The 228,866-nt window shown below is 70.2% G+C and carries 194 protein-coding genes, 1 tRNA gene and 7 pseudogenes (1 of these 202 running past the window's edge); 122 read left to right on the top strand and 80 right to left on the bottom strand.

Annotated features, from left to right (window positions below):
* Positions 1-12, bottom strand: the start of a protein-coding gene (locus tag ASF27_RS12535; RefSeq protein ID WP_056360564.1) for a cytochrome b/b6 domain-containing protein. Its footprint begins 597 nt before the window's first position; only the first 12 of its 609 coding nucleotides appear in the window; it begins with the start codon at positions 10-12; the stop codon falls past the left edge of the window.
* A gap of 21 nt (positions 13-33) precedes the next feature.
* A complete protein-coding gene (locus ASF27_RS12530) occupies positions 34-645 on the bottom strand; it encodes a YceI family protein (RefSeq protein WP_056266469.1) in 612 nt (203 codons plus the stop codon).
* Positions 646-734: 89 nt separating this feature from the next.
* On the opposite strand from ASF27_RS12530, the gene ASF27_RS12525 reads away from it, so the two are divergent.
* From ASF27_RS12525 to ASF27_RS22295, 6 genes are all read left to right on the top strand, one after another.
* Complete coding sequence (locus tag ASF27_RS12525; RefSeq protein WP_244473892.1) at positions 735-1,709, top strand: LysR family transcriptional regulator; 975 nt, start codon at positions 735-737, stop codon at positions 1,707-1,709.
* A gap of 257 nt (positions 1,710-1,966) precedes the next feature.
* A complete protein-coding gene (locus ASF27_RS22740; protein WP_200918814.1) occupies positions 1,967-2,143 on the top strand; it encodes an Rmf/CrpP family protein in 177 nt (58 codons plus the stop codon).
* Positions 2,144-2,255: 112 nt separating this feature from the next.
* Positions 2,256-2,564 (top strand): hypothetical protein, encoded by a 309-nt coding sequence (locus ASF27_RS12520; protein ID WP_056360562.1) that lies wholly within the window; start codon positions 2,256-2,258, stop codon positions 2,562-2,564.
* A gap of 229 nt (positions 2,565-2,793) precedes the next feature.
* The gene (locus tag ASF27_RS12515) at positions 2,794-3,012 is read left to right on the top strand and encodes a hypothetical protein (protein WP_056176456.1); all 219 of its coding nucleotides are present in this window, start codon (positions 2,794-2,796) and stop codon (positions 3,010-3,012) included.
* Positions 3,013-3,083: 71 nt separating this feature from the next.
* Positions 3,084-3,317 (top strand): hypothetical protein, encoded by a 234-nt coding sequence (locus tag ASF27_RS12510; protein WP_056360559.1) that lies wholly within the window; start codon positions 3,084-3,086, stop codon positions 3,315-3,317.
* 185 nt (positions 3,318-3,502) lie between these two features.
* On the top strand, positions 3,503-3,655 hold the full coding sequence (locus ASF27_RS22295; protein ID WP_156398923.1) for a hypothetical protein: 153 nt from the start codon (positions 3,503-3,505) through the stop codon (positions 3,653-3,655).
* 15 nt (positions 3,656-3,670) lie between these two features.
* Here ASF27_RS22295 and wrbA read toward each other — a convergent pair whose 3' ends face one another.
* On the bottom strand, positions 3,671-4,318 hold the full coding sequence (gene wrbA, locus ASF27_RS12505; protein ID WP_056360556.1) for an NAD(P)H:quinone oxidoreductase: 648 nt from the start codon (positions 4,316-4,318) through the stop codon (positions 3,671-3,673).
* Positions 4,319-4,533: 215 nt separating this feature from the next.
* Here wrbA and ASF27_RS12500 point away from each other — a divergent pair, with 215 nt between their 5' ends.
* Both ASF27_RS12500 and ASF27_RS12495 read left to right on the top strand, forming a co-directional pair.
* Complete coding sequence (locus ASF27_RS12500; RefSeq protein ID WP_056360553.1) at positions 4,534-4,896, top strand: hypothetical protein; 363 nt, start codon at positions 4,534-4,536, stop codon at positions 4,894-4,896.
* 170 nt (positions 4,897-5,066) lie between these two features.
* Positions 5,067-5,279 carry a DUF4287 domain-containing protein gene (locus ASF27_RS12495; RefSeq protein WP_056266462.1) on the top strand — a complete coding sequence of 71 codons (213 nt, stop codon included), beginning with the start codon at positions 5,067-5,069 and terminating at the stop codon, positions 5,277-5,279.
* A gap of 61 nt (positions 5,280-5,340) precedes the next feature.
* On the opposite strand, the gene ASF27_RS12490 is transcribed toward ASF27_RS12495, so the two are convergent.
* Positions 5,341-5,592 (bottom strand): hypothetical protein, encoded by a 252-nt coding sequence (locus tag ASF27_RS12490; RefSeq protein ID WP_056360552.1) that lies wholly within the window; start codon positions 5,590-5,592, stop codon positions 5,341-5,343.
* 248 nt (positions 5,593-5,840) lie between these two features.
* The gene (locus tag ASF27_RS12485; protein ID WP_056267048.1) at positions 5,841-6,563 is read right to left on the bottom strand and encodes a DUF3750 domain-containing protein; all 723 of its coding nucleotides are present in this window, start codon (positions 6,561-6,563) and stop codon (positions 5,841-5,843) included.
* A gap of 234 nt (positions 6,564-6,797) precedes the next feature.
* Between ASF27_RS12485 and ASF27_RS12480 the strand changes: the two genes are divergently transcribed.
* The 4 genes from ASF27_RS12480 to ASF27_RS12465 all read left to right on the top strand — a co-directional run bounded on the left by ASF27_RS12480 (position 6,798) and on the right by ASF27_RS12465 (position 9,854).
* Complete coding sequence (locus tag ASF27_RS12480; protein WP_056360549.1) at positions 6,798-8,198, top strand: MFS transporter; 1,401 nt, start codon at positions 6,798-6,800, stop codon at positions 8,196-8,198.
* Positions 8,195-8,926 carry a GDSL-type esterase/lipase family protein gene (locus ASF27_RS12475; RefSeq protein ID WP_082483782.1) on the top strand — a complete coding sequence of 244 codons (732 nt, stop codon included), beginning with the start codon at positions 8,195-8,197 and terminating at the stop codon, positions 8,924-8,926. The genes ASF27_RS12480 and ASF27_RS12475 overlap by 4 nt, the downstream gene beginning before the upstream one ends.
* Positions 8,927-9,071: 145 nt before the next feature.
* Entirely contained in the window at positions 9,072-9,314 is a 243-nt protein-coding gene (locus tag ASF27_RS12470; protein WP_056176480.1) for a hypothetical protein, read from the top strand.
* 183 nt (positions 9,315-9,497) lie between these two features.
* Positions 9,498-9,854, top strand: a complete 357-nt coding sequence (locus ASF27_RS12465) for a hypothetical protein (protein ID WP_056360546.1) — start codon at positions 9,498-9,500, stop codon at positions 9,852-9,854.
* Positions 9,855-9,926: 72 nt separating this feature from the next.
* Here the strand turns inward: ASF27_RS12465 and ASF27_RS12460 are convergent, their stop codons facing one another.
* Positions 9,927-10,199 (bottom strand): hypothetical protein, encoded by a 273-nt coding sequence (locus tag ASF27_RS12460; protein ID WP_056360544.1) that lies wholly within the window; start codon positions 10,197-10,199, stop codon positions 9,927-9,929.
* Between the two features lie 300 nt (positions 10,200-10,499).
* On the opposite strand from ASF27_RS12460, the gene ASF27_RS12455 reads away from it, so the two are divergent.
* The 4 genes and pseudogenes from ASF27_RS12455 to ASF27_RS12445 all read left to right on the top strand — a co-directional run.
* Entirely contained in the window at positions 10,500-11,186 is a 687-nt protein-coding gene (locus tag ASF27_RS12455; protein WP_156467514.1) for a class I SAM-dependent methyltransferase, read from the top strand.
* A 482-nt stretch (positions 11,187-11,668) separates the two neighbouring features.
* Entirely contained in the window at positions 11,669-12,742 is a 1,074-nt protein-coding gene (locus tag ASF27_RS12450) for a calcium-binding protein (RefSeq protein ID WP_056360537.1), read from the top strand.
* A 265-nt stretch (positions 12,743-13,007) separates the two neighbouring features.
* A pseudogene (locus ASF27_RS23155) lies at positions 13,008-13,278 on the top strand (transposase); the annotation flags it as partial.
* A 98-nt stretch (positions 13,279-13,376) separates the two neighbouring features.
* Positions 13,377-14,285: IS3 family transposase (locus tag ASF27_RS12445; RefSeq protein ID WP_244481002.1), on the top strand; the 909-nt coding region annotated here is incomplete at its 5' end.
* A 236-nt stretch (positions 14,286-14,521) separates the two neighbouring features.
* Here the strand turns inward: ASF27_RS12445 and ASF27_RS12440 are convergent.
* Entirely contained in the window at positions 14,522-14,908 is a 387-nt protein-coding gene (locus ASF27_RS12440) for a helix-turn-helix domain-containing protein (RefSeq protein WP_056360534.1), read from the bottom strand.
* A 105-nt stretch (positions 14,909-15,013) separates the two neighbouring features.
* On the opposite strand from ASF27_RS12440, the gene ASF27_RS12435 reads away from it, so the two are divergent.
* The 3 genes from ASF27_RS12435 to ASF27_RS12425 all read left to right on the top strand — a co-directional run bounded on the left by ASF27_RS12435 (position 15,014) and on the right by ASF27_RS12425 (position 18,045).
* Complete coding sequence (locus ASF27_RS12435) at positions 15,014-15,760, top strand: NAD(P)-binding domain-containing protein (protein WP_056360531.1); 747 nt, start codon at positions 15,014-15,016, stop codon at positions 15,758-15,760.
* Between the two features lie 36 nt (positions 15,761-15,796).
* The gene (locus ASF27_RS12430; protein WP_056360529.1) at positions 15,797-16,789 is read left to right on the top strand and encodes a zinc-dependent alcohol dehydrogenase family protein; all 993 of its coding nucleotides are present in this window, start codon (positions 15,797-15,799) and stop codon (positions 16,787-16,789) included.
* A 641-nt stretch (positions 16,790-17,430) separates the two neighbouring features.
* Positions 17,431-18,045, top strand: a complete 615-nt coding sequence (locus tag ASF27_RS12425; protein ID WP_056360524.1) for an LpxA family transferase — start codon at positions 17,431-17,433, stop codon at positions 18,043-18,045.
* 59 nt (positions 18,046-18,104) lie between these two features.
* Here ASF27_RS12425 and ASF27_RS12420 read toward each other — a convergent pair whose 3' ends face one another.
* The 3 genes from ASF27_RS12420 to ASF27_RS12410 all read right to left on the bottom strand — a co-directional run bounded on the left by ASF27_RS12420 (position 18,105) and on the right by ASF27_RS12410 (position 20,667).
* A complete protein-coding gene (locus ASF27_RS12420; protein WP_056360520.1) occupies positions 18,105-18,428 on the bottom strand; it encodes a YnfA family protein in 324 nt (107 codons plus the stop codon).
* Between the two features lie 200 nt (positions 18,429-18,628).
* Positions 18,629-19,432, bottom strand: a complete 804-nt coding sequence (locus ASF27_RS12415; protein ID WP_347379635.1) for an SDR family oxidoreductase — start codon at positions 19,430-19,432, stop codon at positions 18,629-18,631.
* The gene (locus ASF27_RS12410; RefSeq protein WP_056360517.1) at positions 19,429-20,667 is read right to left on the bottom strand and encodes an MFS transporter; all 1,239 of its coding nucleotides are present in this window, start codon (positions 20,665-20,667) and stop codon (positions 19,429-19,431) included. The genes ASF27_RS12415 and ASF27_RS12410 overlap by 4 nt, the downstream gene beginning before the upstream one ends.
* Positions 20,668-20,794: 127 nt before the next feature.
* On the opposite strand from ASF27_RS12410, the gene ASF27_RS12405 reads away from it, so the two are divergent.
* The 8 genes from ASF27_RS12405 to addA all read left to right on the top strand — a co-directional run bounded on the left by ASF27_RS12405 (position 20,795) and on the right by addA (position 36,051).
* Positions 20,795-21,694: a LysR substrate-binding domain-containing protein gene (locus ASF27_RS12405; RefSeq protein ID WP_056360513.1), complete on the top strand. Its 900-nt coding sequence runs from the start codon at positions 20,795-20,797 to the stop codon at positions 21,692-21,694.
* A gap of 447 nt (positions 21,695-22,141) precedes the next feature.
* Positions 22,142-23,542: an adenosylhomocysteinase gene (ahcY, locus tag ASF27_RS12400; RefSeq protein WP_056176521.1), complete on the top strand. Its 1,401-nt coding sequence runs from the start codon at positions 22,142-22,144 to the stop codon at positions 23,540-23,542.
* Between the two features lie 322 nt (positions 23,543-23,864).
* A complete protein-coding gene (locus tag ASF27_RS12395) occupies positions 23,865-26,360 on the top strand; it encodes a PAS domain-containing sensor histidine kinase (RefSeq protein WP_056267991.1) in 2,496 nt (831 codons plus the stop codon).
* Positions 26,361-26,549: 189 nt separating this feature from the next.
* Positions 26,550-28,079 (top strand): tRNA (adenosine(37)-N6)-threonylcarbamoyltransferase complex ATPase subunit type 1 TsaE, encoded by a 1,530-nt coding sequence (tsaE, locus tag ASF27_RS12390; RefSeq protein ID WP_056176965.1) that lies wholly within the window; start codon positions 26,550-26,552, stop codon positions 28,077-28,079.
* A 4-nt stretch (positions 28,080-28,083) separates the two neighbouring features.
* Positions 28,084-28,509 carry a VOC family protein gene (locus tag ASF27_RS12385; protein WP_056305520.1) on the top strand — a complete coding sequence of 142 codons (426 nt, stop codon included), beginning with the start codon at positions 28,084-28,086 and terminating at the stop codon, positions 28,507-28,509.
* Between the two features lie 68 nt (positions 28,510-28,577).
* Positions 28,578-29,315 (top strand): nucleotidyltransferase family protein, encoded by a 738-nt coding sequence (locus tag ASF27_RS12380; protein ID WP_056267992.1) that lies wholly within the window; start codon positions 28,578-28,580, stop codon positions 29,313-29,315.
* Between the two features lie 119 nt (positions 29,316-29,434).
* Entirely contained in the window at positions 29,435-32,602 is a 3,168-nt protein-coding gene (gene addB / locus ASF27_RS12375; RefSeq protein WP_244481001.1) for a double-strand break repair protein AddB, read from the top strand.
* Positions 32,602-36,051 (top strand): double-strand break repair helicase AddA, encoded by a 3,450-nt coding sequence (gene addA / locus ASF27_RS12370; RefSeq protein WP_056360510.1) that lies wholly within the window; start codon positions 32,602-32,604, stop codon positions 36,049-36,051. Before addB ends, addA begins: the two co-directional genes overlap by 1 nt.
* Positions 36,052-36,114: 63 nt before the next feature.
* On the opposite strand, the gene ASF27_RS12365 is transcribed toward addA, so the two are convergent.
* On the bottom strand, positions 36,115-36,516 hold the full coding sequence (locus ASF27_RS12365) for a hypothetical protein (RefSeq protein WP_056176534.1): 402 nt from the start codon (positions 36,514-36,516) through the stop codon (positions 36,115-36,117).
* Between the two features lie 274 nt (positions 36,517-36,790).
* Between ASF27_RS12365 and argJ the strand changes: the two genes are divergently transcribed.
* From argJ to ASF27_RS12345, 4 genes are all read left to right on the top strand, one after another.
* The gene (argJ, locus tag ASF27_RS12360) at positions 36,791-38,041 is read left to right on the top strand and encodes a bifunctional glutamate N-acetyltransferase/amino-acid acetyltransferase ArgJ (protein WP_056360507.1); all 1,251 of its coding nucleotides are present in this window, start codon (positions 36,791-36,793) and stop codon (positions 38,039-38,041) included.
* Entirely contained in the window at positions 38,038-38,775 is a 738-nt protein-coding gene (locus tag ASF27_RS12355) for an SIMPL domain-containing protein (protein WP_244481000.1), read from the top strand. Before argJ ends, ASF27_RS12355 begins: the two co-directional genes overlap by 4 nt.
* Positions 38,772-39,200, top strand: coding sequence for a (deoxy)nucleoside triphosphate pyrophosphohydrolase (locus ASF27_RS12350; protein WP_056176544.1), 429 nt, complete (start codon positions 38,772-38,774; stop codon positions 39,198-39,200). Before ASF27_RS12355 ends, ASF27_RS12350 begins: the two co-directional genes overlap by 4 nt.
* A gap of 112 nt (positions 39,201-39,312) precedes the next feature.
* Positions 39,313-40,818: a DUF6880 family protein gene (locus ASF27_RS12345; protein ID WP_056360503.1), complete on the top strand. Its 1,506-nt coding sequence runs from the start codon at positions 39,313-39,315 to the stop codon at positions 40,816-40,818.
* A gap of 131 nt (positions 40,819-40,949) precedes the next feature.
* On the opposite strand, the gene ASF27_RS12340 is transcribed toward ASF27_RS12345, so the two are convergent.
* A complete protein-coding gene (locus tag ASF27_RS12340) occupies positions 40,950-41,312 on the bottom strand; it encodes a DUF427 domain-containing protein (RefSeq protein WP_056176551.1) in 363 nt (120 codons plus the stop codon).
* Positions 41,309-42,202: a methyltransferase domain-containing protein gene (locus ASF27_RS12335; protein WP_056176560.1), complete on the bottom strand. Its 894-nt coding sequence runs from the start codon at positions 42,200-42,202 to the stop codon at positions 41,309-41,311. Before ASF27_RS12335 ends, ASF27_RS12340 begins: the two co-directional genes overlap by 4 nt.
* A gap of 135 nt (positions 42,203-42,337) precedes the next feature.
* On the opposite strand from ASF27_RS12335, the gene ASF27_RS21605 reads away from it, so the two are divergent.
* Positions 42,338-42,556 (top strand): hypothetical protein, encoded by a 219-nt coding sequence (locus ASF27_RS21605; protein ID WP_056176563.1) that lies wholly within the window; start codon positions 42,338-42,340, stop codon positions 42,554-42,556.
* Between the two features lie 64 nt (positions 42,557-42,620).
* The gene (locus tag ASF27_RS12325) at positions 42,621-43,385 is read left to right on the top strand and encodes a ComF family protein (protein WP_056360497.1); all 765 of its coding nucleotides are present in this window, start codon (positions 42,621-42,623) and stop codon (positions 43,383-43,385) included.
* 55 nt (positions 43,386-43,440) lie between these two features.
* On the opposite strand, the gene ASF27_RS12320 is transcribed toward ASF27_RS12325, so the two are convergent.
* The 5 genes from ASF27_RS12320 to ASF27_RS22855 all read right to left on the bottom strand — a co-directional run bounded on the left by ASF27_RS12320 (position 43,441) and on the right by ASF27_RS22855 (position 53,574).
* Positions 43,441-44,697 carry an MFS transporter gene (locus tag ASF27_RS12320; protein ID WP_056268009.1) on the bottom strand — a complete coding sequence of 419 codons (1,257 nt, stop codon included), beginning with the start codon at positions 44,695-44,697 and terminating at the stop codon, positions 43,441-43,443.
* Between the two features lie 245 nt (positions 44,698-44,942).
* Positions 44,943-48,689, bottom strand: a complete 3,747-nt coding sequence (locus tag ASF27_RS12315) for an AAA family ATPase (protein WP_056360495.1) — start codon at positions 48,687-48,689, stop codon at positions 44,943-44,945.
* A gap of 113 nt (positions 48,690-48,802) precedes the next feature.
* Positions 48,803-51,694 (bottom strand): PAS domain S-box protein, encoded by a 2,892-nt coding sequence (locus tag ASF27_RS12310; protein ID WP_056360492.1) that lies wholly within the window; start codon positions 51,692-51,694, stop codon positions 48,803-48,805.
* Between the two features lie 191 nt (positions 51,695-51,885).
* Positions 51,886-53,151 carry an exonuclease SbcCD subunit D gene (locus ASF27_RS12305; RefSeq protein ID WP_056360490.1) on the bottom strand — a complete coding sequence of 422 codons (1,266 nt, stop codon included), beginning with the start codon at positions 53,149-53,151 and terminating at the stop codon, positions 51,886-51,888.
* A gap of 177 nt (positions 53,152-53,328) precedes the next feature.
* Positions 53,329-53,574, bottom strand: a complete 246-nt coding sequence (locus ASF27_RS22855; RefSeq protein WP_056360487.1) for a hypothetical protein — start codon at positions 53,572-53,574, stop codon at positions 53,329-53,331.
* Between the two features lie 370 nt (positions 53,575-53,944).
* On the opposite strand from ASF27_RS22855, the gene ASF27_RS12295 reads away from it, so the two are divergent.
* Complete coding sequence (locus ASF27_RS12295; RefSeq protein ID WP_056360485.1) at positions 53,945-54,862, top strand: L,D-transpeptidase; 918 nt, start codon at positions 53,945-53,947, stop codon at positions 54,860-54,862.
* A 20-nt stretch (positions 54,863-54,882) separates the two neighbouring features.
* Here the strand turns inward: ASF27_RS12295 and ASF27_RS12290 are convergent, their stop codons facing one another.
* Positions 54,883-55,893 (bottom strand): alpha/beta fold hydrolase, encoded by a 1,011-nt coding sequence (locus ASF27_RS12290; protein ID WP_056360482.1) that lies wholly within the window; start codon positions 55,891-55,893, stop codon positions 54,883-54,885.
* A gap of 106 nt (positions 55,894-55,999) precedes the next feature.
* On the opposite strand from ASF27_RS12290, the gene ASF27_RS12285 reads away from it, so the two are divergent.
* Positions 56,000-57,406: an MFS transporter gene (locus tag ASF27_RS12285; RefSeq protein ID WP_056360479.1), complete on the top strand. Its 1,407-nt coding sequence runs from the start codon at positions 56,000-56,002 to the stop codon at positions 57,404-57,406.
* Positions 57,407-57,550: 144 nt separating this feature from the next.
* A complete protein-coding gene (locus tag ASF27_RS12280) occupies positions 57,551-58,348 on the top strand; it encodes an SDR family NAD(P)-dependent oxidoreductase (protein WP_056360476.1) in 798 nt (265 codons plus the stop codon).
* A gap of 13 nt (positions 58,349-58,361) precedes the next feature.
* On the opposite strand, the gene ASF27_RS12275 is transcribed toward ASF27_RS12280, so the two are convergent.
* The 6 genes from ASF27_RS12275 to ASF27_RS12250 all read right to left on the bottom strand — a co-directional run bounded on the left by ASF27_RS12275 (position 58,362) and on the right by ASF27_RS12250 (position 67,290).
* On the bottom strand, positions 58,362-59,027 hold the full coding sequence (locus tag ASF27_RS12275; RefSeq protein WP_056360473.1) for a TenA family protein: 666 nt from the start codon (positions 59,025-59,027) through the stop codon (positions 58,362-58,364).
* A complete protein-coding gene (locus tag ASF27_RS12270; RefSeq protein WP_056360470.1) occupies positions 59,024-59,911 on the bottom strand; it encodes an aldose 1-epimerase family protein in 888 nt (295 codons plus the stop codon). The genes ASF27_RS12275 and ASF27_RS12270 overlap by 4 nt, the downstream gene beginning before the upstream one ends.
* A gap of 20 nt (positions 59,912-59,931) precedes the next feature.
* Positions 59,932-61,863, bottom strand: a complete 1,932-nt coding sequence (asnB, locus tag ASF27_RS12265; RefSeq protein WP_056360468.1) for an asparagine synthase (glutamine-hydrolyzing) — start codon at positions 61,861-61,863, stop codon at positions 59,932-59,934.
* Between the two features lie 21 nt (positions 61,864-61,884).
* The gene (locus ASF27_RS12260; protein ID WP_056176613.1) at positions 61,885-63,213 is read right to left on the bottom strand and encodes a UDP-glucose/GDP-mannose dehydrogenase family protein; all 1,329 of its coding nucleotides are present in this window, start codon (positions 63,211-63,213) and stop codon (positions 61,885-61,887) included.
* On the bottom strand, positions 63,210-66,143 hold the full coding sequence (locus ASF27_RS12255) for a glycosyltransferase (RefSeq protein WP_056360465.1): 2,934 nt from the start codon (positions 66,141-66,143) through the stop codon (positions 63,210-63,212). The genes ASF27_RS12260 and ASF27_RS12255 overlap by 4 nt, the downstream gene beginning before the upstream one ends.
* An 82-nt stretch (positions 66,144-66,225) precedes the next feature.
* Complete coding sequence (locus ASF27_RS12250) at positions 66,226-67,290, bottom strand: HD domain-containing phosphohydrolase (protein WP_056360460.1); 1,065 nt, start codon at positions 67,288-67,290, stop codon at positions 66,226-66,228.
* Positions 67,291-67,555: 265 nt separating this feature from the next.
* Here ASF27_RS12250 and ASF27_RS12245 point away from each other — a divergent pair, with 265 nt between their 5' ends.
* From ASF27_RS12245 to ASF27_RS12225, 5 genes are all read left to right on the top strand, one after another.
* Positions 67,556-68,059, top strand: a complete 504-nt coding sequence (locus tag ASF27_RS12245; protein WP_056360457.1) for a TIGR00645 family protein — start codon at positions 67,556-67,558, stop codon at positions 68,057-68,059.
* Positions 68,060-68,099: 40 nt separating this feature from the next.
* A complete protein-coding gene (locus ASF27_RS12240) occupies positions 68,100-68,435 on the top strand; it encodes a DUF2293 domain-containing protein (RefSeq protein ID WP_056305555.1) in 336 nt (111 codons plus the stop codon).
* A 188-nt stretch (positions 68,436-68,623) separates the two neighbouring features.
* Positions 68,624-69,163 carry a hypothetical protein gene (locus ASF27_RS12235; protein ID WP_056305556.1) on the top strand — a complete coding sequence of 180 codons (540 nt, stop codon included), beginning with the start codon at positions 68,624-68,626 and terminating at the stop codon, positions 69,161-69,163.
* 180 nt (positions 69,164-69,343) lie between these two features.
* Complete coding sequence (mepA, locus tag ASF27_RS12230) at positions 69,344-70,252, top strand: penicillin-insensitive murein endopeptidase (RefSeq protein WP_156467525.1); 909 nt, start codon at positions 69,344-69,346, stop codon at positions 70,250-70,252.
* A gap of 129 nt (positions 70,253-70,381) precedes the next feature.
* Positions 70,382-71,098 carry an endonuclease/exonuclease/phosphatase family protein gene (locus ASF27_RS12225; protein WP_156467524.1) on the top strand — a complete coding sequence of 239 codons (717 nt, stop codon included), beginning with the start codon at positions 70,382-70,384 and terminating at the stop codon, positions 71,096-71,098.
* A gap of 10 nt (positions 71,099-71,108) precedes the next feature.
* Here the strand turns inward: ASF27_RS12225 and ASF27_RS12220 are convergent, their stop codons facing one another.
* The 7 genes from ASF27_RS12220 to ASF27_RS12190 all read right to left on the bottom strand — a co-directional run bounded on the left by ASF27_RS12220 (position 71,109) and on the right by ASF27_RS12190 (position 80,970).
* Positions 71,109-72,560 carry a phospholipase D-like domain-containing protein gene (locus ASF27_RS12220; protein WP_056360454.1) on the bottom strand — a complete coding sequence of 484 codons (1,452 nt, stop codon included), beginning with the start codon at positions 72,558-72,560 and terminating at the stop codon, positions 71,109-71,111.
* 66 nt (positions 72,561-72,626) lie between these two features.
* Positions 72,627-77,483, bottom strand: a complete 4,857-nt coding sequence (locus ASF27_RS12215) for an NAD-glutamate dehydrogenase (RefSeq protein ID WP_056360451.1) — start codon at positions 77,481-77,483, stop codon at positions 72,627-72,629.
* Between the two features lie 177 nt (positions 77,484-77,660).
* Positions 77,661-78,227 (bottom strand): DNA-3-methyladenine glycosylase, encoded by a 567-nt coding sequence (locus ASF27_RS12210; protein WP_056361016.1) that lies wholly within the window; start codon positions 78,225-78,227, stop codon positions 77,661-77,663.
* 11 nt (positions 78,228-78,238) lie between these two features.
* Positions 78,239-78,988, bottom strand: coding sequence for a ribonuclease HI (rnhA, locus tag ASF27_RS12205; RefSeq protein ID WP_056360448.1), 750 nt, complete (start codon positions 78,986-78,988; stop codon positions 78,239-78,241).
* 88 nt (positions 78,989-79,076) lie between these two features.
* Positions 79,077-79,460: a hypothetical protein gene (locus ASF27_RS22290; protein ID WP_056360445.1), complete on the bottom strand. Its 384-nt coding sequence runs from the start codon at positions 79,458-79,460 to the stop codon at positions 79,077-79,079.
* A 197-nt stretch (positions 79,461-79,657) separates the two neighbouring features.
* Complete coding sequence (locus ASF27_RS12195; RefSeq protein WP_056360443.1) at positions 79,658-79,918, bottom strand: hypothetical protein; 261 nt, start codon at positions 79,916-79,918, stop codon at positions 79,658-79,660.
* Positions 79,919-79,971: 53 nt separating this feature from the next.
* On the bottom strand, positions 79,972-80,970 hold the full coding sequence (locus tag ASF27_RS12190) for a GTP-binding protein (protein ID WP_056360440.1): 999 nt from the start codon (positions 80,968-80,970) through the stop codon (positions 79,972-79,974).
* 579 nt (positions 80,971-81,549) lie between these two features.
* On the opposite strand from ASF27_RS12190, the gene ASF27_RS12185 reads away from it, so the two are divergent.
* Both ASF27_RS12185 and ASF27_RS12180 read left to right on the top strand, forming a co-directional pair.
* Positions 81,550-82,236: a YoaK family protein gene (locus ASF27_RS12185; RefSeq protein WP_056360437.1), complete on the top strand. Its 687-nt coding sequence runs from the start codon at positions 81,550-81,552 to the stop codon at positions 82,234-82,236.
* 279 nt (positions 82,237-82,515) lie between these two features.
* Positions 82,516-82,890, top strand: coding sequence for a VOC family protein (locus tag ASF27_RS12180; RefSeq protein WP_056176662.1), 375 nt, complete (start codon positions 82,516-82,518; stop codon positions 82,888-82,890).
* Positions 82,891-83,065: 175 nt separating this feature from the next.
* Here ASF27_RS12180 and ASF27_RS12175 read toward each other — a convergent pair whose 3' ends face one another.
* Positions 83,066-83,656, bottom strand: a complete 591-nt coding sequence (locus ASF27_RS12175; protein WP_056176665.1) for a TetR/AcrR family transcriptional regulator — start codon at positions 83,654-83,656, stop codon at positions 83,066-83,068.
* A gap of 225 nt (positions 83,657-83,881) precedes the next feature.
* On the opposite strand from ASF27_RS12175, the gene ASF27_RS12170 reads away from it, so the two are divergent.
* The 6 genes from ASF27_RS12170 (at position 83,882) to ASF27_RS12145 (ending at position 88,311) form a co-directional block, all read left to right on the top strand.
* Positions 83,882-84,874: a quinoprotein relay system zinc metallohydrolase 2 gene (locus tag ASF27_RS12170; RefSeq protein WP_082479050.1), complete on the top strand. Its 993-nt coding sequence runs from the start codon at positions 83,882-83,884 to the stop codon at positions 84,872-84,874.
* A gap of 35 nt (positions 84,875-84,909) precedes the next feature.
* Positions 84,910-85,740, top strand: a complete 831-nt coding sequence (locus tag ASF27_RS12165) for a quinoprotein dehydrogenase-associated SoxYZ-like carrier (RefSeq protein ID WP_056360435.1) — start codon at positions 84,910-84,912, stop codon at positions 85,738-85,740.
* A 14-nt stretch (positions 85,741-85,754) separates the two neighbouring features.
* A complete protein-coding gene (locus ASF27_RS12160) occupies positions 85,755-86,342 on the top strand; it encodes a rhodanese-like domain-containing protein (RefSeq protein WP_056360432.1) in 588 nt (195 codons plus the stop codon).
* Between the two features lie 96 nt (positions 86,343-86,438).
* Positions 86,439-86,624, top strand: a complete 186-nt coding sequence (locus tag ASF27_RS12155) for a hypothetical protein (protein WP_056176674.1) — start codon at positions 86,439-86,441, stop codon at positions 86,622-86,624.
* Between the two features lie 405 nt (positions 86,625-87,029).
* Positions 87,030-87,854 carry a 3-methyl-2-oxobutanoate hydroxymethyltransferase gene (gene panB / locus ASF27_RS12150; protein ID WP_056176678.1) on the top strand — a complete coding sequence of 275 codons (825 nt, stop codon included), beginning with the start codon at positions 87,030-87,032 and terminating at the stop codon, positions 87,852-87,854.
* A gap of 157 nt (positions 87,855-88,011) precedes the next feature.
* Positions 88,012-88,311, top strand: a complete 300-nt coding sequence (locus ASF27_RS12145; RefSeq protein WP_056176681.1) for a hypothetical protein — start codon at positions 88,012-88,014, stop codon at positions 88,309-88,311.
* 150 nt (positions 88,312-88,461) lie between these two features.
* Here the strand turns inward: ASF27_RS12145 and ASF27_RS12140 are convergent, their stop codons facing one another.
* A complete protein-coding gene (locus tag ASF27_RS12140; RefSeq protein ID WP_056360429.1) occupies positions 88,462-90,693 on the bottom strand; it encodes a TonB-dependent siderophore receptor in 2,232 nt (743 codons plus the stop codon).
* Positions 90,694-90,916: 223 nt separating this feature from the next.
* Positions 90,917-94,201, bottom strand: coding sequence for a DEAD/DEAH box helicase (locus ASF27_RS12135; protein ID WP_056360426.1), 3,285 nt, complete (start codon positions 94,199-94,201; stop codon positions 90,917-90,919).
* Between the two features lie 211 nt (positions 94,202-94,412).
* On the opposite strand from ASF27_RS12135, the gene ASF27_RS12130 reads away from it, so the two are divergent.
* Positions 94,413-96,044: an alpha-D-glucose phosphate-specific phosphoglucomutase gene (locus ASF27_RS12130; RefSeq protein ID WP_056361011.1), complete on the top strand. Its 1,632-nt coding sequence runs from the start codon at positions 94,413-94,415 to the stop codon at positions 96,042-96,044.
* 101 nt (positions 96,045-96,145) lie between these two features.
* Complete coding sequence (locus tag ASF27_RS12125; RefSeq protein ID WP_056360423.1) at positions 96,146-97,033, top strand: DMT family transporter; 888 nt, start codon at positions 96,146-96,148, stop codon at positions 97,031-97,033.
* On the opposite strand, the gene ASF27_RS12120 is transcribed toward ASF27_RS12125, so the two are convergent.
* Complete coding sequence (locus ASF27_RS12120) at positions 97,024-97,284, bottom strand: hypothetical protein (protein WP_056360421.1); 261 nt, start codon at positions 97,282-97,284, stop codon at positions 97,024-97,026. The two genes, ASF27_RS12125 and ASF27_RS12120, sit on opposite strands and share 10 nt — an antisense overlap.
* Before the next feature lie 328 nt (positions 97,285-97,612).
* Here ASF27_RS12120 and ileS point away from each other — a divergent pair, with 328 nt between their 5' ends.
* The 11 genes from ileS to ASF27_RS12065 all read left to right on the top strand — a co-directional run bounded on the left by ileS (position 97,613) and on the right by ASF27_RS12065 (position 111,996).
* Positions 97,613-100,588, top strand: coding sequence for an isoleucine--tRNA ligase (ileS, locus tag ASF27_RS12115; protein ID WP_056360417.1), 2,976 nt, complete (start codon positions 97,613-97,615; stop codon positions 100,586-100,588).
* 64 nt (positions 100,589-100,652) lie between these two features.
* Positions 100,653-101,213 carry a signal peptidase II gene (lspA, locus tag ASF27_RS12110; protein ID WP_082479109.1) on the top strand — a complete coding sequence of 187 codons (561 nt, stop codon included), beginning with the start codon at positions 100,653-100,655 and terminating at the stop codon, positions 101,211-101,213.
* Positions 101,214-101,442: 229 nt separating this feature from the next.
* Positions 101,443-102,090 carry a hypothetical protein gene (locus ASF27_RS12105; protein ID WP_056360414.1) on the top strand — a complete coding sequence of 216 codons (648 nt, stop codon included), beginning with the start codon at positions 101,443-101,445 and terminating at the stop codon, positions 102,088-102,090.
* A 127-nt stretch (positions 102,091-102,217) separates the two neighbouring features.
* On the top strand, positions 102,218-103,609 hold the full coding sequence (locus ASF27_RS12100) for a pitrilysin family protein (protein ID WP_056360411.1): 1,392 nt from the start codon (positions 102,218-102,220) through the stop codon (positions 103,607-103,609).
* 76 nt (positions 103,610-103,685) lie between these two features.
* The gene (locus ASF27_RS12095; protein WP_082479047.1) at positions 103,686-104,981 is read left to right on the top strand and encodes a pitrilysin family protein; all 1,296 of its coding nucleotides are present in this window, start codon (positions 103,686-103,688) and stop codon (positions 104,979-104,981) included.
* 64 nt (positions 104,982-105,045) lie between these two features.
* Positions 105,046-105,645, top strand: a complete 600-nt coding sequence (locus tag ASF27_RS12090) for a HupE/UreJ family protein (protein ID WP_056360408.1) — start codon at positions 105,046-105,048, stop codon at positions 105,643-105,645.
* Positions 105,646-106,036: 391 nt separating this feature from the next.
* On the top strand, positions 106,037-106,972 hold the full coding sequence (locus ASF27_RS12085) for a ring-cleaving dioxygenase (protein ID WP_056360405.1): 936 nt from the start codon (positions 106,037-106,039) through the stop codon (positions 106,970-106,972).
* Positions 106,973-107,150: 178 nt separating this feature from the next.
* Positions 107,151-107,924, top strand: a complete 774-nt coding sequence (locus ASF27_RS12080) for a ferredoxin--NADP reductase (protein WP_056360402.1) — start codon at positions 107,151-107,153, stop codon at positions 107,922-107,924.
* The gene (gene bioD, locus ASF27_RS12075) at positions 107,921-108,610 is read left to right on the top strand and encodes a dethiobiotin synthase (protein ID WP_056360397.1); all 690 of its coding nucleotides are present in this window, start codon (positions 107,921-107,923) and stop codon (positions 108,608-108,610) included. The genes ASF27_RS12080 and bioD overlap by 4 nt, the downstream gene beginning before the upstream one ends.
* Before the next feature lie 123 nt (positions 108,611-108,733).
* Positions 108,734-110,656: a KUP/HAK/KT family potassium transporter gene (locus ASF27_RS12070; RefSeq protein ID WP_056360394.1), complete on the top strand. Its 1,923-nt coding sequence runs from the start codon at positions 108,734-108,736 to the stop codon at positions 110,654-110,656.
* 167 nt (positions 110,657-110,823) lie between these two features.
* Positions 110,824-111,996, top strand: a complete 1,173-nt coding sequence (locus ASF27_RS12065) for a histidine kinase dimerization/phosphoacceptor domain -containing protein (protein ID WP_056360391.1) — start codon at positions 110,824-110,826, stop codon at positions 111,994-111,996.
* A 67-nt stretch (positions 111,997-112,063) separates the two neighbouring features.
* Here ASF27_RS12065 and ASF27_RS12060 read toward each other — a convergent pair whose 3' ends face one another.
* The 7 genes from ASF27_RS12060 to ASF27_RS12030 form a co-directional block, all read right to left on the bottom strand.
* A complete protein-coding gene (locus ASF27_RS12060; RefSeq protein ID WP_082479046.1) occupies positions 112,064-114,304 on the bottom strand; it encodes an NADP-dependent malic enzyme in 2,241 nt (746 codons plus the stop codon).
* 177 nt (positions 114,305-114,481) lie between these two features.
* On the bottom strand, positions 114,482-116,311 hold the full coding sequence (gene lpdA / locus ASF27_RS12055) for a dihydrolipoyl dehydrogenase (protein WP_056360389.1): 1,830 nt from the start codon (positions 116,309-116,311) through the stop codon (positions 114,482-114,484).
* 38 nt (positions 116,312-116,349) lie between these two features.
* Positions 116,350-117,738 carry a dihydrolipoyllysine-residue acetyltransferase gene (aceF, locus tag ASF27_RS12050; protein WP_082479044.1) on the bottom strand — a complete coding sequence of 463 codons (1,389 nt, stop codon included), beginning with the start codon at positions 117,736-117,738 and terminating at the stop codon, positions 116,350-116,352.
* 62 nt (positions 117,739-117,800) lie between these two features.
* On the bottom strand, positions 117,801-120,464 hold the full coding sequence (aceE, locus tag ASF27_RS12045; RefSeq protein ID WP_056360385.1) for a pyruvate dehydrogenase (acetyl-transferring), homodimeric type: 2,664 nt from the start codon (positions 120,462-120,464) through the stop codon (positions 117,801-117,803).
* A 340-nt stretch (positions 120,465-120,804) separates the two neighbouring features.
* Positions 120,805-121,176 (bottom strand): response regulator, encoded by a 372-nt coding sequence (locus ASF27_RS12040; protein ID WP_056176733.1) that lies wholly within the window; start codon positions 121,174-121,176, stop codon positions 120,805-120,807.
* 159 nt (positions 121,177-121,335) lie between these two features.
* Complete coding sequence (gene hpt, locus ASF27_RS12035; protein ID WP_056176735.1) at positions 121,336-121,905, bottom strand: hypoxanthine phosphoribosyltransferase; 570 nt, start codon at positions 121,903-121,905, stop codon at positions 121,336-121,338.
* Between the two features lie 12 nt (positions 121,906-121,917).
* Positions 121,918-122,754, bottom strand: a complete 837-nt coding sequence (locus ASF27_RS12030) for a zinc-ribbon domain-containing protein (RefSeq protein WP_056176738.1) — start codon at positions 122,752-122,754, stop codon at positions 121,918-121,920.
* Positions 122,755-122,968: 214 nt separating this feature from the next.
* Between ASF27_RS12030 and ftsE the strand changes: the two genes are divergently transcribed.
* The 3 genes from ftsE to ASF27_RS12015 all read left to right on the top strand — a co-directional run bounded on the left by ftsE (position 122,969) and on the right by ASF27_RS12015 (position 125,545).
* Complete coding sequence (gene ftsE, locus ASF27_RS12025) at positions 122,969-123,670, top strand: cell division ATP-binding protein FtsE (protein WP_200918837.1); 702 nt, start codon at positions 122,969-122,971, stop codon at positions 123,668-123,670.
* On the top strand, positions 123,667-124,647 hold the full coding sequence (locus ASF27_RS12020; protein WP_056360382.1) for an ABC transporter permease: 981 nt from the start codon (positions 123,667-123,669) through the stop codon (positions 124,645-124,647). The genes ftsE and ASF27_RS12020 overlap by 4 nt, the downstream gene beginning before the upstream one ends.
* Before the next feature lie 232 nt (positions 124,648-124,879).
* Positions 124,880-125,545 (top strand): YdcF family protein, encoded by a 666-nt coding sequence (locus ASF27_RS12015; protein WP_244473041.1) that lies wholly within the window; start codon positions 124,880-124,882, stop codon positions 125,543-125,545.
* Positions 125,546-125,608: 63 nt separating this feature from the next.
* On the opposite strand, the gene ASF27_RS12010 is transcribed toward ASF27_RS12015, so the two are convergent.
* From ASF27_RS12010 to raiA, 3 genes are all read right to left on the bottom strand, one after another.
* Positions 125,609-125,947 (bottom strand): hypothetical protein, encoded by a 339-nt coding sequence (locus tag ASF27_RS12010; protein ID WP_056176752.1) that lies wholly within the window; start codon positions 125,945-125,947, stop codon positions 125,609-125,611.
* 5 nt (positions 125,948-125,952) lie between these two features.
* Positions 125,953-126,420: a PTS IIA-like nitrogen regulatory protein PtsN gene (gene ptsN, locus ASF27_RS12005; RefSeq protein ID WP_056176756.1), complete on the bottom strand. Its 468-nt coding sequence runs from the start codon at positions 126,418-126,420 to the stop codon at positions 125,953-125,955.
* A gap of 125 nt (positions 126,421-126,545) precedes the next feature.
* Entirely contained in the window at positions 126,546-127,181 is a 636-nt protein-coding gene (gene raiA, locus ASF27_RS12000) for a ribosome-associated translation inhibitor RaiA (RefSeq protein WP_056176758.1), read from the bottom strand.
* A gap of 414 nt (positions 127,182-127,595) precedes the next feature.
* On the opposite strand from raiA, the gene ASF27_RS11995 reads away from it, so the two are divergent.
* The 4 genes from ASF27_RS11995 to ASF27_RS22285 all read left to right on the top strand — a co-directional run bounded on the left by ASF27_RS11995 (position 127,596) and on the right by ASF27_RS22285 (position 130,497).
* Complete coding sequence (locus tag ASF27_RS11995) at positions 127,596-128,369, top strand: lysophospholipid acyltransferase family protein (protein ID WP_056176760.1); 774 nt, start codon at positions 127,596-127,598, stop codon at positions 128,367-128,369.
* A gap of 247 nt (positions 128,370-128,616) precedes the next feature.
* Positions 128,617-128,982 (top strand): hypothetical protein, encoded by a 366-nt coding sequence (locus ASF27_RS11990; RefSeq protein WP_056268111.1) that lies wholly within the window; start codon positions 128,617-128,619, stop codon positions 128,980-128,982.
* A 108-nt stretch (positions 128,983-129,090) separates the two neighbouring features.
* The gene (locus tag ASF27_RS11985) at positions 129,091-130,188 is read left to right on the top strand and encodes a DUF2125 domain-containing protein (RefSeq protein WP_056361001.1); all 1,098 of its coding nucleotides are present in this window, start codon (positions 129,091-129,093) and stop codon (positions 130,186-130,188) included.
* Positions 130,189-130,341: 153 nt separating this feature from the next.
* Complete coding sequence (locus ASF27_RS22285) at positions 130,342-130,497, top strand: DUF3309 domain-containing protein (RefSeq protein ID WP_156369003.1); 156 nt, start codon at positions 130,342-130,344, stop codon at positions 130,495-130,497.
* Positions 130,498-130,595: 98 nt separating this feature from the next.
* Here ASF27_RS22285 and ASF27_RS11980 read toward each other — a convergent pair whose 3' ends face one another.
* Complete coding sequence (locus ASF27_RS11980) at positions 130,596-131,933, bottom strand: serine protease (RefSeq protein WP_244480999.1); 1,338 nt, start codon at positions 131,931-131,933, stop codon at positions 130,596-130,598.
* Between the two features lie 191 nt (positions 131,934-132,124).
* Between ASF27_RS11980 and ASF27_RS11975 the strand changes: the two genes are divergently transcribed.
* Positions 132,125-137,419, top strand: coding sequence for an alpha-2-macroglobulin (locus tag ASF27_RS11975; protein WP_056360375.1), 5,295 nt, complete (start codon positions 132,125-132,127; stop codon positions 137,417-137,419).
* Positions 137,420-137,573: 154 nt separating this feature from the next.
* Positions 137,574-139,754, top strand: coding sequence for a penicillin-binding protein 1C (gene pbpC / locus ASF27_RS11970; protein WP_082479042.1), 2,181 nt, complete (start codon positions 137,574-137,576; stop codon positions 139,752-139,754).
* Between the two features lie 54 nt (positions 139,755-139,808).
* On the opposite strand, the pseudogene ASF27_RS23150 reads toward pbpC, so the two are convergent.
* From ASF27_RS23150 to ASF27_RS11955, 4 genes and pseudogenes are all read right to left on the bottom strand, one after another.
* Positions 139,809-140,303, bottom strand: a pseudogene (locus tag ASF27_RS23150) (GGDEF domain-containing protein); the annotation flags it as partial.
* Positions 140,304-141,148: 845 nt separating this feature from the next.
* A complete protein-coding gene (locus ASF27_RS11965; protein ID WP_056360372.1) occupies positions 141,149-144,082 on the bottom strand; it encodes a PAS domain S-box protein in 2,934 nt (977 codons plus the stop codon).
* A gap of 4 nt (positions 144,083-144,086) precedes the next feature.
* Positions 144,087-145,205, bottom strand: a complete 1,119-nt coding sequence (gene aroB / locus ASF27_RS11960) for a 3-dehydroquinate synthase (protein ID WP_056176771.1) — start codon at positions 145,203-145,205, stop codon at positions 144,087-144,089.
* The gene (locus ASF27_RS11955) at positions 145,202-145,834 is read right to left on the bottom strand and encodes a shikimate kinase (protein ID WP_056176774.1); all 633 of its coding nucleotides are present in this window, start codon (positions 145,832-145,834) and stop codon (positions 145,202-145,204) included. The genes aroB and ASF27_RS11955 overlap by 4 nt, the downstream gene beginning before the upstream one ends.
* 249 nt (positions 145,835-146,083) lie before the next feature.
* Here ASF27_RS11955 and ASF27_RS23145 point away from each other — a divergent pair, with 249 nt between their 5' ends.
* The gene (locus ASF27_RS23145) at positions 146,084-146,236 is read left to right on the top strand and encodes a hypothetical protein (protein ID WP_056089629.1); all 153 of its coding nucleotides are present in this window, start codon (positions 146,084-146,086) and stop codon (positions 146,234-146,236) included.
* A gap of 53 nt (positions 146,237-146,289) precedes the next feature.
* A complete protein-coding gene (locus ASF27_RS11945; RefSeq protein WP_056360995.1) occupies positions 146,290-147,186 on the top strand; it encodes a site-specific tyrosine recombinase XerD in 897 nt (298 codons plus the stop codon).
* A 52-nt stretch (positions 147,187-147,238) separates the two neighbouring features.
* On the opposite strand, the gene ASF27_RS11940 is transcribed toward ASF27_RS11945, so the two are convergent.
* Both ASF27_RS11940 and ASF27_RS11935 read right to left on the bottom strand, forming a co-directional pair.
* A complete protein-coding gene (locus ASF27_RS11940; protein WP_056360369.1) occupies positions 147,239-148,420 on the bottom strand; it encodes an AI-2E family transporter in 1,182 nt (393 codons plus the stop codon).
* 142 nt (positions 148,421-148,562) lie between these two features.
* Entirely contained in the window at positions 148,563-149,030 is a 468-nt protein-coding gene (locus ASF27_RS11935; protein ID WP_056360993.1) for a molybdenum cofactor biosynthesis protein MoaE, read from the bottom strand.
* 192 nt (positions 149,031-149,222) lie between these two features.
* Here ASF27_RS11935 and ASF27_RS11930 point away from each other — a divergent pair, with 192 nt between their 5' ends.
* Positions 149,223-150,242, top strand: coding sequence for a gamma carbonic anhydrase family protein (locus ASF27_RS11930; protein WP_056176783.1), 1,020 nt, complete (start codon positions 149,223-149,225; stop codon positions 150,240-150,242).
* A 101-nt stretch (positions 150,243-150,343) separates the two neighbouring features.
* Here ASF27_RS11930 and ASF27_RS11925 read toward each other — a convergent pair whose 3' ends face one another.
* Positions 150,344-150,949 (bottom strand): MarR family winged helix-turn-helix transcriptional regulator, encoded by a 606-nt coding sequence (locus tag ASF27_RS11925; protein ID WP_056360366.1) that lies wholly within the window; start codon positions 150,947-150,949, stop codon positions 150,344-150,346.
* 310 nt (positions 150,950-151,259) lie between these two features.
* Here ASF27_RS11925 and rfbF point away from each other — a divergent pair, with 310 nt between their 5' ends.
* From rfbF to ASF27_RS11900, 5 genes are read left to right on the top strand one after another with little or no spacing between them, the layout of a single operon-like run.
* A complete protein-coding gene (rfbF, locus tag ASF27_RS11920; protein ID WP_056176789.1) occupies positions 151,260-152,027 on the top strand; it encodes a glucose-1-phosphate cytidylyltransferase in 768 nt (255 codons plus the stop codon).
* Between the two features lie 60 nt (positions 152,028-152,087).
* Positions 152,088-153,194 (top strand): CDP-glucose 4,6-dehydratase, encoded by a 1,107-nt coding sequence (gene rfbG, locus ASF27_RS11915; protein WP_244474375.1) that lies wholly within the window; start codon positions 152,088-152,090, stop codon positions 153,192-153,194.
* 5 nt (positions 153,195-153,199) lie between these two features.
* Positions 153,200-154,429, top strand: a complete 1,230-nt coding sequence (locus ASF27_RS11910; RefSeq protein ID WP_056360989.1) for a class I SAM-dependent methyltransferase — start codon at positions 153,200-153,202, stop codon at positions 154,427-154,429.
* Between the two features lie 4 nt (positions 154,430-154,433).
* A complete protein-coding gene (locus tag ASF27_RS11905; RefSeq protein WP_056360363.1) occupies positions 154,434-154,964 on the top strand; it encodes a dTDP-4-dehydrorhamnose 3,5-epimerase family protein in 531 nt (176 codons plus the stop codon).
* Entirely contained in the window at positions 154,961-155,872 is a 912-nt protein-coding gene (locus tag ASF27_RS11900; protein ID WP_056360360.1) for an NAD(P)-dependent oxidoreductase, read from the top strand. The genes ASF27_RS11905 and ASF27_RS11900 overlap by 4 nt, the downstream gene beginning before the upstream one ends.
* Here the strand turns inward: ASF27_RS11900 and ASF27_RS11895 are convergent.
* The 5 genes from ASF27_RS11895 to ASF27_RS11875 all read right to left on the bottom strand — a co-directional run bounded on the left by ASF27_RS11895 (position 155,858) and on the right by ASF27_RS11875 (position 160,084).
* A complete protein-coding gene (locus ASF27_RS11895; RefSeq protein ID WP_056177015.1) occupies positions 155,858-156,250 on the bottom strand; it encodes a response regulator in 393 nt (130 codons plus the stop codon). The two genes, ASF27_RS11900 and ASF27_RS11895, sit on opposite strands and share 15 nt — an antisense overlap.
* A 104-nt stretch (positions 156,251-156,354) precedes the next feature.
* Positions 156,355-157,611 carry an adenosylmethionine--8-amino-7-oxononanoate transaminase gene (locus ASF27_RS11890; RefSeq protein WP_056360359.1) on the bottom strand — a complete coding sequence of 419 codons (1,257 nt, stop codon included), beginning with the start codon at positions 157,609-157,611 and terminating at the stop codon, positions 156,355-156,357.
* Between the two features lie 147 nt (positions 157,612-157,758).
* Positions 157,759-159,024, bottom strand: a complete 1,266-nt coding sequence (locus tag ASF27_RS11885; protein WP_056360356.1) for a cytochrome P450 — start codon at positions 159,022-159,024, stop codon at positions 157,759-157,761.
* A gap of 75 nt (positions 159,025-159,099) precedes the next feature.
* Positions 159,100-159,369, bottom strand: a complete 270-nt coding sequence (locus ASF27_RS11880; RefSeq protein WP_056176802.1) for a hypothetical protein — start codon at positions 159,367-159,369, stop codon at positions 159,100-159,102.
* A 1-nt stretch (position 159,370) separates the two neighbouring features.
* The gene (locus tag ASF27_RS11875) at positions 159,371-160,084 is read right to left on the bottom strand and encodes a Crp/Fnr family transcriptional regulator (RefSeq protein WP_056176805.1); all 714 of its coding nucleotides are present in this window, start codon (positions 160,082-160,084) and stop codon (positions 159,371-159,373) included.
* Between the two features lie 312 nt (positions 160,085-160,396).
* Here ASF27_RS11875 and ASF27_RS11870 point away from each other — a divergent pair, with 312 nt between their 5' ends.
* Both ASF27_RS11870 and ASF27_RS11865 read left to right on the top strand, forming a co-directional pair.
* Positions 160,397-161,545, top strand: coding sequence for a helix-turn-helix domain-containing protein (locus ASF27_RS11870; protein ID WP_056360352.1), 1,149 nt, complete (start codon positions 160,397-160,399; stop codon positions 161,543-161,545).
* Positions 161,542-161,793, top strand: a complete 252-nt coding sequence (locus tag ASF27_RS11865; RefSeq protein ID WP_056360349.1) for a hypothetical protein — start codon at positions 161,542-161,544, stop codon at positions 161,791-161,793. The genes ASF27_RS11870 and ASF27_RS11865 overlap by 4 nt, the downstream gene beginning before the upstream one ends.
* An 83-nt stretch (positions 161,794-161,876) precedes the next feature.
* Here ASF27_RS11865 and ASF27_RS11860 read toward each other — a convergent pair whose 3' ends face one another.
* Positions 161,877-162,116 (bottom strand): hypothetical protein, encoded by a 240-nt coding sequence (locus ASF27_RS11860; RefSeq protein ID WP_056176813.1) that lies wholly within the window; start codon positions 162,114-162,116, stop codon positions 161,877-161,879.
* 141 nt (positions 162,117-162,257) lie between these two features.
* Here ASF27_RS11860 and ASF27_RS11855 point away from each other — a divergent pair, with 141 nt between their 5' ends.
* From ASF27_RS11855 to ASF27_RS11845, 3 genes are all read left to right on the top strand, one after another.
* Positions 162,258-163,208, top strand: coding sequence for an NAD(P)H-dependent oxidoreductase (locus ASF27_RS11855; protein ID WP_056360346.1), 951 nt, complete (start codon positions 162,258-162,260; stop codon positions 163,206-163,208).
* Positions 163,209-163,467: 259 nt separating this feature from the next.
* Complete coding sequence (locus tag ASF27_RS11850; RefSeq protein WP_056360343.1) at positions 163,468-164,562, top strand: DUF535 family protein; 1,095 nt, start codon at positions 163,468-163,470, stop codon at positions 164,560-164,562.
* 32 nt (positions 164,563-164,594) lie between these two features.
* Positions 164,595-165,764, top strand: coding sequence for an aminotransferase class I/II-fold pyridoxal phosphate-dependent enzyme (locus ASF27_RS11845; RefSeq protein WP_056360340.1), 1,170 nt, complete (start codon positions 164,595-164,597; stop codon positions 165,762-165,764).
* Positions 165,765-166,189: 425 nt separating this feature from the next.
* Here ASF27_RS11845 and ASF27_RS11840 read toward each other — a convergent pair whose 3' ends face one another.
* Positions 166,190-166,591 carry a nuclear transport factor 2 family protein gene (locus ASF27_RS11840; protein WP_056305635.1) on the bottom strand — a complete coding sequence of 134 codons (402 nt, stop codon included), beginning with the start codon at positions 166,589-166,591 and terminating at the stop codon, positions 166,190-166,192.
* A 427-nt stretch (positions 166,592-167,018) separates the two neighbouring features.
* Complete coding sequence (locus ASF27_RS11835) at positions 167,019-167,282, bottom strand: hypothetical protein (RefSeq protein ID WP_056177019.1); 264 nt, start codon at positions 167,280-167,282, stop codon at positions 167,019-167,021.
* 299 nt (positions 167,283-167,581) lie between these two features.
* Between ASF27_RS11835 and ASF27_RS11830 the strand changes: the two genes are divergently transcribed.
* The 6 genes from ASF27_RS11830 to ASF27_RS11805 all read left to right on the top strand — a co-directional run bounded on the left by ASF27_RS11830 (position 167,582) and on the right by ASF27_RS11805 (position 173,318).
* Positions 167,582-168,112 carry a sigma-70 family RNA polymerase sigma factor gene (locus ASF27_RS11830; protein WP_056360337.1) on the top strand — a complete coding sequence of 177 codons (531 nt, stop codon included), beginning with the start codon at positions 167,582-167,584 and terminating at the stop codon, positions 168,110-168,112.
* Positions 168,109-168,885 (top strand): anti-sigma factor, encoded by a 777-nt coding sequence (locus tag ASF27_RS11825; protein ID WP_056176831.1) that lies wholly within the window; start codon positions 168,109-168,111, stop codon positions 168,883-168,885. Before ASF27_RS11830 ends, ASF27_RS11825 begins: the two co-directional genes overlap by 4 nt.
* Positions 168,886-168,894: 9 nt before the next feature.
* A complete protein-coding gene (locus ASF27_RS11820; protein ID WP_056360332.1) occupies positions 168,895-170,007 on the top strand; it encodes a catalase family peroxidase in 1,113 nt (370 codons plus the stop codon).
* Complete coding sequence (locus ASF27_RS11815) at positions 170,004-170,549, top strand: cytochrome b (RefSeq protein ID WP_056176837.1); 546 nt, start codon at positions 170,004-170,006, stop codon at positions 170,547-170,549. Before ASF27_RS11820 ends, ASF27_RS11815 begins: the two co-directional genes overlap by 4 nt.
* Before the next feature lie 32 nt (positions 170,550-170,581).
* Complete coding sequence (locus ASF27_RS11810; RefSeq protein WP_056360330.1) at positions 170,582-171,715, top strand: NAD(P)/FAD-dependent oxidoreductase; 1,134 nt, start codon at positions 170,582-170,584, stop codon at positions 171,713-171,715.
* Between the two features lie 310 nt (positions 171,716-172,025).
* Complete coding sequence (locus ASF27_RS11805; protein WP_082479036.1) at positions 172,026-173,318, top strand: MFS transporter; 1,293 nt, start codon at positions 172,026-172,028, stop codon at positions 173,316-173,318.
* 56 nt (positions 173,319-173,374) lie between these two features.
* Here the strand turns inward: ASF27_RS11805 and ASF27_RS11800 are convergent, their stop codons facing one another.
* Positions 173,375-173,818, bottom strand: a complete 444-nt coding sequence (locus ASF27_RS11800; RefSeq protein WP_056360324.1) for a DMT family transporter — start codon at positions 173,816-173,818, stop codon at positions 173,375-173,377.
* A 570-nt stretch (positions 173,819-174,388) separates the two neighbouring features.
* On the opposite strand from ASF27_RS11800, the gene ASF27_RS11795 reads away from it, so the two are divergent.
* From ASF27_RS11795 to ASF27_RS11775, 5 genes are all read left to right on the top strand, one after another.
* Complete coding sequence (locus ASF27_RS11795; protein WP_056305645.1) at positions 174,389-174,772, top strand: nuclear transport factor 2 family protein; 384 nt, start codon at positions 174,389-174,391, stop codon at positions 174,770-174,772.
* Between the two features lie 547 nt (positions 174,773-175,319).
* Complete coding sequence (locus ASF27_RS11790; RefSeq protein WP_056360321.1) at positions 175,320-176,153, top strand: FAD binding domain-containing protein; 834 nt, start codon at positions 175,320-175,322, stop codon at positions 176,151-176,153.
* Positions 176,150-178,852 carry a molybdopterin cofactor-binding domain-containing protein gene (locus tag ASF27_RS11785; protein WP_056360316.1) on the top strand — a complete coding sequence of 901 codons (2,703 nt, stop codon included), beginning with the start codon at positions 176,150-176,152 and terminating at the stop codon, positions 178,850-178,852. Before ASF27_RS11790 ends, ASF27_RS11785 begins: the two co-directional genes overlap by 4 nt.
* On the top strand, positions 178,849-179,805 hold the full coding sequence (locus ASF27_RS11780; RefSeq protein WP_056268177.1) for an antibiotic biosynthesis monooxygenase: 957 nt from the start codon (positions 178,849-178,851) through the stop codon (positions 179,803-179,805). The genes ASF27_RS11785 and ASF27_RS11780 overlap by 4 nt, the downstream gene beginning before the upstream one ends.
* Before the next feature lie 122 nt (positions 179,806-179,927).
* Positions 179,928-180,950, top strand: a complete 1,023-nt coding sequence (locus tag ASF27_RS11775; RefSeq protein WP_056360314.1) for a hypothetical protein — start codon at positions 179,928-179,930, stop codon at positions 180,948-180,950.
* Between the two features lie 41 nt (positions 180,951-180,991).
* On the opposite strand, the gene ASF27_RS11770 is transcribed toward ASF27_RS11775, so the two are convergent.
* The gene (locus ASF27_RS11770) at positions 180,992-181,948 is read right to left on the bottom strand and encodes a helix-turn-helix domain-containing protein (RefSeq protein ID WP_056360310.1); all 957 of its coding nucleotides are present in this window, start codon (positions 181,946-181,948) and stop codon (positions 180,992-180,994) included.
* Positions 181,949-182,212: 264 nt separating this feature from the next.
* Between ASF27_RS11770 and ASF27_RS11765 the strand changes: the two genes are divergently transcribed.
* Both ASF27_RS11765 and ASF27_RS11760 read left to right on the top strand, forming a co-directional pair.
* Complete coding sequence (locus ASF27_RS11765; protein ID WP_056360307.1) at positions 182,213-182,542, top strand: multidrug efflux SMR transporter; 330 nt, start codon at positions 182,213-182,215, stop codon at positions 182,540-182,542.
* A 133-nt stretch (positions 182,543-182,675) separates the two neighbouring features.
* The gene (locus ASF27_RS11760; protein WP_244476679.1) at positions 182,676-183,959 is read left to right on the top strand and encodes a serine hydrolase; all 1,284 of its coding nucleotides are present in this window, start codon (positions 182,676-182,678) and stop codon (positions 183,957-183,959) included.
* A gap of 152 nt (positions 183,960-184,111) precedes the next feature.
* Here ASF27_RS11760 and ASF27_RS11755 read toward each other — a convergent pair whose 3' ends face one another.
* Complete coding sequence (locus ASF27_RS11755) at positions 184,112-184,624, bottom strand: TetR-like C-terminal domain-containing protein (RefSeq protein WP_056360983.1); 513 nt, start codon at positions 184,622-184,624, stop codon at positions 184,112-184,114.
* Positions 184,625-185,015: 391 nt separating this feature from the next.
* Here ASF27_RS11755 and ASF27_RS11750 point away from each other — a divergent pair, with 391 nt between their 5' ends.
* From ASF27_RS11750 to ASF27_RS11735, 4 genes are all read left to right on the top strand, one after another.
* Positions 185,016-188,429, top strand: coding sequence for an acyl-[ACP]--phospholipid O-acyltransferase (locus tag ASF27_RS11750; protein WP_056360304.1), 3,414 nt, complete (start codon positions 185,016-185,018; stop codon positions 188,427-188,429).
* A gap of 74 nt (positions 188,430-188,503) precedes the next feature.
* Positions 188,504-189,904 carry an MFS transporter gene (locus ASF27_RS11745; RefSeq protein ID WP_244480997.1) on the top strand — a complete coding sequence of 467 codons (1,401 nt, stop codon included), beginning with the start codon at positions 188,504-188,506 and terminating at the stop codon, positions 189,902-189,904.
* Positions 189,905-190,048: 144 nt separating this feature from the next.
* A complete protein-coding gene (locus tag ASF27_RS11740; RefSeq protein WP_056360301.1) occupies positions 190,049-190,906 on the top strand; it encodes a DUF4239 domain-containing protein in 858 nt (285 codons plus the stop codon).
* 292 nt (positions 190,907-191,198) lie between these two features.
* On the top strand, positions 191,199-192,677 hold the full coding sequence (locus tag ASF27_RS11735; protein WP_056360298.1) for a hypothetical protein: 1,479 nt from the start codon (positions 191,199-191,201) through the stop codon (positions 192,675-192,677).
* A gap of 75 nt (positions 192,678-192,752) precedes the next feature.
* On the opposite strand, the gene ASF27_RS11730 is transcribed toward ASF27_RS11735, so the two are convergent.
* Both ASF27_RS11730 and ASF27_RS11725 read right to left on the bottom strand, forming a co-directional pair.
* On the bottom strand, positions 192,753-193,997 hold the full coding sequence (locus ASF27_RS11730) for a CaiB/BaiF CoA-transferase family protein (RefSeq protein WP_056360295.1): 1,245 nt from the start codon (positions 193,995-193,997) through the stop codon (positions 192,753-192,755).
* A gap of 156 nt (positions 193,998-194,153) precedes the next feature.
* On the bottom strand, positions 194,154-195,155 hold the full coding sequence (locus ASF27_RS11725; protein WP_082479034.1) for a catalase family peroxidase: 1,002 nt from the start codon (positions 195,153-195,155) through the stop codon (positions 194,154-194,156).
* Between the two features lie 344 nt (positions 195,156-195,499).
* Here ASF27_RS11725 and ASF27_RS11720 point away from each other — a divergent pair, with 344 nt between their 5' ends.
* From ASF27_RS11720 to ASF27_RS11685, 8 genes are all read left to right on the top strand, one after another.
* Positions 195,500-195,703: a hemin uptake protein HemP gene (locus ASF27_RS11720; protein ID WP_056305657.1), complete on the top strand. Its 204-nt coding sequence runs from the start codon at positions 195,500-195,502 to the stop codon at positions 195,701-195,703.
* Complete coding sequence (locus ASF27_RS11715) at positions 195,700-196,587, top strand: ABC transporter substrate-binding protein (protein WP_056305658.1); 888 nt, start codon at positions 195,700-195,702, stop codon at positions 196,585-196,587. Before ASF27_RS11720 ends, ASF27_RS11715 begins: the two co-directional genes overlap by 4 nt.
* Positions 196,580-197,629 (top strand): iron ABC transporter permease, encoded by a 1,050-nt coding sequence (locus ASF27_RS11710; protein WP_056305659.1) that lies wholly within the window; start codon positions 196,580-196,582, stop codon positions 197,627-197,629. Before ASF27_RS11715 ends, ASF27_RS11710 begins: the two co-directional genes overlap by 8 nt.
* Entirely contained in the window at positions 197,616-198,452 is an 837-nt protein-coding gene (locus ASF27_RS11705; RefSeq protein ID WP_056305660.1) for a heme ABC transporter ATP-binding protein, read from the top strand. Before ASF27_RS11710 ends, ASF27_RS11705 begins: the two co-directional genes overlap by 14 nt.
* A gap of 196 nt (positions 198,453-198,648) precedes the next feature.
* Positions 198,649-200,802: a TonB-dependent hemoglobin/transferrin/lactoferrin family receptor gene (locus tag ASF27_RS11700; protein ID WP_056360292.1), complete on the top strand. Its 2,154-nt coding sequence runs from the start codon at positions 198,649-198,651 to the stop codon at positions 200,800-200,802.
* Positions 200,803-201,082: 280 nt separating this feature from the next.
* On the top strand, positions 201,083-202,405 hold the full coding sequence (locus ASF27_RS11695; protein WP_056360289.1) for a dicarboxylate/amino acid:cation symporter: 1,323 nt from the start codon (positions 201,083-201,085) through the stop codon (positions 202,403-202,405).
* Between the two features lie 33 nt (positions 202,406-202,438).
* Positions 202,439-203,275 (top strand): bifunctional allantoicase/(S)-ureidoglycine aminohydrolase, encoded by an 837-nt coding sequence (locus tag ASF27_RS11690; protein ID WP_056305663.1) that lies wholly within the window; start codon positions 202,439-202,441, stop codon positions 203,273-203,275.
* Positions 203,272-203,772 carry an ureidoglycolate lyase gene (locus ASF27_RS11685; protein ID WP_056360287.1) on the top strand — a complete coding sequence of 167 codons (501 nt, stop codon included), beginning with the start codon at positions 203,272-203,274 and terminating at the stop codon, positions 203,770-203,772. The genes ASF27_RS11690 and ASF27_RS11685 overlap by 4 nt, the downstream gene beginning before the upstream one ends.
* Before the next feature lie 98 nt (positions 203,773-203,870).
* Here the strand turns inward: ASF27_RS11685 and ASF27_RS11680 are convergent, their stop codons facing one another.
* Complete coding sequence (locus tag ASF27_RS11680; RefSeq protein WP_056176901.1) at positions 203,871-204,440, bottom strand: AraC family transcriptional regulator; 570 nt, start codon at positions 204,438-204,440, stop codon at positions 203,871-203,873.
* A 17-nt stretch (positions 204,441-204,457) separates the two neighbouring features.
* Between ASF27_RS11680 and ASF27_RS23140 the strand changes: the two are divergent.
* Both ASF27_RS23140 and ASF27_RS23135 read left to right on the top strand, forming a co-directional pair.
* Positions 204,458-205,375 (top strand): annotated as a pseudogene (locus tag ASF27_RS23140) (efflux RND transporter permease subunit); the annotation flags it as partial.
* 97 nt (positions 205,376-205,472) lie between these two features.
* Positions 205,473-205,895 carry an efflux RND transporter permease subunit gene (locus ASF27_RS23135; RefSeq protein ID WP_244480996.1) on the top strand — a complete coding sequence of 141 codons (423 nt, stop codon included), beginning with the start codon at positions 205,473-205,475 and terminating at the stop codon, positions 205,893-205,895.
* A gap of 263 nt (positions 205,896-206,158) precedes the next feature.
* Here ASF27_RS23135 and ASF27_RS11665 read toward each other — a convergent pair whose 3' ends face one another.
* The 4 genes from ASF27_RS11665 to ASF27_RS11650 form a co-directional block, all read right to left on the bottom strand.
* The gene (locus ASF27_RS11665) at positions 206,159-206,389 is read right to left on the bottom strand and encodes a SlyX family protein (RefSeq protein ID WP_056360975.1); all 231 of its coding nucleotides are present in this window, start codon (positions 206,387-206,389) and stop codon (positions 206,159-206,161) included.
* A 41-nt stretch (positions 206,390-206,430) separates the two neighbouring features.
* Positions 206,431-207,180: a rhodanese-like domain-containing protein gene (locus ASF27_RS11660; RefSeq protein ID WP_056360278.1), complete on the bottom strand. Its 750-nt coding sequence runs from the start codon at positions 207,178-207,180 to the stop codon at positions 206,431-206,433.
* 90 nt (positions 207,181-207,270) lie between these two features.
* Complete coding sequence (locus ASF27_RS11655; protein WP_244480995.1) at positions 207,271-208,209, bottom strand: AprI/Inh family metalloprotease inhibitor; 939 nt, start codon at positions 208,207-208,209, stop codon at positions 207,271-207,273.
* A complete protein-coding gene (locus ASF27_RS11650; protein ID WP_056360275.1) occupies positions 208,206-209,186 on the bottom strand; it encodes a 2-hydroxyacid dehydrogenase in 981 nt (326 codons plus the stop codon). Before ASF27_RS11650 ends, ASF27_RS11655 begins: the two co-directional genes overlap by 4 nt.
* 297 nt (positions 209,187-209,483) lie before the next feature.
* Here ASF27_RS11650 and leuC point away from each other — a divergent pair, with 297 nt between their 5' ends.
* The 3 genes and pseudogenes from leuC (at position 209,484) to ASF27_RS11630 (ending at position 212,759) form a co-directional block, all read left to right on the top strand.
* Positions 209,484-210,896 carry a 3-isopropylmalate dehydratase large subunit gene (leuC, locus tag ASF27_RS11645; RefSeq protein ID WP_056171123.1) on the top strand — a complete coding sequence of 471 codons (1,413 nt, stop codon included), beginning with the start codon at positions 209,484-209,486 and terminating at the stop codon, positions 210,894-210,896.
* A gap of 151 nt (positions 210,897-211,047) precedes the next feature.
* Positions 211,048-211,132, top strand: a tRNA-Leu gene (locus tag ASF27_RS11640).
* A 479-nt stretch (positions 211,133-211,611) separates the two neighbouring features.
* Positions 211,612-212,759, top strand: a pseudogene (locus ASF27_RS11630) (IS3 family transposase).
* 510 nt (positions 212,760-213,269) lie between these two features.
* Here the strand turns inward: ASF27_RS11630 and ASF27_RS22275 are convergent.
* Both ASF27_RS22275 and ASF27_RS11625 read right to left on the bottom strand, forming a co-directional pair.
* Positions 213,270-213,917: pseudogene (locus ASF27_RS22275) on the bottom strand (transposase).
* 119 nt (positions 213,918-214,036) lie between these two features.
* Complete coding sequence (locus tag ASF27_RS11625; RefSeq protein WP_056171114.1) at positions 214,037-214,693, bottom strand: glutathione S-transferase family protein; 657 nt, start codon at positions 214,691-214,693, stop codon at positions 214,037-214,039.
* Between the two features lie 550 nt (positions 214,694-215,243).
* On the opposite strand from ASF27_RS11625, the gene phaZ reads away from it, so the two are divergent.
* Positions 215,244-216,458 (top strand): polyhydroxyalkanoate depolymerase, encoded by a 1,215-nt coding sequence (gene phaZ / locus ASF27_RS11620; protein WP_056360272.1) that lies wholly within the window; start codon positions 215,244-215,246, stop codon positions 216,456-216,458.
* Positions 216,459-216,687: 229 nt separating this feature from the next.
* Positions 216,688-217,008, top strand: coding sequence for a 30S ribosomal protein S21 (rpsU, locus tag ASF27_RS11615; protein WP_056171108.1), 321 nt, complete (start codon positions 216,688-216,690; stop codon positions 217,006-217,008).
* 124 nt (positions 217,009-217,132) lie between these two features.
* On the opposite strand, the gene ASF27_RS11610 is transcribed toward rpsU, so the two are convergent.
* Positions 217,133-217,525: a response regulator gene (locus tag ASF27_RS11610; protein WP_056171103.1), complete on the bottom strand. Its 393-nt coding sequence runs from the start codon at positions 217,523-217,525 to the stop codon at positions 217,133-217,135.
* A 472-nt stretch (positions 217,526-217,997) separates the two neighbouring features.
* Between ASF27_RS11610 and ASF27_RS11605 the strand changes: the two genes are divergently transcribed.
* Entirely contained in the window at positions 217,998-218,792 is a 795-nt protein-coding gene (locus ASF27_RS11605) for a class II glutamine amidotransferase (protein ID WP_056171100.1), read from the top strand.
* 83 nt (positions 218,793-218,875) lie between these two features.
* Positions 218,876-220,318 (top strand): NAD-dependent succinate-semialdehyde dehydrogenase, encoded by a 1,443-nt coding sequence (locus ASF27_RS11600; RefSeq protein WP_056360269.1) that lies wholly within the window; start codon positions 218,876-218,878, stop codon positions 220,316-220,318.
* Positions 220,319-220,389: 71 nt separating this feature from the next.
* Here the strand turns inward: ASF27_RS11600 and ASF27_RS11595 are convergent.
* From ASF27_RS11595 to ASF27_RS11580, 5 genes and pseudogenes are all read right to left on the bottom strand, one after another.
* A pseudogene (locus ASF27_RS11595) lies at positions 220,390-220,719 on the bottom strand (transposase); the annotation flags it as partial.
* A gap of 143 nt (positions 220,720-220,862) precedes the next feature.
* Positions 220,863-221,051 carry a hypothetical protein gene (locus ASF27_RS11590; RefSeq protein ID WP_056267222.1) on the bottom strand — a complete coding sequence of 63 codons (189 nt, stop codon included), beginning with the start codon at positions 221,049-221,051 and terminating at the stop codon, positions 220,863-220,865.
* A 378-nt stretch (positions 221,052-221,429) separates the two neighbouring features.
* Positions 221,430-222,232 (bottom strand): annotated as a pseudogene (locus ASF27_RS21585) (IS5 family transposase); the annotation flags it as partial.
* Between the two features lie 275 nt (positions 222,233-222,507).
* Positions 222,508-222,669 carry a hypothetical protein gene (locus ASF27_RS22270; protein WP_156369022.1) on the bottom strand — a complete coding sequence of 54 codons (162 nt, stop codon included), beginning with the start codon at positions 222,667-222,669 and terminating at the stop codon, positions 222,508-222,510.
* 8 nt (positions 222,670-222,677) lie between these two features.
* Entirely contained in the window at positions 222,678-223,571 is an 894-nt protein-coding gene (locus ASF27_RS11580; protein WP_200918810.1) for a LysR family transcriptional regulator, read from the bottom strand.
* A 116-nt stretch (positions 223,572-223,687) separates the two neighbouring features.
* On the opposite strand from ASF27_RS11580, the gene ASF27_RS11575 reads away from it, so the two are divergent.
* The 4 genes from ASF27_RS11575 to ASF27_RS11560 all read left to right on the top strand — a co-directional run bounded on the left by ASF27_RS11575 (position 223,688) and on the right by ASF27_RS11560 (position 228,843).
* On the top strand, positions 223,688-224,683 hold the full coding sequence (locus ASF27_RS11575; RefSeq protein WP_056360261.1) for a TIGR03571 family LLM class oxidoreductase: 996 nt from the start codon (positions 223,688-223,690) through the stop codon (positions 224,681-224,683).
* Between the two features lie 19 nt (positions 224,684-224,702).
* Positions 224,703-225,824, top strand: coding sequence for an alkene reductase (locus ASF27_RS11570; RefSeq protein ID WP_056360260.1), 1,122 nt, complete (start codon positions 224,703-224,705; stop codon positions 225,822-225,824).
* Complete coding sequence (locus tag ASF27_RS11565) at positions 225,815-226,273, top strand: nuclear transport factor 2 family protein (protein ID WP_244480994.1); 459 nt, start codon at positions 225,815-225,817, stop codon at positions 226,271-226,273. Before ASF27_RS11570 ends, ASF27_RS11565 begins: the two co-directional genes overlap by 10 nt.
* A gap of 920 nt (positions 226,274-227,193) precedes the next feature.
* Positions 227,194-228,843: an ISL3 family transposase gene (locus ASF27_RS11560; RefSeq protein WP_056360257.1), complete on the top strand. Its 1,650-nt coding sequence runs from the start codon at positions 227,194-227,196 to the stop codon at positions 228,841-228,843.
* Positions 228,844-228,866 lie beyond the last annotated feature (23 nt).

The raw sequence follows: 228,866 nt of genomic DNA, 5'->3' as shown, positions 1-228,866 counted from the left end.
GCCGGGTCCCATGGCCCTCCTCCTCCCTCGGGCTCAGTCCTGGCGCTCGAAGGCGCCCGCGATGGTGAGGTGCAGGTCGTCGCCGATCAGCGGGACGTAGGTCTTCACGCCGAACTCGGAGCGCTTGAGCGTCCCGGCCGCCTCGAAGCCGACCGTGACCTTCTTGTTGAGGGGGTTCACGCCGGCGCCGACGAGGGTCACGTCCAGGGTCACGGGCTTGGTCACGCCGTGAAGGGTCAGGTTGCCCAGGACCTTGGCCTTGTCCTTGCCGTCGGGCGTCACCTTGGTCGACACGAAGGTCATCTCGGGGAACTTGCCCGCGTCGAGCCACTGGTCGCCCTTGAGTTCTCCGGTGAGCTTGTCGCTGGTCGTCGTCACCGAGGCGACGGGGATCTTGATGGCGAGCTTCGAGGCGGCCGGGTTCTTGGGCTGGAGGTCGAGGGTGCCGGAGACGTCCGAGAAGCCGCCGGCATAGTTCGAGAAGCCCATGTGGGACACGCGCCAGCCGACCTGGGTGTGGCCGGGATCGACGGCGTAGGTGCCGGCCTGGATCTGGGCGGGGTCCCGGGTCGGCGGCGTCTGGGCCGACGCGCCGCCCCCGAGGGCGACGGCGAGGGCGAGGCCGGAAGCGAGGAGGAGTTTCATGATCGTCTCCGAAACGTGAGTGGGCGGTCGCGGCGCGCGCGAGGGGGTCGGGAGGGCGCCGCGACCCGACGAAGGTCCGGATAGTCCCGTTGGCCGGTCCCGTAGAGCCTGCTATCCGGCACTACATGGTTGCGAAATCGGAAACCTTCGGCGGCAATCTCGACGATCTGCGGGCGTTCTGTGCCGTCATCGATCTCGGCACGGTCACGGCGGCGGCGGCGAGCCTCCGGGAGACCAAGGGCAGCGTCAGCCGACGGCTCTCGCGACTGGAGGCGGCCCTGGGCGCCACCCTGATGGCCCGCCACCCCCGCGCGGTCTCACCGACGGCGGAAGGTCTCGCCTTCTACGCAAAGGCCCAGGAATGCCTGGCGCTCCTCGACGAGGCGGCGGAGACCGCCCGTGGCGCATCGACGGTGCCGGCAGGGCACCTGCGGATCACCACCTCCGTCGATTTCGGCATCGAGGTGATGCCCGAGATCGTCGCCAGCTTCCGGATGGCGTACCCGCAGATCACCGTCGAGATGCTGAACACCGACACGCGCCTGGATCTGGCGGCCAACCGGATCGACCTCGCCCTGCGCCTGGGGGACGTGGAGGAAACCGGCTACCGGGCCACCCAGATCCTGGACGTCTGGCTGGGGCTCTATGCGGCGCCCGCCTACCTCGCTTCGAAGCCGCCCCTCGCGAACCCGGCGGCCCTGGCGGACCACGACGTGATCCTGGCGCGCGAGCGAGCCGGCGTGATGGGCATCCTGCTCGACGACGGCGGGGGGCGCATGGAGCAGGTCGGCCTCCGGCCGGCCATTCGGGTGAGCGATTTCGCGACCGCGCTTCGCTTGACCCTTGCGGGGGCGGGCATTGGGCACCTCCCGAGCTTCATCGCCTCACGGAGCGTCGCGGCGGGGCGGCTGGTGCGGGTGCTCGAACCGTGGGCGACCACCGGGGGAGCGTTGCGGGCGGTGAGCCTGGCGGGGCGGGAGTTGCCCGCACGCGTGCGCCTGTTCCGTGAGCATGTGCGCACCGAGATCGCGAAGCGGTCGTCCGTGGAGTTCAAGCCGCGCTAGAACGCCTTCTGCCGAAGTGGATACCGGTCCGGAGGATAGGAGCGCGGCGAGACAAGAGCCAGGAGCTGCGCCCGACCCGACGTGGTCGGGCGCAGCTCCAGAACCGTGGGGCGGCCAGCAGACACCGTGCCCGGTCGGGCGACCGGGAGCGGGAACGGCCCTGACAGGCGCCGCCGACCGGAGGGCCCGTTATGCCGCGGGATCCTGCCCCGCGCGGAGCCGTTGAAGCGATGTGTTTCGAACACGGAGTCGTCGCCATGGCCCAGACCCGTCATTCACGCCCCGATCCCATCGAAGAAGGCGCCCAGGCCCGGATCCACGGCCGTCCGAAGGATGCCTGTCCCTACCCGCGCGACAGCGAGGAACGGGCGGCCTGGATGGAAGGCTACGATGGGACGCCCCGCGACGACGGCCCCGACCCGCGCCTGGGGTGAAGCGCAGCTCCTTCCGGGCGCTTTCCGGCCCAACATTCGCACATGCCCGGAAATCGGAACACTTCGCATCGCGTCACGTTGGCTCCCCAACGCAACAGCGAAGGAGACATCGATGCGTAAGCTCGCTCTCATTTCCGCCGTTACGCTCTCTCTCGGAGCTCTTGGCGCGACCGGTGCTCAGGCACAGGGCTACGGATACGTCGGTGACCGCGATGGCGGTTATGGCCGCGGCTACGGGCGCGGAATCGACCGGGGCTACGATCGGGATCGCGGCTACGACCGGCGGGGCGATCGCCGGGACCGGCGCGGTCTGTCGACCGGAGCGGCCGTCGGCCTCGGGATCGCGGGCGTCGCGGCGGGCGCGGCAGCTGCCGGCGCCTACGATCGCGGCGGACCGGGTTACTACGGCCGGGGCTACTGAAACGGCGTGATTCGTGACTTCGAAGGCCCTGCCGCGCACGCCGCGGCGGGGCTTTTTCTCGTAAGGATCCCGTGTCGTCAGAACTTCGTCGCGCCGGAGGCTTGGTGTCCCGGCGCTCCATCCGGATCGCGACCGACGTCTCGCCCCCTCCTCGAAACCGACCGTCCGCGATCGGCGCAGGTCACCCTCCGTGACACGGCCCGGACCACGGCCCGGACAAGGTGAAACCATGCAGAGCAAGCTCTCCAAGACGATCATCGGTGCGATCATCGCGGTCGCGCTCGCGGCCGCGGTCTCGTATGGACTCATCAACCAGCAGACGGCCGATCAGCTGCAGACCAAAGCGAACCAGACCCTGTCGGACGATCAGGCCGCACCGACGACGAACCCGCAGCAGCCGGTGCCCGCACCCACGCCGCAGACCCCGACCCCCGCCCCCCGTCCGTGACCCTCGCGGGACCCTCAGGTTCCGCGAACGCGACACGGACCCCGAGGGGCACACCATTTGGAGGATCGCCAATGACACAGGACAAGAGCGGCAGCCAGGATCGCGCCGAGACCAGGGCCGCACGGGCCGCGGAGCGGGCCGACACGGCCGGACAGGTCTGGGAAGAGGTGAAGGCGCGGGAGACGGCCCGCGACGACCAGATCGTGCGCCTGAAAGCCGAGCGGCTGGCCCGCGATGCCGAGGACGCCGCCGCTCCGAAGCCTGCCGCCAAGGCGACCAAAGCGACCAAAGTCGCCAAGCGCTGAGGAGGCCCCGGCGCCGGCCCGAGGGGCGAGGACGCGCCGCATCGGGTGCGTTCGGGCACCGCGAAACGAACGGATCGGGGGCATGAAACATCGGCGCAGGACGTATCGCTGCAGGAAACATCCCTGCCATGCGCAAGCCCTATCGAAGGCGACGCTCCGATCCCGATCCAGCCCGTGAGGCTCCCATGCCCGTCGCCCGTCCCGTCCGCTGGCTGATGACGCTCCTCGCCCTCGTCGCGCCAACGGGTCTCTCCGGCGCCGGCCGGAGCGGCCCCGCCGAGACGCGCGAGCCGGCGGGCGAGGCCTCGGCACAGGTCGTGTTTCGGCACTTCATCTGAACCGGCTTCGGCCCGTCAGTCGCTACGGCTCGGCATCTCGCCGGCGGCCACGAGCGCCCGGGCGATCGCCACCGTGCGTCGGCTCTGGTGCCGAATGGCGTCAAGGTCCTCCGGACACGGATCACGGTTCTCGGCGCCGACGATGGACGAGGCGCCGTAGGGCGAGCCCGCTTCCAGCATCGCCGCGTCGGTGTAGCCCGTGGGCAGGATGACCATGCCGAGATGGGCCATCGGCGCGTAGAGCGAGAGCGTGACCACCTCGGACCCGCCATGCGGCCAGGACGCGGTCGCGAAGGCGCCGCCGACCTTTCCCGCCAGGGCTCCGCGCTTCCACTGAGGTCCGAGCCGATCGAAGAACGCCTTCAGCTCCGTCGCCATGGCGCCGAAATAGCACGGCGTGCCGAACAGGATGGCGTCGGCCCATTCCGCGTCTTCGTGCGTCGGCGCTTCGTAGAGCGCGTTCTGCCGCGTCGCGCTCTCGGTCCAGCCGTCGACCTTTTCCATCGTGGCATGGTCGACGACCTCGCGGGCCCGACGAAGCCGCACGGTGGCGCCGGATGCCCGGGCGGTCTCCGCAGCGGCGACCGCCAGTGTTTCGACGGAGCCGGATCGCGAGTAGAACACGATCAGCAGGCGCGTCGGGTCGGCTTTGGGTTGGGGCACGGCATGATCCTGGGTGAACGCCTCAAGTAGCGCTCCGAACCCCGACGGAACCCGCCCCTGCCAAAGGGTCGCGCCGCCTCGACGCGGGCCTCGTACGGCAGGCCCTTGCCGTCAGGCCTTCCTGAACGCAAAATGAACACAGTGTTCCTGATTAACGGATCATGAACGAACGGCCCGCCAGACTGGCCTGCCCCGCAACTCCACAGGAGGATGGAATGTCGACCGGACTGTTCCAAAACCTGCCCGGCGCCCACGAGATGGGAGGCGCCTCCGCGCTGCCGAGCGAGCCGTGGCTGCTCCCGATTTCCGACGGTCCCGGCCCGTTGCCCAGCCCGGCCTCCGACGCGACGGATGCCCTGCTGCTCTCCGTGCGCAACGCCGCGCGTCCGGCCCGAATCGCCGCGAACGCGCTGATGGCCCTCTTGTTCGTGATGGTTCTGGGGCAGATCGCCAAGGACCGGTTCGGGGCCGCACCGGCCCACACCACCGCCGGGCAGCACGCCGCTGCCGCACAAGTCGCCGATGCGGCGCCGGCGGCGATGCCGGTCTCGAAGGCCTCGCTGACCGTCGACAACTGAGCGGGTTCGCACGGGCCGGCGCGGGACGATGCGCCGGCGGTGAGCCGCCTTTTCGCAGAGGCCCGCCGCCGGACCGGAACGCCGGTCTCGCGATCTCGCCCGATCTTGCGATTCCGTGAGGCCGCGGCGAAACTGATGCCCGGTCTCGACGAACCGGAGCACGAGCGGCAGTGAGCGACACGGCGATCAAGGGGCCGGCTTCCTACTTCCCGTCCATCGAGAAGACGTACGGACGTCCCATCGCGGAGTGGCAGGCGCTGGTGCGCCGGCATCTTCCGGCAAAGCATATGGCCCTCGTCGCCCTGCTGAAGACCGAGCACGGGATGGGCCATGGCCACGCCAACGCCCTGGTGGCGCACGTTCTGGCGGCCGAAAAGGGTTAGGGGTCGGACTCCCGGCAGGGGCGGGCACGAGTCGGTGTTCGCACGCCCGTCCGCCCGGGGTTCAGGGCCTGTCGCCCCGGAGCTTGGCGAAGAACGGGGCCAGCTCGTCGTCCGCGTCGTCCCAGGTGTCCCCTTCGGCCAGGCCGAACGCTTCGAGGGCCCCGTCTTCCCGGCGGATGACGCACCATGCGGTCTGCGTCGCATCGGGCGGCACGAGCCATTGCCGGATCTCGGCGGGCGTCTGGCGGCGAAGCCGGAACTGCCGCTCGGGGTTGTCGTGAAACCACAGGCTGTCGGTGTCGGTGGCGTGCATGGGGGGCTCGGACGGGCGGGGTGGCGGAAGCCGGCCGGCAGGACGGCGCTTCAAGACGGCGCTTCGGGACGGCGCTTCATGCCAGCCGACCGCCGCGGTTGTCGACCGGCTGCCCGCGAGAGACGCGGTCCGGCGCCGGCCGGTCAGACCAAATCCGGTTGATCGCTTCGCGATGCGGATTTGGGCTTCGCTCAGGCGCCGCGCGGGCTGCCTGAGACTGTCTCCGAATGGATCATCCGAAGACAGTATCAGACCCCGACGCGGCCGAGTCCGGGCAGCTTCAGGCCGGGACGGCGCAGATCGAGACCCGCGACGGCACCGAGGATGTTGACCTCCAGCCCTTCGACCCAGCCGAGCGTCAGCCCGAGATAGCCACCGAGATTGATCCGGATTCCGGTGCCCGAGGGCGTCGTGCCGAACCAGCGGCCGTCATAGGGGAAGTCCTTCCCGATGGCGGTGGCCGGCAGGCTCGCCCGCATTTCCGGCACCGAACTCATCACCGCCGCCACGAAGGTGTTCGAGTTCGGCCCGGGCCACAGCCGGTAGTCGCCGACCTTGGCGTAGCGGTAAGTGGCGATGGTGGCCCGGATGCGCGGCAGCATCCGCTCCGCTTCCTCCCCGTCGGCGGCGAAGATCACCTCCGGGGCGCTGCCGAACCAGCGCCCGTCCGGCACGAAGCGGTCGATCCAGATCGGCATGCCCCAGGCCGTGTAGTCGAACCGCTGGTAGGCGCGGTCGCCCGCCCCCTTCACGACGATCCAGCTGTGGCTCGCGACGATGCCGCGCCAGCTCACGGTGCGGGCCGAGAACACCCGCACGACGGCCTGCGGGTTCCGCGCGGCGGGCGGCAGCAGGCCCGCGCTCGAGCGGTCGGCCGAGCGCCAGTCCGCGATGTCGTTCCTGAGGTAGTAGAGGGCGGCCGAGACCGCGATCGGCGCGAGGAACACGACGGCGAAGACGAGGAGGGCGATGCGGAGCACGGAGGTCTCATGGTGGGGGAAAGCGCGAGATCCCTGATCTAGGATGCCCCCCGAACCTACGGCAGAGGCGTGCGGCGTCATCGTGCCGTCCGGCACCGCCTGTCCTCGCACCGCCTGCCTTCGGGGGGGCTGGTCGAAGACTCGGCCGTGGCGCCGGTCGAAGGCCTTGCCAAGCCTGGGCGGCGGACGCATGCAGCATCCCGTCGCCGCCGCGAGTCCAGCCCCATGATCCCATCGATCCCGATGCCGGCCCCGCCCGTCCGGGACGGCCTCCCGCCGGCCCAGCGTGGCCGGGCGATGGTGGCGGTGCTCACGGGCGTCGGCCTCGCCACCCTCGACACCGCCATCGCCAACACGGCCCTGCCGACCATCGCGGCCAGCCTCGGCGTCGATGCGGGCGACTCGGTATGGATCGTCAACGCCTATCAGCTCGCCGTGGTGGCGACCCTGCTGCCCATCGCGGCGCTCGGCGAGATCATCGGGCAGCAGCGGATCTACATCGGCGGCTTCGTGCTGTTCACCGCGGCCTCCCTCGTCTGCGCCCTGGCCTGGTCGCTGCCGACCCTCGTCGCCGCGCGGGTGTTCCAGGGGATCGGCGCGAGCGCCCTGATGGCCGTCAACATCGCCCTCATCCGCTTCATCTACCCGGCGAACCAGCTCGGGCGGGGCGTCGGGCTCAACGCCTTCGTGGTCGGAATCGGCTTCGCCGTCGGCCCCACCGTGGCCTCCCTGATCCTCGTGACGGCGCCGTGGCCGTGGCTGTTCGCCATCAACGTGCCCATCGGCCTCGGCGCCCTGGCGCTGGCCTGGACCGCCCTTCCGGAGACCGGCCGCTCCGGCAATCGGTTCGACATTCCCGGCGCGTTCCTGAACGCCGCCGCCTTCGCGCTTCTCATCCTCGGGCTCGGCGAGGCCGCCCACGAGGCGCCGCTCTGGCACATCGGGGCGGAGGTCGCGGGTGCCTTCGCCTGCTTCGCCCTGCTCCTGCGCCGGCAGGCAGGGCATCCGGCCCCCATGCTGGCCGCCGACCTCCTCGGGCGTCCGCTCTTCGCCCTCTCGGCGATGACGGCTTTGTGCTCGTTCGCGGCCCAGGGCCTCGCCTTCGTCTCCCTTCCGTTCCTGTTCCAGCACACCCTCGGACGCAGTCAGGTCGAGACCGGGTTCCTGATGACGCCCTGGCCCGTGCTCGTCGCCGTGCTGGCTCCCGTGGCCGGACGCCTCTCGGACCGCTACCCGCCGGGCCTGCTCGGCGGCCTCGGACTCGCCGTCCTCGCCCTCGGCATGGGGCTGCTCGCGGCCCTGCCGGCGAACCCGACCGTGTTCGAGATCAGTTGGCGGATGGCGCTCTGCGGCGCCGGCTTCGGCTTCTTCCAGGCGCCGAACCTGCGCGCCCTGATGACGAGCGCCCCGGCCGCCCGGTCGGGCGGTGCCAGCGGCATCGTCGCCACCTCCCGCCTCCTCGGCCAGACGCTGGGGGCGGCCCTGGTGGCGGCGTGCTTCACCCTCGCGGAAGCGCACGGGCCGGCCCTCGCCCTCGGGCTCGGCGGCGCCTTCGCGGGTGTCGCCAGCGCCGTGAGCTTCCTGCGCCTCGCGGTTCGTCCCGACGACGTGGGCGGTGCCGCGTGAGGCGGAGGCTCCGCGCCGGCGCCCTGGTGGCCCTCGGCCTCCTCGCCGGCGCGCCGGCGCGGGCCGACGAGGCGGCATGCGACAGCGCCGACACGACCGTGACGACGTTTCCGGTGCCGCCGCAGAGCGCCCTGGCCTATCGGCGCGCCGAGACGATCGCGGCCGCGGCCTCGCAGCGACGGGGCGTGGAGGTCGTCCTCCTCGGGGACAGCCTCACGCAGCTCTGGCCCGACGCGTCGGTCCGGGACACCTTCGGGGCCGATGTGCTGAACCTCGGCGTCGGCAGCGACCGGACGCAGAACGTGCTGTGGCGCCTGCAGGACGCCCGCTACGCGGCGCTCGCACCCCGCACGGTGTTTCTCATGCTCGGAACCAACAACCTCGGCTATGGCGACAAGGTCTGCGCGATCCGGGAGGGGCTCCGCCGGGTGCTGGAGCGCCTCGACGCCGTGTGGGGCAAGCCCCGGCTCGTGGTGGTCGGCATTCTCCCGCGCGGCCGAAAATCCGCGTTTCGCGATGCCGAGCGCCTGCGCCTCAACGCCGAATGGGCGACGCTCCTGGCCGAGCGGGGCAACGCCGTGATCGTCGACGGCGCGGAGCTCGCCCTGCGCTGCGACGAGGACCCATGCCCGGCCTTCGCACCCGACACGGTGCACCTCGCGCCGCCGGGCTACGCCGCCCTCGGCGCCGCGATCCGCCGGCAGTGGGACGCCCCCGGGACGCCGTGAGGCCGGCCGGGCGCCCGAGCCCTGCACCTCTCCCGCGCCCCAGAATTCTCCTGGATGCCAAGATTCTCCCGCGCCCCGCCGCCCTCCGGGATCGGCGCGCGTTGTCCCTTTGGCGCGCCGCACCGCCCGCCGGAGGGAATGGGACATGTCGAAGCTCTTCATCGCCAACATCCGCTCGCCCGAGGGCGACAGGCCCCTGGTGACCGTCCGCGCATCCGCCGAGGGCGAGGCCAGACTGTTCCTGGCCGCCGCCTACCCGGACGACGAGGTGGTCGACGTGGTGGAGCCGAGCGACTGGACGAGCGACGCGGACACGGGTGCGAAGGATGGCGACGTGCGTGAACATGCGGGCGTCGCGTGGCAGGCCCCGTCGAGTCTCGCGCGGTAGGGCTCGCACCGGGGCCCGGCATCCGCCGGAGCCGCGCCGACGCGGTGCCGAGGGCAACCCGACGGTGCGTCGGAAAGCGCAGGCCGCGGCGTAACGGCCGACGCCGTCCCGCGTTGTCCTGCGACAGGTCGGTTCTGCAACAGCTGGAGCAGACGATCCCGAGACGACGTGAGGAGACGACCCATGGTCCTGCGATCCGAAGACCCGCCGGCACCCGGCAACATCGCCGTCGAAACGCCGCCGGATTCGCGAGAACCGACGACGGCGATGCTGAAGGCCGACATCGACAGCGGACGAACCGGCGACAAGGTGTCTCATTACGATCCCGGCCTGTCGCAGCTCGGCACCGACGACGAGGCCGCCGGAAACCCGCCCTCGGCCGAACGCGTCGCCCTGGCGCGCAAGGCCGAGGCGGCCGCGCCGCGCGTGCGCGACTCGGCGCAGCCGCACGGCCGGAACGCCTGGGTGATGCCGGCCTTCGTCGGGGTCGCCCTCCTCATCCCGACGGTGGTCGGCGTGTCGCTCTACCTGCTCCGCTAGGGGCGGCCGGCCGGAGCCGGCGCCGGGCGGATGTCGGGACCGGGGATCGTTCGCCGCGTCCGTCGCGACGGATCAGCGATTGCTTCCGCCCGCGCTGCTGTTCGGCACCGTCTGCTCGGGCCGGCCGGCGTTGCCGCCCGCTGCCGAATTGTTCGTGATCGTATCGGCGCCCGTCGCCCCGCGGGAGATGGTCCGGGTCGGGCGGTTGCCGGTGCTGTTGGGCGCCGTGACCACCCCGATCCCACGTTTCTTCGGGCGAGACCGTGCGTCCGCGCTCGTGCCCATCTGCACCAGGACGAGGGACGACAGCGCCAAGACACAGGTCGAAAGCATGAACGTCTTCATGGCTGCTCCTATCATGGAATGAAGCAACGCCATGCAGCGTTCAAATGTTCATCCCCGACCTTGCGCGCCGAACGCTTGCTCGTGGCAGTCATCGCCCATGGCGTGCGACGTGGCGGATGCCCCCGGCCGCGTGGCGGGTCCACGTCCGCCACCGTCCGAACGGGTGACGAGAGGGCGGATGCGAGTAAACCGAGGCGGGACACATCACGAGCAACGGGAGAACGCATGAGCACGCCTGAACCGACACGCCATCTGCCCGAGAGCCATCCGGGGCTGCACTACATGGAGTTCATGGCTCACGTGAGCCGTGCCCGCGACAGCAAGCGCTATCTCGAAGTCGGCGTCAGTCAGGGACACCTCATGTCCCAGATCCACACCCGAACGGCCATTGGCGTCGACCCGTCGTTCGACATCACCTTCAATGTTTCGCACGGCAAGACGATCGTGACCCTGGTCCAGGTGCCGAGCGACACCTTCTTTGCGGAGTACGATTACGCAGCTCTGGCCGGCGGTCCGCCCGATCTCATTTTCCTCGACGGCATGCATACCTTCGAGTACCTGCTGCGGGATTTCTTCAACGCCGAAGCCATCGCGTCGGATCGGACGTTGATCGTCCTGCACGATTGCCTGCCCCTCAATGCGGAAATGGCGGAGCGGAACGCCAAGGTGTCCGCCCAGCTCGGGGTGAACACCCGCTTCCCCTATCATTGGACCGGGGATGTCTGGAAGATCATTCCCATCCTGCAGACGTACCGGCCCGACCTTCGCCTCGTCTACGTCGACTGTCCTCCGACGGGCTTGGTCTGTGTCACGAACCTGAATCCTGCCTCGAAGACGCTTAAGACCCAGTACTTCGCGATCGTCGATGCGTTCAGGGCGCTCGGCAACGATCTCCCGGCGATCGATAACTTGTACGGCACCATCGACATCACGCCGTCGTCGCGGATCACCAACGATCACGACCTGACGCTCTACTTCGGGGGCTGACGGCGAAAAGCCCGCCCGGCTTTTGGCCGGACGGGCTCGGGTCCGAGACCCAACAGGTGATCGGGCGCGGATCTCGGTGACCTCGCCGCAAAGTTGGCACGATCCCGGCGCGGATCGCAGCAACAATCCAGCAACAGATCCGAAAAACCGACCCGGCCGGGTCTGTGCCGTGCCGTGATCTTGGGGAAAAGCTCCGCCCCTGGGCGCCTCCCCTCGCCGGGGAAAGCAGTGAACGGCCCCGTTCAGTCGCGCTCAGCGCGATGTTCCGGGGCGCCCGAGCGCCGAACTCGGCCGAGCGTCCCAGTCTCGGCGCGGGCGATATCCCTACAAACAGGAGCGGTTCTCGGGCAGTGATGATTCAATTCAGTCGAATTTTATGCATTCGGCAATGAACTCCTAACGAAGCAAAGCTGATCCCTGATTAGACTAGTTGAACATTTCTACTCCTGCGCGTTATGTTCTCGCGTCGCTGGAGAAAGACAATGGCTTACCCTTCACTGCTCGACTCGCTTGGCCTCGCCGGAGCGCTGAAAACCCCCGTGGCCGATGTCGCCGCCTCGATCGGCGTCGGCCAACTCCTGAACGTCGATGGGAAACTCGCTCTGCTGGGCCCCAACGGCGTCGTGTCGGCCGTCGCCGATGTGGGGCTCCTCACCGGAGGCGAAGGGTCCGACGTGCTGTCCGTCGTCACGGGGACGGTTGGGTCCCTGCTCGGTCTCGGGGGCGACGACATCCTCAACGGCGGCCCGGGCGACGATACGCTCGACGGTGGATCGGGCAACGACAAGATCTACGGCGGACCCGGCAACGATCAACTCTTCGGCCGAACCGGTGACGATACCATCGAGGGCGGACCGGGAGACGATCAGCTCTACGGCGGCCAGGGGTCGGACTTGATTTCGGGCCAGGATGGCAACGACGTGATCTACGGCGGCGATGGACAGGCCGACCCGACCGACGCAGCGGATATCATCGACGGCGGCGCCGGAAACGACTCGGTCTTCGCGAACGGAGGAAACGACACCGTCTACGGTGGGGCCGGGCGCGACCTGATCTTCGGCGGCGTCGGGGACGACACCCTCTACGGCGGGACCGGCCCCGGCGACGTCACGGACGAAGCCGATGTGATCGTCGGCGGCGAGGGAAGCGACACGATCTACGGCAATGCCGGCGACGATCTGATCTTCGGCGGCACCGGTTTCGTCAATCCCGAAGACACCGCCGACGTGATCTTCGGCGGTCTCGGCAACGACACGATCTACGGCAATGGCGGAGCCGACCGGATCTTCGGCAATGAAGGCAACGATATCCTCATCGGCGGCAAGGGCGACGACATCCTGACGGGTGGATCGGGCGCGGATCGGTTCGTGACCTTTGCGGGCGACAACGCCAATACGATCCTGGATTTCAACGCTGCGGAAGGCGACCGGCTCGATTTCGCCGGCCAGGCCTTCAATGCCATCGCGACGTCGGCCGGAACCCAGGTCGTGTTCGAGGATGGTGGCAGCCTGCTGCTGGTCGGGGTGAGTGGGTTCAGCTACGATTTCTTCGCCTAAGGGTTGAGCGGCTACCCGGAGGGTCGGCGGGGGCATCGCGTCCCGCCGTAATCCTGCCGAATGCGGACCGCCGTCGCGCGTCGTGATCCGGCCGGATCGCGGCGCTCGATCCATGTCGGGCCATGCTCCCGACGAGCCGGGCGTCCCACCGGCAACGCGTTGGCCGATGTCGGGAGCGGTGCACTGATCCTCCCCCGCTTTCACGGACACCTTTGATACGCTCCTTGCGGGCTGGGAAGGTGTTTGAGGGCCAAGACGAGACGCGTTCACCCCCGAGTTCAAACGCGCGGCGGTGGCCCTGCTGGACAGCAGCGGCGGGCCGCAGATACAGATCGCAGCCGAGCTCGGGATCCAACCCTCGATGCTGAGGCCGTGGCGCTCGGCGCTGATGGGTGGCTCCCCACCACCGCGGAGAGCAGGGTCACCGGGAGCCGCGCCTGCGAGCCCGGTGGCGTCCCCCCTCCGACCAAGCCGCTGAGATCGCCCGTCTGCGGCGTGAACTCGACCGGACGCGCATGGAGCGCGACGTCCTAAAAAAAGCGATCGGCATCTTCGCGCAGATGCCCAAGTGACGTTTGCCTTCATCGAGCAGCATGCGAGCACCTGGCCGGTGCGTCTCATGTGCCGCGTGCTNAAAAAGCGATCGGCATCTTCGCGCAGATGCCCAAGTGACGTTTGCCTTCATCGAGCAGCATGCGAGCACCTGGCCGGTGCGTCTCATGTGCCGCGTGCTCGAAGTCTCCCCCAGCGGCGACTACGGCTGGCGGTCACGCCCCGAGAGCGCCCGGTCGGTGTCGAACCGTCAACGTCGAACCGTCAGCTCTTGGCCGACGTCCGGCGGATCCATGCCGGGCATCATAGGCGCTACGGCTCACCTCGGGTGCACGCGGCCTTGCGCGTGGAGGGCCGAACAGCCAGTCGCGGACGCGTGGAGCGCCTCATGCGCCGCCAAGGCATCCGGGCCCTGGCTGGGCGTCGGTTCCGGCCCTGCACGACCGACAGCCGTCACGATCTGCCGGTCGCACCCGACCTCCTCAAGCAGCTCTTCTCGGCTGCCCTGCCCAACACGGTCTGGCTGGCGGACATCACCGACCTGCCCACCGGCGAGGGCTGGCTCCACCTGGCCGCCATACTCGATCCCGCCACCCGCAAGAGCGTTGGTCGGTCCATGCGCGATCATATGCGGACCGAGCTGACATCGGCCGCCTTGACGATGGCCACCCAACGGCAGCGACCGGGGGCCGGCCTCATCTGTCACTCGGATCGCGGCAGCCAATACGCGGCAGAAGCCTACCGAAACCAGCTCGCCGACACGCGGGCGACACCCTCCATGAGCCGAACGGGCTGCTGTTGCGACAACGCCCCGATGGAGAGCTTCTTCCACACCCTCAAGGTCGAACTCGTCCACCAGCGCCGATGGGCGACCCGGGACGAGGCCCGACGCGACCTGTTCGCCTACATCGAAGGCTACGACAATCGGCAGCGCATCCACTCGGCCCTCGGTTACATCACACCCAAGCAGGCCGGGCGGAACGCGAGCTAAACCCACGTCCGTCGAAACGGGGGAGGATCAATTGCGAGCGCTTTGCCATCGGCAGGATCATAAGGCTCCGCCGCTGCCGATCGGTTGAGCTCACCGGAAGCTTACGACCGGACTTGGTCGCCTAGATTGCCATGGGTGTTCCCGAAAGCTGCCATCGGGCAACTTCGGCTCGGGGGTGGGAGCCGGACCCTGGCCCTTCGCCCGGAAGCGGACGTTCCGCCTCCAACCCGAATGCATCAGCCGGCGACGTCTGCGGACGCGACGCCCATCGCCTCCCGGCGGGCGAAAGCCCAGTCGATCAGCGCCTCGATGGATGGCCCGAGCGCAACCCCCATTGCGCTGAGAGCATACTCGACCTTCGGCGGCACCTGAGGGTAGACCGTCCGGGTGACGATGCCGTCCTTCTCCAACTCCTTGAGCTGCTGGATCAGCATCTTCTGGTTCACGCCCTCGATCCGCTTCTCCAGCTCCGAGAACCGTAGCGGCACCTTTGCGGCAAAGAGCTGGACGATGATGACGATCTTCCACTTGCCCTCCAGCACCCGCAGGGTCTCGCTGGTCGCCGCCGCCCACACGAGCTGCTGCTTCGGGTCCTCGCAGAACCAATCGCGCCCCGCATTCATCCTAACCTCCAGGTGGGCTACCCACCTTTTGGTAGGTTCTTGCTGATCCCTCTACCTACCCATAGTTCCCGCTGCATCGCAACCGACGCGTTCAGGGAACAGGGCATGAAGATCGGCATCATCGGTATCGGACACATCGGCAAGTCCCTGGTCACGAAGCTCAGCTCGGCCGGGCACGTTGTGAAGGTGGCCAACTCACGCGGTCCCGAGACCATCGGGGCCGACATACTCTCGTCGGGCGCCCGCGCCGTCACGGCACAGGATGCCGTCGCGGATGTCGACGTCGTCATCCTCTCCATCCCGCCGACCGGTATCCGGAAGATCACCCCTCTGATCCGGGCGATACCCGACAAGACCGTCGTCATCGACACCTCGAACTACTACCCGATGCGCGACGGGGCCATCGACGCCATAGAGGCGGGCCAGGTCGAGAGCCTGTGGGTCTCCGAGCAACTCGGACGGCCCATCGTCAAGGCCTGGAACGCCATCGGTTCGGGCTCGCTGGCCGAGAAGGGTTCACCCTCCGGAACGCCGGGACGCATCGCCATCCCGGTCGCGGCCGACCGCGAGGAAGACCGCCGCGTCGGCCTGCGTCTCGTTGAGGAGACCGGCTTCGACGCCTTCGACGCGGGGTCCCTGGCGGAGTCGTGGCGCCAGCAACCCGGGGCGCCGGGCTACTGCACGGATCTGACGCGTGACGAGATGCCAGGCGCACTCGCGGCAGCCGAAAGGGCCCGCCTGCCCAAGCGGCGCGACCTCGTGGTGGCGGTGGTCCAGGAGCGCGTCGGCGACGGCCGGACCAATCCGGACGCCGAGTTCGGCGTTCGCGTCGCGCGTGCGATCTGCCTCTGACATCTGACCGGTGCACGCAAGATAAGGAAACGACCCATGACCCGCGTTGTACGCTTTCACGAATACGGTTCCGCAGATGTGCTGCGAATCGAGGACATCGAGGTTCCCGGGCCTGCCGCCGATGAGGTGCAGATTGCGGTTCGCGCAATCGGCCTCAACCGTGCGGAGGTGATGTTCCGCAAGGGCGCCTACCTGCAGGAAGCGAACTTCCCCTCGCAGCTCGGCTACGAAGCCGCCGGTACGGTCAAGGCGACGGGCCGCGACGTGTCCGGGTTCGCCGAGGGCGATGCCGTCAGCGTCATCCCGACCCTCGATATGTCGCGTTGGCCCACCTACGGCGAGGTCATCAACATTCCCGCGCGTTCCGTCGTGAAGCATCCGGCCGCCCTTTCGTTCGAGCAGGCCGCCGCGTCCTGGATGCAGTACGTCACCGCCTGGGGCGCGCTCATCGATCAGGCGAAACTCACCGCCGGCGATGTCGTCATCGTATCGGCGGCGTCGAGCAGCGTCGGCATCGCGGCGTTCCAGATCGCCCGCAGCGTCGGGGCGACGGTGATCGCGACCACCCGCACGAACGCCAAGGCGCAGGCGCTGCTCGATGCCGGCGCGCACCATGTGATCGCCACGGACGGGGGCGACCTGGCGGCGCGCGTGAAGGACATCACCGGGGGCAAGGGGGCCCGCGTAGTGTTCGATCCGATCGGTGGTCCTGCCATCGCGCAGTTTGCCGAAGTCATGGCCGTGGGCGGCATCCTCTTGGAGTACGGTGCCCTGAGCCGGGACGAGGGTCCGTTCCCGCAGTTCTCCGTGCTCGGCAAGAGCCTGACCCTGAAGGGATACCTCTACACCGAGATCGTCGGCGACGACGCGGCGCTTGCCCGTGCGAAGGCCTTCATCCTGGCGGGACTGGAAAGCGGCAAGCTCGATCCGCTGGTGTCGCGGACCTTCCCGTTCGACCGGATCCGGGAGGCGACCCAATTCCTCGAATCCAACGAGCAGATCGGCAAGATCGTCCTCACGCTCGATTGATGGCGCGGATGCCGGGTTCCCCGGAGTTCGGCATCGCATCCCTCGCCAGCGTTCGGCTGTCCCACCGCTGCACCACGGTGGTGAATGGCCTGACGCTGCATCGGTACTGGACGAATGCTCGCGCTGCCTGCCCAGATGAAGTCTGCCTGCCCGATGAAGGCGGCCTGCACGACGGGCAAGGAGCGGCGGGTGACGCGGTGGGAGCATGAAGACGTGCTATGGCGCTTCAGGTCCTGGCCTAAAATCTGACGCGCGGTCTCAACATTCTGGGAAGCCGCAAACTCTCGGCGGACGATCCCCCACCTGAGCGCGGGCTTCGATCGTCCGCCGAATAGGCCGGGAAGCCGTCCAGGGGAGCTCGAACCAAAACCAGCCGTTTCCCGACCGTAGGAACCCGTTCGACGCGATGAACACCCCCTGCTCGCCAGACCGGGACGTCACCCAACCGCAAAAGCCCTCACCTCCGGAATTTGACACGGCCTTGGACCCAACCCGGACGTTCAACAATGCCGTCGCATCGCCCGGAGCCTGCCATCCGAACTCGTGGCGAACGATTGACCGAGGCTGGCACGCCGTAGACGGTCCGGCACTCTCCGAGTTGTAAGGACCACGGAGCTGTAAGGAAAACGCGTGCGTGCCGAATGAACATTGTTGATGCGCATATCGCATCCTGGCGTAGTTCGCCCCTTGGCGAGCGGGCGACGGGAGAGGCGTGGGATATCGTGGCCAACGCGGCAGGTTTGGTCACAGGAATTCTGGCGACACTCGACGCGGATTACGAGATCGAGGGCGACATCGCCGTTCATCGCACGACCACGGTCGAGACCGGTGCCGTGATGAAGGGCCCCCTGATCGTCGGGCCAAATTGCCTTGTTGCAGCGGCATGCTTGATCAGGGGCGGATGCTGGATCGACAGCGACTGCATCGTGGGGCCCGGAGCTGAACTCAAGACGACCCTCATGTTCCGAGGGTCGAAGCTCGCTCATTTCAACTTCGTTGGGGACAGCATTCTCGGCAGTGATATCAATCTCGAAGCCGGCTCGATTATCGCGAATTACCGGAACGATTTGGCCGATCCTCGCCTCCGGATCAACTATAGCGGCAAGACGATAGAATCGGACACGCTGAAGTTCGGCGCGCTCGTCGGAGATGGGTGCCGCATCGGCGCGAACGCGGTTGTCGCCCCTGGTGCCATCCTTGCTCCCAGGACGCTCGTACCCCGCCTCGGATTGATCGATCAGCGCACACGCTCATGAGCGTCCCGAAAGCTAGCCGACGACGATCCAACCTCGGCGGACTCTGGCGTACGGAACGCTCATCCCCTTGGGCCGAAGAGGATCACGGCCATGCCTGCGACGCAGATAGCCCCGCCGCTCAAGTCCCAGCGGTCGGGCTGATGTCCCTCGGCAAGCCAGAGCCACAAGATCGAGGCTGCGATGTAGATGCCGCCGTAGGCGGCGTAAGTGCGCCCGGCCGCCTCGCTATCGACCAGTGTCAGCAAGTAGGCGAACAGCCCGAGCGAGACCATTCCCGGCGCGATCCACCACACCGACTTGTCGAGGCGCAGCCAAGCCCAGAAGGCGAAGCACCCGGCGATTTCAGCGAGCGCTGCGCCCGCGTAAGCGAAGAACGTGACCATACCGCCTTCTCACAGATCGTCCCGGTAAGCGGTAGGTCCGCTTTCCACCCGACCGGTCGCAGAGTGGACGGACGGGTCCCGACCCGACCCAGTCGTTCGGGTTATCTGACCCGACGCCCGGGAGCGGACGCTGAGCGAGACACCGCCTGTCCGCCATGGATCGCGGCGCTCCACAAGCGGTCGCGCTTACTTGCCGCCCGTCACGTCGAGGAAGGTACCGGTGACGAACGAGGCCTCTGGGCCAGCCAGAGGATCGCTCGCGCGACCTCCTCGGGCTCGCCACCCCCTCCCATTGGAATGCTGTCCTTCACGCGATCCACGCGCCCGGCTTCGCCGCCGCTCGCGTGCATCTTGGTGTAGATGTGGCCGGGCCCCACGCAGTTCCTCCGAATGCCATCGCGCGCGACCTCCTTTGCGAAGACGATCGCCATGGTCTCGACTGCGCCCTTTGAGGACGCGTAGTCCACGGACTCGCTGGGACTGCCGAGGCGAGCGGAGGCCGAGGAGACATTGACCACCGCGCCCCCACGCCCGCCATGGCGATGCGACATGCGCTTCACGGCTTGCTGCGCGCAGAGGATCGGGCCGATTGCATTCACTGAGAAGACGCGCCGCAGGCGCTCATGGTCCAGGTCTTCGAAGCGAGATGGTCGTGCGATCATGGCGGAATTGTCGACGAGGACATCGAGCCCACCGAACCGGCGGTCGACGCGGTCGAACATCCGCGAGACCTCGGCGGGATCGGCGCTGTCGGCTCGTACGGCGATCGCGCCTCGACGCTCCATCTCGATCGCAGCGCTCAGGTCCTCAGCCGCCGCGTCGTTCGACAGGTAGCTGAAGGCGACGTCGTAGCCGCGCCGTGCCGCAAGACGCACGGTCGCGGTCCCGATGCCACGGCGGCCGCCGGTGATCGGCATCACGGGTGCAGTTCGTGCGGCGTCAGGTGCGTCAGAGGCATCCGAGCGGTCGCCATCGGTGGCATCGGGATTTTGAACGGAGTTCATGGTTTCCGCGCGAGGTGCGGCGACAGAACGAGCATGATCGGGACGACGGCGAAGGCCGTGGCCGCGGCCGCGACGGCGGCCCAGCGCGGTCCGACCGCATCGCCCAGCGGGCCGTAGAGCAGGGGCGTCGCGACCGCGCTGCCGCCGAGCGTCCAAGTATAGAAGACCGCGAAGGCGCGCTCGACGCGACCGTGCGGCGCGAGTTCCGGCACGGTGCCGTAGAGCACGGAGGACGTTCCGTTCAGCATCAGGCCGAGGAGGGGCAGCACCGCGAGGGTTGGGGCGAGCGGGAGCGCGACGACCAGCAGGATCGCCACCGCCGTGCCCGCCTCGGAGAGGATCACGCAGCGCGTCACCCCGAAGCGCTCCCCGAGCCGGCCGAAGATCGCCTTGCCCAGCGCACCGCCGACGGCCGCGAGGCCGAACGCGACGCCCACCGTCGCCAGGACCGCCCCCTTCTCCTGCAGCAGGAACGGCAGGTAGAGGAGAAAAGCCGGGCGGGCGGCATTGTCGAGCATGCCGACGGCGACGAGGAGCCCGAAGCCGGTCCGGTCCGTCGAGCCGGCGCCGGGCACGGCCGCGTGCGGGCGCGCCGGCGCTTCCTCGCGCGGGACGGGCTCGCGGGGCAGCAGGGTGGCGACCCCGAATGCGACGACGACCCCGAGGCCGGCGGCGAGCCAGAGCACGAGGCGCCAGTCGAGGTGGGTGAGGAGAAGCCCGGCGAGTGCGGGCAGCGCCGCCTTTCCGAGATCGCCGGCGAAGTTGTAGGTGCCGAGCGGCCCCCTCGCCCCCGTCCCATAGGTCCGGGCGATCACCGCCGAGGCGAGGGGATGCTGGGTGCTGCTGCCCGCGCCGGAGAGCGCCAGGGCGACGCAGAGGCCGGTGACACCGCCCGAGGCGCCGGCCAGCGCGTAGCCGCCCGCACCCAGCAACGTGCCGAGAACCAGAACCGCGCGCGCCCCGAGCGTCCGGGCCAGGGCCGTGGCGGGCATCTGCAGGCCGGCCAGCGCGCCGACATAGAGCGAGCGCACCAGCGCAAGGGCGACGTAGCCGAGGCCGAACTCCACCTGCCAGACCGGCAGCAGCACGTAGATCAGGTCCGTGTAGCCGTCGTGCAGGGCGTGATTGACGCCGATCGTCGCGAGGGTGCGCGTCCGCCGGGGCGCGCGGGTGTCGCCCGCCCCATCCGTCGCGCCCGTGGCCCGCCCGTCCGGTTCCGCCGTGGTCGTCGTCATCGCTCATCCTTCCACAGCCACCCGCCGCCGACGCCGTAACGGCTACACCCGTGAGGATCCGGCGATGAGGACCGTTCGACTCACGCGACCCGTGCGCTAAGCTCACGGATGCGAGCCCGGAGGTCCGATGCGCCGTCTTCCACCCCTCCATGCGCTGCGCGTCTTCGAGGTCGCCGCCCGGGCCGGCAGCCACGCCGCCGCGGCGGCCGAACTCGGGCTGACCCACGGGGCCGTCAGCCGTCAGGTCGCCGTGCTCGAGGCGTGGTTCGGCCAGCGTCTGTTCGTGCGGGTCGGGCGCAGAAGCGTCCCGACGCCCGCGGCCCGGGCCTTCGCGGAAGCGGTCAGCCTCACCTTCGACAGGCTCGACGCGGCGGCCGAGATCTGCGGCCGGCCCCTCGCGCCGCGGACCCTGCGGGTGAACACGCCCACGACCTTCGCCATGCGTTGGCTGATCCCGCGCCTGGACGGCTTCCACGCGGCGCGGCCGGAGGCGGAGGTGGTCGTCACGACGACCACGACCCTGCACAACGCCCTGCGCGGCGGCTTCGACCTCGCGGTCCGGCGCGAGCCGCGCCTCGGAACGGGAGCGCACCATCCCTGGGGCGCCTACCGTGCTGTCCCCTTCCTGCGGGAGGCCAACACCCTGGTGGCGAGCCCCACCCTGCTCGCGGCCCGCCCCCTGCGCACACCGCACGACCTCGAAGGCGCCACGCTGCTGACGAGCGAGACGCGTCCGGGTGACTGGAGCGACTGGCTCGCCGCCGCCGGCCTCTCCCCCGATACGGGCAGCCGCCGGACGTTCGACCATTATTTCGTCGCCCTGCAGGCGACGGCGGACGGGCTCGGCTACGGCCTCGGGCCCCTGCCCGTCCTGTCCGGCGACCTGGCGACCGGACGGCTCGTCGCCCCGTTCCCGGAGATCGTCGTCCCGCGCCCCGGCTACGTGGCCCTCGTCCCGAACGACGCGGACAAGACGTCGACCCTCACGGCATTCGTCGACTGGCTCGTCGCCACGGGCGCGCAATGAGATCGGACAACCATCGGGCCGAGCCGGAGACGGCTTCATCTCCTTGCAAAAAGGGCATCTGCGTTCGGCACACTAACCGATCGGTGCGTGAAGTAGCCCCCTCGCGTTCCCTGAGCGAACGCCCGTTCCTGCGACACAGCCTCTCGAGAGCGGACCGACAAGAATCCGCCCGAATTGGTCGTGGAGCGGACGGACAGGCCCGTCCCGAAGCTGGCGTCGGCGTCCCTGAAAGACGGCACAGACCGATCGCCGGGTGGAGCGGTGCTGGCCCGCGCCGGATCGGCGGGCGCAGCCCGGGCGGAAGGGGATGCGGCGCGCCGACCACGCGCGGCCCCGACACCGCCACCTTGGAATGCCTCGCATAAAGACATCTTTATGTCTTGATTGCCTCGCATCCCGTCCCCTGCTATAGCCCCCGCCAACACGCAGCAGAGAGACGGAACCCCCATGGCCCAGGATTACATCGTCAAGGACATCGCGCTGGCCGAGTACGGTCGCAAGGAGATCTCCATCGCCGAGACCGAGATGCCCGGCCTCATGGCGACGCGCGAGGAGTACGGCGCGAGCCAGCCCCTGAAGGGCGCCAAGATCGCCGGCTCGCTCCATATGACGATCCAGACGGCCGTGCTCATCGAGACCCTGGCGGCGCTCGGCGCCGACATCCGCTGGGTCTCGTGCAACATCTACTCGACCCAGGACCACGCCGCCGCCGCCATCGCGGCCGCCGGCATCCCGGTCTTCGCCATCAAGGGCGAGACCCTGGAGGAGTACTGGGACTACACGTCGAAGCTGTTCGACTGGCACGGCGGCGGCATGCCGAACATGATCCTCGACGACGGCGGCGACGCCACCATGTTCGTGCACCTCGGCCTGCGCGCCGAGAACGGCGACACCGCCTTCCTCGACAAGCCCGAATCGGAAGAGGAAGAGATCTTCTTCGCCCTGCTAAAGAAGAAGCTCGCCGAGAAGCCCAAGGGCTGGTTCGCCGGCCTCGCCGATTCGATCAAGGGCGTCTCGGAAGAGACCACCACGGGCGTGCACCGCCTCTACAACCTCGCCAAGGAGGGCAAGCTGCTCTTCCCGGCCATCAACGTGAACGACGCCGTCACCAAGTCGAAGTTCGACAACCTCTACGGCTGCCGCGAGTCGCTGGTGGACGGCATCCGCCGCGGCACCGACGTGATGATGGCCGGCAAGGTCGCCATGGTCGCGGGCTTCGGCGACGTCGGCAAGGGCTCGGCCTCGTCGCTCCGTCACGCCGGCTGTCGCGTGCTGGTGTCGGAGGTCGATCCGATCTGCGCCCTCCAGGCCGCCATGGAAGGCTACGAGGTCGTCACCATGGAAGACGCCGCGCCCCGCGCCGACATCTTCGTGACGGCGACGGGCAACAAGGACATCATCACCCTCGACCACATGCGGGCGATGAAGGACCGGGCCATCGTCTGCAACATCGGCCACTTCGACAACGAGATCCAGGTCGCGGGTCTCAAGAACCTCAAGTGGTCCAACATCAAGCCGCAGGTGGACGAGATCACCTTCGCGGACGGCCACCGCATCATCCTCCTGTCGGAGGGCCGCCTGGTGAACCTCGGCAACGCCACCGGCCACCCGTCCTTCGTGATGTCGGCCTCGTTCACCAACCAGACGCTCGCCCAGATCGAGCTCTGGACCAACCCGGGCAAGTACGACAAGCAGGTCTACACCCTGCCGAAAGCCCTCGACGAGAAGGTGGCGCTCCTCCACCTCGAGAAGATCGGCGTGAAGCTCTCGAAGCTCAGCCCCGAGCAGGCCGCCTATATTGGCGTCGCCGAGACCGGCCCGTTCAAGCCCGACCACTACCGCTACTGAGTCGGACGGCGCCCCCGTGCGGGGGCGCCCCCATCCCTCGCGGTTTCGTGAAAAAGCCCGGCTTTCCGCCGGGCTTTTTTCATGCCCGCCCCTCCGCGCCCGGCCGCCCGAGCTTGACCGTACTGTGACTTTTCTGCGGCCTCGGCGGCCCGCGTGCCCGAAACCGGATAAGTCCGGCTTAACCCTCTTCCGGGAGGATTCCGCCTCGCGCTAGTGTGGGGTCGATTCCTCAGGTGGGGTGATCCGCCGACGCCCTCCGGGGCCGGCGGGGAAGCGGTCGCGATGCGCGGCGCGTCAGGGATTCTTGGGGGCGGACCGGATCATGAGGGTCGATCGAACGGCGCGCGCCGTGGTGTGCGCCGGTGCTGTCGTCGTCGCAACCGCCGGTGGAACGGCGCAGGCCGCCGGTCCCGGAACGGACCCGTCCGCCTGGACGAGCGGCCTCGGACCGCATACCCACAACGCCGCCGGCCTCGCGATCCTCATCGGGCTGACGGTGTTCTCCACCATCCTCGCCCTGCTCCACATGCGCGAGCGCGCCCGCTGGAGCGCCCGGGAGGCCGAGCTCACCCACGAACTCACCCACCTTCGCGGCGCCCACGATCGCGCCGAAATGCTGCTGAATTCCGAGCGTCAGGTCATCGTCACCTGGACCGGGCGCGGCCCCGGACTCGTCGAGGGCGACACCGGCCTCGCCCTCGACGGACGGCGCGTCGCGGCCGACGATCCGGCGTACCTGCTCCAGTTCGGCACCTGGCTCCAGCCCTCCGACGCCCGCGACCTCGCCGCCGCCATCGAGGGCCTGCGCGCCCGCGGCACCGGCTTTCGCCTCAGCCTGCGCACCCAGGACGGCCGCTTCGTCGAGGCGCAGGGTCAGGCGCTCGCCGGCCGCGCCCTCCTGCGGTTGCGCGAGACCACGGAAGAACGCCGTGAACTTATAGACTTGCGCCTCACCCTCGAGGAGGCGCGGCGCGGCCTCTCGGCGCTGGGCGGCCTCCTCGACGCGATTCCCCAGCCCCTGTGGCGGCGCAACCGCGACGGGGCGCTGGCCTGGGTCAACACCGCCTACGTGGCGGCCGTGGAAGCGGACAGCCGCGAGGCGGCGCTCGGCCTCGAACTCCTCGACCGGCAGGCCCGCGACCTCATCGCCCGCGACGACGGAGCCCGGACCCCCACCGGCGCCCGCCCCGCCCTGCGCCTCTCCGCCGTGGTCGCCGGCGGCCTGCGCATCCTCGACGTGACGGAGAGCGCGGTGGAGGCCGGGCGCGTCGGCATCGCCGTCGACGTGTCCGAACTGGAGAGCGTGCGCGCCGACCTCCAGCGCCAGATGGACGCCAACGTCCGCACCCTCGACCAGCTGCCCACGGCGGTGGCGATGTTCGACGCCCGCCAGCGCCTGATCTTCCACAACGCCGCCTACCGCCAGCTCTGGGACCTCGACCAGGCCTTCCTCGAGGCCCGGCCCCTCGACGGCGAGATCCTCGACCGCCTGCGCGCGTCGCGAAAACTGCCCGAGCAGGCCGATTTCAAGTCGTGGAAGGCCGACGTGCTCGCCGCCTACCGCGCCGTGGAGGCCAGCGAGGCGTGGTGGTACCTGCCCGACGGCCGGTCCCTGCGCGTTGTCGCCGATCCCAATCCGCAGGGCGGCCTGACCTACCTGTTCGACGACGTCTCGGAGAACATGAAGCTCGAATCGCGCTACAACGCGCTCATGCGGGTCCAGGCCGAGACCCTCGACACCCTGAAGGAGCCCGTGGCGGTGTTCGGCGCCGACGGCCGCCTCACCTTCGCCAACCGCGCCTTCGCCACCCTGTGGCGCCTCGACGCCGCGACCCTGTCCGAGCGCCCCCGCGTCGATGCGGTGATCGAGGCCTGCCGCGCCCTCTCGCCCGACGAGGAGCCCTGGCTCGACATCCGCGGTGCCATCACGGGCCTGGAGAGCCGCTCCGGCCTGACCTGTCGCCTGGAAGTGGTGGACGGCACCGTCCTCGATTGCGCCGCCCAGCCCCTGCCCGAGGGCGCCACCCTGCTCACCCTCATCGACGTCACCGCGAGCGTGAACGTCGAGCGGGCGTTGACCGACAAGAACGACGCCCTGGAGCGCACCTCGCAACTGCGCGACACCTTCGTGAACCACGTCTCCTACGAGCTGCGCTCCCCGCTCACCAACATCATCGGCTTCACCCAGCTTCTCGGCGACGAGACGGTGGGCGCCCTCAACGAGCGCCAGCGCGAGTATTCCGGCCACATCATGCGCTCCTCGGGCGCGCTTCTGGTGATGATCAACGACATCCTCGATCTCGCCTCCATCGATGCCGGCTCCCTGGAGTTGTCGCGCGAGGTGGTCGATGTCCGCGCCACCGTCGAGGCGGCCGTGCGCGGTCTCGAGGATCGCCTCGCCGAGGCCGCCATCGTCCTCGACCTCGACGTACCCGAGGACATCGGCAGCTTCGTCGCCGACGGCAAGCGCGTGCGCCAGATCCTGTTCAACCTGCTGTCCAACGCGGTCGGTTTCTCCGCGCCGGGCCAGCCCGTCCGCGTCGAGGTCCGCCGCAGCGCCACCGAGCTGACCCTGGCCGTCGTCGATCACGGTCCGGGGATCCCCGAGGAGGTCGCCGCCCGGGTGTTCGACCGGTTCGAGAGCAACACCCTGGGGACGCGTCACCGCGGCGTCGGCCTCGGACTGTCCATCGTGCGCTCGTTCGTGGAGCTGCACGGCGGACGCGTCGCCCTCGAATCCGCCCCGGGCGTCGGCACCCGCGTCACCTGTACCTTCCCGATCGCCACCGGCACGACCCGCCGGGCGGCCGCCGAGTAGCGGGCACATCCGATTCGTAAGCCTTCCACGGGACCCTTCGGCCGTCCCGGGGTTTTGGTTAAGGATGCGCGTCTATGATGTTGGACGTCGTGCGGCCCCGCGACGGATCGCGGCCACGGTAGGAGTTGGGTGTTGAACGAGGACGGTGCGGACACGCTTCAGCGTGAGGCGAGATCGGCCTGGGAGATCATGCTTCCCGACGAGGGCGCCACCGAGGATCTCGGCCGCTTCCTGGCCGAACTGCTGGAGCCCGGCGACCTCGTCGCCCTGTCCGGGGGGCTCGGGGGCGGCAAGACCACCCTGGCACGCGCCCTCATTCGCGAGCTCGCCGGTACGCCCGACCTCGACGTGCCGAGCCCGACCTTCACCCTGATCCAGCCCTACGAGGCTGCGGGCGGACGCCAGATCGTCCATGCCGACCTCTACCGCCTGCGCAGCCCCGACGAACTCGTCGAACTCGGCTTCGACGAGATGACCGAGACGGCCATCACCCTGGTGGAATGGCCCGAGCGCCTCGGCCACCGTGAGGGACCGATCCTCACCGTGGATCTCTCCCTGCGGGCCGAGTTCGGCGACGGCGCGCGCTTTGCCCGGATCGACGGCTCAGGCGGCATGGCCGCCCGGCTGAAGCGGGCGCGGGCCCTGCGCATCCTGCTCGTGCGCAGCGGCTGGGACGAGGCCGTGCGCACCCCGATGCAGGGAGATGCCTCGTCGCGCGCCTACGAGCGGCTGATGAAGCCCGACGGGAGCCGCGCGGTGCTGATGGTGTCGCCGCCTCGCAGCGACGGCCCCCCCGTGCGCAACGGCAAACCCTACAGCGCCATCGTCAAGCTCGCCGAGAGCGTCCACGCATTCGTGGGCGTCGATCGCGGATTGCGGGCCCTCGGTTTTTCGGCCCCGCGCATCTACGGCGAGGATCTCGCTGAGGGCCTCCTCATCATCGAGGATCTCGGCTCCGAGCCGGTCACGGATGCGAGCGGCCCACGCCCCGAGCGCTACGCCGAAGCCGTCCGGCTCCTTGCCAAACTCCATGCCACGGAACTGCCCGGCGTGCTGCCGGTGGCGGACGGGATCGACCACGTCCTGCCGCCCTACGACCTCGAAGCCCTGGTGTTCGAGACCGAATTGCTGCCCGACTGGTACTGCCCGGCGATCCGGGGCGCGGACCTGCCCGGCCCGGCCCGCTCGGAATTCGTCGCGCTCTGGGCGGAGGTCCTGGGCAGCGTCATCCCTGAGCGGCCGACCTGGACCCTGCGTGATTATCACTCCCCGAATCTGATCTGGCTGCCCCAGCGTGAAGGTCTGGAGCGCATCGGCCTCATCGATTTCCAGGATGCCGTGCTCGGTCACCCGGCCTACGATCTCGCCTCCCTGCTCCAGGACGCTCGGGTCGACGCCACCGCCGAGTTCGAACTGCGCCTGCTCGGCCTCTACGTCCGCGAGCGCCGCAATCGCGAGCCGGACTTCGATATGCAGGGCTTCGCCCGCGCCTACGCGGTGCTGGCGGCGCAGCGCGCCACCAAGATCCTCGGCATCTTCGCCCGCCTCGACCGCCGCGACGGCAAGCCGGGCTATCTCGCCCACCTGCCGCGGATCGAAGGCTACCTTACCCGCAACCTCGCCCACCCGGCCCTGACCCGCTTGCGCCTCTGGCACATCGAGCACCTGCCCGATCTCGTACCGAAGGCCGCACCGGAGCCGGCGCCCGAGGAGGCCTGAGCCGATGGATCCGCGTCTCACCCTCGTTACCCTCGGCGTCGCGGATCTCGCCCGCGCGGTGAACTTCTACGAAGCGTTGGGCTGGACGCGCTCGGCCTACGCGTCGGAGGGCGTCGCCTTCTTCCAGCTCGGCGGCCTCGTCCTGTCCCTCTACCCCCGCGCGGCCCTGGCCGAGGATGCCGGCGTACCGCCGGACGGCAGCGGCTTTCGTGGCTTTGCGCTCGCCCACAACACCGCGAGTCGGGACGACGTCGACGCGGTGCTGGCGCATGCCGTGCGTGCCGGCGCCAGGTTGGTGAAGCCGGCTCAGGACACGTTCTGGGGCGGCTATTCGGGCTATTTCGCCGATCCCGACGGGGCGCTCTGGGAGGTGGCCTGGAACCCCGGCCTGCTTCCCCTGGCCGACGGCACGGTCCGACTGCCACCTTGACCCGGGGGACCGGATCGTCCTCATCGATTCCTCCCGCGCCCAGACGCGCCATGCGAGACCCCGCTGGAATGTCCGAAACGCCTCCCATCACCCGCGCCTTCGTCCTGGCCGCAGGCCTCGGCAAGCGCATGCGCCCGATCACCGCGACGGTGCCCAAACCCCTCGTCGAAGTGGCCGGGCGCGCCCTCCTCGACCATGCCCTCGACCGCGCGGCGGAAGGCGGGATCACCCAGGCCGTGGTCAACGTCCACTACCTCGCCGACCTCATCGAGGGGCATGTCGGCAAGCGCCGGACCGCGCCCGAGATCGTCGTCTCCGACGAGCGCGACCGGTTGCTGGAAACAGGCGGCGGCGTGAAGAAGGCCCTGCCGCTGCTCGGCGGCGATCCGTTCGTGGTCTTCAACGCGGATTCATTCTGGCTCGAAGGGCCTGACTCGAACCTCGGTCGCCTTGTCGCCGCGTGGTCGCCGCAGACCATGGACATCCTTCTCCTCGTCGCCCCCACGGCCACCAGCCTCGGCTACGAGGGGGCGGGCGATTTCGCCATGGGTTCGGGCGGTCGCCTCGAGCGGCGGGCCGAGCGCGAGGTTGCGCCCTTCATCTATGCCGGCGTCGCGATCCTGAAGCCCGGCTTGTTCGCGGACACGCCCGACGGCGCCTTCTCCCTCAACCTCCTGTTCGATCGCGCCATCGCGGCCGGCCGCCTCTACGGTCTGCGCCTCGATGGCCAATGGCTCCATGTCGGCACACCCGAGGCCATCGTCGCGGCCGAAGCCCGGGTGAAGGCCAGCGCGCCGGTGCCGTAGCGGGCTTCACGCCGCCGCATTGCAAGGGCCGGCCCCGGGTCTATGGTGACCGACGGTTTGCTGAGCGTTCCAACCGGTTGGAACGCGGAGCGAACGAGCCCGCGGCGTGAAGATCGACGGTGAATGACCTGACCCCCGTGCACGACGACGAATCGGCCGCGCCGTCCCACGTCTTCACGATTCCGCCCGGTGCGCCGTTCCTGCCGACGCTTGCCGACGCCCTGCTGTCGGGGCGGCTGGTGGGCGATCTCGGCGACGACCCCTTCGCGCTCGCCGCCGTGACTCTCTACCTGCCGACGCGCCGGGCGACGAAGGCACTCTCGGCGCTTCTGGCCCAGCGCCTGGGGCAGGCCGCCCTCCTGCCCCGGTTGATCCCGCTCGGAGAGGCCGACGAGGCCGAACTCGATCTCGCCACAACGCCGCTCCTCGAGAATGGACCGGATGTGCTCGCGCCCGCCATGCCGGCCCTGGAGCGCAGGCTGATCCTCGCCCGCCTCGTTCAGCAATGGGCGGAGGCCGTGGATCGCACCCTCCTGCCCATGGACGACGACGTGCCCTTCCTGGTGCCGTCCTCGCCCTCCGACGCCGTGGCGCTTGCGGCCGATCTCGAACGGTTGATGGATGCGCTCACCGTCGAGGGGCTGCCCTGGGAGGAGATCGCCGGCGCCGTCGAGGTCGAGTACTCGCGCTATTTCGGCCTGACCCTGAATTTCGTGAAGATCGCCGCCGAGCACTGGCCGAAGATCCTGGCCGATCGGCACATGAGCGACCCGGTGGCGCGTTCGCGCAGGCTCGTCGTCGCCGAGGCCGATCGCCTGCGCCGCGACCGCCCGTCCGACCCGGTGATCATCGCCGGGTCCACCGGCTCGGTCCCGGCGACCACCCGGCTCATCGCGGCGGTGGCCGGCCTGCCTCGAGGCGCCGTGGTGCTGCCGGGCCTCGACACCGACCTCGACGCGGCCGGGTGGGACGCCATCGAGACCGGCGCGGGGTTCTCGAAGACCATCGCCCACGGCCATCCGCAAGCGATCCTGCATCGGCTCCTCGGTCCCACCGGCCTCGACATGCCCCGCACTGCGGTCGTGGTCCTGGGCGAGCCCGGCACGGCGGCGCGCGCCCGCGCGGCGCTCCTCTCGCAGGCCCTGCGCCCGGCCGAGACCACGGAGGCGTGGGCCGACCTCGACGCGGACGCACGCCTGGCGCTGGGCGAGGCCGGCATGGCGGGCCTCGTCGTGATCGAGACCAACGACGAGCGCGAGGAGGCCCTGAGCATCGCCATCGCCCTGCGGGAAACCCTGGAGACACCCGGCGCCACCGCCGCCCTCGTCACGCCCGATCGGAACCTCGCCGTCCGGGTCGCGGCCGAGCTCGCCCGCTGGGGCATCGTCGCCGAGGATTCCGCCGGCGAAGCCCTGTCGTGCAGCCGGGCCGGGCGCCTCGCGCGCCTCGCCGCCGAGTGCGCCGCCGATCTATGCCCGCGCCGGATCATCACCCTCCTGGCCCATCCCTTCGTCCGGCTCGGCCTGCCCCGGGGCGACGTGGTGCGGGCCGCCGCCGCCTTGGAAATCGGTGCCCTGCGCGGCCCCGCCCCCGCGCCGGGCTTCGCCGGCCTGCACCGCGCGGTCGCCGATCAGCGGAGCGCCACCGGACGCCGCCCCCGGGCCAAGCGCCGCCTCGTCGATCAGGACTGGGACCTGGCGTCGGACATCCTCACCCGCCTGGAGGCCGCCTTCGCGGGCTTCCTACCGACCGACCACGACGGCGTCGGCAACCTCGTCGCCTACGCCGCCTGTCACCGTGCCACCGTCGAGGCACTGTTGGCCCAGCCGCCCGACGGGGCGCCCGAGCCCCTCGATGATGCGTCCCTCGACGTCCTGGACACCCTGTTCGACGATCTTGGAATGGCGGAGCCCGGCGACATGCCGGGCCACTTCACCGATTATCCGGCGTTCTTCACCGCACTGGCCGGCGAGCGGCCGGTGGCCTGCGGCGACGGACGTCCACACCCACGCCTGCGCATCCTCGGCCTCCTGGAGGCCCGCCTCATGAGCGTCGACCGCATCGTGCTCGGTGGCCTCGACGAAGGCGTGTGGCCCATGAAGACCGTCACCGACGCCTTCCTCAACCGGCCCATGCGCGAGCGCGTCGGCCTCAATCCGCCCGAGCGCCGCATCGGCCAGAGCGCCCACGACTTCGTCCAGGCTTTGGGCCATCGCGACGCCGTCATCACCCGGGCGGCCAAACGCGAGGGCGCGCCGACGGTGCCGTCGCGCTTCCTCCAGCGCCTGGCAGCCTTCGTCGGGGATGCGGGCTGGGAACGGGCGGTTGCGGGCGGCAGGCGGTTCACGGCCTACGCCGGCCACCTCGACCGCGGCGGCGGTCCCGTACCGCGCCTCGGACAGCCCAAGCCACGGCCGGACCCGGCCCTCTTCCCCCGGACCCTCAGCGTCACCGAGATCGAGACCCTGGTACGCGACCCCTACGTCATCTTCGCGCGGCACGTGCTCGGCCTCGACCCCCTGGAGCCGGTGGCGGCGCAGCCCGGTGCGAGCGAGCGCGGTACCCTGGTCCACGAGATCTTGGGAAAGTTCGCGCAGGCGTATCCGGAGGCCTTGCCCGAGCCCGACATCGCCCGTGATCGGCTCGGAGCCATCGCCGAGGATGAGTTCGCGACGATCTCCAAGACCTATCCGGCGCTCTATGCCGAATGGTGGCCGCGCTACGAGCGGCTCTCGACGCGGTTCCTCGATTGGGAGACCGCGCGCCGGGGCGGCCTCACCCGGGTGCACGGCGAGGTCTCGGGCAAGTGGCTGATTCCGCTGGGCAACGAGACCTTCACCCTGCGTGCCCGCGCCGACCGGATCGAACTCGGCCGCGACGGCACCGCCTGCATCGTCGACTACAAGACCGGCCAGCCGCCGAGCAACAAGGAGGTCTTCGCCGGATTCTCGCCCCAGCTCACCCTGGAGGCGGCCATGCTCATGCACGGCGCCTTCGACGGGCTGCCCCGGACGCCCGTCACGCCGGACCTCATCTACGTGTACGCGTCCGGCGGACGCAAACCGTTCGAGCCGCTCCCCGTGAAGCCCCCGAAGGGCGAGGACCGCGAGGTCGCCGCCATCGTGGCCGAGCACGAGGGCCGCCTGCGCGGTCTCCTCGCCCGCTTCCTCACCGGCGAGGCGGCCTACACCTCGCGCCCCTACCCGAAATTCGCCAAGTCCTACGGCGATTACGACCATCTCGCTCGGGTGCTCGAATGGTCGCTCGGTGGGGAGGAGGAAGCCTGATGACGGCGCATTCGCAAAGATCCTTCGTCGTCGACGATCTCACCCAGGCGTCGCAGCGCCGTGCCGCCGATCCGCGGGCGTCGGCCTGGGTCTCGGCCAATGCGGGGGCGGGCAAGACAAAGGTGCTCACCGACCGGGTGGTGCGCCTGCTGCTCGACGGCGCTCCTCCGGCGCGCATCCTGTGCCTCACCTTCACCAAGGCGGCGGCCGCCAACATGTCGATCCGGGTGTTCCGGGTGCTCGGCCGCTGGGTCACCCTCGATGCGGCCACCCTGACCCGTGAGCTGACGGCGCTCACCGGCGCGCCACCCTCGCGCGAGACGCTGCAGGTGGCACGCCGCCTGTTCGCCCGCGCCGTGGAGACGCCGGGCGGCCTCAAGATCGAAACCCTGCACGCCCTGTGCGAGCGCCTGCTGCACATGTTCCCGTTCGAGGCCAACGTACCGGCCCGCTTCGAGGTCTTGGACGACGATCACGCGGATGCGGCCTTCGCGGCCGCTGTGGATGCGGTCTACGCCGCGGCGATCTCGGCGCGCGCGGACCACGCCCTTTCGGCCGCATGGGCCATCGTCAGTGCCGAGGCGACGGGCGACACCCTCCGCCGCACCCTCCGTACCGCCATGCGTGCACGCGGCGTGCTCGCCGAACGCGGTGGGCTCGAACGGTCGTTCGCGGCGCTCGCCGGTGCCCTCGACCTGAAGGCGGGCGAGACCGTGGTGGATGTCGAAGCCCGCATTCTCGCGGGCGGCCTCGGCGATCTGACGGACTTCGCCGCCCGCCTGCGCACTGGCAAGTCCACGGACGAGGGACTGGCCGACAAGCTCCTCGAAGCCGAGGCGGCGGAGGGATCCGAGCGGCTCGGTGCGTACCGCGCCGTGTTCTTCACCAAGGACGGCAGTCCGAAGGCCGACCGGAGCCTGGGCACCAAGGCGGTGCCGGAGGAGGTTCGACAGGCCCTCATCGAGGAGCGCGACCGGATCGCCCCCCTCGACGATGCCCTGCGCAGCGCGCGCGCGCTGGAGCGCACGCGCGCGCTGTTCACCCTGGCGGTCGAGATCCACCGCCGGGTCGAGGCCGAGAAGGCGCGCCTCGGGGCCCTCGATTTCGACGACCTGATCCACAAGACCCTCGACCTCCTGGCCCGGGTCGATTCCGCCTGGGTGCTGTACAAGCTCGATCGCGGTGTCGATCACGTCCTCGTCGACGAGGCCCAGGACACCAATCCGCTTCAGTGGGAGATCCTGCGCCGGATCACCGCCGAGTTCGCCGCCGGCGAAGGCGCCCGCGACGTGGTGCGGACGCGTTTCGCCGTGGGCGATCCCAAACAGTCGATCTACAGCTTCCAGGGCGCCGAGCCCCGTGAGTTCGAGACCACCCGCAAGGAATGGATCAAGGCGGCGGCGGCGGCCGACCTACCCTTCGAGGACGTGCATCTCACCCTGTCGTTCCGCTCGACGCGCGGCGTCCTCGGAGCCGTCGACGCCACCTTCAAGATCCCCGAGCATTATGACGGGCTGTCCTTCGAGGACGCGGCCGTGGGCACCGTCCACTCGACGGCACGGGCCACCGCGCCCGGCGCCCTGGAACTCTGGCCGGTCGCCGAACCACAGCCCGAGGTCGAGCCCGATGCCTGGGCCGCGCCCGTCGATGCGCCCGAAGCCAGCGCTCCGGCGGTGGTCACCGCGCGTCGCGTTGCGCGGGCGGCCGCGACATGGACCACCGCGGGCGACGAGACCGGGCGGGTTTGGCGTCCCGGCGACATCCTCATCCTCGTGCGCAAGCGCTCCGTCGCCTTCGAGGAGGTGATCCGCGCCATGAAGGCGCTGGGCGTGCCCGTGGCCGGCCAGGATCGCCTCGACATCGCCGCCCACATCGCCGTCAACGACCTCGTGGCGGTGGGCCGCGCCGGACTGCTGCCCGCCGACGACCTGACGCTGGCGGGCGCCCTCAAGACACCTCTGGTCGGCTTCGACGACGACGATCTCGTGCGGATCGCCGCGCGGCGCGCCGGATCCGAGACCCTGGAGGACGCGCTGGCCCGCCATGCCGCCGCCGGCGACCCCGCGGCGATTCGGGGGCAGGACGCCTTGCGCCTGTGGATTCGCCTGGCCGGCTGCGAAGGCCCGTTCGGCTTCTACGCCGCCATCCTCGGTGCCCATGGGGGGCGCCGCGCCCTGGTCTCGCGGCTGGGCGGCGAGGCGGGCGACGCCATCGATGTGTTCCTTACGACCGCCGCCCAGGCGGAGCAGGCCGGCGAGGCGGCGTCGCTCGGCGGGTTCCTCGCCCGCTACGCCACGGTGCCGGGGCGGGGAGAGGCCGGACACACCGTGAAGCGCGACCTCGAATCGGGACGCGACGAGGTCCGGGTGATGACCGTTCACGGCGCCAAGGGCCTGGAAGCACCCTTGGTGGTGATCATCGACGGCAGCGAGCCGCTGGGCCGCAACGATCCCCCGCTTCTCACCCTCGGGGGGGGCCTGCCGCCGGTGTGGTCGAGCGCCAAGACCTACGACAGCGAACCCATCGGCGCGGCCCGGGCCAGCCTCCAGGCCCGGGCCCGCGAGGAGCACCACCGCCTGCTCTACGTCGCCATGACCCGGGCGGCGGACCGCCTCGTCGTCGCGCCCTATCGCGGCCATGATTCCGGGACCGAGACCCCCTGGTGCGAGATGATCCGGCGGGGCGTCGAGGCGGATATCGGACTAGGCACCACACTGGAACGGCCTTACGGCCCCGTCACCGTCTGGCACGAAGGCAGCACCGCTGTATCCCCGGCGGCGGTCGCGATCGTAGGGCCCCAGGCCGAGTCCGTACCCTCCTGGCTCGAAACCCCCGTCCCCGACGAGGCCGAGGCTCCTCCCCCCGTGAGCCCGTCCGGAGCCCTTGCGGCAGCCGATCCGAGGCGTGAGCCTGGACGGCGTCTCGGCGATGCGCAAGCGCGGCGCCGGGGCGTACTCATCCACTCGCTGATCGAGCATCTGCCGCGTCTCGATCCACGCAAACGCCGGGCCGCCGCGACCCGGTTCGTACATGCGCGTGCGCCGACCCTCGACGATGCGACGCGCAAAGCGATCGTCACCGCCACGATGCGGCTCTTCGATCATCCCGATCTGGAACCGCTCTTCGGCCACGGTGCGCGGGCGGAGGTGACCCTGTCCGGGCGCGTCGTGGTGCACGGGGTCGAGCGCCCAGTCTTCGGCCGGGTCGACCGCCTCGCCATTGGTCCCGATGCGGTGGTGGTGGCCGATTTCAAGACCGGTCGTGCCCCGGCCGAGGATGCACCCTTGCCGGAGGCCGAAACACGCCAGATCGCCCTCTATGCCGCGCTTCTCGCCCAGATCTTTCCGGGGCGGCGCATTGTGCCGATGCTGGTCTGGACTTCGGGACCGACCCTGCGTCACCTGTCCGCGGATGAACAGGCCATGGCCCTCGGCAAGATCGCGGCTTGAAGACGAGGCCGCTTGGACGCGACCGTCGATCGTCACGAGATCGTGGAGGTGGGGCCGACCGACTCAGGTCCGGGCCGCCAGGGCCTCGCGCACGGTGATGGCGACCGCATCGGTGCGTTCGGCAGCGACCACGTAGAGATCATCCGTATCGAGACCGGTCGTTTCCACATCGACATGCGGGGCATCGCTGGCGAAGACGATGCGCAGGTCGGGGCGCAGGGCACGCGCCTCCAGGGCGAGCTGCACGCAGCCGAGTTCGCCCGTGAGGCTGAGATCCGTGACGAGGACATCTACCGGCAGGCCGAGTGCCAGAACGGTCATGGCGTCCACACCGCAATCCACCGTCGTGGTTGCGTAGCCGGCACGGCGGATCTGAGCAGCAACGTCATCGCGCCAATGCTTCTGGCGCCCCGCTATCAGGACTTGGACGCCGTAGGCGCCACCGGACGAGGCGGCCTGTTCCATGGTCGAGACTCCCCATGCGCGCCTGGCCATACCGTGATCGACACCTCGAATGGGTTGCATTGCAACATGCTAAGCCACGCCGGGCCGGCGACACAAGCCCAACTCGCGCTTTCCAGCTGGTCACCGATGAGGCAATCCGCCAGCCGGTCGACTCGTTCCCCCAGGGTACGCCGTTGACGGCGAGAGCCCCGTCGGGGCAACACCGCCCGGCCGCTCGATTCGACGCCCGGGATCACCCGCGCTCGAAGCGGCCGACAGCCGGAGACCGACCCCGATGGCATCCGCCAAGACCGTTCCCGTCTCGCCGCTGGCGCCCAAGCATCAGCCGGATCTCCCGGCCATCGCGGGCGTCGGTCTCGCCACGGCGCAGGCCGGCATCCGCTATTCCGGACGCACGGACGTGCTCTACGTCGCTCTTTCCGAGGGGACTGAGGCCGCCGGCGTGTTCACCCGCTCGCGCTGCCCCTCCGCTCCCGTGGATTGGTGCCGGCACGCCCTGGACAGCCGGGGCGCACGCGCCCTCGTGGTGAATTCCGGCAACGCCAACGCCTTCACGGGCGCACGGGGCCGCGAGGCCGTGGAGCTGACCGCCGCCATCGCGGCGCGGGCGGCGGACTGCGCCCCCGAGGCGGTGTTCATCGCCTCGACGGGCGTCATCGGCGAGCCCCTCGACGCCACGAAGTTCGAGGGCGTACTCGCCGATTGCGCCACCCGCACGGAGGGCGGTGCCGCCGCCTGGAGCGCGGCGGCCCAGGCGATCATGACCACCGATACGTTCCCGAAGCTCGCCACGCGCCAGGCCAGCATCGACGGCACGACGGTGACCCTCAACGGCATCGCCAAGGGCGCCGGCATGATCGCCCCCGACATGGCGACGATGCTGAGCTTCGCCTTCACCGACGCCGCCCTGCCGCAAGTGGTGCTGCAGGCGCTGCTCACCGCTGGAACCGTGAAAAGCTTCAACTGCGTGACGGTGGACGGCGACACCTCTACCTCCGACACCCTGATGCTGTTCGCGACGGGTGCTGCGGGCAACGCTGCCATCACCGACGCGGCCGACCCGCGCCTCGCCGACTTCCGGGACAAGCTCGACGATCTCCTGGTGGAATTGGCCCAGCTCGTGGCCAAGGACGGCGAGGGCGCGCGCAAGTTCGTCACCGTGCGGGTGGAAGGCGCCACCAGCGACGCCTCGGCCCATCGCATCGCCCTATCCATCGCCAACTCGCCCCTGGTGAAGACGGCGGTGGCCGGCGAGGACGCCAATTGGGGCCGGGTCGTCATGGCGGTGGGCAAGGCCGGCGAGCCCGCCGACCGCGACCGCCTCGCCATCTGGTTCGGCGATGTCCGGGTCGCCCGCGAGGGCGCCCGGGACCCGGATTACAGCGAGGATGCGGCGAGCGCCGTGATGCGCGAATCCGACATCGAGATCCGGGTCGAACTCGGCCTCGGCGACGGTACGGCCCGTGTGTGGACCTGCGATCTGACGCAGGGCTACATCGCCATCAACGGAGATTACCGCTCGTGAGCGCCCGCGTCGGCACCTTGGCGCTCGCCGCCCTCGCCGTTGCCTGGATCGCCCCTGCGGGCGCCGAGGAGGCGCCCACCCTGAAGGACGGTCGCATCCATGTCGTCGGGCGGGCCAGGGCCGAGACCGCGCCGGACTTCGCCTCCGTGGAGATCGGCGTCGAGGCCAAGGGCGCGACGCCAGCCGTCGCCCTCGATGCAGCGAGTTCCGCCGCCAAGGGGCTCATCGCGCTCGCCGAAACCTTCAAGGTGCCGGAGGCCGATATCGGCACCACGGCGGTGACCCTCCAGCCCGTGACCCGGAGCGTGCCCCAGCCCGACGGCAGCGTCAGCGAGCGGGCCGACGGCTACCGCGCCGCCAACACCATCCGCCTGCGGCTCGCCGACATGGGCCGCCTCGGCGATCTCATGCGCCGCGCCCTCGAGATCGGGGCCAACCGGATCGAGGGCGTCAGCTTTGGCCTGCGCGATCCCGACGCCGCCGAGGCGGCCGTGCGGGTCGCCGCCATGAAGGACGCGACCATGCAGGCGACGCGTCTGGCCGAAGCCGCCGGTGTCACCCTCGGGCGCGTCGTCGCCATCCGCTCGCCGGCCGAGGCCGGTTCGTCCCCCTATGCCCCGATGCCCGCCCCGATGGCGGTGCGCTCCAAAGGCCGGGGCGCCCCCGTGCCCCTCGTCGCCGGCACCATCGAGACGGCGGCCGACGTGTCGGCCACCTTCGCCATCGCGCCATGAGCGCCCCCGCACCCACGCCGTTGCGCATCCTCCTCGTCGTCGCCGTGGCCCTCGTCGATACGGACGGCCGGGTGCTCCTGGCCCAGCGCCCGCCGGGCAAGCAGCTCGCCGGCCTGTGGGAGTTCCCCGGCGGCAAAGTCGATCCCGGCGAACGTCCGGAGGAGACCCTGATCCGCGAACTGCACGAGGAACTCGGCATCGCCGTGAAGGAGGCCTGCCTCGCGCCGCTCACCTTCGCCAGCCACGCCTATCCCGACTTCCACCTCCTCATGCCCCTCTACGTCTGCCGGCGCTGGGATGGGATCCCGCGCTCCATGGAGGGGCAGGCCCTGAAATGGGTGCGCCCGCGCGACCTGAAGGACCAGCCGATGCCGCCCGCCGACGCGCCGCTGATCCCGTTCCTCGTCGATCTCCTGGGCCCCTGAAAGGGGCTCCGGGACCCTGAAAGGGACCCCGGGACCCTGAAGGGTCCCGGGGCCTTGATGTCACAGGCATCCCGCGACATCGTGCGGGCCTGACCGGGAGGGCGATGCGAGTATGGCGCGCAAGGCGGCGACGAAGCAGGCGGCGCCGGAGTCGGCCGTAAAGCCGGCGGCCAAACCCAAGCGCGCCGCGCGAAAGACCGCGCCCAGTCCCGAGACCCTGACCGAGCTCGGCCTGGACCGGCTGATCCGCTTGGTCCTCGACGAGACCGGGCGCAACCCGGCCTTCAAGAAGCTGGTCACGGCGGCCGTGGCCGCGCTCCAGGGACCCGAAGCGGTGGCGGCCCTCATCGACCGGCGCCTCACCGCCCTGGAGCGGGCCGCCGGCTATATCGACTGGCAGAAGCGCCGCGCCTTCGCGGCCGACCTCGACGCCACGCTGACCACCATGGTGACCGAACTCGCCCCCCTTGACGCGCGGGCCGGCCTCGACCGGCTGCTGCGCTTCCTCGCCGCCGCGCCCGGCGTGCTGGAGCGGGTCGACGATTCGAACGGGCAGGTCCACGGCATCTTCGACCGCGCAGCCGAGGCGGCGGCCGCCCTGGGCAAGAGCCTCGATCCCGCCGAAGCGGCGGCCTTCGCCCTGCGCCTCGTGCCGATGCTGGAGGCGGACGGCTACGGCCTTGTCGAGGATCTGCTCCATGGCCTGATCCCGGGGCTGCCCGAGACCGCCTGCGCCCGGCTCGACGCGGGTCTGGCCGAAGCCGTGCCGCCGCGCCCGGCCAAGGCGAAAGGCGCCCAGGCCTGGGGACAGCAGGTGGCGCGCGGCCGGACCTTACGCCTGCGCCAGATGCTGGCCGACCGGCGCGGCGACGTCGATGCCTTCGTCGCTCTGGAACGCGAAGTCGCGCCCGAGCGCCCCGATCGGACGGAGATCGCCGAACGCCTCCTCGGGGCCGGGCGCCTCGACGAGGCCCTCGACTGGGTGCGTCGCCCGCAGAAGCGCGGTCTCGTCGTCGTCACCCGCGAGCAGATCGTCACCGGCCAATTCGACCCGGAAGCGCCCGACCGCGCCCGGATCGAACTCGAAATCCGCATCCTCGACGCCCTCGGGCGGGGCGCGGAGGCGCAAGGCCTGCGCTGGGGGCAGTTCGAGCGCAGTTTGGATGCCGGGATGCTCAGGGCGCACCTCGCCAAGCTGCCGGATTTCGAGGACGAGGAGGCCCTGGAGCGCGCCTTCGCCCACGCCGCCGCCCATCCCGACCCCTACCGCGCCCTGCACTTCTTCACCCATTGGCCCAAACCCGACCGGGCTGCGCGCCTCGTGGCCGCGCACACCTGGGACGGGGGCCGCTACGAAATCCTGGTGCCGGCGGCCGAGGCCCTGGAGGCCAGCGAGCCCCTGGCCGCCGCTCGGCTCTACCGCCTCCTCGTCGACGATATCCTGGAGCGCGGGCGCTCGGCCGCCTACGGGCACGGCGCGCGCCACCTCGCGACCCTGGACGCCCTCGACGCCCGCCTCGACCCCGGCGCCCTGGTGCCGGACCACGCGGCGTATCGCGCCGCCCTGCGCAAGACCCATGGCCGCAAGGCCGCGTTCTGGTCGCAGGTGCACGAGTGATGGCGCGCGAGTGATCCTGCGGCCGCTTGATCGAAGCGGCCGCAGGATCACGAAGCCCGCGCAGCGCTTGAGCGAAGCCCGAATCCGCAATCCCGAAGGGATCACCCGGATTTGCTTGGAGCCGCCGGCCCTTACGGCACGACTTCGATGGCATCGACCCGGTCGGGATAGAAGGCGAGGTGATCGCGGATTGCCGCGACCGCCGGATACGGGGCCTCGTAGCTCCACACGGCGTCGGGCCGTTCGGTGCCATCGACGGACAGGCCGAAATAGCTGGCGTCGCCCTTGTACGGGCAATGGCTCCGGCGAGAACTCCGCACGAAGTGGCTCCAGATCGCGTCGCCGCGCGGGATGTACAGCACAGGCGGATAGGAGGCCTCGGTCAGGACCAGGGCGGCCCCGGTCTCGGCCACGGTCACGCCGGCGACCCGCACGCGGACCCGTCCGGCATGGGGCGCGAGGGTGATGGGATGCTCGGGGCTCGGCTGCTTCATGATGGACTCCCCATGGGATCGTGTTCCGTGGTGCCGAGCGCCTCGGCCAGCCGGGTGCGCGCACTGCCGGGCTTGAGCGGCACCTGCTGGCTCGCATGCGGTGCCCAGCCGGAGAGCCACAGGATCTCGAAGGTGGCGCGCACGCGCCCGTCCGGATCCGAGAAGCGCTCGGCGTAGAGTGCCGCCGCCCGCATCAGGGTGGCCCGACGCAGGGGGGTGCGACGGCGCTCGGTGAGCACGTTGGTCAGCCCCATGGCACGCAGGTCCCGCATGAGGGCGAAGGGATCACTGTAGCGCACCGTGAGCGTCTCGACGTCGGTCACCGGCAGGGCGAAGCCCGCCCGTTGCAGGAGGCTGCCCATCTCGCGCACCTCGGCGAAGGGCGCGACCCGGGGGCTGACCCCACCTTCGATCTCGCTCTCCGCTTGCCCGAAGGCTTGGCGCAGTTCCGTGAGGCTGCGCCCACCGAGGAGGCAGCCGACGAACAGCCCGTCCGGCTTCAAGGTCCGGCGCAACTGCGCCAGGGCGCCCGGCAGGTCGTTGACGTGCTGGAGGGCGAGAAGCGACACGGCGAGATCGAACGAGCCCGGCGCGAACGGCAAAGCCTCGGGATCACCCATCGAGAGCCCGACGCCCGGCACCGTCTCCGGACCGGGTGCGAGACGCAGAACCGTTTGACATCGTCCGCTCGTCCGCAAGCGCAGGGCGGCGTCCGGTGTCGGGGATCCGAGATCGAGAGCCCGGTCGAACCGGCGCAGCACCGCGCCCAGGCGGTCGTCCAAGTCATCGATGGTTCGGGCAAGGAGGAAATCGGCGTAGCCGGCCCGTCGCGCGCGGGCGAGGCGCGTCCGGGCGAGGGCGGTGTCGAACAGGGGCGGCGGTCGCGTCATCGTATCCCGAGCATCAGGGTGATGTGCCCGAACATGGCGCTTCCCCCGCCCGGGGACCAGCGCTTGCGGCGACGGAACGCCGAGGCCGCCCCGGATGTTCTCAGTCTCACACGTTCACCGGAAGGCAGTATCGCCATGAGATCCATTCTGTTCGGGACAGTTCTGACCGTAGCTGCCCTGGTCGGCACCTCCGGCGCCGAGGCGAAGGGCTGCCTCAAGGGCGCCGTCGTCGGTGGTGTCGCCGGTCATGTCGCCGGCCACGGCGTCCTTGGCGCGGCCGCCGGTTGCGCCGTCGGTCGCCATCAGGCGAACAAGCGCGACCGTCAGCAGCAGACACCGCCGCCCGCCCGCTGAAGACCGGCCGCGACCGCCCACAAGGTGGTCGCCCTGGAAGGGAGGACGGCGTAGGCTGCACGGCATGGTTGTCGTCCTCCGCCGTGTCCTCGCTGGCCTGCGTGCCGCTCGGGGCATCGCCCTAGGCCTCGTCTATCCACCGATCTGCCCGGGTTGCGGAGCCGCCACAGCCCAGCCTCACGCCCTTTGCCCCGCTTGCTGGTCGCAGCTGAGGCTCATCGAACGGCCCTATTGCCAGCGTCTCGGCACACCTTTCGCCGTCGATCACGGGACAGGGCCGCTGCTCTCGCCCCGCGCCATGGCGGACCCACCGGTCTTCGGCCGGGGCCGGGCGGCGGTGCTCTACGATGGTATCGCCCGCGATCTCGTCCATCGCCTCAAGTACGACGACCGCCTCGATCTTGCGCCGACGCTCGCCCGGATGATGGCAGGTGCCGGCGCCGAACTCGTCCGAGAGGCCGATTGCCTCGTGCCGGTGCCGCTGCACCGCTGGCGCCTCTGGCGCCGCCGCTTCAATCAGGCGGCTCTTCTCGCCCAGGGGCTCTCCACGCTTACGGGGCTACCCGTCGAAGTGCAGGCCCTCGCCCGCGTGAAGGCGACGCGCTCTCAGGTCGGTCTCTCCCGGGCCGCCCGGGCGCGCAATCTCCAGGGTGCCTTCCGGGTGCCGGAGGCCGCCCGGCCGAGGCTCCAGGGCCGGCGCGTGCTTCTCATCGACGATGTCACCACCACCGGAGCCACGGCCAACGCCGCCTCGCGCGTGCTCCTGCGCGCCGGAGCGGCCAAGGTCGACGTGCTCACCTTCGCCCTGGTGGCGGGCGAGGCCCTCTGATCGTGAGACGAAAACGGAGGCCCGAAGGCCCCCGAATCGTGCTTCCGCCTCTGCTTCAGGCGGTGACGGGATCGAGACGCCCCGCCTTGGCGGCCTCGGGCGACGCCGGCTCCAGCACCTTGCCGCGCGGACCGACCCAGGCGCCGACCCACTTGCGCTGCCACAGGAGCAGGCAGCCGAGCACCACCGCGGCGAAGGCGGCGTAGCCGACGAAGCCGTAGGCGAACGAGCCGGTATACTGCTTCGACAGGCCCATGACGTTGGGCAGGATCGCGCCGCCGAGAGCGCCCACTTCGCCGATCATCGAGCCGGCCACGGCGGTGTTGGCCGGCCAGCGCAGGGGCACGAGCTGGAACAGGGCGCCGTTGCCGGCCCCGAGGGCGGCAAAGCACAGCATGAACAGGAGCGTGGTGACGACGAGGGACGGCGTCGCGGTCAGCAGCAGGAACGACGCGACGGCGGCGAGCAGCACCACGGACAGGACGAGGATGCCGCCCATGCGATCGGCGTAGTAGCCGCCCACCACCCGGATACCCGAGCCCATCAGGGCGGCCAGCATGGTCAGGCGCCCGGCCTCGACCTTGGTGACGCCGAACTGCTCGTAGAAGAACGTCGGTAGGAAGTTCGACAGGCCGATGAAGCCGCCGAAGGTGATGATGTAGATGAGGTTGAACGACCAGCCGTCCTTTTGAAACAGGCAGGCGATGTGCTCCTTGAACGACTGGTGCTCGGCATCCGGCGGCTCCTTGGCGAAAAGGATCATCACCACGAGGGGGATCGCCATGACGCAGCCGGCAAAGCCGTAGACCGTCTGCCAGCCATAGGCCTGGGCCAGCGGCGGCGCGAACAGCACGGCGAGCACGGTGCCGGAATTGCCGGCCCCCGCGATGCCCATAGCCAAGCCCTTGTGTTCCTTGGGGAACCAGCCCGACCCCAGCGACAGGGCGACGCCGAACGAGGCGCCGGCGATGCCGAGGAGCACGCCCATGGCGAGCACGTCGTTGTAGGTGTGGACGAAGAAGAACCCGTAGGCCATCGCCGCCATGATGATCGACATCTCGGTCACCGCGGCGTTCTTGCGGCCGATATACTGGGCGAGGATGCCCAGCGGAAAACGCATGATCGCGCCGGCCAGGATCGGCAGCGAGATCATGAACCCGGTCTGGGCCGGGCTGAGCCCGTAGGTTTCGGTGATGAACGGCCCCATGGCGCCGTTCAGGACCCAGATCGCGAAGCAGAAATCGAAGTATAGGAACGCGGCGAACAGGGTCGGGGGGTGACCGGATTTCATCACGGTCTTGAAACTGGCCATGGAGTGCTCGTCTCGAGGTTCGCGGGTCCGCGCGGCGCGCGGTCACTGATGCCAAGGGATTCGGACTCGCGCCGTCCGCCTCGCGGGGCGCCGTTGCCCTGCCTGCCGCCGTGACGGCAACGGGAACGAGGAAGCATCGGCCGTGCCAGACTTGAGACGAGCGGTCGAGCGTCCACGGCGAGGGCTTCGGTCGCGCCGACCACCGGCCGCGAAGCGGTGGCGATGCGGTCCAACCCGCAGGCTGCCTAGTTCGTGGGCATCCCGCCATCCACGATCCGCACGACACTGCGGCCGTTGCCCCGCTTCTCGACCCGGACCTGCACGGCGATGCGCTCGATCATCGCCGCCACGTGGGTGATGACGCCGACCTTGCGGCCCCGTCCCTGCAGCGTTTCGAGGGCATCGACGGCGAGATCCAGGGTCTCGGCATCGAGGGAGCCGAAGCCTTCGTCGATGAACAGGGTGTCGACGAACGAATCCCGACCCTCCAGGCCCGACAGGGCGAGCGCCAGGGCGAGGGAGACGAGGAAGCGCTCGCCGCCCGACAGGCTGCGGGTGGCCCGCAGGTGGTCGCCCATGTCGCGGTCGAGGACATGGAGCGCCAGATCCGACGTGGTGCCGCGCGCAAGGCGGTAGCGTGGACTCAAGGCCGCGAGCTGCGCGTTGGCGAGGTGGACGAGGTGCTCCAGGGTCACGCCCTGAGCGAAACGCCGGAACTTGTCGCCGCCCGCGGAGCCGACGGCGTCGTTCACCGCGTCCCAGGTCTCGAAGACGGCCCGCGCCGCGCCGATCTCCTCGCCCAGGCCGGCGGCCTGGGCGCGCGCCGCGTCGTCGCGGGCGAGATCCGCCGCGATGGCGCCGAGGCGCTGCTGGTGCTGCGCGATGGCTTCCGCGCCCGCTTCCGCTTCGGCCCGGGTCGCTGCGACATCGATCTCCGGCGTCGCGCCATGCGCGTCGCGGTCGGCGCGGCGGGTGGCGAGGGCGGTGGTGGCGGCCTCGACGTCCCGGTCGCGTTGATCCGCATCCCGCCGCAGGCCAGCTCGAATCGCAGGGTCCTGCGTGAGCAGGGCGACGACTGCGTCGGGCATCCGCGTCCCGCATGCCGTGGCGAAGGCGGCGCGGGCCGCCGTGTGGCGGGCGATGGCGGTCTCCCTCCGGGCGGTCGCGTGTTCGGCGGAGCTGCGCGCGCCGGCAAGGTCCGCCAGGGCCGACGCATGGGCCTCCGCCGCGGCCTTGAGAGCATTCTGCGCTGCGAGCCGGTCGTTGTTGATCCGGCTGCGATGGACGCTCGTGTCCTCGCCATCGAGGAGAGGCGCGCGCCGTGCCCGGGCCTCGGCGAGGGCTGCCATCCGGCCGGTGAGGGCGGCTCGCGCGGTCTCGCGGATCGACTGGGCGCCGACGAGGGCCGATACGGCGCTGGCTTTCTTTTCCGAGAGGGTGCGGACTTCGGCCTCGAGCGCGAGGCGGCGTTCGCCGAGAGCCCGGTGCTGCGCGACCGCCGCCGCCACCCGGCGCACGGCCGCCGCACCGTCGCGGTCGAGGTCGGCCAGGGTCAAGTCGGCCGCTGCGAGGGCCGAGGCGGCCTCGCGCCCGAGGGATTCGATGCGTTCCGCCAAGCCCTCGGCACGGGTCCGCGCCCCCTCGGCGGCGAGTTCGGCCGCCTGGACGGTGGTGCGCGCCTCGGTGACCGACGCCCCCGCCGTTTCCATCGACGCTCCGGCCGCCTCGGCGGCCCGGCCGAGAGTCTCGATGTCGCCGCGCAGGCTCTCCGCCGCATCCAACGTCCCCCTCGACGCCTCGCGGGCTTGGCGCGCCGCCGCCGCCAGGGCCGTGAGGGCATCCGTGGCGAGCCGCACCGGAACCGGTAGGGCGATTCCGGCGCCGGTGCTGCCTGCCACCAGGGCCGGACGCAGCACCTCGTAGGCGCTGGCGATGCCGTCGAGGTTGGTCCGCGCGGTTGCCCCCGCCCGGAGGGCTTCAGCGTGGCGGGCCGCCGCCGCCGCCGCGGCCCCGGCCGCACGCGCACGCGCGGCGCCGGCTCGCGCGAGGGCTTCCTCAAGTTCGGCACGGCGGGCGCGCAATGTTTCCGCATGTCGGCTCAAGGCATCGTCCGAATGGGCGTGCGGATGGTCGATGCCGCCGCAGACCGGGCAGGGTTCGCCCGCTGCGAGGAGACTGCGCAGCTGGGCCGCCCGCTCCGACACGCTGGCCTCGGCGCGCTCGGCCATGGCGGCGACTTCACGGCGCCCGCCCATGGCTTCGGCCTCGTCCCGTTGGGCCGAGGCTCCCTCGGTCTCCGCCATCAGCGCCGCCTGCCCGGCCGCCTCGGCCTCGGCCTCCGCCGCCGCCGCCTCTCGGACCGCTTCGGCATGGCGTCGGGCCAGGGGCAGCGCCTCGCGCAGGGCGTCCGAAACCTCGTCGAGCACGGCCGAGCGCCGGCGGGCGGCCGGCTCGTCGAGGGCCGCGAGACCGGCCAAACGCTCCGCGCGCTGCGCCAGGGTCCGGGTGCGCGCCTCCCGAGCGTCGCGGATCTGCGCTTCGGCTTCGGCGATCACACGGGCTCCGCGTTCCGCCTCGGCTTTCGCCCGCTCCCGCTCCGAGATCGTCGTGGCGAGCTGTGACCGCAGGGCGGCGCGCTTCGCGAACAGGCCCGTGACCTCCTCGGCCCGGCCAGCGAGATACGCACCACCCCGATCCGCGTCGTGCCGGGCCGCCACCTCGGCGCGGGCGGCCTCCGCCGCATCGTGGCGCTGACGCAGATCGGACAGTTCGGCCTCGACGGCCTCCGCCCTACCGGTGGCGGCCTCGGCCCCGGTCTCGGCCTGCGCGGCCTCGCGGGTCGATTCGACGATCACGACGTCGAGCTGTGCCGCCTCGGTCCAGACGGGCGCGAACGCCTTGAACAAAGTCTCGGCCGCTTCGTCCGCCATCCGCGCCCGGCCTTGGACCTCCGTCGCCGCCGCGGCACGGGTCTCGGCTTCGGCGAGCCGCGCGCGCGTCATCGTCAGGGCGATGTCGGCGGCCTCCACCTCGGCCCGCGTGGTGGCGACGGCATCGGAGACCGTGCGCAAGGGCTCGACGGCATCGAGCTCCGTCAGCTGCCGCCTGTCGGCCACCGCCGCCGCCTCGGCGGCCTGGGCCTCGCTGAGCCGGGTTTCCGCGGCGGCGACCTGAAGCCGGGCCTCGGCGAGGCGGGCGGCGCCGTCGAGGGCGGCCCGGAGCGCGGCTTGGTGGTCCGACAGGTTCGCGAGGGTTTTCGCGATGGCGGCACGCTCTGTGCCGATCCGTTCCCGCGCTTCGGTGTCGAGGAGCCCAACGGCGTCGCGGCGGGTCTCAAGGATCTTCAGGGCGGCGCGCTCGGCCTCGGCGCCTGCGTGAACCCGCTTCGAGATCTCCGTGTAAATGCCCGTGCCGGTGATCTTTTCGAGGAGTTCGCCACGCTCGCCCTCGGCCGCCAGCAGGAAGGCGTCGAACTCGCCCTGCGCCAGGAGCACGGTCCGGCGGAACTGGTCGAAGGTGAGGTCCGTCAACGCCTCGACGGCAGCCGTCACGGCGGTCTTCTTGCCCCCCTCCACGGCACTGCCGTCGGCGAGGCGGTGCAGGGTGCGCCGGTCGGCCTGGAGGCGCCCGTCCGCCTTGCCCCGGGCGCGGATCGTTTCCCAGCGCACCCGATAGGCGACGCCGTCCTGGCCGACGAAATCCACTTCCGCCCAGCCCTGCGCCGCCCCGCGCCGCAGGATGGCGCGTCCGTCGCTCGAACTGACGGCTTCGCCGCTGGGGTCCGGTGTATCCTCCCGCCGTCCCGAGGCGACCCGCGGATAGCGCCCGTAGAGCGCGAGGCACAGGGCGTCGAGGATGGTCGACTTGCCCGCGCCGGTCTCGCCCGTGATGGCGAAGATGCCTGTGGCGGCGATGGGGCCGCTCGCGAGATCGATGTCGAAGGGAGCCGCGAGGCTCGCGAGGTTCTCGCCCCGGATCGCGAGGATACGCAAACGCTGTCACCTGAAGCGGGGGATGGACGGCCCCTGTTCTAGGCCGCCGCGTGCGGCGTGTCCCCCCGGCGGGTCCTGCGGGCTGAGGATAACCGGGCTTGGCGGCCCCGCGTTCAGCCGTCGGCCTGGAACGCCGCCAGGGGGGCGGTGATGCCGCAGGTCACGCCGGTGGGCGGGTAGGCCAGGGCGATGGTGCCGCCGACCTGCCCGGCCAGACCCCGCTCGATGAAGCGCGAGCCGAAGCCCTTGCGGGCCGGTGGCGTCACGGCCGGTCCGCCGATCTCCTGCCAGGAAAAGGTGAGCTGGTCCGCGTCGTCCGCGTACTCCACCGACCAGCGGATCGCGACATGGCCGGTCTCGCGGGAGAGGGCACCGTACTTGGCCGCGTTGGTGGCGAGTTCGTGCAGCATCAGGGCCAGCGACAGGGCGGGCTTCGCCCCGATCTCGAGGTCGGGACCGTCGAGCCGGAAGCGTCCCGGCCGGTCCTCGTGCAGTTTGAGGGCGCCGCGGACCACGGGGCCGATGAGGGTCGAGCCTAGGGCTCCGCCCATGAGCAGGTCGTGGGCCTGTCCGAGGGCGATGAGGCGGCCTGCCAGCACCTCCTTGGCCGTGTCCACGTCGACGGCCGAGCGCATGGTCTGGGTGGCGATGGACTGCACCATCGCGAGCAGGTTCTTCATCCGGTGGCTGAGTTCGCGGTTGAGGAGTTCCTGCTCCTCCTCCGCCCGCAGGCGCGCCAGTGCCACGCGGGTCCGGTCGACGATGTTGCGGGCGAAATCGACGAGATCCGCGGTCCACGCCCGGACCCGGTCGTCCTGCAGGCAGAACACCGCCACCATGCGCCCGCGCTCCATCAGCGGGATGTTGATCATGCTTCGGACGCCGAGGCTGGCCAACACGTCCGTGTGCCCCGCCGTGCGCGGGTCCGTCGTCACGTCCGTGATGACGACGTCCTGCCCGCCCTGCAGCTCCGCGAGATAGGTGCCGTAATCGGAAAAGCGATACCGGCCCTCGCGTCCGACGACGCCCGGCCGGCTCCAGTCCCGGGCGATGTCGAGGTGTTCCTGGGTCGGATCGATGGACCCGTAGGCTGCCCGGGCAAGGCCCAGGGTCCGCCCGGCGATCTCGGCGGCCGTGTACGCGATGGCGACGGGATCCTGCACGTCGCGGAGGCGGTCGCCGAGTTCGACGAAGGCGGATTGGCGCTCCTCGGCGCGCTTGCGCTCGGTGATGTCGATGGAGGCGCCCGGCAGCCGCAGGGGCGTGCCGTCGGTGTCGCGCACGAGGCGCCCGCGCGCCAGCAGCCAGCGATGCCCGCCATCGGCTTGGACGATACGATACTCGCAGGCGAAGTCGTCTCCCTGCGCGCCGGCTCCTTCGGTCGCGGATCCCCCAGCCGCGAGTCCCCCAGTCGTGAGTGCCTCACTCCCACTCGCAAGTCCCTCACGCTGAAGTCCCGCCGTATCGGGCCGCCCGGTTCCCGTGCCGGCGAGCATCCGGTCCAGTTCCGCCTGGAACGCCGGCAGGTCGTCGGGGTGGAAATTGCGCACGTAATCCTCGATCGGCGCGCCCCGGGCGGCCCGTTCCTCGTCGACGGCGTAGATGCGTGCGAAATTCGCGTCGGCGTAGACCGTGTCGGTGGCGAGATCCCAGTCCCAGGTGCCGATCAGGCCGGCGGCGTCGAGGGCGAGTGCGAGGCGCTCCTCGCTGCGGCGCAGGCGCAGGCCGGTGGCCTTGTGCTCGGTGATGTCGGTGACGGTGAGGACGGCACCACCGACCACGCCGTCTTCGACGATCGGTGCGTTGGAGGTGATCACGTCGAGGGGCGTGCCGTCGCGGCGGAAGAACACCGTCTCGCGGTGGCGCAGGGCCACGCCCGCCTCCAGGGCCTGCACCACGGAGCAATCCCCGCGGGGAAAAGGGCGGCCGTCGGCGTGGTGGTGATGGGCGGTCGCGTGGAGGTTGCGCCCGATCAGGGTGCCGGCCGGCCAGCCGAGCATCGCCTCGGCGGCCGGGTTGGCGAAGGTGATGGTGTCGTCGGCCGAGAGGCGGAACACCGCTTCGCTGAGATGATCGGTCACGGTCTGGAGCAGGGCGGTCTGCTGGCGCAGGGCCTCGTCGGCCCGGCGCTGCGCGGTGCGGTCCCGCAGGATCTTGACGTAGCCCTCGTGGGCACCGTCCTCGCCCCTAAGCGGCATCATCTCGCCCATGGCCCAGAAGCGCGAACCGTCCTTGCGCAGGTGCCAGCGCTCGTCGCTGGCCCGGCCCATCTCCCGGGCCAGACGCATCTCGCGCGCCGGCGTGTCCCTGGCCCGATCCTCGGGCACGAAGATGCGATCGGCGGCCACGCCCCGCATCTCGGCCTCGCTCCAGCCGAGGATGCGCTGCGCTCCGATGTTCCAGCTCGTGACGCGGCCGTCGAGGTCCGTGGCGAGGATGCCGTAATCGACGGCGCTCTCGATGATCGCCCCGTTGAGACGCTCCCGCGCGCGGCGTTCCTTGAGGGCCCGGCGCAATTCGAGCTGCGCCATCACCTGGCGCGCCAGGGTGGTGAGGAGGAAGCCTTGGGCCTCCGTGAGGCTGCGCGGTTGCGTATCGAGGACGCACAGGGTGCCGATGGCGACGCCCTCCGCCGTGATGAGCGGCATCCCGGCATAGAACCGCACGAAGGGCGCGCCGGTCACGAGGGGGTTTCCCGCCGTTCGCGGATCGCGCGCGGTGTCGGGAACGACGAAGAGGTCGCGCTGGCGTACGGCGTGGGCGCAGATGGATTGGGCCAGGGGCGGCTCTGGACCGTCGAAGCCGACGGCGGCCTTGAACCATTGCCGATCGGCCTCGAGCAGGACGATCAGCGAGACCGGCATGCCGAGGGCCAGGGAAGCGGCCTTGACGAGGTCGTCGAAGGCCTCCTCGGTGGGAGTGTCGAGGATGTCGTATTGAGCGAGGGCGTTGCGGCGGGCCTCGACCTCGTGCTGCTGTGCGGCCTCGTCGTTGGGCGAACTCATCGGGCTCTCATTCGCGGGCGGCAGACCGAATCAGGCATTGCCCGCATCACTCGGCGCTGGCCGATGGCGCCTTGTGCTGTCTTCCTACGCGAAAACGGTCCGTGCATGCTACCGCGCGGGGCGTGCCGCGAAAGACAATTCGGCGTCCCCTCGTCTCCTGCGAGCGCCGATGAAGCGCTCATACGCCCGTCTCAGCCGGCCGTCGCCATGCCTTCCGCCTCGGCCCGGGCGCGGTGGAACACGGCGAGATGTTCCGGGCCGGGTGCTTCGCCCCGGGTGCGGGCGAAGGCGAGGCGGAACAGTTCCTCCGGGTCGCGTTCGGCGAGACGCACGAGGTTCGGGCCCGCCGTCGCTTGAGTCTCGAGGCCCTCGGGCAGGGGCGCCACCCGCACGTCGACCACGCGAACGGGGAAGCCGTCGGCGATGCGGTCGATCTCGGCGCGGTAGCCGGCGCCGAGGCCGTGCCGCGCGAGGCGAACTTGAACGAAGGGCCGTTCATCCAAGGGATGATCCGCCGGGAGACCGAGGTCCCGCACGAGGATGGTGAGGTGGTCGCTGAGGTCCCCGAGGCGCATGTCTCCCGAGGCCGGCACGCGTAGGAAGGGCAGGGGGCGCGGGATCGGGATGAGTTCGATGTGGGCCGGCCCGTCGCCCAAGGTCACAAGGGTGACCGCATGGGCATAGGGCTGCTCGGCGGCCGAGAGCGGGATCAGGGAACCGGAATAGCGAACGCTGTCGCGCCCGATCCGCTGCGCCTTGTGCAGGTGCCCGAGGGCGACGTAGCGCGCGTCCTCCGGGAATACGTCGGCCGGCACGGCATGCTCGCCGCCCACGAGGATGCGCCGCTCGGCCCCTTCCGATTCGAGGCCGCCGGCCACGTGCAGATGCCCGGTGACCACGAGCGGCAGACCCGACAGGTGGGGGCGGGCCGCCGAGAACAGGTGTTCGTAGAGGGTCCGAACGGCCCCGACGATGGGCGAGCCGCCACCCTCCGTCGCCCTCTGGAGCGGGGGCAGGCAGGCCGCCGTGGGATAGGAGACCGCGAGCACCTGCGCGGCGATCTCTCCGCCGCGCCGCAGGGGCACGAGATGGTGCTGCAGGTCGACCACGCCGTCGCGGCGGCGCACGTTGCCGACCACGTGGACCCCGATGGCCTCCAGGAGCGGACGCGGCGCCTCCAAGCGGCCGGCGGCATCGTGGTTGCCCGCCGTGATCACGATGGTCATCCCTGGCCGCGCCCGGTTCAGGCGCATGAGGACCTCGTAGAACAGGCGCTGGGATTCGCCCGACGGATTCTGGCTGTCGAACACGTCGCCGGCCACCACGAGGGCATCGACTTCGCGTTCGGCGACGATCCGTTCGAGATGGGCGAACGCGAGGGCATGCTCGCGCATGCGGCCGTAGCCGCGCAGGGTCTGCCCGATATGCCAGTCGCCCGTATGCAGGACGCGGATCACGCGCGAACTCCGGGGCGGGTCACCCCACCCGATCGAGGATGGCGAGCCTACGCCCGCCGGACCGAAGGGAGGCTTGTAGCGGCACGCGCGTCCGGATTCGAGGGGTGGGCCCGGCGTCGTCCCCACCTCGCCGCTGTTCGATGAACCCGGCGTAGCCTCAGGGGCTTCGGTGCACGCTCACCGGCACGTGGTGACGGTCCGCACCGTCCAGCCTTCGCCCGCCCGCCACAGCTTGCGCCGGGCCTGGGTGCAGGCCAGGGGTTCCGGCTCGGCCGAGGTCCATGCGGTGCTCGGCCCATCCGGGCGGGCGGGGCCTGCCGGGGGACCATTTCGGCCCGGCCCAGCCGCCTCGGCCGGCAAGGTGCCGAGGAGGACGCCAAAGAGAGCGAGGAAGGAGAGCGGAAGGCGCGCAAAGGCCGGCACGGGGAGTGATCCATCATGGGAGACGGCCCGTCGCGCGAGGGTCCGGAGGGACCGCGTCGGGGATGGCCTCCCACGTCTATGTCGCAACGGCCAAGCTCGTTGCAATGGCAAAGCTCTGGGCAATCGCCGGATCCGGCGATTTGCATCGATATGGTGAAGACTGCGCTCAGAACGGTATTCGTCCGCCGGTCGAAACTTGCCCGAACGCGGGACGCAGAGCTGATAAGTCATCTGCACGGCGTGACGTGGGCGTCCGGTCTTGCTAGGCCCACGCCCAAGCCTTTCGAAGTCAGGCCTGACCCCGGGGCGAGCCAAAGCCTCGCGGTCGGCCGGCCTCCCCCAAACCCAAGAAGACGGCCCGAGCGACCCGATGTCCCGTACAGCCCCTCCGACCCGCCGCATCCTTCTCACGGGTGCCGCCACGAGCCTCGCCCTCCTCGCGGGGCCGGGCGGTGCCCTCGCGCAGGGACGTGGGCGGTTCTTCGACGACGGAATCGATGGGGATCTCCCCTTCGACGACGAGCGCCTCTACCGCGACGAGGACGGACGTCTCTACCGGCGCCGCGGCGGACGATACGAGCCCTATTCGGAGCGCGGGGTGGACCCGCGCGCCGCGCGCCGCGAGCCCGTCGATCCGGCTTACGAGGAGCCCGACCTGCGCCGTCGTCCGGCGCCGGGCCAGCCGACGCAGCCGACCCAGGCCAGCCGCCCCGTGGATGACGGTCCCATCGACTACGCCCGCGCCTACGCGGCGATCACCGACGAGCCGTTCCCGGTCAACGCCTTCAACTGGCGCAAGGCCAACCCGGCCTTCCTGCGCCAGGAGATCGCCTATACGGGCCGCGAGCCCGCCGGCACCATCGTGGTCGATCCGCGCGCCCATCACCTCACCCTGGTCCAGGCCAACGGCCGCGCCCGACGCTACGGCGTCGGTGTCGGCAAGCAGGGCTTCTCGTGGTCGGGCGTCTCGACGGTGAACTCCAAGCAGATGTGGCCGGACTGGTATCCCCCGAAGGAGATGATCGCCCGCACGCCCAAGCTCGCCCGGCAGGTGAGCCAGCTCCAGAGCGGGCTCGGCGTTCCCGGTGGCTCGCGCAATCCCTTGGGCGCCCGGGCGCATTACCTGTGGCAGGACAACAAGGACACGCTCTACCGCATCCACGGCACCCTCGAGCCGGAATCCATCGGTCGCAGCGTGTCGTCGGGCTGCATCCGCATGATCAACCAGGACGTGATCGACCTCTACGGCCGCGTCGAGATCGGCAGCCGCGTGGTGGTGCTGACCTGAGGGTCGGCACCCGGCGAGGCTCAGTGCCCGTCGAGGAAGTCCAGCACCGTCGCGTTGAAGCGCGACGGGGCTTCCATGTGGACGAGATGCCCGATGCCCGGAAAGACTTCGGCTCGGCCGTCGGGCATCCGCACCGCGAGTGCCTGAGCGTGCGCGGCGTTGTCGCCCATGCTGGCGCGCAGGGGTTCCGGTGCGAAGGCGCGGCCCGGCGCGTTTCGGTCCCGCTCGCCCATCACGAACAGGGTCGGCGCCCGCACCAATGGAATCTCGTGGACCACGGGTTGGCCCCAGATCATCTGGTAGGAATTCACGAACGACCGCAGCCAGCGCGGATATTCGCCCGAGCCCTTCACCCGCTCGCGTAGGGAGACGAACGGCTCGATGGCCGCCTCCGGCAGGGACAGGCTGTAGCTCGTCATGAGTTGGCGGCGATAGACATCAGCGGTCACATCGGCCTCGATGCGCAGGAGGCGCTCGGTCGGCACCGGCGGAACGGTGAAGCGATAATCTTCCAGGCCGATGGGCGCCTCCAGCACGAGGCTGTTGACGCGTTCGGGCGCGGTGCGGGCGAGACGCACGGCAAGCATTCCGCCCATGGAGTGGGCCACCACATCGACACGGGGCAGGCCGAGGGCATCGAGGAGCGCCGTCGTGTCGGCCGCCAGGGTATCGAACGTGAACGGGCCGACCGGCTTCGACGACTTGCCGAATCCGAGCTGGTCCGGTGCCACCACGCGGTAGCCCGCCGCCGTCAGGGCCGCGATCACGGTCTCCCAATAGCTCGACGGAAAGTTGCGCCCGTGCAGCAACAGGACCGTGCGCCCGTTGGGCGTGCCGCCCGCCGGCACGTCCATGTAAGCGAGACGCTGCGCTTCGCCGTCCCGAGTCAGGGCGAGGTAGAAGACCGGGTAGGGATAGGCGAAGCCTTCCAGGGCGATCCCGAGGGGCTCGTCGGCGGCAAGCGCAGGCAGGGGCGTGCCCGCGAGGCCGAGGGCGAGTCCGCAGGCGACGAGGAACGTGGACGCGTGCATTCGGCTAACCTCTGAGGCGACCGGGACGAATGTCATCCGCGGCGGGATCATTGCGAGGTGACATAGAGCACTTGTCACCGGATGGGGAACCGTCACGGGTGCGCGCATGACCGAGCCGGCTCCGAATCCCGTCCTCGGGGCGCTTCCCCCGGATCCGACCCAGGACGGTTTGCCCGTGCGCGCGCGCATGCTGGCACTCCTCGCCATCGGGCTCGCCATGACCATGGCGGTGCTCGACGGCGCCATCGTCAACGTCGCCCTTCCGGTGATGGCCCGGGATCTCAAGGTCGACCCTTCGGCGGCGATCTTCGTGGTGAACGCCTTCCAGATCGCGGTCACGGCCGCGCTGCTGCCCCTGGCGTCCCTCGGCGACATCCTCGGGTATCGCCGGGTCTACCTGTCGGGGCTGGTGGTGTTCACCCTCGCATCCGTGGCCTGCGCCTTCGCGCCATCCCTGCCCCTGCTGGTCGCCGCCCGAATCGCCCAGGGACTGGGTGCCGCCGGGATCATGAGCGTCAACATCGCGCTTGTCCGGTTCATCTATCCGCACAAGCTCATCGGGCGCGGCGTCGGCAACGTCGCCCTCGTGGTGGCGATGGCGTCCGCCGCCGGGCCGACGGTCGGCGCCGCCATCCTGTCCGTGGCGAACTGGCCGTGGCTGTTCCTCGTCAACCTGCCGGTGGGCCTCGTTGCCCTGGCGGTGGGCGCCCGTACCCTGCCGGTGACGCCGCGCAGCGGCGCGCGGTTCGATTATCGCAGCGCGGTACTCAACGCGCTCACCTTCGGCCTCCTGATCATCGGCGTCGACGGGCTCGGTGAGCCGGGCGGGCATTGGCTCGCCCTGGCCGAGATCGCCGCCGCCCTGGCGATTGGAGCCGTGTTCGTCCGCCACCAGCTGCGTCTCCCGGCGCCGCTCCTGCCCGTCGACCTCCTGCGCATTCCGGCCTTTGCCCTGTCGATGGCGACCTCCATCGCGGCGTTCGGAGCGCAGATGATGGCCTACGTCGCCCTGCCGTTCTACTTTCAGGATGTGATGCGCCTCTCGGAAACCACGACGGGCTTCCTCATGACGCCCTGGCCCATTGCGATCGCGATCGTGGCGCCGCTGTCGGGCCGCCTGTCCGATCGCTACGCGCCCGGCCTGTTGGGAGGGATCGGTCTCGCGATCCTGGCCGCCGGCCTCGTCGCCGTCGCCCTGTTGCCGGCCGATCCCAGCGCCCTCGATATCGGTTGGCGCCTCACCCTGTGCGGTCTCGGTTTTGGTCTGTTCCAGTCACCCAACAACCGCATCATCATCACCAGCGCTCCACGCGATCGCAGCGGAGGCGCCAGCGGCATGCAATCGACGGCGCGCTTGACCGGGCAATCCCTGGGCGCGGCCGGCGTCGCCGTGGTCTTCGGCGTGTTTCATGGTGGAGCCGCGGATGCCGTGACGACGGCCCTCTGGTGTGCGGCCGGGCTAGCTGCCTTCGGGGCCATCGCGAGCGTTCTGAGGCGCCAGCGCGGCGAGTGAGGCCCGTATGGTCAACAGAGTGTTTCATGTGAAACACTCCCGTCCCCGATCCGTGCATGGCCGCCGTGCCGATGACGCCCACTCCCGCACACACCACCACCTTCGTGCGTTGACCCGGCATCCTCCCAAGCAAGGACACCTGCCATGAACTTGGATCTGACCGGAAAGCGCGCACTCGTCACCGGCTCGACCGGTGGCATCGGCTACGCCATCGCCAAGGCCCTCGCGGAACTCGGTGCCACCGTCGCCATCAACGGGCGGGCCCAGGACCGCGTCGCTGCCGCGATCACGCGTCTGAAGGCCGAGACCGGAACCCACGCCTTCATCGCGGCCCCTGGCGACATTTCGACGGCGGATGGAGCCAACCGCCTCGTCGCGGGCCTCCCGGACGTGGACATCCTCGTCAACAACACCGGCATCTTCGAGCCGAAGCCGTTCTTCGAGATACCGGACGAGGATTGGCAGCGCTTCTTCGACACCAACGTGATGAGCGGCATCCGCCTGTCGCGCGCCTATACCCCCCGCATGGTGACCCGCGGCTGGGGCCGGGTGGTGTTCATCGCCTCCGAATCCGCTCTGAACATCCCCGTGGAAATGGTCCATTACGGGATGACGAAGACGGCCCAGCTCGCGATTTCGCGAGGCTTGGCCGAGACCGTCTCCGGCACCGGTGTCACGGTGAACAGCGTCCTGCCCGGCCCGACCCTGTCGGAAGGTGTCGCCGACTTCATGAAGGCGATGGCGCCAGGCTCAGGCGAAGCAGACCTCGATGCGCTGGGCCGTGCTTTCGTCAAGGAGCATCGCCCGACCTCCCTCATCGGCCGCCTCGCCACGGTGGACGAAGTCGCCAACATGGTTGCGTACGTCTGCAGCCCGGCGGCGAGCGCCACGAGCGGTGCCGCCCTGCGGGTCGATGGCGGCGTGCTGCGCTCCATCGCCTGAGATACGAGGCGGTTCAGACCGGCCAGACCGCCTCGCGGTAGGCCCCGTCCCAGAACAGCCATTCGAGGCGGGTCGCCTGGGCGTAGGCGTGGTGCATGCGGGCCAGGATCTTCGGCGAGGCGTCGACCGCCGCCTCGTCGGTGGCGGCGATCATCTCGGCCACCGCCTCGCCGAACTCCTCGCCCGCATAAGTATCGATCCAGGCCCGATACGGGTTGTCGGCCCCGGCCCGGGAAAAGATATCCTTGCCGACCTCGGCATAGATCCAGAAGCACGGCAGGAGCGCGCCGAGCACCACTTCGTAGGGTTCGGCGTAAGCGGTGGCGAGCAGGTAGGAGACGTAGTGATCGCAGGGCGGCGACAGGGGCGTCGCCGCGAAGGTCTCGGGTTCGATGCCGTAATCGCGAAAGAACCCGCCATGCAGGGCACGCTCGACCACGATGGCGGTCTCGGCGGCGCGGGCGAACTGGACGATGCGGTCGGGATGCGGCGCCTTGGCGGCGGCGAGGGCGAGAGCCCGACCGAAACCCGTGAGATAATGCGCGTCCTGGACGATGTAATGGGTGAACCGGGCCCGGCTCAAGGTTCCGGCGGCGAGCTCGGCGTTGAACGGCATGGTGCGGATCGTCTCGTAGGCCGTTGCATTGGCGGCCCAGGCGTCGGCGGAAAAGGTGCTCATGGGGCGGCGGCCTCGCGGGACAGGGTGACGCCGTGGCGGGCACGGCCTTTCGGCGCCAGGAGGCGCTGGGAGTCGCGGCGCGCCAGTTCTCCGGCATAGCCGGCCCAATCGGCATGACCGGTCCAGCATTCGAGGGACAGGAACGGCGCGGTCGGTTTCGTCCACACGGCGAGATGCGGGAAATCCGAGACTTCCATACGGATTGCGCTGCCGTCGGGCGCGCTGAACCGCATCCATTCGCTGGCGGCGTCGCGCAGCACTAGGGCCTCGGTGAACAGGTCAGGGGCGAGGGGCAGGGTCGCGCCCTGGAGGGGGATCGCCCGCTCCTTGCGCAGGAGCAGGCCGCCCGCGCCGACCTCCGGCACCAGGGGGCGCTCGGGATTCTGGAAATCAACGCGGTAGCCACCGTCCGCCGCCCGCTCGCCGCCGGCGAAGGGCCACGGAAAGGCCGGGTGGAAGCCGAGTGCGTAGGGCATCGGTGCCGGGCCGGTGTTCTCGATCCAGATCTCGAAGTCGAGGATGCCGGGGCCGACCCGGGCGGTGATGTCCAGGCGAAACGGGAACGGATAATGCGTGAGCGTCGCCGCGCTCTCCTCCAGGCGCAGGGTCACGCTGTCGTCCGTGCGCTCCAGAACCGTGAACGGCAGATCGCGGGCAAAGCCGTGCTGGGCCATGGGGTAGGATTGGCCCGCCACCGTCACAGCCCCGTTGGTCGAGGCACCGACCACGGGAAAGAGCCAGGGGGCGTGGCGATCCCAGTGGACCGGGTCGCCGCTCCAGAGGTACTCGGTGCCGCCGACATGCCAAGAGACCGGCTCGGCGCCGTGTGTGGCGATGACCGCCTGCGTGCCGTCCCCGGCCGTGATGGTGATCCGTTCGCCCATGGCGATCCCCGCTCGTTCCGCTATCCGTCCTTGTGGGCCGGGCGCGCGCCCGACGCCAGCCGCCATGCCTCGAAGGCGAGGATCGGCCAGAGGCCGACGGCATGGTTGCGGGTGCCCGTCTGATGCTCCGCGAACAGGGCACGCACCCGTGCTCGGTCGAGAAGTCCGCCGCCGAGGTCGGGACTCAGCAGAAGGTCTCCGGCATAGGCCCGCAAGGGGCCGCGCAGCCAGGAGGCCAGCGGCGGGGCGAAACCCTGCTTGCGCCGCTCGAAAAGGATGCGGGGCACGTGCCGGGCGAGCACCTCGCGCAAGAGCCATTTGCGGCGGCCATCGCGCACGAGGAGGTGCGGCGGCAGGCGCCACGCGAATTCGACCACCGAACGGTCGAGGAGGGGCACCCGGGCCTCGAGCCCCGCCGCCATGCTGGCGCGGTCGACCTTGGTCAGCACATCGTCGGGCAGGTAGGCGAGGGTGTCGAGGCGGCGCATCCGGTCGAGGAGCGAGCCCGCGCCGGGCCAGTCCATCGGACTCGGGACACCGGACACGCCATTCGCCAGAGTGCGGGCGTCCGGATTGAGGGTGAGAAGCCGGCTATAGAAGGCGAAGCCGTCGCCGGGCAGCTGTGCGGCGGCCTTGCGCAGGCGGTCGGGGGCGTCGGGGCCGCCCCACGGAGGGGGAAGGGCGCGCGCGGCGAGGGCCAGGGCGGCTTGCGGCATCCGCCCGGCGGCCCCGGCCGCCGCTCGCCGCAGGAACCTCGGAATTGGTTCGATGCGATCGGCGAAGCGGGTGGCCAGGGCGTAGCGGTCATAGCCGGCGAACAGCTCGTCGCCGCCATCCCCCGATAGGGCGACGGTGAGGCCCGCTCGCCGGGTCGCGGCGCAGAGGAGGGCGGTGGGCAGGCCCGAGGGATCGGCCAGGGGCTCGTCGTAGATCTCCGGCAGGCGGGCGACGAGGGCGAGGGCGTCGGCCTCGCGCACCGGGATGGTGGTGTGGTCCGTACCGAGATGGCGGGCGACGGCCGCCGCGTGGCCGCTCTCGTCGAAACGGGGATCGTCGGTAAAGCCCGCCGCGAAGGTTCTGGGCGCCCCTCGGGCGCCGACCATGAGGGCGGCGACGAGGGAGGAATCGATGCCCCCCGACAGGAAGGCACCGAGCGGCACGTCGCTGGCCATCTGGCGACGCACGGCACCGGTGAGCAGGCCTTCGAGTGTCTCGATGGCGTCGGCGTCCGAGCCCGCGAACGGATCGGCGCGACCGGCCGCGATGACCGCGTCGAGGCTCCAATAGGGAGCGACGGAGGGCCCCTCGCCGGGACGCCATGAGAGCAGGTGACCGGGTTCGAGCTTCCTGACGCCGAGATAGATCGACCCCGGTGCCGGCACGTAGCCGTGGCGCAGCAGGCTCGACACGGCCGCTGGATCGATGGTGAAATCCGCAGCCTCGCAGGCCGTCAGGGCCGCCAGGGTCGAGCCGAACAGCAGGCGCTCGCCCGTGGCCGCGTAGAACAGCGGCTTCACCCCCATCCGGTCGCGGGCGAGCCAGAGGCAGCCCTCCGCCCGGTCGTAGGCCGCGAAGGCGAAGATGCCCTCGACCCCGGCGAGGGCTCCGGCGACGCCGTGCCGGGCGATGAGTTCGACGAGGATCTCGGTGTCGGATTGCCCGGCGAAGGCATGTCCGGCCGAGGCCAGCGCGGCACGCGCGTCGTGCGTTCCGTAGAGTTCGCCATTGTAGGTCAGCACCCAGCGACCGTCGCGCGAGGGCATGGGCTGGGCCCCGGCGGGGCTGAGATCGCGGATGGCGAGGCGCCGATGGCCGAGCGCGACGCCACCCTCGCCCCACACACCCCGTCCGTCCGGCCCACGATGGCTGAGCGCATCGGCCATGCGGCCGGCTTCATCCGCGAGGCGGCCGGGCGAGAGGCGTGGATCGGCGATCCCGGCGATGCCGCACATGGGGTATTGTCCGAAAGACCGTCAGGGACCGGTGGCGGCCTCGGCGCCGGGCACGCCAATCCCGACGTAGCGGAAACCGTGCCGAGCGACATCGTCCGGTCGGTAGACGTTGCGCAGATCGACCACCGTGCGGCCGGGCATGCGCTCGGAGAGCAGGGCCCAGTCGAGGGCGCGAAACGCGTTCCACTCCGTCACGATGACGAGGGCGTCCGCTCCGGCCGCGCAAGCGTAGGGATCCTCGGCGTAGGCGATGTCGGGCATCAGCGCGCGGGCGCCCGCCATGCCTTCCGGATCGTAGGCCCTGACCCTGGCGCCGCCATCCTGCAACCCGGCGACGATGGCGAGGGAGGGCGCATCGCGCATGTCGTCGGTATTGGGCTTGAAGGTCAGCCCGAGGAGCGCGATGGTCTTGCCGCGCACGGAACCGCCGCAGGCGGTCGCGATCTTGCGGGCCATGGCGCGCTTGCGCTGGTCGTTGACGGACACGACGGCTTCGACGAGGCGCAGGGGGGTGCCGCAATCCTGCGCGGTCTTGACCAGCGCCAGGGTATCCTTCGGGAAGCACGAGCCGCCGTAGCCCGGCCCGGCATGCAGGAATTTGCCGCCGATGCGGTTGTCCAGACCGATGCCGCGCGCGACCTCCTGCACATTGGCACCCACCTGCTCGCAGAGATCCGCGATCTCGTTGATGAAGGTGATCTTGGTGGCGAGGAACGCGTTGGCGGCGTATTTCGTCAGCTCGGCCGTCCGCCGGCCGGTGACGAGGATCGGGGCCTGGTTGAGGTAGAGCGGCCGGTAGACTTCGCGCATCACCGATGCCGCGCGTTCGTCCTCGGCGCCGATGACGATGCGGTCGGGCCGCTTGAAATCCGAGATCGCCGCGCCCTCGCGGAGGAATTCCGGGTTGGAGACAACGGCGAACGCGGCGTCGGGCCGAGCTTCGCGGATGATGCGTTCGACCTCGTCGCCGGTTCCCACTGGCACCGTCGATTTCGTCACCACCACGGTGTAGCCGGAGAGCGAGCCGGCGATGTCGCGGGCGGCGGCGTGAACGTAGGACAGGTCGGCGAAACCGTCGCCGCGCCGGGACGGCGTGCCGACGGCGATGAACACCACCTCTGCCTGGGCCACGGCCTGCGCGACATCCGTTGCGAAGGTCAGCCGGTTGTGGCGGACGTTGTCGGCCACGAGGGCGTCGAGGCCCGGCTCGAAGATCGGGATGCGCCCGGCCTCGAGGGCGAGGATCTTGGCCGGATCGGTGTCGACGCAGCACACGGTATGGCCGAAATCGGCAAAACAGGCCCCGGAGACGAGCCCGACATATCCGGCGCCGATCATGGCGATCTTCATGCGGTGATGTCCTTCGCCCTCGGCGGTGGCGCAGCCTTATCGTCCCGGGTGACCGAATAATAGTCCCGCAGCAGGGACCGATAGCTGGCAAATCTGATGTTGGTCGGCACTTTTGCCGACGAAGTATCGGAGAGATCGAGGGACAGCAGGCAATCGTTGAGCCGGCCTGGATCGTTGGCGAGGGCGGGATCGAGGCAATGGCCGGCGCCCGCGGCGCGCAGGCGGTCGGCCGGCGCACCAAGGTCGAACACCGCTACGGGAAGTCCCGAGACCAAGGCGATGGACAGGGTGTAGCAGTAGGTTTCCGGCCAGATCGATGGGATCAGGATCAGGTCGATCTCGTGCTGGGCGAGAAGGGCCAGGGCTTCCTCGCTGCCCGCGTAGCGCCCCGTCTCGGCGATGCCGATGGCGTCCATCTTCTGCGGAATGTCGGAATAGCCGACGATGGTGAAGTCGATGGCGAGACCTCGCCGTCTGGCGTCGCGGGCCAGGGCATGGATCACGTTCGATCCCTTGTGCGCGCCGATGGCGCCGAGCACCCCGATCCGGCGGACGGAACCACCGCGCGGTGCCGCGCGCGGGGCAGGCGTGGGCAGATCTTCCTCGTGGGGGGCGACCGTGATGGCGAGCGGCCCGAAGATCGCTTCGATGCGGGTCGCGACATCCTGCGACGGGGCGAGGAGACGGTCGGCCGCTCGGTAGAACACGCCGTAGCGGGCCATCCGGTCCTGGCCCGGTCTGGCTTCGGCGCAATCGCAATCGGCGCAGGGGCGCCCGCCCGGCAATCCGCAATACAGCCCCTCGCGGGTCACGAGATGGTTGCGCAGGCAGACGCTGGAGTAATCGTGCAGGGTGACGACGGTCTGCCCGGGGGCGGCCTCGATCAGGTCCATCAGGACGGGTACGGCCGTCCCGTCGAGGCCGTAGAACGAGTGAACGTGAATGAAGAGCGGGCCAAGCCAGGAAAGGAATCGCGCAAGGATGCGGTAGTCGTCGTGCACCGACAAGGCGCGCAGGGATGGGGTGTAGGGGCCTTCCGCGCCGAAAAGCCCGACCTCGACGTAGGCTCCCTCGGTCACCGTGAGGGTGACGACGCGGACCCCCTCGTCGGCGAGGCGCCCGGCGAGGTGATCGGCATGGACTGAGGCGCCCCCACCCTTGGCGTGGACGACGAACACCGCGGCGCGCGGTCCCGCCGCCCGCGCCAGACGGTAGAGATCCAGGTTGAGACGCACGTCGGCGGCCGGATCGGTGGCGACGAAGCGCTCGATGCGCAGGGTATAATCGGGGTGCTTGGCAAGCAGCGCGGCCTGGCCCTGCGTATACTCGGAATCGTAGACCTCCGAGAACGACACCTTGCCCGAATGGTAGACGAACACGTCCGCCGCGAGGATGTTGCGTCCGCCCGCCTTGAGGACGCGCATGCAGTAATCGTTCTCTTCGCCGTAGCCCTTGCCGAAGGCGTCCGCGTCGAGGGGGCCGAGCTGCGCGATGAGCGATCCGCGCATGTAGAAGCAGAAGCCGACACCCGTCGGCACCTCGACCCAGCGGCCCGCATTGGCGGCCGCCGCCCCTGCGTCGAGGGCCCGGGGCGAGAGTTCGAGGGCAACCGTGTTGTTGCGGTCGGAATCGGGATAGCTGCAGATCGTCGCGTTGTTGGAAAACGGCGTGATCGTGCCGACCCGTGGATCGCGCGCCGCATGGGCGAGCAGGCGGTCGATCCAGTCGCCGAACACGATGGTGTCGCTGTTGAGCAGGATCACGTCCCGCGCGCCCGTCATGTCGAGGGCGCGGTTGATGGTGCCGACGAAGCCGAGGTTGGTTGGGTTCTCGTAGTAGGTGAACAGGCCCCGCGCGGCGAGCGCCCGCAAGGCATCCGTCAGGGGCGCATCGGGACTGCGGTCGTTGAGCACGAGGAGAGCGAAGGGCGCCGCCTGCGGCTCCGCCAGCACCGCGTGGAGCGCGCGCAAGGTCTCGTCGTAGCCTTTGTAGACCGGCACCACCACGACGACCCGGGCGGCGTCGAGGGCGGCGGCGGCCGGGACCGCATCCCATTCGGCGGCACTGGGTGCCCGGGTCGGTGGCCACTTGGTGTTGCCGAGGGGGTTGGGCTTGCGCCCCTCCGCCCGGCCGAAGCGCAGGTAGTGGAAGAACGGATTGGTGCCGCTGAGGATCAGATCGGGATTGGTCCTGACGTAGTACGATGTCCAGAACAGCTCCGTCGGATCGCGGCCCTCCTTCCAGCCGTGGCTGGCATAGTGGGTCGCGGGGTCCATCCCCGAGGCCGCCACGTCGGCGTAGCTCGCCCGGTAATGGGCGGCATCGAACTCCGGTCGAATGGCCGCGACGATGTCGGAGAGGGGGGTCCGGTCGCCATGGGCCTGCCCGAAGGCCGGTGCCGTATTCGTCGAGACGTAATGATAGAAGGGACTGACGTTCAGCAGGCGGACCTGCGGGTGGGCGTGGAGATAGGCGGTCCCGTCGAAATCCGGGCGCGGGTCGAGGCCCCGCCGCCACCCCACCGCCAGATAATCGAGGAGGGCCGTTTCGGGATCGACGATACCCGTGAGCGAGCCGTAGTACCGCGCGTCGAAATAGGGGCGGACCACATCGGCCTGTACGGCGTGGAACGCCTCGGGCGTTGCCGGCCAGGTCTGTCGGCCGGCACGGGCCGCCCCCGCCTCGACATGGGCTTCGAGGGGGTTCCGCTCGATCCCGGCGGTCTTGAGGTACCTGTCCTTGTAGTACAGGGTCGAGAAGTTCGGCGCCGGGTCGCGGCCCTCGCGGAATCCGTGCCGGAGATAATGATCCAGCGGACCGCCACCGTAATCGCTGACATCAGGGTACTGGGCAGTATAATAGCCGGGATCGAACAGCTTTTGAATACGTCGCGAGCGTATCGAGAAGAATGAATACGCTTTCTGCCTCATGGCTTACTGTGATCCTCCCCCGGCAGCGTGTTCCGTACGCGCTCGCGGTCCGATCGGTCAACCCGCGCGAGGGCGCGGCCCCTCACGTGGCCGGCACTTTCGCGAGGGGCGCGACGACGGCGCTGCGGAAGGCGCGCAGGAGGTCGACGTCGAGTTTCGGACCCATGTCCCGCATGATCTCGTGCGCCTCCTCGTGAGGCAGCGGATCGCGGTAGGCCCGCCGCTCCGTCAGGGCGGAATGGATGTCGCAGATGGTGACGAGGCGCACGAGGTCGGGAATCTCCTGCGCCGACAGGCCGTCCGGATACCCGCTGCCGTCGAGCATCTCGTGGTGGTGTCGCACCACGGCGAGCATGTTCGCGTCGAACCCCCCCTGCGCTTCCAGGAGATTGGCGCCGACGGAGGGATGGGTGCGCATCACCGCCATCTCGTCGGGGCTGAGCCGGCCGGGCTTGTTGAGGATCGCCAGGGGGATCCGTGATTTTCCGATATCGTGCAGCAGGGCGGCGCGGGCCAGACGCATCTGGTCGGCCCGGGCGAGCTTCAACCCGCCCGCGAAGGCGGCGGCATAGCCGGCCACGCTCAGGGAGTGCTGGTAGAGTTGCTGGTCGTAACTGCCGATGACCTCGAGCCAGGTCCGGATGCCGCATTCGGAGATCGTTTCGAGGATCACCTCGGTGCCGGCATCGACGGCGGCAGGGGAGACGGCTTCACCGCGGCGTGCCGCATCGAAGGCCTCGCCCACGGCGCGATTGGCCAGATCGGCCTTGGCGGTAAAGCGGGCCGTGCGGTCGAAAGCCCGTGTCCGGGCGGTCTGGACGACATCCATGAGACTGAAGACCGCCGCGAGCACGGTCTTGCGCGGCGTGTCGGTGGGCAGGAACCGCGTCGGGGCCGGGCGCGTCGTCATGGGCTGGAGGGCGAGTTGCAGGCTCGGGATACGCAGGCCATGCAGGCGGGCGACCCAGGCCTCGGCCGCCGCCTCATCGCGGCTGACGTCCACCACCGCGAGCAGGGGGCGCTGCGCCGGCATTCCCGCCCCGGCCGCGATCTGCCGGCAGGCGACGACGGTGTCGATCGCCTGCACGAGGAGACCCGCCTGCTCCGGGCGGTCCGAGATGACGAGAACGGAGGATTCCTGTGTCACGCGTGCGTCCGCTCGCAATGGCGCACGTTCCAGTCCCGAAACGGGCGAACTGTCACCTCTATCAATATCATTATCGAACACTTCACTACAAAATGTTTCACGCACCCGGGTTTTCGCGTTGGGGCAAGCGAAGGCCGGGCCAGGGCTTGTGCTGGCCCGGTCCGCTTCCTACGGCCCCCGGCGATCCGCTGCCGGCGCGGCAGGCTTGCCGGGTCCTTACCCCCATGCCACATGCCCGGCTCGATCGCGGCGGGGACGAACACGGATGGTGGAGCGGATCTTCGAGCGGGTGCGGTTCGCGAGCCGGTGGCTTCTCGCCCCGTTCTACGCGGCCCTCGGCATCGGCATCGTGGTGTTGCTGGTCAAGCTCCTCCGGGAGCTGGCCCATTTCGTCCTGCACATGTGGGACGCCACCGAATCGCAGGTGGTGCTCGGCGTCCCGACCATGGTCGACCTCTCGCTGACGGCCTCGCTGCTCATCATCGTCATGTTCTCCGGCTACGAGAACATCGTCTCGAAGATCGACCATGCGGACCACAAGGACTGGCCCGCCTGGATGGGCACCATCGACTTCACCGCGCTCAAGCTGAAGCTCGTCTCATCCATCGTGGCCATCTCGGCGATCTCGCTGCTGAAGGCGTTCATGGACCTGAAGGCGATGAGCGATCGCGACTTGTACTGGCGGGTGGGCGTTCACATGGTCTTCGTGGTCTCGGGTCTGCTCATGGCCCTCACCGACCGAACCATCGCCGGGCACCACGAGTGGTGAACCGGGCGAGCGCCCCACGGACTGGTTCCTGGAGTGCTTCATGGACCGGCACTTGAACCGGCGCGAGGCGGTGGCGGCCGCCCTGCTGCGCCTCGCGCCCCGCCTGCCCGAATTCGAGGCCGGCGCGATCCTCGACCGGGCACTGGCGAGTCCCGGTCTGCGCGGGGCGGCTCCGGAGACGGCCGCTTGGCTCTGCCTCGTGGCCTATGGCCGGCACGTCTTCACCGACTACGATGCCCTCCTGGACGACGGCTACGATCGCGACAGCGCGCGCCACTTCGTGCTCGACGATCTCAATGCGGCCCTGGGAGCCTGGGGCGTGCGCCGGCTGATCTCCGAGGAGGAAACCGACCGGGAAACGGACGGCGAGGGCTGACGTCGGTCGCGGGCTTGTGCCGTGCCGGCCCTCGCGGCAGTCTCGCGTGGGCAGGCGGTCTCGCGTGGGAAACGTCGGACCTGGGCCGGCGGGCGGAGGCCGGGATTCATGGGGCTTGGTGAATGCGATATTCCGGAGAACCAGATCGGCACCCGGACGGATCTATCCGTGGCGTCGGTTTGAGGCGGATGCGCATCGCCGCCGCCGTCCTGCTCCTCGCAGCGGGCACCGCCGAGGCACAGGAGCCGGCCCGGTCCGCCGAAGTACCACCCGGCGCCTCGGCCGATTCGGCGGCCTGCACGGGCTTCGACTGGGCGCTCCTGCGCGAGCAGGCGTGGTTCGCGGCGCCCGGCCTGCCGCAGGTGGCGAGCGGCGGCACCCTGCCGGTGGGGATGCCGGGCGCCCTGCTCGGTCTGAAGCCGCAGGCGGAGGTCGCACCGCCGTTTCCGCCCTCCCGCGAAGCGAAGCCCGGGACCTATGGCGGCGTGCTGACCGTTCCGGCTCCGGTCACGCCGGGCCTGTATCAGGTCACCTTGTCCGACCGCGCCTGGATCGATGTCAGCCAGGATGGCAAGACCCCGCGGTCCCCGGTGGCCCACACCATGCGACCGGGTTGCGCGGTCCTCGCCAAGAGCGTTCGCTTCCAGCTCGGCGCCGTGCCCATCACCATCGTGGTGAGCGGGGCCGAGGCCGATACGATCCGCATCGCCGTCGCGCCCGCCGAGTGAACGTCCCGCGCCGCCCCTCGGTCGAATGTCGGTTTCCGGCCCGCGTGCCGCGGCGCGCCGAAGGTTTTGTTGCGCACACGCGGTCGCGCCGCCGCCGCCGATGGGCTAGCCTCGCGAACCCACCCTTCATTCCCGTGCCTGGAGCGTAAGCCCCTGTCCCTTCGCCGGTCCCTTCGTCCGATCCGCCTCGCGACCCTCGCGATCCTCGCCCTCGGCACGGCCGCGCAGGCTCAGGATCGGGGAACCCTCGACCCGAAGCCCCTGCCGCCCCTCGCCGATCCCGACGCGCCCGGCACCCCCGCCAAGGCCCTGTTCGGCCGGGCGACATCGCCGGCGCCCGGCCCCGCGCATGCGTACGGCTCCTATGCCAAGGGCTGTTTCTCGGGTGGCGAAGCCCTGGCGGTGGACGGGCCGACCTGGCAGGTGATGCGCCTGTCGCGCAATCGCATGTGGGGCACCCCGCCCCTGGTGGACTTCCTGGAGCGGCTGGCCGCCAAGGCGCCGCGGGTCGGCTGGCCCGGCCTCCTCGTCGGCGACATGTCGCAGCCGCGCGGCGGCCCGATGCTGACCGGCCACGCCTCGCACCAGCTCGGTCTCGATGCCGACATCTGGCTGACCCCGATGCCGGACCACCGCATGAGCCGGCGCGAGCGCGAAGAGACCTCCGCCACCAACGTCGTCCGGGCCGACCGCCTCGACATCGACCCAGGGGTGTGGGCGCCCGAGCACCTAAAGCTCATCCGCCTCACGGCGCAGCAGCCCGAGGTGGCGCGCCTGTTCGTCAATCCGGCGATCAAGAAGGCCCTGTGCCGCGAGGCCGGTGGCGACCGTGCCTGGCTGTCCAAGGTGCGGCCCATGTACGGGCACAACTACCACTACCACATCCGCCTCGCCTGCCCGGCGGGGCAGGACCAGTGCGGCGACCAGGCCCCACCGCCCGGCGGCGACGGCTGCGGCGAGGAGCTCGCCTACTGGTTCAGCGACGCGGTGCTGAACCCGCCGAAATCGACGAAGCCCGGTAAGCCCCGGCCGCCGATGACCATGGCGGCGCTGCCGGCGGCGTGCCGGGCTGTGCTCAAGGCACGCTGAGGCCTCGGTGTGGCCGTCGAACCGGCGCGCCACCTTCCCAAAGTCACGCCCCGGTCCAGTTAAGGCGCCATGCTCAACGATCGTCGCCTCGCGCAGCGCGCCCTGCGCCGCCCCGACCATCCCAGTCCGATGGTCGATCGGCCCGGCTTGCGTAAGATCCTGAGCTGGAATCTCCTGCGGCGCACGGGGGCCAACGTCGCCGTGCTCGCCACCCTGATCGAGCGCGAGAAACCCGACCTCGTGCTCATGCAGGAGGCTACGAAGGAGATCGCCGGGCTGAAGGACCGGCTGGGGGGGGATTATGCTTGGGCACCCCTGCCGGGCCGAATCCATGGACCGGCTCTTTGGAGCCCGACGCCGTTCCTCGCTCCACCGACCATCGTCGAACTGCCGTCGGGGGCGATGTTCGACCGGGTCTGCCAGATCCTCGACCTCGGCGGGTTCGGCGTCGCCAATGTGCACCTCTCCCACGGACAGATGCTGAACCGGCGTCAGTTGCGCCGGATCGCCGAGAACCTACCGGATTGCGCGGCGGTGATCGGCGACTACAACCTCGTCGGCCCGCCCATGCTGGCCGGGTTCCGGGATGTCGGGCCGCGCCTTCCGACCCATGCGATGGCTCGACTGGTTCCCTTGCGACTCGACCGCTGCCTCGTGCGTGGGCTCACCTGCCACGCCTCGGCGGTCCTGCCGCGCGGCCCCTCGGACCACCGCCCCATCATCGTCCACCTGTCGCCCACCCCCCTGCAGGCGCGGCGGCCGGACCGCGACGCCGCACGGAGCTCGTTCGATCGGTTCGCGATGCGGATCTCGGCGTCCCTCAGGGGCCGCGCGCGCCGGCCCTAGCCAGGCTGGATCACAGGTACGGCAGGGCCAACCGGACGCCCGCATCCCGCAGCCGCACGGGCAAGGCGCGCGCAGCCAGGTGCTCGCGCGTCAGGCGGACCTCCATCTTGGCGCGCATGATGGCGTCGAGGGCCTCCGCGAGATCGGGATCGTACAGCTCGACGTTCACCTCGAAGTTGAGGCGAAAGCTGCGCATGTCCCAGTTGGCCGAGCCGATGAAGCACCACGTCCCGTCCACGACGAGGAGCTTCGAATGGTCGAAGGGCGGTGCGTCGAGCCAGATCCGGACCCCGCTGCGCAAGAGCGGATCGACATGCGCCCGCGTCGCCCAATCCACGAAGCGGTGGTCGCTGACCTTCGGGATGACGATGTCGACGCGGATGCCCCGGTTGGCCGCGAGGCAGAGGGCGCTGGTCAGGATCTCGTTCGGTAGGAAGTAGGGTGTCGAGAGGCGGATGCTGCGTGTGGCGCAGGCCACGGCCTGGAGGATCACGAGCTCGATCTTGCGCAGGTCCGCGTCCGGTCCCGAGGTGACGACCCGCGCCGGGATGGTACCGGCCGGTGCGAGGCGTGGGAACCATGCCTCGCCGGTCAGGTCCTCGCCCGCCACGAAGATCCAGTCGCTGGCGAACGCCGCCGCCAGCTGGTCGACCACCGGCCCTTCGAGACGGAAATGCGTGTCGCGGATCGGATGGGGCGGGGCCCGCGAAACCCGGTTGCCGTCGGCGATGTTGAGGCCGCCGGTGAAGGCGGTCCGGCCATCGAGGATGAGGAGCTTCTTGTGGGTCCGCATGTTGAGGAACGGCATGCGCCAGGGCAGGGCCGAGTGCATGAATCGGCCCGCCGGCACGCCGGCCCGTTGCAGGCGCCGGGTGATGCCGGGTGGAAAGTAGCCGCCGCCGATGCCGTCGATGATCACCCGAACGGCGATGCCGCGTCCATGCGCCTCGATGAGGGCGTCGCAGAAGGCCCGGCCCGTCGCGTCGTCGCGGAAGATGTAGCTCGAGAGCGCCACCGAGGCCCGAGCCGCGGCGATCTCCGCCAGCATCACCGGATAGGCGGCGTCGCCGTTGCGCAGCACGGTGACGGAATTACCAGGCCGCAGGGGCAGCCGGGTGATCAGCCGCACGGCGTGGTCGAGGGGCCGGAAGGCTTGGGGCAGAGGCGGCGGTGTCGGATCGTCGTCGGGCGAGACGGCGGACCCGGCGGCTTGTGTGGGCCGGATGCGCAGCTTGTGCGCCCGGCGCGTCACCCGGTTGACGCCGAACAGGGCGTAGAGCCCGGCCCCGAACATCGGTGAGAGCCAGGCGAGCCCGATCCAGCCGATGGCGCCCCCGACCTCGCGCTTGCGCAGGAGCACGTGCATGGTCACGACGACGGACAGGCCGAGCCCGAGGACGGCGAAGACTTCGGATCGGATCGACAGCATGTCGCCGATCCATCTCAGTAGGGCCTGTTCCAACACCGTTCCTCATCCCGCAGCAGGCACGTGGGATACGAGAAACGTCCGGCCGCTCCAAACGCCCGGTCAGGGCCGGGCGAGATCGGCGAGCAGGCTCGATGCCACCGTCGCCTTGGACACCGTGAGGCCCGAGGCCGCGATGGCCTCGACGGCACTGCGGATGCGGGTGAGGGCGGGGCCACGCGCGGCGCTCCAGGCCTCCACGGCCTCCGGCCCCGTTCCGACATCGGCCACCACCTCCGCCGTGAGGCGGCGGTGGGCGGTGGAGAGTCCGGAGATCGCCCGCTCCAGGGCGACCCGGTCGAAGGTGTCGTCCACCGGCACCTTCCGCGCGGCGGCTACGAGATCGTCGAGGCTGAAATGCCGGGCGAGGGCGAAATGCGTCGCCGCGATGCCGGCCACCGGCTGCCCGCCATCCTCCGCCACCCGGACGATGTCCGGGCCGGCGGCGAGTGCGGCCAGGGAGGCGAGGCGTTGAGCGGCCTCGGGAGGCAGGCCGTGTCCGACGAGTTCCGCCTGCCGGGCGTCGAGGGCGCCCTTCGCCTCCGGGCCGAGAATCCCGGGAAGTGCGGCCATCACGGCGGCGATGCCTTCGCGGTAGCGTGCCACCAGGGGCGCGACGCTGCCCGAGAGGTCGAGGTTGCGGATGAACCACACGATGCGGCCCGTCAGCAGATCCTGCACATCGGCGTAGAGGTCGAGCTGGGCCTGGCCCGGCACGGCGCCGGCGAGTTTATCGATGGCGAGATTGAGCTCCATCAGGCCGAAGGCGTCGCGGGTCACCGCGTAGGCCTTGGCGATGGTGGCCGCATCCGCCCCGGTCTCGTCGATGAGGCGGGTGACGAGGGAGGGACCGCCGCGGTTGACGATGATGTTCGACAGCGCCGTGGCGATGATCTCGCGGCGCAGGCGGTGGCCCTTCACCGCATCGGGGAACTGCCGGCGCAGGGCTTGCGGGAAGTAGCGCTGCAGTTCGCGGTCGAAATACGGGTCATTGGGCACCGGGCTCGCCAGGATCGCGTCGTAGAGCGACAGCTTGGCGTAGGCCAGAACCACGGCGTATTCCGGCCGCGTCAGACCCTCGCCCCGGCGCATGCGCTCGGCGATGGCGGCATCGTCGGGCAGGAACTCCACGGCCCGGTCGAGGCGACCTTCGGCCTCCAGGGCCTGGAGGGTGCGAACCGCGAAGCCGGTCTCGCCGACGCCGCGGCGCAGCGCGAGCGACAGGGCCAGGGTCTGGAGCTCGTTGTTGCGCAGGACCAGGGCCGCGACCTCGTCGGTCATGCCGACGAGGAGCGCGTTGCGGGCGGCCGCGTCGAGGCGTCCGTCGCGCTCCGGCACCATCAGGGCGATCTTGATGTTCACCTCGACGTCGGAGGTGTTCACCCCGGCCGAATTGTCGATGGCGTCGGTGTTGAGGCGGATTCCGCCCCGCGCCGCCTCGATCCGCCCGCGCTGGGTCAGGCCGAGATTGGCGCCCTCGCCGACGACCCTGACACGCAGGACCGAACCGGTGATGCGCACGGCGTCGTTGGCCCGGTCGCCGGCCTCCTCGTCGGTCTCGGAGCCGGCGCGGACATAGGTGCCGATGCCGCCGAACCACAGGAGGTCGACGGGGGCCTTGAGGATCGCCTGCATCACCTCGGCCGGCGTCGCCTCGGCGCGTTCGAACCCCAGCACGGCCTGGATCTCGGGCGAGAGGGGGATCGTCTTCAGGCTGCGGGAAAACACGCCGCCGCCGGTCGAGATCAGCCCGGTGTCGTAGTCGCGCCAGCTCGAACGCCCGAGGTCGAACAGACGCTGGCGCTCGGCGAAGCTCGCGGCCGGATCGGGCGCGGGGTCGAGGAAGATGTCGCGGTGGTCGAAGGCCGCGACGAGCCGGAGGCTCCGCGACAGCAGCATGCCATTGCCGAACACGTCGCCCGACATGTCACCGACGCCCACGACGGTGACCGGGTCGGCCTGGACGTCGACATCCATCTCGCGGAAGTGGCGCTTGACCGCTTCCCAGGCGCCCCGCGCGGTGATGCCCATGCGCTTGTGGTCGTAACCCTGGCTGCCGCCCGAGGCGAAGGCGTCGCCGAGCCAGTGGCCGCGCTCCAGGGAGAGGGCGTTGGCGATGTCCGAGAAGGTGGCGGTGCCCTTGTCGGCCGCCACCACGAGGTAGGCGTCGTCGGAATCGTGGCGCACCGTGTCGGCCGGCGGCCGGATCGCATCGTCGACGATGTTGTCGGTGAGTTCCAGCAGGGTGCGGATGAAGACGCGGTAGCTCTCTGTACCTTCCGCGAGCCAGGCTTCGCGGTCGGAGGCCGGCGGCAGGCGCTTGGGGAAGAAGCCGCCCTTGGCGCCCACCGGCACGATGACGGCGTTCTTGACCTGCTGGGCCTTCACCAAGCCCAGGATCTCGGTCCGAAAATCCTCCGGCCGGTCGGACCAGCGCAGGCCGCCGCGGGCCACGTAGCCGTAGCGCAGGTGCACGCCCTCCAGGCGCGGCGCGTAGACGAAGATCTCGAAGAACGGGCGTGGCAGGGGCATGCCGTTCACCTTGGCGCAGGCGAACTTGAACGCGATGGTTTCGCGCATCCCGCCGTCGTCGTGGCGTTGGAAGAAGTTCGTCCGTACGGCGGCTTCGACCAGATTGACGAAGCGGCGCAGGATTCGGTCTTCGTCCAGACTGGTGACCTCGCCCAGCGCCGTCTCGATCTCCGCCCGGATGGCGGCTTCGCGTGCCGTGCGGTCCTTCCCGGCCTCCTCTTGTCCCGCCGGATCGAACCGGGCGTGGAACAGGGCGACGATCCGGCCGGCGATGGCCGGATGCAGGCTGAGGGTCGCGGCGAGGTAATCCTGCCCGTAGCGGATTCGCAGCTGGCGCAGGTAGCGCCCGAGGCCGCGCAGGAGGGCGACATCGCGCCAGCCGAGGTCGCCCTCCAGCACGAGGCGGTTGTAGCCGTCTGAGTCCGCTTCGCCCGCCGCGATGGCGAGGAGCGCGGCTTCCAGGGGGGCTTCCAGCCGGTCCCGGTCGATGGGCGCCCCGGTGGCCCGCTCCAGCAGCATGTCGTGGAGCCAGACCTGTGCACCGTCCGGCCCGTCCCCGGTCCGGACGCGATAGGTCCGCTCGTTGATCACCCGGAAGCCGAGATTCTCAAGGGCCGGCACCCGGTCGGACAGGGAGAGCGATGCCCCCCGCGAAAACACCTTGAGGCGGATCTGGTGAGCCGGGTCGGTGTCGCGCCGGCCGATATCGACGGCGCGCGGGCGCGCTTCGCTCAGGGCTTCGAGGATGGCGATGTCGGCGATGGCGACGGCGGGCGCGAAGTTTTCGCGATACGCGGCCGAGAACGCGTCTGTGTAGCGGGCGGCCAGCGCCCGGGCCTGCCGGCCGGGCATCGCCTCCGCGAGGGCGAGACGCAGGTCGTCGCTCCAGGTTCGCACCAGGGCGCCGATCCCCGCCTCCAGGCTGGCGGGGTCGCGCTCGGCCGCGCCGTCCTCGGGCAGGCCGATGATGTAGTGGGTCCGGGCGAGCGGGCCTTCGGGGAAGTCCGGATAGGCCGCCGAGAGCCGGCCGCCGTATTCCCTGGCGAGGTAGGCGCCGACGCGCAGGCGGACCTGTGAATCGTAGCGGTCCTTCGGCACGTAGACGAGGAGCGAGACGAAGCGGCCGAAGCGGTCGGGCCGGGACAGGACGCGGATGCGCGGCCCTTCCGCGAGGCTGCCGATGGCGAGTGTGAAGCGGTAGAGGCGATCGACGGTGATCTGGAACAGGTCGTCGCGGGGATAGGTCTCCAGTACGTTGAGCAGGCTGCGTCCGGCGTGGCTCGTCGGGTCGAGGCCGGCCTTCGCGACCACGGCGGCGACCTTTTCGCGGAGGTAGGGGACTTCGCGTGCCAGGGCGGTGTAGGCGGCGGCCGTGAACAGGCCGACGAGGCGGACTTCGCCGGACAAGGTCCCGTCCGGGGAAAACAGCTTGACTCCGACATAGTCGAGATGGGCGGCGCGGTGGACCCGCGACTTCACGCTCGCCTTGGTGACGAGGAGCGCCTGCGGTTCTTCGAGGAAGGCGCGGATCTCGGGCGTGTCGTCGGCGAGCGTCCGTCCGCGCCGCAGGACTTCGACGGCGGGGTCGCGCAGGACGCCCCGGTTGGCCTCCGGCACCACCGCATGGGTGCCGCCGGTGAGGTCGTACTCGCGCAGGCCCAGCAGCGTGAAGTGGCCATCGCGCAGCCATTCGAGGAAGGCGTGCGCCTCCCGGACTTCAGCCTCCGGCAGGGATGTCCGTCCCGTCGCGTAATCCTGTGCCAGGGCGGCGAGGCGCGCCAGCATGGCGTCTCCATCGTCCGTCGCGCGGGCGACATCGCGGAACACGGCCGTGAGGCCGGCCTCGAGGCGGTCGCGGGCCTCGCCGGCATCGAGGCGGTCGAGGTGGAGATGGATGAAGCTCTCGCGCGTGAAGGCCGCGTGGGCGTCCGCCGTGGTCTCGCCGACCACCCGCACGAGGTCGCCGTCCGCGTCGCGCTCCACGCCAAGGATCGGGTGGGCGACGAGGTGCGGTGTCAGCCCCTGTTCGGTCAACTCGGCGAGCGTCGAGTCGAGGAGGAACGGCCGGTTGTCGTTGACCACTTCGACGACGGTGAGTTCACGTGGCCGGCCGTCCCGGTCGACGGTCAGATCGGACAGGCGCAGGTCCGACGGGGCGCCGGCCCTGCGGGGCGCGGCCAGATGCTGACGGGCGGCCAGCGCCAGATCGGCCAGGGCGTCCGGTGTATAGGGCGCCAGATCCTCCGGCGAGGTGCGCCCGAACAGGTCGCGCACGAAGCCGCCCGGACCGTCGCGGCGATCGACGATATCCGCCGCCGCGTTGAGAAGGTCGTCGCGGATCGAGCGCGCCTGGGCACTGGCCAGGGCCGTGGCTGCTTCGCTGCCCATGATCGTCGATCCTTTCACGCGCTCGAACCATCCTCGCACCTCCGCGTGACAGGCGGACGGGCGTCGAGTTGCGGTCAACCGGGCCGATCTTGGCCGGAGGCGGCGGATCATGCGCAGGGTCGGCAGCCGGTATCAATCGGTCCCGGTGGGCGCCCGCATGACGTTGGGGCTACGGTGTCAGTCCCCCTGCCGGGGCCGGGGGCGGACGGGCCGGCTGACGAAGCGCGATCCCGCGACGAGGAAGCGCCAGGGCGTCTCGACGGCGCGGGTGAGGCCGATGCGGCCGCAGGCCACCACCGTGCCGTCCGGCGCGCCGAAGGCGAGGTGGAACGGCGCACGGTCCAGTGGAACGCCGTCCTGCGCGTCCGTCACGCCGAGCGCCTGGCACAAACGGCCCGGTCCGGCGCAGAGCCGGCGCGGATCGTCGAGGCCGCGCCGTGCCGCCATCGTCGCCGGATCGTACCGCGGCTCGAGGGCGCGCAGGAGCACGGCGCTGCCCGGTTCGCAGACGAGGTTGAGGCACCAGTGCAGGCCGTAGGAGCGGTAGACGTAGGCGTGACCGGCGGGGCCGAACATGCTGGCGTTGCGCCGCGTCGGGCCGGCGAAGCTGTGCGAGGCCAGGTCGGTCCGGTCGTAGGCCTCCGTCTCCACGATGGGCCCGCCGACCCCGTCGACCCGCAACACGCAGCCGACGAGATCGCGCGCGACCTGCACCGCCGGCCGCGCGAAGAAGGCCGCCGGCAGCGCCGCTGCGGTCACGGGAGCTTCGCGCCCTTGGCCGCTTCGCGGGCGCGGGCGAAGGCCTCGGGGCCGAGATGGAGGGCGACGCGAATCGCTTCCTCGACGAAGGCCGGCGCCGTGAGGCCGGCGGCCTTGGCGGCGCGGGAGACGTCGAGGCCGAGCGCCAGATCGACGGGAATCGGCGTGGTGCGGGGCGGGGCCGCCATGGCGGCGGCCAGCGCCGCCGTCCCGGTGAGGCGGGCCGGGGCGGGCGGGCTCGGGATCGGCGCGGCCGAAACCGAGGCCGGAAGCGTGGTGGTGGTCGTGGCCGTCCCGACGGCCGATCCGGCGGGGGCCGCCAGGGCCTGCCGGCGTCCTTGCGCGGCGAGGCGGTCGGCCCGCTCGTTGCCGGCCTCGCCGGTGTGGCCGCGCACCCAGGTCCAGCGCACGTCGCGCCGGGCCGCCAGGGTGTCGAGGGTCTGCATGAGATCGACGTTCTTGACCGGGCCGGTGCTCGTGCGCCAGCCCTTGGCCTTCCAGCCCTTCATCCATTCCGTCACCGACTTGATGACGTACTGGCTGTCGCAGCGCATCTCGAGGGCGGCCCCCTCGGGGAAGTGGGAGAGTGCGCTGATGGCGGCCGTCAATTCCATGCGGTTGTTGGTGGTGGAACGCTCGCCGCCGCACAGCTCGATGGTGCCGGTCTCGGCCTGGATCACCACGCCCCAGCCGCCGGGGCCGGGATTGGGGTCGCATCCGCCGTCGGCGTAGACGATGGTTCGCATGGGGGCTCGATCCGTTGGGCGGATGGGATTGGGGCGCCGCCCATAGCACGGGCCGCCCCCGCTCCGGCACCCCCGCCGGGCGGTTCGCTCAGCGCGGATTCTGCCAGGTGGTGGCGGGCTGGGTGGTGGCGGGCGGGCGCGGGGCCGTCACCGATCCCGTGGTCGCCGCGGCCGGGATCGGCCGGCGGGCTTCCTCGCCACGCTCGGCGACGTTCACGGGCCGGGCCTGCGCCGCCTGGCGCCGTGTGCGCACGGCCTTGGCCCGGCGGACGCGGCGGGGCCGAGCCCGCTCGGAATTGGAGCCGACGACGCCGCCCACCACCGCGCCGACCACGGCCCCGATGGGACCGCCGACCACGGCACCCGCGACGGCGCCCGTGCCGACGCCGACTACTGTGTTGCTCGCCGCCTGCACGGTCGCCGGCACCGCCAGCAGGCCGAGGAGCATCCCGCCCAAAACACGTTTCTTCATTGCTCGGACCTCTCCGACGGGGGCTGCCAGCGTCCGCCCCGGGGGGCGAGGCGGCGCGAAGAGGGCGCGTCGCCGGACGTGTCCCGATGTGGGACATCGGGTTCGAGAGGCTCGTGTGGCGCCTCACCGTGACCAAATCGGGGCCGGGTTCGGATGGGCGTCACGCTCGTATCCCTCCCGAAGCGTCGCCGGGTCGCTCAGTCGCCCATGCGCTGGAAGCTACAGGTGCCCAGGCCGGTATCGCGATAGCCCGCCGGGCAGTCCCCGACGCAGGTGCCGGCCGCGAACTTGAGCGGCGGCTCGCACAGGTGGGCGAAGCCGTCGTTCCGCCGCGCGGCCGGCGCCGAGTCCCGGTGCGCGCCCTGCACGGGCGTGCCGGCCGGCAACGCCGCCGCCAGTGTCAGGAGGGACGCGAGGGCGAGGCGACGGGTCAGCGGGCGCTCCCTCCGGTCGGGCAACCGGCCGCGGTGCGTGGGCCGGAGCCCTCCGACCTCGCCCGGCGCATGGTGCCTCAGGCGGCGCAGTCGAGGAAGCCGGCGCGGATCGCTTGCCCGTCGAGCTTGCGCCCGATGAACACCACCCGCGACACGCGGGCCTCGCCGTCCTTCCACGGACCCTGGAGGTCGCCGTCGAGGATCTGGTGGACGCCCTGGAATACGAAGCGCTGGGGCTCCTCCGGGAACGCGACGATGCCCTTGCAGCGCAGGATGTCCGGCCCCTGCACCTGGGTCAGGGTCGAGATCCACGGCATGAACTTTTCGGGGTCCACCGGGCCGTCGATGCGGGCGGAGACCGACTGCATCTCGTCGTCGTGATGGTGATGGTGGCCCTCCTCGAGGAAGTCGGGCTCGATGTCGAGGATGCGCGACAGGTCGAAGGCGTTGCGGTCCAGCACCTGATCGAGGGGCACGTCGCAGCGGCTGGTGCGGTGAACCTTGGCGTAGGGGTTGATCGACCGGATCAGCCCCTCGACGCGGTCGAGGTCGGCCGGCTCGACGAGATCGGCCTTGTTCAACAGGATCACGTCCGCGAAGGCGATCTGATTCTTGGCCTCGGGGGCGTCCTTGAGCCGGTCGGCGAGCCATTTGGCGTCCGCCACCGTCACCACGGCGTCGAGGCGGGCGGCGCCGCCGACATCCTCGTCGATGAAGAAGGTCTGGGCGACGGGGGCGGGGTCGGCGAGGCCCGTGGTCTCGACGATGATCGCGTCGAACTTGCCGCGCCGCTTCACCAGGCCGTCCATGATGCGGATGAGGTCGCCGCGCACGGTGCAGCAGACGCAGCCGTTGTTCATCTCGAACACTTCCTCGTCGGCGCCGATGACGAGGTCGTTGTCGATGCCGATCTCGCCGAACTCGTTGACGATCACCGCGTAGCGCTTGCCGTGGTTCTCCGTGAGGATGCGGTTGAGGAGCGTGGTCTTGCCGGCCCCGAGATAGCCCGTGAGCACGGTCACGGGGATTTTTTGGGCGCCGGCGTTCGGGCTGTCGGAGTTCGGGCTTTCGGACATGGCGGCTCTTTTCGGGTTTCCGGGGACGGCTTTGGCCGGGTGTCGGGGTGTTATATTGTATCATCGCCTTGCGATGGAAGGCCGTCCCGGCTCGGCCGGCGCATTACTCCAGCCTTCGCTTCCTCGCTGCGGGCTGGTGGATCCATACATCGGCGAGAGCGCCGATCGCTCCGAGCGAGGTACGGGGGCTCCTCCTTCTCCCTTGTGGAGCGGGGGCGATGGGGTTCCGCCCGCCTCCGCAGGGAGACAGGCACACGCGGTCGCTCCCCACCGGCGAGGAGGGCCGCGTCGCGTTAAAATCCAGGAATGCGATCGTCTGCGAGGAGGTGAGGGAGTGCGCGAGGGTGGTATCCCGCCGTGCGAGGTCCGTAGCCTGGAGAAGGGACTGGAGGTGGAGCCCGCACTGTCGACGCGCCGTGTGGCGACGTTCGTCGCGGACATCCGAGGCTCGCTACTCCGCTGCCGAGGCCGCATGCGACCCGTGTCAGGCATGCTGAAGTTCGCTAGCATTCCTTCGAAGCCGACATTTACCGGTCGCTATTCGACGTTGGCTCGGAGCGGCGAGGGGACCGAAGCACCATGCCCATTCGTGCCGGGAAAGACGCTTTGATTGGGGTCGGGCTCGCGTTCACCGCGGGGTTCGTGGACGCTGCCGCCTTCATCGCCCTGACCGGCCTCTTCACGGCGCATGTGACAGGCAACTTCGTTCTGATCGGTGCGGAATTGGTCTCCACCTCGACGGGCGTCCTCGCCAAGCTGCTCGCCCTACCGATGTTCATCCTCGCCGTGGCTGTGACGCGCCTGATCGCCTTGGCCCTGGAGAGAAGAGGATCGCCGCCGCTGCGCCCCTTGCTGGCGCTCGAAGCCACCGTCCTGATCGCCTTCGCCATCGCGGGCGTGGCCATGTCGCCGCTCGGCTCACCGGATGGCGCGAAGGCGATCGGCGTCGGCATGCTCGGTGTTGCCGCGATGGGCATTCAGAACGGCATCGGGCGTCTCGTGATCGGCCACCTGGCGGCGACGACGGTGATGACCGTGAACGTCACGCAGGCCGTGATCGACGTGACCGACCGCCTGTGCGGGGCGAAGCTCGATGAGCAGGTCAGCACCCGCCTGCGGCGTACGCTGTCCGCCGTGGCGGCCTTCGCGGCGGGCGCACTGGCGGGAGCCTTCGGGATCGCCGCCTTGTCCTTCTGGTGCGTGCTCGTGCCGGCCTTCGTCCTCATCGGGCTGCTGATGGTTCCCGACCGGAAATCAGGTTCGTGAGCAGATGTTTCGGGGCCGGACGTGTCGAACGGCCTTCGGCATGGCGCCCATCCGGGCATTTCAGATGACGTTCCATGCACCGCGGATGGCGGGTCGCCCGCGCGAACCGGGGGGCTGGAAAACCCTTTCCCACCCTATGACGACCTCGAGGTTTCCACACAGCCCGGATCGGGAAGTACTGGTTCGGCAGACCCATAGGGGTGCATCGGCACGCGGCGAACGTTCGTCTCGGCCATTCGAGCACAGCGATCGCGTGCCGCCCCTTCCCGGAGAGAACGTATGTTCACGCACGTCATGATCGGCAGCAACGATCTGGAGCAGGCCCGTCGCTTCTACGACGCCACATTCGCCGCGCTGGGAGGCAAGCCCGGCGAGATGGATGCCAGGGGCAGGCTGATCTACGCCCATGAGGGGGGTCGACTGATGATCACGAAACCCATCGACGGCAAGCCGGCGACCGCGGCCAATGGCGGGACGATCGGTCTCGCCGCAGCGAGCCGCGAGCATGTTCTCGCGTGGCACCGGGCCGGCACCGAGCATGGCGGTGCCGCGATCGAGAGCCCGCCCGCAGAGCGCCCGAACGGGGCGTTCGTCGCTTACCTTCGCGATCCGGACGGAAACAAGCTCACCGCACGGACCCGGCGGGTGACGTGACGGAAACCGCGGTCATCCTTGCCCGTTTCGGCCTAGGGGCGGGGGCTGACGTTGCGCCTCCGACAAGGGTCGGCAGTCGGTGCGGCGACCTCGGCTGCTGCTTCCCTCCCCTCTCGCTCGGGCCCGGACAGTCACGACCCCGCCCGTCTCGAACGCTTCGAGCGCGTGCCATCCGTCAGGTTCGCGCCACTCGACCGGCACGGGGCGGCCGCAAGGCGTCGCACAGGGCGCCGAGGGTTTCCCGGAATCCCGTCGTGCCGGCGAGCACGCGTTCCAGGAGAAGCGCGCCCTCCAGGGTCGCCACCACCAGCCGGGCCGATGAGGCGGGGATCACGTCCGCCCGCACGCCGCCGTCGCGGAGCCCGTCGGCGAGGACAGCCTCCAGCCAAGCGATGTGCTTGTCGAAGAACCGGGTGACGGCGATGCGGACGGGCTCCGGCAGGGTGTCGCGCTCCACCGCCAGCACGGCGCACAGGCAGCCGAGGTCGTCTTCGACGCCCCCGAGATAGAGCCGGCCATAGGCCTCGATCCGCGCGACCCCGTCGGTCGTCTGGGCCAAGATCGCCGCGAGGGCCGCATCGTAGCGGGCGTCGTAGGCCCCCACCAGGGCGAGGGCGAGATCGGCCTTGGTCGGGAAATGGTGGTGGATGCTCGCTTTGCGGATACCCACCACCGCGGCCAAGTCGGCGTAGCTGAAGCCAGAATACCCCCGGCCCCGGATCAGGGGCTCGGCCTGGAGCAGCAGTTCCGCACGCGTGTCTCTCATGGACGGGGCAAATCTCCTGGGCGAGCCGAATTTCCTGAGCGAGCCAAGTTCCAGCGCGGCTCGAATTCCAGCGCGGCAATGGGACGAGGAATAATTCCGGTTTCGGGGGTGCGTGAGGAACGTATTCGCAGGCAGGAAAGGAAAGGTCGCGAAAATGTGCCATTGACGGCAGAATAAATCTACCTACTAAATGGTAGTCAAGAAAACAAGCGGAGGACGTCTCGTATGCCGGCCCAGGATGGCCTCGTGGATCCGCGCCCCATTGCGCGAAGCCTTCGATCGAACCGGCGCCAGGCCCTGCGCGGCGGGCTGGCCCTGTTCGGTGGCCTGTGCCTGTGCTGCCTGCCGACCCTCGGGCGCTCGGCGGAGGGGTTCGCCCTGGACGAGGTCGGCCCCGGCATCTTCATCCGGCGCGGGCCCGACGCCGAGGCGTCGCCCGACAACGACGACGCCATCGCCAATATCGGTTTCATCGTCGGCGAGACCTCCGTGCTGGTCACCGAATCCGGCGGGAGTCTCGCCGATGGGCAATGGCTGCGCGGGCAGATCAGAGCCCGCACGGACAAGCCCATCAGCCACGTGGTGCTCACCCACGTCCATCCCGACCATTGCTTCGGGGCCGAGGCGTTCGCGGCGGACAAGCCGGTCTTCATCGGCCATCATGCCCTGCGCGCGGCCCTGGATGCGCGCGGCGACTATTACCGCACCCGCCTCGTCGAGATTCTGGGGCCCGAGAAGGCCGGGCGAGTGGTGTATCCGACCCTCGAAGTCGCGGATCGCGCCGAGATCGATCTCGGCGGGCGCCGGCTCACCTTCCACGCCCACGGGGTGGCGCACACCAATTGCGACCTCTCCATGCGGGATTCGGCCTCCGGCATCCTGTTTCCCGCCGACCTCCTGTTCGTCACCCGCATTCCGTCCCTCGACGGCAGCCTCGTCGGCTGGCTGAAGGAGGCGGAGGTGCTCAAAGCCATGGGGGCGACGAAGGCGGTGCCGGGCCACGGCCCGACCCTGGTGGAGTTCGCGCCCGCCCTGGCCGACCTGACCCACTACCTCGCCACCCTGCGCGACGAGACCCGCAAGGCGCTGGCCGGCGACATGCCCATCGAGAAGGCGGTGGCCACCATCGGCCGGTCGGAGGCCGACAAGTGGGCGCTGTTCGACCTCTACAACGGCCGCAACGTGACCCAGGCCTTCAAGGAACTCGAATGGGAGTGATCCCGCCCCATGTTACCCTCAAGAGGAGACACGCCATGAAGCCGTTCACCGCCGCCCTCGCCCTGTCGCTCGCCGCGTCGCTCCCGGCGGCCGCCCTGCTGGCCGGTCCCGTTCTCGCCGCCGGCGCCTCGGACACGGACGCCGAGCGTCAAGCGCGCTGGAACGAGATCCGCACCTCGATCTTCGGCGACAAGGCCGTGCAGCACACCGACACCCTGGTGAAAGTCGACGCCCCGGTCCGGGCGTTGGACGCCGCCCTGGTGCCCATCACCCTGACCATGCCGGAGAAGGATAAGGTCGCGGGCGTGTCCCTGGTGATCGACGACAACCCGTCGCCCTACGCGGCCAACATCACCTTCGGCCCCGCCGCCGATCCGGGCGAGATCAAGCTCCGGGTGCGGGTGAACAATTACACCAACGTCCACGCCGTGGTGCGGACCAAGGATGGCGGGCTGTTCGAAACGACGAAGTTCGTCAAAGCCTCCGGCGGCTGCTCGGCCCCCATGGGGATGAGCGACGAGGAGGCGATGAAGGGCATGGGCGACATGCGGATGAAGTTCGCCGAAGGGGCTCCCGGGGCCAAATCCACGGAGGCGACGCTGATGATCCGCCATCCGAACTTTTCCGGCATGCAGATGAACCAGGTGACCCGCGACTACACCCCGGCGCGCTACATCCAGAAGGTCGTAGTCTCGCAGGGCGGGCGCAACATCCTGACCCTGGACGGGGACATCTCCATCGCGTCGAACCCGGTGATCAACTTCGCGTTCCTGCCCGAGGGCCAGGCGCCCGTGACGGTGGTCGCCTCCGACAACCAGGACGGTCGCTGGGAGCACAGCTTCCCCGTGCCGGCCCCGAGCAACTGAGCGGGAGGTCCGGCATGATGTTCCTTCCTCGCCTCGCCGCCGCTGCCTTCCTCGCCCTCGGGACCATGGCGGCGGCCCCGGCCGATTCGCCCGTCGACGTGCCCGAGCCCGAGGGCTTCCACACCGGGCCGCAGCAGGGCTACACGCCGCCGACCCTGAAGGGCGCGGTGGTGCTCGACATCGACGGCCTCGACCGGGTGGTGGCCGAGGCCAAGCCCGTGCTGATCGACGTGGCCCTGGCGGACCGGCGCCCCGCCGGCATGGCCGCCGACAAGCCGTGGCTCCCGGCCCATCGCAGCATCCCCGGCGCCGTATGGATGCCCAGCGCCGGGGCCGCCCCCCTCGACCCCGCGCACGAAGCCCTGTTCCTCGCCCGCGTCGCGGAACTGACGGGCGGCGACAAGGCAAAGGCCATCGTCACCTTCTGCCGCCCCGATTGCTGGGGCAGCTGGAACGCCGGCAAGCGCCTCGTCCAGGCCGGCTACACCGGCGTGCACTGGTTCCCCACGGGGATCGAGGGCTGGCAGGAGACGCACGAGACGACCGTGGTGAAGGAGGACCCAGCCTGGGCGGCGCGGGGCCGCGGCGAGGCCCAGCGCTAGGGCCTCGGCCCGTTCGACGGCGGGGGATCGTTCACGCCGCTCGTGCGATGCCGCCGGCTGGCGTATGCTGCGCGCCAGGCACACGGGAGACCGGATTTGTACAAGGTCAAGGCGAACGATCACCTCGGACGGAGCGCGACCTTCGCGTGCGGCACCGCCGATCAGGCCCTCGAGAAGACCTGGGAACTGGCCCGGCGCGGCTTCAAGGACATCCTCGTCATCGATCCCAAGGGACAGGAATCGAGCGCCAGCGCCTTCGAGCGGACCATGGACCTCGATTGAGGGCCCACCGTCTCGAAGCGGTCCAGGGCTTCCGGACGTGGGTCATGGCTTCGAACGGACGGATTTCAAGCCGGGACCCTGTTCGCAGTTGACACCGGCCGGGTTGTGGCGGAAGAAAGGCGCGCACACGGCGCCCCAAGTCTAGGGAGGGAACGCCCACCGAAGAGTGCGGGACGGCGACGCCATCGCCCGTCACCGCAGCGGGTGAGGCTCAGTGTTGTCCAAGTAATTTACATCACAAAGACCTTTCAAACTCTGCGCTTCGTTCGCGCGGGAGCGCGCGTTTCGTGCCGCGCGGGTGTATGACTCGTTCCACCTGTGCCCGCTTCCTTCTGGCGGGTGCCCTGCACCCTCGAGGGGTGCCCTGCGCCCGCCCTGCGGGGGCCGTGAGCCCGGTGGAGTCCGATGTCCCAAGTTGTCCAGTCGCGCCGCATCCGTGCCGTCGATCTCGCCAAGCGCAAGGCGGCGGGCGTCAAGATCATCGCGCTCACGGCCTATCACGCCCACACCGCCGGCATCCTCGATCCGCATTGCGACTTCATCCTGGTCGGCGATTCCCTCGGCATGGTGATGCACGGCATGGAATCGACCCTGCCGGTGACCCTGGAGATGATGATCGTCCAGGCCCAGGCCGTGATCCGGGGGACGTCGCGCGCCCTCGTGGTGGTGGACATGCCGTTCGGCTCCTACGAGGCGAGCCGCGAGCAGGCCTTCCTCAACGCCGCCCGCGTGCTGAAGGAGACGGGCGCCGGCGCCATCAAGATGGAAGGCGGCGCCAAGTTCGCCGACACGGTGGCCTTCCTGGTCGAGCGCGGCATTCCGGTCATGGGCCATATCGGCCTCACCCCCCAATCGGTGAACACCATGGGGGGCTTCCGGGTGCAGGGCCGCGAGGCCGACGGCGAGCAGCGCCTCCTGGCGGATGCCCGGGCCATCAGCGAGGCCGGCGCCTTCGCCATCGTTCTCGAAGGCATCGTCGAGCCCGTGGCCCGCGCCATCGCCACGGCGCCCGGCATCACGGCGGCCACCATCGGCATCGGCGCCAGCACGGCCTGCGACGGTCAGATCCTGGTGCTGGAGGACATGCTGGGCCTGAGCGACCGCGTCCCGAAATTCGTCAAGCAGTTCGGCTCCCTGCGCGCCCAGATCGAGGGCGCCGTGGCGGCCTATGCCGAGGAGGTCCGCGCCGGGCGCTTCCCCGCCGACGAGCACACCTATCCGCCAGCGTGACTGTACCCGCTTGCATGCCTCCGCCCGCGTGTCCCCGGTGCGACACCGCACGGGATCACCCCCGGGCGGACGCCGCGCGCTTACCATTCATCAACCGTTCGGTGTCCAGATTTCACCCTGACGCCCGATGCTTGAGAATCACGAAGGACACGACGTCATGAAGCGGACCCTCCTCGGCGTGGCCATGGCCGGCACGCTCCTCGTCACGATGACGCCCGGGGCGCAGGCCCGCGACGGCATCGGCCCCGGCGGCGCCGCGGCCCTCGGCGTGCTCGGCGGTCTCGCCATCGGGGGCGCCATCGCCTCCTCGCAGAACAACGGCTACTACCCCGGCCGCCCGGTCTACCGCGAGCCGCGCCCGGTCTATGTCGAGGAAGAGGTCTGCCACACGGAACGCCGTGGCTACATCGACGCCTACGGCGACGAGCACATCCGCCGCGTCCGCGTCTGCGAATGATTTTTGCGGGGCGGCGGGACCGGGGGTGAGCCCGGTCCACGCCCAGAACGGCTCATGCGACAGCCGCGAAGGTGGGCTCGGGATTGCCCGGTGGGGCACTCGAGCCCACCTTCGCGGCTGTGCTCGTTCGAGGGGGACGTGCGACGCCCCTTACCAGCGGTAGCCTAGGCTCGCGGTGATGCGCCGCTGGGTGCCGTAGAAGCAGGCGTTCGCGCTGGAGCATGACGAGACGAAGCGCTTATCGCCGGCATTCTGGAGGTTGACCGCCGCACGCCAGCCGTCGCGCTCGTAATGCACCACCGCGTCGAAAGTGACGTATTCGGGTACCGTGAGGGTGTTGGCGACATCGGCGTAGGAGCGCCCGACATAGTTCACGCCGCCGCCGAAGCCGAAGCCTTTCCAGTCGCCGACCGGGATCGTGTAGTCGGCCCAGAGCGAGGCGAAATTCTCCGGGATGCCCACCGGGACTCGGCCGAGGTCGAGATTCGTCCCCTCGATCGTCCGTAGGCCGTAGATCGTGTAGGACGCGATGAGGTTGAGCCCCTCGGCGAGGTTCGCCGTCGCCGAGGCCTCGAAGCCGCGCGAGCGCACCGCGCCGATTTGCAGATTGGTGAACACGTTGGCCGGGTTCGGCGTCAGCACGTTGGAGCGCACCAAGTCGAACGCCGCCACGGTGAAGAAGGTATTCCAGCCGACCGGCTGCAGCTTGGCGCCGACCTCGATCTGCTCGCCCCGGTCTGCCTTGAACGGCCGGTTGTTCGCATCGACGCCCGCCGTCGGGTTGAACGAGGTTCCGTAGGTCACGTAGGGCGCGAGCCCGTTGTCGAAGTTGTAGATGAGCCCGAGGCGCCCGGTGAAGGCGGTCTCGTCCCGCACCGTGGAGTTCGCCAGCACCAGCCGGTCCTGCACGACGTTGCTGACGAAATCCTGGCGGCCGCCGACGAGGAAGGTCAGGCGGTCGGTGAGCGCGACCTGATCCTGGAGGTAGAGGCCGGTCTGCTGGAGCTGCTGATTGACCACGCGGTAGGGGGTCGGCGTGGAGCTGAACTGGAAGTAGCGCGGCGACAGGATGTTGAGCGACGGCACCGGGAATTCCGGTGGGAACGGCGTCGATCCCTGATTGTCCGACAGGCTATAGCGTTTGTAGTCGACGCCCATCAGCACGGTGTGGCCGAAGAACCCGTCGCTGAAGCGCGCCTGCGCCTGGTTGTCGACGGTGAACAGCCCGGCGCGCGGCGTGGTGAGGAAGCCGTAGCGGGCGAGCTCGGTCTGGGCGGTGTCGGCGTAGCCGTTGCCGACGTAGCGCTGGTCGCGCACCTCCGTGAACGAGAACCGGAAGTTCTGGCGCACGGTCCACACGTCGTCGACGTGGTGCTCGAACTCATAGCCGAGATTGGCCTGGTTGCGGGTGTATCCGTCGATCAGGGGATCGCTGGCGTTGAGCTTGCGGTCGATGCGCAGGCCCGAGGCGTTGGGGCGAACGGTGCCGAGATAGGGCAGGAACTGGCCCGCCCCCCCGGTGTCGTCGCGCTGGAAGCTCGTCAGCACCGTGAAGGTGGTGGCGCCGTCCGGCTTATAGGTGAGGCTCGGCGCGATGTAGTAGCGGTCTTCCGGTGCGAACCGGACCTGGGCGTCGCTGTTCTGCAGCTTGCCCGTCAGGCGGTAGAACCAGTGGCCGGAACTGTCGGCCGGGCCGCCGACGTCGAAGGCGGCGTAGCGCTGGTTGAACGAGCCGCCGCCGAGTTCGACGTAGCGGAACGGCTCCGTCGTGGGGCGCTTCGACACGATGTTGACGAGGCCGCCGACGGGCGAGCCGCCGAACAGGGTCGCGGCCGGTCCGCGCAGGACCTCGATGCGCTCGGCGCCGAACGGATCGATGCGGTAATTCGCGAACGCGGTCTGGAACAGCTGCAAACCATCGCGGAACAGGCCGGTCTCCGTGGCCGAGAAGCCGCGAATGAGGAACCAGTCGAGGCGCGTGTCGGGACCGAACTGGTTGGCGTAGATGCCCGGCGTGTAGCGCACGGCCTCCGAGATCGTCTGCGAGCGCTGCGCCTCGATCTGTTGCGCGCCGATGACGCTGATGGATTGCGGCGTGCGGATGAGGGGCGTGTCGGTCTTCGTCGCCGTGGCACTGCGGCTGGCGACGTAGCCGGGCACGGGGCCCCGCGCGGTCTCGGGCTGGCTCCGCCCGGGCGCGCCGCCGCCACCGGGGCCGGCGCCGCTGCCCTCGACGCTCAGGGTCTCGAGGGTGACGGCGCTCTGTTGGGCCTCGGCCACGCCGGCGAGGGCGAGGAGCGAGACACCCGCGAGGGCAAGGCGGGCGATGGCGGAGGCCGCAGGGACAAAGGCTATAGGGGCAGGTGTCACGAGGGCGGACATGGCGAACTCTCCGTCGCGCAGGCACGCGTCATCGCGTGCGCCTGAGGGCGCGCGGGAGGGCACAGCGTGTTGTTTAGAATTATGATAAACTGTTGTTTTTCAACGGCTTATCGAGCACCGCTAAGCCCCGGCCCGCCGCCATGCAAGACCTCCCCGATCGTCTTTCGACAACCGTGGCGGTGGGATCACAGGCAATCGCCCGGCTGACGCAACCGTTGGGTATTCAACCGCGCTGACGCGTCTCTCCAAGGCGTTCGAGGAAGCCGATGGCGAGGCGACCGCGCTCGGCTGCGCATTCGCTCCCGCGACGCAGCAGAACCCGGCGATCCTTGCGCATCAAGTCTTCGGCCACGGGCACGAGCAGGGCTGGGGCATCCGCATGGAGGTCGGCCGCCAGTCCCTGGGGACCGCCGCTGAGCCGCGCGATCCCGAGGGCGCAGCAGCCGACCCGCAGCCGGGCGAGGGTGAAGAGATCGTCCACCGCCGCGGGCAGGGGGCCGAACCGGTCCTCGACCTCGCCGCGCAGGGCCTCCACTTCCTCCAGGGACCGCAGGCGCAACAGCCGGGTGTAGAGGCTCAGGCGCAGCTCGGGTTCCGGTACGTAGTCGGCCGGCACGCTGCCGGTGAGTCCGAGGCGGATCTCGGGCGTCCAATCCTCGGCGGTTTCGCCCTTGGCGGCCCGCAGGGCGAGCTGGAGCAGATGCTGGTAGAGGCCGAGTCCGATGAGCTTCACGTGCCCAGCCTGGTTCTCGCCGACGAGGTCGCCGGCCCCGCGCAGATCGAGGTCGCGGGCGCTGATGGCGAAGCCCGCTCCCAGGCGGTCGAGGGCCTCCAGGGTGCGCAGGCGCTTCTCCGTCGCCGGGGTCAGGGGCTTCTCGGGCCGGCTCAGAAGGTAGGCCACCCCGCGCCGCTGCCCGCGCCCGACCCGGCCGCGGAGCTGATGGAGCTGGGCCAGCCCGAAGCGTTCGGCCTCCCACACCAGCATCGTGTTGGCGCGCGGAACGTCGAGGCCGCTCTCGATGATGCTGGTGGCGAGCAGCACGTCGCCTTCGCCGTCGGCGAAACGGACCATGACGTCGTCCATCTCGGCGGCCTTGAGGTCGCCGTGGGCGACCAGGGTCTCGAGTTCGGGCACCAGGGCGGCGAGACGCCTGGCCATGGGGGCGATGTCCTCGACGCGCGGGCACACGACGAAGCTCTGGCCGCCGCGCCGGTGCTCGCGCATCAGCGCGGCCCGCACGGCGCCGTCGTCGAACGGCATAAGCACGGTGCGGATGGGCTGGCGCACGCTCGGCGGGGTCGCGATGACGCTCAGCGATTGCAGGCCGACGAGGGCCGATTGCAGGGTGCGGGGGATCGGGGTCGCCGTGAGGGTCATCACGTGGCCGTCGCCGGCCGCCTGGCGCAGGCTCTGCTTGAGCTTGGCCCCGAAGCGCTGCTCCTCGTCGATGACCATGAGGCCGAGATCGGCGAAGGCGACGCCCTTGGCGGCCAGACCCTGCGTGCCGACGACGAGGCGGATGGCGCCGGAGGCGAGCCCCGCCTTCACCCGCTTGGCCTCCGTCGGGGAGACGAGCCGCGACAGATGGGCGACCTCGATGCCGAACCGACTGAAGCGGCGCTGGAAGGTCTGGACGTGCTGGCGCACCAACACGGTCGTGGGGGCCACGACGGCGACCTGCTTGCCGGAAAACAGAGCGGCCGCCACGGCGCGCAGGGCCACCTCGGTCTTGCCGAAGCCGACATCGCCGCAAACGAGCCGGTCCATGGGGCGGCCCGAGGCGAGGTCGGCGAGCGCGCTCTCGACGGCGCTGGCCTGATCGGCCGTGAGGTTGAAGCCGAAGCCGGCGGCGAAGCGCTCCATCTCGCGCTCGGGTGGGGCCAGCACCGGAGCCATGACGGCGCTGCGCGCCTCGGCATCCTTCAGCATCTGGCGCGCGGCCTTGGCGAGGGTCGCCTCGGTTTCCAGGCGCCGGCGCCCCCACGAGCCGCCGTCGAGGCGGTCGAGGGTCACGGCGTCGGGCTCGGAGCCATAGCGCCAGATGCGGTCGGCCTGGCTCACCGGCACCATCAGGACGGTGTCGCCCGCGAACCGCAGGCGCAGGGCGTCCTCCGTGCCCTCGCCCGTGCCGACGGATTCCAGACCCTCGAACACGCACAGGCCATTGTCCCGGTCGACGGCCACGTCGCCCACCCGCAGATCGACCTCGCCCATGGGGAGGATCGCGGCCTGCCCGCCGCTGGCCGCGGCCACCCGGCTGCCGAAGAGATCGGCCGCCGCGATCACGGCGATGCCCTGGTCGGGTACGCGGAATCCCGCTTCGATGGGCGCGGCGAGGACGAGCAGGTCGCCGGCCGGCGCAGCGTCCACATCGGCCCAGCCCGCGACCTTGCGGGCCTTGCGGGACAGCGCCTTTTCGGCGGCGCGCACGAGGCGGGGCAGGGCCTCCGTCGGTCCCGTGAGCAGCACGCGCTCCCCCGCCGCGACGTGGCCGCGCAACGCCTCTGCGAAGGCCGGGCCGGGCCGCGCCTTCGTGACGAAGGTCGGCAGGGCGATGGACTCGGCATCTGCCGCGGAGGCGGTCGCGACGGGGCGCGCACTCTGAAGGGCGGTCCATTCATCGGGGGTGAGATAGAGGTCGTAGGGCAGGGGGGCCGCAAGGCCCGCACCCTCGCGCCCTTCCGCGATCTGCTCGAAGAACGCGGCGGCGCGGTCCTGCGCTCCGGCTTCGATCACCAGGCGGGCGCCGGGCACGTAATCGAGGGGCGTGACGAGGTGCGGGTACAGGCGGGGCAGCCCATGCTCCTGGCCGGTGAACGGGCGCAGGGCCGTGCCGGTGTCGCGGGGCAGGACGATCTCGGTGGCCGGATCGATGACCAGGACCGCCGCATCCGCGAGCGACCGTTGCGACACGGGATCGTAGGAGCGGATGGCGGTGACGCGGGCGTCGTCGTGCTCGATTCGGCACGGGCGCTCGGCGGCGGCCGGGAACACGTCGACGGTGCGTCCCCGCACGGCCACCTCGCCGGGCTCGTCGACCCGGTCGTCGAGGATGTAGCCAAGGCGCTGGAGGTCCGTCGTCAAGGCTTGCGGATCGAGGCGGTCGCCGACGCGGATCTCCAGATGGGCGTCGGCCCAGGTCTCCGGCGGCGGCACCCGCTGGATCAGCGCCGGCGCGGTGGTGAGCACGATGTCGGGCAGGTTCTTCGCATCGGTCAGCCAGCGCAGGACGCCCGTGCGGGCTCCCATGGTGCCGCGCGAGGGCGAGGCGCGGTCGAACGGCAGGCAGTCCCATTCGGGATAGATCGCGACGCTGCGCTCGGGCGCCAGCGCGCGCAGGATGTCGGCCAACGCCCCGAGGCGATGGCGTTCCCGGGCGATGTGGACGAGGGGACGCGCGTCGGTCTCGCGGTCGAGGAGCGACACCGCCAGGGCGCCCGTGGGGACGAGGGGTGCGACGTCGGAATCGTGGTGGGCGGGGGCCGTCTTGGTCCTGCGCTTAGCCATCGAGGATGCGTCCGCCCTGTTCTTTTTGCCTTGGGCAGGAGGAACGCGCCGGTCCGCGCCGGGCTCCCAATCGAATCGGGTTGTCCCCTGTTTGCCGCAGGCCGGGGACGGGACCGCGCGATGGTGCCGCAGGGCCTTTGAACTCGGGAACGGTTCGGCTTTAAGCTCCTGTCCGATCCGGCCCCGCGGCCGGCGCGGAGAGATGAGCACGATGACGCCGAACACCGTGGCGACGACCCCGTTCCTCGACCAGAAGCCGGGCACCTCCGGCCTGCGCAAGAAGGTCGTGGTGTTCCGTCAGCCCCGCTACGTCGAGAACTTCGTCCAGGCGATCTTCGACGCCATCCCCGAGCGCGCCGGTGCCACCCTGGTGATCGGCGGCGACGGCCGCTTCTTCAATCGCGAGGTGGTGCAGACCGCCCTGAAGATGGCGGCGGCCAACGGCTTTAGCCGGGTGCTCGTGGGGCGGGGCGGCTTGCTCTCGACGCCCGCCGCCTCCTGCGTCATCCGGAAATACGGCGCCATCGGCGGCCTCGTCCTGTCGGCGAGCCACAATCCCGGCGGGCCGGACGGCGATTTCGGCATCAAGTTCAACACCGCCAACGGCGGCCCGGCGCCGGAGGACGTCACGGCGGCGATCTTCGCCCGGACCCTCACGATCGACACGTACCGCATCGTCGAGGTGCCGGACCTCGACCTCGACGCCGTCGGCGAGGCCCGCATCGGCGACATGGTCGTGTCCATCCTCGATCCCGTGGCCGACTACGCCGAGCTCATGCGGACGCTGGTTGATTTCGATGCAATCCGCGCCCTGTTCGCCGGCGGCTTCCGAATGCGCTTCGACGCCATGAGCGCGGTGACGGGCCCCTACGCCCACGCCATCCTCGAAGGCGAACTCGGCGCGGCGCCCGGCACCGTGGTCAACGGCACGCCGCAGCCGGATTTCGGCGGGCATCATCCCGATCCGAACCCGGTGCATTGCCACGACCTCTACGACCTCATGCTCGGCCCCGATGCGCCGGATTTCGGCGCGGCCTCGGACGGCGACGGCGACCGCAACATGATCGTGGCGCAGGGCCTGTTCGTGACCCCGAGCGACAGCCTCGCGATCCTGGCCGCCCACGCCCACCGAGCGCCGGGCTACGCATCGGGCCTTGCCGGCGTCGCCCGCTCCATGCCGACGAGCCGGGCCGTGGACCGGGTGGCAGCGTCGCTCGGCATCCCCGCCTACGAGACGCCGACCGGCTGGAAGTTCTTCGGCACCCTGCTGGATGCCGGCCGCATCACCCTGTGCGGCGAGGAAAGCGCCGGCACCGGCTCCGACCACGTGCGGGAGAAGGACGGGCTCTGGGCGGTGCTCCTGTGGCTCAACGTACTCGCCGCCACGGGCCGGCCGGCCCACGAACTCGTGCACGCGCACTGGGCCCGCTTCGGGCGGGACTACTACACCCGACACGATTATGAGGAGATCGACGCAGAGGCCGCCAAGACCCTGATGGAGGGTTTGCGGGGCAAGCTCAGTACCCTGCCGGAGCAAACGTTCGGTGACCTGACCGTCGCGACGGCGGACGACTTCCGCTACGTCGATCCCGTCGACGGCTCGGTAACGGCCCAGCAGGGCGTGCGCATCGGTTTCGCCGAGGACGCGCGCGTGGTCTACCGCCTGTCGGGCACCGGCACTGCGGGGGCGACCCTTCGGGTCTATGTCGAGCGATTCGAGGCAGCCCCCGACCGTCTCGACCGCCCCGTTGCCGAGGTGCTGGCCTCGGCGGTGGCCGCTGCCGAGGCCATCGCGGACATCGCCCGGCTCACCGGCCGGGACGCCCCCAGCGTCGTGACCTGATCGTGTCCTCGGGCATGGCATGCCAGCCGTGCCCGAAGGCCCCTATCCCGAGCCGATGGGTGGCGTACAGGAGGGCGCAGGCAGGGACGGGGCAGACGCGGGTGACGGATCAGGAAGCGGCGCGCCGGCGCGTCGGCATCGCGCTGATGTGCGGGACCCTGGCGTTCTTCGCCTGCCTCGACGCCTCGGCGAAAAGCCTCGCCCGCCTCGGCGTCGATCCCCTGCTCACCACCTTCATGCGCTACGCCGTCAGCGTCGTGGCGATTTTCCTCGTCATCAACCCCGTGACCTCGCCGGGGGTGATGCGCACCAGCCGGCTCCGGCTGCAGATCCTGCGCTCGCTGCTGTTGTTCGGCTCCACCGCCCTGAATTTTCTGGCCCTGCGCCATCTGCAACTCGCCGAGACCCTGTCGATCCAGTTCGCCGCGCCCCTGGCGGTGGCCCTGCTCGCCGGGCCGGTGCTGGAGGAATGGACCTCGCCCCGGCGCCTCGTCGCCATCGGCATCGGCTTTCTCGGCGTGCTCGTCATCGTTCGGCCGGGTGTCGGGCCGGTGCAGCCGGCGGTGCTGCTGAGCCTCGGCAACATGCTGTGCTACGCCCTCTACATCCTCACCACCCGCAAGCTCGCCGCCCACGATTCGACGGCGACCACCATGGTGTATTCGGGGCTCGCCGGCCTCGCCCTGATGACGCCCCTGCTGCCGTGGATCTGGACCGCACCGGCGACGTGGCTCGCCTGGGCGCTCCTCGTCGGGGTCGGCCTGTTCGGCACCCTCGGGCACTGGCTCCTCGTGCTGGCCCATGCGCGGGCACCGGCCAACGTGCTGGCGCCCTTCATCTACACCCAGCTCCTGTGGTCGGTGATCCTCGGCTACCTCGTCTTCGGCGACGTGCCGAACCGATGGACGCTCGTTGGTGCGTCCATCGTCGTGGGCTCCGGGCTCTATCTGCTCATGCAGGACCGCCGCAGGACGCGGCCTCAGCGGTGATGGCGGTGGTGCCGGCGCGACTTCAGCCGCGTGCGGTAGGCGCGCCGGCCAGGATCGATGCCGAGTGCCCCGTTCACGGTGCCGACGGCGCCGCCGACCGCGCCGCCGACGATGCCGCCCACGGGTCCGGCGACCCGGTCGCCCTCGGCCGCACCGCGGCGGACGCCGCCCGGAAGTCCCTGGGCCTCGGCGGCGCCGGAGATGGCAAAGGCGGACAGGACGAGGGTGGCGGCGAGCAGGGCTTGTCTCATGGCGGGTTTCTCCGTTGATGCGATCGCCTTTCGGCGGGTGTTGTCAACGGCCGAGCTTGGAAAAGGTCCCCGGCACGATCCCCCGCGAAAGCTCGCTGGTCTCGCGCACCCGGCGCTGCTAGAAGCCGGCGCATGTGCGCTGAGGCCGATCCGCGCGGCCCGGACTCCGCGCGAGTCCCCGGCCGCCTGCGAATTACAGGCCCGGCCTCCGTCTGAGGGCCGCCGCGGCGCGCGCCTCGGCGGAGGCCGGGAGGGCTATCGATCGCCCCTTCCGCCACCGGTCCCCACGGACCGCCCCCGCTTGAAGCGCCCAGACCGACAGAGACCCATGAGCGATCCCACAGAGTCCGCCGGCGCCCCCGTCTGCGACTATTCCAAGACCCTGTTCCTGCCGCAGACCGACTTTCCCATGCGGGCCGGCTTGCCCGTGCGCGAGCCCGTATTGCTGGAGCGCTGGGCGGCGACGGACCTCTACGGGCAGATCCGGGCCCAAGCCGCCGGCCGGCCGAAATTCGTGCTGCACGATGGCCCCCCCTACGCCAACGGCAACATCCACATCGGCACGGCCCTCAACAAGATCCTCAAGGATTGCATCGTCCGGGCGCAGGGCGCGCTCGGCTTCGACGCCAACTATGTGCCGGGCTGGGACTGCCACGGCCTGCCCATCGAGTGGAAGATCGAGGAAGCCTACCGCGCCAAGGGCCGGAACAAGGACGACGTGCCCGTCCTCGAGTTCCGCCAGGAATGCCGGGCGTTTGCCGGCCAATGGCTCGACACCCAGCGCGCCGAGTTCAAGCGCCTCGGCGTCACTGGCGACTGGGACCATCCCTACGCCACCATGACGTTCCCGGCCGAAGCCACCATCGCCCGCGAACTGATGACCTTCGCCACCACCGGCCAGCTCTATCGCGGCTCGAAGCCGGTGATGTGGTCCGTGGTCGAGAAGACGGCTTTGGCCGAGGCCGAGGTCGAGTACGAGGATGTGGTCAGCGACACCATTTTCGCGGCGTTCCGGCCCACCGCCGGGGCGGCGGAGGATCTCGCCTCGGCCCGCGTGGTGATCTGGACCACCACGCCCTGGACCATGCCGGGCAACCGCGCCGTGGCCTACTCGAAGCGCGTCGCCTACGGCCTCTACCGCGTCACCGCGGCGGCGGCCGAGAACTGGGCCAAGGTCGGCGATACCTATCTCCTGGCCGACACCCTCGCGGGTTCGGTGTTCGCCGCCGCGCGCGTCGAGAGCTTCGAACGCCTCCGCGACGTGACCCCGGCGGAGCTTGCCGGCCTCACCCTGGCGCATCCCCTCGCCGGCCATATCCCCGGCTACGAGTTCGCCGTCCCGCTCCTCGACGGCGATCATGTCACCGACGAGGCCGGCACCGGCTTCGTCCACACGGCGCCGGGCCATGGCCGCGAGGACTTCGAGGTCTGGATGGCCAATGGCCGTGCGCTCGCCGAGCGCGGCATCGACACCCGCATCCCCTACACCGTGGATGCCGACGGGTCCCTCACCGGGGACGCGCCCGGTTTCACGGGAAAACTCGTTCTTAACCACAAGGGCGAAAAGGGCGACGCCAACAAGGCGGTCATCGCGGCTCTGACGGAGGCCGGCGCCCTGGTGGCGCGCGGCACCCTCAAGCACAGCTATCCGCATTCCTGGCGCTCGAAGAAGCCGGTCATCTTCCGCAACACGCCGCAATGGTTCATCGCCATGGACCGGCCGGTGGAGTCGCTGGGCAACCGCACCCTGCGCGAGACGGCCCTCCAGGCCATCGACGACACCCAGTGGGTGCCGCCACAAGGAAAGAACCGCATCAACGGCATGGTCGGCAACCGCCCCGATTGGGTGGTGTCGCGCCAGCGCGCCTGGGGCGTGCCCATCACGGTGTTCGTGAAGAAGGGCACCCATGAGGTCCTGCGCGACGAGCGCGTGAACGCCCGCATCGTCGCGGCCTTCGAGGCGGAAGGCGCGGATGCCTGGTTCACCGATGCGGACGGCGCCCGCTTCCTCGCGCCCGACCACGATCCGGCGAACTACGAAAAAGTCACGGACGTTCTCGACGTGTGGTTCGATTCCGGCTCGACCCACGCCTTCGTGCTCGACGATCCCGAGCAGTTTCCGGGCTTGGCCGGCGTGGTGCGCAAGCGCGACGGCGGCGCCGACACGGTGATGTATCTCGAAGGCTCCGATCAGCATCGCGGCTGGTTCCAGTCCTCCCTGCTCGAATCCTCGGGCACGCGCGGCCGTGCGCCCTACGACATCGTTCTCACCCACGGGTTCGTCCTCGACCCCAAGGGGTTGAAGATGTCGAAGTCGAAGGGCAACGTCGTCGCGCCCCAGAACATCATCAAGGATTCCGGCGCCGACATCCTGCGCCTGTGGGTGGCGGCGTCCGACTATACGGACGATCTCCGCATCGGCCCCGAGATCATCAAGACCTTCGCCGAGACCTACCGCAAGCTGCGCAACTCGCTTCGCTGGATGCTCGGCTCCCTCGCCCATTTCGAGCCCGGCCCCGAGATCCCGCACGCCGAGCTGCCCGAACTCGAGCGTCTGATCCGGCACCGCCTGTCGGAACTCGACGGCGAGATCCGCGAGGCCTACGCGAGCTTCGACCTCAAGCGCGTCGTGGCCCTGCTCAACGGCTTCATGACCGGCGACCTCTCGGCGTTCTACTTCGACGTGCGGAAGGACGCGCTCTACTGCGACCCGATCTCGTCGCCCGTCCGGCGCGCCGCCCTGCAGGTCATCGACGAGACGCTCCGGCGCTGCACCATCTGGCTCAGCCCCGTCCTCGCCTTCACGGCGGAGGAGGCGTGGCTCGACCGGTATCCCTCGGAGGCCGGCTCCGTGCATCTTCAGACCCTGCCGGAAACACCGTCCGCGTGGCGCGACGAAGCCCTGGCCGCGCGCTGGCACAAGGTGCGCCGCGTGCGCCGGGTCGTCACCGGCGCCCTGGAGATCGAGCGCGCCGCCAAGCGCATCGGGGCGAGCCTGGAAGCCGCGCCGACGGTGTACGTGGCCGACGCGGACCTGCTGGCCGCCCTCGACGGGGTCGATTTTGCGCAGGTGTGCATCACCTCCGACATCCGCATCGCGTCGGGCGAGGGCCCGTCCGACGCCTTCCGCCTCGACGACGTGCGCGGCGTCGCCGTGGTCCCGGCCCTGGCGGAGGGGCGCAAATGCGCCCGGTCCTGGCGGGTCGCCCCGGATGTCGGCACCGATGCGGCCTATCCCGACGTGACGCCGCGCGACGCCCAGGCCCTGCGCGAATGGGATGCCGCCCACGGCACCGCCGCGTGAGGCCACGACGATCATCGACCCTCACGTCCCCACAACGGGGGCGAACGCCGCGGCGGAGCCGATCATGACCCCGTTCCGCCTCGGCCTGCTCGGGCTCCTCGTCACCCTGGGCCTCGATCAGGCGTCGAAGCTCTGGCTCTATCTCGGCACCGATCTGGTGCTGACGCAGCCCTGGCGGGTGGCGCCGTTCGCCGAGTTCCTCGTGGTGTGGAACCGGGGCGTGTCCTACGGGCTGTTCCAGCAGGACGGCGGGATCGGCCGCTGGCTCCTCGTCGCCGTCTCGGTCGTGGCGGCTGCAGGTCTCGCGGTGTGGATGTCCCGGACCCAGACCCGGCTGCTGGCCCTGTCCCTCGGCCTCGTCGCCGGGGGCGCCATCGGCAACGCCATCGACCGGGCCATGTACGGGGCGGTGTTCGACTTCGTGCACCTGCACTGGCGCACCTGGTCCTGGTACGTCTTCAACGTCGCCGATGCGGCCATCGTCGCGGGCGTCGTCGGCCTCGTCCTCGACAGCCTGCTGCCGGACCTGCGCGGCGAGGCCCCCAGCAACACCAAAGCCTCCGACAAGATCACGATCCCCAACGAGACCACGCCCCCCAACGGGACCACCACACCGCACCCTTAAGGCCGGCGTTCCACCGCCCGGCAACATCTCCGACTGTGTGATGTGTAAACCACATCGGGGATCGTTGGGGGATGGTCGAGGGCTCGAGACTGGCGCCCTGCGGTCAAGGCGCCATACGATCGCCCGAAACCGGGATCAGGCGTTCGAGGCCGGATCAGGATCGCTCCTTGAACGCGACCATTCGAGCCCGGACACGGGGCGCGAAGACCGGGCAGGCATCGGGGGCGGCATGATCGGACAGCGCGGGTTCCTCTACTCCGTGACGGGCATCCTGGTAGGCTTCAGCGCGAGCGTCGGCGGCGCGCAGGCGCAGCAGGGCGTGTTCATGCGGGATGCGCTCAGCAACATCGGCCTGATCGAGCCCGAGAAGCCGGCCATCACCTATCGCGAGCGCGCACCCCTGGTGATGCCGCCGAAGCTCGACGGCAAGGCCCTGCCGCAGCCGCGCAAGGCGGAAGCCTCGCCGCAATGGCCCAAGGACCCCGAGATCGCCCAGCGCGAGCGTGAGCGCGTCGAGGCGCGCAAGCCCATCGTGCGCGGTGCGCAGGGGCGCACGGACGACAACAACATGACCCTGTCCATCGACGAGATGCGCGGTGGACGCCGCGCCGACGCGCAGGTGCGGACGGAGACGGGCCGGCCCGAGGGCGAGAATGCCGACCGCAACTCGTTCTGGTCGAACCCCTTCGGCCTGCGGTCCGACGCGGTGGCCGAGCCGTCCCTGGCGGAGCCGGACCGCGACGTGCTGACCGATCCGCCCACCGGCTACCGCAAGCCCCCCCGCAAGGTCGCCAAGACGAACGGCGACCCCGTCAACAATCCCTCGCGCGAGCGTGAGGAATCCGATCCGGGTGCCTATATCCGTAGCCGGAACTGATTTCCGCGCCGGCGACGGGCCGGTCCACGGGCGTGGCCCGGCCGTTGCGGCGGGTGCCAGAGCCCGGTGTGACGCTCAACGAGACGGACGGTCCCGTGCGGACCGAACGCTGAAGGAAAGCTCTTCGATGCATCTGTTCCGGAAGGACGTGCCCCTCCTCGGTCCCACCCGCCGCCATGCCAGCGCGGGCCGTGCCGAAGCCGCCCCGTTCGGGCGCTCGGAGGCCGGCGGTCCCGATGTCGGCGCCTTCACCCTCGACAACGGCCTCGACGTCGTCGTGGTGCCCGATCACCGCGCCCCCGTGGTCACCCACATGGTGTGGTACCGCAACGGTTCGGCCGATGACCCGTTGGGCCAGTCCGGTATCGCCCACTTCCTCGAGCATCTGATGTTCAAGGGCACCGAGCGGCACCCCGTCGGCGCCTTCTCGAAGGCCGTGTCCGGCCTCGGCGGCCAAGAGAACGCCTTCACCAGCTACGACTACACCGCCTATTTCCAGCGCGTGGCCCGCGATCACCTCGAGACCATGATGGCGTTCGAGGCCGACCGCATGACCGGCCTCGTCCTCGACGACGCCGTAGTCGCGCCGGAGCGCGACGTGGTGTTGGAGGAGCGCCGCATGCGGGTCGAGACCGACCCCTCCGCCCAGCTCTCCGAGGCCATGGCCGCCTCCCTGTTCGTGCACCACCCCTACGGCACGCCGATCATCGGCTGGATGCACGAGATCGAGGACCTGAACCGCACCCACGCGCTCGATTACTACAGGCGCTTCTACACCCCCGAGAACGCCATCCTGGTGGTGGCCGGCGACGTGACGCCCGACGACGTCCGCCGCATGGCCGACAAGACCTATGGCCGCGTCACGCCCCAGGGCGCCCGGCCCGTGCGGGTGCGGGCCCGGGAGCCCGAGCCGAAGGCGCTCCGCCGTCTCGCCGTCGCCGACCCCAAGGTCGAGCAGCCGACCCTGCAGCGGCTCTACCTCACGCCGTCCTGCATCACGGCGCGTGACGGCGAGTGCCACGCCCTCGAACTGCTCGCCGAGGTGATGGGCGGCGGCTCGACGTCCTACCTCTACCGCAAGCTCGTCATGGAGCTCGGCGTCGCCGTGAATGCCGGCGCCTGGTACATGGGCTCGGCCATCGACGACACCCGCTTCTCCGTCTACGCCATCCCCGCCGAGGGGATCAGCCTTGAGAAGCTCGAGGAGGAGGTCGACCGCGTCCTGCGGCGCGCGCCGTCCGAGGCCCTCACCCCCGAGGCCATCGAGCGGGCCAAGACCCGCCTCGTGGCCGAGACGGTCTATTCGTCGGACAGCCAGTCGTCGCTCGCTCGCATCTACGGCTCGGCGCTCGCCATCGGCGAGACCATCGAGGAGGTGCGCCGCTGGCCGTCCGACATCGAGGGCGTGACCCAGGCCCGCCTCGCGGCGGTGGCCGAGCGCTACCTCGTCCCGCAGCGTTCCGTCACCGGCTATCTCACCAAGTCCCGCGATACCGAGTCCCGCGACGCCGACGCCTGAACAAGGCGTCCCGCCCGGATTTCAGGGCCGTGGCGCGACGCGCGCGCCGGGCCCGACCCAGCACAACGAGGTTTCCATGACCATGGCTCCCCAACTGGTCGACACCGCCATCCGCTCGGCCAACTCGCCGACGCAGGCCGTGCCCGTCGCCACCGCCGCCGGCATCGAGGCCTGGCACGTCGAATCCCAGGTGGTGCCGCTCATCGCCATCGCCTTCACCTTCGAGGGCGGCGCGGCCCAGGACCCGGAGGGCAAGGCCGGCGTCGCCCAGATGCTGGCCCGCCTCCTCGACGAGGGCGCCGGGGACCTCGTCTCCGATGCGTTCCAGGAGCGCCTCGCGGCGCGTGCCATCGAGCTGTCGTTCCATGCCGGGGCCGATGCGCTGGGCGGCTCCCTCAAGATGCTGGTCAAGCACGCCGACGAGGCCATCGATCTCCTGGCCCTGGCGCTGGCGAAGCCCCGCCTCGACCCCGACGCCATCGAGCGCGTGCGGGCCCAGACCCTCGCCGGCCTGCGCTACCAGCAGAACGACCCCGGCGTGATGGCCTCGCGCCGCTTCTTCGCCGAGGCTTATCGCGGCCATCCCTACGCCCGGCCGTCCTCCGGCACGGCCGAGAGCATCGCCGCCATTACCCGCGACGACCTCGTGGCCATGCACCGCAAGCTCGTCGGCCGCGGCGCCGTGAAGGTCGCGGCAGTGGGCGCCATCGACGCCGCGCGCCTCGCCGATGCCCTGGAGCGTGCCTTCGGCCGTCTCGATCTCGCCGAGCCCCTCACGGCGGTGCCGCAGACCGAGGTGCAGAACCTCGGCCAGCGCCACGTCGTCGATATCGACGTGCCGCAATCGGTCCTGCGCTTCGGCATGGGCGGCGTACCGTGGCGCGACCCCGACTTCATCCCGGCCTACGTGCTGAACCATATCCTCGGCGGCGGCTCCTTCACCTCCCGCCTGTTCCAGGAAGTGCGCGAGAAGCGCGGCCTCGCCTATTCGGTGGGCACCTCCCTCGTCAGCCACCGCGCTTCCGCCATGACCTGGGGCTACACCGCCACCAAGAACGAGCGCGTGGCCGAGGCCCTGTTGGTGATCGGCGACGAGATCGGCCGGCTCATCGCCGAGGGGCCGTCCGACGAGGAATTGCAGAAGGCCAAGGATTACCTCACCGGCTCCTACGCGCTGGGCTTCGACACCTCGACGAAGATCGCCCACCAGCTCGCCCAGATCGCCTTCGAGGGCTTGGGCATGGACTATATCGCCCGCCGCAACGACCTCGTCGCCAACGTGACCCAGGCGGACATCCGCCGCGCCGGCGCACGCACCTTCGCCGACGGAAAGATGCTGGTCGTGGCCGCCGGCCGGCCTACAGACTTCTAGGATGGCGCCGGAGGCATGGCGGTTGCTACACTGCGCTCGCCTGCCACTGCTCCCCGGATCCGCGATGCTCTTTGCCCTGCCGACGCTCTTCGCCCGCGCGGCGATCCTACCCCTGGCCCTGGTGATCGCCACACCCGCCCTGGCTCATCCGGGGCACGAGGCGACGACCCTGCAGCAGGGCTTCCTCCATCCCCTCGGCGGCCTCGACCATGTCCTCGCCATGGTGGCCGTAGGGCTCATCGCGGCGCGGATCGGCGGGCGGGCATGCCTCCTCGTGCCGGCGGCGTTCCTCGCCATGATGGCGGTCGGCGGCGCGGCCGGTGCCGCCGGCCTGAGCTTTCCCTACGTGGAGACCGGCATCGCCCTCTCGGTCGTCGTCCTTGGGGCGGTCCTGGCCCTGGGCGCCGTGCCGCCCGTCGCTGGCGCCATGGCGCTGGTTGGGGCGTTCGCGGTGTTTCACGGTTTCGCGCACGGGGCCGAGATGCCCGGCGCCGCCTCGGGGCTGGCCTACGGCCTCGGCTTCCTCATCGCCACCGCGCTTCTCCATGCCGCCGGGCTCGGCCTCGGCTTTACGGTCACGCACCATAAGACTCGCCCTGCGCTTCGGGTTGCCGGGGCAGGCCTCGCCGCCGCTGGCCTGGGTCTCCTCGTCGGGGCGTTCTGAGGGCGCTACACCACGGAATCACGGCCAGGGAATCCGCTTCGGCGCGCCCCCTGAACGGGTCTTGCCGGGCGCCGCCGCCAGCCTCCCGCGGAACAGCAGGCTTCTCGGCGATATGGGAGCGAGCCGGTGGTCGCGCCTGTGCGGGGTCGTAGATGTGCGATGCTGTGCCTGTGCGGCCTCTGCCTATGCGAAGTCGTGCCGTTCCGTGGGTTCGCGCCGGATCCCGCGGAATCGCCGCCAGCACAGGCGTGGCGCGGATTCCAGGGGATGGGATCGCCCACCAGCCGAGATAACGGGATCGCCGTCCAGGCCACCCCGCGGCTTTGTCATTCGCGGCGGCCGGCCCCATCTGATCCCCAACTCTCCTCGCGCCACAGGCCGGACCCGCCCGATGCAACTCACCGGAATCCACCACCTCACCGCCGTCACGGCGCGAGCCGCCGACAACGCGGCGTTCTACACCCGGACGCTGGGCCTGCGGCTGGTGAAGAAGACGGTGAACCAGGACGACGTCTCGGCCTACCACCTGTTCTACGCCGACGGCCTCGCGTCGCCCGGTACGGACCTGACCTTCTTCGATTGGCCGGCGGCGCCCGAGCGGCGCGGCACCAACAGCATCACCCGCACGGGCCTGCGCGTGGCAGGGACGGCATCGGTCGAATGGTGGCGTGCGCACCTCGCCCGGCAGGGCGTCGCCCATGCGGTGCCGGTGGAGCGCGACGGGCGCCTTAGCCTCGATTTCGAGGACGCGGAGGGGCAGCGCTTCCTGCTCGTCGACGATGGCGGCGAGGGCCCGGCCCACCCCTGGGAGCACAGCCCCGTGCCGGCCGAGCACCAGATCCGCGGCCTCGGCCCGATCCGCCTCACCGTGGCACAGGGCGAGCGCACGGAAGCGGTGCTGGCCGACGTTCTGGGGATGAGTCACGACCGCACCTACGAACTGCCGGAGGGCGCCATCCGTGTCTGGCGCATGGGGGAGGGGGGACCGGCCGCCGAACTCCATCTCCTGTCGCAGCCGGACCTGCCGCCCGCGCGCCAGGGGGCGGGCAGCGTCCACCACGTCGCCTTCCGGATCCCGGATGCGGATTACGCAGCCTGGGCCGACCGCCTGAAGGTGAAGCGCATGCCGACGAGCGGCCCCATCGACCGGTTCTATTTCCAAAGCCTGTATTTCCGCGAGCCCAACGGCATCCTGTTCGAGATCGCCACGGACGGCCCCGGCTTCACCGCCGACGAGCCCCTGGAGACCCTGGGGCAGCATCTGGCACTGCCGCCCTTCCTCGAAGGGCGCCGCGCCGAGATCGAGGCGGGGCTGAAGCCGCTCTGACCCGGCACCCGGGCGCATCCGGAGCCTTTGGATTAATTCAGAGCGATTCCAAACGGTTGCAGCCAAACTGTCCGCACCCGGGTGGTGCGGGGCACCTGCGCGCCCGGACCGTCTTGACGCGGGCGCCGCAGGTGCGAGAAGACCCCGCAAAGCTTCGAGATTCGAGACGGACCCGGCGATGAGTAAGTTCAACGAGGAGCGCGTGCTCTCCGTCCACCACTGGACGGACACCCTGTTCTCCTTCCGCACCACCCGTGATCCCGCCTTCCGCTTCCGCAACGGCGAGTTCGTGATGATGGGCCTCGAGGTCGAGGGCCGTCCGCTGCTGCGCGCCTACAGCGTCGTGTCGGCCAATTACGAGGAGGAGCTGGAGTTCTTCTCCATCAAGGTGCCGAACGGCCCGCTCACCTCGAAGCTGCAGCACCTCAAGGTCGGCGACCCGATCATCGTCGGCAAGAAGCCCACCGGCACCCTGGTGCTCGACAACCTGATGTCCGGCAAACACCTCTACCTGCTCGGCACCGGCACCGGGCTCGCCCCGTTCATGTCGATCATCAAGGACCCGGAGACCTACGAGCGCTTCGAGAAGGTCGTGCTCGTTCACGGCTGCCGGCAGGTGCAGGAACTCGCCTACGGCGAGACCATCACGCAGGATCTGCCGAACCACGAGTTCCTCGGCGAGGTGATCAGCGCCGGTCTGATCTACTATCCGACGGTGACGCGCGAGCCTTTCCGCAACCGCGGCCGCATCACCGACCTGATGACCTCCGGCAAGCTGTTCGAGGATATCGGCCTGCCGCCGATGTCGGTGGAGAACGACCGCTTCATGCTCTGCGGCTCGCCCGACATGATCCGCGACACCCGCCAGCTCCTCACCGATGGGGGCTACGAGGAGGGCAATCACGGCGAGGCCGGCCACTACGTCATCGAGAAGGCGTTCGTGGAGAAGTGAGTGGCCGCGCCGTCTTCGTCGCCGGCGCCGGGACCGAGATCGGCAAGACCTACGTCACCGCGGCCCTGACCCGGTGCCTGCGGGCGCAGGGGCACGGAATCCGCACCCTCAAGCCCGTGGCGAGCGGGGTGCCGCCCGTCGATGATCCGGCGTTTCGGCAAAGCGACACGGCGATCCTCCTGGAGGCGCAGGGGCTCGGCCTCACGCCCGGCAGCGTCGCCGCCTGCTCGCCCTGGCGCTTCACCGCGCCCCTCGCCCCCGATCTCGCCGCCGCGCGCGAAGGCCGGACCCTGGCCCTGGCCGATCTCGTCGCCTGGTGCCGGACCGAGATGAGGGCGGCGCCGCCGGGCACGACACTGCTGATCGAGGGCGTCGGCGGCCTCATGAGTCCGGTGACGGACGACCACACCGGCCTCGACTGGCTCAAGGCCCTGTCCGTGCCCGCCCTCCTCGTCTCCGGCTCCTATCTCGGCGCCATCAGTCATGCGCTGACGGCCGCCGAGACCCTGCGCGGCCATGGGGTGGCCTTGCGCGGGGTCGTCGTGTGCGAGAGTCCGGACGCCCCGACGGGTCTGGAGACGGTGGCGTCGGCCATCCGCCGGCACGTCGCCGTTCCGGTCCACGGGATCGCGCGCGGTGGCATCTGTTCCGACGATCTCGCCGCGCTGATCCGGACGGACGCGTAAGAGGCTCAGCCGGACCTGCGTGACACGTCCGGATGCTCGCTCTCATCCCTGGACGCAGGCCCTCGATCCTCCTACCTCGGCGGAGAAGAGGCGTCGCCGAGGCGCCCTGCCGGAGATCCGAACTTGTCCCAAGATCAGACCCGGTCGCGAGATCGGACCCGGACGGGGCAGGCGGGGCTCGCGCGCCCGGCCGCGCTCGTCGGCGCCCTCGGCATCGTCTACGGCGATATCGGCACGAGCCCGCTCTACGCCTTCAAGGAGGCGGTGCGGGCGGCGAGCGCCGGCGCCCCGCCGACCCCCATCGCCGTCACGGGCGCGGTGTCGCTGATCCTGTGGGCGCTGATCCTCATCGTCTCCATCAAGTACGCGGTGTTGATCCTGCGGGCCGACAACCGGGGCGAGGGCGGCATCGTCGCCATGCTGGCGCTCCTCGGGGCGCGCCACGCGAAACCGGGCTCGTGGGCCGGCGTGCTCCTCGTCGTCGGCCTCGTCGGCGCGGCGCTTCTGTATGGCGATGGGGCGATCACGCCGGCCATCTCGGTGCTGAGCGCCGTCGAGGGCCTGAAGGTCGATGCGCCCGGCCTGTCGCGCTTCGTCGTCCCCATCACCCTGGCGATCCTGGTCGGGCTGTTCCTCGTCCAGAGCAAGGGGGTGGCCTTCATCGGACGCATCTTCGGGCCCGTCATGCTGGTCTGGTTCCTCGTCCTCGCGCTGATGGGGCTCGGCGGCATCGTGCACGCGCCGCAGATCCTCGGCGCGGTGAACCCCCTGCGCGCCGTCGATTTCCTGCTGCATGCCGGCTGGCACGTCAGCTTCGCCATGCTGGGCGCGGCGTTCCTGGCGGTGACCGGCGGCGAGGCGATGTACGCCGATCTCGGGCATTTCGGCGCCGGCCCGATCCGGGTCTCGTGGTTCGGCCTCGTGCTGCCGGCCCTGGTGATCCACTATTTCGGGCAGGGCGCGCTCCTGCTCGCCGAGCCCGACGCCCTCGAGAACCCGTTCTACCGGCTTGCCCCCGACTGGGCGCATTATCCGCTCATCGGGCTCGCGACGCTCGCCACCGTCATCGCCTCGCAGGCGATCATCTCGGGCGCGTTCTCACTGACCCAGCAATCGATCCAGCTCGGATTCCTGCCGCCCATGCGGGTGGTGCACACCGCCCGGCACGAGCGCGGGCAGATCTACGTGCCGGTGGTGAACTGGCTGCTCGCGGCCGCCACCATCAGCGCCGTGCTGATCTTCGGCTCGTCCGATGCCCTGGCGGGGGCCTACGGCATCGCCGTGTCCTCGCTCATGGCCATCACCACCCTGCTGGCCGCCCTCGTGGCGTTGAAGTGGGGCTACAACCCCGTGGCGGTCTTCGCCGTCAACGGGTTCTTCCTCGCCATCGATCTCGTGTTCCTCAGCGCCAACAGCGTGAAGCTGTTCGAGGGCGGCTGGTTTCCGCTCCTACTGGCCGGCCTCGTCGCGTTCCTGATGCTGACCTGGCGCAAGGGCACCCAACTGGTGGAGGCGGCGCGGGTCCATCTGCGCCAGCCCGAGGCCGAGTTCCTTGAGCAGCTGCGCCGCGATCCCCCGCTCATCCTGCCGGGCCGCGCCGCCTTCCTGTCCTCGGCGACGAGCGGCATCCCGCTCCACATGTCCCGCTTCGTCGAGCGGTCCCACGCCCTGCACAAGCGCATCCTCATCATCACCGCCCTCTACGAGGAGGCGCCGGTGGTGCCACGCGACGGGCGGGCCCAGGTCTCGGCAGTGACGCCGGACATCACCCGGCTGACCCTGCGGTACGGCTTCATGGAGGATGCGTCGATCCCCGAGGGGCTGGCCTGCGCCGTCGAGGCCGGCAAGCTGCCGGCCGAATGGGTGGAGGATCTCACGATCTTCATCGGCCACGAGACCATCATCCCGAAGAGCGACCATCGCGGCATGGCCGATTGGCGCGAGGGCCTGTTCGCGTTCCTCCTGCGCAACGCCGAGCGCACGGGCGCGCATTTCTGCGTGCCGACCCGCCAGCTCGTGGAAGTCGGGACCGAGATCGAGATCTGATGCGGCGCCCGGTCGAGGGGCGATGAGAATCGAAGCTGCGCGCCAGGGATTTGCGCCGAAGCAGGGGCACCGCCGCGGCGGGCACGGGTTCGTGCCCTTGCGAGGCGCCGCCAAGGGCCGCAAGAAGAAGCCTGAACGCCCCATCTCAAGTCCGGACCCGTGATCGTATGCCCGAACTCGCCCCCAAGGCCCTGGCGATCCGCCTGCGCCAGCAGGCGATCCTGTCCGATTTCGGCGTCGAGGCCCTGCGGGCCACGGAGTTGCTGCCCCTGCTCCAGCGGGCCACGGAACTCTGCGCCGAAGGCATGGAGGCCCAGTTCTGCAAGGCGCTGGAATACAAGCCGTATCAGGATTGCCTCCTCGTCTGCGCCGGCGTCGGCTGGGCGGCGGATGCCGTCGGCACGGCCATCATCGGGGCGGACCTCGCCTCGCCGGCCGGCTACGCCCTCAAGACCGGCCGGCCGGTGATCTCGAATCACCTCCAGGACGAGACGCGGTTCCGTACGCCGAAGCTCATGGCCGACCACGGCATCCGCCGGGCCATCAACGTGCTCATCGCCAACCGCGACGGCAATTACGGCGTCCTGGAAGTCGACGACACCCGCGAGGGCCAGTTCGAGGAGGCGGACATCGCCTTCATGCAGGGCTTCGCCAACCTCGTCGGCGGCGCGATCGAGCGCCAGCGCGCCGAGGCCCGGCTCAAGGCCGCCGTGGAGCGTCAGGAACTCCTGTCCCGGGAGATGAGCCACCGGGTGAAGAACAGCCTCGCGGTGGTGGCGGGCTTCCTCGGGCTCCAGGCGCGGGGCTCCGACAACGAGGACGTGAAGGCGGCGCTCGCCGACGCCCGCACCCGGGTCGAGGCGGTGGCCCAGGTTCACGACCAGCTCTGGCGCCAGCCGAGCCTGGAGGCCATCGACGTCGCGGGGTTCCTCGAGGCGCTCTGCGCCCGCCTGCAGGAGAGCGCACCGCACCACACCCTGGTCTGCCGGGCGCAGACGGTGAACATCCCGGCGGACCTCGCGATCCCGCTCGGCCTGTTCGTCAACGAGCTCGTGACCAACGCCATCAAGTACGCCTACCCGGAGGGTGCCGGCGAGATCCGCATCACGGTCCGCGACGTCGGCGCGGACGACGGTGCTGCGGGCGGCCTCCACCTCTCCGTCTCCGACGACGGCGTCGGCCTGCCGGAGGGGTTCGACCCGACGGCGCCACGCCGCGCCAGCCTCGGCATGCGGATCGTCAACAGCCTCGCGCGCCAACTCGGCGGCCCCCTCGAAATCGCCACCGATCGCCCGGGCGCGCATTTCTCCCTACGGATCGCTCCCACCATGGCCGACTGACGGCCCGGCGAGTCGCCTTCGCCGCCTGGTTCCGGGCGGCGAAGGTCAGGTCTCGGTTCAGGTCCGATCAGTCCTCCGACGCCGCCGAGGCCGCCGTCAGGGCCGTCATGTTGACGATGCCCCGCACGGTGGTGGTGGGCGTGAGGATGTGCACGGGTTTCGCCGCGCCGAGCAGGATCGGGCCGATGGAGACGCCCTGGCCGGACACAACCTTGAGGGCGTTGAAGGTGATGTTGGCGGCCCCGAGATTGGGCATGATCAGCAGGTTGGCCTCGGCGCTCAAGGTGGTCTCCGGCTTGAGCCGGGTGAGGATCGTCCGGCTCAGGGCCGCGTCGGCCGGCATCTCTCCGTCGATCTCGAGGTCGGGCGCGCGGGCGCGGATGAGCGCGAGGGCGTCCCGCATCTTGCGGGCTTCCGCGTCGTCGGCGCTGCCGAAGCTCGAATGCGACACCAGGGCGACGCGCGGGGTCTGGCCGAAGCGGCGCATCTCGGCCGCCGCCAGCACCGTCATCCCGGCGATTTCCTCCGCGCTCGGATCGGCGTGAATGTAGGGATCGCAGATGAAGACCGTGTGGCGCGGCAGCTGCAGCAGGCCCATGGCGGCCAGGTGTTCGGCACCCGCTGCCCGGCCGATCACCTCGGAGACCTGGGTCAGGTGTCCCGCATAGGGGCCGAGGGTGCCGCAGAGCAGGCCATCCACCCGGCCCTCGCGGAGCATAGTCGCGGCGGCGCGGGTGGCGTTCCCCTCCGCTCCCACCACCTCGACGGTCTCGCCGACCTTGAGGCGCAGGCTCAGGGACTTGATCCGGGCCGCGATGACATCGGAGCGGCCGACGAGCACAGGGAACGCCAGGCGCTCGTCGACCACCACCTGCGCGGCGCGCAGCACCCGGTCGTCCTCGCCCTCGGCGAAGGCGACCCGCTTGAGGCCGGATTCGGAGGCCGCCGCGAAGACCGGCTGCATCACCGTGCCGGAGGTGTAGACGAAGCGCTGGAGCGAGCGGCGGTAGGCGTCGAGATCGGCGATGGGCCGGGCAGCGACGCCGCTGTCCATGGCGGCCTTGGCGACGGCGGGCGCCACGGAGGTGATGAGGCGCGGATCGAACGGGCGCGGGATGAGGTAGTCCGGGCCGAAGCTCAGGTCCTGCGCGCCGTAGGCGGCGCTGACCACGTCGGAGGATTCGGCGTGGACGAGGTCCGCGATGGCGCGCACGGCGGCGAGCTTCATCGCCTCGTTGATCTCGGTGGCGCCGACATCGAGGGCGCCGCGGAAGATGAACGGGAAGCACAGGACGTTGTTGACCTGGTTCGGGTAGTCCGAGCGGCCCGTGGCCATGAGGCAGTCCGGCCGCACGGAGCGGGCGAGATCGGGCAGGATCTCCGGATCGGGGTTGGCGAGCGCCAGGATGATGGGCCTCTCCGCCATGCCGGCGACCATCTCGGGCTTCAGCACGCCGCCCTGCGACACGCCGAGGAAGATGTCCGCCCCCACGATGGCGTCACCCAGGGTGCGGGCCTGGGTGTCCCGCGCGTAGGCTGCCTTCTGGTCGTCGAGGGCGCCGAGGCGGTCCGTGGAGATCACCCCGCGGCTATCGCAGACGAGGATGTTCTCACGGGCCAGTCCGAGGCCGACGAGGATGTTGAGGCAGGCGATGGCCGCCGCACCGGCGCCCGAACAGACGAGGCGGACCTGCTCGATCGGTTTGCCCACCACCTGCAGGGCGTTGAGCAGGGCGGCGGCCGCCACGATGGCGGTGCCGTGCTGGTCGTCGTGGAACACCGGGATCTTCATCCGCTCGCGCAGGCGGGTCTCGATGGTGAAGCACTCGGGGGCCTTGATGTCCTCGAGGTTGATGCCGCCGAAGGTCGGCTCCAGCTTGGCGATGATCTCGATGAGCTTCTCGGGATCGGTCTCGTCGATCTCGATGTCGAACACGTCGATGCCGGCAAACTTCTTGAACAGGCAGCCCTTGCCCTCCATCACGGGCTTGCCGGCGAGCGCACCGATGTTGCCCAGGCCCAGCACGGCGGTGCCGTTGGTGATCACGGCGACGAGGTTGCCGCGCGAGGTCAGGCTGTAGGCCTCCTCCGGGTCGTGCTTGATCGCCATGCAGGCGGCCGCGACGCCGGGCGAGTAGGCGAGCGCGAGGTCGCGCTGGGTCGACATGTCCTTGGTCGGCTGGACCGAGATCTTACCGGGCGTGGGAAAGCGGTGATAGTCGAGGGCGGCGCGCTCCAGGGCGGCCTCGGTGCCCGCATCGGCATTGGCGACGGCGCCGGGCGCCCGCAGGTCTGCTTCGTTGCTCATGATCTCGTACGGTCCACGCGTCGGTTGCTGATGGGGGACGCGAGGGGGCCGGTCGCGGGCCGCACCCCCTGTCCGTGCTCGGCACGGCCGTCCCCGTCCCCCGTGCCGCATGGCACGGAGGCTGGGTCGTCCTGTCGGCGCGGCCCCCAAATGGGTCGCCGCGCCGGTTCGATAAGGTCAGTGGGCCTTCTTGGGCCCGTCCTTCCTGGGCATGTAGAGGTCGGTGATGGTGCCCTCGAAGGCTTCGGCCGCCAGCCCGATCGTCTCCGACAGGGTCGGGTGCGGGTGGATGGTCAGGCCGATATCCTCGGCATCCGCACCCATCTCGATGGCGAGGGCCGCCTCCGCGATGAGGTCGCCGGCCGACGGGCCGACGATGCCGCAGCCGAGGATGCGGTCGGTCTCGGGGTCGAACAGCACCTTGGTCAGGCCCTCCTCGCGGCCGAGCGCCAGGGAGCGCCCGGAGGCCGCCCACGGGAACACGCCCTTGCCGACCTTGATGCCCTTCGCCTTGGCCTCGTTCTCGGTCATGCCGACCCAGGCCACCTCCGGGTCGGTGTAGGCCACCGAGGGGATCACCTTGGCGTCGAAGACGCTGCTCTTGCCCGCCGCCACCTCGGCCGCGACCTTGCCCTCGTGCGTCGCCTTGTGGGCCAGCATCGGCTGGCCGACCACGTCGCCGATGGCGAAGATGTGGGGCACGTTGGTGCGCATCTGCTTGTCGACGGCGATGAAGCCGCGCTCGTCCACGGCGACGCCCGCCGCCTCCGCGCCGATGCGCTTGCCGTTCGGGCGCCGCCCCACCGAGACCAGCACCTTGTCGAAGATGTCGGTCGCCGGCGCGGTACCGCCCTCGAACGACACCTTCAGGCCCTCCGGCGTCGCCGCGACGGCCGTGACCTTGGCCTTGAGGTGGATGGCCTCGTACTGCTTCTGGATCCGCTTCATCAGCGGCGTGACCATATCCTTGTCGGCACCGGGGATGATCTGGTCCATCAGCTCGACGATGGTCACCTTGGAGCCGAGCGCGTGGTAGACGGTGGCCATCTCCAGCCCGATGATGCCGCCGCCGATCACGAGCAGGCGGGCCGGCACGCCGTCGAGTTCGAGCGCCCCCGTCGAGTCGATGACGCGCGGGTCGTCGTGCGGGATGAACGGCATCTGCACCGGCTCGGAGCCGGCGGCGATGATGGCGTGGTCGAAGCCGATCACGCGGGTCCGGCCCTCGTGCTCCACCGCGACCTGGTTCGGACTGACGAAGCGGGCCTCGCCCGTCACCACCGTGACCTTGCGCTGCTTGGCGAGACCCGAGAGGCCGCCGGTGAGGCGCTTGACCACGCCGTCCTTCCATTCGCGCAGCTTGTCGATGTCGATCTGCGGCGCGGTGAAGGAGATGCCGTGCGCCGCCATGGCGTGGCTCTCGTCGATGACCTTCGCGGCGTGCAGCAGGGCCTTCGACGGAATGCAGCCGACGTTGAGGCAGACGCCGCCGAGACTGGGCCAGCGCTCGACGAGCACCACCGACTGGCCGAGATCGGCCGCCCGGAACGCGGCGGTGTAGCCGCCGGGCCCGGCGCCGATGACGAGCACCTGCGCCCGCATCTCCTCGCCGGAGACCGCCGCCGCGCCCTTCGGTGCGGCGGCCTCGGCGGCACCGTGGCCGCCCTGGGTCGCGGCCGAGCCGTAGCCGGCCTGGCCTTCGCCTGGTGCGTGGGCTGCGGCGGCGCCCATGCCGGCCGGGCTCGGCTTCGGCGTGCCCGTCGCGGCGGCGGCCTCGGCCATCACCAGGATCAGGTCGCCCTGGCTGACCGTGTCGCCCGCCTTGATCCGCACCTCGGCCACCGTGCCGGCAACCGGGGACGGGATGTCCATGGTGGCCTTGTCGGATTCCAGCACGACGATGACGTCGTCGACGGAAATCACGTCGCCGGGGCTGACGCTGACCTCGATGACGGGCACGTTCTTGAAGTCGCCGATATCCGGCAGATGGATGCTGTTGCTGCTCATCGTGTCACCTCACTTGAGTTCGCGCTGGCCGGGTCTCGTCAGACGACGAGGCGCCGGACGTCCTCGAGGACGTGGGCGAGGTGGCGGGCGAAGCGCGCGGCGAGCGCGCCGTCGATGACGCGGTGGTCGTAGGAGAGGGAGAGCGGCACGATCAGGCGCGGCTTGAACTCCGTGCCGTTCCAGACCGGCGTCATCTTGGAGCGGGCGACGCCCAGGATGGCGACCTCGGGCGCGTTGACGAGCGGCGTGAAGGACGTGCCGCCGATGCCGCCGAGGCTGGAGATCGAGAAGGTCGCGCCCTGCATGTCGGCGGCGCTGAGCTTGCCGTCGCGGGCTTTCGCCGAGATCGCGCCGAGATCGCGGCTGATCTCGACGATGCCCTTGCGGTCGGCATCCTTGATCACCGGGACCACGAGGCCGTCCGGCGTGTCCACCGCCACGCCGATGTTGTAGTATTGCTTGAGGATCAGCGCGTCCTTCTCGGGCGAGAGCGAGGCGTTGAACTCGGGGTGCTTGCGTAAGCCAGAGACCGCCGCCTTGATCAGGAAGGCCAGCAGGGTGACGCGGTAGCCCTTGTCCTTGAGTTCCTTGCCCGCGTTGTCGAGTTCCTTGCGGTAGGCGTCGGTCTCGGTGATGTCCGATTCGTCCTGGTGGGTGACGAGCGGCACGTTGAGCCAGGACCGGTGCAGGTGCGCGCCGGAGATCTTCTTGATCCGCGACAGGGGTCGGGTCTCGGTGGGGCCGAACTTCGAGAAGTCCACGGCCGGGATCTCGGGGATGCCCATCCCGCCGCCCGAGAACGCGGCCGTGCCTGAGGCGCCGGGCGCCTGCGCGGCGGAGCGCGTGAGGTGACCCTTCACGTCCTCCTTGGTCACCCGGCCCTTCTCGCCGGTGCCCTTGATGGTGGTGAGGTCGATCCCGAGTTCGCGCGCCAGGCGGCGCACGCCCGGGCTGGCATGGACCTGGGAGAAGTCCGGAATGCTGCCGGCGGGGGCTGCCGGGGCGGGGGCTGCCGGGGCAGGGCTCGGAGCGGCGTTCGGGGCCGGCTCCTGCTTGGCGAGCAGTGCGGCGCTGTCGGCGCCCGCGGGCGCGTCGGCGGCCTTCTCGGCCGCGGCGGTGTCGCCCTTGGCGCCCTCGCCCTTGAACACGAGGAGCGGCGAACCCTCGCTCACCTTGTCGCCGAGCTTGACCAGGATCCGCTCCACCACGCCCGCGCTCGGCGAGGGCACGTCCATGGTCGCCTTGTCGGATTCGAGCGAGACCAGCGGATCGTCGGGCCCGATCGTGTCGCCCTCCTTCACGTGGATCTCGATGATCGGGATGTCCTTGAAGTCGCCGATGTCCGGAATCTGGATCTCGATACCCACTGCGCAATCTCCCTGGTTGAGTCGGAGCCTCTCGCGGGCTCCCTCGTGCGGTCCGTCGATGGAAAGGGTCGGGAAGTCTCAAGGCGTCGGCCGCCGGGATGCGGCGGCCGACGGGGCGCGGATCAGACGGTCCAGGGTGCCGGCCGGTCCGTGTCGATGCCGTACTTGGCGATGGCGTCGGCCACCGTCTGGGCCGGGATCACACCCTCCTCGGCGAGGCTGTGCAGGGCCGCCACCACGACCCAGTGCCGGTTGACCTCGAAGAAGTCGCGCAGGCGGGCCCGGTAATCCGAGCGGCCGAAGCCGTCGGTGCCGAGCACACGGTAGCGTCCGGGAACCCAGGTGCGGATCTGGTCGGCGAACAGGCGCATGTAGTCGGTGGCGGCGACCACCGGGCCGGTGCGACCCGAGAGGCAGGTCTCGACGTGCGAGAGGCGCTTGCCCTCCAGGGGGTGGAGCAGGTTCCAGCGCTCCGCCGCCATGGCGTCGCGGCGCAGCTCCGTGAAGCTCGGGCAGCTCCAGATGTCGGACGCGATCCCGAAATCCTGCTCCAGCAGGTCTGCCGCCGCGATGACCTCGCGCAGGATGGTGCCCGAGCCCAGCAGCTGCACCCGGTGGCCCTTGGTCTTTTCCGCAGGGCCTTCCTTGAACAGGTACATCCCCTTGATGATGCCGGCCTCCGCGCCCTCGGGCATGCCCGGGTGCTCGTAGTTCTCGTTCATCACGGTGATGTAGTAGAACACGTCCTCCTGCTCGGCATACATCCGGCGCAGGCCGTCCTGCACGATCACGGCGACTTCGTAGGAGAAGGTCGGGTCGTAGGAGACGCAGTTCGGGATGGTCGACGAGATGAGGTGGCTGTGGCCGTCCTCGTGCTGCAGGCCCTCGCCGTTCAGGGTGGTGCGCCCGGCGGTGCCACCGATGAGGAAGCCGCGCGCGCGCATGTCGCCCGCCGCCCAGGCCAGATCGCCGACCCGCTGGAAGCCGAACATCGAGTAGTAGACGTAGAACGGGATCGTCGGCGCGTCGGAGTGCGAGTAAGAGGTCGCGGCCGCGATCCAGGACGACATCGCGCCCGGCTCGTTGATGCCCTCTTGGAGCATCTGACCGTTCTTGTCCTCCTTGTAGTACATCAGTTGGTTGGCATCTTCCGGCCGGTAGAGTTGGCCCACCTGGGAGAAGATGCCGAACTGGCGGAACATGCCCTCCATGCCGAAGGTGCGGCTCTCGTCGGGCACGATCGGCACGATGCGCTTGCCGATGTTCTTGTCGCGCAGCAGCGTGTTGAGGATACGCACGAACGCCATGGTGGTGGAGATCTCGCGGCCCGCGGTCTCCTTGAGCTGGGCCGAGAACGCCGAGAGTGGCGGGATCTCCAGGGCGTGCGACTTCCGACGCCGCAGGGGGAGGGGACCGCCTAGTGCCTCGCGCCGGGCCATGAGGTAGCGGTGCTCGGGGCTGCCTTCGGGGAACCGGATGAAGGGGATCTCCTTCAGCTGGTCGTCGGTGAGGTCGATCTGGAAGCGGTCGCGGAACTGGCGGAGCACCGCCTCGCCCATCTTCTTCTGCTGGTGGGTGATGTTCTGAGCCTCGCCCGACTCGCCCATGCCGTAGCCCTTGACGGTCTTGGCGAGGATGAGGGTCGGTTGGCCCTTGTGCTTGGAGGCGGCGCTGTAGGCCGCGAACACCTTGCGCGGGTCGTGGCCGCCGCGGGTCAGGCGCCAGATGTCGTCGTCGGTCCAGTCGGCCACCAGGGCCGCCGTCTCCGGATACTTGCCGAAGAAGTGCTCACGCACGTAGGCGCCGCTCTTCGACTTGAAATCCTGATACTGCCCGTCGACGCATTCCTCCATGAGGCGCGCCAGCATGCCGGTGGTGTCCTTCTGGATCAGGGCGTCCCAGCCCGAACCCCACAGCACCTTGATGACGTTCCAGCCGGCCCCCCGGAAATCGGCCTCGAGTTCCTGGACGATCTTGCCGTTGCCGCGCACCGGCCCGTCGAGGCGCTGCAGGTTGCAGTTGATGACGAAGACGAGGTTGTCGAGTTTTTCACGCGCGGCCAGGGCAATCGCACCCAGGCTCTCGGGCTCGTCCATCTCGCCGTCGCCCATGAAGGCCCAGACCTTGCGGCCGTCGGTCTTGGCGAGGTCGCGGTGATGCAGGTAGCGCAGGAAGCGGGCTTGGTAGATCGCCATCAGGGGGCCGAGGCCCATGGAGACCGTGGGGAACTGCCAGAAATCCGGCATGAGCCAGGGATGCGGATAGGAGGAGAGGCCCTTGCCGCCGACTTCCTGGCGGAACCCGAGGAGCTGCTCCTCGGTCAGGCGCCCTTCGAGGAAGGCGCGGGCGTAGACGCCGGGCGAGGAATGACCCTGCACGTAGATGAGGTCGCCGCCGTGGTCGGCGTTGGCCCCGCGCCAGAAATGCATGAAGCCGGTGTCGTAGAGGGTGGCGGCCGACTGGAAGCTGGCGATATGGCCGCCGAGCTCCGAGGAATCCTTGTTGGCCCGCAGGATGATCGCGATGGCGTTCCAGCGGATCGCCGAGCGGATGCGGTGCTCGATGGCCCGGTCGCCCGGATGCGGATCCTGGTTCTGGGGCAGAATCGTGTTCAGATACGCAGTGTTGGCCGAGTACGGGACCGGGGCGCCCTTCTTGCGGGCTCCGTCGATGACTTGCTCGATCAGGTAATGCGCCCGCTCCGGCCCGTCGACGTCGAGGACGCCATCGAGTGAGTCGAGCCATTCCTGCGTCTCGACGGGATCGAGGTCGCGGCTACGCTCCATGGTATCCTCCCTAGTGTTTCTTGAGCGGATCAGACGCGTTTGCCCGCTCTTTGTCAGTATGATTTTGCAGGAAGTGGACCAAGTCCAGTCCATTTAAATTAAATCACTGAAACAATGACTTGAATGATTTTTGGGTTTTGCGGCAGTGCGGCATCCCGCACGTATTGTCCGGCCCCTGTCCGAAACTTCGGACAGGGGCGTGCGTCACGCAGAATGGAGGGCGCGCAATCGCGGAGCCGCGGAATTCGGCTGTTTTGATCGAATCGGGCACGTGCGAGCCCAGCCGGAGGTGGGTGCTCCCGAAAGACCGGCGCGTGGTCGGCGCCTCAGCGCCGCATGGTCAGGCGGCGAGGGCCAGGGCCCGGGTCACGGTGGAGCGCAGATCCGCGAGGGAGAAAGGCTTGGTGAGCACATCGGTGACGATGGCGTCGAGGCCGCGCGCGCGCTCGCGCTGATCGGCGAAGCCCGTCATCAGCAGGATGGTGAGGTTGGGAAAATCGCGCTTGGCCGCCAGTGCCAGGGCGATCCCGTCCATCAGCGGCATGCGGATGTCCGTGAGCATCAGATCGAAGGCGCCGTCGGCTTCGATGAGACGGTCGAGCCCGTCGCTGCCATCGGTGGCGGTGACCACGGCATGGCCATCGATCTCCAGGCCCCGCTTGAGGAATCCCCGGACCGTCTCTTCGTCATCCACGAGCAGGATGCGCGCCATCGTTCGTCAGGTTCTCTCGCAAGGGAAGGGATTTCAGTCACGCAAGCGAGCGGGCGCCCTGTCAAGGGACAGAGCGCCACACGGATGCGCCTGCGGACTTTTTTTCGTGCCGGGACCGTAGTCTTCGCCGGGTGGTCCGCTCCGGCGACCGTCCCTCGATCAGGTGCCGCCGAACAGGTCCGCTTCGGGGCTGTCGTAATCCACGAGGCCGACGAAGGGCAATTGCCGGTAGGCGTGCGCCACGTCCATGCCGTAGCCGACCACGAAGACGTCGGGGCAGGTGAAACCGACGAAGTCGGCGTCGATGGTGACGGCGCGCTTGCCCGGTTTCTCGAGGAGCACGGCCGTGAGCACCCGCTTGGCCCCGCGCGCCATCAGCAGATCCTTGGCGAACACGATGGTCCGGCCGGATTCGAGGATGTCGTCGATGAGCAGCACGTCGCGCCCGCGCACCTCGCTCTCGACGTCGCGCAGGATCTCGACCTGTCCCGACGAGACCGTGGCGGTGCGGTAGCTCGACAGATGGACGAACTCCGCCTGCGGCTCCAGACCGGCCCGGTGCAGGGCGCGCAGGAGATCGGCGGCGAACATGAAGCTGCCCTTGAGCACCGCCACCACCAGGAGGTTCTGGGGCTTGGCCGCCGCGATGGCGGCGGCGAGTTCCTCGGTGCGCCGGGCGATGGCGGCTTCGTCGAACAGGACGCGGACGCGTCGGGAAGGAGTCGTCATGGACACCTCATATCACGGGTGGCCGCGGGTGCCATCGGTTTTGGCGACCGCGTCGGCCCGTTGCACCGAAGGGGCTTGCGAGAAACGCACGTGGATCGCGCGCGCCTCGGCGGGCGGCGCCGACAGGCTGGCCCGGAACCGCGCGGTCTCGCGGTTCTCGAGGCTGCGGCGCGGCGGGACCACGCTCCAGCGATACAGGGGCTGGTCGCGCCCGTCCCGCACCTCGATCTCGATGGGGGGGACCGCCGCGCCGTCCGCCGCCACCCCGACCACGTCGCCCTCGACCACGAGCTGGGCGCCGTCGCCTTGCGTCTGAAAAGCGACCACGTCGCGCAGGTCGAGGCCGCGGAGATTCACCGGCAGGCCGATGCGGGCGTAGAGCCCGGCGGTCTGGGGCATCGCCCGCACCACGGTCGTGCGTCCGAGAACCGCGAGGCCGAGCCCGGCCACCACGGACAGGCCGATGGCGGCGGTGGGCGAGAAGCGTGGCCGCCCGACGGACTTGACCGGGGCCTTCGGTCTCGGGCGAGCGCGTGGCTCGGAGGGGAGCGCCTCCGCCGTGGCCGATGCGGGCCCGGAATCGGATGCCCCCGTCTCTTCCGCCATTGCCGCCTCCCAGGCGTCGAGGGAGGCCTGGGCCTCGGCCCGCGCCTTGGCGTCCTCCGGGCCGGCCTGGACCGCCTCCATCATGGCAGCCGTCATCTCGGCCTCGAGGGCGGCCGCGACATCGTCCGGGGAGATGAACCAGGTCTCGCGGCAGGCCGCGCAACGCACGGAGCGTCCCTCCGCGCCGACGCGATCGGTGTCGATCACATATTCGCTTGCACAGGATGGGCAGACGATCAGCATGGCGAATCGGCGCCCCGGGGTCTCGATCGGCAGTTGCCGGCTCGGTCAAAAAGACTCACACGGTTCTGCGCGAACGCGGTTAACCATCCGTGAAGCGGTGACGCCGGACGCGTGCGCCGCGTTCTCGAGGGGATGCGCGACCGCAATCGGGCAAGCGTGATGAGGCAAGAGCGCGTGATGAGGCAAGAGTGATGGGGTGCGCGTGGCGGATCGGGTGAACACGGGCAGCCTGCTGTCCGGGGCGGAAGAGCCGGTGGTCCAGTTCGAGAATGTCGGGATGCGCTACGGCCTCGGTCCGGAGGTGCTCAGCGACGTGAGCTTCCAGATCGCGCCGCGCTCGTTCCAGTTCCTCACGGGACCGTCGGGGGCGGGCAAGACCACGCTCCTGCGCCTCATCCTCCTGTCGGTGCGCCCGACGCGGGGACTGGTCTCGGTGTTCGGCGAGGAGGTCAGCGGCATCTCCAGCGAGGCGCTGACGGGCCTGCGCCGGCGCATGGGCGTCGTGTTCCAGGATTTCCGCCTCCTCGACCATCTCACCACCTACGAGAACGTCGCGCTCCCGTTGCGCGTCCAGGGCCGGGCCGAGACGAGCTACCGGGCCGAGGTGGTCGAATTGCTGCGCTGGGTCGGCCTCGGCGAGCGCATGCACGTGTTGCCGCCGCTCCTGTCGGGCGGCGAGAAGCAGCGCGCCGCCATCGCGCGCGCCCTCATCGCACGACCCGAACTGCTCCTCGCCGACGAGCCCACGGGCAACGTCGATCCGGGGCTGGGACGGCGCCTCCTGCGCCTGTTCATCGAGCTCAACCGCCTCGGGACCTCCGTGCTCATCGCCACCCACGATTTCGCCCTGATGGATCTCGTCGATGCCCGCCGGCTGGTGCTCGGCGACGGCCGCCTCGCCGTGGAGCGTCCATGAGCCGATCCGTCGCCCCCGCCGCCAGCCGACCCGTTTCCCCGCCGCGCACGGCGTCGCCTCCGCCGAGCCCGCTGCCCGCGACCCTGCGGCGCAACGCCCCCCTGGTCCCGACGGATTCCTCGGCGAGCCGGGCGCTCGCCGCCGTCATCGCCATCCTCACCTTCCTCGCCGCCCTGTGCGCGGGGGCCGCCGAGATCGTGGCCTCCAGCGCCGACCAGTGGCAGGGCGCGGTCGCCCAGGAAGTGACGATCCAGGTCCGCCCGAGCCCCGGGCGCGACCTCGACGCCGACGTCGCCCGGGCGGAAAGCCTGGCCAAGGCAACGCCCGGTATCGCCACCGCCCGGGTGTTCTCGAAGGCCGAGGCCGAGCGGCTGCTCGAGCCCTGGCTCGGCAGCGGCCTCGATCTGTCCGACCTGCCGGTGCCGCGCCTCGTCACCCTCCGCCTCGCCGAATCCGCCCGGCCCGACCTGAAGCCCCTGCGCGCGTCGCTCGCGGAGGCGCTCCCCGGCGTCGCGAGCCTCGACGACCACGCCCTGTGGCTGCGCCGGCTCTCGACCATGGCCAACACCTTCGTGGGCGTCGGCGTCGGCCTCGTCGCCCTCGTCCTCGTCGCCACGGGCCTCGCGGTGGTCTTCGCCACCCGGGGTGCCATGGCGGGCAATCGCGAGGTGGTGGAAGTGCTGCACTTCGTCGGCGCCGACGACGATTTCATCGCCCGCGCGTTTCAGCGGCGGTTCTTCCGCCTCGGCCTGCGCGGCGGCATCATCGGCTCCGTGGCGGCCCTGATCGCCTTCGCGATCGCCGGCTTCGCCGCCGGCGCCTGGCGCTCCGGACCGGCCGGCGAGGAGATCGAGGCCCTGTTCGGCGCCTTCCACATCGGCTGGCGCGGCTATGCCAGCGTGCTCCTCATCGGTGTGATCGCCTCCGTGGTCACCGGCATCGTCTCGCGCCTCACCGTGCGGCGCTTCCTGGCCTGACCATGTCCGGGGCGCACCTCACGGGATCGCGTTAACCCTCCGTGAACCTTTCCGGGAGGAGATACTTGCCTCGTCACGGCCTCAATCGGGGCTATCTTCACGGAGAATGACGACGCGGATGTCAGGCAGCCACACCATGAGGCCCTCCGAGGCTTTCGGCTGGGCCTGGACCGATGCACCCCGGCGTGCGGAGCCCGCCCTTCGCCTATCGGTGCGATCCCCCGGGCGCACGATGAAGGCGGTCCTGGGGCTCGCCGGTCTCGGCGGAGCGGTCCTGTTCGGTGGTTTCCTCACCTTCGTCGCCTGCGTCGAGCGCGACCAGCGTGCGCCGGAAGGCCGGGCCGACGGCATCGTGGCCCTGACGGGAGGCGCCCAGCGCATCGGCGATGCCATCGATCTCCTGGCCAACGGTTACGGTCGGCGCCTGCTCATCACCGGCGTCAACGAGCGCACCAGCCGCGACGAGATCGCCCGCCTCAATCCCAATCAGCGCCACTGGATCGATTGCTGCGTCGATCTCGACTACCGGGCGCGCAACACCATCGGCAACGCCATCGAGACCCGGCGCTGGATGCGCCTGCACCGCTTCAGCACCGTGGCGGTGGTGACGTCGAATTACCACATGCCCCGCACCCTGGTGGAGCTCGATCATGCCCTGCCGGGCATCGACCGCGTGGTGCCGTATCCGGTCGTGACCGAGGGGTTCGATGCCGGTCGCTGGTGGCAGCAACCGTCCGCGGCCCGGCTCCTCGCCTCCGAATACCTGAAGTTCCTGGTGGCCTGGGTCCGCACTCGCTTCGAGGACGACCCCGAGCGGTCCCGCGCGGCGATCCTCATCGGGCGCGGCAAACCGATCAAGGTCGTGGCCGAACCGCTTCTCCTGCGCGGCCAGCACTGAATCGTCCGGGGCCCCTGGGCAATCGGTTCGTCCCGCGGCCGCGCCAGAGCGTGGCGCGTCGGCTCACACGCCTTTGCAGCGGCTCTTGATCAGCCCCGAGAACTCCTTCTCGGAGCCCACCACCTGGGCCAGCCGCTCGCTGCGCTCGGCCCCGGACAGGCAGCGGCCGTAGACGCCGGCCACCCGGCGCATGGTCTCGACGTGGCGACGCCAGATTCGGCACAGTTCGGCCTCGTCGCTGCCCGTCTGTTCGAGCTGGTCGATGGCTTGGCGCTGCATCGAACTCGCCACGAGGACGTCGCGCGCGCAGGCGGTGTCCGTCGGACCGGCCGCGGCCGGGACGCCCAGGGCCAGGAGACAGCCAGCGGCGGCGGCCGACCGGAATCGCGAAAGGAACGGCATCGGGATCACGCCGCCTGGGACGCCGACGTGTGGGTCAGGAGGGCATAGAGGGCGCTGGCGTCGCGGGCGGCGCGGATGCGCTCGAGGATGCCGGGTTCGCGCAGGAGCCGGGCCACCTGGGCCAGGGCCTTGAGGTGATCGGCGCCCGCTCCCTCGGGGGCGAGGAGCAGGAAGGCGATGTCCACGGGCTGGCCGTCCAGGGAATCGAAATCCACCGGCCGCTCCAGGCGAGCCACGAGGCCGAACAGGCGGTCCAGGCCCGGCAGCTTGCCGTGCGGGATCGCCACCCCGTCGCCGATGCCCGTCGAGCCGAGTCGTTCCCGCTGCAGCAGGGTCTCGAACACCTCGCGCTCGTCCAAAGCCGGCAGGTGCCGCACGGCGTGGGCGCTCAACTCCTGCAGGATCTGCTTCTTGGCGCGGGCGCGCAGCGAAGGCACCACGGAATCCGGATTGAGGAATTCCAGCACTGGCATGAAGGACCGCCGCCCCTTCGGCGGTGACCGGAACGGCCACCGCGGAGTAAAAGGTCGGACCGCGCACGGTCCAAGATCACCTAAGGATCAATCGCTGGGTTCCGATGTCAGTTCCGGTCAGGCGCTCAAGCGTTGGCGTCCGCCGGATCGACCCAGCCGATCGCTCCGTCACTGCGGCGGTATACGACGTTGATGCGCCCGGTGCCAGCATGAACGAACACGATCACCGGCGCCCCCGTCAGATCGAGGGCGGTGACCGCCTCGCTCACCGAATGGCGCTTGAGCGTCTTGGTGCTCTCGGCCACCACGGGGGGATGATCCGTTCCATCGTCGGGCTGATCGCCGTCGAGATCCTCCGCGTCGCGGTCGTCGTCGTCCGCCGACTCGGCCTCGCTCGGGGACGCGAACACGGCGTAGGCGGCCTGCACGGTGGCGCCCTCGTGGGCGGCCGCACCGTGGTCCTTGAGCCGGTGCTTGTAGCGGCGCAGGCGCTTCTCGAGGCGGTCGGCCGTCTGCTCGAAGCTCGCATGGGCATCGTGTGCGGCCCCCGAGGCTTCCAGGGTCAGGCCGGAGACGAGGTGCAGCACGCAATCCGTCCGGTAGGCCGTCCCGTCCCGCCGCAGGGTGACGTGGCCCGAGCAGGTCCCGTTCATGTGGCTGTCGAGGTATTTCGAGAGGGTCGCCGCCATCCGCTCTTCGACCCGGCCCCGCAGGGCTTCGCCGAGGTCCAGGCCATGGCCCGTGACGCGTAGTGACCCCATGTTCCCTCCGGTTTTTGTCGCCGTTGCGGGTCGAGTTAAGGAGCCTGCGCGAGAGAAGTCAACGAAGTCGGTCGCGTCGGCGAGCCGGGGCGGTCCGGCGTTCGGGAGCCAGGGCGAGCCCGATCCCGGTCCGCATGCGCCGGGGCGAATGTTTCCCCCGTGGGCAGAGGTTTTCACCCCGATCGGGCGTTTTCTGTTCGGGTGGGCGTTTTCCCCGGCGGCCGATGGGTTCAAGCTGTGCGAGAATCGCCCGCGGGAGCGTCCGCCCGGTTGGCCGTCCCCTCGTTTTTATCGGCGATCGGTTCTTGCCACGCCGCCGTTCTTGTCATTCAGCGTTCTTGCCGCCAGCTGTTTTTGCCGCCAGCCGTTCTTCCCGTCCCATAACTCTTGCCGTCCCATAAGTTTTGAGTCCCGATGGTCATTCTCCGCTCGATCGCCTTCAGCCTCGCCTTCTACCTCGCCACGACGCTCATCGCGGTGCTCGGCCTGCCCGCCCTCGTCTCCCGCCGGGCCGTCATCCGCCTCGCTCAAGCCTGGGCGAACGTCACCCTGTGGCTCCTGCGGGTGATCGGCGGCGTGGCCGTGGAGTTCCGGGGCCTGTCCAACATTCCGCAGGGTCCCGTCCTCGTCGCGGCCAAGCACCAGTCCGCTCTGGAGACCCTGGCGCTCGTCACGGTGTTCCCGGACTTCGCCTACATCCTCAAGCGTGAGCTCCTCTGGATTCCCCTGATCGGCTGGTTCCTATCGCGCTCCGGCATGGTCGCCATCGACCGCTCGAAGGGCACGCGCGCCATGGCGGCGATGAACGAGGCCGCCGCCGACGTGATCCGGGCGGGACGCCAGCTCATCATCTTCCCCGAAGGAACGCGCCGCCCACCCGGCGCCCCGCCGGCCTACAAGCTCGGGCTGACCCACCTCTACGCGACCCTGGGTGTGCCCTGCCTTCCCGTGGCCCTCGACACCGGCCTGTACTGGCCGCGCCGCAGCCTGATGCGCCGGCCCGGCACCACGGTGATCGAGTTCCTTCCCCCGATCCCGCCCGGCCTCGACCGCGCCCGCTTCCTCGACACGGTCCAGGCGCGCATCGAGGGCGCCTCCGACGCCCTTCTCAGTGCCGGCCGGGCCGACCTCGCGGCCCGGGGCCACACCGTACCGGCCCCGGTGCAAAGCGCGTCGCCCACCGCCTGAGGCGTTGCAGGGCGCGCTCCGGCATCGGCGGACACCCGGGCGAAACCTTCGTGGGGTCGCGGGCATGGAATCGCGGGCATGGAATCGCGGGGATGGGGTCGTCGGTGCCCGAACGTTCTCGCCCGGGAACGGCGGCCTTGACGGTAACCCTTTGTTAGGAATAATTTGGAACAAACAGCGAACGAAGGGTCCTGTCCCGGTCCGCTCCCAGCGGAACTTCGCGGATGCCCGAGCACGGAGACGACCGATGCGCGAAGAACGCCTCAGAACGACCGCCGGTCTGCGTGGAACCCCCGCCCTGCTGCTGAGTGCATGGCGTGGCCGGTCCGGCCGTCGCTACATCGTCGGCATCCATGATCTCGTCGAGCCTGAACTCGACGACATGGACGACGCGGTGATCCTGGCGGTGCGCCGCGACGCGGACGGGCATGGCGAGCTCGTCAGCGTCACCTCCGCCGGGGAAAGCCCGCGGGAGCGTCTGACCCGCGGCTGGCTGGCCCGCGCCCGGCATCGCGGCGCCAACGAGATGCACGTCCACCGCCTCGCCGAGACCGAGGCCGAGCGCCGCGCCATCGTGGCCGACTTCGACGCCGACGCGATGGCCGACGCCTGAACCCATCGGCCATGCTTTCGCCGCCAAGACCCTGATAGGCCATGCCGGACGAACGTGGCGGGCCTGCAGAGGGGCCGCCTCCGAAAGATCGACGGCGGCGGGGACCCGATGACAACGACGACAACGCCGGCCGCGCCCCGCGCGCATTCGCGAAAAGGCCTGTTCGTCCCCTTCATCCTGCTCGCCACCCTCGTGGTCCTGTGGTCCGCCGCATGGGTCTGGGTCCGCGACCGGGCGGGCCGCGAGATGGATGCCTGGCTCGGCCGGGAGGCGGCGGCTGGCCGGACCTGGATCTGTGCCGACCGGTCGATCTCCGGCTATCCGTTCCGCATCGAACTCCGCTGCGCGTCTCTCGCCTTCGCCCGTGCCGACAGCCGCTTCACCCTGGGGCCGATCACCGCCGTGGTTCAGGTCTATCAGCCGCGCCAGGGCATCCTGCAGGTGGCCGGGCCGTTCCACGTGGAGCAGGGCGATCTCACCGGCGACGTGACATGGACGTCCCTGGAGGCGAGCTTCCACGGCGCCTCCGAGGCGTTCGTGCGCGCCTCCGTGGTGGTCGACGCCCTGAAGGGCACCGTGCGCGGACCCGGGCAGCCCGACATCGCCTTCGACGCCCAGCACCTCGAGGCCCATGGCCGGCCGACCCCCGGCCGCTTCGCCGCCGAGGGAGCCGTCGACCTCAGCCTGCGCGTCGCCAAGGCGGCGGTGCCGTTCATCGATCCCTACGTCGGCAACGCCGACCCGACCGACATCGCCCTCGACGCCACCGTGAACCGGGCCGCGACCCTGCACACGGGAACGGTGGCACGGGAACTGGAGGCCTGGCGCCAAGCCGGCGGCAGCCTCGACATCGCCCTCCTGTCGCTCGCCAAGGGCAATCGTCGGGCCCAGGCCCACGGCAGCCTGAGTCTCGATCCGAGCCATCGTCCGGAAGGACAGATCGACGTGCGCGCCGCCGGCGTCGAAGCCATCGTCGGCCAAGTCATGGGCCAGCGCTTCGGCGCCGAGAAGGGCGCCCTCATCGGCAACCTCGTCGGCCAGTTCCTCGGCGGCGGCCGCCGTGCCCGGGCGGAGGCGGCGGCGCCCGACGCGGTGCCCCCGGCCGACCCGGCCCTGAAGGCCCTCCCGCCCCTGCGGATCGCCGACGGTCGCCTGATGCTCGGCCCGTTCCCGATCCCGAATGTCGAGGTTCCGCCGCTCTATTGAGGCGGAGTGGGGCCGGTCGGCGGACGGGATTAAGTGAAAATCGGCGGGTTCGAGAAAATCTCGGTCCCGTCCGGTTGAACGGAATCCGATGCGGGGCGTTTGAACGGTCAAGCTCAAGCCGAAGCGGTTGAGCGCGCCCCGGAGTTCCGTTCCATGACCTTGACCACCATCCTTCTCATCATCCTCATCATCGCGGTTCTCGGCGGCGGCAACTTCCTCGGCGGCGGCGCCTATCGCGGACAGAGCTTCGGCCTCGGCGGTATCCTCGTGATCATCCTCATCGTGCTGCTGGTGACCGGACGACTCTGAGCTTCCGAACCTCGTCTCGAGACACTAGCCAAGCGAGATCTTTGGGACTTGTCGGCGTATCGGCCCGAACGCGAAGCTCGCCGTTCGGGTCGCTGCGTTCAAGGCTGGCAGGTGATTCCGACCACGGCGCCTGCCAGCCGCGCAACGACGGTTCCGGACGGGCTGCTCCCAGCGGTCGCGGTCGTCACGCCGGCCGAAGTCAGGAACGCGCCGATCCGGTCGGCCGCAACCGTTCCGTACCGCGCGGGCGGCACCACCCCCGCCACCTTGCGCGGCGCGCTCGGATAGCTGGCAACGAGTCCGGAGAGCGCCCCGCTGGCGTCCAGGATCGGTGCCCCCCCGGCGCCCGGCTGAAGAGGCGCCTCGATTCGCCCGTCGCTCCCGAGAAAGCCGGGCGCCGCCGCCACGGCGCCGTTCCCCTCCGCCCCCATCACCAGCACGGATCCCGAGGCCGTCGCGCCCGCCCCCTGCAGGGCCGGCGGAGCACCCGACTTCGACGGGCCCGATACATCCAGAAGCATCAGGCCGCCGTCGCGCATCGCGATGCGGGCGGCTCCACCGTTGACCCGCGGGATGGCGCAGCCGTCGAGGGCGGCGGCACTCGTGAGCATACGCCCCGGCGCCACCAGCAGCCCCGTCGCGAAGGGCGCGGCGGGACGGTCGATCAGGGGCGGCGGGATTGGAGCGGCGCGGGCGACCGGAGCCGCGGGCGCCGCGTCCGGGAACGGCACGAAGCTGTTGGCGATGGCGATGACGAGGCGGTCGAACGTCTCCGAGAGCGCTTTGTCGTAGCCCAGGGTCAGACCGCGCAGGCCAGCTTCCCCGGCGGCGTAGCGGATGTAGGACTTGCCCGCGGGTGTCTCGGCGGTGACCACGAGGAAGTCCGGCCGCTGAAGCTTGTACGTCACGCGGCGCTCGGGGGTCGGCGCGGTGAGGCGGGCGAACATCGCTTCGAGGCTCGACTCGCCGGGGGCGAACGACTTCGTCTCCACGGTGATGCGGCCATCCGCGCTCTGCCAGCGGGTGCCGCCCGGGATCGCTCCGCGCTTGGGCAGCAACCGCTCGGGCAGGCCCAGAACCGTGCCGCTCGCCGGATCGGGCTTGATGAGGAAGCCGGCCGCCGCGCGCGCGGCCGCACCGGCCTTGAGCAGCCCCGCGCGGCCGGTCGCGTCGAGGAGGCCGCCCCCGCCGCCCGTCCGGGCCCGGTAGGCGTTCAAGGCGTCGTAGGTGCGCTTCCCGAACGTGCCGGTGACGACGGCGTTGGAATCCCCCGTCCAGACCAGGGCGTCCTGGAGGGCCTTGCGTTCGGCTTCCGGCAACGCCTCGTACGCCGCCTTGGCCGCTTCGAAGGCCGGGTCGGGCGCAGCCGCCCTCGGAGGCGGCCCGGCGGGCCTCGGTGCCTGGGCCAGGGCCAGCGCCGGGGCGAGACCCAACACGACGCAGCCCATTCCCAAACCGGCCCGAACCCGTCGCACCATCGATCCGTGCCTCCGAAACGCGGGATGGAGCTTGGCAGAGGCGCCGCGTGAATTCCAGGGCGTCGATCCCGGATTGCGGGCGGGAGGCGAAGTGCTACGGTCCCGGCCCGGAGCGCCGTGCGGGCGGGGTCGAGTCGATGGGGTTGGCGATGGCGGGATCGACGGGGCACAGGCGCACGGCGCTCGTGGCAGCGGGCGCGTTCCTCCTGGCCGGCCTGTTCGACCCGCCTGCGCAGGCGCAGGCACCCCTGGGCCAACCCACCAGGACGGGCCTGAAGGCCCCGGCCCCCAAGGCCTTTCAGCGTGAAACCCTCGCCAGCGACGGCGTACGCCTCGAGGCCGCCCTCAAGGCCGAGGCCGGCCCGCCGCGCCCGGCCGCTCGGGCACGGGCCGAGGGCGCGGCCCTGATGGAGGCCGAAAAACCCCTCGAGGCGCTCAAGCCCCTCGGGGCCGCCGTCGCCGCCGAGCCGGGCAACCCCGAGAACTGGCTCGCCTACGCCCGTGCCGCGAGCGCCGTCGGCACCGGTGAGACCGGCGATTACAGCAGCCGGATGCGTCTGCGCCGCAACGCCAGGGCCGCCGCCTACGTGGCTTACCTGCGCGCGGCCACCGCCGCCGCCGAGGCCGAGGCGCTCGCCACCCTCGGCGAAGTCCAGGCCGCCGAATCCGAGTGGCGCCCGTCCCTGGAAGCCTACCGCGCCAGCCTCGCGCTCGCCGACGACGCGCAGGTGCGCGAGACCTACGAGGGGCTGCGGGCCGAGCACGGCTTCCGTGTCCTCGACTACAAGGTCGATTCCGATGCCGCCGCCCCGCGCGTCTGCTTCCAGTTCTCCGAAGGGCTGGCCGCGAAGACCGATTTCACCCCCTTCGTCGCCGTCTCGGGCGCGGCCAACGCCGCCGTCACGGGGAGCGGCCAGCAGGTCTGCGTCGACGGACTCAAGCATGGTGAGCGCTACGCCTTCGTCCTGCGCCAGGGGATTCCGTCTGCGGCCGGCGAGACCCTGCTGAAGTCGTTCGACTACGAGGTCTATGTCCGGGACCGCTCGCCCCAGGTGCGGTTCACCGGGCGCAACTACGTCCTGCCGCGCACGGGTCAGGCCGGGGTGCCCCTGATCTCGGTGAACGCAGCGAAGCTCGACGTCGAGGTCCTGCGCATCGGCGATCGCGGCCTGCTGCCTTCGCTCCGCTCGGAAGATTTCCTCTCCCAGCTCAACGGCTCGACGGCGAAGACCATCGCCGAGCAGAAGGGCCAGCGGGTCTGGAAGGGCGTGCTCGACACGGCCAAGGCCGAGCCGAACGCGGAAGCCGTCACGGCCTTCCCCGTGCTTCAGGCGGTGGGCAAGTTGGAACCCGGTCTCTACGTCATGCTGGCCCAGCCCACCGGCGTCGCCGGCGCGACGGACGAGGAGGGCGGCTACGAGCAACAGGCGACGCAGTGGTTCGTGGTCTCGGACCTCGGGCTGACGGTGTTCAAGGGCCGCGACGGGGTCCACGTCTTCGCCCGGTCCCTCGCGTCGGCGGCCGTGGTGGCGGGCGCCGAAATCCGGCTGGTGGCCCGCAACAACGAGGTCCTGGCGACCGCCAAAACCGACGCGCAGGGCCACGCCGCCTTCGCGGCCGGTCTCGCGCGCGGGGAGGGCGGGATCGCGCCGGGTCTCGTCGTGGCGCAGATGGGCGACGATTACGGCTTCCTCGACCTGAACCAATCCGCCTTCGACCTGACGGATCGCGGCGTGAAGGGCCGGCCCCAGCCCGGGGCCGTCGAGGCCTACGTGTTCCCCGAGCGCGGCGTCTACCGCTCGGGCGAGACCGTGAACCTCACCGCCCTGCTACGCGACGCCGTGGGCGTCGCCGTGCCCGACCTGCCCCTGACGCTTGTGCTCAAGCGCCCCGACGGCGTCGAGGCCCGCCGCGTCGCCGTGCCGGATGCCGGCCTCGGCGGGCGCTCGCTCGCCGTGCCCCTCCTGGCCGGGGCCATGCACGGCACCTGGCGGGTATCGGCCTATACCGACCCCAAGGCGCCCGCCATCGGCGAGACGAGCTTCCTCGTCGAGGATTACGTGCCCGAGCGCCTGGATGTGACGCTGTCGAGCGCGACCCCGAGCCTCGTCCGGGACGCGCCGGCCACCATCGATGTCGCGGCGCGCTACCTCTACGGCGCGCCGGGCTCGGGGCTCGAAGTCTCCGGCACCGTGCTGGTGCAGCAGGCGGCGGGCAGCGGCATCAAGGGGTTGGAGGGCTTCTCCGTCGGCCTCGACGACGAGCGGGTCGAAGCCGTCTCCCAGGAGATCGAGGCGCGGGCCACCACGGACGCGCAGGGGGCCGCCCGCCTCACCGTGCCGGTGCCGGCGCTTGCCGCCCCGCGCCCCACGGAGGCCCGCATCACCCTTCAGGTCGGCGAGCCGGGCGGCCGGGCGCTCTCGCGCACCCTCACCCTGCCGATCCTGCCCGCCGGCCCGGTGCTGGCGATCCGCAAGACCTTCTCGGGCGACCTGCCCGAGGGCGGCACCGCCGGCTTCGAGGTCGCCATGGCGGCGCCCGATGGCCGGCGCTTGTCCCAAGCGGGCGTCGCCTGGACCCTGCAGAAGGTCGAGAAGACCTACCAATGGTACCGCGAGGGTGGGCGTTGGTCGTTCGAGCCCGTCACCAGCACCCGGCGCATCGCCGACGGGAAACTCGATCTCGCGTCCGACACCCTCGGGCGGATCAATTCCGTGGTGAGCTACGGCACCTATCGCCTGGAGGCGAGCGTGCCGGGCCGGCCGCAGGCCACCGCGAGCGTCACCTTCACGGTCGGCTGGGGCGGGGGCGAGACGGCGGACGTGCCGGACCTCCTCGATCTGCGCCTCGACAAACCGTCCTATGCCACCGGCGAAACCCTGCGGGCCCGCCTTCAGCCGCGCTTTGCCGGTCAGGCGACCCTGGCGGTGGTGAGCGACAAGGTCCACGCCGTGCTGACCGTGGCGGTGCCGAGCGGCGGCACCACCGTCGACATCCCGGTCAAGCCCGAATGGGGGGCCGGTGCCTATCTCGTCGCCACCGCCTACCGGCCCCTCGACCAGGCGGCCAAGCGCCTGCCGGGCCGGGCCCTCGGGGTGGCGTGGTTCGCCGTCGATCCGGCGAGCCGCAGCCTCGCCGTCACCGTGGAGGCGCCCGCCAAGGTGCGGCCCCGCGAGACCCTCACGCTTCCGATCCGCCTCGCGGGCCTCGGCTCCGGAGAGACGGCCCGAGTCAGCGTGGCGCTCGTCGATGTCGGCATCCTCAACCTGACGCGCTACGAATCCCCCGATCCGTTCCGGCACTTCTTCGGTCAGAAGGCCCTCGGCCCCGAGATCCGCGACGTCTACGGCTACCTCATCGACGGCATGCAGGGGACGCTCGGCGCCATCCGCTCCGGCGGCGACGGCGGTGCGGCCGAACTCGCCGACACGCCCCCGACCCAGGCGCCCCTGGCGCTGTATTCCGGCCCCGTCACCGTCGGGCCCGACGGCCGGGCCAGCGTCAGCTTCCCGCTCCCGGCCTTCAACGGCACCGGCCGGGTCATGGTCACGGCCTGGAGCCGGTCGAAGGTCGGCGCGGCCCAGGCCGACGTGATCATCCGCGATCCCGTCATCCTCACCGGCACCCTGCCGCGCTTCCTCAACGTCGGCGACCGTTCGCGCTTCCACATCGCCATCGACAACGTCGAGGGGCCGGCGGGCGACTACACCGTCGATCTCGGCCTGACCGGTTCCGTGGTGGTGGGGGCCGAGGCCCTCCACAAGACCCTGCGACTGGAGGCGGGGGCCAAGGGCGCCCTGGTGATTCCCATCACCGCCGCCGGTCCCGGCACGACGCGTCTCGACGTGACCCTCACCGGCCCCGGTCTGCCGCCCGGCATCGGCCAGAGCTTCGCGCTCGGGATCGGCGCCGGCACCGGGCCCTTCGCGCGCCGCACGGTGCAGCCGCTCGCGCCCGGCGCGACCCTGCGGGTGACGGACGAACTCCTCGCCGACATCCTGCCCGGCACCGGGGCCGTCTCGGTCACGGCCTCGACGCTCGCCGGCCTCGACGTGCCGGCCCTGCTCCAGGCCCTGGAGCGCTACCCCTACGCCTGCTCCGAGCAGACCGTGAGCCGGGCGATGCCGCTTCTGGCCCTCAGCCGCGCGGCGCCCGGGGACCGGATGGGCGTCGACGACGCCGTGGACATCCGCATCCGCGAGGCCATCGACCGGGTGCTCGCCCGCCAGGGCTCGTCGGGCGAGTTCGGCCTGTGGTCCGTCGGCGGCCAGACCGATGTCTGGCTCAACGCCTACGTCACCGACTTCCTCACCCGGGCGCGCGAGCGAGGCTTTGCCGTGCCACCCACCGCCTTCGCCAGCGCCCTCGACAGCCTGCGCAACGCGGTGGCCAACACGAGCGAGGTCCGGGACGGCGGCATGGACATCGCCTATGCGGCCTACGTGCTCGCCCGCAACGGCCGACCGGTGATGGGGGATCTGCGCTACCTCGCCGACACCAAGCTCGACGCCTTCGCCACCCCCCTCGGGCGCGGCCAGATCGCGGCGGCCCTCGCCCTGCTGGGCGACCGTGGCCGGGCGGCCAAGGCCTTCGCCTCGGCGGTGACGGCACTCAAGGGGCCGGGACCCACGGACCGGCCGGATTACGGCTCGCGCCTGCGCGACGGCGCCGGCCTCCTGACACTGGCCGCCGAGACCGGGCTCGCCCGCGACGCGGTCCAGCCCCTGGCGACCGTCATCGCCGAGGAGCGCCAGGCGGGGCGCCCGACGAGCACCCAGGAGAACGCCTGGATGGTCATGGCTGCGCAGGGGCTGGCCAAGGATTCCGACGCCCTGCGCTTCACCATCGACGGCGCATCCGCGACCGGTGCCCTCGCGCGGCTCTATCGCGGCGATGCGCTGGCGGAAAAGCCCGTCGCCATCGTCAACGCCGGCACCACGACGGCGCAGATGGTGGTGAGCGTGATCGGCAACCCCATCGCGCCCGAGCCCGCCGAATCGCGGGGCTACGCCATCGAGCGGACCTATCACCGCCTCGACGGCAGCCCCGTCGATCTCGCGCAGGGCATTCGCCAGAACGACCGCCTCGTAGTCGTTCTCAAGGTGACGGAGGCCAAGTCCAGTCCCGGCCGCCTGTTGCTGGTGGATCGCCTGCCGGCCGGCCTGGAGATCGACAACCCGAAGCTCCTCGACGCCGATGCGCTCACCGGCCTCGCCTTCGCCAAGTCCGACGTGGCACCGGTGTACACGGCGTTCCGCGACGACCGGTTCGTCGCCGCTTACGAGCGGACGACCGAGCAGTCGGCGTTCTTCCGCGTCGCCTACACCGTGCGCGCCGTCTCGCCCGGCACCTACGTCCACCCGGCCGCCACCATCGAGGACATGTACCGGCCCGAGCGCTTCGGGCGCACGGGCTTCGGGTCCGTGGTCGTGAGCGCGAAGTAGGGCGATGACGCGCGAGGGTCCGCCCTTCGGTTCCTCAGCCGTCGAGGACGCTCACGCCTCCTCCACGGCGGGCGATGGCCGTCATGTCGAGGCGAGCGCGGGTCCCCTCTCCTGGGGGGAGAGGGACAGGGTGAGGTGTGTGACCTCTCCGGGGATGGACCACACCTCACCCCAACCCTCTCCTTCCAGGAGAGAGGGCCTGTCGCGGTCCAGGCGATCGACGAGGACAGTTGCCGCGGGGCTGTTCGTCTTCTTTCTGACGACGGTCGCCATCGCCACCCTCGCCCTCTGGCGATTCGTCGCCATCCTCCCGCCCCTCGATCTGACGCAAGCCGGCTTGCGCTCCACCGTGGTCCTCGACCGCGACGGCGGACTCCTGCGCCCGTTCGCCACCGTGGATGGGCGCTGGCGCCTGCCGCTCTCCGCAGGGCAGGTCGATCCGCGCCTACTCGCCATGCTGACGGCCTACGAGGACAAGGGGTTCGACACCCATCCGGGCATCGACCCGGCCGCCACGCTCCGCGCCGCCGGGCAATGGCTGCGGCACGGCCGAATCGTCTCGGGCGGCTCGACCCTGTCGATGCAGGTGGCCCGCCTCGTCGAGCCCCGCGCCGCGCGCTCGCTTACCGCCAAGCTGCGCCAGATGGTACGGGCGGTGGAACTGGAGCGCCGCCTCGGCAAGGCGGGGGTGCTCGACCTCTACCTTGCGCTCGCCCCCTATGGCGGCCCGGTGGAGGGCCTGCGGGCGGCGAGTCTGGCCTATTTCGGGCGCGACCCGGCCCGGCTTTCCTTCGCCGAGGCGGCTTTGCTCGTCGCCCTGCCGCAGGCCCCCGAAGCGCGTCGGCCCGACCGCTTCCCCATGGCCGCCCGGCATGCCCGCGACCGGGTCCTCGACCGTGTGGCCGCGCAAGGGATCATCACGCCGGCCGAGGCGAAGGCGGCCAAGGCCGAACCCGTGCCGCAGAGGCGAAGGCCCTTCCCGATGCTGGCGGCCCACGCGGCGGAGGCGGCGGTCGCGGCCGATCCCACTTCGAGGAGCATCCGCCTCACCGTCGACGGGCGCCTGCAGGCGAGCCTCGAGGCACTGGCCACGGAGCGTGCCGCCGCCCTGGGCCCAAGCCTGTCCGTCTCCATCCTAGCCCTCGACAACCGCACGGGCGCGGTGCTGGCCCAGGTCGGCAGCCCGGGCCACGGCGATGCCTCACGGTCGGGTGCCATCGACATGACGGTGGCGATCCGGTCGCCGGGCTCGGCCCTGAAGCCCTTCATCTACGCGCTGGCCTTCGAGCAGGGGATCGCCCATCCAGAGACCCAGCTCGACGACCGGCCCGTGCGCTTTTCCGGCGCCTACGCCCCCGAGAATTTCGACCTCGGCTACCAGGGTACGGTGACGGCGCGGCGCGCCCTCCAGCACTCCCTCAACGTGCCGGCGGTGGAGCTGCTTCAGGCCGTCGGGGCGGCCCGCTTCATCGCCCGCCTGCGGGCGGCGGGGGCGCGCATCGAGCTGCCGCGCGACACCGCCCCGGGCCTGCCCGTGGCCCTCGGTGGCCTGGGCATCACCCTCACCGACCTCGCGCGGCTCTTTTCCGGGATGGCGCGCGGCGGTCTGGTGCCGCCCCTCCTGCGCCGCCTCGACGGTCCCGCCCTCGGCTCTCCCGATGCCCGCATCGCCGAACCCGTGGCGGCTTGGTACGTGGCCGATACCCTGCGGGGAGCCCCCCCGCCCGAGAACGCTCTTCCCAACCGCATCGCCTACAAGACGGGCACGTCCTACGGCTATCGCGATGCCTGGGCCGTGGGGTTCGACCGGCGCGTCACCCTGGCGGTCTGGGCCGGGCGCCCGGACGGCAACGCCGTGCCGGGCCTCGTCGGCCGGGTTGTGGCCGCCCCGGTCCTGTTCGACGCCTTCGCGCGCTTCGGTGGCGAGCCCGAGCCCGTGCCGCGTCCGGCCGACGCCCTGGTGACCACCAATGCCGGCCTGCCGCCGCCGCTGCGCCACCTCCGCCGCGACGCGGCGAAGACCGTCTCGGCCGCCCTGGGGGCCACCCTCAAGATCGCCTACCCGCCCGATGGCGCCCGGATCGATCTCGGTGTGCCGGACACCGGTTTGGAGGGCGATCTAGCGGGAAGCGCGCCTGACACGGAACTCCGTGCGAGCCTCGCCCTCAAGGCTCTGGGCGGTGTTCCACCCCTGACCTGGATGGTCGACGGCCTGCCCGTCGCCGGCGGTGCCCGGCGCCAGGCCGCGTGGCGCCCCGAAGGCGCCGGCTTCGCTCGCATCTCGGTGATGGACGCCAGCGGGGCTTCCGATTCCGTCATGGTGCGGATCGAGTAGGCCACCGTCGGGGGCCGGCGCGCTTCCGCCGGGACCACCGCTCTCGACCCGGTTCCGGCCGTTGCGCTTGGCCGCGTAGAGGGCCGCGTCGGCCGCTCGCATGAGTCCGTCGAGGTCGTGGCCGCAGGCCTCCGTCGTCGCCAACCCCACGCTGACGCTGACGTGCAGGTCCGGCAGGGTCGGCACGGCGAGGCTCGCGACGGCCCGGCGCACCATCTCGGCGCGGGCACGCGCATCCTCGGTTCCGGTCAGCAGGCAGGCGAACTCCTCTCCGCCCATGCGGCCGAAGATCGTGCCGGGGGGCACCAGGGCACCGGCGGTGTGGCAGAATCCGACGAGCACGGCGTCGCCGACGGCATGGCCGTAGGTGTCGTTGATGCGCTTGAAATGATCGAGATCGAACAGCAGCAGGGTCGCGGTCCGGTTCGAGCGGCTCAACGCCGACTGGGCTTCTGCCACGAAGGCCCGTCGGCTGGCGATGCCCGTGAGCGGATCCGTGTCGGCGGCGAGGCGCTGCAGCCGCTCCGCGCGTTCCTTCGTGAGTGCCATGAACACGAAGGCCAGGGCCAGGGTGAACAGCATCCCGAGGCAGGCGAGGATGGCGAACGCACTCGTCTGCAGGGGATGCACCCCCACGGGTTGGGGCGGGATGAGGAGGGCCATGGGAACGCGCACGGCGTACATCCCCCCATAGGCCAACAGCAGAAAGACGGCCGGGTAGCGGGAAACCAGGGGCTCGGTTCGCTTCTTCCAGATCAGGGCCGCCATGGCGAAGCAGAAGCTCGCGGCCATGCCGGAGGCCAGGACGATGCGCGCCGGAACGGAGGCGAAGAAATCCGGCACCAGGCATGCGCCGCTCCACAGGGCGACGCAGAGGATGACCGGCCGGGGGCGCAGGCGCCGCCCTTCGAAGGCGAGGATGCCGTTCCAGATCATCCCATACGCGCCGATGATCAGGGCGTTGGCGAGCCCGATGGACAGCGGATCCGAGATCAGTCCGCGCATGGCGAGGAGGGCCGAGCCCACGCCGCCGACGAGGTGGGCGAGCCCCCAGATCGCCAGGGCGTGCATCCGTCGGGCCTGGCTCCACGACAGAAGAAACAGGATCCCGACCGTGAAAGTCAGGATGACCGTTACCAGGAGCAAGGTCGGGGCATCGAGCCGCATCGATCAGTTCCAAGCCGCAAGGCCTTCGCCTCCAAGCCACGAGGCTTTCGACTGCCTTCGCATGCACGAGCAGGTTGCGCAGCGCAATCGTGAAGACGCTCAATCTACCTTCGCGAAAACAAAGCAACGGTGCCGACTCGGCTCCTTTCCCGAGAGATCACGAGAATGTCATGCCGATACGGTGAATGCGCTTTCCGTGGCGAAACACGCAGGCATCGAATGCCGCCTCATGCCTGGACTTCGGTGATCAGGTCCCGGATCCGAACGGCCAGGGACTCCATGACGAAAGGCTTGGTCAGCACCTGCATGCCCGGTTCCAGGGTGCCGTTGCCCAGCACGGCGTTCTCGGCGTAGCCGGTGATGAACAGCACCTTGAGGCCGGGGCGGACGGCGCGGCCGGCATCGGCCATCTGCCGGCCGTTCATGCCGCCTGGCAGGCCGACATCGGTGACGAGGAGGTCGAGGCGCACGTCCGAGCGCAGGACCTTCAGGCCCGCCGCCCCGTCCGCCGCCTCGATGGCCGTGTAGCCGAGATCCTCCAGGACTTCGGTGACCAGCATGCGCACGGTGGGTTCGTCGTCGACGATGAGCACCGTTTGGCCCTGCTCGGCCCGGGGCGCATCGGCGAGATCGGCCGGCGTCTCGGCAGCCTCGGCCTGTCCGTAATGCCGCGGCAGGTAGAGGCACAGGGTCGTGCCCTGTCCGACTTCCGAATAGATTCGGACCTGCCCCCCCGACTGGCGGACGAAACCGTAGATCATCGACAGGCCGAGACCGGTGCCCTCGCCCAGGGGCTTCGTCGTGAAGAACGGGTCGAAGGCGCGCGCCGCCACCTCGGGCGTCATGCCCGTGCCCGTGTCGGTGACGCACAGGGACAGGTACTGGCCGGGCTCGAGATCGCGCTCGCGGGCGCCGCGGGTGTCCACCCACGTGTTGGCGGTCTCGATGGTGATGCGCCCGCCCGCCGGCATGGCGTCGCGGGCGTTGATGCACAGGTTGAGGAGGGCGTTCTCGAGCTGGTTCGGGTCGACGAGCGCCGTCCACAGGCCGGCTGCGCCCACCACCTCGATGGTGACGGCCGGGCCGACGGTGCGGCGGATGAGCTCCTCCATGCCGGCGACGAGGCCGTTGATGTTGGTCGGCTTCGGGTCGAGGGTCTGGCGGCGCGAGAAGGCCAGCAGGCGGTGCGTCAGGGCGGCCGCGCGCTTCGAGGCGCCCTGGGCCGCGTTGATGTAGCGGTCGAGATCCGTCAGCCGCCCTTGGCTCATCCGGGTCTGCAGCAGTTCGAGGCTGCCGGAGATGCCGGTCAGCAGGTTGTTGAAGTCGTGCGCGAGGCCGCCGGTGAGCTGTCCCACGGCCTCCATCTTCTGGGCTTGGCGCAGGGCTTCCTCGGTCTGGCGCTGCTCGGTGATGTCGCGCCCGACGATGTAGAAGTGGTCGCCGCCGGGGGCCGCATTCCACATGACCAAGCGCTGGCGGCCGTCCTTGCAGAAGATCCGGTCGACGAAGCCCGTGACCGTTTCGCCCGCGGCGAGGCGCCGGACCACGGTCGCGGTCTCGGCGTGGTCCGCCGGATCGATGAGGACGAGGAAAGGCTGCGCGAGAAGCTCCGTCTCGGACCAGCCGAGGGTCCGGCTCCAGGCCGGATTCACGGCCTTGAGGTAGCCATCGAGGCCGGCCGTGCCCATCAGATCGTGGGTGGTCTCCCAGATGCGGTCGCGCTCGCGCGTGCGGTGCTCGACCTGATCGGCGAGGCGGGCGTTGAGGCGGGTGAGTTCGGCCGATGCGGTACGCTGATCGTCGATGTCGGTGTTGGTGCCGACCCAGCGGACGATGCTTCCGTCATCGGCGCGGATCGGTTCGGCGCGCACCAGGAACCAGCGATGGACCCCGTCCCCGCGACGGATGCGGAACGAGGTCTCGTAGGGCGTGCCCGAGGCGAGCGCCGCGCCCCAGCTCACGACCACGCCATCGAGATCGTCGGGATGGATGATGCTGCCCCAGGCCGCCCCGTCGAGTTCGCCCGGCCCCGCGCCGCTATAGGCGTAGACCTGCGCGTTGAACCAATCGAGGTGTCCTTCCGCCGTCGCCGCCCAGACGTGGTTGGGCACGGCCTGGGCGAAGGCGTGGAACTGCGCATCGCTGGCGCGGCGGGCGGCTTCGGCACGCACGCGCTCCGTCGCGGCCCGGACACGCTCGGCGACCTGGCGGATGAACGCCAGTTCTTCCGCCGGCCAGGCGCGCTCGGTGGCGTGGTTGAGATAGAGCAGGGCGACGAAGCCGCCATGCTCCGTCAGGGGCATGTTGACGAAGGACAGGGCCGAGATCGCCTTGAGCGCCTCGGCCGTGGCGGCGGTACGCGGATCGGTCTCCGCATCGACGCAGATGACGGTCTCGCCGCGCTTGAGGTCCTCGATATACGAGCCGTAATCGCGAAACCGCAGGATGCCGGCGAGGCTGGTGATGCCGGGTGCATTCCAGTCGCGCTCGATGGCGATGGTTTCGGTGGCCCGGTCGATGGTGCCGTAGCCGGCGCGGCTCACCCCGAGGGTTCGCCCCAAAATCTCCGCCGCCACGAATGCCATCTGGGCCGTATCGTCGAGGTCGCGCAGGCGGTCGCCGAGGTCGGACAGCGCCAGGCGCCGGCTCTCCGCGGCGTGGCCCTCGCCGATATCGACCACGATGACGAAGAAAGTCTCGACCGTTCCGGCCGCGTTCCGGCGCGGCACGTAGTCGATGGTACAGGGCCGGCGCCGGCCGCCGCCATCCGGCAGAAACCCGGAGACGGTGATGGCCTCACCCGCGAGCGCCCGGTCCATGAAGGGACGACGCTCGGCGAACGCCGCCTCGCCGAGGACGTCGCGGACGTGGGCCCCCGTGAGACCCTCGGCACGGCGCCCGAACCACGTCTCGTAGTGCCGGTTGTTGAAGCGGTACCGGTAATCGGGCCCGATCTGGGCGACCAGGGCGGGAAGGGCGTCGGACAGGAGCCGGAGATCCCCCGTCTCCTGTCCGAGGGGCGACTCGCTCACCCGTGTCACCTCGGCCTCGAGTTCGCGCACGCGGCGGCGCAGGGCCTCGATCTCCGTGTCGCCCCGCGCCGAGGCGGCTTGTCCGGATGGATCGGCGTGCGGAAGATCTGCGCCCGAAGCCGTGGTCACCGGCTCAACCGGCGCGCAGTTCGTCGGCGAGGAAGGCCCGCACGTCGCCGGCGTCGATGCCGGGCGCGATGAAGCTCTGGCCGATCCCGCGGGCGAGGATGAAGGTCAGGGCCCCGTCGCGGACTTTCTTGTCCTGGGCCATGGCATCGAGGAGGGCATCGGCGTCGCCGCAACCGCCCGGCACCGCCCCGAGGGTGGTGGGCAGGCCTGCGAGCGCGAGGTGGTTGGCGACGCGGCCCGCATCCTGGCCCGGACACAGGCCGAGGCGGGCCGAGAACCGGAACGCGAGGGCGAGGCCGATGGCGACGCCCTCGCCGTGGACGAGGCGGGCGGACTCGTACCCCGTCAGGCGTTCGAGAGCGTGGCCGAAGGTGTGGCCAAGGTTGAGCAGGGCGCGCTCGCCGTCCTCGCGCTCGTCGCGCACCACCACGCCGGCCTTCGCCCGGCAGCAGATCGCCACGGCTTCGTCGCGCTCCGGGCCGCCGGAGAAGAGACCGGCCCAGTTCGCCTCGCACCAGTCGAAGAACGCCGCGTCGGCGATGAGTCCGTATTTGGCGACCTCCGCGTAGCCGGCGCGCATCTCGCGCTCCGAGAGCGTGTCGAGGGTACCGGTGTCGGCCAGCACTAGGCGCGGCTGATGAAAGGCCCCGATGAGGTTCTTGCCGAGGGGCGAATTGATGCCGGTCTTGCCGCCCACGGACGAATCGACCTGGGCGAGGAGCGAGGTCGGGGCCTGAACGAAGCGGACGCCGCGCCGGAGGGTGGCGGCGGCGAAGCCCGCGAGATCGCCGACGACCCCCCCGCCCAGGGCCACGACGATGTCGCCGCGCTCGACCTTGTGGGCGAGGAGCCCGTCGCAGACCTCCGCGTAGGTGGCGTAGCTCTTCGAGGCTTCGCCCGGCGCCACAGTGACGAGGCCCGCGCGCAGGCCCGCCGCCTCCAGGCTCGCGCGCAGGCGGTCCGCGTAGAGAGCGGCGACGTTGGAATCCGTGACGATCACGGCAGCCCGTGCGCCGAGGGCCGCGATGCGCGTTCCGGCTTCGTCCAGGAGGCCCCGGCCGATGAGGATGCTGTAGGCACGGCCCTGGTCGAGGGGGACGTCCACCGTCAGGCGATCGGTCACTGGGCGGCGATTCCTTGCGGGTCGTGTCTTTGGGCGGGGCGCCCGCTCAGATGGGCGTCGAGGGCTTCCATCACGTCCTGCACCACCCGATCGTGGGCGACGTCGCGGGAGAGGACCACCACGTCGGCACCGGCGTAGACCGGATGCCGGAGTTCCATCAATCCGCGCAGGGTCTCCTCGGGGTCTTCGGTCTGGAGGAGGGGGCGGCCGCCGCGCTTGCGCACCCGACGCATGAGCACGTCGAGCTCGGCCTTGAGCCACACGGAGACGCCGCGCTCCGCGATCCGCTCGCGCGTGCTCGCCCGCATGAAAGCGCCCCCGCCCGTGGCGAGAACGAGGGGGCCCTCGCGCATGAGCCGGGCGATCACCCGCTCCTCGCCATCGCGAAAGCTCGGCTCGCCGTAAATGGCGAAGATGTCCGGAATCGTGAGCTTGGCCGCCGTCTCGATCTCGATGTCGGCATCCCGGAACATCAAGCCGAGGCGCGAGGCCAAGCGTCGCCCGACCGTGCTCTTGCCGGCTCCCATGAGGCCGACGAGCACGATGGATCGATCGCCCAGGGCACGGCGCAGGCGCAGTTCGATGGGGTCGCCCGGGGGCGGGGTGCCCTGAGGCTCGGCTTCGGTCATCGGTTTCTTCGCATCGTTGCGCCGGTCTTAGCGCGTTTTGCGAGGCGGGCGAAGCGGTGCGCGTGCGCGCCGCACGAAAACCCCGGGGCTGGTCCGGTCCCGCCCCGGTGCGCCGGCTCCGGCGAATGCGGCGCACCCTGTGGCCGGGAAGTCATTGCCACGGCGCGTCCTGCATGGTGCAACCGATGACTTTCATTGCGCACTCCGCGCCGCATTTCCCCTCACGCCCCGCGACCGAGGTTCGTCCGAGTGCCGACCCTGTTCCGTTTCCTCGCCACCCTCGCCATCCTGGGTGGGCTCGCCTTTGCGGGCCTGTTCGCCCTGGCGACTCTGGTGGTGCCGACACCGCGCGAGATGAGCGTGACGATCCCCGCCTCGAAGCTCCAGCCGCCGGGCCGGTGAGCGCGGCGTCATCCCCGGAAGAGTCCTCGCCGGAAGACCCGTCGGGCGAGGCGCTGATCCAGGGCTACCTCGACATGCTCGCCGCCGAGCGTGGGGCGGCGGCCAACACCGTGAGCGCTTACCGCCGCGACCTCATCGATTACCTCGCCGCCCTGGCACGGGACGGGCACGATCCCGTCCGCCTCGAGGCCGGCCCCGTGCGGACCTACATGGCGGATCTGGAGACGCGGGGATTGTCCGCGGCGTCCGCCGCGCGGCGGCTGTCCTGCATCCGGGGCTTTCACCGGTTTCTCTACGCGGAAGGCTTCGCCGAAGGCGACCCGAGCGCGCCCGTGGCCGCACCCCGCAAGGGCCGGACGCTGCCCAAAGTGCTGTCGGTCTCCGAGGTCGATACCCTTCTGGCCACGGCCCGAAATCTGGCCGAGGCGGACGGGACGGGGCGGAGCCGGCGGATGCTGTGCCTCATCGAACTCCTGTACGCCACGGGCCTGCGCGTTTCCGAACTCATCGCCCTGCCGCGTGCGGCGGGATCGACGCGGGAACGCTACCTCGTGGTCAAGGGCAAGGGCGGGCGCGAGCGTCTGGTCCCGCTGACCGACATGGCGCGGGGCGCCATGCGCGACCACCTTGCCCACCTTGCTCCCGGGGGCACGTGGTTGTTTCCCGCCGACAGCGAGAGCGGCCACCTCACCCGGCAGGCCTTCGCGCGCGACCTCAAGAACGTCGCCACCCTCGCCGGACTTCGTGCCGACCGGGTCAGCCCGCACGTCCTGCGCCACGCCTTCGCCAGTCACCTCCTGCAGAACGGCGCGGACCTGCGCATCGTGCAGGAACTCCTCGGGCACGCCGACATCGCCACGACCCAGATCTACACCCACGTCCTCGACGAGCGCCTGAAGGGGATGGTCCGCGACCTCCACCCCCTGTCGGACGCCGAGGACGTGGAGTGATCGCGAGGTTTGGCCAGCAGGCGGCTTGCCCCGGCGAGGACGCTCGCCCGGCTCAGGCCTCGGCGTCCTCGTGCAGGATGTCCTCGATGTAGAGCTGGGCGAGCAGCACCTTGATCACCGCCATGAGGGGCAGGGCGAGCGCGATGCCCCACAGGCCGAACAGCACGCCGAGGATGAGCTGCCCGGCGAAGATGGTGGCGGGCGGGATGTCCAGCGCCCGCTTCTGGATGTACGGCGTCAGGCCGTAGCTCTCCAGGGTCTGCACGGCGAGGTAGACGCCGACGGCGCCGAGCAGAGCCGTGAGGCCCGAAGCCAGGGCCGCCAGCACAATCACCACGCCCGCGATGAGCGGCCCGATGGTCGGGATGAAGGCGAGGAGGCCGGCCTGGAGTCCAAGGATCAGCGCGCCCCCGATCCCGAGGAAGCTCAGGCCCGCCCAGGTGCACAGGAAGATCACCGCCATGGTGATGAGCTGGCCGAACAGCCAGTGCCGCAGGGTCTCGCCCATGCCGTCGAGGAGGGCCCTGGCCCGTTCCCGGTGGCGGGGCGGCACGAAGCGCACGGCCCCGTCGCGGTAGGCCGCCGGATCGGCGGCGCACGAGAGGCCGAGGAACACGATGACCAGGACGTTGCCCAGGGCGCTGAACAGGGCGATCACCACACTGGCCGCGGGACCGAGGACGCTGCCGGCATCGGAGAGGATCGAGCCCGGACTCTCCATCGCACCCGAGGCGAGGCCGGCGAGGCCACCGGTCTTCTGGCCCTTCGGTTCGGTGGAATCCTTGTCGCCCTCAGGCGCGGCCTGTCCCTCCGGCGCCTTCTTGGGTGCGGAGAGGCCCGGCACGTCGATGCCGTAATCCTTGAGACGATCGCGCACGGTGCCGGCCTGCGAGGCCACGGTCTGACCGAGTTCGCGGCCCTGCTGCATCACCGTGGCGCCGCCGAACGCGATCATCGCCAGGCTCAAGCCCGCGAGCGCGAGACTGACGAGGCTGAGGCGCAGGCCGCGGCCGGCGGGCATTACCTTGCCGAGGAGCTGCGTGAGCCCATCGAGGAACACCCCGAGCAGGATGCCGGCGAAGACGAGGAACAGGGTCGAGACCGCACTCCAGGCCAGCGCCAGAAAGGCGGCGAACGCCACGATGGCGATGCCCGAGACGGCATGAGACCAGCCCCGCGGCTGCGGGCCGGCACCCTGGGGAGCCGCTTGGGAATCGGGCCTGAGGCTGGACATGGAAATCGGGTGAACTCCTTCGGATCGGGCGCAACCCGGCACATGCGGGGCCGGCGGGCACAAGGTCCATCCGTCGGGTTGCCTGTGGATGCTCAGAGCAGGCCGCGCGAAAGCGGGTTCCGGTTCTGCGACAAAAACCGTTTCAGGCCCATCGCGCGGCGGCGTCGTCGTCGGCCTGCGTCGCCTCGACCCAGCCGCCGATTGCGCCGCCGACGAGGTGCTCGCGCTTCCAGAACGGCGCCTGCGTCTTGAGGTAGTCCATGAGAAAGCTCGCCGCCTCGAAGGCCGCGATCCGATGACCGGCGGCCGCCACCACGAGGACAATGCCGCCGCCCGGCGCCACGAGGCCGTGGCGGTGGATCACCCGAACCGCCTGGAGCGGCCAGCGGGCGCGGGCGGCCTCGACCACCCGGCCGATCTCCGCCTCGGCCATGCCGGGGTAATGTTCGAGTTCGAGGCCTGCGAGACGCCCGTCCTCGTCGCGGCACAGGCCGGTGAAGGTCACGATGGCCCCTGCCCGGCCGTGGAGGTCGCGGGTCAGAACCGCGATCTCGTGCGCCACGTCGAAGGGCTCGGCCTGGATGCTGACGTCGGGGATCTGTGCAGTCATGAAAGCTCGCTGCGGCATGACGGTTGATCGAGGCGCGGCGACAGGAGCTTGCTAAAGCCCGCGCGTCACGCGACCCGTGTCCCGAACGCCCTTATCCGCCGCTTCGTGGCCGGGCATGTCCGCCCGGTCCCAAAGGACCTATATGCCCCTCGTCCCGGTCCGCGCCACCGGGCTTCGAAGGAGACCGTCCGCGTGACCCCCGACCTGATCCTGCCCCATGACGGGGTCCTCCCGGTCTTCTCCGCCCGTCCGGTCTGGTGCGGACGCGGCAGTACGGTGATCGGCACCGCCACCCTCGGGGCGCAGGCCTGGCTCGGGGACGACAGCGTGATTCGTGCCGACGGCCAGGTGGTGACCGTCGGTGAACGCTTCTGGCTCGGCCACCGCTCCACCGTCCACATCGCCACCAACACCTACGCGACCGTCGTCGGCGACCGGGTCACCGTGGGCCGCAATGCCGTGGTGCATGCCTGTACGGTCGGCTCGGACGTTGTGATCGAGGACGACGTCATCGTCCTCGACGGGGCCACGGTAGAGGACGGCGTGCTCATCGAGGCCGGCGCGACGGTGTTCCCACGCGCGCATCTGGCGGCGGGGTTTGCCTATGCGGGGAGCCCGGCCAAGCCTCTCCGCCCCATCTCCCTGCCGGAGATCGCCGAACGGGCCGAGCGTCTGCGCGAGGCGTCCGGCGACCTTCCTCCTCTGCCCGAGGCCGACACCCCCGAGATCGAGGCGAGCGTGTTCGTCGCCCGCACGGCCCGCCTGCGCGGCCGCATTGCTCTGGGGGCTGGGTCGAGCGTGTTCTTCTCGTGCGATCTGCAGGCCGAGGGCGGTGCCATCGTGGTCGGCGCCGACACCAATATCCAGGACAACACGGTGATCCGTGCCCGATCCGAAGGCGTCGTCATCGGCCGCGACACCACCATCGGCCACAACGTGCGGCTCGCCGATTGCCGCATCGGCGCCCGCAGCCTGATCGGGATCGGCTGCGTCGTCGCGCCCGGCACCGTGGTGGCCGACGACGTGCTCCTGGCGGCCGGTGCCACCACCGAGCCGGGCCAATTGCTGGAGGGCAGCCACCTCTGGGGCGGCCGACCTGCCCGGGTTCTGGGTCCCCTCGACGAGGACAAGCGCGCGATGATGACCCGCGTCGTCGAGGGGTACCGCGAGCACGGGCGTGCGTATCGCCTGGCGCAGGACGCGATGCAGTAGGGCGGCTCGGACCAAATCCGTTCGATCCCTTCGGGATGGCGGATGCGGGCGTCGCGCGGGCCTGCCGATCCGGGCTCCGCTTTGATCGAGTGGAGCCGCTCTCAGAGCGCCGGGGCGATCGCGTCGGCGTCCGCCTCGTCCTCGTCGATCTCTGCGTCGCCTTCGACCTCGTGGCCGAGGGCGCCGGAGATTTCGGCGAGATTGCGCGCGGCCTTGCGCAGGAGCTTGCGCAAGCGGCGGCGCTCCTTGCCGTCGAACCCGGCGAGCAGCTCCGCTTCGACCTCGTCTCCGATCCGCTCGATGGCCTCGGCCTTGGCAAGCCCCATCTCGGTCAGCCGGACACGTACGATCCGCCCGTCGCCAGCCTCGGCCCGCCGCTCGACGAAGCCGAGGGCAGCGAGGCGCGAAATCGTCTTCGACGCCGTCGGCGGGCGCACCCGGAGGGTGGCGGCCAAGTCGCCCATGGTCATGGTGCCGGAGGCCGCGAGTGCCTGGACCACCTGCTCCTGGCCCGCGAACAGATCGAGGGCCGCCAGCCGGTCGCCGACCCGAGAACGGTGAAGTCGGGCCGCCTGGACCAGGGCCCAGCCGACACTCTTGGATCCAGGGACGCTCTTGGATCCAGGGACGCTTTTGGACCCGGGCGCGGTCTTTTCGGGGCCGTTCTTCGAACCCGGCGGGCGGATGCGCTTGTCCGACTTGCTCATGGTCCGCTCGGTAGCCTTGGGGAGGTGAAGGGAAGGAGAGAGGCCGGCGGGGGATGGCGCGCGGCCCAGGACCGCCTCCGTTCGCTCGTCAGCCGCCTGCATTGCCGCGTCCTCTTCACATCATAGCGCGCAATCGGCGGTCGGGCGCCGGGGTTTCCAGACGCGTCCACCGCCGAACCGGCATCTGCCAGGGGAGTCGTGACGCCGATGTGACACGAGCCACGGTTTCCGCCCGCGTCCGCCTTGCCTGGACGGGTAAGCCCCCCTCGACTAATCGTGGGCCGCGGAACGAGGGCGGACGCGGGAAACCATGAAGGCAGTGATCCTCGCGGGCGGTCTCGGGACGCGCCTGTCGGAAGAGACCGTGACGCGGCCCAAACCCATGCTGGAGATCGGCGGACGCCCGATCCTGTGGCACATCATGCAGATCTTCGCCGCCCACGGCGTGCGCGAGTTCGTGATCTGCCTCGGCTACAAGGGCTACGTCATCAAGGAGTTCTTCCTGAACTACCGCCTGCATCTCTCCGACGTCACCATCGACGTCGGGGCGGGCCATGTCGATTTCCACCGCAGCGCCGCCGAGGACTGGCGCGTCTCCCTCATCGAGACTGGCGAGACCACCATGACGGGCGGGCGCCTCAAGCGGGTGCGCGAGTATCTGGGCGACGACGACTTCTTCATGACCTACGGCGACGGCGTCGCCGATGTCGACCTCACGGCGCTCGCCGCCTTCCACAAGTCCCATGGGCGTCTGGCCACCCTCACGGCGGTGACGCCACCGGGCCGCTTCGGCGCCCTCGAACTCGACGATGGTGTGGTTCGGAGTTTTCGCGAAAAGCCGGCGGGCGACGGGGCGACCATCAACGGCGGCTTCTTCGTGCTGTCGCCGCGCGTCCTCGATCACATCGCCGGTGATTCCACCGTCTGGGAGGCCGAGCCCCTGGAGCGCCTCGCCCATGACGGGCAACTCTCGGCCTATGTCCACACGGGCTTCTGGCAGGCGATGGACACCCTGCGCGACAAGAACCACCTCGAGGCCCTCTGGGCCGGGGGCCACGCGCCGTGGAAGTGCTGGTAGGCGCGAACTGACACCGGCGCCGTCCCGGTGTAGGGAGGCGCGATCCGGAGACACGACGGCTTGCAGACTCCTATCCATACGCCGCCGAACGCGGGCGCCCGCAACCCCGACCCCGCCTTCTGGGCCGGACGCTCGGTGCTCGTCACCGGGCACACGGGCTTCAAGGGCGCATGGCTGAGCCTGTGGCTCGAGCGCCTCGGCGCGCGGGTGAGCGGCCTCGCCCTGCCGCCCGAGACGAGCCCGAACCTGTTCGACCTCGCGGGCCTCTCCGGGCGGATGGATTCCCGGCTCGGCGACATCCGGTCCGCCGACACCGTGCGCGACGCCCTCGCGGCCACGCGCCCCGAGATCGTGATCCACATGGCCGCCCAGGCGCTGGTGCGTCCGTCCTACCGCGATCCCCTCGCCACCTACGCCACCAACGTGATGGGCACCGCCCACGTGCTGGAGGCCGTGCGCACCACTCCGTCCGTGCGCGCCGTGGTGGTGGTGACGAGCGACAAAGCCTACGCCAACCGCGAATGGCCCTACGGCTACCGCGAGACCGAGGCGCTCGGCGGCCACGACCCCTACAGCAGCTCCAAGGCCTGCGCCGAGCTGGTCACGAGCGCCTACCGCGCCTCGTTCCTCGCCGAGCGGGATTGCCGCGTGGCGACCGCCCGGGCCGGCAACGTCATCGGCGGCGGGGACTGGTCCGAGGACCGGTTGATCCCCGACATCGTGCAGGCCTTCCTGGAAGGCCGCTCCGTCGAGATCCGCGCGCCCCACGCCACCCGGCCGTGGCAGCACGTCCTCGAACCCCTGAGCGGCTACCTGCGCCTCGCCGAAGCCCTGTGCGCGCAAGACGGCGCGGCCGTCGCCGAGGCCTGGAATTTCGGCCCGGCCGACGAGGATTGCCGCCCTGTGTCGTCCATCGTCGAGACCCTGGCGCGGGAATGGGGCGAGGGCGCCGCGTGGCACCTCTCGGAGAAGACCCACCCGCACGAGGCGACCTTCCTCAAGGTCGATGCCTCCAAGGCACGCGCCTATCTCGGATGGGACCGGCGCCTGCGCCTCGACGCGGCGCTCGCCTGGACCACGGCCTGGCACCGGGCCCAGGCGCAGGGGGCTTCGGCCCTCGACCTCACCCTGGCGCAGATCGGCGCCTACGAGACCCTGGGAGCGTGAGCACCGTGACCCGACCCGCCTGCCGCGCCTGCGGCGCGCCTCTCTCCCGCACCGTAGCCGATCTCGGCCTGTCGCCGCTGGCCAACGCCTACGTGCCGGCAGACCGTGCCGGAAGGGGCGAGATGTTCCACCCGCTCCACGCCTTCGTGTGCGACGTCTGCTTCCTCGTGCAGCTCGAAGCGTTCGAGACGCCGGAGGCGATTTTCTCGGAATACGCCTACTTCTCGGGCTTTTCCGCGGGCTGGCTGGCGCATGCCGAGGCCTATGTCGCTCGCATGCAGGCGCGCTTCGGCCTGGGACCCGACAGCAAGGTCGTGGAGGTGGCGAGCAACGACGGCTATCTCCTCCAATACGCCGTCGCGCGCGGCATCCCAGCGCTCGGCGTCGAGCCGGCGGCCAATGTCGCCAAGGTCGCCGTCTCGCGCGGCGTGCCGACCGAAGTCGCGTTCTTCGGCGCCGAGACCGCCCGGCGCCTCGTGGCCCAGGGTCATTCCGCCGATCTCACGGCGGCCAACAACGTTCTCGCCCACGTGCCCGACATCCACGATTTCGTGGAGGGGTTCCACATCCTGCTGAAAGCGGAGGGCGCCGGCACCTTCGAGTTCCCGCACCTCCTGCGGATGATCGAGGAGCGCCAGTTCGACACCATCTACCACGAGCACTTTTCGTACCTCTCCCTCGGCGTCGTCTCGGGCATCCTGGAGCGACACGGCCTACGGGTGTTCGACGTCGAGGAACTGCCGACCCATGGCGGCTCCCTCAGGGTGTTCTTCTGCCATGCCGGGGCCGGCCACCCCACGAGCCCGGCGGTGGACCGGGTGCGGGCGGCCGAGCGCGACGGGGGCCTGTTCGCGCCGGATGGCTACGCGGCCTTCGCGGAGGACGTGGTGGCCATCAAATGCGCGACGCTCACATTCCTGGCGGATCTGCGCCTGAAGGGCGCGAAGGTCTGCGCCTACGGGGCGGCGGCCAAGGGCAACACCTTCCTCAACTACTGCGGCATCGGCCCCGAACTCGTGGCAGCGGTGGCCGACCGGTCCCCGCACAAGCAGGGCACCCTGCTGCCTGGCAGCCGGATTCCCGTGGTCTCGCCGGAAGACCTGCTGGCGCTACGGCCGGACTACGTCCTGATCTTGCCCTGGAACCTCAAGGACGAGATCGCCCGCGAGATGGCCGCCATCCGCGATTGGGGCGGCCGCTTCGTCACGGCGATCCCGCACCTGACCGTGACCTGACGCCATGCGGTTCGAGGAAACGCCGCTGGCCGGGGCCTACCGCGTGTGGCCCGAACCCATCGCCGACGATCGCGGGTTCTTCGCCCGCACCACCTGCACGGACGAGTTCGCCGCCCGGGGTCTCGTGGGGGGCTTCGCGCAGTCGAGCGTGTCGTTCAACGCCCGGCGCGGCACCGTCCGGGGGATGCACTTCTCGGTTCCGCCCCACGCCGAGACCAAGCTCGTGCGCTGCACGGGGGGCGCCATCCGCGATGTCATCGTCGATCTGCGGCAGGATTCTCCGAGCTATCTCAAGAGCTTCGCCGCCGATTTGACGGCGGGCAACCGTTGCGCCCTCTACATCCCGGCCGGCTTCGCCCACGGTTTCCAGGCCCTGACCGACGCGGCCGAGGTGCTCTACATGATCGACCGCGCCTACGTCGCCGGAAGCGCCCGAGGCCTGCGCTGGAACGACCCAGCCCTCGACGTGACCTGGCCCGAGCCCGTCACGGTGATCGCCAAGCGCGATCTCGCCTATCCGGACTGGAGCGCGTGAAGGTCCTCGTCACCGGTGCGTCCGGTTTCGTCGGGCGGCACGCGCTGCCGGCCCTGGAGGCGCGCGGGTTCGAGGTCCACGCCGTGGCGCGCAGTCCCATTCCGGGGGCCGTGGTTCATGCGGCCGACCTGCTCGACGCGGCCGAGCGGCGGGCCCTCCTCGCCGACGTGGCGCCGAGCCACCTCCTGCATCTGGCCTGGGACGCCGAACCCGGTCGATACTGGACGTCGCCGAGCAACCTCGACTGGGTCGCAGCCAGCCTCGACCTCGCCCGAAGCTTTCACGACATTGGCGGGCGTCGCTTCGTCGGCGTCGGCACCTGCGCCGAGTACACCTGGGGCGATCCCCGCTTCGACGAGGCGACGAGCCCTTGCCGCCCCGCGACCCTCTACGGGGCCGCCAAGGATGGGACCCGGAGAATACTCGCGGCCTACGCCGAGAGCGTCGGTCTGTCCTTCGCGTGGGGGCGCCTGTTCTACCTCTACGGTCCCGGCGAGCGGCGCGGCCGCCTCGTCTCCGACGCCGCCCACGCCCTCCTGACGGGTGCAGAGTTCCCCACCTCGCCGGGCCACCAGCGCCGTGATTTCCTGCATGTCGTTGATGCGGCGGGCGCTTTGGCCGCGCTCCTCGACGGTCCGGTGACGGGGGCCGTCAATATCGGCTCGGGGGAAGCCGTCCCGGTGCGGACCCTTCTCGATGGTCTGGCCACACGCACCGGCCGGTTCGATCTCGTGCGTTACGGGGCCCGGACGCTGGGTCCGTCCGAGCCGGCCGCGATCGAAGCCGCCGTTGCGCGCCTTTCCGGAGAGGTCGGGTTCCGGCCGCGCTTCACCCTGGAGACCGGCCTCGACGACACCCTGAGTTGGTGGCGGAACCGTCTCGGGGCAGCCGGCTCAGCAGGGGAGTAACCCCTTGAGCTGACTGAGGATGTCTTCGCCGGTGCACGGGCGGGCGATGAATCGGGCGCCCGGCGGCATCCGCTCGGGGTCCGGCGCGGCCCGTCCCGAGACGATGACGATGGGCAGTTGCGGACGCGCTGCCGCGACCGCGTTGGCAAGCTCGAACCCGTTGGTTTTGCCCGACAATTCCACGTCGGTGACCAGGCCGCAGATGTCGGGCCGGGCCTTGAGGATGCCGAGCGCCCGCTCGGCGGAGGCGCATTGCACCGTCTCGTAGCCACCGTTCTCCAGGACGTCGCCGAGGTCCATGATGGTCAGCGCCTCGTCCTCGACCAGAAGGATCACCGGCCGATCGTCGCCTGGGCCCGTTGTCTCATCCACCACGATGCACCCTCCGCCCGTTCCATGGGATGCGGCCCGTAACGTTCCACGGGGTCGTGCGCCGCTCCCGACCCTGGTCCAACGAGAAAGCGCGCCGGGAGTTGCAGCGCTCAGGTCCGTGTCACGTCGCACACCACCGCGACGACGGCCTCGACGAGCTGGTCGAGGTCGGTCGAATCGATGGTGAGAGCCGGGGTGAGGTAGACGATGTCGCCGAACGGGCGGACCCAGACGCCGCGCGCGAGGAGGCGCCGCTTCAGGTCGGCGAGGTCCGGCACCTGCGTCCACTGCACCGCCCCGATGGCCCCGAGTACCCGGACGTCGGCGAGGCCGGGTCGGCCGCGCAAGGGGGCGAGGCCCGCCGCCAGGCGCGCCCCGATGGTCCGGACCTGGGCGAGGCGGGGTTCGGTCTCGAACAGGTCGAGGCTGGCGTTGGCGGCCGCGCAGGCGAGGGGGTTCGCCATGAAGGTCGGCCCGTGCATGAGGGCGGCGGCGGGGTCGTCGGAGAGGAAGGCCTCGAACACCGCGCCCGTCGCCACCGTGGCGGCGAGCGGCAGGGTGCCGCCGGTGAGCGCCTTCGACAGGCACAGGATGTCGGGCACGAGGCCGGCCTGCTCGCAGGCGAACAGGGTGCCGGTGCGGGCGAAGCCGGTGAAGATCTCGTCGACGATGAGGGGCAGGCCGTGGGCCCGAGCGAGGCGCGCCACCTCGGCCAGCACGTCGGGGGCGTGCATCCGCATGCCGCCGGCGCCCTGGACCAGGGGCTCGACGATCACCGCCGCGAGGGTTTCGCGGTGTCGAGCGAGGCAGGCGTCGAGGGCCGCGATCCGTTCGGCATCGGTCGGGAGGTCACAGAAGATCTGCTCCGGCAGGTAGGCGCCGAAGCGCCGGTGCATGCCGTCTTCGGGGTCGCAGACCGACATCGCCCCCATCGTGTCGCCGTGGTAGCCGCCCCGGAAGGCGAGGAAGCAGGTGCGCCCCTCCACCCCCCGGTTGAGCCACATCTGGGCGGCCATCTTCAGGGCGACTTCGACGGCCACCGACCCGGAATCGGTGAAGAACACGTGGTCGAGGTCGCCCGGCAGCAGGGCGGCGAGGCGGGCGGCGAGGCGTTCGGCCGGCGCGTGGGTGAGGCCGCCGAACATCACGTGCGGCATCGCCTCCAGCTGGGCGGCGACGGCGGCGCGGATGTGGGGATGGTTGTAGCCGTGCGCCGCGGTCCACCACGAGGCGATGCCGTCGACGAGTTCGCGCCCGTCGGCGAGCACGATGCGGGTCCCGTGGGTTCGCACCGCCTCCAGGGGCGGCGCCGCCGTCTTCATCTGCGTGTAGGGCCGCCAGAGGTGGTCGCGCCGGGGTTCGCTCATGCGGCTTCGATGGAAGCCGGACGCGCTCGGGTCAAGGCGGTGCGTTCGCGCCCGATCCTGCCACGACCCTGCCGGCACGGCTCCGGCGGCACCGGCCCTCCGACGGTCCACCGGCGGATCTGTCGGGACCGGGGGTGCGCCGGCGCCTCAGACGGGGCGTACGGCGCGCAGGACGAAGCCGCTCCTCGGGCGCGCCGGAATGTAGGCGAGGTCGATCCCGAGATCCTGGGGCGGGACCTCGTAGCGCATCGACGTCGCCAGCAGGCCGGCCGCCGTGATCAGCAGGGTCTGGGTGATGCCCTCGCCGGGGCACCGGTGTCCGTCCATCGCCGCGCCGCCGCCATGGGAGATCAGGTCGAACGGATCGAGGGCTTCGGTGCCGAAACGGTCCGGATCGAAGCGCTCCGGCGTCGGCCATCGGCTCGGGTCGTGATTGGTGCCGTAGAGGTCCATGAGAGCCCAGTCGCCGACTTCGAACGCATGGTCTCGCCAGGCGAAGGGCTCGCGGACCCGCCCGCCGATGAACGGGATGAACGGAAAGGCGCGCCGCACTTCCCAGGCGAAACGCTGGCGCGTGCCCGCGTCCGCGTCGGCGAGTGCCGCGACCCAGTGCGGGTTCTCGTGGAGCGCCAGGGCGGCGAACACCACGTAGCGCGCGTTCGCGACCGTCGGGCGCAGCAGGTTGATGAGTTCGACGCCGGCCGTCCTGACGTCGAGACGACGCCCATCGGCGTCGCGGTGGGTCGCGACGGTCCGGGCAGCGCCCGGGGGCACGTCGCGGCGACCGCTCCGGATGTCTTCGATCATGCGCCGGGCCCAGCGCTCGGTGCGGGCGCGAAGGAGATGCCCCCGCCAGTTGCGCGGTCCGATCGCCCCCGTGCCGGCGACCATGGCGGCGAACTCGGCCGCCCGTGCCTCGATCTCGTCCGGGGGCAGGGCGAGGCCCACCCACGCGCACACCGTGGCCGTGATGACGCGGTGCGCCTCGTCGAGGAGCACCACGCTGTCCATCGTCGCCCAGCGCAGCACGGCGCGGCGCCAATGCTCGGCAAGCAGGTCGGAGAAGCGCCGGAGGGCGTCCGGCCCGACGAGCGACAGGAACATCTCCTTGCGGTGGCGATGGGCGTCGCCGTCGAGGACCATCACGCTCCCATGGTCCTGGATCAGCGCGAAGGTGGTCGGCGGCAGCGCGTGTCGTCGGGTGAAGCGATCGCCGTCGTAGAAGTGCGACGCCGCCTCCCGGCCGGACATGCAGATCACGGGACTCAGCATGAGCCGGGCCGCGAACACATCCGATCCGTACCGTCGGCAACGGTTCGGGATGAAGGCATAGCCTTCGGAGAGAAGCGACAGCGTACTGTCCGGTGCCCGGTCCCGGGGAATCGCGGAGCCGTTCAGCCGCTTGGTCTTCATGGGGGATCCACTCGTGTGGCTGATACAGGTCATGTCCTGGCACCGACTGCCGGCACCGACGCCGAGCGCGCGGGGTCAGCCCGTCCGGTCCTCGTCGTCCTCCTCCGGGACGATGTCGCCGAACGGCACCATCAGAACCCGCCGCGCCCGCTCGTCCTCGATCTCGAACGAGCAGGCGAACCAGTCGCGCACCGCGAAGGAGGGGGACCCGGCGACCAGGTCGCGGGCGCATTGCAGGGCGTGCCGGCGGGCCGCCTCGTCGTCGGCGAGCTCATCGCCCTCGGGGTCGACGGCCAGTTTTTCGGTCCCGCGCCCGTATCGGAGGTGGAAGAAGTAGCGCGGCATCTCAGGCCCCCTCGATCAGGCGGGCATACTCGGCCTCGGGCGTGCCATAGCCGCCATCCGCCATCTCCTCCAGGAGTTCGCGGTTCACCACGGTGATGCGCCCGCGTCTGGCTCGGATGCGGCCGGCCCCTTCGAGCTGCTGCATCGCCAGGGTCACGCCCGAGCGTCGCACGCCGAGCATCATCGACAGGAAATCGTGCTTGAGCAGGATCTCGTCGCCGTCCACCCGGTCGTGGCACATCAGCAGCCAGCGCGCGAGGCGCGCTTCGATCTCGTGGGTGGCGTTGATGAAGGCCGTCTGCCGCACCTGGATCATCTCGGTCAGAACGTAGCGCAGGAGCAGCTTGCGCAGTGTCGGGCTCTCCTCCACCGCGGCGGTGAGGGCATCGGTTCGGATTTGCAGGGCACTGCCCGGCATCTGGATGAAGTGGTTGTGCGGGATCCGATCGGAGCCGAGCAGCACCGGGGTGATGCCCACCGCACCCTCCCGCCCGATGATCCCGACTTCGACCCGGCCGTTGGCCCCCTCGGCGGTGATGGACGCGATGCCGGTCTCGATGAAATGGATGTGTTCGGTCCGCGCGTTCGGAGCGAGCAGGATCTGTCCCGTCAGGAGATCCACCGGCTCCAGGTGCGGTCGGAGGCGGGCGAAATCCTCGGGCGGCATGACCTTCAGCAGGCGATTGTGGGCATCGCAGTGTCGACCGTGAGTCATGAGCCCTCGTCTCCACCTCGGAGCAAGAGCGCGCGCTGTCTCCCAAGCGCCCGCGCTCTGATCCGTATGCGGACGATGGGAAGAAGATAGGATCGTCTCCGACAAGTGACAATACGGATCTTTGGAGAATAAAAACGAATTAGCATAGGTTATTGACGGATAAATCGGGGTGGTACCCAGATATTGTGGAGGTTCGATAGCGCACCGGACGTGACAGTAGACTTTCGTGCGGCATAAAAGCTGCCTATAGCTGGGGCATCCAGCCTTGCCCGCGCCCGTGGCGGTCAAGTACCGTAACTTCTGGAGCCTTGAATGCATCTCACCGCCCAGCAGCCCCTCGTGCTGCTTGCCGAAGCCAACGCCCTGGTCGGCGTGGACCTCGGCGACGCTTTGGTGCAGGCGGGCTACCGTGTGATCGGTCCCTACGCGACGGCCCTCGACGCCTTGGATGCCCTGGAGCGCGAAAGTCCCGTCCTCGCCGTCGTGGACGTCGAACTCAAGGACGGCGTCTGCACCGCCCTCGGGCAGGAGTTGCGCCACCGTGGCATTCCCTGCCTCGTCCACTCGAGCCTGCTGCCGAACGAGCCCCAGGCCATCGGCTTTCAAGGCGTGCCCTGGATCTGCAAGCCGGCGTTCCCGGAGGATCTGATCGCCCTCCTGGACGAGTTGGCGTTCCTGCCGCCTCCGTCGGCGCGGATCGAGGCCCTGCCCGTCGGGTTCGCCCGGCCGGCGGAGACAAGGGGCAATCCCCTCGTGCGCAAGCTCGAGGGCTTCGTCGCGCTCTCGGAGGCGGACCGGGCGATCCTGGAACGGATCAGCGCCGCTCCGCGCATCGTCGGACCGCGGACGGACCTGATCCAGGAAGGCGATACCCCCAGGGGCGTGTTCCTGATCATGGACGGCATGGCCTGCCGCTACAAACAGCGCAGGGACGGGGCGCGCCAGATCCTGGCCTACCTGCTCCCGGGAGATTTCTGCGACCTGGACGCGGCGCTCCTGAGCGCGATGGATCACACCATCAGCACCCTGTCCGGGTGCCGGGTGGTTCATATCGCGCCGGACCTCATCGCCGAGCTGATGCGCAACCATCCGCAACTCGCGCGGGCGATGCGCATGACGACCCTCGTGGACGAGGCGACCCTGCGCGAATGGCTGTTGAACGTCGGCCGCCGGTCCGCCCTGGAGCGGCTGGCGCACCTGTTCTGCGAGCTCTACCTACGCATGAAAGTGGTCGGGTTCGTCCATGACGAAAGTTACGGTCTGCCGATTACGCAGTCGGAGCTGGCCGACACCGCCGGCATCACGATCGTTCACGCCAATCGCAGCTTGCAGGAACTCCGCCGGCGCGGCCTCATCGAAATGAGGGGTCGGTCCCTGAAGATCCTGAACTTCGATCGGTTGAGGCAGCTTGCGGAGTTCCGGTCCGCGTACCTGCACCTGGACGGTCGTGCCGCCGCATGAGTCTCCTCTTCCAGCCCGTGCAGGTTGCGACGGGGAGTTCCGACAGCGAGAGCCGCCTCGTCTTCGACGATGGTTTCCTCGTCGCGATCCTGGTGCAGCTGTGCACGCAGCATGGCGATCAGGCGGGCCGGTGGTTCCTGGAGGCCGGTTTCGGTCGCGTCGAGCATGCGAACCCGCCCACCTTCGCCGATCTCGACGTGGCGCAGGACTGGATCGAACGGCAACTCGCCAGTGCCGAGGACGTCTGATCCCGACGCCACGGCCCAGGGAAGGGGCCGGACCCGCGGCAGGTTTCGCGAAAGTGGTCACCGGTCTTGCGTCGAAGACCTGCTTAACGGATGAGCCAGTTTCCGACGAAGGACAGCACGCCCGAATAGACCACGTGTCCGTCCTCGTCCGAGACGAGAACCGTGACCGCATGGTGCTCTCCGTCGGCCGGAACTTCGTCCAGCGCGATGACGGGCAGCAGCTTCTTGGCCTCGCGCACGGCGCTCTGAAGATCGGCGCAGATCACGCCCTCGTCGTCGCGCTCGTGATGGCAGCCTTTGAGGTCGAAGAAATAACGCGGCATCGCAATCTTCGTGCACCCGAAACGCGAAGCCTCAGCATTCTTCAGCACGGGGTGGCGGTCAAGGGACGCTCGGGTGCCGCGCCGATATGACGAACGTCCGATAACCTGATCGCGCGGGAGTGCGGTGCGGGTCTGGGCCGAATGAAGTCTGCGATCCGGAGGCGGACGATCTTGGGAAACCTGGTAGCCGAAGCAGAGACCTTGCCGCTGGAGACACGCCCGCTCCAGGTTTTGGTGATCGCCGGATCGGCGAGGCGGCTCGACGGATGCCCCGGCATGGACGGCAAGGCCCGCTTCCTCATGCACCGGATGCTCGGGCGCCTGCCGCCCCGCTGGCAGGTCGACCACGTCGACATCGGCAACGCGCACGGCAAGCCCAAGATCCAGGGCTGCAACGGCTGCGTCGGAAGCTCCATGGCGCTCTGCGTCTGGCCCTGCAACTGCTACGGTCCGGACAGCGACCACCAGCCCGACCTGATGTGGAACGAGAAGCTCTACCAGCGTCTCGCCCGGGCCGACGCTTGGGCGATCATCGGCCCTGTCTGGTGGTACGGGCCCTCGACCAACCTCAAGGCGATGTTCGACCGGCTCGTCTGCATGAGCGGCGGCAACCCGCGCCCCGACCTCATCGACAAGAAGAGCACCCTGAAGGCCCAGGCCCTGGAGAAGAGCCCGCTCTGGAAGGAGCTGACCCGGAACCACCTGGAAGGGCGCACCGCCGGGTTCTTCTGCTACGGCAACGAAGGCGGCAACGAACTCGACGACGGCCGTCGTCCGCGCATCCTCCGCCACAAGGCGTGGTTCGACCCGGCCCGGGAGCCGTACCAGGGCGACGAGCGGAACGCCTACCAGGGCCTCGTCTGGCAATGCCGCTACAGCGGGATCGAGGTGCCGGACGACCTCTGGCGCCACGCCTCCGTCGGCCTCGGCCAGCCCTACGCCGACGATCAGGCCGACGACATGGTTCGCGAGCCCGAGGCCATGGCCTGCTTCGACGGGTGGGTCGATGCCTTCGTGGGGCACGTGACGGCCAAGGGCATCGTGCCCGGGACGACCGAGGCCGAACGAGGCGCGCAATCCACGACGGATTGACGGCCCGAGCCCCGGGTCCTCTCCGCGATGCGGCCGCGGATGCGCGGCGCGAGCATCCCCGGTCATCCGCACCGTCTTTCGGAGAATGCGGGCGTCGGCCGGCCGGGGGAGCCATCCACCGAAGGCGTTAGGGCAAACGTCGAATGGCATAGGGATTAAAGCGGGCCGGTCGCCGGTACACGGTTGGGCGTGCCTCGGGGTTCGGTGCGCGCCCGCTTGCCCGGCCCCCGCTCCCCCGACCTCACCGGAGAGATCGCCCATGACGCTCGTCCTGCGTCACCCCTTCTGGGAACGCCTGCTCGCGAGTTCCCCCCGGGGCATCGCCCTGGCGGTGTCCGGCCTCCTCCGGCATCCCGTCGCCCTGCGCCCGCTGCGCGAAGCCCGGCCGAACAGCGCCCTGGGCCGGCTCCTGAGGGGCCGCCCGGAGGTCTGGGGCATGGTCGCCACGCCCTACCTCTGCGCCCGCTGGAGCGCGGCCGAACGCCTGACCCGCATCGCCGGGCATTGCGCGGCGGTCGAGCGGCTCGGCCCCCTGCTCGATACGCCCCTCGACGCCTTCGTCGACCTGCTCGACCTGCCTGAGATCGATTCCGCCCATCGCATCGTCCTCGACCAGCCGCACTGGCTCCTGCGCGACGGGCAGGCCACCTTCAGCCTGTGGGACGGCGCGGACCGGCTGATCTCGCTGTCCTACTGCCTGTCCTTCGACGGCGACGGTCTCACGGCCTATGTCGGCGGCCTGCAGGGGCGCAGCGAGGCGGGCGTGCTCGACCGCTACCGCCGCTTCACGAAGCAGGCCGAAGGCCTGCGGCCGACCGACTTCACCATCGACCTGTTCCGGGTGTTCTGTCGCGGCCTCGGCGTGACGCGCCTTCTCGCGGTCTCGGACGCGATCCATCATCGCCGCAGCGCCTACTTCGCGCGCCGGTCGGATTCGACGGCGGCCCATCTGAGCTACGATGCGCTCTGGCACGGACGCGGCGGGGCGCTGCGGCCGGATGGCTTCTACGCCCTGCCCCTGGCCGATGCGCGGCGGCCCGCGGGCGCGATACCGGCCAACAAGCGCGCGATGTATCGCCGCCGCTACGCCATGCTCGACGCCCTGGCGGTCCGCCTCGATCGGATCACCCGCGACGGCGCCGATCCCGTGCGGGTGGGGTTTCACGGACGCGTCGGCCCGGCGAGTCCCGGCCCGTTCGGCCGCGGCCCCGGCCGCCCGGGGTTGCGCCCTTTCGCGGGTTCGGGTTCCGCAGCGGGCGCCGTCCCGGCCGCAGGGCGAGGGCGGCACTTGGAGTGGGGCTTGGGACCAGACTTCGGGACGGACCTGAGGCGCCCGCGGCCGGTGCGGCCTTGACAAGGCGTGGGCCGGGGGTGCCATCAGCCCCCATGTTGCGCCCCCAGACACCCGGCCCGGACCCGTCCAGCCTCGACGCCTTCGCGGAGGCCGGCCTCGCCGAGCTCGACGCCAAGGCCCTGCGCCGGCGCCTCGTCGCGACGGCGCGGGCGCCGGAGGCCGGGGCGGAGCGGGACGGGCGCCGCCTCGTATCGTTCTCGTGCAACGACTATCTCGGCCTCAGCCAGGATCCCCGGGTGATCGCGGCGGGGCAGGCGGCGCTCGCGCGCCACGGCGCCGGGGCGGGGGCCTCGCGCCTCGTCACCGGCAACCACCCGCCGCTCGCCGCCCTCGAAGCGCGCCTTGCCGCCCACAAGGGCAAGGCGGCGGCCCTGGTCTTCGGCAGCGGCTACCTCGCCAATCTGGGGATCGTGTCGGCCCTGGCGGGGGTGGGCGACCTCGTCCTCGTCGATGCCCTCGGACATTCCTGCCTGTTCGCCGGGGCGCAGCTCTCCGGCGCGACGCTGCTGCGGTTCCGCCACAACGACGTCGCCCACCTGCGCGCGATCCTGGCGGCGCGCCGCGCCCGGCACGGGCGGGTGCTGGTGCTCACCGAGCGGGTGTTCAGCATGGACGGCGACCGGGCGCCGCTCCCCGAGATCCTGGCTCTCGCGGCCGCGTACGACGCCTGGACCCTGGTCGACGACGCCCACGGCCTCGGGGTGGTCGAGGCGGGCGCCCGCGCGCCCCTCGAAATGGGCACCCTGTCGAAGACGCTCGGCTCCTACGGCGGCTACGTCTGCGCCTCGCGCGCCGTCGTCGACCTTCTCACGAGCCGGGCCCGCAGCTTCGTCTACACCACCGGCCTGCCCCCGGCCTCCGTCGCGGCGGCGCTGGCCGCCCTCGACATCGTGGAGACCGAGCCCGCGCGGGCCGCCCGGCCCCTCGCCCTCGCGCGCCGCTTCACCGCCCGCCTCGGGTTGCCGGAGGCCCAGAGCCCCATCGTGCCGATCCACGTCGGCGAGGCCCCGGCGGCCCTGGCCCTCTCGGCGGCCCTGGAGGCGCGCGGCTACCTCGTCGTCGCCATCCGCCCACCGACGGTGCCGGCCGGCACCGCCCGCCTGCGGGTGGCGTTCTCGGCCGCGCACGACGCGGCGCAGGTCGACGGCCTCGCCGACGCGATCCTGTCCCTGCGGGCGGACGCCGACGCGCGGTCCGCCTGAACGGAGCCGGGCGGCGCGCCCTGCACCGGGAGAGCTTCGTTCATGGGCGGCAGACGTGCGCTCCCGCCTTCCGGAGTATCGCCGGGGGGCGTGATCGTCTGGCCCATCCTCATACGGTGCTGCCTCATACCGGTGCCGCTCGGCAGCATCGCTTCCGGGCAGTGGCTCCGCCACCGCGCCTATCGGCAGGCGGCGCTGAACGCTCGCTCGCAAAGGCAGGGCACCGGCGGCCGGTCCACTCGCGGCGGGCCGTATGAAAACGGCCGCCGTTCGCCCGGGCCGCGGAGGTCCGCAGCGTTGCGCTCATCCGGGACCTCGACTGTCGCCGCCCCTATGCCGCTCGCTGCCCCGTCCCGCGCATCGGTCCGAGGGGCGAGGTCCCGGCGGTCGCGACATCCGGATCGCGCCAGCCCCGCATGACGACCTCAAACCGCGGGTGGATCGAGGAGCACCCAAAGGCGCGCGATCCGACCATCCACGATCTCGGCAACATCCGCTCCGGTCACGAGGACGGGCCCGCCTTCCGGACCTGCCTGCCACTGCAGCGAACCCAAACCGTGATGGCCGACGGCCTTGCGGGTGGGCGTGAACCGGAACGTCGGACCGAACTGATCCAGGAGCTTGCCCGCCACGGTCGCGATGGCCGCGCGTCCCCGAACGACGCCCGTCGGTTCGTACATGACCGGCTCCTCCACGAAGAGGTCGGTCAGCGCCGAGGCCCGGCGGAGCGGGTCGCGCTCGTTGAAGACACGCTCCAGGTTCGCGCGGAGCAGCGCGTCGTGATCGGGTTCTCCCGCGGCTCCCATCGTCTGCTCGGACTCGGGCATGGGGGTCTCCTTCCGTCGGGATGCGACTGCGCGGCCTATCGGATCCGCCGCGGCGGAGCGCCGGCAGAGGGCTTCCGGGAAACTGCACGAACCGGTATCCGAGCGCGAGTGGTCCGAGGCCGGAAACCCGGGCCGGGTCGTCGGCGCTCCGACCTTCGCCCACGTCGCGTCGCAATCGCCCGAGCGCACAGGGGTCTCGAGGCCAGCAGCGACAACCCTCCGCGCTGCCGTTCGCGGCAAGGCGGCGCTCGGCCCGGCTGTCATCCGCACGTCGAACTCCACCGCGGCGGTCTCGACGACGGAGGTTTCACGAACCGGATGGCATGCCGTTCACGCGGCCAGGCCATCGTGCCTGTGCCCTGCCGGTGGGCTCGATGTCGCCGAGAACTCCCGAGCGCGGGCGTTTGCGCGCTCGGGGCGTGCCGAGCTAGTTCGGGATCAGCTCACGGGCTGGCCCCCCGGTCTCCTCGCCCCGCCCCTGGGCATAGCCCGGCAGGGCCGGGTTCCGGGCGTTGCCGCTGTCGAGGTCCGGGCCGCCGAGCCAGTCCGCGGACCGAGCCTGCGGCCGGATCGAGCCGGTGATCGCCGGGCTCTCCAGCGAATGCGTGACGGTTCGGGCCTGGGAGACCCCGGTCAGAGCAGCGAGGGTGCAGGCGGACGCGAAAGCGACGGCAGAGACGGTCTTGAGCATCGTCATGTCGGATCTCCGGTGTTTCCCGCCCGATCGAACGGCGCCGAGCAGGGATGCCGGACAGACGACGTCTTCGGCCGCTTATTCCCCATGCCGTCGAAGAATTCGGTTCTCGTCTTGAGCACCGTCCCCCAGAGACTCGGTGTCCGGTGCGCGCGTGAGAAAGTTTGGTGCGAGCGTGGAATAATCCCGGACCGGCGGCGTCCATGCCTCTGTCGTCGGCTGTCATCGGCCGCGGATCAGGCTCGCACCGGTCGGCCTGCACACGGAGGAGCCCCGGCCATGCCAGGAGATCGGACATGACGGACATGATGCGCCTCATCGCGCCGCTGATCCCGGCCCTGCGCCGCTACGCCCGCGCCCTCCTGCGCAATCCCGCCGATGTCGACGACCTCGTGCAGGACTGCCTGGAGCGCGCCGTCGGCCGCTGGCACCAGCGTCAGGCGGGCGGAGACGCGCGGACCTGGCTCTTCGCCATCCTCCACAACCTGGCGGTGACGCAGATGCGCCAGCGTGCCCGCCGCGGTGCCCACATGCCGATCGAGGACATGGCGGAGGCCACCCTGGCGGTGGCGCCGACGCAGGAGAGCGCCCTGCGCCACCGCGACCTGATGTGCGCGCTCGACGCCCTGCCGGAGGAGCAGCGCAGCGTCCTGCTGCTCGTGACGGTGGAGGGTCTGTCCTATTCCGAGACCGCCGAGATCCTCGCCATCCCGACCGGGACCGTGATGTCCCGCCTGTCCCGGGCCCGGGACCGGATGATCCAGTCGATGGACGGTGCCGAGGCGGCCGTTCCGGCCAAGCGCCCGCTCCTGCGGAGGGTGAAATGACCATGCGTCCGATCGGCGAAGACGACCTCCAGGGCTTCGTGGACGAACGGCTCGATACCGCCCGGAGGCGCGAGGTCGAAGCGTATCTCGCCGACCATCCCGAAGCGCGGGCGCGCGTCGACCGCCTCGTCGACATGGGCGACGCGATGCGGGCCGCCTTCGCCCCCATCGCCGCCGAGCCGGTTCCGGCGCGGCTGAACCTGACGCGGATCGTCGAGGCACGCCGTCGCCCGCAACGTCCAGTCTGGCAGGCGATGGCGGCCGGGCTGCTTCTTCTTCTCGGCGGGGCCGCAGGCTGGGGACTGCGCGACGTGGTCTCGCCGGTGCCGACCGGCATCGCGGCGCTGGCCCAGGCGGCGAGCATGAACTACGCGGTCTATGCCCCCGATCACACCCGGCCCGTCGAACTCGCTGCCGCCGACCGGAACGAACTCGCCGGCTGGTTCTCGGCCCGGCTGAAGCGAACGGTCGGCGTGCCGGACCTGAGCGGCGCCGGCTATCGCCTCATGGGCGGGCGCCTCGTCGCGACGCAACAGGGGCCCGCCGGCCTCCTGATGTACGACGACGGGCACGGCGCCCGCTTCGTGATGCTCATGCGGCCCATGTCCGTGCCCGGGGACGCACCGATGCAGCCGCACACCTCCGGGACGTCGAACGGCTACGCCTGGGCCCAGGACGGGCTCGGCTACAGCCTGGTGGGAGCGGCCGACCCGGCCGTCCTGCACCCGCTCGCCGACGCGATCCGCCGCGCCACCAGCCCCAAAGCCATCTGAAGGCCCGCCATGTCCCTCCTCGACGACCTTGCCGGCGCCGGTCCGGCGATGCGACCGCGCGCCGTCATCCTGCGGCTCGGCGCCATCGCGGCTCTGGTCGCCGGCACCGCCGGGGCCTTCGCGTATGCCGGCGGCTGGCTCTCGCCGCATGACCTGACCCCGGCGCGGATCGTCGACCGCTTCGAGCGGGTCAACGGACCGCATCCGGGGTTCCGGCGCAACCACACCAAGGGGCTCTGCCTCGCCGGCCGCTTCGAGAGCAGCGGCCGGGGCGAGCGCCTGTCGAAGGCGTCGCTGTTCGCCCCGGGCCAGATCACCCCGGTCACCGGGCGCATCGCCCTCGCGGGCGGGCGGCCCTACGCCGCCGATGCGGCCACCACGGTGCGCAGCCTCGCGCTCCGCTTCCACCTCCCAGACGGCGAGGAATGGCGCACCGGCAACAACGACATCCCGGTCTTCCCGGTGCGGACCCCGGAGGCGTTCTACGCCCAGCTCCTCGCCGCCAAACCCGATCCGGCCACGGGCAAGCCCGATCCCGAGGCGCTCGCAGCCTTCTTCGCCGCGAACCCCGACAGCGTGAAGGCGGCGGCCCTGATCAAGGCGCGGACCCTCACCGCCGGGTTCGCCGACGACACCTTCCGGGGCCTGAACGCGTTCCGGTTCGTCGCCAGGGACGGCAGGCAGACGCCGGTGCGCTGGGCGTTCGTGCCGGAGCACGCCGCAACGGCGGAGAGCCCGGCCCAGGGGGGCCGCGCGGACGAGAACTTTCTGTTCGACGGTTTCGCGTCCGCGGTCCGTCGCGCGCCCGTGCGCTGGCACCTCGTCGTCACGCTCGGCGAGCCTGGCGACCCCACGGCGGATGCGACGCGGGCTTGGCCATCCGAGAGACCGAGCCTCGATGCCGGGACGGTGATCGTTTCGGAGACGGAGGCCGAGGCGGACGGCAATTGCCGCGACGTCAATTTCGATCCCCTGGTTCTGCCCGCCGGCATCGAAGGCGGGGACGACCCGCTGCTCGGCGCCCGCTCGGCGGCGTACGCGCAGTCCTTCACGCGCCGCGCCGGTGAACCGAAGTCGCCGAGCGCCGTCCACGATGCCCCCGTTGCAGGAGCCGGATTATGAGCAACACCACGCACTTCAACCGGCCGGCCCGGCTGCTGCACTGGACCATGGCCGGCATGATCCTGGCCATGCTGTTCATCGGCGTGGCGATGGTGACCTCCCTCGCGCACTATGACGCGCTCGTGGCGCTGCACCGCCCCCTCGGCATCGGCATCCTGATCCTCGCGGTGCTGCGCCTCGTCAACCGCTGGCGCCATCCGCCGCCGGCATTGCCGCCAGACCTTCCGGGCTGGCAGCGGCAGGCGGCACACGCCTCGCACCGCCTGCTCTACGGCCTGATGCTCGGGCTGCCGCTGATCGGCTGGGCGATGCTGTCGGCGGCCGGCTATCCCATCGGGCTCGGCGGCTCGGTGGTGCTGCCGCCGATCCTGCCGCGCGATCCCGCGATCTATGCTTGGCTGCGTCCGGTCCACTCGGTGCTGGCCTACGCCCTGTTCGGCCTCATCCTCGCTCATCTCGGCGCCGCCCTGATGCATGGGCTGATCCGCCGGGATGGCGTCTTCTCCAGCATGGCCCTGCGCGCGACGGCGCCGCGCTCTTGACGACGACGATCCGGGCAACGAGGCGAGACGGCATGGACGACAGCGCAACACGCCGGGTGCTCATCGCCGGGGGCGGCATCGCCGGCCTTGCCATGCGGCGAGCGCTGCAGCGACGCGGCCTTCCCTCGCTGACCCTGGAGCGACGACGGACGTCAGCCGATGCGGGCCTCGCCATCAATCTGCCGGGAAACGCGGTCCAAGCCCTGAGGCAGCTCGGCCTGAGCGACGCCCTGCGCAGGGTCGGCTCGCCCGTCCGCCGGCGCGAATACCGCACCGGGAGCGGGCGCCTCCTCTTCGCCATCGACGAGACGGCGTTCTGGGGGGAAGAGGCATGCCCGCATTGCCTGCGTCGCGCCGACCTGCTGCGCCTCCTGACCCGCGACCTTCCCCCGGCCGATCTCCGGCACGGATCCGGGATTCACACCGTCCGGCAGGTGCCGAAGGGCGTCGCGATCGAGACCCGGGAGGGGATGGTCGAGACCGGCGGATTCCTCGTCGGCGCCGACGGCGTCCACTCGCGGGTTCGACGCCAGACGTTCGGTGATTCCGTGCTCGGCGCGGCGATGTTGGCCCCGGCGAGCTGGCGCTTCATGGCACCGAACCCGGGCCTCGACGCCTGGACGCTGTGGGCGGGATCGGACGGATTGTTCCTGCTCATCCCCGTCGACCACGGCGAGGTCTACGGGTGGGTCTCGTTGGGCGCGGCCGCCGGACGGGGGCGGGATCTGGCCGCCTTCCGGACGGCCTTCGCGTCGTTCCCGCGCCTCGTCCGCGACACCCTCGCGTTGGTTTCGTCCGAGCCGGGCGCGCTCCATCACTCGCCCCTCGAAGAGGTCCGCATTCCGACCTGGACCCGGGACCGGGTGGTGCTGGTCGGGGATGCCGCGCACGCGACGGCGCCGGTCTGGGCCCAGGGCGCTGCCATGGCTCTCGAGGATGCCCTCGTGCTGAGCTCACTGCTCGCCGGGAGGGCGGACTGGGGCGCGGTCGGTCCGGACTACGAAGCCCTGCGCCGGCCCCGCGTGGCCCATGTCCAGGCCATGACCGATCGCCTGTCCCGCACCGCACGGATGCCGAATTGGGCCAGAAGCCTCTTGCTCCCCGTGATCGGGCCGCGCAGCTACCGCGCCACTTACGCTCCCCTGCGCACACCGGTCCCGGCCTGAGCACCGGGCCACGGCGATCCCGTGCATTCCCGACGGTCCCGGACGGGGCCGGACACGGAACCAGGATACTTCCCCGACGACGACAGCCGGATCCGTCCCTCGACGTCCGGCCGCGTCCTCGAATGTCGCGAGGCGGCTCCGACGGTGGATCGGCGCGCCGGATGTCGCTCCTCTCCATCATGCGGGCGACGTCTTTCGGGCGACGTCTTGGGGTGCCACGTCTTGGGGGGCGACGTCTTGGGGGGCGACGCTGGTTGCGTCGGACTCGGGGGCCGGCGATACCATGGGGCGGTGACCGAGGATCGAACCGATGCGCCGAAGGCCACCGAGCCTCACGTCGTTGGGCTGGCGGTTGAGCCTCTTCACGCTCCTCTACCTCTACCAAGGCGTCGTCGCGGGCTTCGCGCTGACGGCCCTGGTCAACCACTTCGCCACGGCCGGTGCCTCCACGGCGGAGGTAGGCCGGCACCTTGCGATCGTCGGCCTGCCCTGGGTGCTGCAGCCGCTGCTCTGGGGGCCGGTGATCGATCGCGCGACCCCCGCCCGGATGGGGCCTCACCGCTTCTGGCTCGTCCTGTCTCTGGCCTGCGCGCAGGTGGCTCTCGCGGGCCTTCTCCTGCTCGGCGCGGCCCCGAGCTTGACGGCTGTCAGCGCCGTGCTGTTCCTGCACAGCCTCGCGGCCTCCCTCGCCGATACGGCAACGGACCGCATGATCGCCGGCAGCGTACCGACCGGCGAACTGGGACGCACCAGCGCCGCGACGCGGGCGGGCTTCGTCACCGGCGGTGCGGCGGGGGCTGCGATCTTCGCCTGGCTGCTCGCCGCGAACGGCTTGCCCGCAGCGGCCGGCATGCTCCTCGCCCTGACGACTCCGCTCGCCCTGGTGTCCGTTCTCGTGCGCGAGGCGCCGACCGACCGGCTTCTCTCCCTTCGCCGCGGACCCCCATCGCGGGCGCCGGACCGGGGTCGGGCGTCCGAGGCGGTCGCCTTCGCGCGTCGGCTCCTGACTGCGTTCCGGACGCGCGACGCGGCGACCCTCCTGGCGATGTGCTTCGCGATCGATCTCGGTCTCGCGGTGTTCCAGGTGCCCTTCGCCGTCGCGCTCGTGCAGGTCCACGGCTGGAACGCGGTCGATCTCTCGCGCCTCCAGGCGGGACTGGCTCTCCTCGGCGGGACCCTCGGCGCGGCGGGCCTCGGCACCGCCGTCGACCGCTTCGGGCCGCACCGTGCCCTCCGTGCCCTCCTCGTCGCCTGCGCGGGAGCGTTCGGGATCGCTGGATTGCTGATCGTGGCCGGATTGGAGGCTGCGGCGGGTCCGGTCATCCTCGGGCTGGCGAGCGTGGTGCCGGCCCTGCTCTACGTCGCCCTGCTGCCGACCGTCCTGCTGGCGAGCCGCACCGGACAGGCATCGGCGACGCAGTTCCAGGTCTACATGGCGGCCCTGAACTTCGGCGACGTCGTCGGTTCGGCGCTGGCCGGCGCGCTCGCCGCGGTGACGGCCCCGACGATCGTCGCCCTCGGCGTCGCGGTCGTGTTCCTGATCTGCTCACGCGTCGCTCCGACCTTCGGCCGGGGGCGGTTCCAGCAGGCCGGCGCCGCGTAGATCGGTCCCGCCGAGGCGTGCCGCGACGTCGCCGTATGATCGCTCGACCGAGCGTCCTAGAACATCGCCACGATGGCGACGCCCACGACCATGATCAGAGCCCCGAGGACGCGCCATAGGCTCGCCGGATGAACCTCGAAGCCGACCCAGCCGTAATGGTCGAGCACCAGCGAGGCGACGACGCCCACGGTGACGACGATGCCGAGGAACGAGGCGGCCCCGATGGCCGGGGATGCGTAGAGCTGGGCCAGGATCAGGAGGACGCTGAGGCAGCCGCCCAACCATCCCCACCACGGGACCTGGGCGAGTTGCTGCCCGGACGGAATTTCCAGTTTGCCGAGGGCAAGGCCGCCCACGAGCATCGTCCCCGTGCTCACGAAGAGGATGATGAGCGCGGCCGTGACCGGCATGGCCAGCGACTTCGAGAGAGTTGCGTTCTGGCCGGGTTGGATCGCATTCGCGAGACCGGCGAGGACCGTCAGACCATAGAGATACCACATGCTGTGACAGCGCCTCGGCAGGCCGCCAAGTTTCCCCGTTTTCGCTCCATGCGGCGTTTTGTAAGACCCGTTTGCGCGATCGGGGGGGCGTCCAGGGGCGCTCGAAACGAGCCGCTCCTCCGAGCGGGCGCGCCCGCGGCGGTGGCGGGGCCGGCACTACGGCGACCGGTTCACGCTCGATCACGGCACCGGCGCGGGCGCGTCCGTCCGTGTGCCGCCGACCGGGACGCACGCGATGGTGCGACGGCGAGGAACATCGACGGGCGGCGCGTGGAGACCATCCCCGATTGCCGTCGCGTCCGGGTCCCGCGCCGGCTCGGTGGCGATGGCGTGGAAAGCACCTCCGATCCGCCCGGTGCGCCGACGGGACAGCCTCGGCGGTCGCGATCCGCCGAGACTGTCCCGGCATGCGGCGGGGAGGGGCGGTCGGACCATGCCGAGCCGACGCCGAACACCGCTCCGCTGTGCCGTTGTGCTCCATTGCCCTTAGGTTCGTCTCGGACGGCCACGCACGACCGCTTCCACCGGCCGTTGCCCGGCATGGGCCGGCCTACCCGATCGGGGGACAGCATGACGGACCTTTCGCGAAACAAGGCCACGGTGATCGCCTTCTACGAGCTGATGTTCAACGAAGGCCGGCCGCGCGAGGCCATCGCGCGCTATGCCGGCGACGTGTACATCCAGCACAACCCGCACGTGGCCACCGGCAAGGACGGCTTCATCGCGTATTTCGAGCGCATGGCGCGGGCGTGGCCGGGCAAGCGGGTCACGGTGAAGCGCGCCCTCGCGGAGGGCGATTTCGTCGTGTTGCATTGCCTCCAGCACTGGCCGGGCGACCACGATTACGCCGCCATGGACATCTTCCGCCTCGATGCCTCCGGCCGCATCGTCGAACACTGGGACGTGCTCCAGATCCTGCCCGAAACGTCGGCGCACGAGAACGGGATGTTCTGACGAACGACCCGCCCGAAGAACGACCCGCCCGAAGAACGACCCGCCCGAAGAACGGCCCGCCCGAAGAACGGCCCGCCCGAAGAACGGCGCGGTCCGGGCGGGCCGCCGTGCCGGCTCCCGTGCCGGTCGGGGAAGTTCCTGCGCCGCCGCTGAATTTTTTGTTGCCGATCCGTCTCATGGCGGCGCGCGTACGACAGTGATGGCGAAACATTTCGCGTTGTCGTGACGGTCCGATCCCATCGAGGCTCTCTATTCCTCAAGTCGAAATTTTTCGGTCAGATGTTTTCGGTAGATAGGATCCATATTTACAATTCTCGTCGCGCCGACTGAAGAAATGGCGCCGACGCATATTTTGTTTACCTGATCAACCCAAGAATGAGCCGAACGTCCTCCGGGGCAAAGCCAGGATAACGGCCGTGGGATTCCGGCGCGACGCTTCCGAGGGCGCCGTCGCGACGGGCCGCCCCGCGATCCTCGGTCGAGGGCGATGCGTGGGGGCACGGGGCATCCTGTCGGCCGCCACGATCGATTGGGTTGAGGGTCTACGATGAACATTTCGACCGTCGTCGAAGTCAAGCGGCCGACTTCGTTGAACGAACTCTCGGGCTGGCAAGACGGGTCTTCCTGGCAAGAGGGGGCTTCCTGGCTGGCCGGCGGAACCTGGCTGTTCGCCGAGCCGCAGACTGCCGTCGACACGCTCATCGATCTCGAAAGCCTGGGCTGGGCGCCGCTGACCGCGACGGAATCCGGCATCGAGATCGCCGCGACCTGCCGGATCGTCGACCTGCACGGGTTCGAGGGTCCGCCGGCCTGGCGCGCGGTGCCGCTGTTCCGGCAGTGCATCGACTCGTTCCTGATGTCGTTCAAGATCTGGAACGCCGCCACCATCGGGGGCAACGTCTGCATGTCGCTGCCCGCCGGCGCGATGATCTCGCTGACCGCCGCCCTCGAAGGGGTCTGCACCCTGTGGCCCCGCGACGGCGCGCCCCGCACGGTCACGGTGGCCGAGTTCGTAACCGGCAACCACGCGAACGTGCTCGCCAAGGGCGAACTGCTGCGCAGCATCCACCTGCCCGCCGCGGCGCTCGCGAAGCGCACGGCCATGCGCCAGGTCTCGCTCACCCGCTACGGGCGCTCGGCCGCCCTGATCATCGCCACCGTGGGCGACGACGGCGCCGACTTCCTCCTCACCATCACGGCGGCGACCCCGCGGCCGGTGCAGCTGCGCTTCGCCACCCTTCCCTCCGCCGACGACCTGCGCCGCGCCATCGACGCGCGCCTGGCGCCGGACGCCTACTTCCCCGACGTGCACGGATCGGCGCCCTACAAGCGTCACGTCACGCAGTACCTGGCCGAACAGATCCGTACGGAGCTCGCGTGACCCAGTATTCCATCAACGGCCGCGCCTACGCGGCCGAGCCGGCGCCGGGCCAGTGCCTGCGCACCATGCTGCGCGACCTCGAGGTGTTCGGGGTCAAGAAGGGATGCGATTCCGGCGATTGCGGCGCTTGTACGGTGCACATCGACGGCAAGCCGTTCCATTCCTGCCTCGTCCCGGCCTTCCGGGCCGAGGGACGCGAGGTCACCACCATCGAGGGGCTGGCGCCCTGCGGCGAGCGCCATCCGCTGCAGCAGGCGTTCCACGACGCGCAGGGATTCCAGTGCGGCTTCTGCACCGCCGGCATGATCATGACGGCCGTGACCTTCACGGATGCGCAGAAGGCCGACCTGCCGCACGCCCTCAAGGGCAACCTCTGCCGCTGCACCGGCTACCGCTCGATCAAGGACGCCCTGAACGGGGTCTGCAACATCGAAGCGGACGTCGCCGGCAAGGCCCTCGGGGCGAGCCTGCCCAACCCCTTCACCGACACCATCCTGAACGGCACCGCCCGCTACACCATGGACTTGGCCGTCGAAGACCTGCTGCACCTCAAGGTGCTGCGCTCGCCCCACGCCCACGCGCGCCTCGTGTCCATCGACCGCCAGGCGGCGCTCGCCGTGCCGGGCGTCGTCGCCGTCTACACCTGGGAGGACGTGCCCAAACGCCGGTTCAGCTCGGCCCTGCACGAGGACCACCTCGTCGATCCCGACGACATCCTGCTGCTCGACAACGTCGCCCGCTTCGCCGGCCAGCGCATCGCCGCCGTGGTGGCCGAAACGGAGGCCGCCGCCGAGGCCGGCTGCTGGGCCCTGCGGGTGGACTACGAGGTTCTGCCGGCGGTGTTCGACCCCGTCCTGGCCATGCGGCCCGACGCGCCGGTGCTGCACGACAAGGACGGGCTCACCGCGAGCACCAATATCTTCTGCACCCTCCAGGGTGAGATCGGCGATGTGGCCCGGGGATTCGCCGAGGCCGACGCCGTGCACGAGCAGACCTACTCGACCTCGCGCGTCCAGCACGTGCACCTCGAGACGCACGGCTCCATCGCCTGGAAGGGCGAGGACGGGCGCTGGCATGTCCGCACGAGCTCGCAGGGGCCGTTCGCCGTGCGCCAGAAGCTCGCCTACATCATGGGGATCCCGCACCGCGACCTCCACGTGTTCACGGAGCGGGTCGGCGGCGGGTTCGGCGGCAAGCAGGAGATGGTCTCGGAGGACCTCGTCCTGTTCGCCACGATGAAGCTCGGCCGCCCGGTCAAGTGGGAATGGACCCGCGAGGAGGAGTTCATCGGCGCGACCACGCGCCACCAGATGACCACCCGGGTGAAGATCGGCGCCCGCAAGGACGGGACCCTGACGGCCCTCGACGTCGAGGTGTTCTCCAACACCGGAGCCTATGGCGGCCACGGCAGCGAGACCCTGGCGGCCGCCATGGCGAGCCCGATCGCGGCCTACCGCTGCGCCAACAAGAAGGGAATCGGCCACGCCGTCTACACGAACATGACGCCGGGCGGCGGCTTTCGCGGCTACGGCGCCTCGCAGACCACCTTCGCGGTGGAATGCGCCATCGACGCTCTGGCCCGGCAACTCGGCATCGATCCCTTCACCATGCGGCGCCGGAACGTGGTGCAGCCGGGCGACAACATCGAATCCATCTGGAAGGAGCCGAGCGACGCCAGCTTCGGAAGCCACGGCATCGGCGAGTGCCTCGACATCGTCGAGCGCGAACTCGCCAAGGGCAACGGGGTCGCCAAGCCCGAGGGGGCGGACTGGGAAGAGGGCCGGGGCGTGGCGCTCGCCATGCTCGAATGCGGACCGCCGACCGAGCACCGCTCGGGCGCCGAACTCCACCTCAAGGCCGACGGCACCTACTTCCTCGCCTGCGGCTCGACGGAGATGGGCAACGGCATCACCACGGCGCACAAGCAGATCGCCGCCGCGATCCTGGGGACCCGCGCCGACGATGTCGGCATCATCAACGCCGACACCGACCGCACCCCCTACGACACCGGCACCTTCGCCAGCACCGGCGTCGTGGTCGGCGGCAAGGCGGTCCACCTCACGGCCGAGGCCATGGTCGAGGACATCCTGGACTTCGCCAGCCGGCACACGGGGGTGCCCCTGGAGCAGTGCCGCCTCGACGCCGACGGGGTCGTCTGCGGCAACCAGCGCATCACCCTGGTGGATCTGCACGCGGCGGGTACGAAGGTCGACCACCGCTTCACCGTGAGCCGCCGGGCCTACCTCTCGCCCCGGACCATCGCGTTCAACGTGCAGGGCGTGCGCCTCGCCGTGCACCGCGTCACCGGCGAGATCCGGGTGCTGCACAGCGTCCATGCCGCCGATATCGGCCTGCCGATCAACCCGATGCAGTGCCGGGGCCAGCTCGATGGCGCCGTCTCCATGGGGTACGGCTGGGCGCTCGTAGAGAACATGGTCCACGACGACGCGGGCCGGATGGTCAACGCGCAGCTGCGCAACTGCCGCATCCCGACCTTCGCCGACACCCCGCGCACGGACATCTTCTTCGCCGACACGACGGACCGGATCGGCCCCCTCGGGGCGAAATCGCAAGGGGAGTGCGGCATCAACCCCGTGGCCCCGGCCGTCTCGAACGCGCTGGCCGACGCCACCGGCGTCCGCTTCGCCCACCTGCCGTTCACGCCCGACCGCCTGTTCACGCAGCTCGCCGCCCGATGAGCGACGCGGCCCACAGCGTCAGCATCGTGACGCAGACCTCCGTCCGGCCCGAGAGCGCCGAGGCGTTCGCCCAGTGGCAGGGCGGCACCAGCGCGGTGATCTCGGGGTTTCCCGGCTTCATCGAACAGCGCCTGATGCCGCCCCACCCCCCGCTCCAAGTGGATTGGGTGATCCTGCAGCGCTTCGGCAGCCTCGCCGACGCCAAGGGCTGGCTCGCCTCGCCCGAGCGGCAGGCCCGCATCGTCGGCGCCTCTCCGATGCTGGTGGGGCGCGACGATGTCCACATCGTCACGGACGACGCCAGCGCGGCCCGCACCGCGCCGGCCTCGGCGGTCATCAGCACCCGGGTGAAGCCCGGGATGGAGGCCGCCTACCGCAAGTGGGAGCAGAAGGTCGCCGCCGCGCAGTCGAAGGCCGCCGGCCTGCAGGGCTATCGCTTCGAGCCGGCGGTGCCGGGCGTGCAGGAGGATTACGTCGCGATCCTGCGCTTCGACAGCGATGCCAACCTGAGGGCCTGGCTCGACTCGCCCCAGCGCCGGGAACTGATCGAGGAGGCGGTTCCGCTGACGGCGGAATTCCACACCCGGACGGTGCAGAGCGGGTTCGAGCAGTGGTTCCGCGACGCCACGCCGGAGGGCGCCCCGCCGCCCGCCGCTTGGAAGATGAACATGATCGTCCTCCTGACGCTCTATCCCACGGTGTTCCTGTGGGGCCTGTTCGTCGGAACGCCGTTCCTCGGCCGCGTCCTGAACCTCGATTTCCCCGTCGCCCTGTTCATCGGCAACGTCTTCAGCGTGCTGGTGACGGCGCGGCTGGTGCCCTGGACCGCAAACCGGCTCGGCTGGTGGCTGTCGCCGCCGCCGGAGCGGCGCGCCGACACCGACCGCCGGGGCGCGGCCCTGCTGATCGCCGCCTACGCGATCATGATCCTGGTGTTCTGGAAGGTTCTCTGAGCCGGCCTCAGAGGTGACCGTGTTCACACATCGGGCAGGCAGCGCGGGTCACCTGGTCTCTCGGCGTTTCGCCGGTTCGACCGAACTGACCCGTCGCGAAGACACGTTTGGGAAACTCGCACATGCTCGCGTTCGCGCCTCGCGCCGGCCGCCCGGTCCTGACGGCCCTCGGCTTCTCGGCGGCCCTCCTCGTCGCGGACGCCACCGGGGCGCACCCCATCGGGGCCGCCCGCGCGGCCGAGCCCCTGGCGGCAGCCACTGCGCCCGTCGCGCCGCCGTCCCCGCCGGGGTTCTTCAGCTTCTCCGACACCATCGTCAGCTACCGCTTCCAGGGGCCCTCGGCGGAGCCCGGCATCGGCGTGCAGCGCCCCGACGGCACGCCGACGGGCCGGCGGGAGCCCCGCGAGATCCCGAAGAACGTCGTCAACCTGTTCCATACCAACGCGTGGACCTACGGCACCAACCTCGTGTCCCTCGATCTCCTGCGCTCGGGCTCGCAGGACCCGGCCGGCAACGCCTTCGGCAGTTTCCCGGACATCGGCGCGACGGAACTGTACCTCATCTACCGGGGCACCCTGAGCCCGAACCGGATCTTCGACACCGACGTGTTCGCCATTCCGGGCCTCGTCAAGGATATCGGCCTCGCCTTCGGCGTCGACGCCAACGCCAAGAACACCACCTTCAACTCGCAGAAGCGCGCCGGCACCTTCGGCCTCAACTTCGCCTTCGACGTGCCGGCCGGATTCCTCAACCTGAAGGTCCAGGGCTACAAGGAATTCGCCCATAACGGCTTCGCCGCCGGCCGCTTCCGCAGCGTCGAGTTCCAGATGACGCCCGAGTTCGAGCTCACCTACGCGATTCCCCTGCCGTTCACGGGCCTGCCCCTCTCGCTCTCGGGCTTCAACACCATCATCCTGCCCAAGGGCCGCTACGGCCGCACCAACGAGTACGAGACGCAGCTCGAATTCGTGTCGCAGACCAACCTGGTCCTCGATGTCGGGCAGCTCGCGGGCGGCCCGGCCCACCGGCTCGAAGTGTTCGCCGGGTTCCAGTACTGGCACAACAAGTTCGGCGCCGACCCCCGGCGGACCATCAACACCGAGGAGAAGGCCCTGATCGCGGGCGTCTCCTACCACCTCCCGTAGTAGAGGCAGCCCGCCGTAGGGACGGTCCGGGCGCCTCCGCCTCAGCTCCGTCCGGCGCGCAGGTCGCCGGGGGCGAGGCCGAAGCGCCGGCGGAACGCGCGGTTGAAGGTCGGCACGTCGGCAAAGCCGCACGCATACGCGATGGTGGCGATCTTCAGCCCGTCGTAGCGCGACGCGGCGAGGCGGTGGTGCGCCAGGGCGAGGCGCGCCTCCCGGATGGCCGCCGCGATGCCGTCGGTCTCCGAGAACGCCCTATAGAGATGGGCGCGGGACACGCCCAGCACCGCCTGGATCTCGTCGGGGCCGAGGGCCGGGTCGTGCAACCGGCGCTCGATATGGGCGCGGGCGAGGGAAACCACCGCCGCGTGCGAGACGGGCACGGTCGACCGGTCGGCCGGGGCGCGGGGGAGGCCGCGCAGCATGTGGAGCACGCCCTCGACGGCGACCTGCGCCTCGCCCTCGGTCATCCACGCGACGGAGTGGGCGAAGCTGCGAAAGCATGCCTCGAACGCCGCGTTGGCGGGTTCGCCCGCGATGCAGAGGCCGGCGAAGCGGTCGACGTCGCCGATCCAGGCCTCGAAGGTCCGGCGCGGCACCGCGAGGCGGATCTCCTCGTAATCGGTCTGGGTGCCGGCGAGGAGGGGACGGCCGCGCGACAGGAAGCTGATGCCGCCGGTCGCGATCCGGGCGCCGCGATCGAGCTGCTCCTGATACCCGATCCCGTCGAGGGCGAGGCCGATCACCACCATCTCGGGGGCACTTCGATCGACGTGGCGCGACCCGACCTTCAGGCTCACCGGACTGCTCACCGTATGGGTGAGGGCCCAGTCCGCGGTGCCCACACCGAGGCGCCGGGCCCGGAACGGCCCGCGCGGCTGCACGCGGGAGACGTCGCCGAAGGGCGCCAGGGCGGTGGAGCGCCAGAAATCGAAGGCCCATTTCGATTCGACGTGATCCGTCGTTTCGACCACGCTGGGGACGATCGCCAGTCGAGACACGTTGCAAGCTCCGGTGTCCCGCCGCCGGCCGATCGCGGGTGTTCGGGACGGGATCGCGTAGCACACATTACGCCGTGCGATTTCATCCGGGCGATTTCATCCGGTCGCGAGAGGGGACGACGGTCCCGGCCGCATCGGGCGGTGCGCGGAGCGGGGTTCGTGCGCCGCGCCCACACGGGACATTAACGGCCCCGGTGGTCTTAATTCGGGCGCACGCGACATCCGGCGCTCCGTCGGCCGACCGCGTCCACGGACGCCCCAGGCATGAACCCCTACCTGCTCCTCGCCTTCGCGATCACCGCCGAAGTCACCGCGACCCTCGCCCTGAAGGCCGCCGACGGGCTCACCCGCCCGGTGCCGACGATCATCACGGTGCTGGGCTACGGCACCGCCTTCTGGCTGATGTCGCACAGCATGAACATGCTGCCGATCGGCGTGGTCTACGCGATCTGGGCCGGGGTCGGCATGGTCGGCGCGGCCCTCGGCGGCGCGCTCCTGTTCGGCGAACCGATCACCCTCCCGATGATGGCCGGCATCGGCGTGATCGCCGTCGGCGTCACGATCCTGGCCTCGGGCCAGACCGCACCCCACTGACGAGGGTTCGCAGGAGCCGCCACCGGTTCTGCGCCGAGACCCTGCGCCGGACCCGGGACCCGAGCGGGTCCGTCGTGGTACCGCCCGTCCGCATCGATAGCGCAGGGGTAGATGCGGCGGGATTCCTCTCCTGGTGATCCTTGCCCTCGTGATCCTTGCCCTCGTGATCCTCCCCTTTGCGCTCCTTCCCTTCGCGCTTCTCGCCATCGAAAAGGGTTGCCTTCAGGTGTCTGCGAAACCCGGCCCGCGCGCGCGGCTCCGCCCCCGGCTCGTCGGCGCGGCCCTCGCCCTCGGCCTCCTCGCCGGGGCGGCCTGGGCGGCGACCGCGCTCCTCGCCGTGCCGAACCCCGTCACCCTGGCGGCCCTGGCCGTCGTCGAGCCCTCCGCCGTGGGGACCTGGTTCGCGAGCCGGCCGGTGGCGGCGTCGGCGACACCGCGCATCCTGACGGTGCAGCCCCGCCCGCTGCCCGACCGGGTCCCTTGGAAGGGCGCCCTCGTGCCGATCGCCACCGTGCTGGAGGCGACGCGGACCAACGCGTTCCTGGTGTCCCAGAACGGCGTCCTCGTCCACGAATGGTACCGGCCGGGCTTCGAGGCGGCGACGCTGTTCCCGTCCTGGTCCGTGGCGAAGTCCGTGGTGTCGCTGCTCGTCGGGCAGGCCATCGCGGGCGGCCGCCTCAAGGAGACCGACCCCGTCTCGACCCTGCTGCCCGACCTGCACGGGGTGCCGGTCTTCGGCCGCATCACGGTCCGCGACCTCCTCGACATGACGAGCGGCCTCGCGGTGCCGGAGAACTACGACCCCTGGAACCCCCTCGTCGGCACCGCCGGGATGTACCTCACCCGCGACCTGCCGGCCTTCGTCCGCGCGCATGCCGCCCTGTCCTCGAAGCCCGGCAGCAAGGGCGAGTACCGCAGCATCGACACGGAGGTGCTCGGCCTGATCCTCGCCCGGGTGCACGGCAAGCCGCTGGCCGACATCCTGTCGGAGCAGATCTGGACACCCATGGGGGCGGGGGCCGACGCCACCTGGAACCTCGACGCGCAGGGCGGGACCGAGAAGGCGTTCTGCTGCCTCAACGCCGTCGCCCGCGACTTCGTCCGCCTGGGGCTGATGGTGGCCGATCGCGGCCGGGTCGGCGCGGTCGACGTCGTTCCGCCGCACTGGATCGAGCGGATCGAGACGCCGGCGCGGCGGGCCGTCGACGGCTGGCCCTACTCGGCCCAGTGGTGGCACGTGCCGGCCGGCGACGACGACATCTCGGCCATCGGGGTCTACGGCCAGTACATCTACATCAACCGCGACACCGGAACGGTGATCGTCAAGCTCAGCGACCATGGCGCCGAGCAGGACGAGGCCGACACCCTCGCGGCGATGCTGTCCCTCGCCCGCGGCCTCGCCCCGCCGCACCGGTGACGCGCGCCCGCGCCTTCCTGGCCGCCGGGCTCACGGGTCTGCCCGCCGACTCGTTCAGGGGCCGCGCCCGGCCGGCGTGGACCATCACGGCGCTCCCGCTCCACGCGGGCAGGGCGATCGCATCCGAATCGCCGCTATCCCAGCAATCGCCGCTATCCGAGGAACCGGCGCACGAGGAGCTGGGCGAGGTCGCGCGGGGGTTCGGGGGTCAGCACCGCGAGCTTGCGCGAGGTCGAGAGGGACGCGAGGCCGTGCAGGCCGGCCCACAGGGTCGCCACCGCCTGCCGGCGCTCGTCCTCCTCCGGGATCATCGGCTGCAGCACCCGGTCGACGAGGTCGGTGGTGCGCGCCAGGGCCTGGGCGTACCAGTCGGGAAACGCCGAGTCTGGCGCCAGGCTGTGCTCGAACACCAGACTCCACACCTGCGGGTCCGCCTGCACGAAGGCCAGGTAGGCATCCGCCAGGGCCACCGCGTTGTCGCGCGGCGGCGCATCGGGCGAGATCGCCGTCACCAGGGCATCGTGCAGGCGCTCCAGGGTGCGGGCGTTGACCCGCATCACCACCGTGTCGAGATCGCCCACCGCGTTGTAGATCGAGTTCGGGGCGTAGCCGATCACTGCCGCGAGGCGGCGCATGCCGAGGCCGCGCAGCCCCTCCTGGCGCACCAGCCCCTCGGCGGCCTTGGTGACGAGGCTCTGGAACTCTTCCCGGTTGTGGTCGCCGCGCGGCCCCGTTCCGCGTCGTACCGTCTTGGCCAAGCCCCTGCGCTCCCCGTGTCTGTGTTGGACCCACAAAGGTTAGTCTGGCACAGAACGCCCGCTCAACCGTCGGGTTCAGGGCGGGAGCCGGCAAGGATCGGTGCGTTTTGTAAGGGCTTCCCCCTCAAGACGTACGTCCGCGTCCCGCCCGTGCGCCGGCGCACGGGCGGGACGCGGACAGTCACGGAGCGGATTGCGCGCCCCGATTTTTTGAACGACGTTCAATAAGCACGGGTCGTGGCGGGATTTGACGCTTCGCCGACCGCCGGGCAGTCATGGTGCCGCCAAGGAGACACCCATGTTCCGTACGTTGATGACCACGCGCCGGTTCGCGCCACTGTTCTGGTGCCAGTTCTTTTCGGCCTTCAACGACAATTTCCTCAAGAACGCCCTCGTGTTCCTGATCCTGTTCAAGGTCGGCGGCACCGGCGAGGGCTCGGGCATGCTCGTCACCCTGGCGGGCGCGGTGTTCATCGGGCCGTTCTTCATCCTGTCGGGCCTCGGCGGCGAGATGGCCGACCGCTACGACAAGGCGCTCATCGCCAAGCGGCTGAAATTCGCCGAGATCTTCGGCGCCGCCGCCGCCGCCGCGGGGTTCTGGCTGCATTCGGTGCCGGTGCTGTTCGTGGCGCTCGGCCTGTTCGGTACCATCGCGGCCCTGTTCGGCCCGATCAAGTACGGCATCCTGCCCGACCACCTGAAGCGCGAGGAGCTCACCGCCGGCAACGCGCTCGTGGAGGCCGCGACCTTCCTCGCCATCCTGCTCGGCACCATCGTGGCCGGCCTCGCCACCGCCATGGGCGGCGACGCCCTCGCGTTCAGCGCCCTCATCATGGTGTTCGCGGTCCTGTGCTGGCTCTCGGCCCGGGCGATCCCCGCCACGGGCGAGGCGGCGCCGGGCCTGAGGGTCGATCCCAACGTGGCGCGCTCCACCGCCGCCCTCCTGCGCGACCTCTGGCGCGACACGCGGATGTGGCGCGGCGCCGTCATCGTCAGCTGGTTCTGGCTCGTCGGCGCCGTGATCCTGGCCCTGCTGCCGGTGCTCGTGCGGACCAGCCTCAACGGCTCCGAGACCGTGGTGACCCTGCTGCTCGCCGTGTTCTCGGTGGGCATCGCGGTGGGCTCCGGCCTCGCCTCGTGGCTGGCGAGCGGGCGCATCGTACTGCTGCCGACCCCCATCGGCGCCCTGCTCATGGGCGTGTTCGCCCTCGATCTGGCCTGGACCGTCGCCCATCTGCCTCCCATCTCGGGCGCCGTCCTGGGTGCAGGCGACTTCCTCGCCACGGGCACGGGCCTGCGCATCACGGTCGCCTTCGCCGGGCTCGCGGTGGCGGGCGGCCTCTACATCGTGCCGTCCTTCGCCGCCGTGCAGGCCTGGACCGACAAGGACCGGCGCGCCCGGGTCATCGGCGCCGTCAACGTGCTCACCGCCGCCTTCATGGTGGCGGGCGCGCTCGGCCTCGCCGCCCTGCAGGGGGTGGGCTGGTCCATGGCCGCCCTCCTCACCCTCATCGGCGTGCTCAACCTCGTGGCCGGCGTGGTGATCCTCCTCGTCCTGCCCACGAGCCCGTTCCGCGACTTCCTCTCCATCGTGTTCCGGGCGTTCTACCGCCTGGAGGTGCGCGGCCTCGACAACGTCGACAAGGCCGGCCCCAACGCGATCATCGCCCTCAATCACGTCTCGTTCCTCGATGCGCCACTGGCCCTCTCGCTCCTCGACCGGGAGCCGGTCTTCGCCGTCGATCACGGCATCGCCCAGCGCTGGTGGGTGAAGCCGTTCCTCGCCATGACCAAGGCGATGCCCCTCGACCCGACCCGGCCGCTCGCCACCCGCACCCTGATCAAGGCCGTGCGCGACGGCGAGACCCTGATCATCTTCCCCGAGGGCCGGCTCACGGTCACGGGCAGCCTGATGAAGGTCTACGACGGCGCCGGCCTCATCGCCGACAAGTCCGACGCCATGGTGGTGCCGGTGAAGATCGAGGGACTGGAGAAGACCGCGTTCTCGCGCCTGTCGAAGGATCAGGTGAAGCGCCGCTGGTGGCCGAAGGTCACCGTGACGATCCTGGCCCCGGTCAAGCTCGCCATCGACCCGGACCTGAAGGGCAAGCACCGCCGCCGGGCGGCGGGCGCCGCCCTCTACGACGTGATGTCGGACCTCGTGTTCGAGACCGCCGACATCGACCGCAACGTCATGAGCGCCCTCATCCAGGCCGGCAACGACCACGGCTGGCGCCGCAACGCCCTCGAAGACCCGGTCACCGGCAAGCTCAGCTACGCCCGCCTGGTGATGGGCGCCAACATCCTCGGCCGCAAGCTCATGCCGCTCGCCCCCGAGGGCAGGCCCATCGGGCTGATGCTGCCCAACGCCAACGGCGCGGCGGTGACATTCTTCGCGCTCGCCAGCGCCGGCCGGGTGCCGGCGATGATCAACTTCTCCGCCGGCCCCGCCAACGTGCTGTCGGCGTGCCGGGCGGCGCAAGTCGAGACGATCCTGACCTCCCGCGCCTTCATCGAGAAGGGCCGCCTCGGCCCCCTCGTCGAAGCGATCCAGGGGTCCGTGAAGCTCGTCTACCTCGAGGACGTGCGCGCCACCGTGACCACGGGCGACAAGATCCGGGGCTTCCTCGCCCCCCGCAAGCCCCTGGTGGCCCGCCGCGGCGACGACCCGGCCGCGATCCTGTTCACGTCGGGCTCGGAGGGCGCGCCGAAGGGCGTGGTGCTGGCCCATCGCTGCATGCTCGCCAACACCGCCCAGGTCGCCGCCCGCATCGATTTCGGGCCGACCGACAAGGTGTTCAACGTGCTGCCGGTGTTCCACGCCTTCGGCCTCACGGCGGGCCTGATCCTGCCCCTCGTCTCCGGGGTCCCGGTCTACCTCTACCCCTCGCCGCTGCATTACCGGATCGTGCCGGAACTCGTGTACGGCTCGAACGCCACGGTCCTGTTCGGCACCGACACCTTCCTCACGGGCTACGCCCGGATGGCCCATTCGTACGACCTGCGGAGCTTGCGCTACATCGTGGCCGGCGCCGAGCCGGTGAAGCAGACGACCCGCAAGACCTATTCCGAAAAATTCGGCCTGCGCATCCTGGAGGGCTACGGGGTCACGGAATGCGGGCCGGTGGTGGCCCTCAACACGCCGATGTTCAACCTCTTCGGCTCCGTCGGCCGCCTGCTGCCCGGCATCCAGTATCGCCTGGAGCCGGTCCCCGGCATCGACGAGGGCGGACGCCTCCACGTGAAGGGGCCGAACATCATGCTCGGCTACCTGCGGGCGGAGAAACCCGGCGTGCTGGAGGCCCCCGTGGACGGCTGGCACGACACCGGCGACATCGTCGCCATCGACGCCATGGGCTTCGTCACCATCAAGGGCCGGGCCAAGCGCTTCGCCAAGATCGGCGGCGAGATGGTGTCGCTCGCCGCCGTCGAGTCCCTCGCCGCCGAGCTCTGGCCCGACACGCCCAGCGCCGTCGCCGCCGTGCCGGATGCCCGCAAGGGCGAGCGCCTGATCCTGTTCACCGAGCAGGCGGACGCCACGCGCGCCGTCTACCTCACCTACGCCAAGTCCCGGGGCGCCACGGAGATCGCGATCCCCGCCGAGGTGGTGGTCGGCAAGGTGCCGATGCTCGGCACCGGCAAGGTCGACGCCGTGAGCGTGAGCCGGATGGCCCGCGAGCGCGCGGGCAGCGACGCCACCGCGGCGGCTTGAGGCCGTCGTCGCCGGTTCGGGCCCCTCGTACGGGCCGGAACCGGCGCCCCCCAGGAGCGCCCCGGAGCCGCCCGTTGAGCCAAGCCCACGTCGACACCGTCGTGCCCGATGCCGGCCGGCGCGTTCCCACGGGCGAATCCGTCGCCACGGTGGCCCAGCGCCTCGACGGCCTGCCGCTCACCCGGCTCCACGGGGCGATCCTCGCCGTCTGCACCTTCGGCCTGTTCACGGACATCGCCGAAGTCGCCCTGAGCAACGCGCTCGCGGCGATCTTCAGCGCGCCGCCCCACGACATGCCGCGCGGCGGCCTCGCCCTGCTCCTGGCGTCGGTCTTCGCCGGCGGGGCGGTGGGCGCGCCCGTGTTCGGCCTGCTCGGCGACCGGATCGGGCGTCGGCGCGCCCTCCAGGCCTCGCTCGCGCTGATGGCCGTGGGGTCGCTCGCCGCCGCCCTCAGCCCCGGCCCCGCGTCGCTCACCCTGGCGCGCGCCCTGTCGGGCTTCGCCATCGGCGGCTTCCCGCCCCTCGCCGCCACCTACCTCACCGACGTGATGCCGCCGCGCCGGCGCGGGGCGATGCTGCTGGTCTGCACCGGCCTCGGTTCCCTCGGCGGTGCCGCCGTCCTCGGGCTGATCTACGCCCTGGCGCCGGAGCCTCCCCTCGGCGTCGAGCCCTGGCGGTGGGCGCTCGGCCTCGGCGCGGTCCTGGCGCTCCTCGGGGCCGGGCTGTTCGGGCTGGTGCCGGAATCGCCGCGCTGGCTCGCCCTGGTCGGCCGCAGGGCGGAGGCCGACCACGCCTGCCGGCGCTTCGAGCGCGCGGCCCGGATCGCGCCGCCGCCCGTGGCGGACGGGGCCGGACCGGCACCGGCGCCTCCCGTGCGGGCGGGGTTCGCCGCGCTCCTGGCCGACCCCGGCCACCGGCGCAGGACCGGCCGGTTCCTGGCCCTCTACGCCATCGCCCCCTTGGCGACCCTGGGGTTTCCCCTGCTCAGCACGGTGGTGATGCTGCAGAAGGGGTTCCGGATCCACGAATCCCTCGTCTTCGGTGCCCTGTCGCTCCTGGGGCCGCCCCTCGGCACCACCCTCACGGCCCTCGTCGTCGACCGCCTGGAGCGGCGCGCCTGCCTTGTCGCCCTGGCGGCGGCCATGGCGGCCTTCGGCACGGTCTTCGCCGGGGCGAGCACCTTCCCGGTCCTGGTGGGGGCCGCCATCGCGTTCAACACCGCCGCGTCGATCTACGGCGGCATCCTGGCGATCTACGCGACGGAACTCCTGCCGACGCCCGTGCGGGCCACGGCCCTCGCCTGTGCCTGGGCCGGGGGGCGGGTCTCGGCCGCCCTGGCGCCCATCGTCCTGCTGCCGATCCTGGCGGCCTTCGGGGCCCACGCCATGTTCGGCGCGATCACCCTCGCCCTGGCGCTCAGCGGCCTGCTGCTGCTGCGCGGGCCGGGTGGCCTGTCCGGCCGGGCGGTGACCTGAGCGGGCCGAAGCGCCGGCGCGAACCCACCGTGTTCGGCGCGACCCCGCCGCGTCCGGCGGGGCCTCGGGGATTCACCAGCCGTTGGCGTCTTTGCCCTAAGGGTCGATCCGGTGACGCGTCGCGCGGCCGGTTGGGAGACGAACATGCTCTTGGGGCTCTGGCTCGATCAGCCGATGTGGCTGATGGTGGGCCTGATCATCCTGTTCTTCGTGATCGTCTCGGGGATCATGATCGCGATCACCGCCCTGCCGTTCACACGGCCGACGTTCCTGCGCGTCGTCGACGGGGTCGTACCGGCCTTCTTCAGCGCGATCAGCATCCTGCTCGCCCTGCTCACCGGCTTCGTCGCCAACGACGCCTGGGAGCGCCAGAAGCAGGGCGCCCACGTGGTGGAGAAGGAGCGCGCGAACCTCATCGCGGCCTTCGACCTCAGCATCGAGACAGCCTCGAACATGGCCGGCATCCGCCAGGCGCTGCTCACCTACACCGAGCGGGTCATCGACGACGAGTGGGCGAAGATGGCGAATGGCGGCCAGAGTTCGGAATCCGCCGGCGCGGCCTTGAGCGGCCTCATGCGGATCCTCGCCGATCCCGCTCTCACGAGCGAGGCGGGAACCGTCGCCCACACGGCCCTGATGACCGTGGCCATGACCCTGCGCGACGCGCGCGGCGAGCGCCTGGCCCTGAGCGCCTCCAAGGAGGACGATTCGAAGTGGCTGACCCTGCTCTTCCTCGCCGCCCTCACCCTGGTGTCCATCGGGATGGTGCACGGCGACAAGCACCGCGCGCAGGTCCTGACGCTGTTCCTGTTCTCGGCGGCGATGGTCGTCACCCTGTGCGTGATCGCCCTGCACGAACGTCCGTTCGACGGACCCCTGGCCATCGGGCCCGGGGCGCTCGAGCGGGCCAGGCAGGTGATGCTCGCGCACCAGGCCGGCCAGATCGGCGGCCTCGCCCCGGCGCCGCTCCCCGGGAGCGGCGGCCAGCCGGTGCCGCGTTGACCGTCGTGTTCCAAACCTGCGCGTCCCGAACCCGCGCGCGCCAGATCGGCGCGCCCACGCCGACACCGGCGGAGATGGGACAGGGTGGACAACCCTCCCGCTTGCCCGGACAAGATCCCGGCAGGACATCATTCCGTCGGCGCGGGACACCGGCGGCCGCGACCCCTTCGCCGAGGGATCCGTCGCGGCGGTGTTTCTTTCGTGCGTCGCTGCGGTGTTTCTTTGCTGCGTCGCGGCGGCGTGTCCTTCGTCCGTCACGTCCGTTGGCCGGCGCGCCCGGGGGAGTGTTCGCGTGACCCACCCGTCGAATCCGAGCCGCCGGAGCGAGGCCGCGCCCGGCCCGCCGCCCCTCAGCCCAAAGGAGCAGGGCCTCCTGGGCCTCGCCGCGGGGGCCCCCGCCGCCGCGGGTGTTCCGGCGGGCCGGTCCGGGGCCTGGACGCCGCGGGCCCTCCCGCTCTGGCTGCTGCTGGTCGGACGCGAGGCGGTCCACCGGCGCTGGGGGTTCGTCGCCGGCGTCGGGCTGGTGTGGACCGGTCTCGGCGGCGCCCTGGTGATCGATGCCCTCGACGGCGCCACCCACGTCCCCGATCGCTGGTTCGGCCTGCTCCTCGTGGTCGAGGCGGTGACTTCCCTCGTGCGCGGACTCGTCGCCACCGGGGCCGCGCGCCGCCTGCGCCTGCTCAAGGCCGGCATGCTCCTCGTGGTGGCGGTGCTGACGATGCTGGCCTCGGCCTCGAGCACCTTCCTCCTCGCGATGCTGTTCGGCACCGCCTTCCTGTTCGACGGCCTGTCGCGGATCGTCCTCGCGCACGTCCTGCGCTTTCCCGGCTGGCGCTGGTCGGTGGCGTACGGGGGCCTCGGCGCGGTCCTCGGACTCCTGACCCTGCAGCCCTACCCGACCTGGTACGCCGGCACCGTCGGCTTCAGCATCGGCGCCTTCCTGGTGCTGTCCGGGATCAAGGTCACCGTCCTCGGCCTGCGCCTGCGCCGTCCGCCGGACACCCTCGGGACCGCCGCGTCGGGGGCGGGCTCCGACACGCTCACGGTCCATGTCTGGACGCCGACCGGAACGGCGACGATCCCGGCCCGGCAACGCCTCGTCCACCGCTACGTCGTCTCGGTGAACGGGGTCGGGCACGTCTCCACCGGCCACGCCGCCCTGGAACTCGCGGGCGCGCCCGGGGAAAGCCCCCTCTATCTCAGCCACTATCCCGCCGTGGAGATCGACCGCTCGCCCGACAACCTGCGGGCGATCCTGCGCGCCGGCCCCGAGAACGACGTGCCGGGCCGCTTCCTGCCGAGCTACCGCGCGGAGGCGGACGATTGGTGCGAGGCGACCGTGACGGTCACCCTCCAGGGGGTCGACGGGGCCCGCCTGCGCGCGTTCTGGGACGGGTATCGCCGGGACGTCACCTACAATCTCGTCGGCCGGAACTGCTCGACGGGGGTCGCCAACGCCCTCGACGCCGCCGTCGAGGGCAGCTTCGCCCGCGACGGCACCCCGTGGCGCCGGCTGGCCCGGGCGGTGCTGAGCCCGGAATTCTGGGCGGCCGCCCTCATGCGCAACGGCGCCGGCGCGATGACGTGGACCCCCGGACTCGTGCTGGACTACGCCCGCGCCCTCAGCGCCCTCATCGATCCGGTCTCGCCGGTGCCGGCCATCCGCTGGCAGGGGGTCCGGCGGCGCCTGCTGCGCAACTGGCGGGCCGAGACCGTCGCGCGCAAGCGCGGACTGGTGGCCAGGACCGAGCCGGCCACCCGCGCGGCCTGAAGCGGTGGCCGCCGCGACCCGCGACCGATCCGATCCCCCGGACGCCGCGTGGGTCCCGGCGCGGTGCCGGCACCCTCAGCCGATGGCCCCGGCCGCGCGCAGGGCCGCCAGGGCCGGGGCGTCGAGGCCGAGCCAGTCGGCCAGCACCGCCCCGGTGTGTTCCCCCAGGGACGGGGGCGGACTCGCATAGGTGACGGGCGTGCCCGAGAGGTTGAGGGGGTTCGCCACCAGCGCCACGGTGCCGGCCCGGGGATGGGGGAGGTCGACGCGCAGGCCGCGGGCGATCACCTGGGGATCGGCGAACACGTCCGCCAGGGTGTTCACCGGCCCGCACGGCACGCCGACGCGCTCCAGGGCCGCCACCCATGCGGCGGTGCTCCGCTGCCGGGTCGCGGCCCCCATGAGGGGCACCAGCAGGGTGCGGTGTTCCACCCGCGCCCGGTTGGTGGAAAAGCGCGGGTCCGTGCCCCATTCGGGAAAGCCCAGCACCGCGCAGGCCCGCGCGAACTGCCCGTCGTTGCCCACCGCCAGGATCATGGCGCCGTCCTGCGTCGGGAAGTCCTGATAGGGTACGATGTTGGGATGCGCGTTGCCGAGTCGCCCCGGCGCCACCCCGGTGGTGAGGTAATTCATCGCCTGGTTGGCGAGGCTCGCCACCTGGGTGTCGAGGAGGGCGAGGTCGATGTGCTGGCCCGTGCCCGTGCGGGCGCGGGCGGCGAGCGCCGCCAGGATGCCGATGGTGGCGTAGAGGCCGGTCACGATGTCGGTGATGGCCACGCCGGCCTTCTGCGGTCCGGCGCCCTCCGCGTCCCCCGGCGCGCCCGTGATGCTCATGAGCCCGCCCATGGCCTGGATCAGGAAATCGTAGCCGGCCCGCGCCGCATACGGGCCGGTCTGGCCGAAGCCCGTGATGGAGCAGACGATGAGCCGCGGGTTCAGGGCCCTGAGGGCGGCGTGGTCGAGGCCGTACTGCGCCAGGCCCCCGACCTTGAAGTTCTCGATGAGCACGTCGGCATGCGCCGCCAGCGCCCGGATCAGGTCCTGGCCCTCCGGCGTGGCGATGTCGACGGCCACGGATTTCTTGTTGCGGTTGGCGCAGAGGTAATAGGCGGCGACATCGGTCTCGCGGCCCTCCGCGTCGCGCAGGTAGGGCGGCCCCCAGCGGCGGGTGTCGTCGCCCTCGCCTGGCCGCTCGACCTTGACCACCTCGGCCCCGAGGTCGCCCAGGACCTGACCGGCAAAGGGACCGGCCAGGATGCGCGACAGGTCCAGGACCCGAAGCCCCGCGAGCGCCCCGCCGGGGGCCGGAATGCTGGTCATGTGCGTCGCCCCGCGCGCCGGTGTCGTCGAGGGGGCGCGCCGGCCCCCGAACGGAGGCTCGCCGGAGCCCCGAAAGCGCACCGACCGTAGCGAAGTTTCGCGCGGTCCACGACAGCGGGATGCCGTCGTGGACCGGCCGAGCCCGTGCGACCCGGGTCAGTTCGCCCGGCGCGACAGGGACACGGCGTAGGCGGGCGAGCGGACCGCGAACATCGGATCGGTGGCCGGTCCGGCGACGCCCTCGGGCAGGTCGACCACGGGATCGAAGGTGGCCGCGTCGCAGGTGGCGTCGGGCTCGATCGCCGCGATGGCGACGGTGCCGAGCTTGACCGCCTTGCGGTTCTCCTCCGGCCACGCGACGGTGGGGTCGTTCACCGGATCGTTCGGCTCGCCGAGCAGTGCCACGAGGTCGAAGCTGGCCGGACCCTTCGCCAGACGCTCCTTCAACTCGTCGGCGTAGAAGCTGTCGGGCTTGGCCTTCAGCTCGTCGTCCGTGAGGCCGAGCTGGCCGGCGCTCGCGACCCATTTCAGCTTCGCCACCGTGGCCACGCCCTTGGCGTTCGTCAGGGTGTAGGCGTGTACGCCCCAGTAATCGACGCCGGCGAAGCTCGCCGGCACCGGACGCGCGTTGAGCCACGCGCCCTGGCGCGTCGTCTCGGGGTTGGCGGCGGCGAACGCCTTGATCTTCTCGGCATCCGGCTTCCCGTCCGGGCCCGGCGCCCGCACGGTGGCGAAATCGAGGAGCTGCTGTGGGGTCTTCGTCGAGAACACCGGCGCGGAGATCACGACGAAGACCATGTCGCCCGACGGGTCGGTCATCCGCATGGCGAAGCCGCGGGTGACGGGCTTGGCCTTGTCGGAGATCTTCGCGTTGCTGCCGCCCATGGAGAAGCGGGCCGTGACCGGCACGGTCTTGGTGAAGTGCGGGGCCTTCGACAGGCCGGGCGCCTCGGCGGACGGCGTGAAGCTGCCCTTCACGCAGACGCCCTTGGCGCCGCTCGCGCGCACCTTCGGCTGGTTGCCGCCCGCCGTGACCAGGGCGTTCACGATCGCGCCCGGATCGGCGTCCTGGGCCTGCGCCGCCCCGGTGACGCCGCCGCCGGTGAGCAGGCCACCGGCCAGTACGACGACACCGAGATGGGAATACGATCGTGACATGAAATGCCTTTCCGCGACGGGATTCTGGACGCGGCCCTTCCGTTCGGGCTCGGCGCACGCGTCACCATGGAGTGATTCTAGATTGTGCGCAATTCTTCTCTGCGCGTCCGGACCGTGATTTCGTCGGACCGGGCAGGGGCGCGCCGGATCCCCTCGCTCGGGCCGCGGCGTTCGAGGCGTCCCGGTGGGACCGCAGGGCATTCCCAACGCCGATCTGCCGCCATACTGTTCGAAAAAGTCTTCGTTGCTTGTCGTCATGGGCGCGGAAAGGTTTTATGGTGGCGTGACGACGGAAGCTCTTTAGATCGATTGAAAAATAGGTTCGAACTTGGAATGATGACAGTATGTCCGATGTGAGCGACGCCGGCCGTGGCGACCCCGGCGCTTCGGGCCGGACGGGGGGGCAGCCCGCACAGCCGTCCCTGCCGGAGGGCGGCATCACGTCGGCGGCCCTCCTGCAGGGCCGGCGCGAGATCGTCATTCTCCACGCCGGCTCCCTCTACCGCCTGCGGGTGACCGCCAACGACAAGCTGATCCTCACCAAATGACCGGGCCGCACCTCATCCCCCCGTCCCGCCGCGCGGTGCTCGCGGGCGCCTTCGGCTGCGCCCTGGCGGGCCGGCCCGCCAGGGCTGCGACGCCGGCCACCCGCATCGCTTCCCTCGGCGGCGCCGTGACGGAGATCCTGTGGCGCCTCGGTGCCGGGCCGCGCATCGCCATCGTCGACACCACCAGCGTCTACCCGGCCGAGGTCCTGCGCGAACGGCCGAATGCTGGCTATCTCCGCGCCCTCTCGGCGGAAGGCCTGCTGTCCGTCGGCCCCGATCTCGTGCTCGCCGCCGAGGGTGCCGGGCCGCCGGCGGTGCTGGCCCTGCTGCGGGAGGCCGGCGTGCCCGTGGAGACGATCCGCGAGCCGTCGACCGCCGAGGGCGTCCTCGACAAGATCGCCACGGTCGGCCGCCTCGCCGGGCTCGAGGCGCCGGCCGAGACCTTGAGCCGGGCGGTCGCCGCCCGCTTCGCGACCCTCGCCGGGCAGCGCGCCCGGGTGACCCGGCCGGCCCGGGCCCTCGTGGTGCTGTCGCAGACCGGCGGGCGCGTCATGGTCGGCGGGCGCGGCAGCACGGCGGACGGCATCCTGGCGCTCGCCGGCCTTGTCAATGCCGCCGAGGGCATCGAGGGCTTCAAGCCCATCACCGACGAGGCCATCGTCGGGGCCGCCCCGGACGCCGTGATCATGATGGTGACCGAAGGGCGCACGCCGACGCCCGAGGGCGTGTTCGCGAGCGGCACGGCGCTGGCCCAGACGCCGGCCGCCGCCCGCCGCGCCCTCGTGACCATGGACGGCCTCGCGCTTCTCGGCTACGGCCCGAGGACTCCGGAGGCGGCCGCAGACCTCATGCGGGCGATCTATCCCGACCTGCCGCGTGACTGAGTCCGCCGTGCCGAACCGGCCCGGCGCCCTCGTGTTCGCCGGTCTCGGCGTTCTCGTGCTCGTGGCGATCCTGCTCTCGCTGGGGCTCGGGGCGGTGCGGATCGCGCCGGCCCGGGTTCTCGAGATCCTGACGCCCGGCGCGGCGGAGGCGGGGCGGGATGGCCTGGTGGTGCTCAACATCCGCCTGCCCCGCACCCTGCTGGGCCTGATGGTCGGCGCCGGCCTCGCCGTCTCGGGCGCCCTGATGCAGGGCCTGTTCCGCAATCCCCTGGCCGATCCGGCCCTCGTCGGCGTCTCGGCGGGCTCGGGCCTCGCCGCCGCCGCCGTCATCGTCCTCGGCGACCGCCTCCTCGCCGGGGCGGGGCTGCCGGGGCCGCTGCCCTACGCGGCCCTGCCCGTCGCGGCCTTCCTCGGGGGCCTCGGCGCCACCCTCGGGCTCTACCGGATCGCCACGCGGGCGGGCCGCACCTCGGTGGCCACCCTGCTCCTCGCCGGCATCGCGCTGGGCGCCCTGAGCGGGGCGCTGACGGGCCTCCTCGTCTACGCCAGCGACGACCGGCAATTGCGCGACCTCACCTTCTGGTCCCTGGGCAGCCTCGGCGGGGCGACCTGGACCAAGGTCTGGGCCACGGCGCCCGCCCTGCTGCCGGTCCTCGTCCTCGTGCCGTTCCTGGGGCGCGGCCTCAACGCCTTGGTGCTGGGCGAGGCGGAGGCGTTCCACCTCGGCGTGCCGGTGGAGCGCCTGAAGCGCCTCGCCATCCTCCTCGTCGCAGTGGCGGTGGGGGCCGGGGTCGCGGCGAGCGGGGTGATCGGCTTCGTCGGCCTCGTGGTGCCGCACGCCCTGCGCCTCGTCATCGGCCCGGACCACCGGCGCCTGCTGCCGGCCAGCGCACTCCTGGGGGGCGCCTTCCTCGTCCTGGCGGATGTGGCCGCCCGCCTCGTCGTCGCCCCGGCCGAACTGCCCATCGGCATCGTCACCGCCTTCGTCGGCGCGCCGGTCTTCCTGTGGCTGCTGCTGGGGCGGCGGCATGGCGTTGCCTGACGTCGCCTCCAGGGATGAGCCTGCGCTTCTGGCCGCCCGCGACCTCGCCTACGTCACGGGCGGTCGCCGCCTCATCGACGGTGTCTCCCTCGACGCCGCGCCCGGGACCCTCCAGGTGATCGTCGGCCCGAACGGGGCCGGCAAGTCCACCCTCCTGAAGCTCCTGAGCGGGGAGCTCAAACCCACCCACGGCACCGTCGCGTATGCGGGCGAGGCCGTGGCGGCGATTCCGCCCTGGCGGCTCGCTGGCTTACGCGCCGTGCTGCCGCAGGCCGCGCACCTCGCCTTTCCCTTCACCGCCGCGGAGGTGGCCCGGATCGGCCTCGACGGGATCGGCCGGGGTCTCGGGCCGCGCGACCGCGCCGCGATCCTGGCCGAGGCCCTGGCGCGCGCCGACGCCACGCATCTCGGGCCCCGCGCCTACCCGACCCTCTCGGGTGGCGAGCAGGCCAGGGTGCAGTTCGCCCGGGTGCTGTGCCAGCTCGCCGCCGGGCGCACCCTCGCGCCCGCGCAGGTGCTGCTCCTCGACGAACCGACGGCCAGCCTGGATCTGCGCCACCAGGGCGCGCTCCTCGACGCCGCCCGCGACCTCGCCCGGCGGGGCACCGCCGTGATCGCGATCCTGCACGACCTGAACCTCGCCGCCGCCTATGCCGACGCGATGCTGGTGCTGGAGGACGGCCGCCGCGTCGCCCACGGGCCCCCGGCCGCGGTGATGCGGGACGACCTCATCGCGCGGGTGTTCGGCGTGTCCTGGCCCGTCGGCCGGGTGCCGGAGGGCGACCAGCCCTTCCTGTTGCCGCGCCGGACTGTTGCGGGCTAGCAACGTCCTCGCGTCTCGTCTTGCCAAGTCTGGAACTGCTTCAGGTCAGCGCGACGCTAGATTGGATTTCCGACAATCTGGACCTTCGCCGAGGCCGTTGACCCCGCACCCTCGCGCGCGGCACCTGCGGATCAGCCAGCCAGCCCCATCGCCAGCCAGCCACTCGTCTCGACTGTGCTCTCTGGCGGATGCGTCCATGTCCCGATCGTCCCACCGCGCCTGGCTGGCGCTCGGCTGCTCCCTCCTCACCCTGTCGGTTGCGCAGGCCCAGACGCAGCCCCGGACCGCGTCGCCGGTGCGCCCGGCCGCGCCCGACGCCGATGTCAGCCTCGACACCATCTCGGTGACCTCGACCAAGACCCCGGGCAGCGCCGTCGACGCGCTCTCGGGCACGAGCGTGGTCACCCGCGAGCAGATCGAGCGCCTCCAGCCGAGCCGCCTCTCGGACGTGCTGCGCGATGTGCCGGGCGTGACCACCCAGGAAAACCAGAACGATCCGGCGCAAGCCATCAACATCCGCGGCCTGCAGGATTTCGGACGCGTCAACGTCCTCGTCGACGGGGCGCGCCAGGACTTCCAGACCTCGGGCCACAGCGCCAACGGGGTGTTCTACCTCGACCCCGAACTCGTCGGTGGCGTCGACATCACCCGCGGCCCCACGGCCACCATCTACGGCTCGGGCGCCATCGGCGGTGTGGCGGCCTTCCGCACCCGCTCCATCGACGACATCCTGGCCCCCGACGAGGTGGCGGGCGCCGTGCAGAAGCAGGGCTTCGGCACCAACGGCCAGCGCTTCCTCAACTCCACGGCGCTCGGCGCCCGCATCGGCACGGCGGCGGACGTGTTCGGGCAGTTCGTGTTCCGCAACAACGGCCCCTACCGCGACGGCCTCGGGACCCTGGTGCGCGACACCGGCAACGAGCTCACCTCGGGCCTCGCCAAGATCAACGTCAGGCCCGCCGACGGGCACGAACTCAGCGGCACGGCCCTCGTGCAGCGCTTCGACTTCGCCAATGCGGGCACCAGCAACGCGGGCGCGCGCTTCGCCAACGCGGTGCAGGCCGACACCTACACCCTGGGCTACCGGTTCAGTCGGCCGGACGTGCCGCTCGTGGATTTCAGCATCAAGGGCTATTCCACCACCACGCACAACGACCTGACGTTCCTGCAGGACACGGCGAGCGGCCTCTACGGCCGCCTCGGCACCCGGGCGGGCGACCGGCTCACCTACGACATCGGGACCACGGGCTTCGACAGCCACAACACCGCGCGCTTCGACACGGGGGCGCTGGGCCACGCGCTCACCGTCGGCGGCGATGTCGTCCGCAACGATGTCCGCACCACCGACAATGCCGGCGGCTTCGGCGGCGCCTTCACGCCGTCCGGCCAGCGTTCCCTCGCCGGCGCCTTCGTGCAGGACGAGATCCGCTACGCCGGCTGGCTCCGTGTCATCGGGGCGCTGCGCTACGACACCTACGATCTCTCGGGTGGGGCCTTCCGGTCGAGCGGCGACCGGCTCTCGCCGAAGATCACCGTGGGCGTGTCGCCCTTCGCCGGCATCGAACTCTACGGCACCTACGCCGAGGGCTACCGCGCGCCCTCCATCACCGAGACCCTGGTGCAGGGCATCCATCCCTTTCCCGCCTTCACGATCCTGCCGAACCCGACCCTGCGCCCCGAGGTGGCCCGCACCGTGGAGGGCGGCATCAATCTCAAGGTCAACGAGGTTCTCGTCCCCGGGGACGTGTTCCGCGCCAAGCTCAACGTCTTCCAGAACGAGATCGACGACTTCATCAACATCCAGGCCGTGGGGCCGACCTTCTTCGTGCCGGCGATCCCCGGCATCCCGGCCTCGATCTGCGCCCGCATTCCCGGGCGCTTCCCGTGCGTGATCCCGGTCCAGTCGTTCCAGTACCTCAACATCGCCCGGGCCGAGCTGTCGGGCGTCGAGCTGGAGGGGGCCTACGATTGGGGCGGCGGCTTCGTCTCGCTGGCCGCCACTCACACGCAAGGCCGCGACCGGGCCACGCGCCAGAGCCTGATCACCGTGCCGCCGGACCGGATCAGCACCACCCTGGGTCTGCGCTTCCTCGACGACCGCCTTACGGTCGGAACCCGCCTCAAACTCGTCGACGACCGCACCGACGTGCCGCCCGGCGCCACCATCCTGGCGACCAAGGCCTACGCGTTGGTGGACCTCTTCGCCTCCTACCGCGTCAACGACCGGATCAAGGCGGACTTCATCCTCCAGAACGCTTTCGACAAGCGCTACACCCAGTATCTCAACGCCCTGCCGAACCCGGGCCTCGTCGCCAAGGCGGCGATCAGCATCAAGTTCGCCACGCGTTGAGGAGCCGTGGAGCGGGGGACATCGCCAAGGCAGGGCGCGATCCGATGCCGCTCCGACATCGGGCCCGCCTGTTCATACGAATTTCGTATCGATCGAGACCCAGGAAATATTTGACGTCTCAATATGCCTGACGGATCGTGCGAGCCGGTCCCACGAGCTCGGCTCGTCGCACCGCGCAGGAAGCGTGGCGCGGCATTTGCTGATCCCGACGGGACTGCCGACGCACCAGGGCCGGGCGTTCGGGCAGGATCGTGGCCTTCATAACCAGTGGGAGGTTCGCATGAGACGCTTCTTCGCGTCCCTGTTCGGGCAAGTCGTGGCCGCCCTCGTGCTGGGCGTCGTGCTCGGCATTGTCTGGCCGACCTTCGCGGTGCAGCTGAAGCCGCTCGGCGACGCCTTCATCAAGCTCATCAAGATGGCGATCGCGCCCCTGGTCTTCGGCGTCGTGGTGCACGGCATCGTGGGCGCCGGGGATCTGCGCAAGGTCGGCCGGGTCGGGCTCAAGTCCCTGATCTACTTCGAGGCCGTCACCACCCTGGCCCTCGTGCTCGGCATCGTGCTGGCCTACGCGTTCGAGCCCGGGCGCGGCATGAACGTCGATCCGGCCAGCCTCGATGCCAAGGCCCTGGCCGGCTACACCGACCGGGTCGGCCAGGTCACCGGCACCGTCGACTTCCTGATGAAGATCATCCCCACCACGGTGTTCGACGCCTTCGCCAAGGGCGACATCCTGCAGGTGCTGATCATCGCCATCCTGTTCGGCTCCGGCCTCGCGCTCCTGGGCGACCAGGGCAAGCCGCTGGCCGACAGCATCGAGCGCATCACCAACGTGCTGTTCAAGGTGATCGGCTTCATCGTGCGCCTCGCGCCGCTGGGCGTGCTGGGCGCCGTCGCCTTCACGGTGGGCAAGTACGGCGTCGGCTCCCTGAAGCAGCTCGGGATGCTGGTGGCTTTGTTCTACGCGGGCGTCGCGTTCTTCGTGTTCGTGGTGCTCGGCGCCATCCTGAAGGCGGCGGGCTTCAGCATCCTCAAGCTCCTCGCCTACCTGCGCGAGGAGCTCATGGTGGTGGCCGGCACCGCCTCCTCCGACAGCGTGCTGCCGCAGGTGATGCGCAAGCTCGAACGCCTCGGCATCAAGGATTCCACCGTGGGTCTCGTGATCCCGACGGGCTACTCGTTCAACCTCGACGCCTTCTCGCTCTACCTGACCCTGGCCACGGTGTTCATCGCCCAGGCGACCAACACCGACCTGTCCTTCGGCCATTTGCTCCTCATCCTCGGCATCGCGCTGCTGACGTCGAAGGGCGCCCACGGGATTCCGGGCTCGGCCATCGTGGTGCTGGCCGCGACCCTCTCGGCGGTGCCCGACATCCCGGTGATCGGCCTCGTCCTGGTGCTCTCCATCGACTGGTTCGTCGGCATCGCCCGGGCGCTCGGCAACCTCATCGGCAACTGCGTGGCCACCGTGGTCATCGCCGCCTGGGAGGGCGATATCGACCGGGCGCAGGCCCACCGGGTGCTGGACGGCGATGTCGCCGTCGACACGAAGACGGCCCTCGACGCCCCCATCGCGGCCCCCCGGGCGGCCCCTCGGGCCGCCTGAGGCCATACGCCCGCGACACATCGGAGACACGCCATGAGCGCATCCGCCTACAATCCGCCCTGCGGCGGCCTTCCGCCCCAGACCGCGCTGATGACCGGGCGGGCGGTGTTCACCGAGGCCTACGCCGTGATTCCCCGGGGGGTGATGAGCGACATCGTGACCTCCGTGCTGCCGTTCTGGGAGGGCGCGCGGGCCTGGATGCTGTCGCGCCCGCTCTCGGGCTTCTCCGAGACCTTCGCGCAATACCTCATGGAGGTGGCGCCGGGCGGCGGCAGCGACCGGCCCGAGCCCGACGCGCAGGCCGAGGGTGTCCTGTTCGTGGTGGAGGGGCGCCCGAGCCTCGTCCTGGAGGGGCAGAGCCACGGCCTGCGGCCCGGCTCCTACGTCTACCTCGCGCCCGGCGCCGCCTGGTCCCTGCGCAACGGGGAGGCCACCGCCGCGCGCTTCCACTGGATCCGCAAGGCCTACGAGCGGGTGCCGGGCCTCGACGCCCCCGACTCCTTCGTCACCCACGAGAGCCGGGAGGATCCCGTCGCCATGCCGGGCACGGACGGGGCCTGGGCCACCACCCGGTTCGTCGCCGGGGACGACGTGCGCCACGACATGCACGTCAACATCGTCGCCATGCGCCCCGGCGCCTCGATCCCGTTCGAGGAGACCCACGTCATGGAGCACGGCCTGTTCGTGCTGGAGGGCAAGGCGGTCTACCGGCTCAACCGCGACTGGGTCGAGGTCGAGGCCGGCGACTTCATGTGGCTGCGCGCCTTCTGCCCGCAGGCCTGCTACGCGGGCGGCCCCGGGCCGTTCCGCTACCTGCTCTACAAGGACGTGAACCGCCATGCCGGCCTGACGCTCCGGGGCGCCCGGTGAGCGAACGCCACGTCGTCGCCGAGGCCCTCACGGCCGAGGCCTTCGCGCCCTTCGGCTCGGTCATCGACCGAAGCCAGGCGGCGGCGCGGCCCATGAACGCCGGCAAGGCGCGCCGCTTCCACGACCTGGCGGAGATTCCCGTCGCGGGGGAGGGCGCCCGCGTCGTCGTCGGCCTCGTCGAGGCCGAGCCCTACCCGATGCCCCTCGCCGTGAGCCTCGTCGAGCGCCATCCCCTGGGGGGGCAGGCCTTCCTACCCCTGAACGCCAGGCCGTTCCTCGTGGTGGTCTGCCCGGACGAGGACGGCCGCCCCGGCCGGCCCCGGGCCTTCGTCACGGCGCCGGGCCAGGGCGTGAGCTACGCCCCCGGCACCTGGCACGGGGTGCTCACCCCGTTCGGCGCCCCCCAGGATTTCGTGGTGATCGACCGCGGCGGTCCGGGCGTGAACCTCGAAGAGCACGGGTTCGACGCGCCTTGGACGATCCACCTGCCCGGGTGAGCTCGAAGCCCGGCGGCGTCCGCACACGCCGTCGCCCCCGCCCGCCAGGATGACGTTGACGAAGACGTGGTCCATCGGCGGTCCTGTCGAGGGCCGTATCATTGGCGATCGCGCCCGCGGTACGAGCCCGAGGGGTTGTAGCCCGTGAGGCGTCGCATCTGGCCGGCGAGCCGGCTCGGACTCCTGATCCCGACCCGGAGGGCGGCTTGCGCGATCGTCACGGGCTCGTTCCGCAGAATCGCGATCGCGCGGCGAATGCGTCGCACGCTGATGAAGGCGGAGGGCGTCAGCCCGGTCGCCGCGCGAAAAGCCCGGTGGAGATGCCCGGTCGATACAGCCGCGACATCCGCAAGATCCTGGACGCGGATGCCGTCGGTCATGTGCGCCTCGACGTACTCGGTGATCCGTCTGAGCTGCCAGGCCGAGAGGGGGATCGAGCGTGTCTCGGCGGCCGTGCCGTAGCGTTTGCCGATGTAACGGCCCATCGCGTGCGCCATGTCCTCGCAATAGACCGGCTCCAGCGCGTCCGCCGAATATTGACGAAAGAATTCGGCGGCCAGACCGTGAAGGAACGGATCCTCGCCGTTCGTGAAAGGACGGATGCCGAGATTCTTCCCCGAGGTCGGGGTCCAGCCGATCGAGGCCCACAAGGCCGCGACCCCCTTCATCCGCAAGCGTCGCTCGCATGCAGTCGCAGTCGACGCAGGACGGCAGCTTCAGCCACACCGTGACGTTCCGCGTCGGCGCCGATCTCGATAAGGCGCAGCTCCTGGTGCAGAACCGGGTGGCCCTCGCCCAGCCACGCCTCCCGGAGGTCGTCCGCCGCATCGGCGTGACCGTGGCGAAGAACGCCCCCGACTTCCTGCTCGTCGTGCAACTCGTTTCGCCCGATCGGAGCCGGGATCAGCTCTATCTGTCGAACTATGCGCTTCAACGCGTCGTGCCGGTGCTGAGCCGGCTGCCCACCGTCGGCAGCGTTCAGCCGGTGGGCGCGCGCGAATACGCCATGCGGATATGGCTTGATCCGAACAAGGTCTCGGAGATGGGCATGTCCGCGATGGAGGTCGTGGACGCGCTCCGCGCGCAGAACGTCCAGGTCGCCGGCGGCGTGCTCGCGCAGCCTCCCGCGCCCTCCGGCCGGGCGTTCCAGCCCTCGATCACCGTGCAGGGCCGGTTCCGGCAGCCGGAGGAATTCGAGAATCTCATCATCCGCAACACCGGCGGCGGCCGCGTCGTCCGGCTGAGGGATGTCGGCCGCGCCGAACTCGGCGCACGGAAGTACGGCACCAACGCCTACATCAACGACTCGGCCGCCGTCGCCCTGCTCGTCTTCCAGCGCCCGGGCACGAACGCGCTCCAGGGCTCCGAAACGATCCAGGCCACGGTGGCGGCGCTGGAGCGCGATCGGCCCTCGGGCGTCGAATTCCGAATGACCTACAATCCGACCGAGTTCTTCGTACGCACGTCGATCAAGGCGCTCGAAGTGACGACCTACGAAGCCATCGCCCTCGTCGTCCTCGTGGTCATCGTCTTCCTGCAGAACGTGCGCGCCACCGTCATTCCGCTGCTCGCGATCCCTGTGTCGCTCGTCGGCACGTTCGCCGCCATGGCGATGCTCGGCTACACCATCAACACGCTGACCCTGTTCGCCCTGGTTCTGGACGTTGCCGCTCGCCGTCGTCCTCATCGTGCCGATGTGCTTGCTGTCGGCCATCAGCGGCGTCCTGTGGATGGGACAGGACAACAACATCCTGACCCAGAACATCCTGACCCAGGTCGGCCTCGTCGTCCTCGTGGGTCTCGCCGCCAAGAACGCCATCCTCATCGTCGAGTTCGCCCGCGACCTGGAGAACCAGGGGCGATCGATCGTCGACGCCGTCGTCGAAGCCGGCCGCCTGAGATTGCGACCGATCCTGATGACGTCCCTCGCCTTCATCCTCGGCGTCGTCCCCCTGATGATCGCCAAGGGCGCCGGAGCCGAACTGCGCCACGCCATCGGAACGACCGTGTTCTTCGGCATGGTCGGCGTCACCGTCTTCGGACTGATCTTCACCCCGATCTTCTACGTGTGCCTTCGCGACCTGGCGAAATCGAAACTGACGGCTCGCATCTTCGGCCCCTGAGACGACCTCCGTCGCGATCGATCGAGGCCGGTGCCCGTCCCCTCCGGGGTGGGGGGCTCTGCCCGGCGATCGGCACGCGCAGGACCGCCCATGTGGATCGCGCCTCGCACGGCGTGCCCGCCCTCGCGGACGGGCGGCCATGGAATCCGTCACCGAGCATGGGGTCCGTCATCGGGAAGGTGTCGCCCGTACGCATGAGCATGGGTTCGGGCCCAATCGACGAAGGGATCCGTATCGCGAAGGACCGGTGCGGGAAGGCGCGCTCAATAATGCGGCGGCGGTGGTTCCGGCGCGTTCGAACCGGGACGATGGCCCGCTTCCTCGATCTCCTCGACGAGTTTCGCCATCCGCCGCGACAGGGCATCGATCTGGCGCCACTGTGCCGTGATGGTGGCGTTGAGGTCGTCGATGACGGCGTCCTGCTCGGTCAGGCGCATCTCGAGGGCGTCGATGCGGGTGCCGAGATCGGGCTCGCTCGTCGCCGGATCGCGCATCGCCGGGTCGCTCGTCGCCGGATCGCGCATCGCCGGGTCGATCATCGCAGTGTCTCCGGAGCGTGGTCTGGCCTTTCGACCAGGGCGGGGCCGAGGGCGATGCGACCGTCGAAGACGAAGCAGTCGCCCGTCCAGCGGTTCTGCGCATCCGGCACCGTTTCGAGGTAGCGCAGGATCCCGCCCGCCAGGGTGTGGACTTCGGAAAAGCCGCGCGCCCGCATGTAGGCTCCGGCCTTCTCGCAGCGGATGCCGCCGGTGCAGAACATCGCCACCTTCGGGTGCGCCGCCGGGTCGAGACCGTCCACGTAGGCGCGAAACTCGCTGAACCGCCTCGTGCCGGGATCGACGGCCCCGGGAAAGCTTCCCAGGGCCACCTCGAAGGCGTTGCGGGTGTCGATGAGCAGCAGCCCCGGCGTGTCCAGGAGCGCATTCCAGGCCTCGGGCGCCACGGGACTCGCCGGCGCCAGGGCCGGATGGGTGGCTCCGCCGTCGAAGGTCACGATCTCGGGTTTGACCCGCACCTTGAGGCGCCCGAACGGTGGGGCCTCGGCCGAGGACATCTTGACCTCGACGGCGCCGAAATGCGCGCCGAACGGCGCTCGGTTGCGCAGGGCGTCGAGGAAGGCTTCGATGGCCGGCGCCGCCCCCGCCACCGTGCCGTTGATGCCCTCGCGGGCGAGCACGAGGGTGCCGGTGATCCCGAGGCTACCGCACAGGGCTTCCAGGGGGGCACGCAGCGCCAGCGGATCGGGCAGATCGACGAAGCGATAGAGGGCGGCGACGGTGAGCATCGCGTCGGCATAATCCGGGGCCGCGCATGGGGCAAACCCGTGCGGCCTCCTCACGGGGCCGCGACCCGGCTCACGGGGCCGCGACCCAGCTCACGGGGCCACGACCCGGCGCAGGATGAAGGTGGTGCCGACTTCCGGGTCGCGGCGCCAGCGCCCGTCGCCCGTGGGGATCAGCGTGACCGTATGCCCGCGCCGGGCGGTGAGGGTGAGCCGCCCCCGCGCGAACTGCCAGGACACGGGATCGAACACGCCGAGCCCGGTGTCGCGGCATCCCTCGAGGATGCGGACCGGGGCGGGCGGCTGGGCCGGCGTCAGCTCCAGCCGGCAGGTATCGGGGTCGCGGTACCGGTCGAGGGTATAGATCCCGGCCGGCGGCGGCTCGCCGCCCAGGTCCGTCTCCGGTGCCGCCGGACGCTGGGCGTCCGACCGGGACGCGGCAGATTCCGGTCTCGCCGGCACCGGCACGGCCGGCACCGGCACGGCCGGCAGCATGGCGAGGATCTGGAGGGGGACGAGGCTGTACTGCTCGCCGGATTCGGTGGTGGCGGCGAGGCTGCGCGCGTCGGGCCGGCGGGTGAAGGGCAGGACCGGCCGCACGTTCCTGTCGACGAAGCGCAGGGTGCCGTCGGTGAACAGCCAGCCGGCGACGCCGTTGAGCACCGGCAGGGCCCGGCGGCACCCGGCGGGGAAGGACAGCCGCCGCCCCGCCTCGCCGCTCTCGCTCGACAGGGTGATGACGCAGCGCCGGGTGCTGCCGTCCCGCGACAGGTCCCAGGTGCCCGGCACCCCGGCGATGTCCTTCGGCAGGCTCTCGACGAAGGGCGCGGCGGGCGCGACCTCGGGCGCGGCCACGCCCTGCGGATCCTGAAGGGGGGAGGCCTCTAGCGGCGGCTGCGGCGGTTGTGGAGCCTGCGGCGCTTGCTGAACCTGCGGTGCTTGCTGAACCTGCGGTGCTTGCGCGAACACCGCGCCGCCCACCGTGAGGACCGAGAGGAAACCGAGGATGCGGGCCGGCGCGCGGGGGCTCACGCGCCCGCGCTCCGAAACGTCTCCGGCACTGGCGTCTCCGGCACCGGCGTCAGCGGTCCCCGGCCGTCGAACCAGTGGAGCAGGTTGTCGACGACGAGGCGGCCCATGGCCTCGCGGGTGTGGACGGAGCCCGAGCCGACATGGGGCAGGAGCACCACGTGATCCAGGGCGACGAGGTCGGCCGGCACGTGCGGCTCGCGGGCGAAGACGTCGAGCCCGGCCCCGAGGATCGTCCCGTCGCGCAGGGCCGCGATGAGGGCGGCCTCGTCCACCACGCTGCCGCGCGCCACGTTGATCAGGATCCCCTCCGGACCGAGGGCGGCCAGCACGGCGGCGTCGACGAGGCCGTCCGTCTCCGGTCCGCCGGGCGCCACCACGAGGAGCACGTCGACGGCCCGGGCCATGTCGAGCAGCGTGGCGTGATAGGTGTAGGACACCTCCGGCTGCCGGCGGCGGCCGTGATAGGCGAGGGCGACGCCGAAGCCTTCGAGCCGCGTCGCGATGGCCCGGCCGATGCGCCCGAGGCCGAGAATGCCGATTGTGCGCCCGCGCAGGGTGGGGGTGAGGGGGTAGGGCCGGGTCGGCCAGTGGCCCGCGCGCAGGTAGCGGTCCGCCTGGGGGATCTGGCGCAGGGTGGCGAGCAGCAGGCCCATCGCGAGGTCTGCGACCTCGTCCGACAGCACGTCGGGCGTGTTCGTCACCACCACGCCCCGCGCGGCGGCCGCGGCGGTGTCGATGGTATCGTACCCGACGCCGAAGCTCGCCACGATCTCGAGGTTGGGCAGGCGCGCCAGGAGGGCGTCGTCCACGGGCGCCTGCGCGCCCGTCGCCATGGCGCGGATGCGCGGGCCGACCTCGGCGTAGAACGCCTCCGCGTCCGGAGCCGTGTCGGCCCGGTGCAGGGTGAAGCGCGTCGCCAGGGCTTCCATCACGCTCGGCTGCATGGGTTTGAGCAGCAGCAGATCGACGGGCGTCATGGCGGACCTTCGGGACTCCGGTGCGCGACCCCGGCGGGGTGCCCTTCCGCTTTAGGACTTGGGCCGGGAACGGTCCAGTGAGCCGGCGCGGGTCCCCACAGCCGACGCCCGCCGCCCCACCCCGGCATCGTCCGGGCCGATATGCGAAAACCGCGCCGCAGCCATCCGCCAGAGGGGACGGGCGCCCCACTTTCGCCGGACGGTCTGGAATACTACTAAAGGGAGAACCGGGTGCCCAAGCCCGTCTTCCAAGCCCATCTCCCAAGCCCGTTCAGAAAACGCGAAGACAGCCCGATCATGACCGCGCCGCGCACCCTCTACGACAAGATCTGGGACGACCACGTCGTCGATGTCGAGCCGGATGGCACCAGCCTCCTCTACATCGACCGCCACCTCGTCCACGAGGTGACGAGCCCGCAGGCGTTCGAGGGGCTTCGCGTCGCCGGGCGCCGGGTGCGCCACCCGGAGAAGACCCTGGCGGTGGTGGACCACAACGTCCAGACCTCCGACCGCAGCTTCGGCATCGAGGACCCGGAGAGCCGCATCCAGCTGGAGGCGCTCGCCGAGAACGTGCGCGACTTCGGCATCGAGTTCTACGACGCCCTCGACCGGCGCCAGGGCATCGTCCACGTCATCGGCCCCGAGCAGGGCTTCACCCTGCCGGGCCAGACCATCGTGTGCGGCGACAGCCACACCTCGACGCACGGCGCCTTCGGGGCGCTCGCCCACGGCATCGGTACCTCGGAGGTGGAGCACGTGCTCGCCACCCAGACGCTGCTGCAGAAGAAGGCGAAGAACATGCGCGTCACCGTGGACGGCACCCTGCCGCCCGGCGTGACGGCCAAGGACATCATCCTGGCGATCATCGGCGAGATCGGCACCGCCGGCGGCACCGGCTACGTCATCGAGTATGCGGGCTCGGCCATCCGCGCCCTCTCGATGGAGGGCCGCATGACCATCTGCAACATGTCCATCGAGGGCGGCGCGCGCGCCGGCCTCGTCGCGCCCGACGCCACCACCTTCGCGTATGTCGAGGGGCGTCCGAAGGCCCCGCGGGGCGAGGCGTTCGCGCGTGCGCGCGCCTATTGGGAGACCCTGGTGTCGGACGAAGGCGCGCATTTCGACCGCGAAGTGCGGCTCGACGCGGCGAACCTCCCCCCCATCGTCAGCTGGGGCACGAGCCCGGAGGACGTGGTCTCGATCTCCGGCGCCGTGCCGGACCCGGCGACGATTCTCGACGAGAACAAGCGCCAGTCGAAGGAGAAGGCCCTCGACTACATGGGGCTGGTTCCGGGCACGAAGATCACCGACATCGCCATCGACCGGGTGTTCATCGGCTCCTGCACCAACGGCCGCATCGAGGATCTGCGGGCCGTGGCGAAGGTGGTGGAGGGCCGCCAGGTCCACGCCAGCGTCTCCGCCATGGTGGTGCCGGGGTCCGGCATCGTGAAGGCCCAAGCCGAGGCGGAAGGCCTCGACCGCATCCTCAAGGCGGCGGGGTTCGACTGGCGCGAGCCGGGCTGCTCCATGTGCCTCGGCATGAACGCCGACCGCCTCAGCCCCAACGAGCGTTGCGCCTCGACCTCCAACCGCAACTTCGAGGGCCGTCAGGGCCACCGGGGCCGCACCCACCTCGTCTCCCCCGCCATGGCGGCGGCGGCGGCGGTGGCGGGGCACTTCGTCGATATCCGCGACTGGCCGAGCGCCTGAGGGCAGGCGACACGGCGCGGCGTCCGCAGGGACGCCGCGCCCCGACGCGGACCGGACCGACCGTTTCGTGCGCCACCTCAAAATCACGATTGACGGGTGCCCCCGCGCCGCCTAAACGAACCCACGTCGGCGCCGCACGCGGCCCCGACAGGCCCAGGTGGCGGAATTGGTAGACGCGCTGGTTTCAGGTACCAGTCTTGCAAGAGGTGAAGGTTCGAGTCCTTTCCTGGGCACCAACAGCAGGCTAAGCCGCTGATCCGCAAAAAGCATTTGATCTTGAAGGGTTTTCTCCGCATCTGACTGTTCAACAGATGCGTTCAACATGCCCTTTCGGATGCCGTGCCCCATGAAGCGGCAAGGCAGCACCACCCACCAACTCATCCAGCGCATCTCGGCTGACGTGCTGCCGAAGGTTCGCGGACGGCTTCTCGCTATTCCAATGGGGGATAGCGTGGTCGAGAAGACCATCACGGCCAAGGATGCGGATGTTCGCACCTCCCTGCGGACCCGAGACCCTCAAGAGGCGAAGGCTCGTCAGGCGGTAGCCGTTGCGTACCCGGAGGGTGTTTGGCGTTCCGTGCGCGAGGGACCAAAGCGGCTCACCCACAAGGAGACGGTGGCGCTCGCTGGGGAGGCGTATCGAACCCTCGTAGTGGCCTGCCGCCGGTTCCGTAGACACCCAGTCTGGGTTTCATGATGGAAGCGGAGGTGTGGGATGCAGCCTCGCAAGTTTGGTCGAGAGTTCAAGGTCGAGGCGGTTCGGCTGATCAAGCAGCGGGGCGTTTCGGTCGCGCAAGCTGCCCGTGATCTGGACGTGCACGAGAACGTCCTGCGCAAATGGATCAAGGAGTTCTCGTCCGATCCGGCCGAGGCGTTTCCCGGTCCTGGGCAGATGAAGGCCGAGCAGGTCGAGATCGAGCGCCTGCGTAAAGAGGTCGCCCGTCTGAAGGCGGAGCGCGATAGCCTAAACAAGGCCGCGGCGTACTTCGCGAGTGATGCGATATGAAGTTCGCCTCCGTGGTCAAGCATCGCTCGATCTGGCCGGTTGCGTGGATGTGCAACGCCCTCGACGTCTCCCGGTCCGGCTCCCATGCTTGGCTCACCCGGCGGGCAAGCCGGCGAGTCCAGGACGACGCCGCGATCCTGTCGAAGGTGCGGGCGAGCTTCGCGGCAAGCGACCGCACCTATGGAGCGCGTCGGATCTGGCACGACGTGCTCGCGGACGGCATCAACTGCGGGCTACATCGGATTGAGCGGCTCATGCGAGAGAACGCCTTGCGGGCCCGGCCATGACGGCGCTGCCTGCCCAAGGATGTTGGTGAGCGCTCCGTCGTCTCCCCCAACATCCTGGATCGACAGTTCGAACCGGATCGGCCGAACCAAAAGTGGATCGCCGACTTCACATACATCTGGACGGCGGAAGGTTGGCTTGACGTGGCGGCCGTCATCGACCTGTTCTCACGTCGGGTCGTGGGCTGGTCGATGCAGGCCAGCATGACAGCCCAACTCGTCACCGACGCTCGGCTGATGGCTGTCTGGCGCAGGGGCAAGCCGAATCCCCTGCTGCATCACTCGGATCAGGGCAGCCAGTATACGAGCGAACCGTTCCAGCGCCTCATGGCGGATCACGGCATCACCTGCTCCATGAGCCGATCCGGACACGTCTGGGATAATGCCGCGATGGAGAGCTTCTTCTCGTCGCTGAAAACCGAACGGACGGCTCGAAAGACATACCGCTCGCGGGACCAGGCTCGGGCCGATGTGTTCGACTGCATCGAACGCTTCTGCAATCCGGCCCGCCGGCACTCGACCCTCGGCTACGTCAGCCCGATCGAGTTCGAAAAACAGGCCCAATTAGCTTAGGAGCGCGTCCACGGAACCGGCAGCAGGCCAGTCCTACTCCGGCCGGAGGAACCGGCCACAAGCCTTCCAGCCCTCGCGAGAGGATGACCATCAGGATTCCCCGCCGGAACCTGCCTGTTTCGTCCCGCTCGGCTCCGGCCGGGCGGGGCTTTTTGCGTTTCTGGTCACCCGTGGTGGGAGCGGTCCGGTGTCATGCGCGCCCGTGAACAGAGAGACCTTGAACGGACGCACACAGGGAACGTCGCCCTTGAAAATCAGAGACCTATCAGGGCTTCCCAAGCTGAATATGCGGGTTCGATTCCCGCCGCCCGCTCCAAGCTATCGCGTTGAAGCATCAGCTTTTCTTGCGTGCTGCTTCTGATCGTGAGTTCCCCAGTGACTTGGCCGGTATTTTGGACCGAGCCGACTGAGAGGCTACTGCATCGTGTCGGCAACGGGTAGCCGGAAGGTTAGTAGGGGACTCATTGAGGCCTGTGCGACGAAGTAGGACACGAGCGCAACGGCCGCCAGTTAGTTGCAGGACAAGCGATCATAGCGGGTTGCGACACGCCGCCAACTCTTGAGATGTCCAAACAAGCGCTCGATCCGAGTGCGCTGCAGGCAGGCGATCCGATTGAACTCGAAGGCCATGGTTCGGGTGGCCGTTGCAGGATGGCGGCACTCACCCGGTGGCGCTTCAGCCAATCCCTCGGGCTCCGTGCGTCGTAAGCTTTGTCGGCGATCAGACGTCTGGGTGGGACGACAGCCCGAAGCAGCGGCAGCGTTCCACTGATGTCGGACACGTTGCCGAGCGTCAGGGCGACCGCTCGGCCAAGCATTGGACTTTACTCCTCGAACCGCCGCGCGAGCGGGCGATCGTCTGGCTCCGGTCTTAACCTTTTCGCCGGATGCCGAGCGGTCTGCCTTCGCGTGCACGGCATCGAGCATCCGCTCGTCGGACATGCGGCCTTTGGCACTGTTCTGAGAAACAGGCACTGCCGGACCCTGCGCTGCGAGCCCCCGTTGTAGTGATCGTGGACCGTCGTGTCGTGAGCCGTAAACCGAGGGCGTAACCTGCCGCCGGTACCCATCTTCAGGACGTGCAGGTTACTGACCGATGACTTGTCTTTCATTGACCCGAGTTTTACCCGGTTGACCGTGGGGCAGGTGCGGTTCGATCCACGCCCAAACGTCATCCGAGCGTCGACAGCCCTTGCCCCCCGATTCTCCGGGACCGGAAACTTCGAACCGAAGACAGAGTGCCCGAGCAGCGGCAATCCGTTGTATGAGCTGCCTCCCTAGAACTCCATGTCGAGTTCTTCGATCTCGTCGGGCTCGGCCAGGGCCGAATCCAGCCATTCCTGCATCAGGGGCCAGGCGAGGATGGTGTCGCGGTAGGCCGCGGTCGCGCCAGAGACCGGGACGTCGTAGGTCACGAACCGGGTGCAGACGGGGGCCAGCATCGCGTCGGCCAGGCTCGGCGTCTCCCCGAACAGGTAGGGGCCGGAATAGCGCGACAGGCACTCGTCCACGATGGTGACGATCCGGTCGATGTCGCCGCGCGCGCCGTTGAAGATCTTGAACCCGGTGTGGCGGGCCTTGAGATTCATCGGCAGGGCCGAACGCAGGTTGATGAAGCCGCCATGCATCTCGCCCGCGATGGACCGGCAATGCGCCCGCGCCACGGCGTCCTTCGGCAAGAACCCGGCCTCCGGTCGAATCTCGTTGAGGTATTGGGCGATGGCCAGGGTGTCCCACACGACGATCTCGCCGTGGCACAGGCGCGGCACCAGGAAGGACGGCGAGAGGTGGAGCAGCTCCGCCCGGGTCGAAGCATCGTTGCCCGAGAGCAGTTCCGTCTCGAAGTCGAGGCCGGCCATCCGGCACACCAGCCAGCCGCGCAGGGACCACGACGAATAGTTGCGACTCGAGATGGTGAGTGTCGCCGCTGGCATGGGGGTCCCCCGGTGTTTCTGGTCGACCGCGTGCGGAGCATAGGGGCCGAGGCTGGTGGCGATCCAAGACTCGTGCCGAACCGCGAGAACGGCAAGCCGATCGGGCCACGGAGTGGAGATCGTGCCTCGCCGGCCCCGATCCGGGCAAAAGCGTGAGCGCTTCGGCAGGGTGAGCCGCCGAGATGTCATGCCGGAACCGAGATGTCATGCCGGAACCGAGATGTCATGCCGGAACCGAGATGTCATGCCGGAACCGAGACGTCATGGCGGATCCGCGCTGCGCCGCCGTGCAATGCTCGCACAATCGAACGGGCACTATGGTGCGGGAGTGCACTATTTTTCTGCCCGGGCGTCGAGGGGCGAGATCGGTTCGGACCGGAGGGCGTCGGTGATGCAGGTGTACAACAGCCCCGGGGGATCGCTCGGCAGGCCCGTTGCGTTGATCGCTCGCCTGGCTCAGCCTAGCGCCCCATCGGTGGCGGGCCTTTTGCCTGGTCCGTCCTCTGCGGACGTTCCGCGATCCGGTCGTTCGTGTAGGAGTTCAGGCTTCATGCTTTATCGTGCCTTCGATGCCCAGACGGATCTGGCCGAGCAGACCCGTGCATGGGGTCGACTCGTCCACGACGCGGTCTCGCCCTGGACCGCCGCCGGATACCGCGAGCCGATGAATTGGTGGTCGGCGGGCGCCCGCATGATGATGCGCGCGGGCTTGACCTTCACGCGTCCCGCTTACGGCATCGACACCGTCACGGTGGGCAACCGCGAGGTCGCCGTGACCGAGGAGGCCGTCTTCGCCACGCCGTTCGGCACCCTGTTGCGCTTCCGCAAGGACGTCGACACGCCGCAACCGGCGGTCCTCGTGGTGGCGCCCCTGTCGGGCCACTTCGCCACCCTCCTGCGCGGCACCGTGCGGACGTTGCTCGCCGACCACGACGTCTACATCACCGACTGGCACAACGCCCGAGACGTGCCCCTCGAAGCCGGTGCCTTCGGCTTCGACGACTACGTCGATCACCTCGTGCAGTTCCTCGGCGCCATCGGCGAGGGTGCCCACCTCGTCGCCGTGTGCCAGCCGGCCGTGCAGGCTCTGGCCGCCGCCGCCGTGATGGCCCAGTCGAAGGATGTCGCGCACCCGCGCAGCATGACCCTCATGGCCGGCCCGGTGGATTGCCGCATCAGCCCGACTTCGGTGAACCACCTCGCCACCTCGAAGCCCATCGCGTGGTTCGAGAAGAATCTCATCGCCACCGTGCCCCAGCGCCACAAGGGGGCGGGCCGACGGGTCTATCCCGGCTTCATGCAGGTCTCGGCCTTCGTCTCCATGAACGCCAAGCGCCACATGCAGGGTCACGCCGATCTGTTCTGGCATCTCGCCAACGGCGAGACCGAGAAGGCGCAGCAGATCGAAACGTTCTACGACGAGTATTTCGCGGTCCTCGATTTGGCCGCGGAGTTCTATATCGAGACCGTCCGGACAGTGTTCCAGGATTACACCCTGGCCAAGAACGAGCTCACCTACCGGGGCAACCCCATCGACATGCGGTCGATCCGGCGCACCGCGCTGATGACCGTCGAGGGCGAGCGCGACGACATCTGCGCGGTGGGCCAAACCATGGCGGCTCACGATCTGTGTACGGGTTTGCCGCCGCACATGAAGAGCCATCACCTCCAGGCGGGCGTCGGCCATTACGGCGTGTTCTCGGGCCGGAAGTGGGAGAGCCAGACCTATCCGCTGGTGCGCAACTTCATCCAGTCGCACGCCTGACACATCGGCGTCGGAATCGCGTGCCGGCGGTTGGAAGTGGCGGAGGCTTCGTGTATGAGCCTCACCCAAGTGCAGTTTCTGCGCCGATTCGAGGCCGTCCGACCGACGTCCCGCCCGGAAGAGAATTCCGGGTCCGGGGCATTTGTCGGTTCCATCCTCCTTCCAGGACCGCGATTGGCCCCGGGATCGGCGCTGTTCAACAAACCTATGTCTCAGAGGATCTAGACCGTTGCAGGTACTCGTTCGCGACAACAACGTTGATCAGGCTCTCCGCGTCCTCAAGAAGAAGATGCAGCGCGAGGGCATCTTCCGCGAGATGAAGCAGCGCAAGGCTTACGAGAAGCCCTCCGTGCGCAAGGCTCGCGAGAAGGCAGAGGCCGTCCGCCGCGCCCGCAAGCAGGCGCGCAAGACCGCCATCCGCGAGGGCCTGATCGCCGCTCCGAAGCCGAAGCCCCGTTTCGGTGCCGGTGCGCCGCGTCGCCCGGGCGGTTCGCCGTTCGCCCCGACCGCCCCGACCGTGCTGCCCCCCGTCGGCGGCGCCGCATCCTGAAATCCCGTCGGTCCGATCCCTTCAGGATCGGACCCGGTCACGAAAAAGCCCGGCCGCCTCGCGGTCGGGCTTTTTCGTTGTCGGAACGGTACCGCCGCAGGGATGCGCGGCGGTGCGTGAGAACTCAGGCTGCGCGGACCGCCACGGTGGCGTGCTCGGCCTGGACCAGGACGTCGAGGGCGCGCCAGGGCTTCTGCATGTAGACCGCCCGGCTCGGGATACGCCCGGCACCCTTGGCGTCGCCGCCGGAGGTCAGCACCACCCGCACGTCCGGCCACCGGCGCCCGACGGCCGTGGCGAGGTCGATTCCGTCCATGCCGGCGCCGAGGCGTACATCTGCGAACAGCAGGGCGACGTTGCCGCCGGAGCGTTCGAGCACGGAGATCGCCGCCTCGGCGCTGTCACAGGCGATGACATCGAGGTCGCTCTCTTCGAGCACGGCCGTCGCGAGGTCGCGCACGGCAGCGTCGTCCTCGACCACGAGGGCGATCGGACAATCCGGCAGGGGCTGGGCCATGAAGTCTCCTTCTCTGTTGAAGCGAAGTCGGGCTCTGTTGAAGCGAAGTCGGGGTTGAATCGAAGTCAGGTCGTCGGCGCGACGGCGTGCGTTGGTACCGATCGAGGAGACGATCGGTTCGAGCGCTGATTCTCTGTGAGTGATGCTGCGCTGCCACGTCTTGTTGGACAAGGGTCGCAAGTGCGAATTCGGCTATGCGGTTCCCGCAACCGTCGATCCCGGTCGAGCATCCGTGGTCCTTCGCGCCGCCGTCATCGTCTTCTCGCCACGGTGTGGGTCCATCGCAGGGATGCGGTGCGTCTCTTGCATCGAAGCGGCACAGCCTCGGTCCGGCGGCGGGTTAACGTTCTGTTCACCACGATCGCCCGAGTGTCGGGGCTCCGATGACGAAACGGCAGGTGCGCGAAGCGGGGTCGCTCACCGGCGGATGGGAGGCGCCCCGCCCGAATCCCACAGGAGGTGTCTGCCTGCCATGTGCCGTTTTCTCGCCTATTCCGGTGACCCCGTCTTCCTGACCGACCTCGTCTGCGCGCCGACGCATTCGCTGGTCCACCAGTCGCTGCACGCGACGGAGGCGAAGACCGAGACCAACGGCGACGGTTTTGGCATCGGCTGGTACGGCGAGCGGGCCGAGCCCGGCCTCTACCGCGACGTCTGCCCGGCCTGGTCCGACGAGAACCTCGTCAACCTGTGCCAACAGGTGCGGGCGCGGATGTTCTTCGCCCATGTCCGTGCCTCGACGGGCACGGCGACGACGCGGGCGAACTGCCACCCCTTCGCCCATGGCCGGCACCTGTTCATGCACAACGGGCAGATCGGCGGCTACCACAAGATCAAGCGCCGCCTCGAAGCCCTCATCCCCGACGATCTCTACGACGTCCGGCGCGGCACGACGGATTCGGAAGCGATCTTCCTCCTGGCCCTCGCCAATGGCCTCGCCGAGGACCCCGTCGGTGCGATGGCCCGCACCCTCTCGATCGTGCGCGATCTCATGCAGGCCGCCGAAGCGGCCGAGCCCCTGCGCTTCACCGCCGTGGTCACGGACGGCGAGACCCTCACCGCCTATCGCTGGGCCTGCGACGGACGACCCCCGAGCCTGTATTACCGCCAGACCGAGACCGGCCTCGTGGTGGTCTCCGAGCCCATCGACGGGTGCCGCGAAGGCTGGAACGTGGTGCCGAAGGGCGGCACCCTCCAGGCGACGCGGGGGGGCAGCGTGGTTCTACGCGGACCCGATCAGGCCGTGGCGGAGCGCATGGCGGCCTGACGTCCGGAGCGGCACCGCGCGGGTTGCGGGCGGCGCGCGAAGGGCGGACAACCCGCGCAGATCCAACTGCGTGGGAGCGGACGATGACGTATCCGAACGTGAGCCTTCACATCGCTGGTGCCTGGGCCCAGGGTGCCGGCGGCGAGACCCTGCCGGTCCTCAACCCGGCCACCGGCGAGACGCTCGGCACCTGCGCCATCGCCACCCCGGCCGATCTCGACCGCGCGCTCGCGGCCGCCGCACGCGGCTTTGCAGCTTGGCGTCGGGTCTCGGCGTTCGAGCGCGGCAAGACCATGCGCAGGGCCGCCGATCTCCTGCGTCAGCGCGCCGACGGCATCGCCCGCATCATGACCCTGGAGCAGGGCAAGCCCCTGGCCGAGGCGCGGATGGAAACCCTGGCGGCCGCCGATGTCGTCGACTGGTTCGCGGCGGAGGGGCAGCGCGCCTACGGCCGCATCATCCCGGCCCGCGCCGACGGCGTCGTCCAGATGGTCCTGCGCCAGCCCGTGGGGCCGGTGGCGGCCTTCACCCCCTGGAACTTCCCCATCAATCAGGCCGTCCGCAAGGTCTCGGCCGCCCTCTGCACCGGCTGTCCGGTGATCCTGAAGGGACCGGAAGACACCCCGGCGAGCTGCGCCGAACTCGTGCGCGCCTTCCTCGACGCCGGCGTGCCGGGCGATGTGCTCTCGCTCGTCTACGGCGATCCTGCTGCGATCTCGGGTTATCTCATCCCGCACCCGGTCATCGCAAAGATCTCGTTCACGGGCTCGACCGCGGTCGGCAAGGAACTCGCGGCCCTGGCCGGGCGCCACATGAAGCGGGTGACGATGGAGCTCGGCGGCCATGCCCCGGCCCTCGTCTTCGCCGACGCCGACATCGAGCAGGCGGTGGCCGTCCTCGGCGCCAACAAGTTCCGCAATGCCGGCCAGGTCTGCGTCGCACCGACCCGCTTCCTCGTCCACGATTCGATCTATGAAGTGTTCCGCGATCGCTTCGTCGCCTTCAGCGAGGCACGCAAGGTCGGCGACGGTCTCGATCCCGAGACCACCATGGGGCCGCTGATCCATGCCCGGCGCCTGGAGGCGATGGAATCCCTCTGCGCCGACGCCGTCGCCCGCGGGGCGGACCTGCGGACCGGGGGGCACCGCATCGGCAACCGCGGCAACTTCTTCGCCCCCACGGTACTCTGCGACGTGCCGGTCGAGGCCCGCATCATGAACGAGGAGCCGTTCGGGCCCGTCGCGCTGATCCAGCGGTTTTCCGACGACGAAGCGGCTTACGCCGAGGCCAACCGCCTGCCCTACGGTCTCGCGGCTTATGCCTACACCCGCTCCGGCACACGGGCGACCGAGGTCGCCGCACGGGTTCACAGCGGGATGATCGGCATCAACCACCACGGTCTGGCCCTGCCCGAGACGCCGTTCGGTGGCGTCGGCGATTCGGGCTACGGCAGCGAAGGCGGCTCGGAGGCCATCGAGGCCTACCTCACCACGAAGTTCGTGAGCCAGGCGAGCGTAGGGGGCTGAGGGCGGGACTTCGGAGCTGCGCGTCCCTCCGCTGGGTCGGTCGGATGATACGTGATACCAACTCCCATTGATCAGCACGCATGTGCCCATTGGCGCAATCCGATGGAGGTGATGCGCCAGGGCTGGGCGATAAGCCTGTTCCAGGCGTCGCAACAGTGGTCGAGGATGTCGGCATAGGATCGGAAGAAGCGATTGCCGACCCAGTTGTCCCGCATGAACTGCCAGAGGTTTTCGACGGGGTTGAGTTCGGGTGAGCGCGCCAGCAGGGGCAGTAGGATGATCTTGTCGGGGACGGGCAGCGTCCTGGTGGTGTGCCAGCCGGCCTGATCGAGCAGGAGCACGGCGTGGGCACCCGGAGCGACGGTCGCAGCGATCTCTTCGAGGTGATGGGCCACGGAATCATGGCCCAGATAGCGACGCTACCCCGCGTGAGTCTCGCTCAACGAGGCTTGGTATAACGTGTCGCGCGCGGTGGCACGACGATGCTGAAATCACCCCACGACCGCTCGCTCGGTATCAGTGGGGTTTCTATTGTTCGCCTCGGCTAATGGTGGGCGGCGCACACTCGATACTGGCGCTGTGTAGCCGGAATGATGCGATCCGTGTCGGCGCTCGAGACGAACGGCTTCGGGTCTCCGTTGCTCTCGGCGATGAATCGCTCGCTGCCTGCCGCGACTGCGACCATGGCCTGCCAGATCGACACCACGAACTCGAACCAGAGGGCGCACGCCATGACCGCGGTCGCAGCGCGGATGTGGGAACGTTCGGAACGTCCCATTGATGCCGAGGCCGAGCAGGCGCGTGCAGGAGATGGCTGCATGATCGCGCCCCACGTTTCCTCGGGCAGATGCGCCGCTATCACTGTCCAGGCGGCGGATAGAGGAAACGACGCGGGGGGCTGACCAGGATCTACCCAATTTAGAGCAGCAAGGCGGCCGCGAACCACTCGGTGCTCCGCGTCCTGAAGTAGTCGGTGATCCCGGCGGTGATGCGTTGGACCCTGGTGAGCATGTCACGGCGCCTTATAGCCCGTGCCCATCGCGCGAAGGCAGGGTCGAGCAGTGACAAGGCGTGCATCATGGCGGTCTCCGCCGACGGGCAGGTGGTTGGGGCATCCCCGTCTGGTCTGATTGAGGGTGATGATGCAGGCGGCGAGGGTTGTGAAGGCTTGGTAGATGTCGGCGCGGCGCTCGTAGGGGACGGGCAGGCGTCGGAAACGGTTGAACCAGGCGTGGGTACGCTCGACGACCCAGCGGTGAAGGCAGAGCTTCTCGCTACTCTCGATCCCGCGTCGGGCGATGCGCGGCACGATCCCACGGGCGCGGCACTCCTGGCGACGGGCACGGGCGTCGTAGGCCGTGTCGGCATGAAGCTTGTGGGGACGGCGGCGTTGGCGACCGCGCCGGCCGCTGCGCACAGGCGGGATCGCATCCAGGGTCGGGGCCATCATCACGCTGTCGTGGCGGTTGGCTCCCGTGAAGGTCAGGCCGAAGGGTGTGCCGCGGGCATCGACGACGCGGTGGCGCTTGGTGCCCGGCTTACCGCGATCCGTCGGGTTCGGGCCAGTCGCAGGCCCCCATTTTTCGCCGGGACAGACGCGCTGTCCAGGCTGGCCCGGCTCCAGTCGAGCTGATCGGCTTCGTGAAGTCGCCCCAGCAGCACCCCATGCAGGCGGACCCAGACGCCCGCCGCCGGCCAATCCCGCAGGCGACGCCAGCACGTCATCCCCGAGCCACAGCCCATCTCGGCCGGCAGCATCTCCCGGGGCAATCCCGAGCGCAGCACGAACAGGATGCCGGTCAGGGCCGCACGGTTCTCGATGGAGCGTCGCCCGCCCTTCGGACGCGGCCGGGGAGGTGGACGTAGTGGGGCGATCTCATGCCAGAGATCGTCCGGAAGAAGAGAGCGGGCCATGCAACACCAACGCACGACCGCCCTCACGGCACCGTTCTGTTGGGCGCTCTAAGTGCCTTGCAGCGACCCAATGGTCAGTGGCCAAGCGCGCCATATCACTATCTGATCACGCCATTCGATCGGGCGACCGCTTCCCAAAGGTCGGGCATCCATCTGCCGGACATTTCCGATTGTCGATCGATTCCGAAAACGCGTCCCTCGTCTTTATCGGGGTTCCTTTCCGGGAAAGCGTGGCCAGCACGCCACATTGTGACGTGACCCGAAGCGCCGGGGTCTTACGCCGTCTGAAAACAGCCTGCCCGGATCGCGAAGGCAGGCGTGGGATAATCCGGTGTTCGAAGACGATCACCTGCGATGGCATCGTGCTGGCCGATCAACCAAGCCATCGCTGCATGCCGGATCAGGTCGGACGGATTGCCGTCGATATCGAGCGGCATGGTGGCCGTCAGGCGTAAAAGGGAGAGGGCCGCATCTGAGCATGCTGTCGAAGCATCGCCACGATCACCCGGATGGCGGGGCGCACGTAGCGGGACCGGGGCCAGACAGCATGGATCGGCATTTCCGCACCGGCGTGATCGTCCAGCACCGTGCGGACCCCACCGCTCGCGAGGTGTTCGGCCAACAGCCAGGTGGGGAGCTGGCACAGGCCACCGCCGGCGAGCGTCGCTGCCACCATCGCCTCGCCGTCGCTCAGTTCGTGACGCGCGCGCACCGGGACGGATGTGATGGTCCCATCCGCCTGCCGCAGCAACCAAGCGGGGTGCCCGTCCCGCCGCCAGCCGGTAATGCAGTCCCGCGAGGCGAGGTCGGCCGGCATCGATGGCGTACCATGTCCGGCGAGGTAGGAGGGTGACGCACAGATCACAAGCCGCTGGCGACCGAGCGGGACGGCGACCAGATCGGCGTCGTCCGCCAGCCGTCCGATCCGCACCGCCAGATCGACACCTTCTTCGACGATGACGGCGGTCCGCTCGCTGAAATTGATCGACAGGTCGAGGCCCGGATGCCGCAGCACCAGTTCCTGCAGGATCGGCAGCACATGGCGTCGCCCGAACGCACCGGGCAGGTCCAGCCTGACGCGGCCGACCGGCTCGCTGCGCCCGGTCATCAGCCGCTGTTCGACATCGTCGAGTTCCTCCAGAGCGCGGACGCAGCTTTCGTAATAGACCTCGCCCTCATTGGTCAGCGTGATCCGCCGAGTCGTGCGGTGGAACAATTTGGTGCCGAGGCGGGCCTCCAGCCGCGACACGCTCTTGCCAACCGCCGACCCGGTCAGCCCCAGCGTGGCAGCGGCGGCGGTGAAACTGCCGGCCTGCGCCACCCGCACGAACTCGATCACTCCAGCGAGGTCCTGCACGTCCATTGTGGAATGCTAGGACGGAGTGATCGTCATACGCAACACATTATCGTCCGTGCGCGAGGCTCTAGATAGAGGCGGGACGAAGGAGTTATCCGATGCCTGCCGCTTCCCTATCCCGTCACCCAGGCCACCACAGCCTGTTCGCGCCCAAGGCGCTGACGCTCGGCCTCATCATGCCGCTGGAAACCTACCCCGATGCGCCCGCACCGACGATGCGCGGCCATATCGCTGCGGCGATCGCGGCCGATGCGGCGGGCCTCGGCGCGCTGTGGATGCGCGACGTGCCGTTCTACGATCCCGGCTATGGCGATGCGGGTCAGGTGTTCGAGCCGCTGACCTATCTCGCCGCGATCGCATCGGTCACGACGTCGATCGCGTTGGGAACGGCCGGCATCGTCCTGCCGCTGCGCGAGCCCAAGCTGCTCGCCAAGCAGGTGGCGACCGTCGATCGGCTGTCGGCAGGTCGCATGATGTTGGGCCTGTCGTCGGGCGATCGTCCGTCCGAATATCCGCTGTTCGGCATCGATTTCGCCACGCGCGGCGAACGGTTCCGCGACGCGTTCGACGTTTATCGGACGGTGATCGGGACCGACTATCCGCACTTTGCCTCGCCGCGCTTCGGACGCGGCGACGGCCAGCTCGATCTAGTGCCCAAGCCGGCATTCGGACCCATCCCGACGATCGCCATCGGCCGCGGCCAGCAGTCGCTGGAGTGGGTGGCGGCGAACATGCAGGGCTTCATCGCGCCGTCGCCGTCGATCGACCGCCTCACGGACTTCGCGGACGACTGGCGCGGTCTGGTCGAACGCGAGGCGGGCGACGGCGTCTTCAAGCCGATCGGCATCGCCGGCTACCTCGACCTCGTCGCCGACCGCGACCAGCCGATGCAGCAGATCCGCGCCGGCTTCCGTACAGGCAGCAAGGCGCTGGCGGAGTTTCTGGGACAGGCGCGCGATGCCGGCATCAACCATGCCGCGCTCAATCCCAAGATCAGCCGTCGCCCGCATGCCGCGCTGATGGACGATCTGGTGCGCGACGTACTGCCGCATTTCCCGAGCCTTCGCCCGCCCGCGCACGCGCTGGCGGCCTGAACCAATCAAGGGCCATCCGATGACCATGTTGTTTGAACCCTATGATCTGGGCGACCGGCGACTTGCCAACCGCGTCGTCATGGCGCCGATGACCCGCGCCCGCGCCCCCGATGAGATCCCGGACGCGCAGACGGCGCTTTACTATCGGCAACGCGCCGGGGCCGGCCTGATCGTCACCGAAGGGCTGCCGGTGTCGGAGGAGGCACGCGGCTATCTCTACGCGCCGGGCCTCTTCAACGACGCGCAAAAGGCCGGATGGGCCCATGTCACCGATGCGGTGCACGCCGAGGGCGGGCGCATCTTCGCACAGCTATGGCACGTCGGTCGCGTCTCGCATGTTTCGCTGCAACCGGGTGGCGCCGCGCCGGTCGGCCCGACCGGACAGGCGGCGGTTGGCGTCACCGCCTTCACGATCGGCGAGGACGGGAAGCCCGGCCCGGTGCCGGTCAGCACGCCACGGGCGCTGTCGACCGACGACGTGGCGCGGGTCACGGCGGATTTCGCGCGTGCCGCCCGCCGTGCGATCGATGCCGGCTTCGACGGCGTCGAGCTTCACGGGGCCAACGGCTATCTGTTCGAGCAATTCATCAACGGAGCGCTGAACGACCGTGACGACCGCTATGGCGGGTCGGTTGAGAACCGGCTGCGCTTCCTAATGGAAACGATCGACGCGGTGGCGGCGGAGATCGGGATGGAACGGGTCGGCGTCCGCATCTCGCCGTTCGGCCGGCTCTACGACATGCGGCCCTTTGCCGATGAAGCGGAGACATGGGTGCAAGCGGCGGCAGCCTTCCAGTCGCGGCGGCTCGCCTACGTCCATCTGAGCGATCAGTTGACGATCGGTGCCGAGAAGATGCCGGAGACGTTCTCCGCCGACTTCTGCCGCACCTATCGCGGTACGCTGATCGCGGCGGGCGGTTTCGATCGACACTCCGGCGAAGCGGCGTTGCAGGCCGGCAAGCTCGACCTGATCGCGGTCGGTCGCGGCTTCATCGCCAACCCCGATCTCGTCGAACGCTGGCGAGGAGGCCACCCGATGGCAGAGGCCGATCGCACCACGTTCTACGGCACGTCGGGTGCGCGGGGCTATACCGATTATCCGGCCTGGTCCCCAGCCATGGAGGCGGCGGCATGGGCATGATCGATCCCCGCATCGCCGCGCTGCTGGAGGTGGAGGAGATCCGCCAGCTTCGACTGCGCTATTCCGCCAGTCTCGACAGCGGCGACATCGACGGTCTCGATCAGGTGTTCGCCCCCGATGCCACGGTGACGGTCACGGTCGGCACGATGACGGGGCTGCCCGCGATCAAGGCGGGGCTGGCCGATGCCTTTCGCCAGTTCGACCGTGACGGGCGGGGCCGCTACCCCTTCATGCACGCGATCACCAATCATCAGGTCACGCTGACCGGACCCGACACGGCGGAGGGACGCTGCTATCTGATCGATTTCGAAACCGCGTCGAAGCCGGATCCGAATCCGCTGCTGCTGCTCGGCCTCTATGCCGACCATTACGCCCGGATCGACGGTGCGTGGCGGATCATCGGGACGGCGCTGGAGGTCGTCTGGCCGGCAGCGGAGGGCACACGCTGACCGGATTATCAGCATGGATGCCGGCCAACCGACGTCTTGCACCATACATCTAAAACGATGATCCCGTATCGATGACCGCCAACGAAAGGCGGCTACTATTTCTTGAAACTCGATCGTTCTCGGGAAATACGGCGACGCAAGGGACCGTAGCCATCGCGACCTGCCTCCTGGAAAGCCGCCCTTTCGGAGTCCACCCGACCCGGCCATTTAGAAATGGCCTAGCTCTGGAAGTCGCACCGTGCGGTATTAGAAGGCTATAGCGTAGATATAGTGCTCATCATCGTCGGGCGCGGCCTGCCAATATTCTAGCTGGAAAACAACTCAGGGCATCTGTTTCCAGATTCCCTGAGTTGTTTCATATCTGATTAACTATCAGATTAGCATGTGAGTGGTTGAGGTGTAGCCATTGATGACGGTTCAACGATGACGCTTGTTGCCAGTCTCTGCCTCTCCATAACAGAGTCGATGAATTTTTTAATGGGAGGATTGGGCGCGCTGGGATTATCGACGGCGAAAATCTGACTTATCGCCGTTGCCAACTCGACGGCATCCGCTGAGTCGATTTCGGTGATCCGCCGGTTGATAGGATCGCCTTTGCCGTACTTGAAGACAATGCTGTCCCCGCAGCGGGACACATGGATTTTCTTGCTGTGCTGGCCTTCCCCCTGAAAAGTGGCTCTTCGCCAAGTTTGGTGGATTGGGTTGGTGGGGGGGGGATGCCGGAAGGTAGCTGCTGGCTGAACCGGGCGGGGATTCTCAGATCAGGGCATGACCCTTCTCTGTCACATCCCCGGTTGTCGTCTTCTNTGGCCTTCCCCCTGAAAACTGGCTCTTCGCCAAGTTTGGTGGATTGGGTTGGTGGGGGGGGATGCCGGAAGGTAGCTGCTGGCTGAACCGGGCGGGGATTCTCAGATCAGGGCATGACCCTTCTCTGTCACATCCCCGGTTGTCGTCTTCTCCACGTCACGCATGAGGAGAGCACTGCCCTTCGCATTTCCGCTCAAGCGAAGTGCGATCATGCCCGTTGCCCACGCTGTCGTACGGTCAGCCGGTCGGTGCATAGTCGCTATCACCGGCGTCCCGCCGACCTGCCGACGAGCGGTCAGGAGGTGCGTCTGACCCTGACGATCCGACGTTTTTACTGCCACGACCCTGCTTGCGCACGCCGAACCTTTGCCGAGCGTCTGCCGGGCCTCCTCGACCGCTACGCTCAGAGAACCTGCCGGCTGGCCGATGCCCAGGTTCGGACCGCGCTGGCGCTCGGTGCCACACCCGCCGCCCGGCTGCTGCCGCACCTGGCGATGCCCACCAGTGCCACGACGCTGCTGCGGGGTATCCGCAAATGTCCGCTGCCGACCGGACCCAAACCGATCATCGTCGGTGTCGACGACTGGGCTCTGCGTAAGGGCCGAACCTATGGCACCATCCTCGTCGACCTCGAACGCCGCCGTCCTATCGATCTGCTGCCGGATCGTTCGGCCTCGACGCTGGCGGCCCGGCTCCGGCGCGACCCACAGATCCAGGTCGTGGCACGGGACCGCTCGACCGAATATGCGCGTGGGACCGCCATGGGTGCGCCCGATGCCGTTCAGGTCGCGGATCGGTGGCATCTCCTGCTCAATACCCGACAGATGGTCGAGCGCTGGCTCGCCCGCGTCCATCCGCGTCTGAAGCTGTTGCCGGCCGTGCCCCCGGCATCGCCATCGATTCGGCGCGTCACGCCCTACCCGCGCGCACCGTCCGAGATGCTCGCGCGGGCCGCGGCGCGCGGTCGATGGGAAGCGGCCTATGACGACGTGCGTCGCCGCCATGCGGAAGGACACTCGCTTCGGCGCATCAATCGCGAGACGGGCTTGGCCCGCGCCACGGTGCGCAAGTACGCCTTCGCCGCGAGCTTTCCCCGGAACGGCATGCGCGAGCCGAAGCCGAGCATGCTCGATCCTTATCTCGGGCATCTGCATGGCCGCCTCGATGAGGGCTGCGAGAACGCTGCGCAGCTTTGGCGCGAACTTCAGGGTATCGGCTTTGCCGGCACCTCGAAGCAGGTGCATCGCTGGTTGTCCGAGCGGCGCGCAGGCCCGGCTGGAACGACTATCCGGTCGTCGCCAGCACCGACCGACACCCGTGTTGTGACCTCCACCGCATCACCCCTGGCCTCATCCAAGCAGCTGTCCTGGTATCTCCTGCGGGAGCCCGAAGACCTCGGCCCTGAGGCGGCCGCGGTCGTCTCGCGCGTCCTGCAGGATACCGAGGCGGCCAAGGTGGTCGATCTCGGCCGCCGGTTCTGCCGAATCGTCCGGAGCCGCTGTGGCCGGCAGCCGTCAGGAAAATCAGATGTCACGGCGTTCGATCAATGGCTGGGCGAAGCGCAAACCTGCGGTGTCCGGATCGTCGAAAGCTTCGCTGCTAGCCTCGGTCAGGATAGAGATGCTGTTCGGTCCGCGCTGACACTGCCTTGGAGCAGTGGACAAGCCGAAGGCCAGATCACGCGTCTCAAGCTCTTGAAGCGCGCCATGTACGGTCGCGCCAATCTCGACCTCTTACGACGACGGTTCCTCCTCGCAGCCTGATCCACTAAACTTGGCGAAGAGCC

This window comes from Methylobacterium sp. Leaf102 (genome assembly GCF_001422425.1).
Classification (GTDB): Bacteria; Pseudomonadota; Alphaproteobacteria; order Rhizobiales; family Beijerinckiaceae; genus Methylobacterium.
Note: the sequence above shows the minus strand (reverse complement) of the source record. Positions and strands in the feature narration are given on the sequence as shown.

What these genes read in the sequence shown, in the direction of transcription:
- ASF27_RS12530 (WP_056266469.1), bottom strand. Translation starts at nt 645, where the DNA reads ATGAAACTCCTCCTCGCTTCCGGCCTCGCCCTCGCCGTCGCCCTCGGG.
- ASF27_RS22740 (WP_200918814.1), top strand. Translation starts at nt 1,967, where the DNA reads ATGGCCCAGACCCGTCATTCACGCCCCGATCCCATCGAAGAAGGCGCC.
- ASF27_RS12520 (WP_056360562.1), top strand. Translation starts at nt 2,256, where the DNA reads ATGCGTAAGCTCGCTCTCATTTCCGCCGTTACGCTCTCTCTCGGAGCT.
- ASF27_RS12515 (WP_056176456.1), top strand. Translation starts at nt 2,794, where the DNA reads ATGCAGAGCAAGCTCTCCAAGACGATCATCGGTGCGATCATCGCGGTC.
- ASF27_RS12510 (WP_056360559.1), top strand. Translation starts at nt 3,084, where the DNA reads ATGACACAGGACAAGAGCGGCAGCCAGGATCGCGCCGAGACCAGGGCC.
- ASF27_RS22295 (WP_156398923.1), top strand. Translation starts at nt 3,503, where the DNA reads ATGCCCGTCGCCCGTCCCGTCCGCTGGCTGATGACGCTCCTCGCCCTC.
- ASF27_RS12500 (WP_056360553.1), top strand. Translation starts at nt 4,534, where the DNA reads ATGTCGACCGGACTGTTCCAAAACCTGCCCGGCGCCCACGAGATGGGA.
- ASF27_RS12490 (WP_056360552.1), bottom strand. Translation starts at nt 5,592, where the DNA reads ATGCACGCCACCGACACCGACAGCCTGTGGTTTCACGACAACCCCGAG.
- ASF27_RS12480 (WP_056360549.1), top strand. Translation starts at nt 6,798, where the DNA reads ATGATCCCATCGATCCCGATGCCGGCCCCGCCCGTCCGGGACGGCCTC.
- ASF27_RS12470 (WP_056176480.1), top strand. Translation starts at nt 9,072, where the DNA reads ATGTCGAAGCTCTTCATCGCCAACATCCGCTCGCCCGAGGGCGACAGG.
- ASF27_RS12465 (WP_056360546.1), top strand. Translation starts at nt 9,498, where the DNA reads ATGGTCCTGCGATCCGAAGACCCGCCGGCACCCGGCAACATCGCCGTC.
- ASF27_RS12460 (WP_056360544.1), bottom strand. Translation starts at nt 10,199, where the DNA reads ATGAAGACGTTCATGCTTTCGACCTGTGTCTTGGCGCTGTCGTCCCTC.
- ASF27_RS12450 (WP_056360537.1), top strand. Translation starts at nt 11,669, where the DNA reads ATGGCTTACCCTTCACTGCTCGACTCGCTTGGCCTCGCCGGAGCGCTG.
- ASF27_RS12440 (WP_056360534.1), bottom strand. Translation starts at nt 14,908, where the DNA reads ATGAATGCGGGGCGCGATTGGTTCTGCGAGGACCCGAAGCAGCAGCTC.
- ASF27_RS12435 (WP_056360531.1), top strand. Translation starts at nt 15,014, where the DNA reads ATGAAGATCGGCATCATCGGTATCGGACACATCGGCAAGTCCCTGGTC.
- ASF27_RS12430 (WP_056360529.1), top strand. Translation starts at nt 15,797, where the DNA reads ATGACCCGCGTTGTACGCTTTCACGAATACGGTTCCGCAGATGTGCTG.
- ASF27_RS12425 (WP_056360524.1), top strand. Translation starts at nt 17,431, where the DNA reads ATGAACATTGTTGATGCGCATATCGCATCCTGGCGTAGTTCGCCCCTT.
- ASF27_RS12420 (WP_056360520.1), bottom strand. Translation starts at nt 18,428, where the DNA reads ATGGTCACGTTCTTCGCTTACGCGGGCGCAGCGCTCGCTGAAATCGCC.
- ASF27_RS12415 (WP_347379635.1), bottom strand. Translation starts at nt 19,432, where the DNA reads ATGAACTCCGTTCAAAATCCCGATGCCACCGATGGCGACCGCTCGGAT.
- ASF27_RS12410 (WP_056360517.1), bottom strand. Translation starts at nt 20,667, where the DNA reads ATGACGACGACCACGGCGGAACCGGACGGGCGGGCCACGGGCGCGACG.
- ASF27_RS12405 (WP_056360513.1), top strand. Translation starts at nt 20,795, where the DNA reads ATGCGCCGTCTTCCACCCCTCCATGCGCTGCGCGTCTTCGAGGTCGCC.
- ahcY (WP_056176521.1), top strand. Translation starts at nt 22,142, where the DNA reads ATGGCCCAGGATTACATCGTCAAGGACATCGCGCTGGCCGAGTACGGT.
- ASF27_RS12395 (WP_056267991.1), top strand. Translation starts at nt 23,865, where the DNA reads ATGAGGGTCGATCGAACGGCGCGCGCCGTGGTGTGCGCCGGTGCTGTC.
- tsaE (WP_056176965.1), top strand. Translation starts at nt 26,550, where the DNA reads ATGCTTCCCGACGAGGGCGCCACCGAGGATCTCGGCCGCTTCCTGGCC.
- ASF27_RS12385 (WP_056305520.1), top strand. Translation starts at nt 28,084, where the DNA reads ATGGATCCGCGTCTCACCCTCGTTACCCTCGGCGTCGCGGATCTCGCC.
- ASF27_RS12380 (WP_056267992.1), top strand. Translation starts at nt 28,578, where the DNA reads ATGTCCGAAACGCCTCCCATCACCCGCGCCTTCGTCCTGGCCGCAGGC.
- addA (WP_056360510.1), top strand. Translation starts at nt 32,602, where the DNA reads ATGACGGCGCATTCGCAAAGATCCTTCGTCGTCGACGATCTCACCCAG.
- ASF27_RS12365 (WP_056176534.1), bottom strand. Translation starts at nt 36,516, where the DNA reads ATGGAACAGGCCGCCTCGTCCGGTGGCGCCTACGGCGTCCAAGTCCTG.
- argJ (WP_056360507.1), top strand. Translation starts at nt 36,791, where the DNA reads ATGGCATCCGCCAAGACCGTTCCCGTCTCGCCGCTGGCGCCCAAGCAT.
- ASF27_RS12350 (WP_056176544.1), top strand. Translation starts at nt 38,772, where the DNA reads ATGAGCGCCCCCGCACCCACGCCGTTGCGCATCCTCCTCGTCGTCGCC.
- ASF27_RS12345 (WP_056360503.1), top strand. Translation starts at nt 39,313, where the DNA reads ATGGCGCGCAAGGCGGCGACGAAGCAGGCGGCGCCGGAGTCGGCCGTA.
- ASF27_RS12340 (WP_056176551.1), bottom strand. Translation starts at nt 41,312, where the DNA reads ATGAAGCAGCCGAGCCCCGAGCATCCCATCACCCTCGCGCCCCATGCC.
- ASF27_RS12335 (WP_056176560.1), bottom strand. Translation starts at nt 42,202, where the DNA reads ATGACGCGACCGCCGCCCCTGTTCGACACCGCCCTCGCCCGGACGCGC.
- ASF27_RS21605 (WP_056176563.1), top strand. Translation starts at nt 42,338, where the DNA reads ATGAGATCCATTCTGTTCGGGACAGTTCTGACCGTAGCTGCCCTGGTC.
- ASF27_RS12325 (WP_056360497.1), top strand. Translation starts at nt 42,621, where the DNA reads ATGGTTGTCGTCCTCCGCCGTGTCCTCGCTGGCCTGCGTGCCGCTCGG.
- ASF27_RS12320 (WP_056268009.1), bottom strand. Translation starts at nt 44,697, where the DNA reads ATGGCCAGTTTCAAGACCGTGATGAAATCCGGTCACCCCCCGACCCTG.
- ASF27_RS12310 (WP_056360492.1), bottom strand. Translation starts at nt 51,694, where the DNA reads ATGAGTTCGCCCAACGACGAGGCCGCACAGCAGCACGAGGTCGAGGCC.
- ASF27_RS12295 (WP_056360485.1), top strand. Translation starts at nt 53,945, where the DNA reads ATGTCCCGTACAGCCCCTCCGACCCGCCGCATCCTTCTCACGGGTGCC.
- ASF27_RS12290 (WP_056360482.1), bottom strand. Translation starts at nt 55,893, where the DNA reads ATGCACGCGTCCACGTTCCTCGTCGCCTGCGGACTCGCCCTCGGCCTC.
- ASF27_RS12285 (WP_056360479.1), top strand. Translation starts at nt 56,000, where the DNA reads ATGACCGAGCCGGCTCCGAATCCCGTCCTCGGGGCGCTTCCCCCGGAT.
- ASF27_RS12280 (WP_056360476.1), top strand. Translation starts at nt 57,551, where the DNA reads ATGAACTTGGATCTGACCGGAAAGCGCGCACTCGTCACCGGCTCGACC.
- ASF27_RS12275 (WP_056360473.1), bottom strand. Translation starts at nt 59,027, where the DNA reads ATGAGCACCTTTTCCGCCGACGCCTGGGCCGCCAATGCAACGGCCTAC.
- ASF27_RS12270 (WP_056360470.1), bottom strand. Translation starts at nt 59,911, where the DNA reads ATGGGCGAACGGATCACCATCACGGCCGGGGACGGCACGCAGGCGGTC.
- asnB (WP_056360468.1), bottom strand. Translation starts at nt 61,863, where the DNA reads ATGTGCGGCATCGCCGGGATCGCCGATCCACGCCTCTCGCCCGGCCGC.
- ASF27_RS12260 (WP_056176613.1), bottom strand. Translation starts at nt 63,213, where the DNA reads ATGAAGATCGCCATGATCGGCGCCGGATATGTCGGGCTCGTCTCCGGG.
- ASF27_RS12255 (WP_056360465.1), bottom strand. Translation starts at nt 66,143, where the DNA reads ATGAGGCAGAAAGCGTATTCATTCTTCTCGATACGCTCGCGACGTATT.
- ASF27_RS12245 (WP_056360457.1), top strand. Translation starts at nt 67,556, where the DNA reads ATGGTGGAGCGGATCTTCGAGCGGGTGCGGTTCGCGAGCCGGTGGCTT.
- ASF27_RS12240 (WP_056305555.1), top strand. Translation starts at nt 68,100, where the DNA reads ATGGACCGGCACTTGAACCGGCGCGAGGCGGTGGCGGCCGCCCTGCTG.
- ASF27_RS12235 (WP_056305556.1), top strand. Translation starts at nt 68,624, where the DNA reads ATGCGCATCGCCGCCGCCGTCCTGCTCCTCGCAGCGGGCACCGCCGAG.
- ASF27_RS12225 (WP_156467524.1), top strand. Translation starts at nt 70,382, where the DNA reads ATGGTCGATCGGCCCGGCTTGCGTAAGATCCTGAGCTGGAATCTCCTG.
- ASF27_RS12215 (WP_056360451.1), bottom strand. Translation starts at nt 77,483, where the DNA reads ATGGGCAGCGAAGCAGCCACGGCCCTGGCCAGTGCCCAGGCGCGCTCG.
- rnhA (WP_056360448.1), bottom strand. Translation starts at nt 78,988, where the DNA reads ATGCGAACCATCGTCTACGCCGACGGCGGATGCGACCCCAATCCCGGC.
- ASF27_RS22290 (WP_056360445.1), bottom strand. Translation starts at nt 79,460, where the DNA reads ATGAAGAAACGTGTTTTGGGCGGGATGCTCCTCGGCCTGCTGGCGGTG.
- ASF27_RS12190 (WP_056360440.1), bottom strand. Translation starts at nt 80,970, where the DNA reads ATGTCCGAAAGCCCGAACTCCGACAGCCCGAACGCCGGCGCCCAAAAA.
- ASF27_RS12185 (WP_056360437.1), top strand. Translation starts at nt 81,550, where the DNA reads ATGCCCATTCGTGCCGGGAAAGACGCTTTGATTGGGGTCGGGCTCGCG.
- ASF27_RS12180 (WP_056176662.1), top strand. Translation starts at nt 82,516, where the DNA reads ATGTTCACGCACGTCATGATCGGCAGCAACGATCTGGAGCAGGCCCGT.
- ASF27_RS12175 (WP_056176665.1), bottom strand. Translation starts at nt 83,656, where the DNA reads ATGAGAGACACGCGTGCGGAACTGCTGCTCCAGGCCGAGCCCCTGATC.
- ASF27_RS12170 (WP_082479050.1), top strand. Translation starts at nt 83,882, where the DNA reads ATGCCGGCCCAGGATGGCCTCGTGGATCCGCGCCCCATTGCGCGAAGC.
- ASF27_RS12165 (WP_056360435.1), top strand. Translation starts at nt 84,910, where the DNA reads ATGAAGCCGTTCACCGCCGCCCTCGCCCTGTCGCTCGCCGCGTCGCTC.
- ASF27_RS12160 (WP_056360432.1), top strand. Translation starts at nt 85,755, where the DNA reads ATGATGTTCCTTCCTCGCCTCGCCGCCGCTGCCTTCCTCGCCCTCGGG.
- panB (WP_056176678.1), top strand. Translation starts at nt 87,030, where the DNA reads ATGTCCCAAGTTGTCCAGTCGCGCCGCATCCGTGCCGTCGATCTCGCC.
- ASF27_RS12145 (WP_056176681.1), top strand. Translation starts at nt 88,012, where the DNA reads ATGAAGCGGACCCTCCTCGGCGTGGCCATGGCCGGCACGCTCCTCGTC.
- ASF27_RS12140 (WP_056360429.1), bottom strand. Translation starts at nt 90,693, where the DNA reads ATGTCCGCCCTCGTGACACCTGCCCCTATAGCCTTTGTCCCTGCGGCC.
- ASF27_RS12135 (WP_056360426.1), bottom strand. Translation starts at nt 94,201, where the DNA reads ATGGCTAAGCGCAGGACCAAGACGGCCCCCGCCCACCACGATTCCGAC.
- ASF27_RS12130 (WP_056361011.1), top strand. Translation starts at nt 94,413, where the DNA reads ATGACGCCGAACACCGTGGCGACGACCCCGTTCCTCGACCAGAAGCCG.
- ASF27_RS12120 (WP_056360421.1), bottom strand. Translation starts at nt 97,284, where the DNA reads ATGAGACAAGCCCTGCTCGCCGCCACCCTCGTCCTGTCCGCCTTTGCC.
- ileS (WP_056360417.1), top strand. Translation starts at nt 97,613, where the DNA reads ATGAGCGATCCCACAGAGTCCGCCGGCGCCCCCGTCTGCGACTATTCC.
- lspA (WP_082479109.1), top strand. Translation starts at nt 100,653, where the DNA reads ATGACCCCGTTCCGCCTCGGCCTGCTCGGGCTCCTCGTCACCCTGGGC.
- ASF27_RS12105 (WP_056360414.1), top strand. Translation starts at nt 101,443, where the DNA reads ATGATCGGACAGCGCGGGTTCCTCTACTCCGTGACGGGCATCCTGGTA.
- ASF27_RS12100 (WP_056360411.1), top strand. Translation starts at nt 102,218, where the DNA reads ATGCATCTGTTCCGGAAGGACGTGCCCCTCCTCGGTCCCACCCGCCGC.
- ASF27_RS12095 (WP_082479047.1), top strand. Translation starts at nt 103,686, where the DNA reads ATGACCATGGCTCCCCAACTGGTCGACACCGCCATCCGCTCGGCCAAC.
- ASF27_RS12090 (WP_056360408.1), top strand. Translation starts at nt 105,046, where the DNA reads ATGCTCTTTGCCCTGCCGACGCTCTTCGCCCGCGCGGCGATCCTACCC.
- ASF27_RS12085 (WP_056360405.1), top strand. Translation starts at nt 106,037, where the DNA reads ATGCAACTCACCGGAATCCACCACCTCACCGCCGTCACGGCGCGAGCC.
- ASF27_RS12080 (WP_056360402.1), top strand. Translation starts at nt 107,151, where the DNA reads ATGAGTAAGTTCAACGAGGAGCGCGTGCTCTCCGTCCACCACTGGACG.
- ASF27_RS12065 (WP_056360391.1), top strand. Translation starts at nt 110,824, where the DNA reads ATGCCCGAACTCGCCCCCAAGGCCCTGGCGATCCGCCTGCGCCAGCAG.
- ASF27_RS12060 (WP_082479046.1), bottom strand. Translation starts at nt 114,304, where the DNA reads ATGAGCAACGAAGCAGACCTGCGGGCGCCCGGCGCCGTCGCCAATGCC.
- lpdA (WP_056360389.1), bottom strand. Translation starts at nt 116,311, where the DNA reads ATGAGCAGCAACAGCATCCATCTGCCGGATATCGGCGACTTCAAGAAC.
- aceE (WP_056360385.1), bottom strand. Translation starts at nt 120,464, where the DNA reads ATGGAGCGTAGCCGCGACCTCGATCCCGTCGAGACGCAGGAATGGCTC.
- ASF27_RS12040 (WP_056176733.1), bottom strand. Translation starts at nt 121,176, where the DNA reads ATGGCGCGCATCCTGCTCGTGGATGACGAAGAGACGGTCCGGGGATTC.
- hpt (WP_056176735.1), bottom strand. Translation starts at nt 121,905, where the DNA reads ATGACGACTCCTTCCCGACGCGTCCGCGTCCTGTTCGACGAAGCCGCC.
- ASF27_RS12030 (WP_056176738.1), bottom strand. Translation starts at nt 122,754, where the DNA reads ATGCTGATCGTCTGCCCATCCTGTGCAAGCGAATATGTGATCGACACC.
- ASF27_RS12020 (WP_056360382.1), top strand. Translation starts at nt 123,667, where the DNA reads ATGAGCCGATCCGTCGCCCCCGCCGCCAGCCGACCCGTTTCCCCGCCG.
- ASF27_RS12015 (WP_244473041.1), top strand. Translation starts at nt 124,880, where the DNA reads ATGAAGGCGGTCCTGGGGCTCGCCGGTCTCGGCGGAGCGGTCCTGTTC.
- ASF27_RS12010 (WP_056176752.1), bottom strand. Translation starts at nt 125,947, where the DNA reads ATGCCGTTCCTTTCGCGATTCCGGTCGGCCGCCGCCGCTGGCTGTCTC.
- ptsN (WP_056176756.1), bottom strand. Translation starts at nt 126,420, where the DNA reads ATGCCAGTGCTGGAATTCCTCAATCCGGATTCCGTGGTGCCTTCGCTG.
- raiA (WP_056176758.1), bottom strand. Translation starts at nt 127,181, where the DNA reads ATGGGGTCACTACGCGTCACGGGCCATGGCCTGGACCTCGGCGAAGCC.
- ASF27_RS11995 (WP_056176760.1), top strand. Translation starts at nt 127,596, where the DNA reads ATGGTCATTCTCCGCTCGATCGCCTTCAGCCTCGCCTTCTACCTCGCC.
- ASF27_RS11990 (WP_056268111.1), top strand. Translation starts at nt 128,617, where the DNA reads ATGCGCGAAGAACGCCTCAGAACGACCGCCGGTCTGCGTGGAACCCCC.
- ASF27_RS11985 (WP_056361001.1), top strand. Translation starts at nt 129,091, where the DNA reads ATGACAACGACGACAACGCCGGCCGCGCCCCGCGCGCATTCGCGAAAA.
- ASF27_RS22285 (WP_156369003.1), top strand. Translation starts at nt 130,342, where the DNA reads ATGACCTTGACCACCATCCTTCTCATCATCCTCATCATCGCGGTTCTC.
- ASF27_RS11975 (WP_056360375.1), top strand. Translation starts at nt 132,125, where the DNA reads ATGGCGGGATCGACGGGGCACAGGCGCACGGCGCTCGTGGCAGCGGGC.
- pbpC (WP_082479042.1), top strand. Translation starts at nt 137,574, where the DNA reads ATGGACCACACCTCACCCCAACCCTCTCCTTCCAGGAGAGAGGGCCTG.
- ASF27_RS11955 (WP_056176774.1), bottom strand. Translation starts at nt 145,834, where the DNA reads ATGACCGAAGCCGAGCCTCAGGGCACCCCGCCCCCGGGCGACCCCATC.
- ASF27_RS11940 (WP_056360369.1), bottom strand. Translation starts at nt 148,420, where the DNA reads ATGTCCAGCCTCAGGCCCGATTCCCAAGCGGCTCCCCAGGGTGCCGGC.
- ASF27_RS11935 (WP_056360993.1), bottom strand. Translation starts at nt 149,030, where the DNA reads ATGACTGCACAGATCCCCGACGTCAGCATCCAGGCCGAGCCCTTCGAC.
- ASF27_RS11925 (WP_056360366.1), bottom strand. Translation starts at nt 150,949, where the DNA reads ATGAGCAAGTCGGACAAGCGCATCCGCCCGCCGGGTTCGAAGAACGGC.
- rfbF (WP_056176789.1), top strand. Translation starts at nt 151,260, where the DNA reads ATGAAGGCAGTGATCCTCGCGGGCGGTCTCGGGACGCGCCTGTCGGAA.
- ASF27_RS11905 (WP_056360363.1), top strand. Translation starts at nt 154,434, where the DNA reads ATGCGGTTCGAGGAAACGCCGCTGGCCGGGGCCTACCGCGTGTGGCCC.
- ASF27_RS11890 (WP_056360359.1), bottom strand. Translation starts at nt 157,611, where the DNA reads ATGAGCGAACCCCGGCGCGACCACCTCTGGCGGCCCTACACGCAGATG.
- ASF27_RS11885 (WP_056360356.1), bottom strand. Translation starts at nt 159,024, where the DNA reads ATGAAGACCAAGCGGCTGAACGGCTCCGCGATTCCCCGGGACCGGGCA.
- ASF27_RS11880 (WP_056176802.1), bottom strand. Translation starts at nt 159,369, where the DNA reads ATGCCGCGCTACTTCTTCCACCTCCGATACGGGCGCGGGACCGAAAAA.
- ASF27_RS11875 (WP_056176805.1), bottom strand. Translation starts at nt 160,084, where the DNA reads ATGACTCACGGTCGACACTGCGATGCCCACAATCGCCTGCTGAAGGTC.
- ASF27_RS11870 (WP_056360352.1), top strand. Translation starts at nt 160,397, where the DNA reads ATGCATCTCACCGCCCAGCAGCCCCTCGTGCTGCTTGCCGAAGCCAAC.
- ASF27_RS11865 (WP_056360349.1), top strand. Translation starts at nt 161,542, where the DNA reads ATGAGTCTCCTCTTCCAGCCCGTGCAGGTTGCGACGGGGAGTTCCGAC.
- ASF27_RS11860 (WP_056176813.1), bottom strand. Translation starts at nt 162,116, where the DNA reads ATGCCGCGTTATTTCTTCGACCTCAAAGGCTGCCATCACGAGCGCGAC.
- ASF27_RS11855 (WP_056360346.1), top strand. Translation starts at nt 162,258, where the DNA reads ATGAAGTCTGCGATCCGGAGGCGGACGATCTTGGGAAACCTGGTAGCC.
- ASF27_RS11850 (WP_056360343.1), top strand. Translation starts at nt 163,468, where the DNA reads ATGACGCTCGTCCTGCGTCACCCCTTCTGGGAACGCCTGCTCGCGAGT.
- ASF27_RS11845 (WP_056360340.1), top strand. Translation starts at nt 164,595, where the DNA reads ATGTTGCGCCCCCAGACACCCGGCCCGGACCCGTCCAGCCTCGACGCC.
- ASF27_RS11840 (WP_056305635.1), bottom strand. Translation starts at nt 166,591, where the DNA reads ATGCCCGAGTCCGAGCAGACGATGGGAGCCGCGGGAGAACCCGATCAC.
- ASF27_RS11835 (WP_056177019.1), bottom strand. Translation starts at nt 167,282, where the DNA reads ATGCTCAAGACCGTCTCTGCCGTCGCTTTCGCGTCCGCCTGCACCCTC.
- ASF27_RS11830 (WP_056360337.1), top strand. Translation starts at nt 167,582, where the DNA reads ATGACGGACATGATGCGCCTCATCGCGCCGCTGATCCCGGCCCTGCGC.
- ASF27_RS11825 (WP_056176831.1), top strand. Translation starts at nt 168,109, where the DNA reads ATGACCATGCGTCCGATCGGCGAAGACGACCTCCAGGGCTTCGTGGAC.
- ASF27_RS11820 (WP_056360332.1), top strand. Translation starts at nt 168,895, where the DNA reads ATGTCCCTCCTCGACGACCTTGCCGGCGCCGGTCCGGCGATGCGACCG.
- ASF27_RS11815 (WP_056176837.1), top strand. Translation starts at nt 170,004, where the DNA reads ATGAGCAACACCACGCACTTCAACCGGCCGGCCCGGCTGCTGCACTGG.
- ASF27_RS11810 (WP_056360330.1), top strand. Translation starts at nt 170,582, where the DNA reads ATGGACGACAGCGCAACACGCCGGGTGCTCATCGCCGGGGGCGGCATC.
- ASF27_RS11805 (WP_082479036.1), top strand. Translation starts at nt 172,026, where the DNA reads ATGCGCCGAAGGCCACCGAGCCTCACGTCGTTGGGCTGGCGGTTGAGC.
- ASF27_RS11800 (WP_056360324.1), bottom strand. Translation starts at nt 173,818, where the DNA reads ATGTGGTATCTCTATGGTCTGACGGTCCTCGCCGGTCTCGCGAATGCG.
- ASF27_RS11795 (WP_056305645.1), top strand. Translation starts at nt 174,389, where the DNA reads ATGACGGACCTTTCGCGAAACAAGGCCACGGTGATCGCCTTCTACGAG.
- ASF27_RS11790 (WP_056360321.1), top strand. Translation starts at nt 175,320, where the DNA reads ATGAACATTTCGACCGTCGTCGAAGTCAAGCGGCCGACTTCGTTGAAC.
- ASF27_RS11780 (WP_056268177.1), top strand. Translation starts at nt 178,849, where the DNA reads ATGAGCGACGCGGCCCACAGCGTCAGCATCGTGACGCAGACCTCCGTC.
- ASF27_RS11775 (WP_056360314.1), top strand. Translation starts at nt 179,928, where the DNA reads ATGCTCGCGTTCGCGCCTCGCGCCGGCCGCCCGGTCCTGACGGCCCTC.
- ASF27_RS11765 (WP_056360307.1), top strand. Translation starts at nt 182,213, where the DNA reads ATGAACCCCTACCTGCTCCTCGCCTTCGCGATCACCGCCGAAGTCACC.
- ASF27_RS11750 (WP_056360304.1), top strand. Translation starts at nt 185,016, where the DNA reads ATGTTCCGTACGTTGATGACCACGCGCCGGTTCGCGCCACTGTTCTGG.
- ASF27_RS11740 (WP_056360301.1), top strand. Translation starts at nt 190,049, where the DNA reads ATGCTCTTGGGGCTCTGGCTCGATCAGCCGATGTGGCTGATGGTGGGC.
- ASF27_RS11730 (WP_056360295.1), bottom strand. Translation starts at nt 193,997, where the DNA reads ATGACCAGCATTCCGGCCCCCGGCGGGGCGCTCGCGGGGCTTCGGGTC.
- ASF27_RS11725 (WP_082479034.1), bottom strand. Translation starts at nt 195,155, where the DNA reads ATGTCACGATCGTATTCCCATCTCGGTGTCGTCGTACTGGCCGGTGGC.
- ASF27_RS11720 (WP_056305657.1), top strand. Translation starts at nt 195,500, where the DNA reads ATGTCCGATGTGAGCGACGCCGGCCGTGGCGACCCCGGCGCTTCGGGC.
- ASF27_RS11715 (WP_056305658.1), top strand. Translation starts at nt 195,700, where the DNA reads ATGACCGGGCCGCACCTCATCCCCCCGTCCCGCCGCGCGGTGCTCGCG.
- ASF27_RS11705 (WP_056305660.1), top strand. Translation starts at nt 197,616, where the DNA reads ATGGCGTTGCCTGACGTCGCCTCCAGGGATGAGCCTGCGCTTCTGGCC.
- ASF27_RS11700 (WP_056360292.1), top strand. Translation starts at nt 198,649, where the DNA reads ATGTCCCGATCGTCCCACCGCGCCTGGCTGGCGCTCGGCTGCTCCCTC.
- ASF27_RS11695 (WP_056360289.1), top strand. Translation starts at nt 201,083, where the DNA reads ATGAGACGCTTCTTCGCGTCCCTGTTCGGGCAAGTCGTGGCCGCCCTC.
- ASF27_RS11690 (WP_056305663.1), top strand. Translation starts at nt 202,439, where the DNA reads ATGAGCGCATCCGCCTACAATCCGCCCTGCGGCGGCCTTCCGCCCCAG.
- ASF27_RS11680 (WP_056176901.1), bottom strand. Translation starts at nt 204,440, where the DNA reads ATGAAGGGGGTCGCGGCCTTGTGGGCCTCGATCGGCTGGACCCCGACC.
- ASF27_RS11665 (WP_056360975.1), bottom strand. Translation starts at nt 206,389, where the DNA reads ATGCGCGATCCGGCGACGAGCGAGCCCGATCTCGGCACCCGCATCGAC.
- ASF27_RS11660 (WP_056360278.1), bottom strand. Translation starts at nt 207,180, where the DNA reads ATGCTCACCGTCGCCGCCCTCTATCGCTTCGTCGATCTGCCCGATCCG.
- ASF27_RS11650 (WP_056360275.1), bottom strand. Translation starts at nt 209,186, where the DNA reads ATGACGCCCGTCGATCTGCTGCTGCTCAAACCCATGCAGCCGAGCGTG.
- leuC (WP_056171123.1), top strand. Translation starts at nt 209,484, where the DNA reads ATGACCGCGCCGCGCACCCTCTACGACAAGATCTGGGACGACCACGTC.
- ASF27_RS11625 (WP_056171114.1), bottom strand. Translation starts at nt 214,693, where the DNA reads ATGCCAGCGGCGACACTCACCATCTCGAGTCGCAACTATTCGTCGTGG.
- phaZ (WP_056360272.1), top strand. Translation starts at nt 215,244, where the DNA reads ATGCTTTATCGTGCCTTCGATGCCCAGACGGATCTGGCCGAGCAGACC.
- ASF27_RS11610 (WP_056171103.1), bottom strand. Translation starts at nt 217,525, where the DNA reads ATGGCCCAGCCCCTGCCGGATTGTCCGATCGCCCTCGTGGTCGAGGAC.
- ASF27_RS11605 (WP_056171100.1), top strand. Translation starts at nt 217,998, where the DNA reads ATGTGCCGTTTTCTCGCCTATTCCGGTGACCCCGTCTTCCTGACCGAC.
- ASF27_RS11600 (WP_056360269.1), top strand. Translation starts at nt 218,876, where the DNA reads ATGACGTATCCGAACGTGAGCCTTCACATCGCTGGTGCCTGGGCCCAG.
- ASF27_RS11590 (WP_056267222.1), bottom strand. Translation starts at nt 221,051, where the DNA reads ATGGCGTGCGCCCTCTGGTTCGAGTTCGTGGTGTCGATCTGGCAGGCC.
- ASF27_RS22270 (WP_156369022.1), bottom strand. Translation starts at nt 222,669, where the DNA reads ATGCCGCTCGATATCGACGGCAATCCGTCCGACCTGATCCGGCATGCA.
- ASF27_RS11575 (WP_056360261.1), top strand. Translation starts at nt 223,688, where the DNA reads ATGCCTGCCGCTTCCCTATCCCGTCACCCAGGCCACCACAGCCTGTTC.
- ASF27_RS11570 (WP_056360260.1), top strand. Translation starts at nt 224,703, where the DNA reads ATGACCATGTTGTTTGAACCCTATGATCTGGGCGACCGGCGACTTGCC.
- ASF27_RS11565 (WP_244480994.1), top strand. Translation starts at nt 225,815, where the DNA reads ATGGGCATGATCGATCCCCGCATCGCCGCGCTGCTGGAGGTGGAGGAG.
- ASF27_RS11560 (WP_056360257.1), top strand. Translation starts at nt 227,194, where the DNA reads ATGACCCTTCTCTGTCACATCCCCGGTTGTCGTCTTCTCCACGTCACG.